The 230,686-nt window shown below is 45.1% G+C and carries 216 protein-coding genes and 9 tRNA genes (2 of these 225 cut by a window edge); 147 read left to right on the forward strand and 78 right to left on the reverse strand.

The annotated features are described in order from the left end of the window. The 6 genes from porV to purB all read left to right on the forward strand — a co-directional run. Positions 1 to 254, forward strand: the final stretch of a protein-coding gene (porV, locus tag GK108_RS00700) for a type IX secretion system outer membrane channel protein PorV (RefSeq protein WP_163941300.1). 991 nt of this gene lie to the left of the window's left edge; 254 of the gene's 1,245 nt are visible here — the last part of the coding sequence; the start codon falls outside the window, past its left edge; it ends in the stop codon at positions 252 to 254. 72 nt (positions 255 to 326) lie between these two features. Then, entirely contained in the window at positions 327 to 1,607 is a 1,281-nt protein-coding gene (locus GK108_RS00705) for a M16 family metallopeptidase (RefSeq protein ID WP_163943696.1), read from the forward strand. Between the two features lie 160 nt (positions 1,608 to 1,767). Then, complete coding sequence (gene plsY, locus GK108_RS00710; RefSeq protein WP_163941303.1) at positions 1,768 to 2,424, forward strand: glycerol-3-phosphate 1-O-acyltransferase PlsY; 657 nt, start codon at positions 1,768 to 1,770, stop codon at positions 2,422 to 2,424. Between the two features lie 131 nt (positions 2,425 to 2,555). Beyond that, complete coding sequence (locus tag GK108_RS00715; RefSeq protein ID WP_163941307.1) at positions 2,556 to 3,917, forward strand: dipeptidase; 1,362 nt, start codon at positions 2,556 to 2,558, stop codon at positions 3,915 to 3,917. Positions 3,918 to 3,988: 71 nt separating this feature from the next. Then, on the forward strand, positions 3,989 to 5,383 hold the full coding sequence (locus GK108_RS00720) for a DUF1207 domain-containing protein (protein WP_163941309.1): 1,395 nt from the start codon (positions 3,989 to 3,991) through the stop codon (positions 5,381 to 5,383). 104 nt (positions 5,384 to 5,487) lie between these two features. Then, on the forward strand, positions 5,488 to 6,828 hold the full coding sequence (gene purB, locus GK108_RS00725) for an adenylosuccinate lyase (protein ID WP_163941312.1): 1,341 nt from the start codon (positions 5,488 to 5,490) through the stop codon (positions 6,826 to 6,828). Between the two features lie 79 nt (positions 6,829 to 6,907). Here the strand turns inward: purB and proC are convergent, their stop codons facing one another. The 7 genes from proC to GK108_RS00760 form a co-directional block, all read right to left on the reverse strand. Continuing rightward, the gene (gene proC, locus GK108_RS00730; protein WP_163941315.1) at positions 6,908 to 7,711 is read right to left on the reverse strand and encodes a pyrroline-5-carboxylate reductase; all 804 of its coding nucleotides are present in this window, start codon (positions 7,709 to 7,711) and stop codon (positions 6,908 to 6,910) included. A gap of 128 nt (positions 7,712 to 7,839) precedes the next feature. After that, positions 7,840 to 8,976: a TlpA disulfide reductase family protein gene (locus tag GK108_RS00735; RefSeq protein ID WP_163941318.1), complete on the reverse strand. Its 1,137-nt coding sequence runs from the start codon at positions 8,974 to 8,976 to the stop codon at positions 7,840 to 7,842. After that, entirely contained in the window at positions 8,973 to 10,478 is a 1,506-nt protein-coding gene (gene gatB / locus GK108_RS00740) for an Asp-tRNA(Asn)/Glu-tRNA(Gln) amidotransferase subunit GatB (protein WP_163941320.1), read from the reverse strand. The genes GK108_RS00735 and gatB overlap by 4 nt, the downstream gene beginning before the upstream one ends. A 97-nt stretch (positions 10,479 to 10,575) precedes the next feature. Further along, complete coding sequence (locus tag GK108_RS00745) at positions 10,576 to 11,412, reverse strand: phytoene/squalene synthase family protein (RefSeq protein ID WP_163941323.1); 837 nt, start codon at positions 11,410 to 11,412, stop codon at positions 10,576 to 10,578. A gap of 27 nt (positions 11,413 to 11,439) precedes the next feature. Next, the gene (locus GK108_RS00750; protein WP_163941326.1) at positions 11,440 to 12,912 is read right to left on the reverse strand and encodes a phytoene desaturase family protein; all 1,473 of its coding nucleotides are present in this window, start codon (positions 12,910 to 12,912) and stop codon (positions 11,440 to 11,442) included. A gap of 271 nt (positions 12,913 to 13,183) precedes the next feature. Next, the gene (locus tag GK108_RS00755) at positions 13,184 to 13,699 is read right to left on the reverse strand and encodes an RNA polymerase sigma factor (protein WP_163941328.1); all 516 of its coding nucleotides are present in this window, start codon (positions 13,697 to 13,699) and stop codon (positions 13,184 to 13,186) included. A 310-nt stretch (positions 13,700 to 14,009) separates the two neighbouring features. Next, positions 14,010 to 14,978 (reverse strand): KpsF/GutQ family sugar-phosphate isomerase, encoded by a 969-nt coding sequence (locus GK108_RS00760; protein ID WP_163941331.1) that lies wholly within the window; start codon positions 14,976 to 14,978, stop codon positions 14,010 to 14,012. 108 nt (positions 14,979 to 15,086) lie between these two features. Here GK108_RS00760 and recQ point away from each other — a divergent pair, with 108 nt between their 5' ends. The 3 genes from recQ to GK108_RS00775 all read left to right on the forward strand — a co-directional run bounded on the left by recQ (position 15,087) and on the right by GK108_RS00775 (position 19,953). Beyond that, on the forward strand, positions 15,087 to 17,297 hold the full coding sequence (gene recQ, locus GK108_RS00765; protein WP_163941336.1) for a DNA helicase RecQ: 2,211 nt from the start codon (positions 15,087 to 15,089) through the stop codon (positions 17,295 to 17,297). A gap of 66 nt (positions 17,298 to 17,363) precedes the next feature. Further along, positions 17,364 to 18,650, forward strand: a complete 1,287-nt coding sequence (purD, locus tag GK108_RS00770; RefSeq protein ID WP_163941338.1) for a phosphoribosylamine--glycine ligase — start codon at positions 17,364 to 17,366, stop codon at positions 18,648 to 18,650. A gap of 106 nt (positions 18,651 to 18,756) precedes the next feature. After that, a complete protein-coding gene (locus GK108_RS00775) occupies positions 18,757 to 19,953 on the forward strand; it encodes a PSP1 domain-containing protein (RefSeq protein ID WP_246224603.1) in 1,197 nt (398 codons plus the stop codon). Between the two features lie 43 nt (positions 19,954 to 19,996). Here GK108_RS00775 and GK108_RS00780 read toward each other — a convergent pair whose 3' ends face one another. Together GK108_RS00780 and GK108_RS00785 are read right to left on the reverse strand one after the other, a co-directional pair. Further along, a complete protein-coding gene (locus tag GK108_RS00780) occupies positions 19,997 to 21,721 on the reverse strand; it encodes a M56 family metallopeptidase (protein WP_163941340.1) in 1,725 nt (574 codons plus the stop codon). 3 nt (positions 21,722 to 21,724) lie between these two features. Continuing rightward, a complete protein-coding gene (locus GK108_RS00785) occupies positions 21,725 to 22,087 on the reverse strand; it encodes a BlaI/MecI/CopY family transcriptional regulator (protein WP_163941343.1) in 363 nt (120 codons plus the stop codon). Between the two features lie 106 nt (positions 22,088 to 22,193). Here GK108_RS00785 and GK108_RS00790 point away from each other — a divergent pair, with 106 nt between their 5' ends. Beyond that, positions 22,194 to 22,676, forward strand: coding sequence for a gliding motility lipoprotein GldH (locus tag GK108_RS00790; protein WP_163941346.1), 483 nt, complete (start codon positions 22,194 to 22,196; stop codon positions 22,674 to 22,676). An 18-nt stretch (positions 22,677 to 22,694) separates the two neighbouring features. Then, entirely contained in the window at positions 22,695 to 23,339 is a 645-nt protein-coding gene (locus GK108_RS00795; protein ID WP_163941349.1) for a phosphatase PAP2 family protein, read from the forward strand. 58 nt (positions 23,340 to 23,397) lie between these two features. Here GK108_RS00795 and GK108_RS00800 read toward each other — a convergent pair whose 3' ends face one another. After that, the gene (locus GK108_RS00800; RefSeq protein WP_163941352.1) at positions 23,398 to 23,871 is read right to left on the reverse strand and encodes a DUF4293 domain-containing protein; all 474 of its coding nucleotides are present in this window, start codon (positions 23,869 to 23,871) and stop codon (positions 23,398 to 23,400) included. 54 nt (positions 23,872 to 23,925) lie between these two features. On the opposite strand from GK108_RS00800, the gene mnmD reads away from it, so the two are divergent. From mnmD to GK108_RS00895, 19 genes are all read left to right on the forward strand, one after another. After that, positions 23,926 to 24,597: a tRNA (5-methylaminomethyl-2-thiouridine)(34)-methyltransferase MnmD gene (gene mnmD / locus GK108_RS00805; protein ID WP_163941354.1), complete on the forward strand. Its 672-nt coding sequence runs from the start codon at positions 23,926 to 23,928 to the stop codon at positions 24,595 to 24,597. A gap of 102 nt (positions 24,598 to 24,699) precedes the next feature. Further along, on the forward strand, positions 24,700 to 25,287 hold the full coding sequence (locus tag GK108_RS00810; RefSeq protein ID WP_163941357.1) for a thioredoxin family protein: 588 nt from the start codon (positions 24,700 to 24,702) through the stop codon (positions 25,285 to 25,287). A gap of 292 nt (positions 25,288 to 25,579) precedes the next feature. Beyond that, entirely contained in the window at positions 25,580 to 27,502 is a 1,923-nt protein-coding gene (locus GK108_RS00815; RefSeq protein WP_246224664.1) for a M13 family metallopeptidase, read from the forward strand. 143 nt (positions 27,503 to 27,645) lie between these two features. Continuing rightward, positions 27,646 to 28,161, forward strand: a complete 516-nt coding sequence (locus GK108_RS00820) for a hypothetical protein (RefSeq protein WP_246224605.1) — start codon at positions 27,646 to 27,648, stop codon at positions 28,159 to 28,161. Between the two features lie 342 nt (positions 28,162 to 28,503). After that, positions 28,504 to 28,589 (forward strand) — tRNA-Tyr (locus tag GK108_RS00825). Positions 28,590 to 28,687: 98 nt separating this feature from the next. After that, positions 28,688 to 28,760 (forward strand) — tRNA-Gly (locus GK108_RS00830). Between the two features lie 81 nt (positions 28,761 to 28,841). Beyond that, positions 28,842 to 28,913 (forward strand) — tRNA-Thr (locus GK108_RS00835). A gap of 156 nt (positions 28,914 to 29,069) precedes the next feature. Next, the gene (gene tuf / locus GK108_RS00840; protein ID WP_163941363.1) at positions 29,070 to 30,257 is read left to right on the forward strand and encodes an elongation factor Tu; all 1,188 of its coding nucleotides are present in this window, start codon (positions 29,070 to 29,072) and stop codon (positions 30,255 to 30,257) included. 119 nt (positions 30,258 to 30,376) lie between these two features. Further along, a tRNA-Trp gene (locus GK108_RS00845) sits at positions 30,377 to 30,450 on the forward strand. Between the two features lie 13 nt (positions 30,451 to 30,463). Beyond that, entirely contained in the window at positions 30,464 to 30,655 is a 192-nt protein-coding gene (gene secE, locus GK108_RS00850) for a preprotein translocase subunit SecE (RefSeq protein ID WP_163941365.1), read from the forward strand. An 89-nt stretch (positions 30,656 to 30,744) separates the two neighbouring features. Then, complete coding sequence (gene nusG / locus GK108_RS00855) at positions 30,745 to 31,305, forward strand: transcription termination/antitermination protein NusG (protein WP_163941369.1); 561 nt, start codon at positions 30,745 to 30,747, stop codon at positions 31,303 to 31,305. Positions 31,306 to 31,470: 165 nt separating this feature from the next. Then, the gene (gene rplK, locus GK108_RS00860) at positions 31,471 to 31,914 is read left to right on the forward strand and encodes a 50S ribosomal protein L11 (protein WP_163941371.1); all 444 of its coding nucleotides are present in this window, start codon (positions 31,471 to 31,473) and stop codon (positions 31,912 to 31,914) included. A 25-nt stretch (positions 31,915 to 31,939) separates the two neighbouring features. Next, positions 31,940 to 32,638, forward strand: a complete 699-nt coding sequence (gene rplA, locus GK108_RS00865) for a 50S ribosomal protein L1 (protein ID WP_163941375.1) — start codon at positions 31,940 to 31,942, stop codon at positions 32,636 to 32,638. Between the two features lie 3 nt (positions 32,639 to 32,641). Then, complete coding sequence (gene rplJ, locus GK108_RS00870) at positions 32,642 to 33,175, forward strand: 50S ribosomal protein L10 (RefSeq protein ID WP_163941378.1); 534 nt, start codon at positions 32,642 to 32,644, stop codon at positions 33,173 to 33,175. A 54-nt stretch (positions 33,176 to 33,229) separates the two neighbouring features. Continuing rightward, positions 33,230 to 33,616 (forward strand): 50S ribosomal protein L7/L12, encoded by a 387-nt coding sequence (gene rplL / locus GK108_RS00875; RefSeq protein ID WP_163941382.1) that lies wholly within the window; start codon positions 33,230 to 33,232, stop codon positions 33,614 to 33,616. Between the two features lie 249 nt (positions 33,617 to 33,865). After that, entirely contained in the window at positions 33,866 to 37,735 is a 3,870-nt protein-coding gene (rpoB, locus tag GK108_RS00880) for a DNA-directed RNA polymerase subunit beta (RefSeq protein ID WP_163941386.1), read from the forward strand. A gap of 119 nt (positions 37,736 to 37,854) precedes the next feature. After that, positions 37,855 to 42,183, forward strand: coding sequence for a DNA-directed RNA polymerase subunit beta' (gene rpoC / locus GK108_RS00885; RefSeq protein ID WP_163941389.1), 4,329 nt, complete (start codon positions 37,855 to 37,857; stop codon positions 42,181 to 42,183). Positions 42,184 to 42,290: 107 nt separating this feature from the next. Next, complete coding sequence (locus GK108_RS00890) at positions 42,291 to 43,094, forward strand: transglutaminase domain-containing protein (RefSeq protein WP_163941394.1); 804 nt, start codon at positions 42,291 to 42,293, stop codon at positions 43,092 to 43,094. A gap of 57 nt (positions 43,095 to 43,151) precedes the next feature. Then, on the forward strand, positions 43,152 to 43,586 hold the full coding sequence (locus tag GK108_RS00895) for a hypothetical protein (protein ID WP_163941396.1): 435 nt from the start codon (positions 43,152 to 43,154) through the stop codon (positions 43,584 to 43,586). Positions 43,587 to 43,647: 61 nt separating this feature from the next. Here GK108_RS00895 and GK108_RS00900 read toward each other — a convergent pair whose 3' ends face one another. Next, positions 43,648 to 44,583 carry a hypothetical protein gene (locus GK108_RS00900; RefSeq protein WP_163941404.1) on the reverse strand — a complete coding sequence of 312 codons (936 nt, stop codon included), beginning with the start codon at positions 44,581 to 44,583 and terminating at the stop codon, positions 43,648 to 43,650. Between the two features lie 366 nt (positions 44,584 to 44,949). Here GK108_RS00900 and GK108_RS00905 point away from each other — a divergent pair, with 366 nt between their 5' ends. Then, complete coding sequence (locus GK108_RS00905; RefSeq protein ID WP_163941419.1) at positions 44,950 to 45,768, forward strand: Fpg/Nei family DNA glycosylase; 819 nt, start codon at positions 44,950 to 44,952, stop codon at positions 45,766 to 45,768. On the opposite strand, the gene GK108_RS00910 is transcribed toward GK108_RS00905, so the two are convergent. Continuing rightward, positions 45,763 to 46,974, reverse strand: coding sequence for a DNA polymerase Y family protein (locus tag GK108_RS00910; protein WP_246224607.1), 1,212 nt, complete (start codon positions 46,972 to 46,974; stop codon positions 45,763 to 45,765). The genes GK108_RS00905 and GK108_RS00910 overlap by 6 nt on opposite strands. A 174-nt stretch (positions 46,975 to 47,148) precedes the next feature. Here GK108_RS00910 and GK108_RS00915 point away from each other — a divergent pair, with 174 nt between their 5' ends. Further along, a complete protein-coding gene (locus GK108_RS00915) occupies positions 47,149 to 47,862 on the forward strand; it encodes a LexA family transcriptional regulator (RefSeq protein WP_212592696.1) in 714 nt (237 codons plus the stop codon). Positions 47,863 to 47,912: 50 nt separating this feature from the next. On the opposite strand, the gene GK108_RS00920 is transcribed toward GK108_RS00915, so the two are convergent. Beyond that, the gene (locus GK108_RS00920; RefSeq protein WP_163941423.1) at positions 47,913 to 49,697 is read right to left on the reverse strand and encodes an ABC transporter ATP-binding protein; all 1,785 of its coding nucleotides are present in this window, start codon (positions 49,695 to 49,697) and stop codon (positions 47,913 to 47,915) included. A 214-nt stretch (positions 49,698 to 49,911) separates the two neighbouring features. On the opposite strand from GK108_RS00920, the gene fusA reads away from it, so the two are divergent. From fusA to carA, 32 genes are all read left to right on the forward strand, one after another. Further along, positions 49,912 to 52,029: an elongation factor G gene (fusA, locus tag GK108_RS00925; protein ID WP_163941424.1), complete on the forward strand. Its 2,118-nt coding sequence runs from the start codon at positions 49,912 to 49,914 to the stop codon at positions 52,027 to 52,029. A gap of 116 nt (positions 52,030 to 52,145) precedes the next feature. Then, on the forward strand, positions 52,146 to 52,451 hold the full coding sequence (rpsJ, locus tag GK108_RS00930; RefSeq protein ID WP_077134125.1) for a 30S ribosomal protein S10: 306 nt from the start codon (positions 52,146 to 52,148) through the stop codon (positions 52,449 to 52,451). A gap of 432 nt (positions 52,452 to 52,883) precedes the next feature. Next, the gene (rplC, locus tag GK108_RS00935) at positions 52,884 to 53,504 is read left to right on the forward strand and encodes a 50S ribosomal protein L3 (RefSeq protein WP_163941426.1); all 621 of its coding nucleotides are present in this window, start codon (positions 52,884 to 52,886) and stop codon (positions 53,502 to 53,504) included. A gap of 3 nt (positions 53,505 to 53,507) precedes the next feature. Beyond that, complete coding sequence (rplD, locus tag GK108_RS00940; protein ID WP_163941427.1) at positions 53,508 to 54,137, forward strand: 50S ribosomal protein L4; 630 nt, start codon at positions 53,508 to 53,510, stop codon at positions 54,135 to 54,137. A 2-nt stretch (positions 54,138 to 54,139) separates the two neighbouring features. After that, entirely contained in the window at positions 54,140 to 54,427 is a 288-nt protein-coding gene (rplW, locus tag GK108_RS00945) for a 50S ribosomal protein L23 (protein WP_163941435.1), read from the forward strand. Positions 54,428 to 54,456: 29 nt separating this feature from the next. Next, positions 54,457 to 55,281 (forward strand): 50S ribosomal protein L2, encoded by an 825-nt coding sequence (gene rplB, locus GK108_RS00950; RefSeq protein WP_163941438.1) that lies wholly within the window; start codon positions 54,457 to 54,459, stop codon positions 55,279 to 55,281. Between the two features lie 9 nt (positions 55,282 to 55,290). Beyond that, positions 55,291 to 55,569 (forward strand): 30S ribosomal protein S19, encoded by a 279-nt coding sequence (gene rpsS / locus GK108_RS00955; RefSeq protein ID WP_012930238.1) that lies wholly within the window; start codon positions 55,291 to 55,293, stop codon positions 55,567 to 55,569. 69 nt (positions 55,570 to 55,638) lie between these two features. Further along, complete coding sequence (gene rplV, locus GK108_RS00960; RefSeq protein ID WP_163941441.1) at positions 55,639 to 56,031, forward strand: 50S ribosomal protein L22; 393 nt, start codon at positions 55,639 to 55,641, stop codon at positions 56,029 to 56,031. A 3-nt stretch (positions 56,032 to 56,034) separates the two neighbouring features. Further along, entirely contained in the window at positions 56,035 to 56,907 is an 873-nt protein-coding gene (gene rpsC, locus GK108_RS00965) for a 30S ribosomal protein S3 (RefSeq protein ID WP_163941444.1), read from the forward strand. An 86-nt stretch (positions 56,908 to 56,993) separates the two neighbouring features. Then, positions 56,994 to 57,422, forward strand: a complete 429-nt coding sequence (gene rplP / locus GK108_RS00970) for a 50S ribosomal protein L16 (protein WP_163941447.1) — start codon at positions 56,994 to 56,996, stop codon at positions 57,420 to 57,422. 21 nt (positions 57,423 to 57,443) lie between these two features. Beyond that, complete coding sequence (gene rpmC / locus GK108_RS00975) at positions 57,444 to 57,638, forward strand: 50S ribosomal protein L29 (protein WP_163941450.1); 195 nt, start codon at positions 57,444 to 57,446, stop codon at positions 57,636 to 57,638. Positions 57,639 to 57,652: 14 nt separating this feature from the next. Then, the gene (gene rpsQ / locus GK108_RS00980; protein WP_163941453.1) at positions 57,653 to 57,976 is read left to right on the forward strand and encodes a 30S ribosomal protein S17; all 324 of its coding nucleotides are present in this window, start codon (positions 57,653 to 57,655) and stop codon (positions 57,974 to 57,976) included. Positions 57,977 to 57,979: 3 nt separating this feature from the next. Further along, positions 57,980 to 58,348 carry a 50S ribosomal protein L14 gene (gene rplN / locus GK108_RS00985; protein WP_012930232.1) on the forward strand — a complete coding sequence of 123 codons (369 nt, stop codon included), beginning with the start codon at positions 57,980 to 57,982 and terminating at the stop codon, positions 58,346 to 58,348. A 3-nt stretch (positions 58,349 to 58,351) separates the two neighbouring features. Beyond that, complete coding sequence (gene rplX, locus GK108_RS00990; protein ID WP_163941455.1) at positions 58,352 to 58,711, forward strand: 50S ribosomal protein L24; 360 nt, start codon at positions 58,352 to 58,354, stop codon at positions 58,709 to 58,711. Between the two features lie 14 nt (positions 58,712 to 58,725). Further along, a complete protein-coding gene (gene rplE / locus GK108_RS00995; protein ID WP_163941458.1) occupies positions 58,726 to 59,283 on the forward strand; it encodes a 50S ribosomal protein L5 in 558 nt (185 codons plus the stop codon). Positions 59,284 to 59,292: 9 nt separating this feature from the next. After that, positions 59,293 to 59,562 (forward strand): 30S ribosomal protein S14, encoded by a 270-nt coding sequence (gene rpsN, locus GK108_RS01000; protein ID WP_163941461.1) that lies wholly within the window; start codon positions 59,293 to 59,295, stop codon positions 59,560 to 59,562. A 90-nt stretch (positions 59,563 to 59,652) separates the two neighbouring features. Next, positions 59,653 to 60,051, forward strand: coding sequence for a 30S ribosomal protein S8 (gene rpsH / locus GK108_RS01005; protein WP_163941465.1), 399 nt, complete (start codon positions 59,653 to 59,655; stop codon positions 60,049 to 60,051). Between the two features lie 13 nt (positions 60,052 to 60,064). Then, complete coding sequence (rplF, locus tag GK108_RS01010; RefSeq protein WP_163941468.1) at positions 60,065 to 60,622, forward strand: 50S ribosomal protein L6; 558 nt, start codon at positions 60,065 to 60,067, stop codon at positions 60,620 to 60,622. Positions 60,623 to 60,732: 110 nt separating this feature from the next. Further along, positions 60,733 to 61,086, forward strand: a complete 354-nt coding sequence (gene rplR, locus GK108_RS01015) for a 50S ribosomal protein L18 (protein WP_163941471.1) — start codon at positions 60,733 to 60,735, stop codon at positions 61,084 to 61,086. Between the two features lie 3 nt (positions 61,087 to 61,089). Then, a complete protein-coding gene (rpsE, locus tag GK108_RS01020; protein WP_163941476.1) occupies positions 61,090 to 61,608 on the forward strand; it encodes a 30S ribosomal protein S5 in 519 nt (172 codons plus the stop codon). A gap of 19 nt (positions 61,609 to 61,627) precedes the next feature. Further along, positions 61,628 to 61,807: a 50S ribosomal protein L30 gene (rpmD, locus tag GK108_RS01025; protein ID WP_162388475.1), complete on the forward strand. Its 180-nt coding sequence runs from the start codon at positions 61,628 to 61,630 to the stop codon at positions 61,805 to 61,807. A 95-nt stretch (positions 61,808 to 61,902) separates the two neighbouring features. After that, positions 61,903 to 62,379 (forward strand): 50S ribosomal protein L15, encoded by a 477-nt coding sequence (gene rplO, locus GK108_RS01030; RefSeq protein WP_163941479.1) that lies wholly within the window; start codon positions 61,903 to 61,905, stop codon positions 62,377 to 62,379. Positions 62,380 to 62,410: 31 nt separating this feature from the next. Further along, positions 62,411 to 63,727, forward strand: a complete 1,317-nt coding sequence (gene secY, locus GK108_RS01035; protein ID WP_163941482.1) for a preprotein translocase subunit SecY — start codon at positions 62,411 to 62,413, stop codon at positions 63,725 to 63,727. 32 nt (positions 63,728 to 63,759) lie between these two features. Continuing rightward, on the forward strand, positions 63,760 to 64,572 hold the full coding sequence (gene map / locus GK108_RS01040) for a type I methionyl aminopeptidase (RefSeq protein ID WP_163943704.1): 813 nt from the start codon (positions 63,760 to 63,762) through the stop codon (positions 64,570 to 64,572). Positions 64,573 to 64,579: 7 nt separating this feature from the next. Then, the gene (gene infA, locus GK108_RS01045) at positions 64,580 to 64,798 is read left to right on the forward strand and encodes a translation initiation factor IF-1 (protein ID WP_163941485.1); all 219 of its coding nucleotides are present in this window, start codon (positions 64,580 to 64,582) and stop codon (positions 64,796 to 64,798) included. Between the two features lie 88 nt (positions 64,799 to 64,886). Next, positions 64,887 to 65,003, forward strand: a complete 117-nt coding sequence (ykgO, locus tag GK108_RS01050) for a type B 50S ribosomal protein L36 (RefSeq protein ID WP_009284800.1) — start codon at positions 64,887 to 64,889, stop codon at positions 65,001 to 65,003. A gap of 2 nt (positions 65,004 to 65,005) precedes the next feature. After that, positions 65,006 to 65,383, forward strand: a complete 378-nt coding sequence (gene rpsM, locus GK108_RS01055) for a 30S ribosomal protein S13 (protein WP_163941488.1) — start codon at positions 65,006 to 65,008, stop codon at positions 65,381 to 65,383. Positions 65,384 to 65,477: 94 nt separating this feature from the next. Then, positions 65,478 to 65,873, forward strand: coding sequence for a 30S ribosomal protein S11 (rpsK, locus tag GK108_RS01060; protein ID WP_163941491.1), 396 nt, complete (start codon positions 65,478 to 65,480; stop codon positions 65,871 to 65,873). A gap of 79 nt (positions 65,874 to 65,952) precedes the next feature. Beyond that, the gene (gene rpsD, locus GK108_RS01065) at positions 65,953 to 66,558 is read left to right on the forward strand and encodes a 30S ribosomal protein S4 (RefSeq protein WP_163941494.1); all 606 of its coding nucleotides are present in this window, start codon (positions 65,953 to 65,955) and stop codon (positions 66,556 to 66,558) included. Positions 66,559 to 66,721: 163 nt separating this feature from the next. Further along, positions 66,722 to 67,711: a DNA-directed RNA polymerase subunit alpha gene (locus GK108_RS01070; RefSeq protein ID WP_163941497.1), complete on the forward strand. Its 990-nt coding sequence runs from the start codon at positions 66,722 to 66,724 to the stop codon at positions 67,709 to 67,711. Between the two features lie 77 nt (positions 67,712 to 67,788). Beyond that, the gene (rplQ, locus tag GK108_RS01075) at positions 67,789 to 68,562 is read left to right on the forward strand and encodes a 50S ribosomal protein L17 (protein WP_163941500.1); all 774 of its coding nucleotides are present in this window, start codon (positions 67,789 to 67,791) and stop codon (positions 68,560 to 68,562) included. An 88-nt stretch (positions 68,563 to 68,650) separates the two neighbouring features. Beyond that, the gene (gene carA / locus GK108_RS01080) at positions 68,651 to 69,754 is read left to right on the forward strand and encodes a glutamine-hydrolyzing carbamoyl-phosphate synthase small subunit (RefSeq protein ID WP_163941503.1); all 1,104 of its coding nucleotides are present in this window, start codon (positions 68,651 to 68,653) and stop codon (positions 69,752 to 69,754) included. A 101-nt stretch (positions 69,755 to 69,855) separates the two neighbouring features. Here the strand turns inward: carA and GK108_RS01085 are convergent, their stop codons facing one another. Beyond that, complete coding sequence (locus GK108_RS01085) at positions 69,856 to 73,821, reverse strand: AAA domain-containing protein (protein ID WP_163941506.1); 3,966 nt, start codon at positions 73,819 to 73,821, stop codon at positions 69,856 to 69,858. 81 nt (positions 73,822 to 73,902) lie between these two features. Further along, positions 73,903 to 74,961 carry a TerC/Alx family metal homeostasis membrane protein gene (locus GK108_RS01090; protein ID WP_163941509.1) on the reverse strand — a complete coding sequence of 353 codons (1,059 nt, stop codon included), beginning with the start codon at positions 74,959 to 74,961 and terminating at the stop codon, positions 73,903 to 73,905. Between the two features lie 135 nt (positions 74,962 to 75,096). On the opposite strand from GK108_RS01090, the gene GK108_RS01095 reads away from it, so the two are divergent. From GK108_RS01095 to GK108_RS01105, 3 genes are all read left to right on the forward strand, one after another. After that, positions 75,097 to 75,837 carry a glycosyltransferase family 2 protein gene (locus GK108_RS01095; RefSeq protein ID WP_163941513.1) on the forward strand — a complete coding sequence of 247 codons (741 nt, stop codon included), beginning with the start codon at positions 75,097 to 75,099 and terminating at the stop codon, positions 75,835 to 75,837. Between the two features lie 184 nt (positions 75,838 to 76,021). Further along, a tRNA-Gly gene (locus GK108_RS01100) sits at positions 76,022 to 76,097 on the forward strand. A 61-nt stretch (positions 76,098 to 76,158) separates the two neighbouring features. Beyond that, positions 76,159 to 76,243: transfer RNA gene (locus tag GK108_RS01105), tRNA-Leu, on the forward strand. Positions 76,244 to 76,278: 35 nt separating this feature from the next. On the opposite strand, the gene glpK is transcribed toward GK108_RS01105, so the two are convergent. Continuing rightward, positions 76,279 to 77,778, reverse strand: a complete 1,500-nt coding sequence (glpK, locus tag GK108_RS01110; protein WP_163941515.1) for a glycerol kinase GlpK — start codon at positions 77,776 to 77,778, stop codon at positions 76,279 to 76,281. A 199-nt stretch (positions 77,779 to 77,977) separates the two neighbouring features. Here glpK and GK108_RS01115 point away from each other — a divergent pair, with 199 nt between their 5' ends. From GK108_RS01115 to GK108_RS01125, 3 genes are all read left to right on the forward strand, one after another. Further along, positions 77,978 to 79,978, forward strand: coding sequence for an OmpA family protein (locus tag GK108_RS01115; RefSeq protein WP_163941517.1), 2,001 nt, complete (start codon positions 77,978 to 77,980; stop codon positions 79,976 to 79,978). 335 nt (positions 79,979 to 80,313) lie between these two features. Next, the gene (locus GK108_RS01120; protein ID WP_163941519.1) at positions 80,314 to 81,159 is read left to right on the forward strand and encodes a class I SAM-dependent methyltransferase; all 846 of its coding nucleotides are present in this window, start codon (positions 80,314 to 80,316) and stop codon (positions 81,157 to 81,159) included. Between the two features lie 161 nt (positions 81,160 to 81,320). Then, complete coding sequence (locus GK108_RS01125) at positions 81,321 to 82,127, forward strand: TspO/MBR family protein (RefSeq protein ID WP_170305369.1); 807 nt, start codon at positions 81,321 to 81,323, stop codon at positions 82,125 to 82,127. Between the two features lie 77 nt (positions 82,128 to 82,204). On the opposite strand, the gene GK108_RS01130 is transcribed toward GK108_RS01125, so the two are convergent. After that, positions 82,205 to 82,642, reverse strand: a complete 438-nt coding sequence (locus tag GK108_RS01130; RefSeq protein WP_163941521.1) for a peptidylprolyl isomerase — start codon at positions 82,640 to 82,642, stop codon at positions 82,205 to 82,207. A 157-nt stretch (positions 82,643 to 82,799) separates the two neighbouring features. Here GK108_RS01130 and GK108_RS01135 point away from each other — a divergent pair, with 157 nt between their 5' ends. The 6 genes from GK108_RS01135 to GK108_RS01160 all read left to right on the forward strand — a co-directional run bounded on the left by GK108_RS01135 (position 82,800) and on the right by GK108_RS01160 (position 89,087). After that, on the forward strand, positions 82,800 to 83,714 hold the full coding sequence (locus GK108_RS01135; RefSeq protein WP_163941523.1) for a bifunctional helix-turn-helix transcriptional regulator/GNAT family N-acetyltransferase: 915 nt from the start codon (positions 82,800 to 82,802) through the stop codon (positions 83,712 to 83,714). Between the two features lie 441 nt (positions 83,715 to 84,155). Continuing rightward, positions 84,156 to 84,455, forward strand: coding sequence for a DUF952 domain-containing protein (locus GK108_RS01140; protein ID WP_163941526.1), 300 nt, complete (start codon positions 84,156 to 84,158; stop codon positions 84,453 to 84,455). 130 nt (positions 84,456 to 84,585) lie between these two features. Further along, entirely contained in the window at positions 84,586 to 86,073 is a 1,488-nt protein-coding gene (locus GK108_RS01145; protein ID WP_163941529.1) for a TolC family protein, read from the forward strand. A 182-nt stretch (positions 86,074 to 86,255) separates the two neighbouring features. After that, positions 86,256 to 87,326, forward strand: a complete 1,071-nt coding sequence (locus GK108_RS01150; RefSeq protein ID WP_163941531.1) for a mannose-1-phosphate guanylyltransferase — start codon at positions 86,256 to 86,258, stop codon at positions 87,324 to 87,326. Between the two features lie 208 nt (positions 87,327 to 87,534). After that, positions 87,535 to 88,125 (forward strand): hypothetical protein, encoded by a 591-nt coding sequence (locus GK108_RS01155; RefSeq protein ID WP_163941534.1) that lies wholly within the window; start codon positions 87,535 to 87,537, stop codon positions 88,123 to 88,125. A gap of 47 nt (positions 88,126 to 88,172) precedes the next feature. Continuing rightward, positions 88,173 to 89,087: a serine hydrolase gene (locus GK108_RS01160; RefSeq protein ID WP_163941537.1), complete on the forward strand. Its 915-nt coding sequence runs from the start codon at positions 88,173 to 88,175 to the stop codon at positions 89,085 to 89,087. 12 nt (positions 89,088 to 89,099) lie between these two features. Here GK108_RS01160 and thiL read toward each other — a convergent pair whose 3' ends face one another. After that, the gene (gene thiL, locus GK108_RS01165; protein ID WP_163941540.1) at positions 89,100 to 90,128 is read right to left on the reverse strand and encodes a thiamine-phosphate kinase; all 1,029 of its coding nucleotides are present in this window, start codon (positions 90,126 to 90,128) and stop codon (positions 89,100 to 89,102) included. Positions 90,129 to 90,229: 101 nt separating this feature from the next. Continuing rightward, complete coding sequence (locus GK108_RS01170) at positions 90,230 to 90,676, reverse strand: hypothetical protein (protein WP_163941545.1); 447 nt, start codon at positions 90,674 to 90,676, stop codon at positions 90,230 to 90,232. Positions 90,677 to 90,784: 108 nt separating this feature from the next. On the opposite strand from GK108_RS01170, the gene GK108_RS01175 reads away from it, so the two are divergent. From GK108_RS01175 to GK108_RS01185, 3 genes are all read left to right on the forward strand, one after another. Beyond that, the gene (locus GK108_RS01175) at positions 90,785 to 91,033 is read left to right on the forward strand and encodes a cytochrome b5 domain-containing protein (protein ID WP_163941546.1); all 249 of its coding nucleotides are present in this window, start codon (positions 90,785 to 90,787) and stop codon (positions 91,031 to 91,033) included. 67 nt (positions 91,034 to 91,100) lie between these two features. After that, positions 91,101 to 91,955: an N-acetylglucosamine kinase gene (locus tag GK108_RS01180; protein ID WP_163941547.1), complete on the forward strand. Its 855-nt coding sequence runs from the start codon at positions 91,101 to 91,103 to the stop codon at positions 91,953 to 91,955. A 145-nt stretch (positions 91,956 to 92,100) separates the two neighbouring features. Continuing rightward, positions 92,101 to 93,171 (forward strand): ferredoxin--NADP reductase, encoded by a 1,071-nt coding sequence (locus tag GK108_RS01185; RefSeq protein ID WP_163941548.1) that lies wholly within the window; start codon positions 92,101 to 92,103, stop codon positions 93,169 to 93,171. A 72-nt stretch (positions 93,172 to 93,243) separates the two neighbouring features. Here GK108_RS01185 and GK108_RS01190 read toward each other — a convergent pair whose 3' ends face one another. Next, positions 93,244 to 95,451 (reverse strand): M56 family metallopeptidase, encoded by a 2,208-nt coding sequence (locus tag GK108_RS01190; RefSeq protein ID WP_163941549.1) that lies wholly within the window; start codon positions 95,449 to 95,451, stop codon positions 93,244 to 93,246. 30 nt (positions 95,452 to 95,481) lie between these two features. Beyond that, the gene (locus tag GK108_RS01195) at positions 95,482 to 95,847 is read right to left on the reverse strand and encodes a BlaI/MecI/CopY family transcriptional regulator (RefSeq protein WP_163941550.1); all 366 of its coding nucleotides are present in this window, start codon (positions 95,845 to 95,847) and stop codon (positions 95,482 to 95,484) included. 150 nt (positions 95,848 to 95,997) lie between these two features. On the opposite strand from GK108_RS01195, the gene GK108_RS01200 reads away from it, so the two are divergent. From GK108_RS01200 to GK108_RS01235, 8 genes are all read left to right on the forward strand, one after another. Then, positions 95,998 to 97,746, forward strand: coding sequence for a M3 family oligoendopeptidase (locus GK108_RS01200; protein ID WP_163941552.1), 1,749 nt, complete (start codon positions 95,998 to 96,000; stop codon positions 97,744 to 97,746). Between the two features lie 97 nt (positions 97,747 to 97,843). Then, entirely contained in the window at positions 97,844 to 98,122 is a 279-nt protein-coding gene (locus GK108_RS01205; protein WP_163941554.1) for a hypothetical protein, read from the forward strand. A gap of 240 nt (positions 98,123 to 98,362) precedes the next feature. After that, on the forward strand, positions 98,363 to 99,436 hold the full coding sequence (locus GK108_RS01210; RefSeq protein WP_163941556.1) for an NAD-dependent epimerase/dehydratase family protein: 1,074 nt from the start codon (positions 98,363 to 98,365) through the stop codon (positions 99,434 to 99,436). A gap of 21 nt (positions 99,437 to 99,457) precedes the next feature. Further along, a complete protein-coding gene (locus GK108_RS01215) occupies positions 99,458 to 101,161 on the forward strand; it encodes a hypothetical protein (RefSeq protein ID WP_246224608.1) in 1,704 nt (567 codons plus the stop codon). A 63-nt stretch (positions 101,162 to 101,224) separates the two neighbouring features. Next, positions 101,225 to 102,157: a glycoside hydrolase family protein gene (locus GK108_RS01220; protein WP_163941558.1), complete on the forward strand. Its 933-nt coding sequence runs from the start codon at positions 101,225 to 101,227 to the stop codon at positions 102,155 to 102,157. 72 nt (positions 102,158 to 102,229) lie between these two features. Continuing rightward, positions 102,230 to 103,054 (forward strand): hypothetical protein, encoded by an 825-nt coding sequence (locus tag GK108_RS01225; protein ID WP_163941560.1) that lies wholly within the window; start codon positions 102,230 to 102,232, stop codon positions 103,052 to 103,054. A gap of 89 nt (positions 103,055 to 103,143) precedes the next feature. Then, positions 103,144 to 104,100 (forward strand): glycosyltransferase family 2 protein, encoded by a 957-nt coding sequence (locus GK108_RS01230; protein ID WP_163941562.1) that lies wholly within the window; start codon positions 103,144 to 103,146, stop codon positions 104,098 to 104,100. A gap of 86 nt (positions 104,101 to 104,186) precedes the next feature. Further along, the gene (locus GK108_RS01235) at positions 104,187 to 104,957 is read left to right on the forward strand and encodes a glycosyltransferase family 2 protein (protein ID WP_163943713.1); all 771 of its coding nucleotides are present in this window, start codon (positions 104,187 to 104,189) and stop codon (positions 104,955 to 104,957) included. A gap of 54 nt (positions 104,958 to 105,011) precedes the next feature. On the opposite strand, the gene GK108_RS01240 is transcribed toward GK108_RS01235, so the two are convergent. After that, a complete protein-coding gene (locus GK108_RS01240; RefSeq protein ID WP_163941564.1) occupies positions 105,012 to 105,458 on the reverse strand; it encodes a hypothetical protein in 447 nt (148 codons plus the stop codon). Between the two features lie 50 nt (positions 105,459 to 105,508). Between GK108_RS01240 and GK108_RS01245 the strand changes: the two genes are divergently transcribed. Next, entirely contained in the window at positions 105,509 to 106,474 is a 966-nt protein-coding gene (locus GK108_RS01245) for a YheT family hydrolase (RefSeq protein WP_163941567.1), read from the forward strand. Between the two features lies 1 nt (position 106,475). Here GK108_RS01245 and GK108_RS01250 read toward each other — a convergent pair whose 3' ends face one another. From GK108_RS01250 to GK108_RS01285, 8 genes are all read right to left on the reverse strand, one after another. Next, entirely contained in the window at positions 106,476 to 107,354 is an 879-nt protein-coding gene (locus GK108_RS01250) for a MerR family transcriptional regulator (RefSeq protein ID WP_163941570.1), read from the reverse strand. A 510-nt stretch (positions 107,355 to 107,864) separates the two neighbouring features. Beyond that, positions 107,865 to 107,940 (reverse strand) — tRNA-His (locus tag GK108_RS01255). Between the two features lie 111 nt (positions 107,941 to 108,051). Beyond that, on the reverse strand, positions 108,052 to 108,666 hold the full coding sequence (locus tag GK108_RS01260; RefSeq protein ID WP_163941572.1) for a superoxide dismutase: 615 nt from the start codon (positions 108,664 to 108,666) through the stop codon (positions 108,052 to 108,054). A gap of 57 nt (positions 108,667 to 108,723) precedes the next feature. Further along, positions 108,724 to 109,161 carry a nucleoside deaminase gene (locus GK108_RS01265; RefSeq protein WP_163941575.1) on the reverse strand — a complete coding sequence of 146 codons (438 nt, stop codon included), beginning with the start codon at positions 109,159 to 109,161 and terminating at the stop codon, positions 108,724 to 108,726. A gap of 44 nt (positions 109,162 to 109,205) precedes the next feature. Continuing rightward, positions 109,206 to 112,415 carry an Ig-like domain-containing protein gene (locus GK108_RS01270; RefSeq protein WP_163941578.1) on the reverse strand — a complete coding sequence of 1,070 codons (3,210 nt, stop codon included), beginning with the start codon at positions 112,413 to 112,415 and terminating at the stop codon, positions 109,206 to 109,208. Between the two features lie 164 nt (positions 112,416 to 112,579). Beyond that, positions 112,580 to 115,657, reverse strand: coding sequence for a glycoside hydrolase family 3 N-terminal domain-containing protein (locus GK108_RS01275; RefSeq protein ID WP_163941581.1), 3,078 nt, complete (start codon positions 115,655 to 115,657; stop codon positions 112,580 to 112,582). 425 nt (positions 115,658 to 116,082) lie between these two features. After that, positions 116,083 to 116,331: a hypothetical protein gene (locus tag GK108_RS01280; RefSeq protein WP_163941584.1), complete on the reverse strand. Its 249-nt coding sequence runs from the start codon at positions 116,329 to 116,331 to the stop codon at positions 116,083 to 116,085. Positions 116,332 to 116,506: 175 nt separating this feature from the next. After that, a complete protein-coding gene (locus tag GK108_RS01285) occupies positions 116,507 to 117,331 on the reverse strand; it encodes a T9SS type A sorting domain-containing protein (protein ID WP_163941586.1) in 825 nt (274 codons plus the stop codon). Positions 117,332 to 117,545: 214 nt separating this feature from the next. Between GK108_RS01285 and GK108_RS01290 the strand changes: the two genes are divergently transcribed. From GK108_RS01290 to GK108_RS01315, 6 genes are all read left to right on the forward strand, one after another. Beyond that, on the forward strand, positions 117,546 to 119,438 hold the full coding sequence (locus tag GK108_RS01290) for a sensor histidine kinase (RefSeq protein ID WP_163941588.1): 1,893 nt from the start codon (positions 117,546 to 117,548) through the stop codon (positions 119,436 to 119,438). Between the two features lie 51 nt (positions 119,439 to 119,489). Then, positions 119,490 to 120,206, forward strand: coding sequence for a response regulator transcription factor (locus GK108_RS01295; RefSeq protein WP_163941590.1), 717 nt, complete (start codon positions 119,490 to 119,492; stop codon positions 120,204 to 120,206). 60 nt (positions 120,207 to 120,266) lie between these two features. Further along, a complete protein-coding gene (gene hemB, locus GK108_RS01300; RefSeq protein ID WP_163941592.1) occupies positions 120,267 to 121,238 on the forward strand; it encodes a porphobilinogen synthase in 972 nt (323 codons plus the stop codon). Beyond that, positions 121,235 to 122,572, forward strand: a complete 1,338-nt coding sequence (locus tag GK108_RS01305; protein ID WP_163941596.1) for a dihydroorotase — start codon at positions 121,235 to 121,237, stop codon at positions 122,570 to 122,572. The genes hemB and GK108_RS01305 overlap by 4 nt, the downstream gene beginning before the upstream one ends. A gap of 80 nt (positions 122,573 to 122,652) precedes the next feature. Beyond that, positions 122,653 to 122,736, forward strand: a tRNA-Leu gene (locus GK108_RS01310). Positions 122,737 to 122,974: 238 nt separating this feature from the next. Continuing rightward, positions 122,975 to 123,601, forward strand: coding sequence for a YceI family protein (locus GK108_RS01315; RefSeq protein ID WP_246224609.1), 627 nt, complete (start codon positions 122,975 to 122,977; stop codon positions 123,599 to 123,601). Positions 123,602 to 123,776: 175 nt separating this feature from the next. On the opposite strand, the gene GK108_RS01320 is transcribed toward GK108_RS01315, so the two are convergent. The 9 genes from GK108_RS01320 to rpmG all read right to left on the reverse strand — a co-directional run bounded on the left by GK108_RS01320 (position 123,777) and on the right by rpmG (position 131,252). After that, positions 123,777 to 124,790: an aspartate-semialdehyde dehydrogenase gene (locus tag GK108_RS01320; RefSeq protein WP_163941599.1), complete on the reverse strand. Its 1,014-nt coding sequence runs from the start codon at positions 124,788 to 124,790 to the stop codon at positions 123,777 to 123,779. A 113-nt stretch (positions 124,791 to 124,903) separates the two neighbouring features. Next, positions 124,904 to 125,485, reverse strand: coding sequence for a 5-formyltetrahydrofolate cyclo-ligase (locus GK108_RS01325; protein WP_163941602.1), 582 nt, complete (start codon positions 125,483 to 125,485; stop codon positions 124,904 to 124,906). 6 nt (positions 125,486 to 125,491) lie between these two features. Beyond that, entirely contained in the window at positions 125,492 to 127,039 is a 1,548-nt protein-coding gene (gene bshC / locus GK108_RS01330) for a bacillithiol biosynthesis cysteine-adding enzyme BshC (RefSeq protein ID WP_163941605.1), read from the reverse strand. 95 nt (positions 127,040 to 127,134) lie between these two features. Beyond that, positions 127,135 to 128,445: a 30S ribosomal protein S12 methylthiotransferase RimO gene (rimO, locus tag GK108_RS01335; protein ID WP_163941608.1), complete on the reverse strand. Its 1,311-nt coding sequence runs from the start codon at positions 128,443 to 128,445 to the stop codon at positions 127,135 to 127,137. 80 nt (positions 128,446 to 128,525) lie between these two features. Further along, on the reverse strand, positions 128,526 to 129,164 hold the full coding sequence (locus tag GK108_RS01340) for a hypothetical protein (protein ID WP_163941611.1): 639 nt from the start codon (positions 129,162 to 129,164) through the stop codon (positions 128,526 to 128,528). 4 nt (positions 129,165 to 129,168) lie between these two features. After that, on the reverse strand, positions 129,169 to 129,636 hold the full coding sequence (locus GK108_RS01345; protein ID WP_163941614.1) for a hypothetical protein: 468 nt from the start codon (positions 129,634 to 129,636) through the stop codon (positions 129,169 to 129,171). Between the two features lie 47 nt (positions 129,637 to 129,683). Further along, positions 129,684 to 130,640: a signal recognition particle-docking protein FtsY gene (ftsY, locus tag GK108_RS01350; RefSeq protein WP_163941617.1), complete on the reverse strand. Its 957-nt coding sequence runs from the start codon at positions 130,638 to 130,640 to the stop codon at positions 129,684 to 129,686. Between the two features lie 175 nt (positions 130,641 to 130,815). Further along, entirely contained in the window at positions 130,816 to 130,971 is a 156-nt protein-coding gene (locus GK108_RS01355; protein ID WP_163941621.1) for a DUF4295 domain-containing protein, read from the reverse strand. A gap of 95 nt (positions 130,972 to 131,066) precedes the next feature. Continuing rightward, positions 131,067 to 131,252 carry a 50S ribosomal protein L33 gene (gene rpmG, locus GK108_RS01360; RefSeq protein WP_012929817.1) on the reverse strand — a complete coding sequence of 62 codons (186 nt, stop codon included), beginning with the start codon at positions 131,250 to 131,252 and terminating at the stop codon, positions 131,067 to 131,069. A gap of 160 nt (positions 131,253 to 131,412) precedes the next feature. On the opposite strand from rpmG, the gene GK108_RS01365 reads away from it, so the two are divergent. Then, positions 131,413 to 132,633, forward strand: coding sequence for an NADH-quinone oxidoreductase subunit D (locus tag GK108_RS01365; protein ID WP_163941624.1), 1,221 nt, complete (start codon positions 131,413 to 131,415; stop codon positions 132,631 to 132,633). A 47-nt stretch (positions 132,634 to 132,680) separates the two neighbouring features. On the opposite strand, the gene hpt is transcribed toward GK108_RS01365, so the two are convergent. Then, the gene (gene hpt, locus GK108_RS01370) at positions 132,681 to 133,208 is read right to left on the reverse strand and encodes a hypoxanthine phosphoribosyltransferase (protein WP_163941626.1); all 528 of its coding nucleotides are present in this window, start codon (positions 133,206 to 133,208) and stop codon (positions 132,681 to 132,683) included. Between the two features lie 136 nt (positions 133,209 to 133,344). Between hpt and GK108_RS01375 the strand changes: the two genes are divergently transcribed. Then, positions 133,345 to 134,562 carry a tetratricopeptide repeat protein gene (locus GK108_RS01375; protein ID WP_163941630.1) on the forward strand — a complete coding sequence of 406 codons (1,218 nt, stop codon included), beginning with the start codon at positions 133,345 to 133,347 and terminating at the stop codon, positions 134,560 to 134,562. Between the two features lie 83 nt (positions 134,563 to 134,645). Here the strand turns inward: GK108_RS01375 and GK108_RS01380 are convergent, their stop codons facing one another. Further along, on the reverse strand, positions 134,646 to 135,113 hold the full coding sequence (locus GK108_RS01380) for an Lrp/AsnC family transcriptional regulator (RefSeq protein ID WP_162388905.1): 468 nt from the start codon (positions 135,111 to 135,113) through the stop codon (positions 134,646 to 134,648). Positions 135,114 to 135,544: 431 nt separating this feature from the next. Here GK108_RS01380 and GK108_RS01385 point away from each other — a divergent pair, with 431 nt between their 5' ends. Then, on the forward strand, positions 135,545 to 137,260 hold the full coding sequence (locus tag GK108_RS01385; protein WP_163941633.1) for a glycoside hydrolase family 10 protein: 1,716 nt from the start codon (positions 135,545 to 135,547) through the stop codon (positions 137,258 to 137,260). Here GK108_RS01385 and GK108_RS01390 read toward each other — a convergent pair. Further along, positions 137,257 to 138,504, reverse strand: a complete 1,248-nt coding sequence (locus GK108_RS01390) for a 4-hydroxy-3-methylbut-2-enyl diphosphate reductase (RefSeq protein WP_163943719.1) — start codon at positions 138,502 to 138,504, stop codon at positions 137,257 to 137,259. The two genes, GK108_RS01385 and GK108_RS01390, sit on opposite strands and share 4 nt — an antisense overlap. A 144-nt stretch (positions 138,505 to 138,648) precedes the next feature. On the opposite strand from GK108_RS01390, the gene GK108_RS01395 reads away from it, so the two are divergent. Next, on the forward strand, positions 138,649 to 139,929 hold the full coding sequence (locus tag GK108_RS01395; protein ID WP_163941635.1) for a hypothetical protein: 1,281 nt from the start codon (positions 138,649 to 138,651) through the stop codon (positions 139,927 to 139,929). A 10-nt stretch (positions 139,930 to 139,939) separates the two neighbouring features. Here the strand turns inward: GK108_RS01395 and GK108_RS01400 are convergent, their stop codons facing one another. The 3 genes from GK108_RS01400 to GK108_RS01410 all read right to left on the reverse strand — a co-directional run bounded on the left by GK108_RS01400 (position 139,940) and on the right by GK108_RS01410 (position 142,888). Then, complete coding sequence (locus tag GK108_RS01400) at positions 139,940 to 141,463, reverse strand: GH3 auxin-responsive promoter family protein (protein WP_163941637.1); 1,524 nt, start codon at positions 141,461 to 141,463, stop codon at positions 139,940 to 139,942. A 73-nt stretch (positions 141,464 to 141,536) separates the two neighbouring features. Continuing rightward, positions 141,537 to 142,427, reverse strand: a complete 891-nt coding sequence (locus tag GK108_RS01405) for a glycerophosphodiester phosphodiesterase family protein (RefSeq protein ID WP_163941640.1) — start codon at positions 142,425 to 142,427, stop codon at positions 141,537 to 141,539. A gap of 104 nt (positions 142,428 to 142,531) precedes the next feature. Beyond that, complete coding sequence (locus GK108_RS01410) at positions 142,532 to 142,888, reverse strand: RNA polymerase sigma factor (protein WP_163941645.1); 357 nt, start codon at positions 142,886 to 142,888, stop codon at positions 142,532 to 142,534. 363 nt (positions 142,889 to 143,251) lie between these two features. Between GK108_RS01410 and GK108_RS01415 the strand changes: the two genes are divergently transcribed. From GK108_RS01415 to GK108_RS01550, 28 genes are all read left to right on the forward strand, one after another. Next, positions 143,252 to 145,678: a penicillin acylase family protein gene (locus tag GK108_RS01415; RefSeq protein ID WP_163941648.1), complete on the forward strand. Its 2,427-nt coding sequence runs from the start codon at positions 143,252 to 143,254 to the stop codon at positions 145,676 to 145,678. 42 nt (positions 145,679 to 145,720) lie between these two features. After that, positions 145,721 to 146,083 carry a hypothetical protein gene (locus tag GK108_RS01420; protein ID WP_163941651.1) on the forward strand — a complete coding sequence of 121 codons (363 nt, stop codon included), beginning with the start codon at positions 145,721 to 145,723 and terminating at the stop codon, positions 146,081 to 146,083. 56 nt (positions 146,084 to 146,139) lie between these two features. Beyond that, positions 146,140 to 146,745, forward strand: coding sequence for an OmpH family outer membrane protein (locus tag GK108_RS01425; RefSeq protein WP_163941654.1), 606 nt, complete (start codon positions 146,140 to 146,142; stop codon positions 146,743 to 146,745). A gap of 228 nt (positions 146,746 to 146,973) precedes the next feature. Further along, positions 146,974 to 147,435 carry an SsrA-binding protein SmpB gene (gene smpB, locus GK108_RS01430; protein WP_163941657.1) on the forward strand — a complete coding sequence of 154 codons (462 nt, stop codon included), beginning with the start codon at positions 146,974 to 146,976 and terminating at the stop codon, positions 147,433 to 147,435. Between the two features lie 138 nt (positions 147,436 to 147,573). Further along, positions 147,574 to 148,089, forward strand: coding sequence for an HNH endonuclease (locus tag GK108_RS01435; RefSeq protein ID WP_163941660.1), 516 nt, complete (start codon positions 147,574 to 147,576; stop codon positions 148,087 to 148,089). Between the two features lie 259 nt (positions 148,090 to 148,348). Continuing rightward, on the forward strand, positions 148,349 to 150,133 hold the full coding sequence (gene rpsA / locus GK108_RS01440; protein ID WP_163941663.1) for a 30S ribosomal protein S1: 1,785 nt from the start codon (positions 148,349 to 148,351) through the stop codon (positions 150,131 to 150,133). Between the two features lie 132 nt (positions 150,134 to 150,265). Then, positions 150,266 to 150,336, forward strand: a tRNA-Cys gene (locus GK108_RS01445). 77 nt (positions 150,337 to 150,413) lie between these two features. Further along, positions 150,414 to 151,781, forward strand: a complete 1,368-nt coding sequence (locus GK108_RS01450; RefSeq protein ID WP_163941666.1) for a hypothetical protein — start codon at positions 150,414 to 150,416, stop codon at positions 151,779 to 151,781. Positions 151,782 to 152,094: 313 nt separating this feature from the next. Further along, the gene (locus GK108_RS01455) at positions 152,095 to 153,417 is read left to right on the forward strand and encodes a c-type cytochrome (protein ID WP_163941670.1); all 1,323 of its coding nucleotides are present in this window, start codon (positions 152,095 to 152,097) and stop codon (positions 153,415 to 153,417) included. A gap of 46 nt (positions 153,418 to 153,463) precedes the next feature. Beyond that, positions 153,464 to 156,574: a TAT-variant-translocated molybdopterin oxidoreductase gene (locus tag GK108_RS01460; protein ID WP_163941674.1), complete on the forward strand. Its 3,111-nt coding sequence runs from the start codon at positions 153,464 to 153,466 to the stop codon at positions 156,572 to 156,574. A gap of 97 nt (positions 156,575 to 156,671) precedes the next feature. Beyond that, positions 156,672 to 158,102, forward strand: a complete 1,431-nt coding sequence (gene nrfD, locus GK108_RS01465) for an NrfD/PsrC family molybdoenzyme membrane anchor subunit (RefSeq protein WP_163941677.1) — start codon at positions 156,672 to 156,674, stop codon at positions 158,100 to 158,102. A gap of 86 nt (positions 158,103 to 158,188) precedes the next feature. After that, on the forward strand, positions 158,189 to 158,722 hold the full coding sequence (locus GK108_RS01470) for a DUF3341 domain-containing protein (RefSeq protein ID WP_163941680.1): 534 nt from the start codon (positions 158,189 to 158,191) through the stop codon (positions 158,720 to 158,722). A 14-nt stretch (positions 158,723 to 158,736) separates the two neighbouring features. Continuing rightward, positions 158,737 to 159,342, forward strand: coding sequence for a c-type cytochrome (locus GK108_RS01475; RefSeq protein WP_163941683.1), 606 nt, complete (start codon positions 158,737 to 158,739; stop codon positions 159,340 to 159,342). Positions 159,343 to 159,413: 71 nt separating this feature from the next. Continuing rightward, a complete protein-coding gene (locus GK108_RS01480) occupies positions 159,414 to 160,724 on the forward strand; it encodes a quinol:cytochrome C oxidoreductase (RefSeq protein WP_163941686.1) in 1,311 nt (436 codons plus the stop codon). A 19-nt stretch (positions 160,725 to 160,743) separates the two neighbouring features. Further along, positions 160,744 to 161,865 carry a cytochrome c oxidase subunit II gene (locus GK108_RS01485; RefSeq protein WP_163941689.1) on the forward strand — a complete coding sequence of 374 codons (1,122 nt, stop codon included), beginning with the start codon at positions 160,744 to 160,746 and terminating at the stop codon, positions 161,863 to 161,865. A gap of 28 nt (positions 161,866 to 161,893) precedes the next feature. After that, positions 161,894 to 163,777, forward strand: coding sequence for a cytochrome c oxidase subunit I (locus tag GK108_RS01490; protein WP_163941692.1), 1,884 nt, complete (start codon positions 161,894 to 161,896; stop codon positions 163,775 to 163,777). Then, positions 163,752 to 164,768, forward strand: a complete 1,017-nt coding sequence (locus GK108_RS01495) for a COX15/CtaA family protein (protein ID WP_163941695.1) — start codon at positions 163,752 to 163,754, stop codon at positions 164,766 to 164,768. Before GK108_RS01490 ends, GK108_RS01495 begins: the two co-directional genes overlap by 26 nt. A 1-nt stretch (position 164,769) precedes the next feature. Beyond that, positions 164,770 to 165,648, forward strand: coding sequence for a heme o synthase (gene cyoE, locus GK108_RS01500; RefSeq protein WP_163941698.1), 879 nt, complete (start codon positions 164,770 to 164,772; stop codon positions 165,646 to 165,648). Between the two features lie 5 nt (positions 165,649 to 165,653). After that, positions 165,654 to 166,244, forward strand: a complete 591-nt coding sequence (locus GK108_RS01505) for a cytochrome c oxidase subunit 3 (RefSeq protein WP_163941701.1) — start codon at positions 165,654 to 165,656, stop codon at positions 166,242 to 166,244. 15 nt (positions 166,245 to 166,259) lie between these two features. Then, entirely contained in the window at positions 166,260 to 167,057 is a 798-nt protein-coding gene (locus GK108_RS01510) for a cytochrome c oxidase subunit 3 (protein WP_163941704.1), read from the forward strand. Positions 167,058 to 167,077: 20 nt separating this feature from the next. Continuing rightward, the gene (locus tag GK108_RS01515; protein WP_163941707.1) at positions 167,078 to 167,404 is read left to right on the forward strand and encodes a cytochrome C oxidase subunit IV family protein; all 327 of its coding nucleotides are present in this window, start codon (positions 167,078 to 167,080) and stop codon (positions 167,402 to 167,404) included. Positions 167,405 to 167,407: 3 nt separating this feature from the next. Then, a complete protein-coding gene (locus GK108_RS01520) occupies positions 167,408 to 168,118 on the forward strand; it encodes an SCO family protein (protein ID WP_163941710.1) in 711 nt (236 codons plus the stop codon). A gap of 10 nt (positions 168,119 to 168,128) precedes the next feature. After that, a complete protein-coding gene (locus tag GK108_RS01525; RefSeq protein WP_163941713.1) occupies positions 168,129 to 168,671 on the forward strand; it encodes a DUF420 domain-containing protein in 543 nt (180 codons plus the stop codon). A gap of 237 nt (positions 168,672 to 168,908) precedes the next feature. After that, positions 168,909 to 169,286, forward strand: coding sequence for a DUF983 domain-containing protein (locus GK108_RS01530; protein ID WP_163941716.1), 378 nt, complete (start codon positions 168,909 to 168,911; stop codon positions 169,284 to 169,286). Positions 169,287 to 169,422: 136 nt separating this feature from the next. Next, on the forward strand, positions 169,423 to 170,034 hold the full coding sequence (locus tag GK108_RS01535) for an RNA polymerase sigma factor (RefSeq protein ID WP_163941719.1): 612 nt from the start codon (positions 169,423 to 169,425) through the stop codon (positions 170,032 to 170,034). Then, a complete protein-coding gene (locus GK108_RS01540; protein ID WP_163941722.1) occupies positions 170,003 to 170,929 on the forward strand; it encodes a hypothetical protein in 927 nt (308 codons plus the stop codon). The genes GK108_RS01535 and GK108_RS01540 overlap by 32 nt, the downstream gene beginning before the upstream one ends. Then, on the forward strand, positions 170,926 to 171,936 hold the full coding sequence (locus tag GK108_RS01545) for an outer membrane beta-barrel protein (protein WP_163941725.1): 1,011 nt from the start codon (positions 170,926 to 170,928) through the stop codon (positions 171,934 to 171,936). Before GK108_RS01540 ends, GK108_RS01545 begins: the two co-directional genes overlap by 4 nt. Next, positions 171,936 to 172,760 (forward strand): NAD(P)H-binding protein, encoded by an 825-nt coding sequence (locus GK108_RS01550; RefSeq protein WP_163941728.1) that lies wholly within the window; start codon positions 171,936 to 171,938, stop codon positions 172,758 to 172,760. Before GK108_RS01545 ends, GK108_RS01550 begins: the two co-directional genes overlap by 1 nt. A 7-nt stretch (positions 172,761 to 172,767) precedes the next feature. On the opposite strand, the gene GK108_RS01555 is transcribed toward GK108_RS01550, so the two are convergent. Both GK108_RS01555 and GK108_RS01560 read right to left on the reverse strand, forming a co-directional pair. After that, positions 172,768 to 173,913 carry a glycosyltransferase family protein gene (locus GK108_RS01555; protein ID WP_163941732.1) on the reverse strand — a complete coding sequence of 382 codons (1,146 nt, stop codon included), beginning with the start codon at positions 173,911 to 173,913 and terminating at the stop codon, positions 172,768 to 172,770. A 21-nt stretch (positions 173,914 to 173,934) separates the two neighbouring features. Further along, positions 173,935 to 174,741, reverse strand: a complete 807-nt coding sequence (locus tag GK108_RS01560; RefSeq protein ID WP_163941735.1) for a UDP-2,3-diacylglucosamine diphosphatase — start codon at positions 174,739 to 174,741, stop codon at positions 173,935 to 173,937. A 107-nt stretch (positions 174,742 to 174,848) separates the two neighbouring features. On the opposite strand from GK108_RS01560, the gene GK108_RS01565 reads away from it, so the two are divergent. After that, on the forward strand, positions 174,849 to 175,481 hold the full coding sequence (locus GK108_RS01565; protein ID WP_163941738.1) for an acetyltransferase: 633 nt from the start codon (positions 174,849 to 174,851) through the stop codon (positions 175,479 to 175,481). A 43-nt stretch (positions 175,482 to 175,524) separates the two neighbouring features. Here GK108_RS01565 and fcl read toward each other — a convergent pair whose 3' ends face one another. Next, a complete protein-coding gene (fcl, locus tag GK108_RS01570) occupies positions 175,525 to 176,466 on the reverse strand; it encodes a GDP-L-fucose synthase (RefSeq protein WP_163941741.1) in 942 nt (313 codons plus the stop codon). Positions 176,467 to 176,595: 129 nt separating this feature from the next. Here fcl and GK108_RS01575 point away from each other — a divergent pair, with 129 nt between their 5' ends. Beyond that, the gene (locus tag GK108_RS01575; protein ID WP_246224616.1) at positions 176,596 to 177,603 is read left to right on the forward strand and encodes a toxin-antitoxin system YwqK family antitoxin; all 1,008 of its coding nucleotides are present in this window, start codon (positions 176,596 to 176,598) and stop codon (positions 177,601 to 177,603) included. A gap of 6 nt (positions 177,604 to 177,609) precedes the next feature. Here the strand turns inward: GK108_RS01575 and GK108_RS01580 are convergent, their stop codons facing one another. From GK108_RS01580 to GK108_RS01590, 3 genes are all read right to left on the reverse strand, one after another. Further along, positions 177,610 to 178,407: a tetratricopeptide repeat protein gene (locus tag GK108_RS01580; RefSeq protein WP_163941744.1), complete on the reverse strand. Its 798-nt coding sequence runs from the start codon at positions 178,405 to 178,407 to the stop codon at positions 177,610 to 177,612. Positions 178,408 to 178,476: 69 nt separating this feature from the next. Next, positions 178,477 to 179,892 (reverse strand): DEAD/DEAH box helicase, encoded by a 1,416-nt coding sequence (locus GK108_RS01585; RefSeq protein ID WP_163941747.1) that lies wholly within the window; start codon positions 179,890 to 179,892, stop codon positions 178,477 to 178,479. Positions 179,893 to 179,929: 37 nt separating this feature from the next. Continuing rightward, positions 179,930 to 180,811: a fructosamine kinase family protein gene (locus tag GK108_RS01590; protein WP_163941751.1), complete on the reverse strand. Its 882-nt coding sequence runs from the start codon at positions 180,809 to 180,811 to the stop codon at positions 179,930 to 179,932. A 76-nt stretch (positions 180,812 to 180,887) separates the two neighbouring features. On the opposite strand from GK108_RS01590, the gene GK108_RS01595 reads away from it, so the two are divergent. Next, a complete protein-coding gene (locus tag GK108_RS01595) occupies positions 180,888 to 182,084 on the forward strand; it encodes an anhydro-N-acetylmuramic acid kinase (RefSeq protein WP_163941754.1) in 1,197 nt (398 codons plus the stop codon). 6 nt (positions 182,085 to 182,090) lie between these two features. Here GK108_RS01595 and mog read toward each other — a convergent pair whose 3' ends face one another. The 3 genes from mog to GK108_RS01610 all read right to left on the reverse strand — a co-directional run bounded on the left by mog (position 182,091) and on the right by GK108_RS01610 (position 185,594). Beyond that, a complete protein-coding gene (mog, locus tag GK108_RS01600) occupies positions 182,091 to 182,615 on the reverse strand; it encodes a molybdopterin adenylyltransferase (RefSeq protein WP_163941757.1) in 525 nt (174 codons plus the stop codon). Positions 182,616 to 182,717: 102 nt separating this feature from the next. After that, positions 182,718 to 184,535 carry a glycosyltransferase gene (locus GK108_RS01605; RefSeq protein WP_163941761.1) on the reverse strand — a complete coding sequence of 606 codons (1,818 nt, stop codon included), beginning with the start codon at positions 184,533 to 184,535 and terminating at the stop codon, positions 182,718 to 182,720. Positions 184,536 to 184,628: 93 nt separating this feature from the next. Further along, on the reverse strand, positions 184,629 to 185,594 hold the full coding sequence (locus GK108_RS01610; RefSeq protein WP_163941764.1) for an isoaspartyl peptidase/L-asparaginase family protein: 966 nt from the start codon (positions 185,592 to 185,594) through the stop codon (positions 184,629 to 184,631). A gap of 80 nt (positions 185,595 to 185,674) precedes the next feature. Between GK108_RS01610 and purU the strand changes: the two genes are divergently transcribed. Then, the gene (gene purU / locus GK108_RS01615) at positions 185,675 to 186,517 is read left to right on the forward strand and encodes a formyltetrahydrofolate deformylase (protein WP_163941767.1); all 843 of its coding nucleotides are present in this window, start codon (positions 185,675 to 185,677) and stop codon (positions 186,515 to 186,517) included. A gap of 157 nt (positions 186,518 to 186,674) precedes the next feature. Further along, on the forward strand, positions 186,675 to 188,339 hold the full coding sequence (locus GK108_RS01620) for a sodium:solute symporter family transporter (RefSeq protein WP_163941770.1): 1,665 nt from the start codon (positions 186,675 to 186,677) through the stop codon (positions 188,337 to 188,339). Here GK108_RS01620 and GK108_RS01625 read toward each other — a convergent pair whose 3' ends face one another. Then, complete coding sequence (locus GK108_RS01625; protein ID WP_163941773.1) at positions 188,340 to 189,074, reverse strand: copper homeostasis protein CutC; 735 nt, start codon at positions 189,072 to 189,074, stop codon at positions 188,340 to 188,342. A gap of 279 nt (positions 189,075 to 189,353) precedes the next feature. On the opposite strand from GK108_RS01625, the gene GK108_RS01630 reads away from it, so the two are divergent. Continuing rightward, on the forward strand, positions 189,354 to 189,575 hold the full coding sequence (locus tag GK108_RS01630) for a DUF2795 domain-containing protein (protein WP_009284883.1): 222 nt from the start codon (positions 189,354 to 189,356) through the stop codon (positions 189,573 to 189,575). A 77-nt stretch (positions 189,576 to 189,652) separates the two neighbouring features. Here GK108_RS01630 and GK108_RS01635 read toward each other — a convergent pair whose 3' ends face one another. Beyond that, a complete protein-coding gene (locus GK108_RS01635) occupies positions 189,653 to 190,141 on the reverse strand; it encodes a sterol desaturase family protein (RefSeq protein ID WP_163941776.1) in 489 nt (162 codons plus the stop codon). A 218-nt stretch (positions 190,142 to 190,359) separates the two neighbouring features. On the opposite strand from GK108_RS01635, the gene GK108_RS01640 reads away from it, so the two are divergent. Continuing rightward, positions 190,360 to 191,028, forward strand: a complete 669-nt coding sequence (locus GK108_RS01640; RefSeq protein ID WP_163943725.1) for an AlbA family DNA-binding domain-containing protein — start codon at positions 190,360 to 190,362, stop codon at positions 191,026 to 191,028. 45 nt (positions 191,029 to 191,073) lie between these two features. Here GK108_RS01640 and bioA read toward each other — a convergent pair whose 3' ends face one another. The 4 genes from bioA to GK108_RS01660 all read right to left on the reverse strand — a co-directional run bounded on the left by bioA (position 191,074) and on the right by GK108_RS01660 (position 195,383). Further along, on the reverse strand, positions 191,074 to 192,375 hold the full coding sequence (bioA, locus tag GK108_RS01645) for an adenosylmethionine--8-amino-7-oxononanoate transaminase (protein WP_163941779.1): 1,302 nt from the start codon (positions 192,373 to 192,375) through the stop codon (positions 191,074 to 191,076). Beyond that, positions 192,323 to 192,964, reverse strand: coding sequence for a dethiobiotin synthase (gene bioD / locus GK108_RS01650; protein ID WP_163941782.1), 642 nt, complete (start codon positions 192,962 to 192,964; stop codon positions 192,323 to 192,325). Before bioD ends, bioA begins: the two co-directional genes overlap by 53 nt. Next, positions 192,964 to 194,142 carry an aminotransferase class I/II-fold pyridoxal phosphate-dependent enzyme gene (locus tag GK108_RS01655; protein WP_163941785.1) on the reverse strand — a complete coding sequence of 393 codons (1,179 nt, stop codon included), beginning with the start codon at positions 194,140 to 194,142 and terminating at the stop codon, positions 192,964 to 192,966. Before GK108_RS01655 ends, bioD begins: the two co-directional genes overlap by 1 nt. 182 nt (positions 194,143 to 194,324) lie before the next feature. After that, on the reverse strand, positions 194,325 to 195,383 hold the full coding sequence (locus GK108_RS01660) for a zinc-binding dehydrogenase (RefSeq protein WP_163941788.1): 1,059 nt from the start codon (positions 195,381 to 195,383) through the stop codon (positions 194,325 to 194,327). Between the two features lie 112 nt (positions 195,384 to 195,495). Here GK108_RS01660 and ybeY point away from each other — a divergent pair, with 112 nt between their 5' ends. Beyond that, positions 195,496 to 195,909: an rRNA maturation RNase YbeY gene (ybeY, locus tag GK108_RS01665; RefSeq protein ID WP_163941791.1), complete on the forward strand. Its 414-nt coding sequence runs from the start codon at positions 195,496 to 195,498 to the stop codon at positions 195,907 to 195,909. A gap of 1 nt (position 195,910) precedes the next feature. On the opposite strand, the gene GK108_RS01670 is transcribed toward ybeY, so the two are convergent. Then, entirely contained in the window at positions 195,911 to 196,687 is a 777-nt protein-coding gene (locus tag GK108_RS01670) for a glucose 1-dehydrogenase (protein ID WP_163941794.1), read from the reverse strand. A 96-nt stretch (positions 196,688 to 196,783) separates the two neighbouring features. Between GK108_RS01670 and GK108_RS01675 the strand changes: the two genes are divergently transcribed. Then, a complete protein-coding gene (locus GK108_RS01675) occupies positions 196,784 to 197,719 on the forward strand; it encodes a CPBP family intramembrane glutamic endopeptidase (RefSeq protein WP_163941798.1) in 936 nt (311 codons plus the stop codon). Between the two features lie 73 nt (positions 197,720 to 197,792). Next, positions 197,793 to 199,532, forward strand: a complete 1,740-nt coding sequence (locus GK108_RS01680) for a GMC oxidoreductase (protein ID WP_163941800.1) — start codon at positions 197,793 to 197,795, stop codon at positions 199,530 to 199,532. A gap of 96 nt (positions 199,533 to 199,628) precedes the next feature. Here the strand turns inward: GK108_RS01680 and GK108_RS01685 are convergent, their stop codons facing one another. Then, positions 199,629 to 203,180 carry a DEAD/DEAH box helicase gene (locus GK108_RS01685; RefSeq protein ID WP_163941802.1) on the reverse strand — a complete coding sequence of 1,184 codons (3,552 nt, stop codon included), beginning with the start codon at positions 203,178 to 203,180 and terminating at the stop codon, positions 199,629 to 199,631. Positions 203,181 to 203,737: 557 nt separating this feature from the next. Between GK108_RS01685 and GK108_RS01690 the strand changes: the two genes are divergently transcribed. The 5 genes from GK108_RS01690 to GK108_RS01710 all read left to right on the forward strand — a co-directional run bounded on the left by GK108_RS01690 (position 203,738) and on the right by GK108_RS01710 (position 207,836). Then, entirely contained in the window at positions 203,738 to 205,024 is a 1,287-nt protein-coding gene (locus GK108_RS01690; protein ID WP_246224666.1) for an anthranilate phosphoribosyltransferase, read from the forward strand. A gap of 44 nt (positions 205,025 to 205,068) precedes the next feature. Further along, positions 205,069 to 206,259, forward strand: a complete 1,191-nt coding sequence (lhgO, locus tag GK108_RS01695) for an L-2-hydroxyglutarate oxidase (RefSeq protein ID WP_163941805.1) — start codon at positions 205,069 to 205,071, stop codon at positions 206,257 to 206,259. A gap of 75 nt (positions 206,260 to 206,334) precedes the next feature. Then, entirely contained in the window at positions 206,335 to 206,841 is a 507-nt protein-coding gene (locus tag GK108_RS01700) for a Dps family protein (protein WP_163941808.1), read from the forward strand. 94 nt (positions 206,842 to 206,935) lie between these two features. Then, positions 206,936 to 207,388, forward strand: coding sequence for an NUDIX domain-containing protein (locus tag GK108_RS01705; protein ID WP_163941811.1), 453 nt, complete (start codon positions 206,936 to 206,938; stop codon positions 207,386 to 207,388). A gap of 1 nt (position 207,389) precedes the next feature. After that, a complete protein-coding gene (locus tag GK108_RS01710; protein ID WP_163941814.1) occupies positions 207,390 to 207,836 on the forward strand; it encodes a DinB family protein in 447 nt (148 codons plus the stop codon). On the opposite strand, the gene GK108_RS01715 is transcribed toward GK108_RS01710, so the two are convergent. The 12 genes from GK108_RS01715 to GK108_RS01770 all read right to left on the reverse strand — a co-directional run bounded on the left by GK108_RS01715 (position 207,833) and on the right by GK108_RS01770 (position 219,137). Then, the gene (locus GK108_RS01715) at positions 207,833 to 209,209 is read right to left on the reverse strand and encodes a sodium:solute symporter family protein (RefSeq protein WP_163941818.1); all 1,377 of its coding nucleotides are present in this window, start codon (positions 209,207 to 209,209) and stop codon (positions 207,833 to 207,835) included. The two genes, GK108_RS01710 and GK108_RS01715, sit on opposite strands and share 4 nt — an antisense overlap. A 97-nt stretch (positions 209,210 to 209,306) precedes the next feature. Continuing rightward, entirely contained in the window at positions 209,307 to 209,609 is a 303-nt protein-coding gene (locus tag GK108_RS01720; protein WP_163941820.1) for a hypothetical protein, read from the reverse strand. 56 nt (positions 209,610 to 209,665) lie between these two features. Next, the gene (locus tag GK108_RS01725; RefSeq protein ID WP_163941822.1) at positions 209,666 to 210,520 is read right to left on the reverse strand and encodes an inositol oxygenase family protein; all 855 of its coding nucleotides are present in this window, start codon (positions 210,518 to 210,520) and stop codon (positions 209,666 to 209,668) included. A gap of 81 nt (positions 210,521 to 210,601) precedes the next feature. Further along, positions 210,602 to 211,693 carry a serine hydrolase domain-containing protein gene (locus GK108_RS01730; protein ID WP_163941824.1) on the reverse strand — a complete coding sequence of 364 codons (1,092 nt, stop codon included), beginning with the start codon at positions 211,691 to 211,693 and terminating at the stop codon, positions 210,602 to 210,604. A 6-nt stretch (positions 211,694 to 211,699) separates the two neighbouring features. Then, entirely contained in the window at positions 211,700 to 213,334 is a 1,635-nt protein-coding gene (locus GK108_RS01735; protein ID WP_163941827.1) for a sodium/sugar symporter, read from the reverse strand. A gap of 78 nt (positions 213,335 to 213,412) precedes the next feature. Beyond that, positions 213,413 to 214,756 (reverse strand): acetyl-CoA carboxylase biotin carboxylase subunit, encoded by a 1,344-nt coding sequence (gene accC / locus GK108_RS01740; RefSeq protein WP_163941829.1) that lies wholly within the window; start codon positions 214,754 to 214,756, stop codon positions 213,413 to 213,415. A gap of 86 nt (positions 214,757 to 214,842) precedes the next feature. Then, on the reverse strand, positions 214,843 to 215,334 hold the full coding sequence (accB, locus tag GK108_RS01745) for an acetyl-CoA carboxylase biotin carboxyl carrier protein (protein WP_163941831.1): 492 nt from the start codon (positions 215,332 to 215,334) through the stop codon (positions 214,843 to 214,845). A gap of 110 nt (positions 215,335 to 215,444) precedes the next feature. Continuing rightward, positions 215,445 to 216,008 carry an elongation factor P gene (efp, locus tag GK108_RS01750; RefSeq protein ID WP_163941834.1) on the reverse strand — a complete coding sequence of 188 codons (564 nt, stop codon included), beginning with the start codon at positions 216,006 to 216,008 and terminating at the stop codon, positions 215,445 to 215,447. A gap of 109 nt (positions 216,009 to 216,117) precedes the next feature. Further along, a complete protein-coding gene (locus GK108_RS01755; RefSeq protein WP_163941837.1) occupies positions 216,118 to 217,101 on the reverse strand; it encodes a beta-ketoacyl-ACP synthase III in 984 nt (327 codons plus the stop codon). A 101-nt stretch (positions 217,102 to 217,202) separates the two neighbouring features. Next, a complete protein-coding gene (gene plsX, locus GK108_RS01760; RefSeq protein ID WP_163941840.1) occupies positions 217,203 to 218,144 on the reverse strand; it encodes a phosphate acyltransferase PlsX in 942 nt (313 codons plus the stop codon). A 144-nt stretch (positions 218,145 to 218,288) separates the two neighbouring features. Continuing rightward, positions 218,289 to 218,483 (reverse strand): 50S ribosomal protein L32, encoded by a 195-nt coding sequence (gene rpmF / locus GK108_RS01765; RefSeq protein ID WP_163941843.1) that lies wholly within the window; start codon positions 218,481 to 218,483, stop codon positions 218,289 to 218,291. Between the two features lie 108 nt (positions 218,484 to 218,591). Beyond that, positions 218,592 to 219,137 (reverse strand): YceD family protein, encoded by a 546-nt coding sequence (locus GK108_RS01770; RefSeq protein WP_163941847.1) that lies wholly within the window; start codon positions 219,135 to 219,137, stop codon positions 218,592 to 218,594. Between the two features lie 212 nt (positions 219,138 to 219,349). Between GK108_RS01770 and GK108_RS01775 the strand changes: the two genes are divergently transcribed. The 4 genes from GK108_RS01775 to GK108_RS01790 all read left to right on the forward strand — a co-directional run bounded on the left by GK108_RS01775 (position 219,350) and on the right by GK108_RS01790 (position 222,006). Beyond that, positions 219,350 to 220,243 carry an EamA family transporter gene (locus GK108_RS01775; protein WP_163941852.1) on the forward strand — a complete coding sequence of 298 codons (894 nt, stop codon included), beginning with the start codon at positions 219,350 to 219,352 and terminating at the stop codon, positions 220,241 to 220,243. A 91-nt stretch (positions 220,244 to 220,334) separates the two neighbouring features. Beyond that, a complete protein-coding gene (locus GK108_RS01780) occupies positions 220,335 to 220,544 on the forward strand; it encodes a hypothetical protein (RefSeq protein ID WP_163941855.1) in 210 nt (69 codons plus the stop codon). 24 nt (positions 220,545 to 220,568) lie between these two features. After that, positions 220,569 to 221,354 carry a cysteine hydrolase family protein gene (locus GK108_RS01785; RefSeq protein WP_163941858.1) on the forward strand — a complete coding sequence of 262 codons (786 nt, stop codon included), beginning with the start codon at positions 220,569 to 220,571 and terminating at the stop codon, positions 221,352 to 221,354. Positions 221,355 to 221,376: 22 nt separating this feature from the next. Then, positions 221,377 to 222,006 (forward strand): LON peptidase substrate-binding domain-containing protein, encoded by a 630-nt coding sequence (locus tag GK108_RS01790; protein WP_163941860.1) that lies wholly within the window; start codon positions 221,377 to 221,379, stop codon positions 222,004 to 222,006. A 46-nt stretch (positions 222,007 to 222,052) separates the two neighbouring features. Here GK108_RS01790 and GK108_RS01795 read toward each other — a convergent pair whose 3' ends face one another. The 4 genes from GK108_RS01795 to GK108_RS01810 all read right to left on the reverse strand — a co-directional run bounded on the left by GK108_RS01795 (position 222,053) and on the right by GK108_RS01810 (position 226,512). After that, positions 222,053 to 222,736: an NUDIX hydrolase gene (locus tag GK108_RS01795; RefSeq protein WP_163941862.1), complete on the reverse strand. Its 684-nt coding sequence runs from the start codon at positions 222,734 to 222,736 to the stop codon at positions 222,053 to 222,055. 6 nt (positions 222,737 to 222,742) lie between these two features. Next, positions 222,743 to 223,672: a phosphodiester glycosidase family protein gene (locus GK108_RS01800; protein WP_246224618.1), complete on the reverse strand. Its 930-nt coding sequence runs from the start codon at positions 223,670 to 223,672 to the stop codon at positions 222,743 to 222,745. A 20-nt stretch (positions 223,673 to 223,692) separates the two neighbouring features. Then, positions 223,693 to 225,900 carry a S9 family peptidase gene (locus GK108_RS01805; protein WP_163941864.1) on the reverse strand — a complete coding sequence of 736 codons (2,208 nt, stop codon included), beginning with the start codon at positions 225,898 to 225,900 and terminating at the stop codon, positions 223,693 to 223,695. Positions 225,901 to 225,990: 90 nt separating this feature from the next. Continuing rightward, complete coding sequence (locus GK108_RS01810; protein WP_163941866.1) at positions 225,991 to 226,512, reverse strand: DinB family protein; 522 nt, start codon at positions 226,510 to 226,512, stop codon at positions 225,991 to 225,993. Between the two features lie 221 nt (positions 226,513 to 226,733). On the opposite strand from GK108_RS01810, the gene GK108_RS01815 reads away from it, so the two are divergent. Continuing rightward, entirely contained in the window at positions 226,734 to 229,025 is a 2,292-nt protein-coding gene (locus GK108_RS01815) for an ATP-dependent helicase (protein ID WP_163941868.1), read from the forward strand. Positions 229,026 to 229,123: 98 nt separating this feature from the next. Beyond that, positions 229,124 to 230,686: the 5' portion of an OmpA family protein gene (locus tag GK108_RS01820; RefSeq protein WP_163941870.1), read on the forward strand. 66 nt of this gene lie beyond the right edge of the window; only the first 1,563 of its 1,629 coding nucleotides appear in the window; it begins with the start codon at positions 229,124 to 229,126; the stop codon falls past the right edge of the window.

The following is a 230,686-nucleotide window of genomic DNA, read 5'->3' on the forward strand; positions in this document are numbered from 1 at the left end:
ACTGGTATAATAATCAATTTGCGGTCCGGGCTGGCTATTTTGGTGAATCAAACACAAAAGGCGGTCGTAAATACTTTACAACGGGTATTGGTTTACGCTTGCAGGATCGATTCGGTGTAGATTTCTCCTACTTATTGCCTGTTAAACAGGGTAATGCACTGGCCAATACGTTCCGTATTTCGTTACTGCTGAATTTCAATGGGTCAAATCCTGTTGGTTCAGACGACGACTCAGCAAACGAAGATTTGGAATAACCGATATATATAAACCATAAACAAGAAATGGCATTTCGGGCTGAGATGCCATTTTCTTTATATAATAATCCCATGGTGCTTGACAGAACCCAATCTCCTGCCTTTCAAACAATTCAGGAAGTACGCCTACCACAAGTTCAGACATTTACTTTAGATAACGGAATTCCGCTTCATTTAATAGCTGTACCTCAACAACCCGTGCTACGTATCGAATGCATATTTGAAGCGGGAACGTGGTATGAGCAAAGTCCTGGTACGTCGTTCTTCGCGTTTAAAATGCTGGCAGAGGGAACTGCCAGTCGTTCATCTGCCCAGATCAGCGAATCATTTGATCGATTCGGTGCTTTTCTGGAATTGAATAGCGGACCTGATCGGGCCAGTATAGTTGTGTATTGTTTGACTAAATTTTTGCCAAACGTACTGCCTGTTCTACGGGAACTACTAACAGAGCCGACATTCCCCGAAAAAGAGCTGGATGATTTACGGAATATTACGTTGCAGAACTTACGCGTCAATTATGAGAAAAATGCTTATCTGGCGGGCGTTCTGTTTCGAGAAAAGTTATTTGGCCCAAACCACCCCTATGGACGTAGTCAGCGACCCGAAGTTATAGAGCAGCTCACCAGAGAACGTATTGTTGAGTTTTATGAGCGAGTTATTCGGGAGCGACCTTTTCAATTGCTACTGGCGGGAGCGGCTTCAGAGAATGAAGTAATCATGATCAATCGAGAGTTGGGTCAGCGCCCGGTTCTCATGGATACACTGCCAATCGTAGGAACAGAAAGTAATGTAGCCGATAGTTTGCCAACGTTGTTGGAAAAGCCGGACAGCATTCAGTCTTCAATACGTCTGGGGCGCCGATTGTTTACGAGATCTCATCCTGATTTTTTCAAAATGCTTGTGACAAATGAGATTCTGGGCGGCTATTTTGGTTCCCGGCTCATGAAAAACATTCGGGAAGAAAAAGGTTTTACGTACGGTATATCCTCTAATATGCCTTCATTTCGACGAGATGGTTATTTCCTGATCGGAACCGACGTCAATAAAGAAAATACACAGCAAACGCTCGACGAAATTCATAAAGAGATCCGTATTCTTCAGCATGAGCCTGTGCCACAGGATGAATTGGAAACAGTGAAAAATTTTATGGCTGGCGAATTTGTGGGCTCGCTAAATACCCCATTTGAAATTGCGGACAGATATAAGGTGGTTTTGCTGGACGGCATGTCTGCTGACTTTCTAACTAGTTATATTGAGCGCCTGCGAGCCGTTACGTCCGACGATATCAGTGCAATTGCCAAACAGTATCTGGCCGAAAGCAGTTTGCAGGAAGTAGTAGTTGGTGGGAAATAGGGCCGTTTAGCAATTAATTGAGCCAATACTTTGTTGTAAAATATATAGAGTTGTTGATTCCGTAACAATAACCTAATTTTGAGGTCACATTCTTTTCTCCCGCCGAGTAACTCTGGTAGCTAGTCCGCTTTGCTAATAACCGTTTACTAAATTTGCGTTAATGAACGTCTTACTAATTAGTATTACCACAATAGTAGCGTATTTGCTTGGTTCCATTCCAACGGCTGTTTGGTATGGACAAGGTTTTTTTGGAATTGATATTCGGCAACATGGCAGTGGGAATGCCGGTGCAACAAACACATTCAGAGTACTAGGCAAACGCGCCGGTACTATAGTAATGCTGGTCGATGTCCTGAAGGGCTATACGGCAGCCATCATGGCCAATCTGCTCTGGTATCTCGATATTATTACGCAAACGGAGATTATGACCTTCGAAATCGTGTTTGGGCTGGTAGCCGTAATTGGGCACCTGTATCCAATTTTTGCTGATTTCAAAGGCGGGAAAGGCGTCGCATCCTTATTAGGAATGGTGTTAGCCATTCATCCTGAAATGGCCTTGGTGTGTATTGGTATATTTCTACTGGTTGTTATTGCATCTCAATACGTTTCGCTTGGCTCTATTCTGGCTGCGTTAGCTTTCCCTATCTTATTGCTATTGCAGGTCTTTGGCCAAAAAGAGAGCCCGTTATTAATTGTCTTTGGCTTTGTTGTTTTTTTGATGGTTGTTTTTACACACCAGAAAAATATTGGACGATTAATGCGAGGTCAGGAAAATCGCACAATTTTGATTCGTCTGCGTAAAAAGCGCGGAGAATAAGAAACCTATTTTGTAACCTATATTTCGCCCCGACGTTGCGTAAAATCTGCGTACCTTCGGGGCGAAATTTTTTATGTGTAAACCCACCGGTGAGTGAAAAACACCGTAACAGTTATACACTTCTATTCGCTATGACTAATTACCTTGAAAGTAACAAAGAGCGCTTTTTAGACGAGCTATTAGCCTTATTACGTATCCCATCCGTATCGGCAGATTCAAAATTTAAGGATGATGTTCGCCGGGCGGCTGAGTTTGTAAAGGAGAAATTGGCGGCTGCTGGTCTGGATAAGGCAAGTTTATATGAGACACCAGGACATCCGGTGGTTTATGCGGAGAAAATCGTAGACCCAAACAAACCAACGGTATTGGTATATGGCCATTACGATGTACAGCCTGCTGATCCTTACGAACTCTGGCACACGCCACCTTTTGAGCCAACGATACGTAACGAACGAATTTATGCTCGTGGTGCCTGCGATGACAAGGGGCAGTTTTATATGCACATAAAGGCTATCGAGACAATGATGGCAACAGATGGGCTACCCTGTAATGTGAAAGTCATGATCGAAGGCGAAGAAGAAGTCGGCTCTGATCATCTGGGTACATTTGTGGCCGAACATCGCGATATGCTGAAAGCAGATGTAATCCTGATTTCAGATACCAGTATCATTTCGAATGAAACACCTTCGCTGGAAATCGGTCTTAGAGGCCTTTCTTACGTAGAAGTTGAGGTTACCGGAGCCAATCGCGATCTGCATTCTGGCGTCTATGGCGGTGCGGTAGCGAACCCGATTAATGTATTGGCCAAGATGATTGCTTCATTGCATGATGATAATGGGCACATTACAATCCCTGGGTTTTACGACAACGTAGTAGAACTGAATGACGACGAGCGTGCAGAACTTGCCAAGGCCCCTTTTAGTCTGGAGGAGTATAAGCAGGACCTGGCCATCAATGACGTTGCCGGGGAAACAGGTTATTCAACCAACGAGCGAACATCAATCCGGCCAACGCTCGATGCCAATGGCATTTGGGGAGGGTATACAGGCGAAGGAGCTAAAACCGTATTACCGTCAAAAGCTTTTGCAAAAATCAGCATGCGTCTGGTTCCTAATCAGACTCCTGATGAAATTACGACATTATTTACGAAGCATTTTACGTCAATTGCGCCTGCTGGCGTAACGGTTAAAGTAACGCCACATCATGGTGGATTGCCTTACGTTACACCGGTAGATTCGGTTGAATTTGAAGCGGCAAGCAAAGCGTTTGAAGATGCCTGGGGGAAAAAGCCAATTCCGACGCGCGGGGGCGGCAGTATTCCGATCGTAGCCTTGTTTGAGCAAGAGCTTGGCGTAAAGTCTATTCTGATGGGGTTTGGCTTAGATAGCGATGCCTTACACTCACCCAACGAGAGTTATGGCTTATTTAATTTCTATAAGGGAATAGAGACTATTCCTTACTTCTACAAAAATTACGCACAACTTAAACGTTAATCAAATGCTGTTTCATTCAGTGGCGCAATCCATCAACATTGCGCTACTGAATGAAAACTTGTTCCTATTCTATGAAGAAATTGCTACTGGTTATCCTACTAGGTATTCAGGTAGGGACATTGGCTTTAGCCCAACAAACGCCTTCTAAAACAACTGCTCCGGCTTCCCGAACATTAACGCCAGCAGAACAGCGGCAGAAGGAGAAAATAGAGCGAGAAGTTCAGCGCGAGCGTCAGATAAGAGCCGAGTGGGCGCAGAAACAGCGGGAGTATGAAGCTAAACAAGCTGAAAAAGAGCGCCAGCGTCAGGCTAAAAAAGCCGAAAAAGAGCGCCAGCAACAGGACAAAGAAGCAGGAAAGAGTTCGACCACTCCAGTAACGCCGGCACCAACACCAGTGCCCGAAAAAGTGTCCCCGCCTGTAACAACACCTGCTGCAGAATCTACGCCCAAAGAGAAAAAACAGAAGCGTAAGAAGGAGGTTGTCCCTGAGCCGACTCCTCCCGCCAAAACCGTAGAAACAGAGCCTACGCCCGTAACGAAACCCGCTACGGAACCTACGCCTGTTGATGCCCCAAAACGTGTTGAAAAAGCACCGAAACCAAAGCGTGAACGCATACCAAAGGTTCAAACGGTTGACTCAGCTGCCAGTGTTTCAGTCACTAGCGAGCCAACAATGGCAAGGCCAAAGCGGGAATTTCTGCCCAAAGGCCATTTGTTTGACCCTATCGTGCTGGATCCGCTCGAAGCGCAAACGTATGGGAGTGTATTGCCATTATATTATACGGAAGGAGAAAAATATAAGGGAAGTATTGTTCCCTTCGCATTTGGGTTCGCCAAACCATTTTATCGGCGTACTACAGAGCCTGGTCGCGCCGAAGAGTGGGTGCTTGATCTGGCTTCTTATACACAATTTGAAGCATTTCATGACGATAAGCTCAATAAGGCCCGTCGGCAAATTATGAATACCGATTACAAGATCAGTATTATTTACAACGTTCGCCGGGGCTTAAACAACTATCGTTTTCGAGTCTATCATATTTCATCGCACTTAGGCGACGATTATATCTATAGAAATCAAATAACGGCTCCTACGCCTAACTCGGTCAATTATGAGCAACTGGATGCAACCTACAGTCGTAACGTAAACAATTGGCGTTTGTATGGTGGAGCTGGTATTACCTTAAGAAAGGCTGAAGAACGAAAATTGTTGAGTGCACAATTAGGTGCTTTTTACAAGAAGCCGTCCGAAAAGGCAACTCGTCTGGTGGGTGGGGTAGATATTAAATTCTGGCAGCAAACCAATTTCCGACCAGGTATTCATGCTGGTGTTGGTTTTGAATTGGGCCGGACTCAAAATAACCTGACCTTTTTATTAGAAGGTTATTCTGGCTTTAGACCTTATAGCCAATACGAAAACCAGCAAACAGCCTGGCTGGGAATTGGCTTGTATCTGAATCCTTTCTGATTTATCAGAACACGATCTGAATCATTCATAAAGAATTGCTAATGGTAAAGTAAACAAGCCTTGTTATGGACTGTTTACTTTACCTTTGTTTTTTAACTTACCCTATGGATTTATCAGCATTAACGGCAATATCGCCCGTTGACGGCCGTTATCGACGTCAGGTTGACAGTTTAGCTCCTTATTTTTCAGAATTCGGTTTGATTCATTACCGGGTTCGTATCGAAATAGAATACTTTATCGCCTTATGCGAGTGGCCTATTCCACAGCTTTCAGGCGTTGAGCCATCACAATTCCCTTCTCTACGAGGACTCTACGAAAACTTCAGTGAAGCAGACGCGCTACGTATCAAGGAAATAGAGAAAACAACCAATCATGATGTGAAGGCTGTTGAATATTTCATTAAGGAGAAACTAAAAGGATCGCCCGTTGAACCTTATCTGGAGTTTGTTCATTTCGGCTTGACATCACAGGATATTAATAATACGGCAATTCCCTTATTGCTGGATGAAGCGCTTACTACAGAAATTACCCCGTTATACCAGCAGGTATACGTTCGATTGCAGCAGTTAGCAGAACAATGGAAAGATATTCCGATGCTAGCCAAAACGCACGGGCAGCCTGCTTCGCCGACTCGCCTGGGAAAAGAGTTGATGGTTTTTGTTGAACGTATTGAAAAACAGCTTTTTCTCTTGTCGGAGTTACCAAGCGCTGCCAAATTTGGTGGGGCAACTGGTAACTTCAACGCTCATTTTGTGGCATACCCCACCGAAGACTGGAAAACGTTTGGGAATAAGTTCGTTGAAAGCTTAGGGTTGGTACGTAGTCAGTTTACGACCCAGATTGAGCATTACGATATGTTGGCCGCTACGTTCGACGCGTTTAAGCGACTCAACACCATTTTGATCGATCTCGATCGTGATATCTGGACCTACGTATCCATGAACTACTTCAAACAACGATTAAAAGAAGGCGAAGTAGGATCATCGGCCATGCCCCATAAAGTTAATCCAATCGACTTTGAGAATTCGGAAGGTAATCTGGGTATTGCGAATGCAATATTCGAGCACCTGTCTAGTAAATTACCCATTTCTCGCCTTCAGCGTGACTTGACTGACTCGACGGTGTTAAGAAGCCTTGGGGTGCCTTTCGGCCATTCGGTTATTGCGCTTAAATCGCTCCTTAAAGGGTTAGATAAGCTGGAATTGAATCGGGCAGCCATTGACGCCGATTTAGAAGATAACTGGGCAGTTGTGGCCGAAGGTATTCAGACTATTCTTCGGCGCGAAGGCTATCCTCAGCCTTACGAGGCATTGAAAGCACTGACACGTACGAATCAGAAAATTACGTCTGATACGATTCAGACGTTTATTGACGAGCTGAACGTATCAGATTCAGTTAAAAAAGAGTTGAAAGCAATTACTCCGTTCAGTTATACGGGAATATAACTTTCGGGGAATTTGTCCTCATAGAAAAGCCCTATACATAGAGTTTGTATAGGGCTTTATTGTGGGGGCTAGGATTTGATTAACCTTTCGATAACTCGGTAGCGCGTGTTTGAGCAGCCTTGATTCCCGCAATCAACGTATCGCTTAGAGAACCAGATTCAAATTCCCGCAAAGCAGCTTCAGTTGTTCCGCCCTTAGAAGCCACTGCTTTGATAAGATCATCCAGCGATTTATCGGCGTTATTGATGAGGTGATAAGCGCCAAGCATTGTTTGTTTAACTAAGAGTGCAGAAACGGCATCATCAAACCCCATCTGGCGGCCTGCTTCGACCATGGCTTTTACTACGTAGTAAAAATAAGCTGGCCCGCTACCGCTCAGGGCGGTTACAGCGTCAAGCATCGATTCATCATCCAGAAAAATAGACCTTCCTGTAGCATTAATTAGGTTTTCAACTCGACGCAGATTGGCTAAATCCACTTCTTTAGCCGCTGTAAAACCCGTAATCCCCATACCTAGCATAGCAGGCGTATTAGGCATTGCCCGTACAACAAGTGGGTGATTTAGTTTTTCCTGAATTTGGCTAATAGGAATTCCAGCCATAATGGATAGTATAATCTGGTTGGGCTGGATAACATCACGTAACGATTCGAATACGCTGTTGAAATCCTGCGGTTTGACCGACAAAATAATCAGATCTGACTCACCAACTCTCGGCCCAATCGTATCGACAACAACGCCTGTTTTTTCAGTTTTTAGTGTTTCTGACCGATCGATACTTTTTTCGATCAATAACAGATCGTCTTTTTTTACCAGATCGTATTGTAGAAACGATTTGGCAAATGCCATACCCATGTTGCCACAACCAACAATAGCAATTTTCATCTTTTCAGGAAATGAATGTGCACGTTAAGAAATAGGATGAAGCGTGGTTTTTCTTTACTCTATCAGTAAAGAAAAGAGCCAGGCTTTTAGGCCCGGCTCTGCAAAACTAATAGATCTTGTCACTAACTCTATTGGCCGCCTTTCAGGATTTCCTCAAGTTTCTGCTCCAGTGCTTCTCCACGCAGGTTCTTGGCAATAATTTTTCCTTCCTTATCCAATAGGAACGTAGCGGGAATTGCCTGAACACCGTATTGCTGAGCGGCTGCCGATTGCCAGAATTTTAAATCAGAAACGTGGGTCCAGGTTAGGTTATCATTACGAATAGCTTTTGTCCAGTTTCCTTTGGTCTGATCAAGGGAAACGCTGTAAATAGCAAAACCCTTGTCTTTGTACTTATTATACATACGTACTACGTTGGGGTTCTCCATTCGGCAGGGGCCGCACCAGGAAGCCCAAAAATCGAGCAGGACGTATTTACCACGTAGCGACGACAGAGGAACGGGCGTACCCGTTGTGTCGTTAAGAGCAATTTCGGGAGCCTGCGCACCAACCATTACGCCTTTTATTCGGGCAACACGACCGATCAATGCTTTAGCGTGGGGGCTGTTTGGGTTTTCTTTCTCAAAACGTTGTGCCAAAGCATCATACGTAGCGAAATCGCTATCTATGTTAATAAAATTCAGCGCGAACAACGATACCAACGAAGTTCCCATATCTGGAAGCATCGCCTTCACCTTATTGACAACTTCCTGCTCGGCATTCTGATAATCCTGTTCAATTTGAGCGATCCGCTTGTTATCTTTCTTTTCAGTGGCGGCCGCAACTTGTTTGTTCCAGTTAGAAACACGAGTTTCCATATCAGTACGTAGCGCCATCAGCTTGTCGTAGTATTCCATGTTTTTGGAACCCGTTACGGTCGACTTACCTTGCTGACCAGTTTTGGCATCCATGCGATAGCCATCGGCAGTTACGTTAAGCGTCTCACCGCCTTCAACAAGCAGGGCCAGTTTTTGTCCACCGCCAACATTCAAAACCATAACTTCGCCACCGTCGGCAACTTTTCCGTTTAGCGTGAATGTACGGTCGGCACCTACCTTAACGGAATCCAGCTTGCGTGTCGGTTGTGCATTGGCTTCCAGATAAACATAGCTACCGGGTGCTGCATTGTTGACTTTGCCCTTTACGGTAAAAGGCTTTGCGGTTTGGGCATTGGCCGCAAAACCCAGAACCAGAAAACCAGCTACGCTAAAAAACAGGTTTTTCATATTTTTTGTAAAGTCTTCGTTACTAATTCATTGACCAATTTAGGATCGGCTGAGCCTTTCGATTTCTTCATGACTTCACCGACAAACATACCCAGCAGATTCTTTTTGCCTTTTTGGTATTGCGCTACTTTATCGGGCCAGGCTGCCAGCACTTCTTCTACCAACGATTGTAAGGCGTCGGTATTGCGATTCTGTATTAAGCCGTTATCTTTTGCTAAATCAGCAGGCGTTACGTTGGGTTGAGAAACCATTAATGTAAAGACTTGCTGGGCTGCGGTCTGGCTTACCGTGCCATCGTCGATAAGAGCGATGAGAGCTGCTAACCGTTCCGCCGAAACCGGAAACTGCCGTTCACGTAGCGTTTTTTCGTTAAGGTGTCCCTTCACAGGGCCCATAATCCAGTTAGAGGCAGCTTTATAGTTGCTTGTATGGGTGCAAACCGATTCATAATAATCTGCCAGTTCCCGCGCATCAGTTAAAAAAGCCGCATCGTAATCCGGCAAATTGTAATACGTAGTAAACTTCAGGTAACGTTCGGCCGGAAGCATAGGCATCTGAGCCTGAATGTCAGCCAGCCATTCGTCGGAAATAACAACGGGTGTCAGGTCAGGATCGGGAAAGTAACGGTAGTCGTTCATGGTTTCTTTTTCCCGCATGCCATAGCTCAGGCCCGTTGCTGCGTCGAACGTCCGAGTTTCCTGAATGATACTGCCACCAGATTGTATTACGTCTACCTGTCTTTTAAATTCACTATCAACAGCCCGCATTACGTTCCGAATGGAGTTCAGGTTTTTTACCTCAACTTTCGTACCTAAATTAGTCGCACCGATAGGGCGAATGGAAACATTGACATCGCAACGTAGTGAGCCCTCTTCCATGTTGCCGTCGCAGATATCCAGATAACGTACCAATCGACGAACTTCAGTTAAATATTGCCCTGCTTCTTCAGCTGTACGAATACAAGGCTCCGTAACCATTTCGATTAAGGGCGTACCAGCACGGTTGTAGTCTAGTTGCGTGGCCCATTCGTCGCCATCATGGATTGATTTCCCCGCATCTTCTTCCAGGTGAATATGGTGAAGCTGGATCGTAGTTTGATATGTTTCGCCTGTTTCCGGATGTTTGACCTTCACCTGAATGCCACCGCCTACGCAGATTGGTCCTTTGTCCTGTGAGAGTTGATACCCTTTAGGCAGATCAGGATAAAAATAGTTTTTGCGGGCAAATACATTATGGCGAGTTATCTCGCTTCCACACGCCAATCCCATGCGAACAGCATAGTCGACGGCTTTGCGGTTTAATTTGGGCAGTGTTCCTGGATGACCAAGCGTGATGACGCTAATGTTGGTATTGGGATCGGCTCCAAATGCGTTTGCATCGGCCGCAAAAATTTTGCTTTGAGTTAGCAACTGGCAGTGAACCTCAAGCCCGATTACGGCTTCGTAACGGATCTCATGGGTTGGCGCCAGCACCTCTGGCGAAGAATTCGCTTCGGCTACCATTGACAGAAACTTTATGATTCATAGCAAAGATAGCGAAAAGGTAGGCAGGGCTGAATAATAGCTGGTTTATAACTTAGTAGACGCGCTGCGAATTGACTTAAATGGCATTAAGTCGAAACTTCAGATAAGTCTGAGCTAAGAGCGCAAACTTCTGCGGGTTTGGTACTCGAATTCGTTCGTTTTGAATCTGCGAAGCAGGCAGCTGTTTAATTTTGTTGAATAAAGTCTGGTAGTAAGCATAGGCCAAATAGACGCCCAGTTTGGCTCCTTGAGGTAATGCCATGATACCCTTGTAAGCGTCATCGAAATCGCGCTGGATATCGTCTTCAATCAATTGCTTAACATCGCAGCCAAATTCTTTAAAATCAACGCCGGGAAAATAAGTTCGGCCCCGGTCAACAAAATCACTTTTTAGATCCCGCAGGAAATTTACTTTCTGAAACGCTGAACCGAGCTTTCGCGCGGGTTCACAAAGTCTGTCAAATTCAGAACGATTGCCTTCGCAAAATACACGCAGACACATTAAGCCTACTACTTCTGCAGAGCCATAAATGTATTCATTATAACCATCGTCGTCATAATCCTGGAAGTAAAGATCCATCTCCATACTTTTCAGAAAAGATTCGATAAGATCCTGTTCAATTTTGTATTCCCTGACAACCAACTGAAAGGATTGCAGAACGGGGTTGAGGCTTATCCCTTCTTCTATGGCTTGGTACGTATCGTGCTTGAAACGAGCTAACAAGGTTTTTTTGTCGTAATCATGGAAGGTGTCCACGATCTCATCAGCGTAGCGAACAAACCCATAGATGGCATAAATTGGCATATGAAATCGACGGTCTAACGTCTTAATGCCTAAAGTAAACGACGTACTGTAATGCTCAGTAATTAGTTTACTGCATTTCAGTGCGGTTTTATTAAATAGGGCCATCATAAGATAAAAGGAGGAGGATTTAGTGTATTATAAAAATTCTTTGGCAACCTCATCGGCTACAACGAGTCCGGAAATAAGCGACGGTGGGACGCCTGGCCCTGGCACTGTCAGCTGACCCGTGTAGAACAGATTGTTCACTTTTTTGTTTTTTAAAGATGGCTTCAAAAGAGCAGTTTGTTTAAGTGTATTGGCTAAACCATAGGCATTTCCCCGGAAAGCGTTGTAATCGTTCTTAAAATCGCTGTGGGCGTAGCTTCGTTTGTAAACTAAATGATTTCTAATGTCTTCACCAACGTAAGCTTCCAGTCGATCCATAATTAATGAAAAATAATACTCACGTGTTGGTTCGTTGTCTGTTAAATCAGGCGCTACTGGAATTAATAAAAATAAGTTTTCGCAGCCATCCGGCGCAACAGTAGGATCAGTTTTCGACGGAGCAGAAGCGTAAAATAAAGGTTTGGTAGGCCAGCGAGGAGTCTCATATATTTCCTGGGCATGTAGCGAGAAGTCCTCATCGAAGAATAGATTATGGTGCTGTAAGCGAGGAATTCGTTTATTAACGCCTAAATAAAAAAGTAAAGACGAAGGGGCCATAACGCGAGTTTTCCAATACGTATCATCGTAATTACGGTTAACTGCGTCGACCAGATTTGTTTCTACATGGTTATAGTCTGCTCCGGCTATAACGATATCGGTCTCAAAAATTCCTTTATCGGTAATGACACGGTTGGCATGGCCGTTTGTAACATCAATCTTCTCTACAGTCTGATTTAGCAAAAGTTTAACGCCTTTTTCTTCTGCCAGGCTAACCATTGCTTTGACAATTTCATGCATTCCCCCCATAGGGTACCACGTTCCCATGACCATTTCTGCATAGTTCATTAAGCTATACATAGCAGGTGTGTTACTAGGCGTGGCGCCAAGGAATAAAATCGGAAATTCTACAATTTCGAGCAGGCGGGGGTTTTTAAAGAATTTACGGGCATGGCTGGCAAATGATTGAAATACGTCTAAACGTGTTACGTCGTAGAGGAGCTTTAAGCTGAAAAATTCTCGAATGGAGCGACTCGGCTTCCAGACGAATTTATTGATGCCTACCTCGTATTTATAAGAGGCCTGTTTTAAAAACTCTCTTAAACGGGGAGTGATACCTGGCTCAATTTGCTCAAAAAGCTGTTCCAGGTTTTCCATACCTGCCGGGAGATCGATAGACTCATTGGGTCCAAAAACGACCGTATAAGATGGATCAAGGCGGATTAGCTTATAGTAATCGGAGGGTTTTTTGCCAAAGCGGGCAAAATAGGTTTCAAAAACATCGGGCATCCAATACCAGCTTGGCCCCATATCAAATGTATAACCCGCGGCTTTGAATACTCTGGCCCGGCCGCCCGGCATATCATTTTTTTCGAGGATAGTGACATCGTAGCCTTTATCGGCTAAACTAGTGGCTGCGGCTAATCCGGCAAAACCGGCACCTATAACAAGAATGCGCTGGGGCATTAGCAAATAATTGATTGAGTGATATGGTAACTAAGTAAATGGTTGATTGCCCTTTTTGTTTCAGGTACGTAGCAACCAATTTAATTACGTAGTACTAATTATCCCATCTGTAATCTGTAAATTTCTGATTATCAATTGGCAGAAAACAAAAAAGTTGGGCGGAAATCCACCCAACTTTTCGAACCTTCCTCTTTTTTAACCAAAAACTACTCAATCAATGTCGTTAAGACGAGGCTAGGTCACAAAAGTCTCGCCTTATTCGAAAAAAAATTTAGCTGTTGAAATGAGCGTACACTTTTAGCTGATCTTTTAGCTCTTTTCTAGCAATGTGAATGCGGTTTTTCACTGTTCCGATTGGGATATCCAGTTTGGCTGCAATCTCATGGTATTTAAAGCCACGGAAGTGCATCATGAAAGGAGTCCGATATGTATCGTCAAGGCCATTAACGGCCCGGTTAATATCTTCTTGGGCAAAGGATGAGTACGCCAGATTATCAGTGCTGCTCTCCATAGAGTTAATGTAGTGCAGATTGTCTGTTGTATCAATAAACGTATTTTTCCGAACCATTCGCTGATAGTTAGTAATGAATGTGTTCTTCATAATTGTATATAACCATGCCTTCAGGTTCGTACCATCTGCGTATTTGTCGCGGTTAGTAAAAGCTTTCAAAAGCGTATCTTGCAATAAGTCGTTAGCATCTTCAACATCTTTCGTGAGCCGTAGTGCGAAGGGGCGCAACGATTTGGACACTTTTCCGATATGATGAGTGAATTCGAGCGCAGTCATGTTAGCTGATGTTTTTTGTTGAACCTGTTTTGACTAGCAATTAGACAAAAAGAAAACCAGCCTTCAAGAAAAAGAAGAAATTTTGTGATTTTGTAAATTAAATATCTGATAGTCAGTAGTTTTTATTTTGAAAAATAATTTTAGACGAAATAAGCGAACCTAGCAAAGTCTTATCAATTGTGGAATAATTCCCACATAGTGTGGAATGTGGGGTGTAGAATTTGTTTAAGAGTTGGGTATAGATATTTAAACAAAAATGCCTTTTCAAGCTATTATTGCTTAAAAAGGCATTGAAAGTATTGGGTTATTCCTATACGAGCCCTTCTTTCAACAGATCGTGGAGGTGGACAAAGCCCTTTACGTAGCCATTTTCTGTTACAATCAATTGGGATATGTCTCGATCTCTCATCAATTGCAGGGCTCCCATTGCATATTCATCGGCGTCAATACATACAGGAGAGGCCGTCATTATATCACACGCCTGGAGTTGCCAAAAGTCATTTTGCTGATAGGCTACACGCCGAATATCGCCATCCGTTACAATTCCTGCTAACAATCCTTTCTGATTGACAACGGCAGTTGCGCCCAGCCTTTTAGACGAAATTTCAAAAATTACATCTTTTAAAGAGGCTTCTAACTGAACTTGAGGGCACTGGTTGTGGGGAAAAATATCACCAACTTTCAGGTAAAGCTTTTTGCCTAGAGAGCCACCGGGATGATAGCGTGCAAAATCATGACGAGTAAATCCACGGGCTTCTAATAAACTTACGGCCAAGGCATCACCCAGTGCCAGCGCCACAGTTGTACTGGTCGTGGGGGCCAGATTCATCGGGTCGGCCTCTTGTTCAGCCAATGCATGAATGATGAAATCAGCATTTTGGGCTAAATAAGACTCTTTATTACTAACGAGCGCAATAAGTTTAATGTTGGTTCGCCTTAGTAGTGGCAACAACACTTTTATTTCAGCAGTATTACCGCTTTTAGAAATAATGAGAATAACATCGTCGGCCTGAATCATACCCAGGTCGCCATGTATGGCATCCGCAGCGTGCATAAACAACGACGGCGTGCCAGTCGAGTTCATTGTTGCTACGATCTTCTGCCCAATAAGAGCGCTTTTGCCAACGCCCGTTACAACTAACCTTCCAGTTGACTTCAGAATTGTCTCAACAATAGCGTCAAACTGCTCGTCAAGTAGCTCAACTACATTACGAATAGCTTCTGCTTCGGCAAGTAATACCTCCTGAGCAATTGTTTTGGAATTTTTTAATACTTTCAATGTCAGTTTTCGCGATGAAGAATAGTTTGCTGTGTATATTCGCTAACTTTATAAAGCAAAGATACGTCAAGCAAATAGAGTTAAAGTAACTTTTGTACGATTTGTAGAATGATGCAGGTTGATCAGAGGGTCCATGAGACCATCAAAGAGCGGCTAAAAGAGATTTTTGGGTATAGTCAGTTCAGGGGAGATCAGGAAGCCATTATTCATAGCATTCTGGCTGGACGTAACACGTTCGTTATCATGCCTACTGGGGCGGGTAAGTCTTTATGCTATCAGTTACCGGCAATTGTCAGCGACGGAACGGCAATTGTTATCTCACCATTGATTGCTCTGATGAAGAATCAGGTTGATCAACTAAATGCGTTTGGAATAAACGCTCAGTTTCTGAATTCGACGCTGTCGAAGACGGAAATGAACAAGGTAAAGAAGGATACACTGAGTAGCTCTCTTAAGCTATTATATATTGCGCCAGAGTCTCTTACTAAAGAAGAGAATTTGGACTTTTTGAAGAAGGCCAATATTTCATTTGTTGCTATTGATGAGGCTCACTGTATATCCGAGTGGGGTCATGACTTCCGGCCTGAGTATCGGAAAATCCGTGGCATTGTCGACAATATTGGCAATTTGCCCGTAATCGCTCTAACCGCAACGGCTACTCCTAAAGTGCAGCAGGATATTCAGAAAAACCTGCAAATGGAGGATGCTAATCTCTACAAAACGTCTTTCAACCGCAAAAACCTTTATTACGAAATAAAGCCAAAGGTTGATGCCAAAAAGCAGCTTATTAAGTACGTTAAGCAAAATAAAGGTAAATCTGGTATCATCTATTGCCTAAGTCGGAAAACGGTTGAGGAAATAGCTGAGTTGCTAAATGTTAATGACGTAAAAGCATTACCCTATCACGCTGGTTTAGATCCGCAAACACGGATGGCTAATCAGGATGCCTTTCTCAATGAGGATGTAGACGTAGTATGTGCTACGATTGCATTTGGCATGGGCATCGATAAGCCAGATGTTCGGTTTGTAATCCACTACGATGCTCCTAAATCACTAGAAGGTTATTATCAGGAAACGGGCCGGGCCGGCCGCGATGGACTGGAAGGCAATTGCGTCATGTTTTACAGTTATGACGACATTGTTAAACTAGAGAAGTTCAATAAAGATAAACCAGTAACGGAACGCGATAATGCCAAGCATTTGCTGCACGAAATGGTTTCTTATTCGACTTTGGGCGTTTGTCGTCGTCGTCAGTTACTAGGCTATTTTGGCGAGTATCTGGATAAAGATTGCGGTTACTGTGATAACTGCATGAAACCAACGGCGAAATTCAAGGTTCAGAATGAAATCGTTCTTGCTTTGCAGGCGGTTCTGCAAACCGATCAACGTTTCGACGTAGCGCACTTAAGCGACGTATTGACCGCCAATGATAATCAGTACGTAACAAGCTACGAACACAATCGGCTGGAAGTGTACGGCAAGGGTCGTGAGTTCAATGAAAGCCCGGAGTTTTGGTGTTCGCTGTTAAAGCAGATTACTATTTATGGTTATATCGAAAAAGATGTCGATAATTATGGCATCTTAAAGCTTACGCAACGTGGATTAAACTACATTGAGGATCCTTATCCAGTTAGTCTGTCGAAAGACCATGACTATGAGCAGATGGTTATCGACCAGAAAGAGGATGAGGATAAAGATGCTGCACCTGCGTCAGGTGGGGGAGCTCATGACGAAGAGCTGTTAGGCTTATTGAAGGCGTTACGGAAGAAAATTGCCAAAGAGAAGAATCTGCCGCCGTATGTCATTTTCCAGGACCCTTCAATGGAAGAAATGGCTACGACCTACCCAACCACCCGTGAAGAGATGGCCCAAATCAATGGCGTCGGGATGGGGAAAGTGCAGAAATTTGGCAAACCGTTTATTGATCTGATTACCAAATACGTTGAAGATAACGAGATAGAAACAGCGAAAGATGTTGTTATCAAATCGACGGTCAATAAATCGAAGGTAAAGATTTACATTATTCAACAGATTGATCGCAAGGTTGATCTGGATGAAATTGCCGAATCCAAGTCGCTTTCGATGGAGGAGCTAATGGAAGAAATTGAGCATATATGTTATTCGGGCACTCGACTTAACCTCGATTATTATATTAATCAGGTCATGGATGAGGATCGGCAGGATGAGATATATGATTACTTCATGAATGCCGAAAGCGATAATATCGCTATTGCCATGCGTGAGTTTGGAGGTGACGATTTTACTGAACAGGATCTGCGGCTAATGCGTATCAAATTCCTGTCAGAAGTAGCTAATTAAAAAGTTTTCAGGTTGCAGTGGCTAGTGAGCCTTCCTTATGTTGAAACCTGACAGCGTAAAACTTGAATGAACATACTAATATTAGGATCGGGTGGGCGTGAGCATGCTTTTGCGTGGAAAATAGCTCAGAGCCCACTGTGTGATACGTTGTTTGTTGCACCAGGAAATGCAGGGACTGCGCAGGTTGCAACTAATTTGCCGATTGGCTACAATGATTTCCCCGCTATTGCAGAAGCTGTTCGTACAAAGAAAATAGATCTTTTGATCGTTGGGCCGGAGGAACCTTTAGTGAATGGTGTAGTTAATTTTTTTCAGAGCCAGCCTGATTTGGCCGATCTGAAAATCGTTGGTCCCGATGCAACAGGCGCTCAGCTAGAAGGCAGTAAAGACTTCTCAAAGCAGTTTATGATGCGGTACGGAATTCCAACGGCAGCATCACAAACCTTCACGGCAGATAGCCTGAGTGAGGGATTAGCTTATCTTGATAATCATTCATTGCCGGTTGTCTTGAAAGCAGATGGTCTGGCGGCTGGCAAAGGAGTGATCATAGCGGAAACAATTGCCGATGCGCGGCAGACCATGCACGATATGCTGGATGGTCAGAAATTTGGGGCTGCTGGTAGCAAAGTTGTTGTTGAACAATTTCTGCGCGGAATTGAGTTATCTGTTTTTGTTCTGAGTGATGGGGTGAACTACAAAATTCTTCCCGAAGCCAAAGATTATAAGCGGATCAACGAAGGCGATAAAGGGTTAAATACGGGGGGAATGGGAGCCGTTTCTCCGGTTGTTTTTGCGAATGAATCCTTCCTGCGTAAGGTTGAAGATAAAGTAGTCAAGCCAACACTGGAGGGACTTCAGAAAGAGGGTATCCAATATAAAGGGTTTATTTTTATCGGATTGATGAAAGTAAACGGAGAGCCCTACGTTATAGAATACAATGCCCGGATGGGTGATCCAGAAACGGAAGTTGTGTTACCTCGTATCCAAACCGATTTTGCGGAATTGATGCTGGCAACAGCTACCGGTGAATTGGATAAAATTTCGGTGCAGGTATCTCCTCAAACAGCTGTTACAACTGTGATTGTGGCAGGAGGTTATCCTGAAGCATACGAAAAAGGTAAAATCATTTCTGATCTGGAGCGTTTAGAAGACGTAACAGTATTTCATGCTGGAACGTTGGCCAAGGATGGTCAGGTCGTAACCAATGGTGGGCGAGTGCTGGCCCTGACGGCTCAGGCAAATTCGCTGGAAAATGCCGTGCGAAAGTCGCAGGAAGCAGCCCGGATGGTTCAGTTCGATGGTAAACACTATCGGAAAGATATCGGACTGGATTTGATCCGATATTCGGACTAGGTTTTCAGTTTACAAACGGCGTATTGTCTTTTCAGTGATAGAAAGAACTCTGAATCGTAAACTGAAAATCATCTGACGCCCAGTAAAACTTAAAACTGGATGAATTATGTCATGTAAATCCTGTGCAACTGGTGGTTGCGGGACTCGGCAGGGAGCAACTGATGGGCAAAAAACAGCTACAGTCGGATGCGGAAGCGGAGGGTGCGCTACAGGAGGATGCAATAAATTGAATACGTTCGACTGGTTGAGCGATATAGCCATGCCAGGAGTGAAACAATACGATGTTGTTGAAGTAAAGTTTAAAGGGGGGCGCAAAGATTATTATCGTAACGTTCATCAACTGGATTTAACAACCGGCGACTACGTAGTGGTCGAAATGCAGTCAGGTTATCACATAGGCGCTGTTTCACTACAAGGCGAATTAGTACGTCTACAAGTCAAAAAGCGGGGTGTTAAAATCAACGATGATACTAAAGTTATTCATCGAATTGCTACGCCTAAAGACCTTGAACGACACGATCAGGCCATTTTGCGGGATTTGCCAGCGCTCTATCGATCGCGCGAGATCATTCGCGAACTAAAGTTGAATATGAAATTATCTGACGTTGAATTTCAATCAGATAATACAAAGGCTACCTTTTATTATTCTTCCGAAGAACGCGTCGATTTTAGAGAGCTGATTAAAATGCTCGCCAGTGAGTTTAAGGCACGTATCGAAATGCGGCAGATTAGTCTGCGTCAGGAAGCGGGCCGTTTAGGCGGAATAGGTTCCTGTGGGCGAGAATTGTGCTGCTCTACCTGGCTTACTGATTTCAAAAATATTGCAACATCTGCGGCTCGTTACCAGAATCTATCGCTGAATCCAGCGAAATTATCGGGCCAATGTGGTCGTCTAAAGTGTTGTCTCAACTATGAGTTGGATACCTATGTAGACGCGCTGCGAGATATTCCCACAATCGACAAACCTCTCGAGACACAAAAAGGAAGAGCTTATCTGCAGAAAACAGATATTTTCCGTAAGCTCATGTGGTTTGGCTATGGGGCCGAAAGTACGTGGCATCCATTGCCAATACCTCGGGTTCTGGAAATAGCTGAATTGAATAAAAATGGCATTATTCCAGAGTCATTTGATGTATTGACACCCATTGGAGAAAAAGAGCCTGTGCCCGTGGCAGCCCTCAATAGCGATCTTCAGAAGCTCGATGCTAAATATGCAACACGTAGTAGCGCCAAAAAGAAAAAGAAAAAGCCAAAAGGAGGAACCGATAAGCCGTCGAAACCGGCTTCTAACGGTAAATCTTAATAACAAATAAACCCAGCTACTCGGCTGGGTTTATTTGTTATTGCTAAAAATCGCCGGAATAAAAGGGACTAAATACGTAGTAACTACTATCGCGCTTGGCCCGTTCAGGGGCCGTTTGAATATGAAGCTCAAAGCGTGAGTTATTAGTACTTGAATGAAACCAGTCTGTATAGGGTCTTTCTTTGGTATGAACACGGGCTACTTCACGTACATGAATGGTTTCAACGGCATCGGCCGTGGCCGGAATCCCATTAATGAATATGTCAACGGAATGTTTAAAGTCATCATAGACTTTCAAATGCTCGTTCTTTGTCCGTTCTACCAAGGCATTTTTGTTATGGAAAAAGGTAGCTTCCAATAGTTGGTTCATCGTAAATGAATACGTTTCTCCTCTTGGATGCTGGGTGATAGCCGCGGCTTTGAGCAAGGTGAAAAAGTCTTCTCTCTTCTGATCGAATGGAATTGGTTTAGGGCTCATCTGTATAATAACCTGATAGGGTTTTAGATTCGGATCTACTTTATCAGCATCATCCCATTGATGAAGAACAACTAACTCCTCTACAAAATCTGGCGAGAGCTTTTCCAGGATGCTTACAGAAGCTGGTTTACTATTAATGTAAACATCCATTCCATACTTATAATCATCTGATACAGCAAAACGATTATTCTCCAGGTGCAAAATAATTGGGTCAGTACTAAATGCTTTTGTAGTGAGCTCGTCATTTATTAAAAGCATATCTGTACGCCAGATGTGTTGGCTATTTAACGTATTTACTAAGGTGCGTGATGCGTTAGTAGCAGGTAATGAGTTAGGCGATTGGGAGTCATTATATGTATCATAATTATGCCGGCAGCCTAACGCCATCATTACCACCAGTAACCCCCAAATTGTATATTTGCTCCGCATCATCGAGTTAGATCGCGGCCGATTAATCATCGCAATCCGTTGGCGTAAAGTAGGTCCACTAAAGGAAGAGATAAAAGAAGGGTAGTGAGCCGATTGACTTAGCGTAATCAGGCTATACTGGTACGTATAAGTGTCAACACCTTCGGACAATACGGCACTGTCGGTACTGAATTCGATCATTTGCCGAACCAATGATCGGAGTAAATAAACCGCCGGATTAATCCAGAAAACAATACAAAGTAACTCGGCGCCTAAAATATCGAAACTATGCCGTTCTCCTACATGAACACGCTCATGTCGGAGAATCTGATCCAGCTCTTCTGGCCCGAATAGGTTCGTATTTAAAACAACCCAGTTAAAGAATGAAAAAGGAGCGCGTACCTGATTATTGTTGGCTAAAATAAAGTCGTCATATGCTTCCTGGGTAGAGTGACGAATAACACTACGTAGCGAAAATAGCTGAATCGACAATCGGATGAACAGTAGGACAACACCCAGTAGATAAACCAAAATTAGTCCCGATTGCCAGGACCAGACAAGCCGTTGTGGAACCGCAGTGTGAAAGGCACGATACGTACGCTTGTTTGGGAAGGTGATCGTGATTTCGGGGCGTATAAGTTGTGGAGCAGGAAGCACGTTGGGTACAATCACCGCTGCTGTTCGCTGCATTACATTTCTGACTGGCTGCGGTCGCCAATCGGGAAGTTTTAACAGAGGCATGGTTAATGCTGCTGTTACACCGAGCCAAAGCGCGACGCGATTCGCTCTGAAAAAAGTCTCCCGACGTAGTAAAATAAAATAGCTAATACCTACCACGGCGAGCAGTCCATTAGCCAGCAGAACGTAACGTAGCGTTTCCATCCGCTATTTCTTTTTTTCGATCATTGCCAGAATTTCACGAAGCTCATCTGCCGAAATCTTTTCGTTCTGGGCAAAGTAGCTTACTAAATTTTTATATGAGTTATCAAAGTAATCAGTAACGACCCGTTTAAGCACAAATCTGTTCTGGTAGGCTTCCTTAGTGATGATTGGATAATATTCATGGGTATTCCCATAAGCGCGGTGCCCCACATAACCCTTCTCCTCCAGATTCCGAACAATCGTTGACACGGTATTGTAATGTAGAGGAGGATCTGTAAACTGAGGCACCATATCTTTTACGTAAGCCTGCTCCAGCTTCCAGAGCACTTGCATCACTTCTTCTTCCTTAGCCGTTAACTTTTCCATGAAACAAACTTATAACTATTTTTCTAGTTTGCAAGCGGCTTTTCTAGTTTTTGTCGTTTGAAAAGCCAGGCAGGGTATTGTAGCTTTGCGGTTTATTCAAGTAAAGATGAGATCATTTATTGTAGTGTTAATCAGCGCAATGCTTGTATTCAGTTGCGACACAAACGCAGTGTATAAGGAATATGCTGATATTGACGATGGAAAGTGGTACATAAAAAACGCTCCTTCGTTTACGTTTGAGATAGACGATGCGAGCGTTCCTTATAACATATACTACAACCTACGAAATAGCCTGTCTTATGGGTACTACAATTTGTATCTGACCCGCTATTTGCGTGACGCTAATGGCAAAGAAATTGAATCCCGATTGGATGAATTAATTCTGATGGATCCTAAAACCGGCAAACCCAATGGCGATGGGCTGGGCGATATTTTCGACCATAAATTTTTAATGAAACGCGATTATCGGTTTCCAAAGCCGGGAAAATATACCATGCAAATCAAGCAGTATATGCGGCAGGACCCTCTATTGAATATATTGAGTGTAGGCATTACCGTCGAAAAGGCCAATAATACGTCTACAAATTAATTCTCCAATCTGTTTCTGATGTTACTTGAGTTTCTGAAGAAGAATCGTTTTTTCTTTTTGCCGTACGGCCTGGCGTTGGTTGTGATGGGTATACTGCAATTACTGTATACACAGGAACAGTTAATGCAGTGGGTAAACGTGCGTAACAGTCCGATAGCGGATGTATTTTTTACCTATGTTACGTATATGGGCGATGGCGCATTTTTTGTCGTGATCTGCGTCATACTCCTGATCTACAATCGTCGGGTTGGCTTTGTTGCTTTTGCCAGTTTTGCTCTTTCTTCGTTAGTATCTTTGTTTCTGAAAACTATTATTTTCCCCAACTCACCCCGACCGCTGAAATTTTTTGAGCACTCAACGTTTGAGTTTCATATTATTAAAGGGCTGGATATTCACAGTTATAATAGCTTTCCTTCCGGTCACACTACGTCTGCTTTTGCTGTATTCGGTTTGCTGGCTTTTCTGGATGCACGAAAAGAACGAGGGTGGTTTTTCTTCTTTCTGGGTATTTTGACTGCCTATTCTCGCGTGTATTTGTTTCAGCACTTTGTTGAAGATACGTATGTAGGCTCTATGGTAGGAACCGTATCGTCTGTTGTTATCTATCTTTTTCTTGATAAATGGATGAGAAAAAAAGAGCTTGCCAGCTCCCAGAGACTATAAAAAAATAAGCCCTGGTTCATAATGAATCAACCAGGGCTTGTTTTGTAGATCGGGATTATTAGCGCAGTCGATCAGAATCTTTTACCAATTTTTCGTCCCGACGGATAAAACGGTTAGCCAGGGCATTACAAATCAGAGCGCCAATAATAGCGTAAAACCCTAATTGAAATTCGCCCTGGTCGGCCGGATTGCCATATTCTTTGCCTTTGTACAGAGTATTATACAGGATAATACCCATTATAGCTGTTAACATCAGCGCATTAACGGCGCACAAAGCGGTCTGGGTTAGCCGATTACGATACTGGAAAATGGCGTACAGCGACGATAGGCCTACTAAAGCTAATAGAAGCCCAAGATACCAAACCGATGTTACGTAATTAGTAATGCCTTGCTGCTGGCTGTATTGAATGGCGGTTAAATGGGCCATCTCAGGAGATTTAAGGCCAGCTTTCTCCCAGATTGGGGTTGATAAAGCAACGCCCATGGCTACAACAATAAGAAACAAAAATATCGTCTGAACGCGTTGGATCATTAGTGAAATATATATGTTTTGGGATCGCAAAAATAGCCCAAAAATCAATAGTGTATGAAAGCAGATGTGCGCTTAATGATTACCGGTGATGGTTCACACACGGCAGTGAATCAGGCACTCGATAAAACGTATCATTCTATCCACGGGGCTTATCAGGAATCGCAGCGTGTTTTTATTGAATTAGGGCTATGGAATGCCTTTGATACGTTCCCCAACGATACGTTGCATATTTTTGAAATGGGGCTAGGCACAGGCCTTAATGCTTTGCTGACGGCACGAGAAGCGGAAAAGCATCGACGCTCGATCGTTTATACAGCCATTGAGGCTTTTCCTATGGACTTAGAAGATGCCCAGCAATTAAATTATGATGAGTTGTTAGGTACAAACTATCTTAACGCGATCCATACCGCAGCCTGGAATCAGTCTAGTCAAATTACTCCGCATTTTACATTGACTAAGCTGGAAGGACATCTACAGGAACTACATACAGACGAACGCTTCCATTTAATCTATTACGATGCATTTGCGCCTACTGCCCAACCGGAGCTTTGGGAACCCGAATTGTTTCAGCAAATGGCAGACTTATTGCTGCCAAATGGTAGACTGACGACGTACTGTTCTAAAAGCTATGTGCAGCGGAATATGAGAGCAGCTGGTCTGGTTGTTGAAAAGCATCCGGGCCCACCTCATAAACGGGATATTCTACGGGCAATCAAGCCTTTATAACCACTTGCCACCAGCCCATGAACGTAATAAAATGAGGTATTAAACTAATTTTTAGTACGTAAAGGCGTTATCATAAAAAACTGCTTTACGATCCAACAGACTATGAACCGTTTATTTCTCTTTTTCGGCGCTTTTCTGATACTTACCATTAGCGCATTCCGGACAACTTTGCCAGGTGAACCTACCAGTTCTCCCAAAACCGAAGCAAAGCACATAAAATGGTTGACCATCGAAGAAGCTTATGCGCTGACGCAAAAAAAGCCGAAGAAGTTTGTGGTTGATGTCTACACCGACTGGTGTGGATGGTGCAAAGTGATGGATAGAGAGACGTTTTCTAAGGAAGCCATCGTCGATTATGTTAATGAAAACTACTATGCTGTTCGTCTGAATGCGGAGCAACGGAAGGATATTAAGCTTGGCAAGGAAACATTTAAATTCGTCAGTGCAGGAAGTCGGGGAGTACATGAATTAGCGGCCGCGCTCCTAAGAAATCAAATGAGTTATCCAACCACTGTCTTTTTGGACGAAAAATTTCAGTTGATTCAGCCAATACCCGGTTATTTAGAGCCGCGTACGTTCCATCAAATCATTACGTATTTCGGTAACAATTATCATCAGAAAGAACCCTTCGACCAATACAAAGCTAGTACGTACGCCAAGGCGTATCAATCTTCATTAGCTGGCAAATAAGGCTATAAATAGTAAAGTCGTTCGGCGGTTGGTCTAGCTTTCTCAAGAGTTAGACTAACCGCCGAACGGCTTTTATAGCAACAAGAATAGCCGTTTCTCATGTACTTTTGTAGTCTTTACTAACCCAAATCAACAAGACTGCATGAATAAGCAACTGTTTTTCCTGTCGTTGGCTGTTATGTCAGTAACGTCAATGACTGGTAATGCATCAACAACCTGGTTTGCTTCATACCCGCCCGCAAAAGATAAAAGAGTAGTTGCTCCCCCCCGGAAATTTATTGATCCCCAGAATATGGATCTATCAGTAAAGCCAGGGACCAATTTTTATCAGTATGCTAATGGGAACTGGATACGGTCCAACCCAATTCCAGCGTCTAAAACCTCCTGGGGAAGTTTCAATGAACTCCGGGAAAAGAGCCTTGATGCCATGAAAACATTGCTGGAAGAGGCTTCTAAAACAACTACCAGAGGCCGATTATACCAGATGGTTGGCGATTACTACGTAAGCGGTATGGATAGTCTTACGCTGGAAAAAAGAGGTTTCGATCCAATCAAGCCCGACTTAGCCCGTATCGACAAAGTAAATAATAAGGCCGCTTTCTTTGATGAACTAGCGTATCAGCGGACGCAGGGCAATGGCATGCTGTTTGGCTTTGGTGTTACGCCTGATCGTAAGAATGTCAATAAATATTTGCCACAATTTGCGCAGGGGGGCACTACGTTGCCGGATCGGGATTATTATCTGAAAAGCGATGCTCGTAGCCAGTCAATACGTACTGCCTATAGTGATCATCTGCTCAAAATGTTTGCACTAATTGGCGAAGAGCCAACTCAGGCCTCGCAGGATGCGGATGTGATTATGCGTATCGAAACCGCTTTGGCACGCGCTCAGATGCCCCGAGTAGACATGCGTGACCCGTATAAAACGTATAATAAACTTAGTATTGCCGCTTTCAATCGGTTAACGCCCGAGCTCAATTGGGCCGACCAGTTAACAAAATATGGCGCCAAAGGTCAAGATACAGTTCTGGTGCAAAGTCCAGCCTTTTTTCATTCTCTCGATAGCCTGATCACTGCTACTCCGCTGGAAGATCTTCAAACCTATCTTCGGTGGAACATAATTAAAGGGGCAGCTCCATACTTAAGTGATGCTTTTGTGGCTCAGAATTTTGCGTTCACCAAAGTGTTGACGGGGCAGAAAGAACAAACTCCGCGTTGGCAACGGGTAAGTAGCCTGATTGACGGTACGCTCAGTGATTTGCTTGGCCAACTATACGTACAGACTTATTTCAAGCCGGAAGCTAAACAGCGAATGCTGACACTTGTCGACAATCTGGAGTCCTCGTTTAAAGAGCACATCAAAAATCTGGACTGGATGAGTGAGGAAACTAAGAAAAAAGCATTGACAAAATTGGTTGCTTTTAAACGTAAGATTGGCTATCCCGATAAATGGAAAACGTATGAAGGAGTTGTAATAGCCCGGAATGATTTCTACGGCAACGTAAAGTCGGCCAGTAAATGGCAATACAATCATATTCTTAGCCGATTAGGAAGACCCGTCGATCGAACCGAATGGGGGATGACGCCACCAACAGTCAATGCATCTTATAGTCCTATCAACAACGACATTTCGTTTCCGGCTGCTATTCTCCAGTTCCCATTCTTTGACTTTGACGCCGATGACGCTGTTAACTACGGTGGTATCGGTGCCGTAATTGGTCATGAGATGACACATGGCTTCGATGATTCGGGGCGTCAATATGATGCTGATGGTACGCTACGTGATTGGTGGACAAAAGATGATGCTTCAAATTTTAAAGAACGAGCCAATAAAGTGCGCGACCAGTTTTTTGGCTTCAAGGTGCTGGATTCTATAAAAGTTAATGGGCAACTTACATTAGGTGAGAATCTGGCCGATCTGGGCGGACTCGCTATTGCTTACGATGCATTCAAAAAAACGGCACAGGGCAAATCGAAAACAAAAATTGATGGATTTACGCCCGATCAACGCTTCTTTTTGTCATGGGCGCAAATTTGGCGTAGCAATCAATTACCTGAATCAACAGCGCAGCGTATCTTAACCGATCCACACGCACCGGATATGTATCGAGTGAACGGGCCATTATCAAATATTGACGCTTGGTATCAAGCCTTCAGTATTCAGCCAGGAGACCCGCTCTATAAACCCAAGGAGCAACGTATTAAAGTTTGGTAAATAGGATAAGGATTGAAAAATTGGACAGCTTAACAGGAACTGAATTGTTACGTTAAACTGTCCAATTTTTTATATTGATGGCAAAATAGGACTAGTCACATATTAATTTGTCTTGTATGCACATATCTCGATCAGTATTGTTTTTGTTAACACTTACCTTTTCCTGCCAGACTAAATCCCACCAAGAGGCCGGGAATGAGAAGACAGGAGCAGCTATTCAGCAGGACAGTGCCTCAAGCCTAACTAAACGGCCAGGACCAGACGCCCCCCGGTCAGCTGCTGACCGTCTAGTACGTGCGTTGTATTTTGAGCATAATGTAAAAGAGAATCCTCTTCGCGAGAAAAAAGATCGATCATTAATTGACCAGTTTTTCGCGAAACCAACGGCTGATCTTATCTGGAATGATGCTCAAAGAGGCACTGGTAAAATAAATAGAGCGAAAATTAACTTACTATTTAACGCTTCGGATGAAGCCGTCAAGAAAATCTGGGTTGAGCCAGCCGCCGTTGGTGATACAAGAGCCATTGTATACGTAACATTTCAACAGAACGGTAATCCGGTAGAGTTGAAAGTTGACCTATTACAAGTTAGTGGGCGATGGCGCATTACAGATATAATTTACCCTGATGGGAAACAGTTAACAACTTTAGTCGAGTAAACGTAATTTTTAGAGTAGAGTGATGCACACAAAAGTTGTTTCGGAATCATTTAGTAACCACAATACGAAAGCTTACAATAGACAGAAAGACTCGCCGGATTAATGAGGAGCTAGCCAATAGACAGTGTTGAGGCTACCAATGATGAAAAATTAGGTTTAACAAATTCAGTTCGAAATAGGGTTTGTAGGGCCTAGAAGCGTTTTGAGCGCATGTTTTTTCAACTATTTGGCTGAGTTACTAAATTATTTTTTGTCTATGTGTTGACAACAAGATAAAACCGTGTAATTTTGCAACTCCAAACCCGAAACGGGGACGGGAATGTTCTTTAAAAGTGTTTTTTTGGGGAGTTTCCAGAGTGGCCAAATGGATCAGACTGTAAATCTGCTGGCGTACGCCTTCGGAGGTTCGAATCCTCCACTCCCCACCAAAATAGTTTTCAGTTTTTAAGTTTTGGCGAATCAGTTAATGCAGTTTAGTCTAGTTGTCTAACTGTTAGCATAAAACTTGTTGACTGGAATTTTTTTTGCGGAAGTAGCTCAATTGGTAGAGCGATAGCCTTCCAAGCTATAGGTTGCGGGTTCGAGACCCGTCTTCCGCTCTAGTAAGTTTATAGTTTTCGGTTAATTCATTCAACACAATGAACATGCTGGGAACTATAAGCTCCATGTAAAGATTTTTTGCCGTTATAGCTCAGCGGTAGAGCACTTCCTTGGTAAGGAAGAGGTCCGGGGTTCAAGTCCCCGTAACGGCTCAAGACTTCACTATGAAGTCTTTTTTTAAACGGGGCCGCCCGTGCGGTTTCAAGCCAAAACGGTGTCAGACCCAAATGGGTGATGTCGTCTGGCTTAATTGACGTTCAGCGAGTTCACCCAATAACAAAAACAGTTCATAATAGCGTTTTAAAAACATGGCAAAAGAGAATTTTGACCGCTCGAAACCGCACGTAAACATCGGTACGATTGGTCACGTTGACCACGGTAAAACGACGCTGACGGCTGCCATTACGAAAGTGCTGGCCGAAAAGGGTCTGGCCGCAATTCGGGACTTCTCCTCGATTGACAACGCTCCAGAAGAAAAAGAGCGTGGTATCACCATCAATACATCGCACGTTGAGTACGCTACGGCTAACCGCCACTATGCGCACGTTGACTGCCCGGGCCACGCTGACTATGTGAAAAACATGGTAACGGGTGCTGCTCAAATGGACGGTGCTATCCTCGTGGTAGCTGCAACGGACGGCCCAATGCCTCAGACTCGTGAGCACATTCTGCTTGCTCGTCAGGTAGGTGTTCCTCAGCTCGTTGTGTTCATGAACAAAGTGGACATGGTGGATGATCCAGAGTTGCTCGAACTCGTAGAAATGGAAATCCGCGAACTATTGAGCTTCTATAACTTCGACGGCGATAACATCCCAGTTATTCAAGGTTCAGCTCTTGGTGGTCTGAACGGTGATGCTAAATGGGTTGCTACGATTGAAGAACTGATGGATGCTGTTGACAGCTTCATCCCACTACCTCCTCGTCAGACGGATCTTCCATTCCTGATGCCAGTAGAGGACGTATTCTCGATCACTGGTCGTGGTACAGTTGCTACGGGTCGTATTGAGCGTGGAATTATCAACTCTGGTGAGCCAGTTGAAATCCTGGGTATGGGTGCTGAAAACCTGAAGTCAGTTGTAACTGGTGTTGAAATGTTCCGGAAAATTCTGGACCGTGGTGAAGCCGGTGATAACGTAGGTCTTCTGCTCCGTGGTATTGAAAAAACCGATATCCGTCGTGGTATGGTTATTTGCAAACCTGGTTCTGTAACTCCACACGTAAAGTTTAAAGCTGAGGTTTATGTACTATCAAAAGAAGAAGGTGGTCGTCACACCCCATTCTTCAATAAGTACCGTCCACAGTTCTACTTCCGTACCACAGACGTAACAGGAGAAATCATTCTTCCTGCTAACGTTGAGATGGTAATGCCAGGTGATAACATCACGATTGAAGTAACGCTGATCAACAAAATCGCTATGGAAAAAGGTCTTCGTTTCGCTATCCGCGAAGGTGGACGTACCGTAGGTGCTGGTCAGGTAACCGAAATCCTGGACTAAGATAGTAATTGAAAACAAGTGCATTTCTTTACAGAGGTGCACTTGTTTTTTTACTATTATTTCGTACTTTTGCAGTCCGTTTCAGAGGTGCGCTGTCGGAATTTTACATAATTATTTACACGGGTGTAGTTCAAGGGTAGAATAGCGGTCTCCAAAACCGTTGATGGGAGTTCGAATCTCTCCACCCGTGCCAATCCTTATATATAATGGACAAGTTTCTCTCGTTTCTGAAAGCCTCATGGGAGGAAGTTCAGCATAACGTGACTTGGCCTAAATTCAGCGATTTGCAATCCAGCTCTACATTAGTTCTGGTGGCGTCGCTGATTTTTGCGCTGCTGGTCGGGTTAATTGATTTAGTGTTTGAGAACGGCCTGAACGCCTTCTATCAGTCATTCTAAAATAGTAGTGTTTTAAGTTTTGACGTGCTTCAGGATTCTGTATCAAAAACTAGGATCTGCAACGGATAAACTTTTAAACTCTAAACGATATGAGCGGCATACAGTGGTACGTTATACGGGCTGTTTCGGGACAGGAAAAGAAAATCAAATCATACCTCGATAACGAAATTATCCGGCAAAAGTTAGACGAAATTATCCCGCAAGTGCTTATACCTTCTGAAAAGGTGTATGAAATGCGTAATGGAAAGAAACGGGTTCGTGAGAAGTCGTTTTATCCTGGATATATTATGATTTCGGCTGATCTGAGCAATAACCGTGCACTTGATTTAATCTTAAATATGCCAGGAGTTTTAGGCTTTTTAGGAAATTCACAAGCAGGCTCAACCACCAAAATTCCCGTTCCATTACGTCAATCGGAAGTTAACCGAATGTTAGGGCGGATTGAGGAAGAAGCACAAGAGGTAGCCACACCAACAGTTGCTTATCTAAAAGGAGAGAACGTTAAGGTTGTTGATGGACCATTCGGTGGTTTCATCGGCACAGTAGAAGAAGTATTTGACGACCGGAAGAAACTGAACGTCGTTGTAAAAATATTTGGCCGGAGTACTCCGGTAGAACTCAGTTACGCACAAGTAGAAAAAGAAAGCTAATTATTCCAGCTTTCTGTAGTTTGGCGTCCTATGCTTCCCTCTGAGGGCGACCAGCTAAAACCAGTTGATTTGTTATGAACGGTGTGCGGATTGGCTATGTGACGAGTCAATTGGAAACCAACTAGTAACGGGGGCCGCCCACGCGGTCGTAAAATTTTTTAAACGATGGCAAAAGAAGTAGGTGGCTATGTAAAGCTGCAAGTCAAAGGCGGGCAAGCTAACCCCTCACCTCCGATCGGTCCAGCGCTTGGTTCCAAGGGTTTAAATATCATGGAATTCTGCAAGCAGTTCAATGGCCGTACGCAGGACAAAATGGGTATGGTATTGCCAGTTTTGATTACGTACTATAAGGATAAGTCCTTTGATTTCGTCATCAAAACTCCGCCAGCACCAATTCTGCTGATGGAAGCAGCGAAACTGAAAGGTGGCTCTGCTCAACCAAACCGCAACAAAGTTGGCTCTGTAACGTGGGATCAAGTCCGGACAATCGCTGAGACGAAAATGCCTGATTTGAACGCTTTCACGGTTGAGTCAGCGATGAAGCAGGTAGCCGGTACGGCTCGCAGTATGGGAATTACGGTGACAGGCGCATCGCCATTCCAGAACTAATAGACTTGCTCAGGCAAATACAGAAATGGCTAAGTTAACGAAAAAACAAAAAGAAGCTCAGTCGAAATACGATGCTTCTAAAGAATATACGCTGGAACAAGCAGCTTCTATTCTGAAGGAGATTTCGTATACCAAATTCGACGCTTCTGTGGATATTGACGTCCGGTTAGGCGTTGATCCGCGTAAAGCCGACCAGATGGTTCGTGGCGTTGCTACGTTACCACATGGTACGGGTAAAACGGTTCGCGTTCTGGTGCTTTGCACTCCGGATAAAGAAAACGAAGCGAAAGAGGCTGGTGCTGATTACGTGGGGCTTGATGACTATATTCAGAAAATTGAACAAGGCTGGACGGACGTTGATGTGATTATCACGATGCCGAACGTAATGGCCAAAGTTGGTCGTCTGGGTAAAGTACTTGGTCCACGTGGTTTGATGCCGAACCCAAAATCAGGAACAGTAACTCCTGAAGTGGGTAAAGCCGTTCGTGAGGTGAAAGCAGGTAAAATCGACTTTAAAGTCGATAAACAAGGTGCTATTCACACAAGCATTGGTAAAGTATCGTTTACGCCAGAGAAGCTGGCTGAAAACGCGCAGGAAATTATCAGCACGCTGCTGAAACTGAAGCCTTCTTCGGCTAAAGGAACCTACGTGAAAACGATCAACTTGTCGAGTACGATGAGTCCGGGCGTAAAGATTGATAAAGGAACTGTAGCCGGAGTTTAAGCCATGAAACGCGAGGAAAAAGGAGTAATTATTGAGGAATTAACTGAAAAGTTTCAGAACATTCCCTTCTTCTACATCACGGAAGCCAATGGCCTAACGGTTGCTGAAACCAACAATCTCCGTCGGATGTGTTTTGAGCGGGGAATCGAGTACAAAGTGGTGAAAAATTCTTTCATCAAAAAAGCACTCGAAACCTTAGATACGGATTATACGCCGTTCAACGAGACGGTGCTACATGGTCAATCTGCGGTGATGTTTCATCCAGAGAACCAAAAAGCGCCAGCGCAGCTTATCAAAGAGTTTCGTAAAACGAATGACAAGCTGCAGTTAAAGGCTGCGTCTATTGATTATAGCCTATTTATTGGTGCTGACCAACTTGAAACGCTCATTAAGCTAAAGAGCAAAGAAGAGTTGATCGGCGAAATCATCGGTCTGCTGCAATCACCTGCGAAAAATGTCATCTCGGCATTGCAAGGTGGTGGCAACAAATTGGCCGGTATCCTCAAAACGTTGTCGGAGCGCGAGGAAGCAGCTTAATTTTCCGACATCTTATTTTCAACATCGTATAACAATCAAATTAAGAATACTACAATGGCAGATTTGAAAGCGTTCGCTGAGCAGCTTGTAAGCCTGACGGTTAAAGAAGTTAACGAACTGGCTGCTATCCTGAAGGATGAGTACGGAATTGAGCCAGCTGCTGCGGCTCCCGTAATGGTAGCTGGTGGTGCTGCAGGTGGTGGTGATGCTGCTCCAGCTGCTGCTGAGAAAACTTCGTTCGACGTAATCCTGAAAGCACCTGGTGCTGGTAAGCTGGCTGTCGTGAAACTAGTTAAAGATCTTACAGGTCTAGGCCTGAAAGAAGCGAAAGAATTAGTTGATGGCGCTCCAAAACCAGTAAAAGAAGGTGTTGCCAAAGACGAAGCTGAATCACTGCGTAAGCAACTTGAAGAAGCTGGTGCTGAAGTAGAAGTGAAGTAAGCACTCTCTTATTAGTATATCGCTCCAGGCAGGGGAGGCCAGACCAACGTCTGGTCTTTTCCTGTTTGGAGACTTTTTTGTCTAAACGCTTGTAAAAGACAAACTTATTTTTATTGCCTTACGTTGTCTATTCACGCCCCTTGGGTTGGGTGACGCCTGGGGTCTGAATAGCCGCTTAATTCGGGTGCGCTAAAGGAAATTGTAACGCACTCATATAGAATCGGTTACGCAACTAAACGAAGCACAATCTTGGCTACAAACGCGAAAAACAGTACGCGCAAAAATTTTGCGACGATTCAGCCAGTGATTGGGTATCCAGACTTTCTGGATATTCAAGTAAAATCCTTCAAAGATTTTTTCCAGCTTGATACACCTTCTAACCAGCGTTCAGAAGAGGGGCTGTTTAAAGTGTTTCAGGAGAATTTTCCTATTTCGGACTCTCGTGAAAACTTCAAACTGGAGTTTATTGACTATTCTGTTGATCCTCCTAAATATTCAGTTGATGAATCAATTGATCGGGGATTAACATATTCTGTTCCTTTGAAGGCCAAACTGCGGCTGTCAAATAATGATCCTGATAACGAGGATTTCGAGACAATTGAGCAGGAAGTTTTCTTAGGAAATATTCCGTATATGACCGAGAAAGGCTCGTTTGTCATTAACGGAGCAGAACGGGTGATTGTTTCCCAATTGCACCGTTCGCCGGGTGTATTCTTCTCAATGAGCAAGCATACAAACGGTACAAAATTATATTCAGCTCGGATCATTCCATTCAAAGGATCATGGATTGAGTTCTCGACGGACGTTAATAACGTAATGTATGCTTACATTGACCGGAAAAAGAAATTCCCGGTTACTACGTTATTACGTGCTATCGGCTTTGGTTCCGATAAGGATATTCTGGATTTATTTGGTCTGTCTGAAGAAGTACCAGCAACACCAGCTAACCTCAAAAAAGCCATTGGCCGTCGGTTAGCGGCTCGTGTATTACGTACCTGGACGGAGGACTTTGTGGATGAAGACACTGGTGAAGTTGTTTCTATCAGCCGCAATGAAGTATTGCTAGAGCGTGATTCTGCAATTTCAGCTGATGATATTGATGTAATTATGGATTCTGGTCAAAAGTCTGTCATCCTGCATAAGGAGGATATGAACATGGCCGACTATAATATCATTTATAATACGCTGCAAAAAGATAGCTCGAACTCAGAAAAAGAGGCTGTTGAGCAAATCTATCGCCAGCTTCGGAACGCTGATGCTCCTGATGAGCAAACTGCTCGCGAAATTATCCAAAGCTTGTTCTTCTCAGACAAGCGGTATGATCTAGGAGATGTAGGCCGTTACCGTATTAATAAAAAACTCGGTCTGGATATTTCATCAGACATGAAAGTTTTAACGACGGAAGATATTGTTTCTATCGTTAAATACCTGATCGGTCTGATTAACTCGAAGGCTGTTGTTGATGATATTGACCACTTGAGCAACCGTCGTGTACGGACTGTAGGTGAACAATTATATGCTCAGTTTGGTGTTGGTCTGGCCCGTATGGCTAGAACGATTAAAGAACGGATGAACGTTCGGGATAACGAGGACTTCAAACCAGTTGACCTCATTAACGCCCGTACTCTATCGTCAGTTATTAATTCCTTCTTCGGAACTAACCAGCTGTCGCAGTTTATGGACCAAACCAACCCGTTAGCTGAAGTGACGCACAAACGTCGTATGTCAGCACTGGGACCTGGAGGTCTTTCCCGTGAACGGGCAGGTTTTGAAGTACGTGACGTACACTATACGCACTACGGGCGTCTGTGTACTATTGAGACGCCTGAAGGACCTAATATCGGGCTGATCTCGTCATTGTGCGTATATGCTAAGATCAATAGCATGGGCTTCATCGAAACACCATACCGTATTATCGAAAACGGTAAAGTGTCGATGGACAAGCCTGTTCAGTACTTAACTGCAGAAGAAGAAGATACCCATTATATCGCGCAGGCAAATGCTGGTGTTGATGACAAGGGTAACTTCCATGTGGATCGCCTAAAAGCTCGCTTTGAAGGTGATTTCCCAATGGCTGAGCCTACGAACGTAACGTTTATGGATATTGCTCCGAATCAGATTGTATCGGTAGCGGCCTCCATGATTCCGTTCCTTGAGCATGACGATGCTAACCGTGCCCTGATGGGATCGAACATGCAGCGTCAAGCGGTGCCACTTCTTCGTCCAGAAGCCCCGATTGTGGGTACAGGTTTGGAAGGACGCGTTGCTGTTGATTCTCGGACATTGGTTATTGCTGAAGCAGACGGTGTTATTGAATTCGTTGATTCAACAAAAATCGTTGTCAGATACGAATTAGATGATGATCAACTGGCCGTTTCTTTTGATGATGACCGGAAGACATACAATCTGATTAAATTCCGTCGGACTAACCAGGATACATGCATCAACTTGAAACCGACTGTTCTGAAAGGACAGCAGGTGAAAAAAGGAGACGTATTGTGTGAAGGGTATGCGACTCAGGCTGGTGAATTGGCTCTTGGACGTAACATGAAAGTTGCTTTCATGCCATGGCAGGGCTACAACTTTGAGGATGCTATTGTAATATCTGAGCGTGTTGTTCGTGAAGATATTTTCACCTCAATTCACATTGAAGAGTTTGAACTGGAAGTCCGTGATACGAAGCGTGGTGAAGAGGAATTAACTTCTGAAATCCCGAACGTATCAGAAGAAACCGTTCGTAATCTCGATGAAAATGGTATCGTTCGCGTAGGTACTGAGGTAAAAGAAGGCGATATCCTGATCGGCAAAATTACACCTAAGGGTGAAAGCGATCCGACGCCAGAGGAAAAACTCCTTCGTGCTATCTTCGGCGATAAGGCTGGTGATGTAAAGGATGCTTCGAAAAAGGCACCACCATCCTTGAAAGGGGTTGTCATTGATACGAAGCTTTTTGCTCGTCCTGCTAAAGAAGAGCGAGGTAAGCATAAAGACGAGGTCAAAGCACTAATGAAAAAATACAGCCGTGAGTTGAATGACTTCCGTGCTCGTATGATTGAAAAAACAGTGGAGTTGCTGGACGGTAAAACCAGCGCGGGAGTTAAACACAAATTCGGTGACGAAATTGTGAGTAAGGGTGTCAAGTTTAATCGTAAGAATATTACCGATAACTTATTCCCTGACAAGAATGCTTATCGCGATGAAAGTGGTTATGCTGTTCCCGAAGAAGCTAACTTGCTGATTGATCTTAATCTTGATGGCTGGACGGACGATGATAAGTTAAACCAAATGGTTGTAGCGCTAGTGAAAAACTACAACAACCGTCGGAGCGAAATCACAGGCCGTTTCAAACGCGAGCGCTTTACTCTTGAAGTAGGCGACGAGCTGCCAGCAGGTATTGTGAAGCTTGCCAAAGTTTATATCGCTAAGAAGCGTAAACTGAAAGTAGGGGATAAAATGGCTGGTCGTCACGGTAACAAAGGGGTTGTAGCCCGGATTGTGCGTGATGAAGATATGCCGTTCCTGGAAGATGGAACACCAGTGGATATCGTTCTGAACCCATTAGGTGTACCTTCTCGGATGAACCTTGGTCAGATTTACGAAACAGTGTTGGCATGGGCAGGTCAGAAGCTAAATCGGAAGTATGCAACACCAATCTTTGATGGGGCTACTGAGCAACAAGTTGCTGATGAATTAGATGCCGCCGGACTTCCATCATTTGGCCGGACGTATTTATACAATGGTTTGACCGGGGAGCGATTCGATCAACCCGTTACAGTAGGTATTATTTACATGCTGAAACTTGGTCACCTTGTAGACGACAAAATGCACGCTCGTTCGATTGGACCGTACTCGCTTATTACTCAGCAACCGCTGGGTGGTAAGGCACAGTTCGGTGGGCAGCGGTTTGGTGAAATGGAAGTATGGGCACTGGAGGCTTTTGGCGCATCGAATATCCTACAAGAAATTCTGACCGTTAAATCAGATGACGTAGTAGGTCGTGCGAAAGCATATGAGGCAATCGTAAAAGGTGAAAACTTACCGAAGCCGAATATTCCAGAGTCATTTAACGTACTTGTCCACGAACTACGTGGTTTGGCCCTTGAAATTACATTAGAGTAGAATTAGTCATTTAGTGTCATTGTAGTCGTTTATAGTCATCAGTTACTCAGGTAATATATGCCTATAAACGATTATAATGGCCACAATGACAACGTTTTAAAAACTATAATCTCCAACCAATGTCGTTCAAAAAGAACAAGAAACTCAATAGCGACTTCCAGAGCGTGACCATCAGCCTGGCATCGCCGGAGTCTATTTTGGAGAGTTCCTACGGCGAGGTAACACAGCCGGAGACGATCAACTACCGGACTTATAAGCCTGAAATGGGTGGCTTGTTCTGCGAGCGCATCTTCGGGCCAGTTAAGGACTGGGAATGTCACTGTGGTAAATACAAACGGATTCGTTACAAAGGCATTATCTGTGACCGCTGTGGTGTTGAAGTAACGGAGAAGAAAGTTCGCCGTGAACGCATGGGCCACATCGAACTGGTGGTGCCCGTTGCGCATATCTGGTACTTCCGCAGCTTACCAAACAAAATAGGTTATCTGTTAGGTCTTTCAACTAAAAAATTGGATCAGGTTATCTACTACGAACGTTACGTAGTTGTTCAACCTGGTGTGAAAGCTGAAGACGGCGTTAACCAACTCGACTTCTTAACAGAAGACGAATATCTTGATATTATTGATAAACTGCCGAGCACGAACCAACACCTCGACGATAAAGACCCAAATAAATTCATCGCTAAGATGGGGGCTGAAGCATTAGAGATGTTGTTATCGCGTTTGGATTTGGACGAGCTGTCGTATTCGTTACGTCACTCAGCAGCTACTGATACATCGCAACAGCGTAAAGCGGAAGCTTTAAAGCGTCTGAAAGTTGTTGAAGCGTTCCGTGAGGCTAACGGTCGGATTGAAAACCGTCCAGAATGGATGGTTATCAAAATGGTTCCGGTAATTCCACCTGAACTACGTCCGCTTGTCCCTCTGGATGGTGGTCGGTTTGCTACGTCTGATTTGAACGATTTATATCGTCGGGTTATCATCCGGAACAACCGTCTGAAACGCCTGATCGAAATCAAGGCACCTGAAGTAATTCTGCGTAATGAAAAGCGGATGCTACAGGAAGCAGTCGACTCGCTCTTCGATAACTCTCGGAAAGTAAACGCTGTTCGTTCAGAAGGTAACCGCGCTCTGAAATCGCTATCTGATATGCTGAAAGGTAAGCAGGGGCGTTTCCGTCAGAATTTGCTTGGTAAGCGCGTCGACTATTCAGGTCGTTCGGTTATTGTAGTAGGTCCTGAGTTAAAACTGCATGAGTGTGGTTTGCCGAAGGATATGGCGGCTGAGTTATTCAAACCGTTTGTTATCCGTAAGCTTATCGAGCGCGGCATCGTTAAGACAGTTAAGTCGGCGAAAAAAATCGTTGACCGGAAAGATCCTGTTATCTGGGATATTCTGGAGAACGTATTGAAGGGTCACCCTGTACTGTTGAACCGGGCTCCAACGCTTCACCGTCTGGGTATCCAGGCGTTCCAGCCAAAACTGATTGAAGGTAAAGCTATTCAGCTACACCCACTCGTTTGTACAGCGTTCAACGCTGACTTTGATGGTGACCAAATGGCTGTACACGTACCGCTGGGTCAGGAGGCTATTTTGGAAGCATCGTTATTGATGCTTGCATCGCACAATATTCTGAACCCTGCCAATGGCGCACCTATCACGGTACCATCGCAGGACATGGTATTGGGCCTATACTACGTAACAAAAGGACGTAAGAACACACCAGAATACCCAATTCTGGGTGAAGGTATGACCTTCTACGGTGCTGAAGAGGTTATTATTGCTATCAATGAAGGCAAGATCTCCAAGCATGCGAATATTAAATGCCGAGTTAAGTTACGTGACGAGAGCGGTGAGCTTGTCTACAAAGTAATCGATACGGTTGCTGGTCGGTTGTTGTTTAACCAGGCTGTACCAGAAGAAGTTGGTTACATCAACGAGCTTTTGACGAAGAAAAAACTGCAACAAATTATTGCGTTGATCTTCAAAATCTCGGGTGGCGCGCGCACGGCGCAGTTCCTTGATGATATCAAAGAACTAGGCTTCCAGATGGCATTCAAAGGCGGTCTGTCAATTGGTTTGAGCGACGTAATGATTCCTGAAGCTAAACAGGGACTCGTTGAAGAGGCAAAAGCTGAAGTACAGAGCGTTTGGGATAACTACCTGATGGGTCTGATTACGGAAAATGAGCGTTACAACCAGGTTATTGATATCTGGACTCGTGTAAACTCTCGTTTGACCGAAACGCTGATGAAACAGCTGGAGGCAGACCAAGGCGGTTTCAACTCGATTTATATGATGATGCACTCGGGAGCGCGTGGTTCGCGGGAGCAGATTCGTCAGTTGGGTGGTATGCGGGGGCTCATGGCCAAGCCTCAGAAAAACCTGCAAGGCTCAGTGGGTGAAATCATTGAAAACCCAATTCTGTCGAACTTCAAAGAAGGTCTTGACGTATTGGAGTACTTTATTTCAACGCACGGTGCTCGTAAAGGTCTTGCCGATACCGCTCTGAAAACGGCTGACGCTGGTTATCTGACCCGCCGTCTGCACGACGTAGCGCAGGATGTTATTATTAGTGAAGACGATTGTGGTACGCTTCGCGGTCTGCAAGTGTCTGCTCTGAAAGATAACGAAGATATCGTTGAGCCTCTGTCTGAGCGTATCCTGGGCCGTACAACTGTTCACGATATTTATGATCCGCTTTCAAAAGAGCTTATCATTGGTGCCGGTGAATTAATTACGGAAGAGGTTGCCGCTCAAATTGATGAAACAAGCATCGAAACGGTTGAAATTCGCTCGGTTCTTACCTGCGAATCTCGCCAGGGTGTTTGTGCTAAATGTTACGGCCGTAACCTGGCTTCAGGCCGGATGGTCGATATTGGTGAGGCAGTAGGGGTAATTGCTTCTCAGTCCATCGGTGAGCCTGGTACACAGCTTACGCTTCGTACCTTCCACGTGGGTGGTACGGCTTCTAACATTGCTGTAGATGCATCGATTAAAGCCAAATTCGATGGATTGATCGAGTTTGAGGAAATGCGTACGGTTCAATCGGAAGATGCTGAAGGAAACGCACAAACGGTTGTAATGGGTCGTTCGGGCGAAATTCGGATCGTTAGTCCGGAAGATCGTAACATTGTTCTTATTAGCAATAACGTACCATACGGAGCATTCCTACGCGTGAAAGATGGCGATATGGTGAAAAAAGGCGACGATATCTGCGCCTGGGATCCGTATAACGCCGTTATTCTGTCGGAGCTTACCGGTACACTAACGTTCGATGCTATTGAGGACGGTATCACTTATCGGGAAGAGTTTGATGAACAAACAGGCTTCCAGGAGATGGTGATCATTGAGACTCGTGATAAGTCTAAAAACCCAGCTATTGTTGTAAGCGGTGTAAGCACATTGCTACCAGAAATTACGGAGAAGGGTTATAACTTACCAGTTGGCTCACGACTTGTTGTAAAAGAAGGACAGGCTATCAAAGCTGGTCAACCATTAGCCAAAATTCCACGTAACGTTGGTAAAACTCGCGACATTACGGGTGGTCTGCCACGTGTAACGGAATTATTTGAAGCTCGTAACCCATCTAATCCGGCAGTTGTTAGTGAAATCGATGGTGTTGTTACGTATGGTACAATCAAACGTGGTAACCGGGAAATCTTCATTGAGTCGAAAGATGGTACGAAGAAAAAATACCTGGTGCCGCTGTCGAAGTTCATCCTTGTACAGGACAATGACTTCGTACGGGCTGGTGCTCCACTTTCTGATGGTGCTATTACACCGAGCGACATTCTGGCTATTAAAGGACCAACTGCTGTTCAGGAGTATCTGGTAAATGAAATTCAGGAAGTTTATCGTCTACAAGGGGTTAAAATCAACGACAAGCACATTGAAGCGATCGTGCGCCAAATGATGCAGAAAGTTGAGATCGTTGACTCTGGCGATACGAACTTCCTGGAAGGACAAGTTGTCGATAAGTGGCTTTTCCGTGAGGAAAACGATAAAGTTCTTGATGCTAAGGTTGTTACAGACGCTGGTGATTCGGCCAACTTTAAACCTGGTCAGATTATTACGAGTCGCCAGCTTCGCGATGAGAACTCTACCCTGAAACGCCGTGACATGGCTCTTGTAAGTGTGCGCGACGCGATGGCTGCCGTTTCTCAACCAACGCTGCTAGGTATTACGCAGGCTTCACTGGGTACTGACAGCTTCTTGTCCGCTGCTTCGTTCCAGGAAACGACAAAAGTGCTTAGCGAAGCCTCTATACGTGGTAAGCAGGATGCACTGGACGGCCTGAAAGAAAATATTATTGTTGGACATCTTGTTCCAGCCGGAACAGGTCTCCGCCGTTATCAGAGCGCTATTGTTGGTTCTAAAGAAGAACTGGAATCGCTTACTGAATCGCGGGAGCAATATGCTCGCAGTAAAAAACGTGCTACTGTTTAATCAATAGCTTATGAATAAAAAGCCCCAATTGACTCAATTGGGGCTTTTTTTGTAACAAACTGATCGAAAAAAAACTTATTCTATCGAACATATACTTAAGATACATCATGCAACTCGACGCAGGCTGTGAGCTGTCTTTTGAAGCAAAAGAACCAACGCCATTAGTACTAATGCTACGTCCTCGATCAGGAGCCGGGCAGTGGATTATTAGGGAGGAGTATCAGATAACTCCTGCTGTGAATGTTACGGAATTTACCGACATCTACGGCAATCTATGTCAACGAGTTGTAGCACCTACGGGCCCATTTTCTATTCATTTTTCAGCGTCCGTGCAGACTGCCGATTTGATTGACGTAGCGAAAGGGGCTCCCTATACGCCTGTAGAAGAATTACCAGATGGCGTATTACATTACACTTTACCAAGCCGTTATTGTCAATCCGATCAGTTGGGTAATTTAGCAGTTGAAATTACTAAAGATAGTGAAGCCGGCTATGATCAGGCCGAAGCCATTCGGCGGTGGATACACGAGAACGTAACGTATCAATATGGAACCAGCGACTCAAGTACATCGGCGGTAGATACAGCGAATAAACGCATTGGTGTTTGCCGGGATTTTACTCATTTAGGAATTTCACTCTGCCGCGCTTTAAATATTCCAGCGAGAATGGTTGTTGGTTATCTTTACCAATTAGATCCTATGGATCTTCACGCGTGGTTTGAAGCTTATGTGGATGGCCGCTGGTTTACATTTGATGCGACTCAGAAAGAGCCGCGTGGTAATCGTATTACAGTTGCTTACGGACGCGATGCAGCCGATGTTGCTTTTACAACGCAGTTTGGCGCCATGACACTAAACGACATGAAAGTTTGGGTCAATGCTGTCGATGAAGCTAGTACAGAGAAAAATTAGAGCAATTCAAACGATTGATTTTTTGGTTGGGTCTATTAACTAAATTTACAGGGGCCGATGAAGAAACAACTTCTTTTTTTTGCATTACTGGTCGCTTTGAGCGCCTGTCAGAATGAGAATGATGTTCGGCCTAATCAGGCAATAACGAGCGCAGCTTCAGGCTTATACCAAACCAACTTCTTTTTAGACCCCTCCTGCGTGGCAATACCAGACGGTAAAATGCCGTATGCCGAGATAAAAAAAGAAACAGACAGTACGATAACAATCGCTTATACCAGGTTTTATCCTGATAAAGAAATTCGGCAGTTAGAGCATGTTTTATTAAGCCGTCAGGCAGAAAGTATTCAACTCAAGCTTAATAAAGCGAGTATTGGCTCTATCCAAACAGACCGTATCTTTACCGATAAAGGAATGGAAAAGGAAGGCCAGGTTTTACGAATTAACTGGCAAAAGACTCCTCAGGATTTCATATATTTTACTGGCTATAAATAGAAGAAGCGTAGCATTTTTAAAATGCTACGCTTCTTCTATTTGAACTTGAGAGAGTTGGAATCTATCGAACCGCAAACTCGCCAGACCCTATGCGGAAGCCTTCTGAGTAGAGTTCAACAGTATATTTACCTGGTTTGTAAGGAATGCCGCGAGTATATAACAACTCCACATTTTGACCATTGCTTGTGTAATTAACAGTTTGCTTGGTCGTATAAATAGTTTCGTTGCCATCAACAGTGAAAGTTCCTGATCCATTAGCCATATCAGAGACAACAGCCCCAGTTGGATCAAGGACGCGGACAAAAACCTCTTTAGGCTCTTCTTTAGTAAGAGGATTATCGAGAAGGGTATAAACCAACTTGATCTTGTCCAGACGTTTTGCTTTATAAGCATCGTCTTCTTTCACTTTACCTTTCGCGTTAACCGAGAAAACTTTTACGTTTTGAGCTTTCAAAGCCGCTGCTCGTGTCACCTTCGTAGATAAGTCCTGATTTTGAGCTACAACTGTCGTAACTGAGTCAGAAAGACGCTGTCTATCCGTTTTTAATCCGGTGTTTTCTTCATCCAGGACTTTGACGTTGTTTGCCAACGTTACGTTCTCACGCTGAAGATCAGCGATTAAGCTATCTTTCTCAACCAGGAAAGCTTCGTATTGCTTAATTTTGACCTCATATTTAGCAATCGAAATACGATTTCCTTTGCGCAATGATGCTTTATCTGCCTCTAGTTGGGCTTTCACCTTCTCTAGCTCGGTGACGTCACCACCTAACTTTTGTACTTCAGCAATTTTGGCATCCAGTGCTGTAGAAATAGAATCCAGCTTTACTCGTGTTGTAGACAGCTCTTCAACACGCTCCGAAATTGTTACTTCTTGATTTTCTGAAACCTTTTTCTGATCAAAATATAGATAACTGGATATACCAGCTAAACCCGTCATAATGATTAGGGCTGCTAACAGGGCTCCATTCGATTTTGACCTTGGCGGATTATTCTCCATAGCAATTTTCAGTTTAACAGTTTAACATGCACAGACTAAAAAAGCCGCTTTCGCGGTTGTGTAGAGGTTGTTACATCTGACTGTAGATTAGGCTTAAGAAAGTAAAATCGTATCGATAAAGAGCTGTTTTTATGTATTTGCGTAATCTCGGAACGCCTGGTTATACTAGCATATTGCATAAAATAACTAGTTCTTGTCTAAAAAGGTTTCCTAGCGGTATGTTACAAAGAAATATAAAAGCTAGTGATAATCAAATTTTTATGCCGAATAATAAAAAATGGAAAGTGGCTCTGTGAGGCCACGTAACGCAGTGTATGATGATCTTATAACAAGTTTATCCTTGGATTGGTTATCTGTCAAAAAGCAATGCCCGAGCTTCCTGAAGTCGAAATTCGACGCCAATATTTAGAGTCATCTTCGCTATATCAGCCAATTAGTAATATAGAAGTAGAAGATAAGCGTCTGCTTAATACAGACTATACTACTCTTCTGGCTGCACTTGATAATCGTCAATTTACCGGTACACGACGAGTGGGTAAAAACTTATTTGTGCTGACCGACGAACCAGGCGTAATTATGCACATGCACTTTGGCATGACTGGTGATCTGGAGTATTATCATGCATCCGTTGACAAACCGCGCTTTGCACGCATCGTCTTCGAATTTACAAATGGTTTTAAGCTGGGATTTCTTTGTCCAAGGAAGTTTGAACGCATTGGTCTAGTAGACGATATAGACAAATTTCTAAAGCAGAAAAAGATCGGCCCGGATGCTTTAGAAATAACGTTGAGTGAATTATCAAAACGCATCAAACAGAAAAAATCGCCAATTAAGCCCGTACTTCTGGATCAAAGTATCGTAGCGGGTTTAGGAAACTGGATCGTTGATGAGGTTTTATTTCAGGCCTTTGTTCATCCAGAGCAACGCGCTGACACGCTGACTGACAGTCAACTGCTAAACATTTATGATTCAGTTCGTTTAGTTCTTGAAACGGCAATACGTTGTGAAGCTACGTATCGGGATTTTCCGATAGGTTTTCTTATACATGTTCGTGAGTGGGACGATTCGCCGTACGATGATCTGGATGCTCATAAATTTTGTCCACGTTGTCATACCCGTATAGAGCGGTCAGTTGTTGGAGGAAGAACAACTTTTTTTTGCCCGAAAGAGCAGGTAGTATTATAGGTCTTTAATATTTCCAAAACCAATGACATCCTTATAGATGGGGTTATCCCGTAGCTCTGTCGCGCGTACTAGTTTGTCTGCACCAAATTTTGCTTTCAGGTCGTATAGGGTTTGGCGAAATTTATTCTTACGCTTATTGTCTTCAAATAAATTAAGAGGTACTACGTCAGTGGGGATAAATCGAAAAACTACTACGTTCATGTTACGTAGCTGTTCATTCAAAACGGGTTCACAGTGGTGTGACTGCTGAAACCTGGCAAGCCTGTCTTTAATAATCTGATATAATTCAATGCCGTCCTGTTTAGGCTCGGGAAAGTGTACTTCGTAATTAAACGTTTTGCCCGTATGATATCGGCACGAAAATGATAAATCCTGGCAGAAGACCTTTTGTCGGACCATTCGTCGCTCAAGTGTTAAACATAGCGATTGTAGTAATTCGTCGAGTCGTTCCGAGGTTTGTCGTTGATCGGCAGAGATCGTTCTCATAGCAGACATACTTTTATTGCCTTCCTGAGTTGCCAGATCGACTTCTCCGCCAAAATTGAGTCGAATATGCCAGTGCCAGCCAATAATACTTTTGCAGATAATACGTAAATGGTCGGGAGAAGCATATCGAAGCTGTATAGGGGTATTTATGCCTTTAGATTGGAGCCTGTCAGCCATTCGGTATCCAATGCCAGGCAAATCTGTTAGTGAAAGAGTTTTGAGTATATCGTCTATTGAGTCGGGGGTGATAATAGTTAGGCCATCGGGTTTTTGAATGTCGGAAGCTAGTTTTGCCAGGAAAACATTAGGAGCAATTCCTATTGAACATTTCAAATAGTCGCCTACCTTTTCACGGATAGCCTGTTTTATGTCTTTGGCTACCTGTTGCATGTCCTTATAAGCTAGTTGATAGTTTGTTAAATCAACCACAGCTTCGTCGATGCTTTTTGGTACTACGTCGTCAGAGAATGTACGTAAGACGGCTATAATTTTAGTATGATATTCCCTATATCGATTCGGATGCGTTTCTATTGGCACTAAATCGGGACAGAGATCTATCGCTTCATCTAGACGCATACCCGTTTTTACCCCCCTATTTTTAGCTTCAATAGACGGAGCGATAATGCATCCATGCTTGCCTGTATAAACGCAGACACCTACTGGTCGCCCGCGCAACCAGTAATTTACCTGTTGTTCACACGAAGCAAAAAAGCTATTCATGTCAACAAAGAGTACAGTAGGTAAATTATGATTCGTAAGTCGATTTCGGTTCATTAATTTTACAAAAAGAAAATTGCTTTGTTGATCTCAAGCCGTCTATAATTGTTGTATGTTTGTTGTAATATAATTGCAATATATTTTACCTGTATTATAGTGTCAACAACTTATACTACAATGGCAGAAAAATGTTCAGAAAAAATTAATTATACAGTGACTATACAAGATCGGTTAAAGCAGGTATTTGATGCTTTAGGAATTACTATATATCAGATCGCCAAAGAGTTAGGGGAGAACCCGTCGAAATTCTATAATATTCTGAATGGACGAGCAAAACCATCTTATGATACCATTATGAGTTTGCTGGCTTGTTACCCTCAGATAAGCGCAGACTATTTGATTCGGGGTATTCTGCCCGTATTGAACTCTCCAGAAGCAAATGCAAAACTCACCGGCTCAGATGATGAGACAGTTGAAATACCATTTGTTCCAGTTCGATTTTATGCGACGTTTGTAGAGAGCTATTCCGATGGAGTAGGTGATAGAGAAACCGAGTTGTTTCGAGTACGCAGGCCTGTCATGAAAGGCTATAAGCAAGCGGTTGTGCTTGAAATATCAGGCAATAGTATGAGCCCTCAACTTGCTCACGGCGCAAAAGTATTGGCTGTACCTGTTAGCCAGGGCGATTGGGAATATCAATCAGGGGGAGTCTACGCGGTAATGTATCGCGATTATTTCGTTGTCAAGCGAATACGCGACAATGAATTAATAACCCGGAAGTATCTTACTCTTCACTCCGATAACCCAAATGGAGGGAACGTAACAGTTCCTTTGCAGGACATCAGGGGAATGTGGAAAATTGTAACCATTGTAGAGGCTCCTGTGGAGTAACACAGTAACTATCACTAAAAAGGGCTGGCTATTATAGATGCCAGCCCTTTTTAGTTTACACTAGCTTGTTGCAGGACCTCTTTCTGGTGTGCCCACATATCCTGAAAGATAACACTATGTTGACGAAGTTCTAAGAATGTTCCTGCGTCTACAATATGCCCGTCCTGCATAATATAAACGTAGTCGAACAAAGGGAGCAGATGAAGCCGGTGGAGCGTGGAGACAACTGCCTTATCGGCAAATTCGCGCAATAGTTCGCGGTAAATCTCTAACTCCGTTTTAGGGTCTACACTACTCGTTGGTTCGTCGAGAAGCACAATATCACTCGTTCGGGCTGCCAGCACACCACGAGCCAGTGCCAATCGTTGGCGTTGCCCCCCTGATAGATTTACGCCTTTCTCCTGAATATTGGTGTCGAGCCCATGAAGAAGTTGCTTCAAGACTTCCTCAAAGCGAGCTACACGGCATACCTGGCGTATCTCGTCGTCGCTGAAGGGTAAGCCAAGCGTAATATTATAGGCAATTGTACTCTCGAATATTTCGGGTTCCTGGGGAAATAACGTAACAGTATTAGCGATCGCGTTCAGGTCAGGAAATAATTGCCCATCAACTAAAACCGACAGGCCTGGCTCTGGCTGATATAAACCACGTAACAAAGTAAGTAACGTACTCTTCCCAGATCCACTTTCTCCAATAAACGCAATCCGTTTTCCGCGACTAAGGTTTAGCCTTACATTATCTAGATTGGCTATTTTTTGCGATGTTCCTGTTACGTTACGTCCGTGCGAAAAGTTAAGTTGAGCAATAGCGATGTTATGCCAATTATCAGGTAAGGCAGCTGATTCTGGATGCTCATGCTGAGCATAAGCTTCGCTGATGCTACGTACCGTTTGCACGTCTGTGTTATACTTTACAATCTCTGTATACTGCCAGGCTATGTCATGAAAAACGCTGGTAAATTGATTCACGTAACCTAGTAATGTAACAAGCCCACCCACCATAAAAACCTGGCCAGGTGTATAATGCTGATACACGTAACCCGCAGCCATCACGACATAAATCAAGGCAACGAGCATACTAGCCGCGAACCATTTCCACTCGTTGATTTTTACCTGCCGCATGAACGGCGGGAAAACCTCGGCAATTTTATATCCCAGGCCTGCCTGAATCCGGGCTTCCAAACGTAGCGTAATTACGGTAATGATGTTGGATAAACTGTCGAAGAGCGTGGCCGATACAACATGTTCCCGTTCGTTGGTTTCGTCGAGCGCTTTGATAAATGGTCGGTCGAAACACAAAATCACCCAAATGGTGAGTGCTCCTAGTAGCACACCCACCAGACCAAATGCAGGTGAGAAGTAAAGCATTGCCCCGAACGAAAACACAAATTTTGCCAATGCCTGAAGATAGATAAAGCCATCTTGAAAAAAGGTTTTCAGCGCGTCATAGGCTTTACGAATTCGGTTAATTGTTACGCCACTATGATGATCTTTATGCCAGCCAACAGGTAAATGGAGTGTCTGATGAAACAATTCATCTAGAAAATTGCGACTCAAATTAAAGGCTAATCGACGTTCCATGACCCGTGCAGGACCGTGAAAGGCCCATTCCAGGATTTCTAGCGCTACGTAACCACCCGCATAAAGCCAAACCAGACGCAGGATGTCGACATTTGGTTGCTGAAACTGACCCACAAACCAGCCAAATAGTAAGGGACGTAGTGCCGCTACTACGTTGGCTAGAATGAATAGGAAATAGACAAGCACATATTGCCGTTTTTCATGCCGGGCGTATTGCCAGGCTGTTCGCAAAAGTGCTATATACGGGTTTTGCATGATTCTAAGGCATAGTCTCATTTACTGAGACGTGATCACTCCTTAAATGGACAAAAAAGAAGAATAGTTTCTTTGATATTCTTTAGTGATACGTTGGTTTTCTAATTGACTTTCAGTAATTTTGCGACCTGATTTTGTAGAAAGGGGATTGGCTGATACTAGCTAGACTCTTTACTTAGATTTAGGGAAACATAACTTTCAGTATAACAAGCTAATGGCTCGCGATTTAACCTTCACGAGAAACATCGGTATCGCTGCGCACATTGACGCAGGTAAAACGACCACAACCGAACGCATTCTCTATTACGCCGGGGTAAGCCACAAGATCGGTGAAGTTCACGACGGTGCTGCTACCATGGACTGGATGGAGCAGGAGCAGGAGCGTGGTATCACTATTACGTCGGCTGCTACTACCGTTGATTGGACCTATCGGGACAAAAAATACCATATTAACATCATTGACACTCCGGGTCACGTTGACTTCACTGTAGAAGTAAACCGTTCGTTACGTGTACTCGATGGTCTGGTGTTTTTGTTCAGTGCCGTTGATGGTGTTGAACCTCAGTCAGAAACCAACTGGCGTCTGGCTAACAATTACAACGTAGCTCGTCTGGGCTTCGTTAACAAAATGGACCGTTCTGGAGCTGATTTCCTGAACGTATGCCGTCAGGTAAAAGAAATGTTGGGTAGCTACGCTGTCCCTCTTCAGTTACCTATCGGTGAAGAAGATAACTTCAAAGGTGTAGTTGACCTGGTTAACTTCCGGGGTATTATCTGGAATGAATCAGATAAAGGTATGACCTTCCAGGTTGTTCCTATTCCGGACGATATGCTGGACGAAGCGACCGAATGGCGTGAGAAACTCCTAGAAGCTGTTGCTGAATTCGACGACAGCCTGATGGAGAAGTATTTCGAAGATCCAGAGTCAATCACGGAGGACGAAATTCTTGCCGCTCTGCGTAAAGCAACCATCGCGATGAAAATTGTTCCGATGCTTTGCGGTTCGTCGTTCAAAAACAAAGGTGTTCAAACCATGCTCGACTACGTGATGGCGCTGTTGCCTTCGCCGTTGGACAAAGAGAACATCAAAGGTACGAACCCAGATACGGGCGAAGAGATTTCGCGGAAACCATCGGCAAGCGATCCGTTCTCGGCACTGGCTTTCAAAATCGCTACTGACCCATATGTAGGCCGTCTTTGCTTCATCCGTTCATACTCGGGTGTACTGGAATCGGGCTCCTATATCTTGAACAACCGTTCGGGTAACAAGGAGCGTATTTCGCGTATTTTCCAAATGCACGCCAACAAGCAGAACCAGATCGAGCGTCTGGAGGCTGGTGATATTGGTGCTGTGGTTGGTTTTAAAGATATTAAGACTGGCGATACGCTGTCAGACGAGAAGAACCCAATCGTTCTGGAATCGATGGTATTCCCAGATCCGGTTATCGGTTACGCGATTGAGCCGAAGAAAACGGCTGATCAGGATAACTTCTCGAAAGCAATTGGTAAGTTGATCGAAGAAGACCCAACCCTGAAGGTTGAGTCGAACGAAGAAACTGGTCAAACCATTATCCGTGGTATGGGCGAGCTTCACCTCGAGATCATTATTGACCGGATGCGTCGGGAATTCAAAGTAGAAGTGAACCAGGGCGCTCCTCAGGTTGCTTACAAAGAGAAGCTAACCAAGAGTGTTGAACACCGCGAAGTGTATAAAAAGCAGTCGGGTGGTCGTGGTAAGTTTGCTGATATCGTTTTTGAACTGGGACCACGGGATCAGGAAGAAGATGGCAGCACAAAAATTGGTCTGCAGTTTGTTAATGGTATTGTTGGTGGTGTGATTCCGAAAGAATTCATTCCTGCCGTACAGAAAGGCTTCGATGAGTCGCTGAAGAATGGACCATTAGCAGGATTCCCACTCGAGAGCATGAAAGTCCGGTTGTTCCACGGTTCGTATCACGACGTTGACTCCGATTCACTTTCATTCGAGATGGCAGCTCGCCTGGGCTTCCGTGAAGCAGCTCGTCAGGCTGGTCCGAAACTGCTTGAACCAATCATGGCTGTTGAAGTGCTAACGCCAGAAGAATACACCGGTCCAATCACGGGTGACCTTAACCGTCGTCGTGGCGTAATGAAAGGTATGGATTCGAAAGCCGGATCACAAGTGATCAAGGCTGACGTACCTCTGTCGGAGTTGTTCGGTTACGTAACGGATCTGCGCACGATGTCGTCAGGTCGTGCTACGGCTAACTTGACCTTCTCGCACTATGAAGTTGTTCCTCAGAATATTTCTGATACGGTAGTTGCCAAAGAAAAAGGTACCGTGAAGGCATAAGCCTATTCGATATTGGGCAGTAAATCTAAATTGGTTTACTGCCCATTTTTTGTGCTGTCGGAGTAAATGGTTCTTTCGGCAGTGCTTAGTTTAACCATATAACGAACCAAAACACAATGAGCCAAAAAATTCGCATTAAGCTGAAATCGTTCGACCACATGCTGGTTGATAAGTCGGCTGAGAAAATTGTTAAAGCCGTTAAATCAACCGGTGCTGTTGTAAGTGGTCCAATCCCTTTGCCTACTGACAAAGAGATTTACACGGTATTACGTTCTCCTCACGTAAATAAGAAAGCACGGGAACAGTTCCAGCTTTGTACTTATAAGCGTTTGGTTGATATTTATAGCAGCAGTGCTAAGACGGTTGATGCATTGATGAAGCTTGAGTTACCAAGCGGTGTTGATGTGGAAATTAAAGTCTAACAATTAATAGAAAGGCTTTGCAAATAGAGGTTTGATACATTTGTTATCAAACCTCTATTTTTTATTGGTTACAGCAACCTAAGTGTCTAATTATTAAAAACTTCTTTTAGGAAAAGTTTTTCTTTATAAGAAAATTTCATAATTTTGCACTCCCAAACTCGATAAAGGGTCAAAAAGACATACGAGGGTGAAGGTCTACGATAAGTGGAAACCACACCTGACTTTCGATTAAACTTACCTACGTGTGTAGGTACGGTATAGTCATAAAAGGTCAGGTGTATTACGCCTGACCTTTTTTTGTTCTTTTTTCTTCTGATTGTTAGGCATATATAGGATTCGTCTTACAGAATGCCTACCTTTGCGGCCCGATTCAGAGGGTCTGAGTGCGGAAATAGTACCTATTTTTTACCTGCTTACTTTAAACAAACAAAAATGTCTGGTTTAATTGGCAAGAAAATCGGGATGACCAGCGTGTACAATGCGGACGGGCAGGCTCTGGCATGTACAGTGATTGAAACAGGTCCCTGTGTCGTAACTCAAGTTCGTAGCATTGAGAAAGATGGCTACACGGCTGTGCAACTGGGTTTCGGCGATAAGAAAGAAAAGCACACCAACAAGCCGGAGTTGGGTCACTTCAAAAAAGCTGGCACCACCCCTAAGCGTAAACTGGTTGAATTCAAAGAATTCGAACAGGAGTTTAACTTAGGCGATACGCTATTAGCAGCTGACGTATTTGGCGAAGGAGACTTCGTTGATGTGGTTGGAACAGCTAAAGGTCGCGGTTTCCAGGGCGTTGTGAAGCGTCATGGATTTGGCGGGGTTGGCGGTCAAACGCACGGTCAGCATAACCGGGGTCGTCACCCAGGCTCGATTGGTGCCTGCTCGTTCCCTTCGCGCGTATTTAAAGGCCTCCGTATGGCAGGTCGTATGGGCGGCAACCGCGTAAAAGTTCAAAACCTGCGTGTACTACGTATTCTGCCTGAGCAAAATTTGCTCGTTGTTAGCGGTTCGGTTCCGGGAGCCAAAAATTCATACGTTATTATCGAGAAGTAGGTCATGGAAGTAATCGTATATAACAGCAAAGGCGAGGACACTGGTAAGAAAGTCACGCTATCGGAAGAGATTTTCGGTATTGAGCCGAACCAGCACGCGATTTACCTCGACGTGAAACAATACCTGGCCAACCAGCGTCAGGGAACACACAAAGCGAAAGAGCGCGCTGAGAATGCTCACTCAACTCGTAAGTTGAAGAAACAAAAAGGTACCGGTGGCGCTCGTGCTGGTAGCTTAAAATCGCCAGTATTCGTTGGTGGTGGTACTATTTTCGGTCCTCGCCCCCGCGACTACAGCTTCAAGCTAAATAAGAAAGTAAAGTCGTTGGCACGCCAGTCGGCTTTAGCGGTGAAGGCACAGGCAAATAACATTTCGGTTATTGATAGCATTGCGCTCGAAGCTCCACGTACTAAAGATTATATCCAGTTTCTGGCTGATCTGAACGTAAGTGATCGTAAGACGTTGCTTATTCTGCCAGATGTGAATACGAACGTTGTGCTTTCGAGCCGGAACCTGCAGAAGGCTAAAGTGACGACCACATCACAGGTAAATACCTATGATCTGATGAATGCTGATCAGCTTTTAATTAGCGAAGAAGCTTTGTCAACTATTCAAACGTTGTTCGAAAAATAATCATGAGCATACTAAAACGACCAATCGTCACCGAGAAAATGACGGGCCTTAACAAGCAGGGAAAGTATGCTTTTGAGGTTGATTTGAAAGCTAACAAACTCGAAATCAGTAAAGCCGTAGAAAAACTATACGGTGTAAACGTCGAGTCTGTTCACACGTTACGTTCACTAGGTAAAAAACGTAGCAAAAATATTAACGGGCGCGTCGTAACGGGCAAAACCCCTACTACGAAGAAAGCAATCGTTACGGTTGCAGAAGGCGAAGTAATCGATATATACGCTGACCTGTAAACGAGCATTGCTCTACCAATTAATCAGTCATGGGAGTTAAGAAACTAAGACCAGTAACGCCAAGTACACGCTTCCGCGTAGCACCTGACTTTGCTGAAATAACAACCTCCAAGCCAGAGAAAAGTCTGCTGGAGCCCCTAAAGAGAACCGGTGGCCGTAACAATGAAGGTCACCGCACTATGCGCTACATTGGTGGAGGTCATAAGCGGCACTACCGTATTATTGACTTCAAGCGCGATAAAGTCGGCCAACCTGCCGAAGTTTTGACTGTAGAATACGATCCTAATCGTTCAGCACGTATCTCACTGGTTCAGTATGCTGATGGTGAGAAGCGTTACATCCTGGCACCGCAGGGAATTACAGTTGGTCAGACCGTAATTTCTGGTGAAGGGGTAACTCCTGACGTAGGAAATGCAATGCCTTTATCGGCAATGCCTATCGGTACTATCGTTCACAATATTGAATTAACGCCTGGTAAAGGTGGTTCAATGGCTCGTTCGGCTGGTACGTATGCTCAGTTAGTTGGCCGTGAAGATAAGTACGCAATTCTGCGTCTGCCATCAGGTGAAACTCGTCGTGTATTAAGCGCTGGTATGGCAACAGTTGGTTCTGTTTCTAATCCAGACCATATGAACGTAGTAGTCGGTAAAGCTGGTCGTAACCGCTGGCTGGGTATTCGTCCTCGCGTTCGTGGTGTTGTGATGAACCCAATTGATCACCCAATGGGTGGTGGTGAAGGCCGGGCTTCTGGTGGTCACCCACGCTCACGTAACGGCCAGTTCGCTAAAGGTCAGAAGACCCGTAAGAAGAATAAGGCTTCGAACAGCATGATTATTAGCCGACGCAAAAAGTAACAGATAACAATGGCACGTTCACTTAAAAAAGGCCCCTATATTGATTTTCGCCTAGACAATAAAGTTCAGGCTCAGAATGATTCGGGCAAGAAATCGGTCATCAAAACCTGGTCGCGTCGCTCAATGATTTCGCCGGATTTCGTAGGCCATACCTTCGCCGTACATAATGGCAACAAATTTATCCCAGTTTATGTGACCGAAAACATGGTAGGTCACAAGCTTGGTGAATTTTCCCCAACGCGGAATTTCCGGGGACACACTGCAAAGAAAGACAAGGGCAAACGATAAGAAAGTTAATAGCTTTTAGTTGATCTCTTCTGATGTCAATTGAAAACTGAAACTGAAAACTTCAAAAAAATGGAAGCAGTAGCAAGACTTAGAGATGTGCCCACGTCGCCCCGTAAAATGCGGTTAATCGCCGACTTAATTCGTGGTCAGCGCGTTAGCCGGGCGTTGGGTCTGTTAAAATATCAGCCACAAGCAGGCGCTGCCGTATTACAGAAAGTTCTGTTATCGGCGGTTGCAAACTGGCAGCAAAAAAATGATGGGGAACGTATCGAAGATGCAGACCTCTATGTAAAAACGATCTTCGTAGATGGCGGCCCAATGCTAAAGCGTCTGCGTCCAGCTCCACAAGGTCGTGGACACCGGATTCGGAAGCGTTCTAACCACATCACTATTGTGGTGGATAGTGCGGCTCAGCCAGTTTTAGATCAGGCAGAAGCAGAAACCCCAGAAAACGAGAACTAAGAAATGGGACAAAAAATTAATCCAGTTGGCCTACGACTTGGTATTGTTCGTGGCTGGGAATCGAGCTGGTACGGCGGTAAAGAGTTTTCTGATAAACTCGTTGAAGACGAAAAAATCCGGAAATACGTTGCCGCCCGTATCCCTAAAGGAGCCATTGCTCGGGTTGTTATCGAGCGTACACTGAAACGTGTAACTCTCACAATTCACACAGCTCGTCCAGGTATTGTTATCGGTAAAGGCGGTGGTGAAGTTGACAAAATCAAAGAAGAGTTGAAGAAAGTGACTGGCAAAGATGTCCAGATCAACATCTTCGAGATTAAACGTCCTGAAATCGATGCTAAACTAGTTGGTGAAGCAATCGCTCAGCAGCTTCAAGCTCGGATTTCGTTCCGTCGTGCTATGAAACAGGCTATTCAGTCTGCCATGCGTGTAGGAGCACAAGGTATTAAAGTTAAAGTATCAGGACGTTTGGGCGGAGCAGAAATTGCACGTTCAGAACAATATAAAGAAGGTCGTGTCCCTCTTCATACACTACGTGCTGATATTGATTACGCTATCTCTGAAGCACAAACCGTTTACGGTAAAATCGGCATTAAGGTGTGGATTTTTAAAGGAGAAGTGTATGGCAAGCGTGATCTTTCTCCAGCTGCCATGATGAGTCAAACTCAGGCTGGTGAGCGTACCGCAAGTGCTAACGACCGTGGTGATCGTCGGGGTGCCCGTGGTGACCGTGATGGTAATGACCGTGGTGGCCGTAACCGTGGTGATCGTGGTGGCCGTGGCCGTGATGGTAATGACCGTGGTGGTAACCGTGGAGGCCAGGGTGGCAACCGTGGAGGCCAGGGCGGCAACCGTGGAGGGGGCCAAAGACGATAGATTAGTTTTCAGTTTTCAGTTTTCAGCTTTGGACCAAACCTACAACTGAAAACTAATCAACTGTAAACTGTAGACTTCTTAAAAAGATGTTACAGCCAAAAAGAACAAAATTTCGCAAGCAGCAAAAAGGGCGGATTCCTGGTATCGCATCTCGTGGCCATGAAATAGCATTTGGTACGTTTGGTATCAAATCGTTGGAACCGGGTCGTATTACCGCTCGCCAGATAGAGGCCGCTCGGATATCCGTAACACGTGCTATGAAACGTGAAGGCCAGGTATGGATTCGCATTTTCCCAGATAAGCCAATTACCAAAAAGCCAGCTGAAGTACGGATGGGTAAAGGTAAAGGTGCTCCTGAATACTGGGTAGCCGTAGTAAAACCCGGCACAATTATGTTCGAAGCAACGGGCGTTAGTCTGGAAACAGGCATGGAAGCCTTACGCTTAGCAGCTCAAAAGCTGCCAGTTCGGACCAAATTTGTAGTCCGCCGTGATTATCAGGAGCAAGGCGAATAAACTCCTCAAGCGACGAACAAGATGAAAAAAGAAGATTTAAAAGGACTGTCGGCCGACGAATTACGTAACGAAATCGTTGCGGAACAAGATCGTCTGCTAAAGCTGAAGTTCGCTCACGCAGTATCTCCAGTTGAGAACCCAATGCGTATTCGCGAGAGCCGTAAACGGATTGCTCGCCTGAACACTGAACTGACGGTTAAATCGCGGCAAGCCTAATATAAGATACGACGATGGAAGAGCAACAAGCATCAGCACCACAGGAGGCAACGCCAGTAGCTGCAGCAACAGAACAGCCGCAAGCAGAGCGGAACGCTCGGAAAGAGCGTATCGGACGGGTGACAAGCAATAAAATGCAAAAGACAATCACTGTTGCCGTTGAACGGAAAGTGAAACACCCTTTGTACGGTAAGTTTCAACATAAAACGAAGAAACTTACTGTTCACGACGAGAATAACGAGTGTGGAATCGGCGATACAGTTCGCGTAATGGAGACCCGCCCGTTGAGCAAAAATAAACGTTGGCGTTTAGTCGAAATTATCGAAAAAGCGAAGTAAGCCATGGTACAGCAAGAATCAAGATTAGGAGTAGCAGATAACAGTGGCGCTAAAGAAGTGCTGGTTATCCGAGTTCTGGGCGGTACAGGCAAACGCTACGCTTCTGTCGGTGACAAGATTGTCGTCACAGTGAAGCAAGCTCTGTCGTCCAGCAACATGAAAAAAGGCACAGTTTCTAAAGCTGTTGTCGTTCGGACAAAAAAAGAAGTACGTCGTAAAGACGGTTCGTATATCCGGTTTGAGGACAATGCGGCTGTGCTGCTTAACAACAACGATGAGCCACGTGGCACCCGGATTTTTGGGCCTGTAGCTCGTGAATTGCGTGAGAAGCAGTTTATGAAAATCGTATCGTTAGCTCCAGAGGTATTGTAAGCAATGGAAAAGAAAAAAACGCTGCCAAAGCATAAATTCCACATCAAGACGGGCGATACGGTCCTCGTGATTGGTGGTAACTCAAAAGGTCAGCGCGGTGTGGTGAAAGAAGTCATTGTAGAGAAAGATCGTGCTCGTGTTGAGGGCGTCGCTATGATTACGAAGCACATGAAACCAACCGCTTCTAACCCACAGGGAAGCCTGGAAAAGACGGAAGGGTCAATTCATATCAGTAACCTTAAATTGGTTGATCCTGCTACTGGCGAGCCAACTCGCACAGGCCGTAAGTTGAATGATAAGGGTAAACTTCAGCGCTTCTCTAAGAAGAGCGGTAATTTTATTCCTGACGCGGGTCGTAAATAATAAAGTCTAAGAAAATGGCAACGCCAAGACTGAAAGAAAAATATTTAAACGAGGTCGTAGCTCAGTTAAAAGACAAGTTTCAGTATAAGTCGGTTATGCAAGTACCGCGTCTGTCTAAAATTGTCATTAACAAGGGTATCGGTGCCGCCGTCGCTGACAAAAAGTTGGTTGACGTAGGTGTTGAGGAATTAACGACTATCACAGGACAGAAAGCCGTTCCGACTTTATCGAAGAAGGCTGTTTCGAACTTCAAGCTGCGGGAAAAAATGCCCATCGGTGCGAAGGTAACGTTGCGCGGGGAGCGTATGTATGAATTTCTGGATCGATTAACGACCGTTTCGTTACCTCGGGTTCGGGATTTCAAAGGCATTAGTGATAAAGGATTCGACGGCCGTGGTAACTATACTTTCGGTGTCCAGGAGCAAATCATCTTCCCTGAAATTAGTATTGACAAAGTGGCTCGGATCTCGGGAATGGACATTACGTTCGTTACTACCGCAAATACCGATACTGAAAGCTACGAGTTGTTGAAATCATTGGGTATGCCATTTGCAAATTCTGGCAAAAAATAACCGATCGACATGGCAAAAGAATCAATCAAAGCACGCGAGCGGAAACGCGAAGCACTGGTAGCTAAATACGCTGCGAAGCGAGCTGCTCTGAAAGCTGCCGGTGATTACATCGGTTTGGACAAGTTACCTAAAAATGCATCACCTGTTCGCTTACATAACCGTTGTAAATTAACGGGTCGCCCACGGGGTTACATGCGTAAATTTGGTATTTCCCGGGTAACGTTCCGTGAAATGGCCTCTGCAGGTAAAATTCCAGGTGTAACAAAATCAAGCTGGTAGTTCCAGTTACCATTTCCATTTGTAATTCAGTTTCCGTAATTTTGCGAACTTTCTTGGAAACAGGGGTTTGCAAGTAACGCAACGCTAAGAATGAATACAGATCCAATAGCAGATTTTCTGACACGTATCAGAAACGCTATCCGGGCTAAGCACCGGGTTGTGGAAATTCCTGCTTCCAATATAAAGAAAGAAATTACGAAAGTTTTGTACGATAAAGGGTACATTCAGAACTATAAGTTCGATGATACTTCTGCGCAGGGCACCATTAAAATTGCTCTGAAGTACAACCCAACCACAAAGCAATCAGCTATCGTGGACCTACAACGTATCAGCCGTCCAGGCCTGCGCCAGTACCGCGGTGCTGATAACCTGCCTCGTATCCTGAACGGATTGGGTGTTGCCATCATTTCGACTTCGAAAGGAGTAATGACGGATAAAGAAGCGAAAACGCTTAACGTGGGCGGAGAGGTATTGTGTTACGTATATTAATCCGAATTGAACGATGTCACGCATAGGTAAGAAACCCATCGCCCTGCCAAGTAACGTTACACTTTCTGTTGACAAAGAGAATGTTGTAACGATAAAAGGGCCTAAAGGCACCCTGACCCAGTCGGTCGACCCGGACATTTCGGTAGCAGTCGAAGACGGTCAAATCCAAGTAACACGCCCAACCGAACAGAAACGTCATAAAGCGTTACACGGTTTATATCGCGCTCTGGTAAGCAATATGGTTACGGGTGTTAGCGAAGGATTTAAAATTAACCTTGAAGTTATTGGGGTTGGTTATAAAGCTGCCGTTACAAACAATGTTCTTGAATTGCAACTCGGTTACTCGCACAATGTGTATGTAGCTGTTCCTGCAGAAATAAAAGTAACAGCTGTAACGGAAAAAGGTCAGAATCCAAAAGTATATCTGGAAGGTTCTGATAAGCAGCTCCTTGGCGACGTAGCCGCTAAAATCCGCTCACTACGTAAAGTTGAGCCATACAAAGGCAAAGGTATCCGTTTCGTTGGCGAGCAAGTTCGTCGGAAAGCTGGTAAATCTTCGTCTAAAAAATAAAGCTTGTCAGTTGAGGTTTGTTGTTGAAATGATTCTACGTTTAGCGACAAACTTCAGCCTACAGGATCAACATATACATATAAACGCCTATTTGGTCGGAATCAAATAACATGGCAACAAGTAAACAAGAAAGAAGACAACGGATTAAGTTTGGTATTCGGGCAAAAGTGTCTGGAACTGCTGAGCGTCCACGGTTGTCCGTTTTTCGCTCTAACAAAGCGATTTATGCTCAATTAATTGATGACATAGCTGGAAACACACTAGCTTCAGTTTCATCAGTTGAATTAAAGAGCGAGATTGAAGGCAACAACGTTGAGACGGCAAAAAAAGTCGGACAACGACTGGCTGAAAAAGCGCTTGCCAAAAACATCGATACTATAGTATTCGATCGTAATGGCTATTTGTATCACGGTAAAGTAAAAGCACTGGCCGATGCAGCCCGCGAGGGTGGCCTTAAGTTCTAAAGGATGAACACGAACGCAGCAAGACCGACAAAGTTTAACGAAGCCGACCTGAAAGAAAAGGTGGTAGCCATCAACCGCGTAGCGAAGGTGGTAAAAGGTGGTCGCCGGTTCAGTTTTTCGGCAATTGTCGTTGTCGGAGACGGTAACGGTGTCGTCGGATACGGATTAGGCAAAGCCAACGAAGTAACAGATGCTATTGCTAAAGGGGTTGAAGATGCTAAAAAGAATTTAGTGCAAATTCCTCTTTTAAAACATACTGTACCTCACGAAATGGAGGGTAAGTTTAGTGGTGGGTTTGTATTGTTGAAACCTGCAGCTCCTGGTACAGGTGTTATTGCTGGTGGTGCTATGCGGGCTGTTCTTGAATCAGCTGGCGTACGCGACGTACTGGCAAAATCAAAAGGATCGTCAAACCCACACAACGTGGTTAAGGCCACTCTTGACGCTCTTTTGAAAATGCGTTTACCTCACCAAGTTGCTTTTCAGCGTCAGGTGAGCTTGGCTAAAGTATTTAACGGTTAATTAGAAAGGAGCAATAGACATGGCACGAGTACGCATCACGCAGGTCAGTAGCACTATTAAGCGACCGCTATCTCAGAAAAATGCGATCAAGTCATTAGGCTTGGGAAAAATCAACCGTAGCGTTGAGTTAGAATACAATGATTCTTTGAAAGGTGCTATCAATAAGGTGCAGCACTTAGTAAAGGTTGAAGAAATTTAAGTATCTTTGCGATTCTTTTGGCTTCCTGTTTCGCCATGCCTTAGTAGTATGGTCTGGAAAGTAGCCAAAAGAATCATCTTTTTAATTATAATAACATGAATTTAAGCAACCTTAAACCGGCAAAAGGTTCCGTCAGAGAGCGCAAGCGAGTCGGCCGTGGGCAAGGATCTGGCATGGGCGGTACGTCTACGCGTGGTCACAAAGGAGCGCAATCGCGTTCTGGTTACAGCCGTAAAACACACTTTGAAGGTGGTCAGATGCCACTTCAGCGTCGTGTTCCAAAATTTGGTTTTAAAAATATCAACCGTGTTGAGTACAAACCGCTCAATCTGGATTCTATTCAGGCATTAGTTGATACTACCAAAGCAACTGTTGTAGACATCGAATTCTTGCTGCAACATGGCTTAGTAGGTAAAAAAGATCTTGTGAAAATCTTAAGTCGTGGTGAGTTAACTTCGGCCGTAGAGATTCATGCACATGCTTTTTCAACAAGCGCAAAAGAAGCGATTGAAAAAGCAGGAGGTAAAGCAATTGTGCCCGCTAAACCAGCGAAAGAGGAAGCAGCGAATTAAGTTGTGAGCACGGCATCAGCCGCCTACTTTTATGAACCGACTGATCACCACATTTAAGAATATTTTTGCAATAGACGAGTTGCGGAATAGAATTCTCAACACGTTATTGTTTATTACGGCGTTCCGTCTCGGTTCCGCAATTGTGCTACCGGGCGTTGATCCTAACAAGCTCAACTTAAATCCGCAGGGATTGCTTGGGTTGTTGGACACTTTTTTAGGTGGTGCGTTCAGCAAAGCGTCTATTTTCGCATTGGGCATAATGCCGTATATCTCGGCATCTATTGCTATTCAGCTACTTACACTGGCTTTGCCTTACTTTCAAAAAATGCAGAAAGAAGGTGAATCTGGCCGTAAGCGATTGAACCAAATTACGCGTGTACTTACAATCGGCGTAACAGCAGTACAAGCTGTTACGTATATCCGAACGACAATACCAGCGGAAGCACTACTAATTGATCGTGGATTATTTACTGTCTCTTCGTTGTTCATCTTAACAGCCGGTACAGTTTTCTGTATGTGGTTAGGTGAACGGATTACAGATAAAGGTATAGGAAACGGAATTTCAATGATTATTATGATTGGAATTGTTTCCAGACTTCCAGGAGCAATTATTGGTGAGCAACAGTCCAGAGGCACAGGTGGTCTCTTGATTTTTGTACTTGAGTTGGTAGCCTTGTATTTTGTTGTAATGGGAGCCGTTGTTCTGACCCAGGCCGTGCGCCGGATTCCAATTCAATACGCTAAACAGGTCATTGGGAATAAAGTCGTTGGCGGCCAGCGTCAATATCTGCCATTGAAGTTGAATGCAGCAGGTGTTATGCCGATCATTTTTGCACAGGCTTTGATGTTTATTCCCGGTTACTTATCAGGCTTGTTTGCAGATAAAAGCGATTTTGCTGCTAGTGTACAAAATGCTTTCCAAAGCTACACTACATGGCAGTATAACGTCCTGTTTGCTTTACTGATTATTGTCTTCACATTCTTCTACACTGCTATTTCCGTTAACCCAACGCAAATAGCAGATGATATGAAACGTAGTGGCGGCTTTATTCCTGGTGTTAAACCTGGTATTCAGACATCTGAGTACATTGGTACGGTGTTAGACCGCATCACTCTACCAGGGGCAATCATGCTGGCTATTGTAGCAATCTTGCCAGCTATCGCTAACTTGTTGGGTATGACTAGTGGTTTTGCTCAATTCTTTGGTGGTACGTCGCTACTCATTATGGTCGGTGTTGTACTTGATACGTTACAACAAGTTGAAAGCTACCTATTGATGCGTCGATATGAAGGCTTGATGAAGTCTGGACGTGTTCAAGGTCGGACAAATGAGACCGTTGCGGCCTAATACATATGGCAAGTTCTGACAAAAAAGATAAAATGATTTTTTACAGGAGCGACGAAGAAATCGCTCTCATAAAAAATAGTGCACAGATACTTGGTAAAGCTCACGCAGAAGTTGCTAAGCTAATCCGGCCTGGTGTACAAACAAAGGAACTTGATAAGGTAGCTGAAGCGTTCATTAGAGATAATGGAGGGACACCATCTTTCTTAGGATACAATAAATTCCCTGCGTCATTGTGTATATCCATCAATGATGTAGTAGTGCATGGGATACCAGGCCGGTATGAATTGCGCGATGGAGATATTATATCTATTGATTGCGGTGTTAAGCTAAATGGGTATCATAGCGATAGTGCTTATACATATCCAGTTGGTAATGTAAGTCCTGCCACAAAACGTTTGTTGACTCGAACAAAAGAGTCGTTATACGTAGGTATTGAAAAGGCAGTTGAAGGCAATCGAATTGGGGATATTGGCTTTGCTATTCAGTCATACACAGAAAAATTAGGATACTCAGTGGTTCGTGAATTAGTTGGTCACGGCGTGGGCCAAAATTTACACGAAGCCCCTGAAGTCCCTAATTACGGTAAACGAGGACAAGGTCCGAAATTACAGGAAGGTATGATTTTGGCAATAGAACCAATGATCAATTTCGGAAAGAAAGGGATTGTACAGGAGCGTGATGGTTGGACAATTCGGACTGTTGATCGCAAACCTTCGGCTCATTTTGAACACACAGTAGCTGTGCGCAAAGGGAAAGCCGAAATTCTTACAACCTTCGAATTCATTGAAGCAGTTACCGCAAATACTAGCCTGATGGTTGATAGTCAGGAACTAATAGCGGCATAAAGCGAACATGGCAAAGCAGACTTCTATAGAACAGGATGGTGTGATTTTGGAGGCATTATCAAATGCGATGTTCCGGGTAGAACTAGCGAACAAGCATGAGGTAATAGCTCACATCTCAGGTAAAATGCGGATGAATTACATCAAAATTTTACCAGGAGATCGCGTTAAGTTAGAAATGTCGCCTTACGATCTAAGCAAGGCGCGGATTGTGTACCGATATAAGTAAGTGAAGAATAACGGATGAAGGGCAGAAAAGGTTTATCCAGTATGGCTTAACCTCCATTCGTTAGATTTCACTCTTAACTTCTAAGAACATGAAAGTTAAAGCGTCAATTAAAAAGCGCAGCGAAGACTGCATCGTGATCCGTCGGAAAGGGAAACTGTACGTGATCAACAAAAAGAATCCCCGTTATAAACAAAGACAAGGCTAAGAATGGCACGTATTGCAGGTGTTGATATTCCAGATAAAAAGCGAGGTGAAATTGCGCTGACATATATCTATGGCATCGGCCGTAGTCGGGCTAAAAAAATCCTGACAGACGCTGGTATCAATGTAGATAAAAAAGCCAGTGAGTGGTCTGACGAAGAAGCAAGCGCAGTGCGTAATGCTATTGCGAACGAGTACAAAGTAGAAGGTCAGCTACGTTCAGAAGTTCAATTGAGCATCAAACGCTTAATGGATATCGGTTGCTACCGTGGTCTGCGTCACCGTAAAGGTCTGCCAGTTCGTGGTCAGCACACAAAGAACAACTCTCGTACTCGTAAGGGTAAGCGGAAGACTGTTGCTAACAAGAAAAAAGTTACTAAATAATTAAGAGGTCGTTTCGAGTCATACATAACCATGTGCCGTTATTGTAAGGATAACAAATTATGGGGACTTATGGCAATGACGATTACCTAAAACAATGGCTCAAGCAAAACGCAAAGACAAAGCGAAAAAGCGGGTGGTAGTTGTTGAATCAGTTGGCCAGGTACACATCCGGGCTACTTTCAACAATATTATTATCTCGATCACGAATATGAATGGCCAGGTTATTTCTTGGGGTTCGGCCGGTAAAATGGGTTTCCGTGGCTCTAAGAAAAATACACCATACGCTGCTCAGATGGCTGCGCAAAACTGCGCTACCGTTGCTCATGATCTAGGTATGCGGAAAGCAGAAGTATTTGTAAAAGGTCCAGGATCTGGTCGTGAATCGGCTATCCGTACCATTCAAAACTCTGGTATTGAAGTAACGACAATTCGCGACATCACTCCGCTGCCGCATAATGGTTGTCGGCCGCCAAAACGTCGTCGCGTATAAGTTACGGATGGCATGAATAGGGGCAGGCGACATTTGGTTGTGTCTGTCCAATGTTTCACAATTATTCATTCATTAAAGAATGGCACGTTACACTGGGCCAAAAGCCAAAATCTCGCGTAAGTTCGGAGAACCAATTTTAGGAACGAGCAAGGCGCTTCAAAAGAAAAATTACGGACCGGGTATGCACGGTCGTGGACGCAAGCGGAAACAATCTGAATATGCGCTCCAATTATTGGAAAAACAGAAGGTTAAATATACGTACGGTATCCTTGAGCGTCAGTTCAGAGCTTTGTTCCACCGTGCTCAAGTACGTGAAGGTATTACCGGGGAAAACCTTTTAAAATTATGCGAAGCTCGGTTGGATAACACCGTATATCGCTTAGGAATTGCTTCTTCTCGCCGTGCTGCGCGTCAGCTTGTTTCGCACAAGCATATCATTGTTGACGGAGAAGTAGTTAATATACCTTCATATTCATTAAAGCCTGGCCAGTTAATTGGCGTTCGTGAAAAGTCGAAGTCGCTGGAAGCAGTTACAACTAGTCTGTCGGCACGTAGCACAAAACGTTATAACTGGGTTGAGTGGGACAGTCAGCAATTGACGGGTAAATTTATTAGCTACCCTGAGCGTGACCAGATTCCAGAAAACTTCAACGAGCAGGCAATCGTCGAATTGTATTCGAAGTAATCGGGCTGAATTCCTTTTACGGAGTTTTTGCTTTAATAATAGATAGTTTGCAGTGGGTAGCGCCTAGTAAAAGCTAAATAGGTTTACTAAGCGCTACTAACTAAAGGCTAAAAATTGAGTCTTCACGCCAAGGCAGAGAACTGCTGTAAACAATACGAAACGTATGTCAATTTTAGCGTTCCAAATGCCCGACAAAGTCGTAGTGGAGAAAGCCGACGACTTTCACGGGGTATTTGAATTCAAACCCCTTGAAAAAGGATATGGTGTAACGATCGGTAATGCGCTTCGGCGTATTCTGCTGTCATCGTTGGAAGGTTATGCCATCACAAGCGTGAAATTCCCCGGTGTGTTGCACGAGTTCTCTTCTATCGAGGGCGTCGTTGAAGACGTGACTGAAATCATCCTGAACCTAAAAATGGTTCGTTTTAAGAAGATTTCAGACATGGTTGACAACAAAATTACAGTCAACATTAAGAAGCAGTCAGTCCTAAAGGCTGGTGATATATCCAAATTCTCTCCATCATTCGAAGTGCTGAATCCTGAATTGGAAATCTGCCATATCGATGATACAAGAGATCTGGAAATGGAAATTTTTGTGGAAAAGGGTCGTGGATATGTTCCAGCTGACGAACCACGGGCAAATGAATTACCATTTGGACATATCCCAATCGATGCTATTTATACACCAATCAAAAATGTAAAATATAGCGTTGAAAATACTCGGGTTGAGCAAAAAACAGATTTTGAAAAGCTGTTACTGGATATTGAAACAGACGGCTCAATTCACCCAGAGGAAGCACTAAAAGGAGCAGCTTATATTCTCATTCAACATTTCATGCTCTTCTCGGATCAAACGATGACGTTTGAAACGACCAAGCCAGAAGAAGAGAACGTAGTTGATGAGGAAGTACTGCATATGCGCAAACTGCTTAAAACCTCATTGGCTGACCTGGATCTCTCAGTTCGTGCTTATAACTGTCTTAAATCGGCAGATGTTCGTACGTTAGGTGATCTCGTTCGGCTAGAAATTTCTGACATGATGAAATTTCGCAACTTCGGTAAAAAGTCATTAACGGAGTTAGAGCAACTAGTAGCAGAAAAAAATCTGACGTTCGGTATGGACGTCTCTAAGTACAGATTAGACGAAGACTAAGTCGGTTTGCGGTTTATGGTTTATGGTTTATAGTTGACCATGAGCCGTAAACTATAAACCGTAACCCTCAAAAAATAATGAGACACGGTAAAAAAGATAATCACCTGGGCCGCACACATTCGCACCGCGAAGCGATGTTGCAAAATCTGGCGTCGTCGCTGATTCTGCATAAGCGGATCGAAACGACTGTTGCGAAAGCAAAAGAACTCCGCAAGTTTGTGGAGCCGATTTTGACGCGGGCTAAAGATGACACCTACCAGAACCGTCGGATGGTGTTTCAGACATTAACTAATAAAGAAACAGTAAAAGAACTGTTTGGGACAGTAGCTGATAAAATTGCTAGCCGTCCGGGTGGTTATACTCGTATTATCAAACTGGGTAGCCGGTTAGGAGATAATGCAGAAACCTGCCTGATTGAATTAGTTGATTTTAATGAAGTACTGATTGCTGCGGCTGCTGAAAAAGCAAGTGCTGCAACCAAAACGCGTCGTAGCCGCCGTGGCGCTTCTCGCCAGGCAGCTGAAACTGAGCCTGCAGCAACTGTTGAGGCAGCAGAAGTAATCGAAGAAACAGCGGCACCTGCTACTGAAGCTTCTGGTGATGATCTAACGAAGATTGAAGGCGTTGGCCCTAAAATCGCGGAACTTCTGAACAATGCAGGTATTACCACGTTTGCTCAATTAGCCGATGCTCAAGATGAAGCTGTTCAGCAGATTCTAGTAGAAGCTGGTCCTCGTTTCAATGTCCATGATGCAACAACCTGGAACGAACAGGCTGCTTTAGCACGTGATGGCAAATGGGATGAACTGAAAGAACTGCAGGATCGTTTAAAAGGCGGTAAGGAAGAATAAACGGTGAATCAAGCATTAAGTCATATAGAAATGGGTTAACTGGTGACAGTTAGCCCATTTTTTTAATCTTTTAAGCCAAAACGCATAGATGAAACATACACAGCAACCTGAAGCTTTACTAGTATTACAAGACGGAACGGTGTATAAGGGCCTGGCTCTTGGTAAAAAGGGGACCGCCGGTGGAGAAATCTGTTTCAACACAGGTATGACCGGATACCAGGAGATTTATACAGATCCATCATATTATGGTCAAGTAATTATTAACACTACGTCTCATATCGGGAATTACGGGGTGTTGAATAATGCTGAGCAAGAGTCAAATGCAGTCCAAATACGAGGAATGGTCTGCAACTTTTTCTCCGACATTCATTCTCGTTATACGGCCGACGGTTCATTGCAGGATTACTTTGAACGGGCCAACATTGTCGGGATTCATGGAGTTGATACACGACAATTGGTACGTTACATTCGCTCCAAAGGCGTAATGAATTGTATTATTTCATCGGAGATTCTTGACCCTGCCCTGTTGTTGGCTGAGTTGCAACGAGTCCCTGATATGGAAGGCCTTGAGCTTTCTTCTGAAGTTAGTACAAAAGAAGCCTACGAACAAGGTGATCCGGAAGCGAAGCTTAGAGTGGCAGTTTTGGATTTAGGCGTTAAGCGTAGTATCCTATCAAACTTTAATGAGCGCGGGGTTTTTTGCAAAGTATTTCCTGCCAGAACGCCTTACAGTGAGTTAGCCGCCTGGAAACCTAATGGCTACTTTATTGCCAATGGGCCAGGGGATCCGGCTGCAATGCCTTATGCTGTCGAAACGGTTAAACAAGTGCTTGATGCTGATAAGCCTATGTTTGGCATTTGTCTGGGACATCAGATTCTATCGTTGGCCAGCGGAATTTCTACCTACAAAATGCATAATGGTCATCGTGGCTTGAATCACCCAGTTAAAAACTTAATTACGGGCCGCTGCGAGGTAACTTCTCAAAATCACGGTTTTGCTGTGAGTGCCGACGAAATTATGGATCACAATAATGTCGAGTTAACGCACATTAATTTAAATGACAAGACTATTGAAGGTATTCGCCGTAAAGATAAGCCTGCTTTTTCGGTACAATATCACCCAGAGTCTTCACCGGGGCCACACGATTCACACTATCTGTTTGACCAGTTTGTGGGAATGATGAAGGAATAGACTCGTAAACTAAATGAGCAGAAGCCACTTTCACCTGACAGTGAAGTGGCTTTTGTATTTATAAGGCACCCTAAAATAGGGTAATATGTTTGGCTGCCATTTCAGCAACGCCCTTGCCAATATTCACGACTCCAATGTCGTTTAAATGGCCATCTTCTAGTTTGTAAAGAAACCGGTAAGTAGGCGTGCGATTGTTTAATAGATTGCTGATAATAGGCTTCATCATCAGTTAAGACAAGAGACTCATAGAAACCATTCCTCTTAACCGTTAAATCAGCAAAAGGAAGCTCTCGTTGCCAGTCTGGATGCTTGTGGGCTAACCGGTCTTTTAATAATACGTTGGTTCCTAAAACTGTATTCAGCTGAGATTGTGACTGGAAATTTCCTTGCGCTACGTTCTGAGCATATGCTAAATAAGCTTTTAATAACCTAGGGCCATCGTTTGTTACGTTCTCGACAGCCAACTGCTGAGGCCAAAGGCTCGTAATAACGTACACTTGCTCGCGGGCACGGGTTATAGCTACATTTAGTCGATTGGTACCACCAGCGGCATTTAAACTGCCAAATTGTAAATTTATGCGCCCGTGATCATCCGGAGCGTAACCAACCGAGAAAATGATAATATCGCGCTCATCGCCCTGAACATTTTCAATGTTTTTTACGAATAGAGAGGAGATAACTTTATTATTATTTTGACTGTTAGCAGTATTATAAAATGGCTGACCTTCCAGAAGCTCCTGAATCAGCTGTTGTTGAGGGTAGTTGAACGTAACGATCCCCACTGAGGAAAGAGGGTTTTCTATAGCTAGACGTTCCAGAAGGGCTAATACCGCTTCAGCTTCTGCAAGATTGGTATTTTGTTTCCAGATTCCTTTAACATTGACATAATGAATAGCTGGCTCTTGTCTGTTAACATCGTCGAAGTAAGGTAGGAGTTGTAGCTTATTTTTGTAAAAATGGCGGTTAGAGAACGTAATAAGATCGAGGGTGCGGCTGCGATAATGTTCTGTTAATGAAACCTGCGGTAATTGCTGCGATGCCAGTTCCAGCAATGATTCAATTTCCAGGACGGTCTGGACAGTAGGTTCATTTTCGACTTCCATTTCGTCCAACTGAACTTTATATAAGTCACTGGGGCGAAGTTGTTGACTGTCTCCGGTAACGACTACCTGCTTCCCTCTAAACATGGCGGGAATGCCATTCTCTGCGAAGCATTGAGAAGCTTCGTCAAATATTACCAGATCAAAAAGGCCTTTCTGCAGTGGAAACATGGCAGATACCGATTCTGGGGATGCAAGCCAACAAGGAACGAGTTTAAATACTTCGTCGGCAAACGATTCCATGAGTTTGCGAACGGGCCAGATGGATCTTTTCTTCGTAGTTTGATGAAAAAGATCGCGATACGTAACAGCGTTATTAAGGCGATTAAAAAGTAAATTCTTATATGTTTGCGAGCGTAGCTTAGTAATCAGTATGTCTCGGCTAAGCGCCTGCTTTCGCTCTATACATTCTTGCAACAAGTGCTCCAACTGTTCCAGTCTTAAAGAAGAAACACTACGTAGTAAAGGATATTTCTGCTCTATATGGTTAATCCACGCTAGTCGTAAAGAGTTTTGAAAGATGCTTGCCCAATGGCTGGAAGAGCTATTTACTAGTAGCTTAAGAACAGATAGTTCAGCTTGCGAAAATCCGTTATATAATCTGTCTGACTCTACTAGTAAATCAAAATCCTGACGCAGCGATTGGAGAAGAACGGTCGCATGCCTATCATCTTTCCAAAGAATTTGGAGCTGATTATCTGTCAAGTATAGTTGCGCCTGCTGATATTGGGCCTCCACTTGTATGACCAGACGTAGTAAAGCGGTGATAGTATGGCTAAATGTTTGAGCCGTCAACCAGGCTGATAGAGGAAGGTTACGTAATGGCGTTAAATCGTTCAATTGTTCCGCAACATGTACTGCATGACGTAACAATCGTAAGCTGGTAGGGCTGGCAGGAAGTGGAAGTTTATCGAATAGGGGATCAGCTTGTAATTGTATTTCTTCTAGCTGTAGGCGTTTTTCTATTTTTTGTAGTAAAATGCGTAAATCGTTTTCTGACAGAGTCAGATTATTTGCTGTCGCTAATTGATTAAGCTTTTCTTTACGGGAGTCTGTAAGTTGCCACATTGTCCAACGTAGCCACGATGAACGGGCCTGAAGCGCATCGTTAAGTAAGCTTACTGAAAAGGATAGTTCCGATTGATTAAGACTCTGTTCAGGTCCAGGACTTAACAATACGTTGTCCCACTGTTGAGCGAGTTGTTCTAAGTCTAGCTTACTAGAAGAATACGCAGCATGCGTGGTGTTATTACGTAAAAATTGTATGGTTGGCCAGAGCTCTCTACCAGATGCAGTATCAATAGTTGTTAGTAAAGCTGTTAGCTCCCAATTATACGCTTGCCAGTCAACTACCTGATCTAATGATATTGGGTAGCCAAGTAGCTCAATAAATTGTGAGCGGGTATTTTGATTGACTGACTGCCAACGGTTAATAACCTGTTCGATTTTAGTAAGGTCAAGCGAAGAAAAATCAGCGAAACTCACCCGGTCAAACCAAGGATGATTTACGGGCAATTGCTGTTGGTACTGCTGATAAGCAACAAGCCGCTGAACAAAGTTATCCACATTGTCAATATGGAATTGTGGATAAGTGTCATCCAGAGGTATGGAAACAGCTGCTGGATCACTAGTTAAGTAAAGCTCTTTTATTGATACACCACATTCACTAGTATCGAACAGAGCATACTTGAAAGTAGTTAGTTCTGTTACGACTTCATCTATTTGGCGACTATCTCGATCAAAATCCCGTTCGAGCAGTACTGTATTCAGGCTGCTATTCTGTTGGCGATAGTCGTCAATCGAGGAAATCTGATTAGCAATCTGTTGATACAATGTTCGCCGATCGTCCTGGAAATCGTGTATCAGGGCCAAAAAAGGAGCCATGCCAACCTGACTAAGCCGTTCGTTTACTACGTCGAGAGCAGCTCGTTTCTGGCAAACAAGTAGTACTCGCTTTCCAGATGCAGCCGCATCGGCCATAAGATTGGCAATAAGCTGTGACTTGCCTGTTCCTGGTGGCCCTTGAATGACCAGCGACTGCCCGGCTTTGACCAATCGTAATGCTGCTTCCTGCGACGAGTCTAACGGTAGAGGTGTGTGAATTTTGTTCTCAGGCAAATAAGGCTGGTCCGTAGTAGAATCCGATAAAAAAGGAAATAATACGTCTAGATTATCTGCTTCATCCGATTCGTTTGTTTCGAGCAAGGCATCGTAGTCTGGTACTAAAAACGAACCTGCCTGAGGAAAGATACCAAGCACTGCTTCGGGATATAACTTCAGTTCGCCTGCGTGCTCTAACTGATTGAGACTTTTGCTACTTAGCTTGTTGAAGAACTGGAGCTTATCGACGAATAAATCCTGATTGAAATTAAGTTCAAATGGGCTTGATTTTAGCCATTCATATAGTTGAGTTCTGAATGAAAGAGCATCCCGGTCAAACTCATCAACGGTTTTGCGCAGGGTATCTTCAGGAATTTTAACCTGGTTGAAATGTCCGTAAGCTAATGCAAACGTTGGATTCAGAAAAGCTAGCTCATCGCCACGACGTAGCAGTTTCCAGGATTTCCCATGCTGCTCCAGAGCAACGGGGAAAAAAAGTAAAGGAGTATGAACAACCGTTTCATCGAGAAATTTACCCCGCACAAATGGCCACCCGACAAATAAATCTTCCGTACCACGCTCTTCTGTAATGAATCTGGCTGTTCGGGCAATTTTACGGAGTTTAGCACTTACCTCATTGCTACGTTCCTGACGCGCATCCAGAACATCACAAATTGAAATTGCCGATTTTTTTTCAATTAAATCGGCAATCAGGCTAAACGATGGTTTCTGTAGCAGGAAATCGGCATCGTGCAAATCGAGGAATTGATTTGCTGGCAGACTGGCCAATAACAATGATCTATTGCGGCTACTAAGGTTTGTTAACCGACGGCGAAAAGCACGTAGAACTACAGAATGCTGATTCATTCCTATACGTTAATGCTGTATGATTACTACGTAACGATAAAGACGTATTCGCACAGCATTAAAGTAGTGATAAAAACTAATTTAGGCTTCTTTTTTCTCCGGAATTAACCAGGACGCCAAGATGCTGACACCTAGAATCAGCACAATAATATACAGGGAATAAACAGGTTGGAACCCTAATTCCGCTAGCCAATGTTCAGCCAGCATTTTTGCTCCAATAAATGTCAGCAATACAGCTAGGCCGACTTTTAAGAAGCGGAACTGACTCATAATGCTTGACAGGAAGAAGAACATCGAGCGTAGCCCCATAATGGCAAAGACGTTAGAGAAGAAAACAATGTAGGGGTCTTTCGTAATTGAGAAAATAGCTGGAATCGAGTCAACCGCAAATACCAGATCCGTAAAGGCGACAACAATAACAATAATAAACAGCGGAGTCACGAACAACTTGCCATCTGTTTTACGACGCACAAAGAAATTGTCGGTAACGTTACGATGATAGATATTCAAGTACTTGCTGGCAAACCGTACAACAGGATGCTTATTGGGCTCAATAGTTTCATCTTCCTCTTTTTGAAAGAAGAGTTGTAATCCTGTATAGACCAGAAAAGCGCCAAAAAGATACATAATCCATTCGAAGCGCTGAATCAAAGCAGATCCCAAAAAGATGAAAATAAACCGCAGCACAATAGCGCCGAGAATACCCCAAACGAGAATCTTTTTATAATACCGCTGTTGAACACCAAACGAGTTGAAAATCAGGATAAAGACAAAAATATTGTCCGCAGAAAGAGAGTATTCCACCAAATATCCTGTGATGTATTCAAGGGACATGTTTTGCTGGAAAAGTGCTAAACTGGCCGGAAAATTGCTAGGTACTAGCTTAACGTGTTCAGCGTAGCGATTTCGTATTTCCTGAAGCCGGGCCATATCGGTGATTCCGTGGACCAGATAACCAAAATTTTGTAAGAAGAAGTAAAAAGCTATTGATAGACTAACCCAGATGGCGCTCCATATGGCGGCTTCTTTGAATTCAACAACATGGCTTTTTTGCTTGGAAAATGCTCCCAGGTCCACAGCCATAATGAGCAAAACAAAAGCAGCAAACGCAAGGAAAAATAATGTTTCGTTTGAGAGCATACAATAAGGCAGATAAAATCTGATGTCGTGCTAATGACCTAACATCAAGTTGCAAATCTACGTGCAATATGTGAAGTGAATGGCTTCCTTACGTAAATAATTGGCATAATGCTACCTACACCTTAGTTTTGAACCATGTTTAATAATAAAAAAGTAATTATAGTGATGCCCGCTTACCGGGCCGCCCTCACATTAGAGCGTACGTATAAGGAGATTCCTTTCGATATTGTAGATGATGTTATTCTAGTCGACGACGCTAGTCCAGACAATACAGTTGAGGTGGCACGTCAATTAGGTATAAAGCATGTTATCAGACATGATAAAAATAAAGGCTATGGGGGAAACCAAAAGACATGTTACGCTAAAGCATTAGAGCTTGGTGCTGATATAGTCGTAATGCTTCACCCCGATTACCAGTATACTCCGATGCTATTACCTGCAATGATTTCAATTATCGGTAATGGCTTATATCCTGTTGTGTTTGCGTCCCGGATTTTAGGTAAAGGTGCTCTCAAAGGCGGTATGCCTATGTACAAGTATATCGCCAATCGTTTTTTGACGTTTGCTCAGAATCTGTTAATGAATCAAAAGTTGTCGGAATACCATACTGGCTATCGGGCATTTTCAGGCGAAGTGCTGAGAAACTTAGATTTTACTCATAACTCAGATGATTTTATCTTTGACAATGAGATGATCGCTCAAATTTTTTATAAAGGCTATGAAATTGCTGAGGTAACTTGTCCGACTAAATATTTTGAGGAAGCCTCATCCATTAATTTCCGTCGGAGTTCCATCTATGGGTTAGGGGTACTGAAGACATCGCTATTCTATTTTCTAACGAAACTAGGCTTGATGCGCTGGAAGATTCTAACCTAGGCTTATTTCTGTTGAACGGCTAGTTGTTTGCCGATTTTTTTTAGACCCTAACTGCTTTATAATCAGTTTTAAGGTTGTTAGTTGAAGTAATCAGATGAAAAAAAATAGTCGATAGGCTTGACAAACGAATAAAAGCCCTTAAATTTGCATCCACAATTCGCCGACACAAGGTAAATTGATAAACGCGAAAGTAGCTCAGCTGGTAGAGCGCGACCTTGCCAAGGTCGAGGTCGCGGGTTCGAACCCCGTCTTTCGCTCCATGAAAAAGGCACCGACCCCGGTGCTTTTTTCATACATGTTCGTCCACTTATGTGGAAGAACGCCGGGATGGCGGAATAGGTAGACGCGCCGGACTTAAAATCCTGTGGGCCTCAAGCCCGTGCGGGTTCGATTCCCGCTCCTGGTACAAAAAGAGGACTCGTTAAAGTCCTCTTTTTCATTCTAGTCTTCCCAGCCAAAGGATCGTTCAATTGCTTTTTGCCACCCGCGCGTTAATCGTTGGCGCTGCGGTTCGTCCATAGCAGGTTCATATACTCGATCGATGCCCCAATTTTGACGTAAGTCATCAAGGTTATGCCAATAGCCAACCGCCAGACCTGCGGCATAAGCAGCACCAAGCGCGGTTGTTTCGGTCATACGTGGACAAATAACCGGTTCATTTAAAATGTCGGCCTGGAATTGCATAAGGAGTGAATTAACAACCATGCCGCCATCCACCCGTAAGGATGATAAAGGAACACCTGCATCTTTTTCCATGGCACGTACTACGTCTACCGTCTGATAAGCAGTAGCTTCCAGAACTGCCCTTGCTAAATGACCTTTATTGACAAAACGGGTTAAACCAGCAATAATGCCTCTGGCATCAGATTTCCAGTGGGGAGCGTATAATCCAGAAAAGGCAGGAACGAAATAGGCACCTCCATTATCCTCTACCGACCGTGCTAGTGATTCAATATCGGTACTTTTCTTAATGATACCCAGATTATCGCGAAGCCATTGTACAAGCGCTCCTGTAATGGCTACGCTGCCTTCGAGAGCGTAATGAGCCGGTTCGTTTTGAAACTGATAAGCGACCGTTGTTAATAACCCGTAATTCGATTCCCGTAATTCTGTTCCTGTATTCATGAGCAGGAAGCAGCCTGTTCCATAGGTATTTTTTGCCTGGCCGGGCTCATAACAGGTTTGGCCGACTAAAGCCGCTTGTTGATCGCCAAGAATACCGGCAATGGGAACGCCCGGCAAAACCTCCGACGAAACCATTCCATAAATCTCACTGCTTGGACGAATTTGCGGAAGCATAGTCCGAGGAATCTTAAACGTATCAAGTAGTTCCTGATCCCAATCAAGAGTCCGTAGGTTCATAAGTTGAGTCCGGCTTGCATTCGTTACGTCGGTAATGTGTAGTCCTCCATTGGTGCCGCCAGTCAGGTGCCATACCACAAATGTGTCCATATTCCCGAAAAGAGCATCACCCTTTTCAGCATCGGCTCGTAATTCTGCTACGTTGTCGAGGAGCCACCTCAGTTTTAAACCGCTAAAATAAGTTGCTAGGGGAAGGCCGGTTTGTTGTCGGAAACGGTTCTGTCCACCATCAGACGCAAACGTATTCACGAGGTCGGCTGTACGCATATCCTGCCAAACAATGGCATTGTAGTAGGGTTTGCCAGTCCGCCGATTCCAGGCGACTGTTGTTTCGCGTTGGTTAGTTATTCCAATGGCTACAATATCCTGGGCGGACAGTTTCGCTTTGATACGGGCCAGAGCGATCACTTCAAGTGTATTTTTCCAGATTTCTTCCGGATCATGTTCAACCCAACCCGGTTGGGGGTAGATCTGTTGATGCTCCTTCTGGGCTACTGATACAATCTGACCTTGACGATTGAAAACAATGCAACGGGTGCTGGTGGTGCCTTGGTCAATGGCTGCTACGTATGTGGGCATAAGAGTAGGAATAATCAAAACAAGTAAATGTAAAAAGGCTGGTAATTTACTGGTAATGCTTGCTAACTTGCCCTGGCTAAATAGTAACTTTTTGGTTGTTGAATCATCCTCAATAAATCGGGGATTGTTTCGTTAAAAGTAAGACCCACCCAAATTTACCTTATCTTGGGTGAAGAATTGCCTCTGCATTATTATCTATATGAGAATCAATACGTTGTCTGTAGTACTGGTCGCATTAGGATTGGCTACCGGATTGGCTGGCTGCAACTCGGCTATGCAGGCGTACAAAAAAGGAGTTCGTCATTATGATGCCGGTGAATATAATCTGGCATTAACCCAGTTTGAAAAAGCGTCGAAAGGTACCATCGACCCTGCCCGATTAAATTATTATATGGCCGAATCCTATCGGTTATCCAATCGATTTGGCGATGCTGTCCCGTTTTATCAGAAAGCAATTGAAGCTAAAACGACTGAACCCGAAGCCCGTTTTTATTACGCTTATGCCCTAAAATCGCAGGGAAATTACCCCGGCGCGTTAGAGCAGTTGCAACAATACGTTGCCAATGCCCCACGTACAACGGCAAAGCCAATATTGGATAAAGCTAAGCGCGAGATCGAAACCCTTAAGGCTGTTGACGTAATCGCCAGAAACAAATCGTTGATTACGCTCAAAAGCATGGATAACCTTAATTCGCCGGGAGCGGAGTTTGCGCCTATTCTGCGCGGAGATGAATTGGTGTTTACTGCGTCGCGTAAAGAACAGATCTATAAAAATAATGGCCTGCCGATGTTGGGCCTGTATAAAGCCAAGCTTAATCAAACCCCTGACGAAACGGGTAATGTCGTATCGACTGGTCAGCCTGAATTGTTTAGTACCAACATATTTCAGGGAGGGGTGAACGAAGGAACACCTGCTTTCTCAAAAGATGGCAAAACAATGGTGTTTGCCCGTGGCAATAATGGGAAACGTAAAGGCGGACTGGATGTTGACCTGTATATTAGCCGGTTAGGAGAAGGAAACGTATGGAGTCAACCGCTACGTTTACCGATCAGTGATTCGACTGCCTGGGATGGGTCACCCGCTTTTTCAGGCGATGGTAAAACGCTGTATTTTGCCTCTAACCGGGCTGGTGGTGCCGGTGGTATCGATCTATATCGGACAAGCATCGACGCTTCGGGCCGTTTCAGTCGTCCGGTAAATATGGGCCGGGATATCAATACGCCCGGAGATGAGATGTTTCCATACGTTGGTGCGGATGCTAAATTGTATTTTGCTTCGGATGGACATCCAGGCCTAGGTAAACTGGACGTATTTGTAGCAACGCGGTCTGGTGGTGTAACGAAAGTAGAGAATATGGGCCAACCTATTAATTCGCCATCCGACGATTTTGGGTTGATGTACATCAATCCTACCAAAGGTTTTTTAGCCTCTAATCGCGCTGGAGGCAAAGGCGACGACGATATTTATTTCTTCCAGGAAGGACCAGCTGCCGATACAACAACGATTGTTCAAAACAAGCGTGGTGGCCCAAAAAAGGTGAAGTATTTTCTGGCCGGAACGGTTTCTACTAATGAAACCCCAATTACTCCGCTTGATTCGGCCAAAGTTCGAATTCTGGATGATGCAACCGGGCAGCCAATTGCCGAAGCAACTACTGGCCAGCCAGGAACATTTGGCAAATACCCGCTGGAAGAAGGTAAGGATTATACGATCCTGGCCGAACGGAAAGGGTATTTAACACGTCGGGAGCAGTTTACGATGCAGGGAAAAAGTATTCCTGAAATCTTCCTGACTAAACCCGAAACTGACACGACTTTCAACGTAGCAATTTTGCTTGATAAAGCCACGCTGAATAAGACGTTTGTACTCGAAAATATTTATTACGACCTCGATAAGTATAATATTCGTCCTGATGCAGCAGAGGAACTAGATAAGCTGGTAACGATTTTGAAAGACAATCCAACCTTGAAGATCGAACTAAGCTCTCATACCGATGTTCGTGCGCCTGATGCCTATAATATGCGTTTGTCACAAAACCGGGCTAAATCGGCCGTTGATTATATTGTATCCAAAGGAATTGATCCTGGGCGTATGGTGGCGAAAGGATATGGCGAAACACAGCTGATCGTCAAAAATGCGAAAACTGAAGAAGAGCATCAGCGTAACCGGCGCACAGAGTTTAAAATTCTGGAGCTATAACCGTTAATAAAAGAAGTCCTTAAAAAAGGAGCTAACTGAATAATAACAGTTAGCTCCTTTTTTTATGATCAACGATGTTCGGTAAAAGTGCCTCAATTGGAAGTATTTAAGTATTGTTTAGCCCGTTTTCGCTAATCAATTCACAGGTTACTCATTTTAGATAACAGGTAGAGAGACTATGTCGGCCTAATTGAAAAGTGGACGTAGTATACCGGTTGTTTTCCCTATTGATTCAAATAGTGTCGGTATTCATTCACCTTTTTGTGGGTTTCTCTATACATACTCAAATCTATTTTTCAACTGACCACAAAAATGGTGTTAATCCGATCTGTAATATGGCACATACATTAATTCCCAGCTTAGTGCGAACAGTGCTTCCTCCAATATTAAGAAAACCTATAAAGCAAGCCTACACATCCGTAGTTGATTACGGTGAACTTGTACTGGGTTTTCGGGATCTGTTGACCCCGCCCCGATCCCGTATTTTTATTGGCTCGGGCGATTTTAAACGCGTAGGGCAGGAGTTTAAGCAACATTTTATTAAACTAGGTGGTTTACGTCCCACGGATTCTGTGCTGGATGTTGGTTGTGGAATCGGTAGAATGGCCATTCCCTTAACGGATTACATTCAGTCGCCGGGGTACTACGAAGGCTTCGATATAGTTGGTCATGGGATTGATTGGTGTAGGAAAATGATTACGCCCCGCTTCCCGAATTTCAAGTTCCAGCAGGCCGATATTTATAATGGCCATTACAATCCTAACGGCTCCTTTGAGGCAAAAAACTATAAATTCCCGTTTCCAGATAATCAGTTTGATTTTGTCTTTTTAACATCGGTGTTTACACATATGCCCCTGGCTGATGTAGATAATTATTTAGCTGAGATTAGTCGCGTACTTAAACCAGGAGGCCGTTGTTTTGCTACGTTTTTTCTGCTTACTGATGAATCCCGTATTCTTATGGCAGAACCTACAAGTACCTATAATTTTCAATATAAGCAGGATGGACGTTACGTGTTTAATGAACAAGATCCAGAATTGGGTACTGCATTTGATGAGTTAACTGTACGCGATCTGTTTATTCGGCATGGGTTCCTGAAGACCTATCCTGTATATCCGGGAAGTTGGTGCGGCCGAACGCAAGCCGTTACGTTTCAGGATATAGTTGTCGTCACAAAATAGGAACGTCTGGAGGCAGGGGCTTGATCGGTAAGGAGCAATACGTCGCTATAAAAGCAATTCTAACTATTAGAACACATTTTGGTTATTATAGCGTCCAATTAAAGGAGGTGAGTTGTCTGCTACGTTCAATTTGACCTTTCTATAATTAATCCTTACAGATCATGAATGATAAACTCCGTCAGATCCTCGTCATTGTCAGTATCGTGTTACTGATTGTAATGAATTATTTGTCGAACATAGGTGTCTTTGGCGGCAGTACAAATAAGGATATTTCGGATAAGTACCATACGCTCATTACGCCAGCGGGATATGCCTTTTCTATTTGGGGCCTGATTTTTCTGGGGCTGTTAGCATTTGCAGTATATCAGGCAACGCCGAAGCAACGTAACAATCCACGTTTTCGCGCCATAGGTGGATGGGTTGTTCTGAATGCCTTCTGTAACGCTATCTGGAGTCCGCTTTTTAATCGTGAGCAGATTGGTTTAGCGTTAGTCGTTATTCTGGTTATGCTATTTTCTTTAGCAGTTATTGAGCAACGACTGCTGGAGCATCTACAGGTTCCGTTCCTACCAACCGATCCTGATGCGAGTTTGCCCGAATTGCCTGCTTCGGTAACTGAAACATGGCTTGTCCGAGTACCTTTCTCGATTTACTTTGGTTGGCTAACTGTGGCTACCATTTTGAACGTAGCGGTTTTTCTAAAAGCTACTTCCTTTAGTTTGATGGGGCTCGCAGAGCAAACATGGGCCATCGCTATTTTGATAGTTGGTTTAGTTGTTGGCGCCATTGTTTTTAATCGGTATAGAAGTGTGGCCTACATTTTAGTGTTTGCCTGGGCTTACGCAGCCATTGCTGTGGAACAGGCCGGGAATGGACAAATTCCTCTAATAGCCGGTGCCGGTGCTATTGTTGCTGTACTATTGGCCGTTATTGGACTCGTTTCCAGGAAAACACCAGTTTATTCGTAAATCTCGGATTTTACTCAACAACAAGCCCCGCAATCCATTTGGATTGCGGGGCTTGTTGTTGGATACACTACGTATTCTTATTCTTCAAGAATTGTAATGCTGTTGATTTTGTCGCCTTGACGAATTAGATCGATCACATCCAGGCCGTCTACTACCTTACCGAAGACGGTATGGTTTCGGTCCAGGTGTTGCGTATTCTGGCGGTTATGGCAGATGAAAAACTGCGATCCTCCCGTGTTACGTCCACGGTGAGCCATCGATAATACGCCACGATCGTGATACTGATTTTCGCCGGTTAACTCGCAGTCAATTGTATAGCCAGGGCCACCAGCACCGGTTCCGGTTGGGTCTCCACCCTGAATCATAAAATTAGGAATGACTCGGTGGAACGTAACGCCATCATAAAATCCCTTTTTGGCTAACGATATAAAGTTGTCGACCGCTTTGGGAGCATCCTTCTCGAAAAATTCAATAAGCATTACTCCTTTATCGGTGTTCATTTGTGCCTTTGGCATAATTGAAATCGATTTTGTTGTAGCAACAAAATTACAACGAATTATGGTCTTTGGTTCACGTGTGTTGTCCGAAGTATGAGGTCTGTGTAATCCCGGCACTTGATAGACTGTGTCAAGTATTTTCTGTAATATTGTACAATTTATAGATTTATTTGGTATGATTTCTGTTGCCGAAGTCCGGGCTTTTAACCGGTATTACACGAACGTAATGAGTGTTGTTGAACAACATGTTTTAAAAAATAATCTGTCGCAGGCTGAAGCAAGAGTATTGTTCGAACTAGCCAATTACCCAATTAGCACCCAAACAGATCTTATAGATCGCTTACATATAGACGCCGGCTACCTAAGCCGTATTATCAGACGGTTTGAGCGAGAAGGGCTCATAACCCGTAATCGCTCAACGCTGGATGCACGCATCAGCAATCTGGCATTGACTCCCCTTGGACAGGATTTATTTCAGACGCTAAATCAGGCTTATGAACAGGAACTCGCAGCGCTAACTAAACACCTGAGCAACCAGCAATACGGAGAGCTTGCCAGCAGTATGCAAACCATTCAGAATTTGTTGACTAATCATTGTTCAAAGCCCTCCATAACAATCCGTCATGATCTTCGGCCGGGTGATTTGGGATTAGTTACGCGTTATCATGGACTTTGGTACGCGCCCGAGTTTGGCTACGATATGAGTTTTGAAGGCTACGTAGCAGAAACCGTATGTGAGTTTGCGGAGAATTATTCACCTAAGCGAGATCGACTCTGGATTGCCGAAGTTGACGGGCAATTTGTGGGTTGTATCGCTATTGTAGGTCGTCTATCCAGTGTCGGTCAGTTGCGCTGGTTTTTATTAGATAAGTCGTTTAGAGGGCAGGGTGTGGGCAAGCAACTGGTCGATTTGGCGCTGGCTTTTGGCCGTGAGCAAAACTATAAAAGCTTATATCTTCTGACCACCACTGATCAGGCTACAGCACATTATGTCTATAAACGGGCTGGGTTTGAACTCACCGATGAACATGAACCTGTTCAGATGTGGGGGCAAACCATACAGGAGCAACGCTACGAATTAATACTCTGATGAAGTTATCATGGAAATCTTTGCCAAATAGGTGGAGAAATTTATTCTTGAAATAAGACAATATTGTAATTCGGTTTTTTAGGATAATGCGACTAAATTGCCTGACGATAAGTCAGAAAGGAAGATCATTGCCTTGATTTGTCTTGCTTTTGTACAATTGTACTTAGTATCGGTTGGCGGGTTAGGTAATATTACTTCGGTAAGTCTCCTTAGTCTGTATCCATTCTGTTGTTGATAGCTTTTGTCAGGTAATTTGTAACGGATAAATTCATGTCATTTGGGGATAGCCTGCCCAGCAATACAAGTTCAATAAACGTATCGATTCAATGGATTGATGGTTTAGCATAGTTTCTTTCATAGGATTTAGAGAATCTGAATCCTATGGGTTGATTTTAAATAGACGTAAGAGCGACGGCTAAACATAACCTTCAAAAGGGTAAAATGGACTTGATTTATCATATTGTTCAGGACGGTAACTGGACGAAATACCAACAGAAATCGTATTACGAAGCAGATAGTCTTCAGACTGAGGGCTTTATTCACTTATCGAAAAAAGATCAGGTTCCGGGCGTCCTCGAGCGATATTATCAGGGCGTACCGGATTTATTGTTAGTACATATTGATGCTGGTCGTTTGGTTGGAGAATTAAAATATGAAGTTTCTACCAATGATGAGCAGTTTCCCCATTTGTATGGTCCTCTTAACAAGGATGCAGTTGTAGCCGTGGAACGTATAAGCTAATCGATAAGTCGGAGGGTAGTGGTGCGTTCAGGATCGTTTAGATGTCAGACCTACTACGTAGCGTACCGGCCTAATGATTGTTAAAAGCCAGTTTCCGAGAGTATGTAGTTGAAAAACGTGTAGCCCAGTAATGAAAAAAAGCGTAGTATATAGTTTTCTCTTACTAGTTTCCTGTACCGTACTAAAGGCACAAACAACGCCTGTTAATCCGCCGGGTGGCTCCGTAACTGTCCAGCCAGGTTCTCTACCCGCTGGTACATCTGGAACGGTACAATCGCAGGCACCGGCTATATCAGAAAGCCCGACGTCCACAGCTACCACATCGCCAGGCACGGATGCTCCGGTTCCCGCGTTGACAATTACTGGTTTTCGGCGTTTTAACGATCCAACGCTCGAATCATTGATCCAGTTGGGACTAGATAATAGCCCCAATATAAAATCAGCACTAAGTCGGTTGGAAGAAGCGCGTATTCGGGTGAAAGTAGCTCAGTCTTTTTTAGCTCCTTCGATACGTAGCTCTCTATTAGTAACGACGCAAAGTTTGTCGGAGCGCCGTCCGCTTACTATTTCTACCGCAGACCAACTACCCCGGTTTCAATTGAATACATTCCAGGTTCTGCCAATTGATGCAAGCTATGAGCTGGATTTATTCAAACGTATCCGTAATAGTATCACGGTGGCTGATCTGCAGGCCCAGGCGAGCGATGCTGATGTCCAGTCATTTCGACTGACACTAGCGTCCGACATTGCCCGGACCTATATGCTTATTCGGGGTAATGATGCTGAACAGGCGGTTTTTCGTCGGAATATTCAATCCAGAGACACTACATTGTCAATTATTCGTGAACGCTTCCGGGTAGGTCTTATTAGCCAGATTGATGTGCAACGTGCCGAAACGGATTATGCAACACTCCAGGTTACGTTAAAAGGTCTCGAGCGGGCCCGGCTTGAGTTGGTGAATGGATTAGCCCAGTTATGCGCTCAGGACCCAAACCAGTTTTCGGTACCAGTTGGTACGTTGCCTACCGACGTACCGTCGTATCCTTACGCGGCTGTAGCGGTTGAGCAACTTCAGCGTCGACCAGATTTGTTACAGTTTGTTCGCCAGAATCAGGTAGCCAATGCGCAGGTTACGCTTCAACAATCGACCACGCTACCGCGTGTTACGTTGGTAGGGTCAGGTGGTTTGTTGTCGGGGCGGGTAGGCCCCTGGCTGACACCGAGCAGCGCTACGTATCTGGTCGGTATTAATGCGTCGGTTCCGCTCTACGAAGGGCATCGGGCTAAACAGAACATTGCACTCTCCAAACAAATGGCTCAAACCAGTCAGCAAACGTATCAGCAGGCATTGCAATTGGCTCAGCGCGATGCAGAAACGGCGCTGGACAATCTAACGTTATTACGACAGCAAATAGAATTGCAAAACCAGACGTTATCACTGGCGAGACGTACGGAGTTATATAATCGGGAATTATATGTGCGTGGGCTTGCTACGTATCTGGAAGTTCTTGATGCTCAGCGGACTATTTTAACCTCTGAGCAGCAAATGGTTCAGTTAAGAAGCCAGGAAACCCAGTTTGCCATAGCGTTACTGAGAGCGGTGGGTGGTGACTGGTAGTTTCGTTAGTTGGTTTTTGAGAAACAAAATGATCGAATAGTAGCTGACTAGCTGATTGTTCGATTATTTTTGCTCGTAAAACCATTGTTTCACTGCCTAAAATTTCAAAACTATTGTGAGATTATTAGGTATGATAGTGGCAACTTGGGTTATAATCCCTATATATTTTAAGGAAATTATCGATGAATAATACGTATGTAATCATCATGGCAGGAGGAGTCGGAACGCGGTTCTGGCCTTTTAGCCGAACAAGTTACCCGAAACAGTTTCATGATGTTTTAGGCACTGGTCGTACCCTTCTTCAACAAACAGCGGATCGTTTCAATGGTGTTTGTCCACCCGAAAATATCTATATCGTTACCAGTTCGCTCTACAAAGATCTTTGTCAGCAGCAGCTACCCCAGCTGACTGACGAACAGGTTTTGTGCGAACCGGTGGCTCGGAATACAGCGCCCTGTATTGCCTATGCGTGCTACAAAATTGCCCAGCGCGATCCAGAGGCTAATATTGTGGTAGCACCAGCCGACCACATTATTCTGAAAGAAGAAGAATTTCAACGGACTATTCTTGCCGCCCTCGATGCTACCAAATCCCAGGATATTCTGGTAACGCTGGGTATTCAGCCGAGCCGCCCAGATACGGGCTATGGCTATATCCAATACATTCCTGAATCGGGGGATACGGTTAAAAAGGTGAAAACATTTACCGAAAAACCACATCTCGAACTCGCTCAACAATTTGTCGATAGTGGAGAGTTTGTTTGGAATGCCGGTATTTTCGTTTGGAATGTACAGGCTATTATAAAAGCTTTCCAGGCACACCTGCCAGAGGTAGCCGAAATTTTCGAAGAAGGAAAAGAGGCCTATTACACGGAAGCAGAAAAGGCTTTTGTTGATAAAGCGTATTCGCTGACTAAAAGCATATCGATCGACAACGGCGTTATGGAGAAGGCGCAGAACGTTTACGTCGTGTTGAGTGAATTTGGCTGGTCTGATCTGGGAACCTGGAAGTCGTTGTATGAAGTATCCGATAAAAACGACGACCTGAACGTAGTGGATGGTCATGTTCTACTGTACGATACGAAAAACTGTATCATCAAAACACCGAAAGATCGACTAGTAGCCATCAATGGCCTGGACGGATTTATTGTCGCCGAATACGATAATGTGCTTATGATTTGTCGTAAAGAGGACGAACAGAAAGTGAAAGCTTTTGTGGCCGACGCCAAAGAAAAAGGCACGCATTTTGTGTAAATAAAGATATCTGAAAGAAGTGGTGTGATTTCTCCTGATCGCACCACTTCTTTATTTATAACCATTGATAACGTAACTCCCTGAAGAAGTTGCTCGGATTGGTGGAAACTAACGTAGCGCGGCAAAAAAAATAGGACTGATTACGTCAGACGGAACAAGACAAAAAAGAAAGAGTCTTTTGTTAGATTTGTGAACTGTTTATTCGCTTGTGAAAAGAATAGCTCTATTTTTATCAATCTGCCTGGGCATAATTGGTTTACTGACCGATTGCAAAGATACGTCCCAGGAGTTTTCGCCTGGTGCTGGTGATCAGCGCTTAGTTGGTACCTGGCAGCTTGCCGAACGACGATTTCCGGCAGATTCTGTTAGTGAAGATAAAAGCTATAATTATGGTTTCATTATTGTTGATAAGCAGCAAGTAAAGATCACTCTTGATTCGACCGTAACTCGCCGTTATTGGCCAATAGATAATACGTTGTATTATCAAATCGAAGCCGGAAATACACTGATTTTTGACAAGAAAAAAGAGCTACTGGAAGTTGTCCAAGGACAGCAAACCCTTTCTTTTAGCGCGGATGGCAAACTGACGGCAGAAGGAAATGAAATGAGTTATTATAACCCGATCAAATATTATCGGGTGGACTCTACGTATCAGGAGGGTTTGGGTGTTAATCTGTACATCAGCACGAACCGGGCTAATCAATATTTCAGACAGGGAATCGCATTTGATGGCGACATGCTAGTATTAAAGCCTAAATGCGAAGGGAACTGTTACCTGAAATTTTCACGGGTACGATAAGAGTTGCTGTTTATAGTCACTCATCACGTCTAAAAGTTGCTACACGAATGAAGTTTCTGAACCGTCAGACAATCTTTTTGATTGCCAGTGTTTTGTGCATGTCCATGCCCGTTGCGGTTAGTTGGGCCCAGTCTAAGAAAAAAGTAGAACACCTCCGAAAGCAGGTCAATCAGGAACTAGCGAAACAGCCCGGTGTTTTCGCGGTGGCCTTCAAAGATTTGGGAACAGGACAGGAGCTGCTCATTCGGGAACGCGAGGAATTTCATGCCGCCAGCACCATGAAAACGCCTGTTATGATCGAAATTTATAAGCAGGCGGCTCAGAAACGTCTGTCTCTCGACGATTCAATTACGATCAAAACAGAATTTAAAAGTATTGTGGATGGGAGCCCGTATACGCTGGATGCAAAAACAGATAGCGATACAAGCATCTACAAGTACGTTGGGACGAAACGTACCATCGATTCATTGGTTTACGATATGATTATCTGGAGTAGCAACCTGGCTACCAATCTGGTCATCGAACTGGCCGATGCCCAGAAAGTAACACAAACCATGCGCGAGATGGGCGCAAACGATATTCAGGTACGTCGAGGAGTGGAAGATTCGAAGGCGTTTGCGCAGGGGCTCAACAATACAACTACCGCCTATGATCTCATGGTAATTTTTGAGAAAATTGCACTGGGTAAGGCCGTGAGCCCTGCTGCGTCAGAAGCGATGATCAAGACATTGCTTGACCAGCGCTTCAAGACGAAAATTCCCGCCAAATTGCCGAAAGACGTAAAGGTTGCTCACAAAACCGGTTCCATCAAAGGCGTTCTGCACGATTCTGGCATTGTGTTTCTTCCGGACGGTCGTAAATATGTACTCGTGCTTTTATCAAAAGACATTCAGAACGAACAGGCCGTTGAGAACGTAATGGCTACTGTATCTAAACTGATCTACGACTACGTAAAAGGATAAATCCCCGCTCTATTATTTCTGGAAGCTCTCCCAGCCCTGCGCCCGAATAGGCGTTTGCTGGCCCGCTTTGGTGGCTAATACTAATTGATTCGGATCGGCGGTCAGATAACCAATTGCCGTGATTCTTGCGTTTGTAGAAAGCTTATCGAATTCCTGCGGACGAACCGTAAACAGGAGTTCATAATCTTCGCCACCATTCAAAGCCGCCGTAATTGGGCTAATCTTAAACTCATCGGCTGCCAGATGCGTCTGATCGTCGATGGGGATGTTTTCGTCAAAAATGACAGCCCCCGTTCCCGATTGCCTGCAAATATGGAGAAGTTCAGACGCCAGACCATCTGACACATCGATCATGGCCGTTGGGCGGATGCCCAGATCGCGAAGCTCATGAACAATGTCTGTACGAGCTTCAGGACGAAGCTGACGTTGCATCAGATACGAACGTTCTTCGGTAAGGCTTGGCTGCATATTGGGGTCGGCCAGAAAAACCTGTTTTTCCCGTTCCAGCAGTTGCAGGCCGAGATAGGCCGCTCCTAAGTCGCCGGTAACGCAAATGACATCGTTGGGCTGGGCCGTGTTCCGATACGTAATAAGGTCTTTAGGCACTTTGCCCAAGACCGCAATCGATATAACCAGACCCGAGCGAGACGACGTAGTGTCTCCACCTACCAGATCAACCTTATAATCTTCGCAGGCCGCCCGTATTCCGGCGTATAATTCATCGACCGCTTCGACCGTAAAACGACTACTCAACGCCAGACTTACGGTAAGCTGAACGGGCAGGCCATTCATAGCGGCAATATCCGATACGTTAACGGCTATAGCTTTGTAGCCAAGGTGTTTGAGTGGAACATACATGAGGTCGAAATGGACGCCCTCGACCAGCATATCTGTTGCTAATAAACCATAGTCATCTCCCCAGTCAAAAACTGCCGCATCGTCGCCAATGCTACGTACTGTTTCGGGGTGTATAATTGCTGGGCTGGCCTGCTGAATACGATCAATCAGGCCAAATTCGCCAATGGAATTAAGATTTGTCATAAAAGTCTGCAGGGGCTACAACGTAATGGCTCGTATATCGACAAAAAAGCCGCCCCGCTTGACCTACGGAACGGCTTAACGCTGAAAATGGTTTGCTGACCCTATGGGTTAGATAGCGTGTACTTGGCAATTTTGTTGCCTATTTTTTGGCTGGCTGTCGTAGCGGTAATAACCAATTCGTTATCGCTGATGGAGTTAATCGTGAACTCAAGCGTGCCATTGGCACCGGTTGGCGAAGGATTCAGGTTGGTCAGCACAAGACGCGTATCGCTGGGAACAGAATATTGGCCTGTAAATACGTTGCCGTACAGGTCGGTATATTTTACAGTAGGTGCTGCACTGAGGTCCAACTGAAATTTAGAATAGTCGGAAGCATTGCTAGTACCACCTTTGGTATATACTGTTGCGTTATCATGATCTACCGTACGAGCAGTCCATACTTTAGCGATCCGCTCAGAAACAGGCGGGGTTTTTGAACCACCGCAACCCATCAGTAAGCCAACAAGCAAGGTTATCGATAGAAAAGCGATGAGGGGAGTCTTTCTCATTGTAAATTGTTGTATATAAACTCAAGTGGCTAAAGTTAAACTATTTTTGTTGTCACCCGCAAATTCTATGCCTCTAATACGTAATCGTTTTGACTAAACGGACAATCAATGCCAATCGACCCAACTTTATTACAACGGTATACCCGAGCTCAGCTTGCACTTCGCAATGGGTCCGATCGCGAAGAAATCTGGTGTGCCTATGAAGGCATCATCTACGATGTATCAACGTCGCGTTTATGGCGAAACGGCAAGCATTATGAACATTGGGCGGGCCAGGATCTGACTCATGAACTGGCCAATGCTCCTCATGCTGACTGGGTCTTCGCCAAATTTCCAGCCGTCGGACGGCTTACGTAACGATTGAGCGTTTATGGCTACCCGATAATTAACAAAGGGTTTAACCATAAGCTGAAAACCATAAACCATGAACACATTCCTTATTGCCGATAGCGGTTCTACTAAAACCGACTGGCGGCTTGTATTTCAGGATGGAACAGCTCGTGCTATTCAAACGAACGGTTTCAATCCCTATTATCAAACAACATCACAGATTTCCGTTACGCTACAGGAACAACTCGTTCCACATCTGGAAAAGGCTCCGGTGTCGGCTGTTTTTTTCTACGGGGCCGGATGCAGTGGGCCTGCCGTCAATTACATCGTAGCTGATGCATTACAGGCCGTCATGCCTACACTGGATACGATTGAGGTAAACAGCGATATGTTAGGGGCCGCCCGTGGTGCGTCGGGACACAAGCCAGGAATTGTGTGTATTCTTGGAACAGGATCAAACGCCTGTTTTTACGATGGTTATCAAATAGAGCGCGGAATTCAGACCCTGGGTTTCTGGCTTGGCGACGAAGGGAGTGGAGGTTATCTGGGTAAAACACTTGTTCGTGATTTTTTTCAGGAGCGATTGCCGAAGCATTTAGCCGATACGTTCAAGAAGCGTTACGCACTGGATCGGGCTACGTTGCTGGAAAATGCATACCAGAAACCCTTTCCAAATCGCTATTTCGCGGCTTTTACGCCTTTTTTATCAGAGCATATAGCTGACCGCTACGTAGATACGCTGGTGACCGATGCATTTGAGGTCTTTTTGTCGACCTACGTAGCTCGGCTACCTGAAGCCCAGCAGTACGCTGTTCATTTTGTCGGGTCAATTGCTCATTATTTTTCGGATCAGCTAAAAAAAGCCGTTGAGGAAACTGCCTTGTTGATGGGCGACATTATAAAAGCTCCCGCTGAAAAACTGGTTGATTTTCATCGACGAGTTGCTTAGTGTACCTTTGCAACTGGGTTTATGATTGACTGTTTATTGTTCATAGTTTATGGTTTGTTGTTGGGCCTGATTGCTAAGCTAACACAATGAACTATAAACCATAGACCAAAAACTACATTCACAGACCAATACAACCTGAATAGTAATGGCAAATCGGTATTTTTTAAAAGTAAAAGAGGTTGTTCGGGAGACATCGGATGCTGTAACAATAACCTTCTGGCATCCAATTAACGAAGAAGTACGCTATCAGCCGGGTCAGTTTCTGACATTCCTACTGAACATAAATGGGCAGAAAGTACGTCGCTCGTACTCAATGGCTTCGTCGCCTTATGTTGACGTATCATTAGCCGTATCGGTAAAACGGGTGCCTGGTGGATTAGCCTCAAATTATCTCTGCGATCAGATTAAGCCCGGCGATATTATTGAAACGCTGGAGCCAATGGGAACCTTTGTTCCGAAGCTGGATTCGAATAACCGACGTACTATCGTATTGATTGGAGCTGGTAGCGGTATTACACCGCTGTTTTCTATGGCCAAGTCGGCCCTGCACGTAGAGCCAAACAGCCGCATATGGCTTATTTACGGCAACCGCAATCAGAATTCGATTATCTATAAGGCGCATCTGGATGCGATGGAGCAGGCGTATGGTCAACAGCGCTTTCAGGTAACCCACGTGCTAAGCCAGCCTTCAGCGGGATGGACCGGCCCGGAGGGGCGATTGAATCAACATACCATAACGAAACTGCTCGATTCACTTCCGTCGGCGGAGCGTCAGAATGCTAGCGTTTACCTCTGTGGACCTGACGGAATGATGGCAGAAGCTCGCTCAGCTCTTGCTCTGGTTGGTGTTCCTACTGATAGAGTATTTAAGGAAAGCTTCATAACGGCGCCCGTAGCTGCCGGGGAGGTCATTGAAGATCCAATATCGGCCGGTGATGAGGGGTCGCCGGAGGTGACAATTTTGTACGAAGGCAGTGAATATAAATTTGCCGTAGCCCCACATCAGACTATTCTGGAAGCTGCGCTCGATCTGGATATTGATCTTCCCTATTCGTGCCAGGCGGGGATGTGTACGGCCTGTATGGGACGGTGTATATCCGGGACCGTAAAACTAGATGAAGAAGATGGGTTGTCAGAATCTGAACTGAAAGCTGGCTACGTGTTGACTTGCGTTGCTCACCCGGTTGGGCGAGATGTAGTGATCGAAATAGAATAGACAAAAGGCCTGGCATCAATACCAGGCCTTTTTGTTTATTCGTCGCGTCGCAGACGTGCCATTAGCCATTGCTTATTTTTTTCGCCTGGGAGAGGGAGCGACTTTGGGGGTAACTACTGTACCAACTCCAACAGCCGGTTCGGGAGCTATTGCAGGCGCTACGTGATCAGGTGGAGAGGGCGGGGCCGGGGGATTTACTACAGCGGCTCCTTTTATTGTTTTGGCTGGTAACGGAGGGGGCGGAGCCGCCACACCACGTAGCGTTTTGGCGGCTTTGGGCGTATGATAAACTCTGGGTGCCGATCTTAAGTCAATTTCGTATTCTCTCATTAAGTCGTCGCTCATGGACATATCTTCGCCATATTTACTCATCTGATTCGAGAGCGATTCCATTTGCTGGTTTACCTGTTCCATCTCCTTGTCGAATTTCTCCATTGGCAGACGAGCTTTTCCCAGTTTTTCACGGGCTTCTTCCAGCTGTTTGTTCAGCTCTTCGATGCCAAGTTCCTGTTTCTTAATTTCGGGTTCGAGTAATTCGAGCTGTTTTTCAACAGCAGATGCGTCCAGTTTTGCTTTGCCCTCGTTACGTAGCATTTGCTGCCGTTTTTCGAGAATCTTTTCCCGTTGTTCCATTAGGCGTTGTTTGCGCCATTCCAGCGTTTCCTCATTACGTTCAAACTCTTCAATGGGGAACCGCAATTTCTCCATCTGCCGATGCAGTGCGTCCATTTGTTTCGTTTGAAGCGCCATCAGACGATGTAAACTGTCTAGTTGAACGTTATGGAGTGAACGTAGCCGGGACAGCGAGTCGGACAAAGGCTGGAGTTGCGATATAGAAGCCTGTGCCTCAGTGACGATCTTATCATAATTGATCTTGTCAAGTTCTGCCAACGTAGCTTTCACACCGTTTTCGGCCGTGACCACAATATTGTCGTAATCAATGTGGGATAAGCTTTCAGTAAGAGCGTCCATACTGCCGTCGAACGCCTGATTCTTTTCAATGATAGTCAGCAGAATATCGCGGTCGGGTTGTTGAACCATATCCAGCGAAAGCTTACCCGCCATAACCTGATTGAGTTGTTGCTGTAATTTAGCTACCCGTGCTGGTGGTAGCTTTTGACCTTTCCAGATTACGTAGCTGACCTGTTTATTGCCAGCCATACCGTACTCTGAATTAGTATCTACTTTATGACGGCGGGTAGGTTTAGGTTGTTTGGTTTTTTGATCAGGTTTGTCCTGCTTTTGGACCGCATAAACCGATACGCTTACTAGTAATAAGGTGGCTAAGGTTAACCCCGCCAGGCTACCATTTGAAACGACTGGACGTATCGGAACGCCCAGCATTCGGCGCACACGTTGTAAGAGTAATTGTCGCTTGGTTGTTAAAGCCATCGCTAAAGAAGGGGTGAAACCTGCCTGTGCTAATCGAATCTCTTCGACACGGGCTAATGCCTGGGCGAGTACGCGCCCGTCGCCACCACAGGCTTGTACGGCCAGATCATCGCAGCAATGTTCTCGTTCTTCTCTGACGCGGGCCGATAGCCACCACATAGCGGGATGGAAGAAATAAAGAACCTCCATAATGGATTGCAGCAAGTTGACAGCATAATCGTTACGTTTAACATGAGCAAGTTCATGGGCCAAAATCGCTTCTATTTCTTTCGTTGATAAACTGGTTGCCAGGCCAACAGGGAGAAGAAGAACTGGCTTCAGCATACCAATAACCATTGGTACGGCAATACGGGCCGATTCATGAACACGCACCACCGTTTTAATGGCTAAAGTGGTTCGGAGTTGGTTGGATAGTTGAATCCATCGGTCGGAGGTGGGTTTGGTGGCCGACCGGCTGAGGTGCTGGAGATAAAGCCAGCCGCCGGTTAGGCGTATACCAAACAAGATAACCCCCAGCAAGTAGATAATGACAAACTGATTAAGGTGTTCATTCAGAAAGAGCTGTATCTGCTGATGCCACGGTACGTTTTGTGAAATAGTTTGCCAATGGATAGCCAGTGAGCGCATAGGTACTGAGTTGTTGGGCAATGGAGTGGCTGAGGAAACGGGTTTGTAGTACCAGGCAAATGTTCCTAGCGACGTAAGCAGTTGCGAGAGCAGGGAGAAAATACCCAGTCGGTAACGTAGCGCGCTGGATTGATGTCGGAGTAAATGCAGCAGTAAAGCCGTCGACAGAACAATGGCAAATCCCTGCCAGAGAGCGTGGAACAGCGTCCAGCCCAGCGCATAAATAACCGGGCTCAATAGGTGATAAGAGATGGTATTCATGGCAAAATGTTGGTAATCAGTTAAAATGGATTAGTCTCGGTTTAGGCTACTGAGTAGTTTTTTGATTTCGTCTAATTCTTCAGGCGATGTTTTGTGCTGGCCCAGCACCTGCATCACGAGTTTTGAGGCCGAGCCCCGAAACGCTGTTTCAACAAATCGATCAACTAATCCGCGTTGGGTATCTTCTTCGCTGACAGCCGCTGAATACGTGTGAGAGCGGCTATCTTCAATGCGACTTAGCAAGCTTTTGTCGACCATGATCTGCATTAATTTTAACGCTGTCGTGTATCCTATTTCTCGATTCTGACTTAGCTGTTCATGTACCTGACGTACTGTGCTGGGGCCATTTGCCCAGAGTACGTGTAATATTTCGAGTTCAGCATCTGTTGGTTTCATAGTATCTACGAATGATTTCGTAGTAAACATATACGAAGCTTTTCGTAGATGCAACTAGTTGAACAAAAAAATTTTAGAAGGCTTATTTATTTTTGTAGCATTATTGAGGAACTACTAAACTGCTGGCAAACCAGCTTGCCTATATTACTGATGAATTCAAACGAAACCTTAGTAATCCCTAACCGTCCGATACGCCGTTTCATTGGCGAAGAACGCTTTACCGATACGGCCGATTTACGGAGTTGGGACGATGTGAAACCGCTCTATGAAGAATTACTTAATCGTCCTATTACTAGTGTAGATGAGTTTAAACAATGGTTAACCGATCGGAGCGAACTAGAATCCTATTTATCGGAAAACTTTGCGTGGCGTTACATTCGGATGACGTGTGATACCGCCAACGAAGACCTGGTTAATCGGCTCAATTTCTTTATTGCCGAAATTCAGCCGCCCATGACGGCGTTAGGCAACGAACTCGACATCAAAACAATCGATAGCCCTTATTTGAGTCAACTGACTGAGGAGGGGTATTCGGTGATGATACGGGGTATGAAAAAGGCCATTGATATTTTTCGGGAGGAAAATATTCCGCTGCAAACAGAAATGCAGACCGAAGAACGTAAATACGGTGCTCTGGTCGGGGCAATGACTGTTACTATCGATGGACAGGAACTGACATTACCCGCAGCGAGTGATTTGCTTCAGGCAACGGATCGGGCTGTTCGGGAGAATGCCTGGCGCTCGATTTGGGAGCGTCGTTACCAGGATCATGACGCACTTGATCAACTGTTTGATCGATTACGCGCGCTACGTCATCAGATAGCGGTGAATGCTGGCTTTGCTAATTTTCGGGATTATTCCTTTGCTGCGTTGGGTCGCTTCGACTATACACCGGAAGACTGCTTCAATTTCCATAATTCGGTAGCCGATGCCGTTGTACCGTTACTCAATAAATTGGCTCAGGAGCGGAAGCAGCACTTGGCTGTTGATCCGCTACGTCCCTGGGATACTAAAGTAGACGTAGCAGGGCGACCTCCGCTGAAACCCTTCGAGACAGGAACGGAACTGCTGGAAAAAACTATCGCTTGTTTTGATCGACTTGACCAGTCTTTAGGTGACGACCTGCGTATTATGCGGGCAATGGGCCATCTTGATCTGGAGTCTAGGAAGGGGAAAGCACCTGGAGGCTATAACTATCCTTTAGAAGAAATTGGCGTACCATTTATTTTTATGAATGCTACGTCCAGTCTGCGCGATTTGGTTACGATGGTACACGAAGGCGGCCACGCGGTTCACTCGTTCCTAACGCGGGAGCTTCCATTAAAAGCATTCCGAAATCCGCCCATGGAAGTGGCCGAACTGGCCTCGATGAGTATGGAATTGCTGTCGATGGATCATTGGGATGTATTTTTCGACAATCCTGAAGAGTTGCGCCGGGCTAAACTACAGCACCTTGAATCGATTATTGAAACGCTGCCCTGGGTGGCCACGATAGATAAATTCCAGCACTGGATATATGAAAATCCAACCCATACCGATGCTGACCGGCGTGAGAACTGGCTATCAATTTATGACCAGTTTGCCGACAACGTAACCGATTGGGCGGGTCTGGAGAAGTTTAAGGCATATATCTGGCAACGGCAATTGCATTTATACGAAGTGCCCTTTTATTATATTGAGTATGGCATTGCCCAATTAGGGGCTATTGGCGTATGGCGTAATTATCGACGCAATCCGGTGGCCGGGCTGGAAGGTTACAAAAAAGCGTTGAGCCTAGGTTATAAGACACCTATTCGGGAGATATATGCGGCTGCTAACGTACCTTTCGATTTCTCCCGCGAACACATTCAGGAGCTGATGGAGTTTGTCGGGCAGGAGATAGAAGCGCTTAAGAAGTAAGGAATTATAGAGAAAATCAATAAAAATCTGTGGGTTAACTGCCTTTGACTAACGACTCTTTCGTAAGTTTGCAGAATCAATTCGTAATCAAGTGGCTATGAAACGCGTATTCAGTGCAGGTTTGATGGTAGCAGCTGTGTTATCACTGGCATCCTGTGACTATCAGAAAAATAACACGATCCGTCAGGCTGATTACCGGGCAGGCGACTTCCGGGCTAACTATCGGGCAGGCGATCCTGAAGTATATGGAGCTGGTAAAGATTCGGCTGCTGTGCAGACAAAATATAAGTATACCCCAAATCCTGAACTGGATCAGAAGGTTGAGAAAATCCGTCAAAAACTATACGGACCAGGCTCAGGCCCACAGGGAGCGTAGTCAGTTAAAAAATAGTCTCTTCTGAAGGTAAAGGTTAATAAAACGTATAGGGATTATTAGCCGTTGAAGATACTGTATATGTCTTAAGCAAAAGCGATGTATTGGTTAACCTGACCGGTGCGTCGCTTTTGAGTGTAAGGCATAGAAGTATCTATTTTTTTTCCTTTACTTTGTCCAATTGAAGTACAAGGTTTATAGTACTTTTTGAATAAGTAAATCGCTACAAACAGCATAATCGCTATGAATATTGCATTAGTAACGGGGTCGGCTGGGCTCATTGGTAGTGAAGCCGTTGCCTTTTTTGCTGATAAATTTGATTTGATTATTGGTATCGACAATAACATGCGGCAGTACTTTTTCGGAGCTGATGGCTCAACGGAATGGAACCGCAATCGGTTGGCCGACACCTACGCAACTTATAAACATTATGCGGCCGATATTCGGGAGGTGCCTCAGTTAGAGCCTATCTTTCAGGAGTATGGTAGTGATATTAAGTTAGTGCTTCATACTGCTGCTCAACCTTCTCACGACTGGGCCGCCCGCGAACCATTTACTGATTTTGGCGTCAATGCGGTTGGTACGTTGAACCTGTTGGAAATGACCCGGCTTCATTGTCCCGAGGCTGTTTTCATTTTCACGTCTACCAACAAGGTGTATGGCGATAATCCGAACTATTTGCCACTGATCGAAACCGAAACTCGCTGGGAAATCGACCAGGATCATAAATATTTCAAGAATGGTATTGATGAGGAAATGAGCCTGGATCATACCAAACACTCCATCTTTGGCGCTTCGAAAGTGGCCGCCGACGTAATGGTGCAGGAGTACGGTCGGTATTTCGGTATGAAAACAGGAGTATTCCGGGGAGGTTGCTTAACAGGACCAAATCATTCGGGCGCGCAGTTGCACGGCTTCCTGTCTTACCTGATGAAATGTGCCATTACAGGAAATCAGTACACCATTTTTGGCTACAAAGGCAAGCAGGTTCGGGATAACATTCATAGCTGGGATTTAGTGAATATGTTCTGGCATTTCTATCAGAACCCACGCGCGGGTGAAGTATATAATGCTGGTGGTGGCCGATTCGCCAACTGTTCTATGCTGGAAGCCATTGCGCTGTGTGAAGAAATTTCGGGCAATAAAATGAATTATCAGTATTCCGAGACGGCACGTAGTGGTGACCATATCTGGTATATTTCTGATTTGACGAAATTTAAGGCGCACTACCCAGACTGGAACTGGACCTACGATCTGAAGCAGACCATGATTCAAATTCATGACAGTATGGCTGCCCGGTTAGCCTTAGTGAAATAATAAAAGCTTTACTCCCTAAAAATGCCAGTCGAACAAGCTGGCATTTTTAGTATTACGTCCATGCCCCATTTCGACACTTATCCAACCGTATATTGGTTACCCGTTTATGCGCTCTGCTGGGTTTTGTTATGGCTTGCTATAAGGCCGCAAACCAATCAGCGGTTTTTTATTGCATCGGCACTGCTGGCTCTGTTTTTGTTACGTCTACCCAGCATCGTATTCAACAACGAAATCAATCCTGACGAGAGTCAGATGATTACACAGGCGTTGACGCTGCGGTATGATCCCGTTTATTTTCGATCGGTAGATGGTACAACAGGTGGTCCACTTGATAGCTACTTCCTGATCATACCCAGCTTTATAGGCTTACCATTTGATTTTATTACCGCTCATCTGACCGCCTTCGGATTGGTAGCCGTATGTTTTTGGCTGTTATTTCAGACGGCTAAACGCTGGTTTGGTAGTAAAGCCGCCCGACTAGCGTTGCTACCGTTGATTTTTATGTTCGGCCTGACCCAGAATGGCGATTTCCTGCATTACAACAGTGAACTAATTGCCCTGGTGTTACTAAGCTGGAGCTATTATCTGTATGCCAAACTGTTGGCCGACCGGCAACCATCGCTGCTGAGAATTGGGCTAATCGGCCTGCTGCTGGGTATGGTGCCATTTGGAAAACTACAGGCTGTGCCGCTGGCTGCTGTTGTTGGCTTGTTTGTAGGAATTACTATTCTGCTACGTCAGAATTTGTCTGTGCAGGCTAAAGTTGGACGTATTGCTCTACTTGGCGTATGTAGTGCAGCGTTCCCGTTGCTGGTTATTTTTCTGACCTATATAAATGGCGTTTACAACGATTTCATTACGTTCTATATCATCGGGAATTTTCGCTATGCTGGCAATACCGATCAGGTAAAGAGTTTGCTTCGTTTGCCCGAGTTTTTTCAACGGGGCAGCGAATTCGATTGGCTGGTCAAGTTTGTCGTATTGGTTTGGATTGCAGGATTTGTGGCTGCTGTCCGCCGGAAAATTCGATTTACTATTGAGTCCGTTCAGATCGCAGCATTTATCATCACATTGCTGATTGCTACGTTGTTCGCCATTACCCGAACGGGCTCAGAGTACGTGCATTATTTGTACTTCTTAACCGGCCCACTGTTGTTTGGTTTAGCCTATGGCTGGCAACAGCTACAAACCAATGAACGTACAGGGCAGTGGATTGCTTTGGGCGCAACGGCTGTTTTTCTGTTGCTGTTTGGGATACAAACGGTTCAGAATTATATCCAGAAAACGCCGATGAATCCTTATTCGTCGGAGTGGCAAAACGGCTGGGTTGTGCAGCAATCGTCGGTAGCAAAAAGAGTGTTGACCTATGCACGACCAGGTGAAAAACTAGCTGTCTGGGGCTGGCGTTGTGATTATTACGTTCAAACACAGATGCCGCAGGGCGTAGCCGAAAACCATACGATACGTAGCGCGTTTAATCATCCAATGCTGGCTGACTATCAGAAACGTTACGTTAGTGATTTTATACGGTCTACTCCGCCTGTTTTTGTGGATGCAGTCGGTAGCCAGAATCTTTGGATGAATGACCGTAAAACCCAGGGGCATGAACTTATTAAACCCCTAGGCCAGTTTGTGAGCGCACATTACACGTACGTTGGCCTTGTTAATGATACCCGGATTTACGTTCGTAATGACCGGGTCGCTGGTCTGAATCCGAAGCAGTAGTTTAGTGACCTACGTAGTATTTAGGTGATGTGAACAGGATTACTATTTTGAAAATTAACTTTTATGTGGACGAAACACGGACTTATTTATAAACCAGACGGTTCAAAACCATTTAGTCGTACACACGCTCAGGTGCCCTTTGGCTATCCAATGGGCGATAAACTACGCGTTTATTTTTCCACCCGCGACGAGAATATATCCTCAGCCGTTTCTTTCGTTGAGCTGAATCCTGATAATCTGTCAGAAGTGACCTACATTCACGATAAGGCTTGTCTAACAAAAGGAGCCGTCGGCATGTTTGACGAAACAGGTACGATGCCATCCTGGTTTCTGCCCGTAGAAGACGAAATCTGGTTGTATTATACGGGTTGGAACAAGAGCGAAACGGCCAGCTATCGGTTAGGCATTGGGCTAGCCATTAGCCGCGATGGTGGTCTGACATTCCAGCGTAAGTATAACGGGCCTCTCATGGATCGTTCTATTTACGACCAGGTTTGGGTAGCACAGCCTTGTGTAATCCGTGAAGGTGATACGTGGCGAATGTGGTATCTGTCCTGCACAAAGATTGACGTAATCAATGGACATCCTGAGCCATTTTATGACGTAAAATACGCCGAATCGAAAGATGGTATTACGTGGGAACGTACCGGTCATGTTTGTGTTGGCTACGATGAGTTTACCGATGCCATTGGCCGACCAACAGTCTATAAAGATGGAGATTTGTACAAAATGTATTTTTCGTACCGGAATGCTACGAACTATCGAACCGATGTTAAACGTAGTTACCGCATAGGCTATGCTCAGTCGAAAGATGGTATAACCTGGGAGCGTAAAGACGAGCTTGCGGGTATCGAGCGGTCTGCACAGGGCTGGGACTCACTGATGATGGATTATTGTCATATTTTTCCGCACCAAAATCAGTGGGTTATGTTCTATAACGGAAATGGTTTTGGGGCTTCTGGTTTTGGTTATGCAACGCAGCCGGCCACAAACTAAGTCCTAACGGATGAATTTGTATTTTAGATAGATAGCAACCTATTTTGTATTGAATTCGTAAGCGAACTAGCCATGAAAGAAGTAGCAAAATATTTGATAAAAGTGGATGCCGAGTTCAAAGACGGCAAAATTGTTCCTGAAATTCCCTATGATGAAGTGATGCGGTTGGTTAATGAACCTAATATCGTCATCATTAAAACCGGCATTCCTCAGGAAACGCTGGCAAAGGTTATTGCTGGAACTCGTGATTGGGCGACTAAAACACCTTTAGCTGAAGGCCCTGACACGTTCGATAACAACCAGCACAAACAAAGGCTTCATATAGCTAAAATACAACAAGCTCCCCAGTTGTTCCACGATCATACGTTCGACGCTCTTCTGGATTTGGACGCTGAGTTCCAGCAGACCTTATTGAGCGTCTTCGATCCTATGCGGAATTTCTGGAATAGTTTAACCGGAAACAACGAAAGCTTTGGAATCCGTAAAGGAGAGCCTTATTTCCATCCGCAGGTTACTCATTATCCATTAGGCGGAAGCTTCTTCGGGCGGCACTGGCATCCGCTCAATCCACAAAAAGTAGGTGTAATTCTGGCGCTGAACCAATACGGAAAAGATTATACATCGGGCGGTACAGGCTACGTAATCAACGACCATATTGTGGAGACCGAAGGCTACCAGGATATGGGCGATATGATTCTGTTCCGATATGATCTGCCTCACTGGGTTAGTCCATCGAGCTTTGCTGATCGGTTTAGCTGGGAAGATCCGGCCGGACGTTGGGTATCTATCCTGCCTTTCTACAATCCATGGGGCACGCCCGCAGAAAAAGATGAGCCCCAAGGCTGGAAAACACATATTCAGGCGGCTAAATCGGCTACGTCAGAAGCAGCTGTTTAAATTACCTGTTCAGTTGTTTCCGGTCTTCAATGACTACTATATTCCCTGAAGACCGAAAACACTGAGCGCCCCCTGAAAAATTCTTATAAATGATTAAAGTCAGTGTCCTGATTATCACTTATAATCAGCATAAATTTATTCGCGCGGCTATCGATAGCGCGTTGGAGCAGAAGACAACGTTTCCCATAGAAATATTGGTGGGCGACGATTTTTCTTCCGACGGTACGCGTGAGATTATTCAGGAATACGAGCAAAAGCACCCTGGCTTAGTCATTGGCGTTTTACACCCACGTAATATGGGTAAAAACGGTGGTATCAATTTTCTGGAAACCCTGAAACTGGCAAAAGGAGAATATTATGCCTTGATGGATGGGGATGATTACTGGACTGACCCGCTTAAACTGCAAAAGCAGGCGGATATGTTAGATGCTCATCCTGATTATTCTACCGTTTTCAACAACGCGCTCATTATTTATGAAGATGGCTCGCCATCGCATTTGCTGAATGGTCCCGACATGAAGCCGTATTATACGGTTGATGATCTGATTGGTGATGATGAAATCTGGTTCATGGCAACGTCGAGTACCATGTACCGGAATAACATAAAAGAGTACCCGACCTGGTTCCGTGAATCATCTAGTGGCGATATTCCCCGACTGATCTTAAAGGCGAAACTCGGTAAAATTGGCTATATTCCAGACGTAATGTCGGTTTATCGTAAGAATCGGGGAGGAGCTAGTTTTGCTGATAATTATTACGACGAAACGTTCTTACGTAATCGGATTCAAATGTACAGCGATATCAATCGCGAACTGGATTACCAGTACGATCGTGTGCTACGTAGAAATATTGCCCGCTATTACCGGATGATGCTCGATTCAAAACAATACAAGCAAAGCTATTTTCGGCGGGCGCGGTTAGCAATGAAGTATCTTTACATGGGGAGGCCAGACTGGAATAAAACAAAAGACGTTATACGCGATTATATTATTCCAAAGCCATTGGCAAAATTATACAGTACAATTCGTCTGTTACCCCATCGGTAGTTTACTAGTGGCAGATCGATTAACTTGTTATTGACGAACAGCAAATACGAACTATAAGCTAACGGCGATTGACGTACAAAATTATGATGAAACTAAGCGTTGTCATTCCGGCCTATAATGAGGAAGAATCATTGCCGCCTACGTTGAGGGCTTTGTACCAGACACTGGCCAGGCATGGTATTCCTCACGAAATATGCGTAACAAACGATAACTCGAAAGATGGAACGCTAAAGGTCCTGCAGGATCTGGCTGCTAATGAAATTCCAACGCTGGTTTATTTTACAAACCCCGGCCCTAATGGGTTTGGCTATGCGGTTCGTTATGGCCTTGAACGCTTTACGGGCGACTGCGTTGCCGTTTTTATGGCCGATATGTCGGACGATCCAGAAGACCTTGTGAAGTTTTATAACAAAATGATGGAGACGAATACAGATGCTGTATTCGGGTCGCGCTGGGGAAAAGGCGGGAAAGTGATTGATTATCCACCACTTAAGAAATTTATTAACCGTATTGCTAACTTCATTGTGAAGATGGTAATGGGGATTAAGTACAACGATACGACTAACGCGTTCAAACTTTACAAGCGTGAAACTATAGAAGGAATAAAACCCTTTTTGTCTCCGCACTTTAATCTGACGGTTGAGTTACCATTGAAAGCAATTGTGCGGGGATACACGTTTGAAGTGGTTGCCAACAGCTGGACAAACCGGAAATATGGCGAGTCGAAACTGAAAATTAAAGAAATGGGTAGTCGTTATTTCTTTATTCTGATGTATTGCCTTATTGAAAAATACTTCTCACGCGGTGATTTCCGGAAAAAGTCAGCGGCACCAGCGGCTCAAACGGTGAGTAGATAAATCGATACCAGAGAATAGATTTTTAACTAAGCCAGGTTGCTCAGGTAGCCTGGCTTATTTTGTGATGAGCCCTTTTAGGCCAGGTATTTGGTAAACCGCCAGCGTCTGTACAACAGCCCAGCAGACACCGCTAATCAACATATATAGCAGTAGTTTACTACGTCCGGCCCGGAAAGAAACAGCAAGCGCGGTGCCACCGATCGGGGTTAAAATCAGTGGTGTTAGCAGCGCAATACCCAGTAAGCCAAAACGCTTCCAGACACGAATGGCGAAGCGGGTTCTGGTGGAAAACCGTTTGGGCGGTCGCTTTCGGTAGCGATCAATCAATGCCTGTAGGGCAGTTCCGGCATAGGTGACCACAATTACGGTAAACATCATGCCCATTACCGTACAGAGCGATGTTTCAAGCCATGACAGGCCCAACGTAGCGCCTGTTAGTGGTCCTCCGATAAATTTTATCGTGCTGGCAATAATGACCGAAATATATCTGGCGAAATGCATAATGAATGTCTCATGGAACAACGAGTTTAAAGTAATAGTTGTTCGTGAATATGCCATTACTTAAATCTGCATACCTGGGCGGCCCGGCTTATCTGTATAATGGCCATCTTCAGACAATTATACCCAGCCTTATACGCAAAGTGACCGACGTTGTATATGAACGAGAGCGTATAACGTTGCCAGACGGCGATTTTCTTGATCTGGACTGGATTGATCGCGGACAAAATCGCCTTGTCATTTTAACTCATGGACTGGAAGGCAACAGCAGTCGCCAGTATATTCTTGGAACGGCAAAGCTATTTTCCCAAGATGGTTATGACGTACTGGCCTGGAATTGCCGTTCCTGTAGTGGGGAGATGAATAGTCAGTTTCGTTTGTACAATCATGGAGAAATTGACGATATCGCTAGCGTAGTAGCTCATGCTTTACGTACTAAATCCTATGATGAGGTCGTACTTGTAGGCTATAGCATGGGCGGAAACATTATTCTCAAATACCTTGGCGTACACGGTAACGCTATTCCAGCGGCTATAAAGAAAGGTATTGCTATTTCGTCTCCAACCGATTTAGGGGCTAGCGCGTCGCTATTGGATTGGCCCACGAATCGTATTTATCGGAATCGGTTTATGAAAAAGCTGATTCGTAAGCTAAATCAGAAAGCAGAGCGTTTTCCTGGTCGGCTTGATATGGACAAATTAAAGGAAGTGAAGCGTTGGCGCGATTTTGACGACTTTTTCTCTGCGCCGGTAAATGGGTATCTGAATGCCGATGACTTTTATCAGCAAGCTTCTGCTATCAATTTTATGCCGGGAATTACAGTGCCGGTTTTGTTACTGAATGCGCAGAACGATCCATTGCTATCGTCCGAATGTTCACCAGACTGGTTGGCTAAAGCGCATAAAACTATTTATCTGGAAACCCCACCTACTGGCGGGCACGTCGGGTTTATGCTATCCCGCGATACCTATACGTATGCCGAAAGGCGGGCGCTGGCCTTTGCTCAGGGTACTATATAAGCTAGATACTGGCAATACGGATCAGATCGTCAATCTGATTGATAATGGTTGCATTATCAGGAATTGTTATATCCTGACCAATAACCTGATAGCCAGTTAGCAGTAAATGTGATTCTGGGAAGGCACGTACTAGCTGGTCAACGTAAGGCTGTACCTCGTGGTTAGACGGAACCGACGTTATAGACGTGAACAGATAGTCTGGTTTATGTAGGTTGTAGGCAAAAGCCAGTTCGTTGAACGGAAGGCTCTGACCCAGGTAAATTACTTTGTTGTAACGCGCCCGGATAACGTAGTTACTGAAGAGCAAATTGATTTCGTGCAGTTCACCTTCAGGTAAAAAAAGCATATACTTTTTACCCTCTGGCCGGTGCTTGTTGGCTTGACTATCGATTGCAACAATAAGCTTCTGTCGAATCAAATTTGAAATGAAATGCTCCTGAGCCGGGCCCACTGATCCCGTAACCCATAACGTACCAATTCTGTTAAGGAACGGAAAGATGATATGAATCATCGTATTCTCGAAGCCAAATTGCAGAATATTGGTACTCACAATTTTTTCAAAGCGTTCTTCGTCCAAATCAATCATTGACAGCGTAAGAGCGTGAATCTGGTCAGGGTAATTCTGCTGACGATCAGAGATCTTGACGACTTCACGATACATATCCTCTATGGACATTTTCGAGATTTCAGAGATCTTATAGCCGTGGTCTTTCAACAGGGAAATATTAAGGACCAGCTTTAAGTCCTGATCATCGTATGTGCGTATGTTTGTGTCTGTGCGTTTAGGCGTAATGATACTATAGCGCTGCTCCCATATCCGTAACGTATGGGCTTTTATACCCGAAAGCTGTTCTAAATCCTTAATTGAATAGCTACTCATGTTAATCAGATTTGTTGATTGCTTACAAAGAAGACAAGGGCGAAGCCTTGAGAAGGCTACTACCCTATACTTTCCATAGCCAGAAGGCATGGTTAGCAGAAGTCTTAATATAACAGGATATTAGTAGTTTTGTTTAACGTTGATATATAAAGTCTAAACAAACTAGACCTTATAATAAAGGAATCTTGCTGAGAGCTATTTGAGTAAATAGGTATACGAAGGTGATCTTATCAAATTAAACCTACGATTAAGACAGAATGATATTGCTGTATGAATAGGGGAAGGGTTAAAGATATATTTCATCTAGTCAGTAAAAAGACTGGTAGAAATTGAGATAAAGTAGCAGTGAGTGAGAACACAACTTTTAGAAATTTGTAACGAAAGCAGATCATTTTAAATCTGTTATGATCCGTGATTCATCCCAACTATTAAGAAAAACGGGCAGTCAACAGGAAAAATGGGATAGGGTATCAATAAAAAAGCCTCTCGGAAATCCAAGAGGCTTTACCAGGGTGAAAGACGGGGCTCGAACCCGCGACCTTCGGAACCACAATCCGACGCTCTAACCGACTGAGCTACATCCACCGTTTTGAGACTGCAAAGATAAAACTTACTGCTGAATTATACATGATGAGCTATATTTTTTTTGTACAAATACGAAAACTACAGCTCACCACGTATAATCCAGTTGCAGATATTACGCTTGTTTACCTTGCTGATAACGCTTTTCGGCAGCGTTCCAGTCAATTACATTAAAATAAGCGGAGATATATTCGGGGCGACGGTTCTGATATTTCAGATAGTAAGCGTGCTCCCAAACGTCAAGGCCAATAATTGGAAAACCCTTCACTTCAGCAATGTCCATCAATGGGTTATCCTGATTAGGGGTAGATGTTACCGCTACGTCGCCTTCTGGAGTAACAATAAGCCATGCCCAACCTGATCCGAATCGGGTTGTAGCTGCTTTTGTAAATTCTTCTTTGAATGCATCGTACGAGCCAAACTTTTTGTTGATAGCTTCAGCCAGTTCGCCTGTAGGCTGTCCACCGCCGTTACCAGAAATGGTGTTCCAGAATAACGTATGGTTATAGTGACCACCTCCATTGTTACGTACAGCAACCGGAGCCTGACTAATTGTTTTCAGCAATTCTTCAATAGACTTATTTTCCAGCTCTGTCCCAGCAATAGCGTTGTTAAGATTCGTAACATAAGCATTGTGGTGCTTATCATGGTGGATTTCCATGGTTTGCTTGTCTATGTTTGGTTCAAGCGAATCGCTAGGGTAGGGCAGTGGGTCTAATACAAAAGCCATTGGAATAAAGAGTTAAAATGGAAGTTCTTTCGGTTGGGTTAACAAGGCTATGGGAGTTTATGTTCTTAACCGTCGAAAAAACTTCGTTAATAATTCCTGACTTTCGTTCGCCAGGACACTCGTTTCGAGCCGGGTTTTGGGATGCAATATCGATGGTTGAATACGGCTATAACCCCGTTTTGGGTCAGAGGCTCCGACAACCAGACGACCAATCTGAGCCCAGAACAAAGCACCTGCACACATCACACACGGCTCTAACGTAACATACAGCGTACAGTCAGAAAGGTATTTTCCACCGAGATATTGGGTAGCCGCCGTAATGGCCAGAATTTCGGCGTGGGCCGTTACGTCGTTTAATTCTTCAGTTTGATTTCGGCCCTTTCCAATAATTCGATTTCGGCAGACCACAACGGCTCCGACTGGTATCTCCCCTGCTTCCGCTGCTTCTTCGGCAAGACTCAGGGCTATTTCCATAAAGTATTCGTCGGAGAACATAATCTAGGTATTCGCCAAAATAGAACTGGTCACTAGCAGCTCATTTATTGTTTAACAATTTTCCGGACAGACTGCCGATCACCGACCTGAACACGTAGTAAATAAAGGCCAGCTGGCTGACTGGTCAGGTCAATATCGGTCCGGTGGTTTCGGGTCGTTGTCTGATAGATCGGGATACCCTGTAAACTAATCAATGAGATTTCTGCCGGAGTTCGCCCTAAAGGTACATCAATATCGACAGCCAACGAATTGATTACTGGAACCGGATATATATGAATCAACGATTCCAGCGAATTATCTTCAATACCTAAAACGGCATTAACCGTCACCGTTGCAGAGCCAGAGGCTGTTCCAACCCCACAATCGTTACTGACGCTGGTTAACCTGTAGGCTATTGTACGGGCAGGCCGTGCTTCCAGAACATAAGGATTTGTTGTTGCTATGGCTGAGTAAGACCGAAGGCTATCTACATATGCTATTGTCCACGGTCCATCACCCATAAACGTAACTGTTAGGCTGGCTGGTGTTCCTTCGGCAATGGTTTGAGAGCCGGTGAGAGTAGCAATGGGTTTTGAACGGATTGTCAGAATAGTTGGACTCGTCGATCCAATTACACCGACATTAGGGTTGGATGCTTTTGCGCGAACGTAATATTGACCGCTGGTCAACGTACTGGACGTAGTAGCTGTAATTGGGCTAGACGTACCAGTTGTTTGGAGGTCATATTTTTTGGTTGTATCGGTAGTACTGATCAATTCGACGCTAAAAACATTGCCATTCATAAAAGTACCTGCTGTGGTGAAGGGAATAGACAGCGATGTTCCTGCGCATAAAGAACTGGTACTAAGTGCGCCAGTCGTAACGGTTGGCGTGTTTACGGTTATGACTGCCGTTGCCGGATTGCCTGGCAATCCAACTCCACAACTGTTGGTTACGCCCGTCACCTGATACGTAGTGTTTCCTCTGGGAAGTACGGATATAGTAGTATCTGCTTTATTCGATATGCCAGAATAACCACCTGTAATAGTATAACTGAATGGTGGATTGCCCGTGAAGGTTAAACGGAGAGGGGTTGACTGGCCAAGATTAACATTGGCAGAACCTGTCAGTGACAAGGTGGGAATTGCATTGACAATAACCCGGATGGCCGACCGTGCGCTGTAACAGCCGCTTGCATTTACCTGATATACGTAATAAATATCGCCCCCTGGCTGAACATTAACGTTGAGTGTAGGAGGTACGGGTGTAAGCGTCGTGTCTCGCCCATAGGGGTCAACCCAACGTAACGTGCTACCAGCATCGCCAACCGCTTCTAAAGGAGCCGCTTTTTCATCGACACAATAGGAAACAGTGGGCTTAGGTGTTGCTGGGGCCGGAATTGTTTTTACCGTAACCTGAAGGGTGGCCTTAGGGCTCTCACATGAATTGACGGTTTGGGTTACCTGGAAACTAAACGTACCGGTCTGGGAGACGGGCGGAGTAGGCGCATTGGTGTATGGATTGCCATCGGAGGCATACCACCGAAGATTTTGGCCAACGGCCGTTAATGGTGGAATGTTTTGGCCCGGCTGCTCTTTCTGAATCTGGCAATAGCTTAGATTCGAAACACTGGGTGCGGCTGGTAGTGGGTTTACGGTGGCCACTATACCAATACGAGGACTTTCGCAGCCACCAACGTTCTGGCTAACGTAATATGTAGTGGAACCAGCAGTCGTCACTGGAGGAGTTGGCGCGTTGGTGGAAGCTGTTCCGCCAGTTGCGTTAGTTCCATACCAATTTAACGTACCGCCTGTAGCGGCCGTAGCTCGTAATGGATTAGCGGGCTGGCTTTGGCAATAAAGAATCGGGCTGGAAACCGTTGGCGTAGTCGGGTTCGCTTTTACCAGAACTGGAATCATAGCGCGGGCACTTTCGCAACTACCAACACTTTGACTGACGTAGTAACCAACAGTTCCAACAGAGGCTGCTGTCGGTGTTGGCGCATTGGTCGATGCTGTTCCGCCTGTTGCGTTGGTCCCGTACCAGTTCAATTTGCCACCTGTTGATGCTGTTGCTAGTAAAGGCTGTGTTGGTGAATTTTGGCAATAGCTTACTGATGAGGGGACAGAGGGAAGTGCTGGGAGGGAAGTAACTGTCATGGCAATGGCGACTCGTGGACTTTCGCAACTACCCATAAACTGACTGACGTAGTACGTTCCACTCGCCTGATTATTAGGTACGGTAGCAGCGGTTGTATAATTTCCTCCTGCTGCACTGGTACCCCACCAACGTAACACCGCTCCACTGGTTGCCGTTGCTGCTAGCGGAGCGGCCGTAGTACCCTGGCAGATAGACGGTGGTATTGCTACTTTAGGTGGATCTGGAAGACTATTTACCGTCACAATAACCGATGCTCGTGGACTCTCGCAACTACCTATGCTTTGACTGACGTAATAAGCAGTAGATGATGCCCGGGTAGTAGGAGGAGTAGGCGCAACCGTCGATGCTGCTCCACCTACTGGTCCTGTATACCAGTTTAATGTTGCTCCCGATGTGGCTGTAGCCGATAACGGAATCGCTGACTCCCCTAAGCAATAGGCCTTGCTACTTGTCAGCGGGGCGGTAGGTTTGTCCCGTACAATCACCTGGATAGTCGCTTTGCTACTCATACAGCCATTAACCGTCTGACTAACGTAGTACAATGTACCAGCCGTCGCTTGTCTGGTATCAGGAACAGTAGCCGTAGAAGTCGGTGTGCCATTAGGGTTGGTCCCGTACCAATTCAACGTACCTCCCGCGGTCGTTGTGGCAATGAGTGGTTTGGCTGTATCGCCTTTACAATAAGGAGCAGGAACGGTTACTGTTGGCTGACTGGGAGGAGCGTTGAGAAAAACGGATTGGCTGTTGGTACTGGTTCTTGAGGGCGTGCTTGAAATTACTCTGATTTTATAGTTACTACTGGCTACTAGTGTCGATGGAATAGTGGCCGTAATGGTATTGGTCGCTGCTGTTTGTGGAGAAACTCTTAGTGTACCTATGGTAAGAGTTGTACCCGAAAAAACGCCATTTGCGTCGGAGAGTTGGGCTGTAAACGTATTGCCTGCCGTAAATGCACCCGTTGTCGAAAAAGGAACAAAGAAACTACCGCCCATACCAGCACAAATAGAGTTGGACGATAAGGCACTGACTGTGATTGTCTGTGCAAAGCTGACTTTGGAAAGCCCCAAAGCACCCAAACAGATGCAGAACGATAAATAAAGGAGACGTCCATTCATAGCATTTAATGGAATGTGACTGTGGTGGCTAAATTTAACCAATTACATGATTAGGATAAAGATGGTATGGTGGTAGCTATTTCCCGGCAAATAGATACTTGCTAACAATAAAAATGCCACTTTTTACAGTGGCATTTTTATTCTATCGTCTAGCACTAGATGGCCTATTCTTTTTCAATAGCGCTGTAAATCATTTCATGAATCCGACGGCGGAGCTTAGTTGTATTGATCGAATTGTTGCCAGCCGTAGGATATATTCGATTCGATAGGAAGACAAAAACCAGTTCCTGATCTGGATCGACCCAAACGACATTTCCAGTGAAACCCGTGTGCCCAAAGGAACGTGGCGAGGCTTGAGAAGCTAAATAAACACTACTATTGCTCTCTGCATTAGGCTTGTCCCAGCCCAACGCCCGGTGACTACGGTTGCTAAGCGTCTGAGTGAAGTAGGGAACTGTCATTGGTTGCAAAATACGTTGGTCACCATAGATTCCTTTTTGCAAATTCATCTGAAGCAACGTAGCAATATCTCGGGCATTGCCGAACAGGCCCGCGTGGCCCGATATGCCTCCCTGCACGGCTGCCATCTGGTCATGGACGGTACCTACGAGTAGCTGGTTTCGGTAATACGTATCCTGCTCAGTGGGAGCACAGTGCGGATTAGGTAAGCGTTGTAATGGTGTAAAGCCAAGTTGATGAAGGCCCAGAGGCTTGTATACATTGTCTGTGACAAATACGTCAAGCGGTTGTTTGCTGACTCGCTCAACAATTTTTTGCAGCATGAGGAAGTTCAAATCGCTGTACAGATACGCTGGTTTTCCAGATTCATCCATCTTTCGCGTCATAGGTGATTGGATAACCCATTTCCATACCGAATCTTTAATAGCAGGAGTGGCCCAGAGCGTTGGCGCTATTTGGAGTGTGTGTAACGTATCGCGTGTTGCACTATAATATTCAGCTTTTAGTCCTCCCCCCGGCTTTCTGGTTTTATCCCAAGTGGTTGGATAAAAAGAAACCATACCGGACTGATGCCACAGTAAATCCTGAATAATAATGTTTTGTTTGTTCGTACCTTTTAATTCGGGGAGGTAGAAAGACGCTTTTTGCGCTAAATCGACCTGCTTCCGATCGTGAAGAACCATTACGCTCTGTAAGGTAGCCAGCACTTTGGTTAGTGAGGCCAGGTCGTATAAAGTTTCGTCGGTTACTTTTTCGGCGCCTGCGCTGTAGGTGAGAGCACCAAAGTTTTTGCTGTAAACAATTTTACCTTTTCTCGCTACCAGAATTTCGCAGCCCGGAACGACTTTGTCACGAACGGCTCCTTGAGCAATGGCGTCAATTTTGGCCAGTACTGCCGTTTTCATGCCTACGCTTTCCGGTGATCCTGCTGATAGGCGGCCTTCTGGGGCTACCGATTCACCCATTCCAACCTTCAGATCACCAATAGAAACGGGCAGCATACCGTTTGAGCCCAGGCCACCAAATAAAACCTGAGGAACAACCCGCTGCATTTCGTCCAATTCCTGGTAAGCGCAAATTAAACCATCAGTATCGGCAAACTGGGTTAAACTGTAAGGTGATCCAAAGACTGTAACAATTACTTTGGCTCCGCGCTGTTTCAATCGATTCACAAGGTCCAGCGAGGTTTTTGTGATACCAAATTTCCGATAAGCCGATTCACTCATTTTGTGGAAACTGACCACCACCGTATTGGCCGTACTGACCTGGGTTAGTACATCATTCAACTCAGCCTCCGAAACCATCTTGTTGGAATAGGAAAGCGTCTGAAAAGGGGCGTATTGGTTAAGCGTCTTCTGGAAAATATTATCGGATTCAGCTCCTATCGCAATAGACGCCAGCCGAAGCGTGTCTAAATTGCCCAAAGGCAGGATATTATCCCGATTGTTCAGTACAGTTACTGATTTTTCGCAAAGCTCTTGTCGGAGTAATTGGGCCTCAGGCGAATTAAGGTCGCCAGCCAAACCATTCATATTGATGGGTTTGTACTTATTAAGACCTGCCCAATATTTGGCACGTAGTATTTTCTTTACTTTCTCGTCAATGAATTCCTGCGAAATAACACCTTGCTGAATGGCGTTCAGGATGTTTTGCATGGCTTCCCGTACATTCTCTGGATACAGTAAAATGTCGTTTCCGGCCATTAAAGCCCGCAGATTGACATCCATCGCCTTGGGCGAGCGACTAATGCCTCCCATATTGAGTGCATCGGTAAATACTAGACCGCGAAAGCCTAGTTCTTTCTTCAGTAACTCAGTAACAATCTTTTCGGATAACGTAGCAGCCAGCGCAGGGGTATTATCAATTACTGGTACGTGGAGGTGGCCAGTTACAACACCCATCAAACTATCTGCAATCAGCTTACGGAATGGATATAGATCAATTTCGCGCATTTGCTCTGAAGAGCGGCTGACCGTTGGGAGTGTATGATGAGAATCCGCGTTGGTGTCGCCATGACCCGGAAAGTGCTTGGCTGTTGCTATGACGTGTGTCTGCTGAAGGCCACGCATATAAGCCGACGCTTTCAAGGCTACATTTTCTTTCGATTCGCCAAACGAGCGGACGCCGATAACCGGATTCGCAGGGTTACTATTAATATCTGATACGGGAGCGAAATTGATATGAATTCCTAAACGTTGACACTGCCGACCTATTTCGGCGCCCATCCGATAAATCAGCTCATTGTCCCGAATAGCGCCCAGGGCCATTTGTTTCGGGAAATCCATTGCGCTGTCCAGGCGCATACCAAGCCCCCATTCACCATCGATGCCAATGAGGAGCGGCACTTTTGATAACGCCTGATACCGGTTGGTTAAAGCCGCCTGCCGATAGGGGCCACCCTGAAAGAAAATGAGACCACCGATATGGTTGCTCTGAATCAGGTGCGAAATATATTGATAGTGGTTTTCATGGCGATTCGAGAATGTCGCCACCATAAAAAACTGACCAATTTTTTGCTCAGCAGTGAGTGTCTGGAATACGCTGTCTACCCATCGTTGGCCACTATCGGGCAACGCAAATACTTCGACCGGTTGGGCCGGAGCATAGGTGCGTGAGACAGGCGCGTGCGTAATAACGCGCTTGACTTTTGCTTTATGAGCTTTGGCCGACGGAGCAAGTCGGGTCCATAAATTTCGTCCTGGCTTCGTTAAGCCAAACGCAGTCAACAAACTGACGGACAGCAAACCGATTAGTAGAATCGGCCGTACAATGTTGTTCCGCATGGGTACTCAATTGGGTAAATGGTACAGTCGGCTATCGGTGGTAAGCGCCAAACTATAAAAGTAGCCAAACCCTATCGAAAACAATAGCGCTTATTGAAATTATCTAAATTTTTAACGAAATAATATAGGGTAATTGTTTCCCATCCTGGATTAATACAAAATTAAAAATTGGAATGGTAATGCCAGATGGATGAGTAACGTAACAAATACGTTGATAATCAGCAGGCAAACTTTATACCATGCGTTTGCTTTTTCGGCCGTATTCAGGAGAGAAGGCGCGAATAATCTCGTCTGGAAGTGGAGAGGTGCTTCTATCTAAGCAACATCAAAAGGGCTCTATTAAAAGCCGGAGCCTTGCTTTTACTGGCAAGGTGAGGAGGAGAAAAAGAATAGTGAGAAGAAACCCGTTAGGAGTTTTCCAGGTATTAATAAGCCCGTGATGGACTCACACTGGCAAGAGCCTCTATTAGTCGTTTGCTTAATTCGGCTTTATCAACCTGCACAATTGATTGCCAGCAAGAAGCCGTTGATGACAACTTGGGTTTGTTTAATAACGCCGATGCTTTAGCACGCATTTGCTTACGAGCAGCAAAGATGTTGTGCGGATGGCCCATGCTCAAAGCCTGTCCGCTAAATCCTAGCAATAATGTTCCGGCAATCAGTAAGGTTTTCATCGATTTGTTGTTTCTAATTGATAACACAAAGATATAGGCTTTGTTGGGTATCTTGCAATACATAGTACTAAATTTTTGCAAATATTTTTCAAAGGAAGACCAAAATGCTTTATAAGTAAACAAAATATGGGAAATTACTTATAAAACAAGATGTCTTCCTTTGAAAAGCTAATGCCTAATCAATCACGATGCGTTTTACGGCGCCATCTTCGTTCTGAGTGACAGTAATGAAATAAGTACCTTTTGAGTTTTTGCCTAAGTCGATTTGACCAACAAACTCACCAGAGAAGTCCTTTATTTCCCGCTTTGCCACTTCTTTGCCTTTTGTGTTCGTCACAATAATGCTGATATCACCTTTAGTAGGTGCTGTGAAGCGAACATTGAGTTGTTCGTGGTCTGGGTTGTTCGGGAAGGCTTCCAAACCGCGAATGGTCGATGGTTTGCTGCTAACGTTACGTGACCAGTCTTCGAAGGGTCGGGCAAACTGACGCTCCCAATCGAGAGGCATCTGAAATTTAAATCGATTCAGGCGGTCGGCCAGCGAATCGGTGCCGCGCCGAAATTCATAACGCCAGGTTTGGCCATCCCAATTCCAAGGGTCGTTGGAGTGGCGGGGTAATTTGCCTCGTTGTACATACAGATCGCCTGGTGATTTTTTTAGCCGTGGAGCAATACGTTCTTTCCGAGCGATACGTTCCCCATCATTGTCGTCCACGATGATGGTCATCTGACGTCTACCACCCTTGTCTTTTCGAGCTGCCTTTAACGAATCAACAAGCTCCATAACCAGTTTATCACGTTCTGGGTCGGTCAACCCATTAACATGATACGTACGTTCGGTTTCACGAACCTCATCGCCGTTACGTTCAATAATCCGAACATTAATTTCCTCTCCTTTAGCAGGTTTTGTGGCTTTCTGTGCATTAACAATGCCACTTAAGCTACCAGCGATAAACAAAGCCGGAACGAACCGACATAGCAGAATTACTGTTTTTTTCATAGTACAAAACGTTAATGGATTGACTAATGGGGTGTGCTGAAAGCCATTGAGGCTCGGGCTGTTAAAGTTTGTTAAAGGCTCAATGACTGCCTGCTGCTGTTCGTACTTTTACGGATAGCCCAATCAAAATTGACCGTATTGAGGTTAATTCTGATTAGATTGTTTTACACATAGATGAAAAAAAAGGCCTAAGGTTGCATAAAGGCCGAAAAAAATGTCGACACAGCGAATTCGATGGATTGTCGTGTTAATGGCAGTAGGATTGTTGGGACTTGTTGGTCTCCAATCGTACTGGATTAGTAGTGCCTTGCATTTACAGAAAGAACAGTTCGATTATAAGGTTACTGATGCGTTGCAGGAGGTGGTTCGAACGTTGGAGCGCCAGGAGATTATGTACCTGACTAAGCAGCGGATTCAGGCTCATGAGCATCAGGGAAAGCTGATGGCTATTGGTAAAAAGGAAGCTCAGGCAGCTCCGGTAACCAAATTGCCCGAGGAAAAAACCAAACAACGGGTTGCTTCTCACGAAAACACGAAGCCAGCTTTACCAGAACAAACGCATAAATCCGATCCAAATCGGATCGCCTACGGTACGGCTCCGGCGGGGGCGGTAGTTGTTCAGTCCGACGTATTACATCCGGTCGCTCATCCGCTTTCGCCGGAACAGATGGCGGTTGTTGAAGAATTTTTCCGTCAGCAGGATGAACTGATGGCCGTGGGCGACTGGCAGGCACAATTAGCTCAACAGCAGCAATTCAATCAGTGGGTTGATCAGATACTGATTAACGAACTAAATCAGATCAACGGGCAGGTAGCAGCTTCTCGTCGGCAGGATTCGCTGGCACAACTAAAACGAGTCAGGAATAAGCTAAAGGAGGCCGCCCGCCAACGTAAGTTACAGCAGGCTAATCAGGAGTCTGTCAACGAAGAGCGAGTGGCTACTGTTCCTGCTGGACTCAACGCTCAGAAAGCAGGCGAACAGTCGAAAATGATTAAAGAAGTGTTGAAAGGGCTGCTATTTTCTGATCGCCCAATCGAAGATCGGATAAATCGGCTTGCCCTCGATACGCTGTTAAGGCAGTCTCTACAGGAGCGGGGAATCAGCATACCGTTTGCTTTTGGGGTTCGCACTAAATCGCAGCCTGCTTTTCTTTTCACGTCAATGGGGATGAATTCTCAGACGTTTAGTGAAGGCGGCTACAAAGCAGCCTTGTTTCCGAATAATATGATGGAAACGGGTAACTATGTGTACATCTATTTTCCAACGCAACGGCAATTCATTCTGAGTCAGTTATGGTTTACGTTTGGGGCATCGGCGGTATTGATCCTGGTTATCTTGGCCTGTTTTTATATTGCCATCAGTACCATCGTTCGGCAGAAAAAACTAGCTGATATTAAGAACGACTTTATTAATAATATGACTCACGAGTTTAAGACCCCTATTTCTACCATCTCGTTAGCCGTAGAAATGGCGCAGGAACAGGTGAGTCATCCTGTGTTGGGTTCAGACGAGTCATCGATCAACGAGCGACTTTCGCGTTACATGGGTATTATTCGCGATGAAACCCGTCGTCTGGGATCACACGTGGAAAAAGTGCTGCAGATGGCTTTGCTTGATCGAGGGGAGATAAAACTCAAGCTGTCGTCGGTCAATGTGCACGATGTTATTGAAAAAGTGCTGAATAATATGAGCTTACAAATCGAGCAGCGAGAAGGAGAGCTCGATCTGGAGTTTGATGCTGATCGGGAAGTAGTGGAGGCCGATGAGGTTCACCTGACCAATATTGTGTATAACTTACTGGACAATGCGCTTAAATACTCACCCGAGAAGCCACATATAACCCTTGTTACCCGTAGTTTACCGGAAGGAGTTAGCATAAGCGTTTCGGACGAGGGGCTCGGCATGACGAAAGAGCAGATTAATCGGATTTTTGAAAAATTCTATCGCGTTCCGACTGGCAACCGTCACGATGTAAAAGGCTTCGGTCTAGGACTAAGCTATGTCAAGAAAATGATCGAGGAACATCACGGCCAGATTACTGTGGAGAGCCAGCCGGGTAAAGGCAGTACATTTGACGTGATTTTGCCCTATAAGCAGGAGGTATAACGTAGTGTTTCTCAACGTTACGTCCTACATCATACACCCTATCTATTTGTTATGCCAACCATCCTTCTCGTTGAAGACGACCCTAATTTAGGCCAACTGGTTCAGGAATACCTGACCATGAAAGGCTACACGACCGACCGAGCTACAGACGGCAATCTAGGACTGCAGAAATTTATGGCTGACACAAGCCAGTATGACTTGTGTATTTTCGACGTAATGATGCCTAAAAAAGATGGGTTCACCTTGGCTAAAGAGGTTCGTATGGCCAATCGTGAGATTCCTATTATTTTCCTAACGGCAAAGTCGATGCAGGAAGATACAATCCAGGGGTTTAAGGTCGGTGCAGACGATTACGTAACAAAACCGTTCAGCATGGAAGAACTACTGCTGCGGATTCAGGCCATACTACGTCGATATCAGCGGTTGTCGGATACCATCGAACCTACTACGTATAAAATTGGCTCATTTTCCTTTGATTACCCGCATCAGTTGCTAAGCCGATCGGCAGAAAATTTGCCAGATGGTGAAATAGAAACCCAGCCTCAGAAACTAACCAGTAAGGAATCGGAGTTATTAAAATTGTTGGCTCAGAACCTGAATCAGCCCGTCAGCCGTAGCTTTGCATTGAAAATGGTTTGGGGGGATGATTCATACTTCAACGCCAGGAGCATGGATGTATACGTAACGAAGCTTCGTAAGTATCTGAAAGAAGATGCCAGCGTTCAGCTCGTTAATGTACACGGCGAAGGTTTTAAACTGATTGCTTAATGGAAGTTGGTTGGCTCCGCTACGTAGCGCTGCAAGCCAATTATCCGAATCTCGAATACGATGAATTTGATACGTCGTCCGCGTCGGAACCGTCAATCCGGGGCTATTCGTGACATGGTGCAGGAAACACGCCTGTCGGTCACCGATTTTATTCTGCCCGTTTTTATCATGGAAGGGCAAAATGTTCGTTCTGAAGTAGCTTCGATGCCTGGTATCTATCGGCTGTCGCTGGATCTGCTGCTTGACGAAATTCAGGAATGCGTTGATCTGGGAATCAAAACCTTTGATTTATTCCCCAATTTACCAGAAGCCAAAAAAGACAAATATGCTACGGAAAGCTATAATCCGGATGGCATGTATCTTCAGGCGATCCGGGCCATTAAAGACAAGTTCCCCGACGTAATGGTCATGACCGATGTGGCTATGGACCCCTATAGTTCAGACGGGCACGACGGTATTGTTGAGAACGGTAAAATCTTGAACGATCCTACGCTCGACGTGCTGGGCAAAATGGCGCTGGCTCAGGCTCAGGCCGGAGCAAACATTGTCGGTCCTTCCGATATGATGGATGGACGGGTAGGGTATATTCGTCAGGTACTCGATGAGGGCGGTTTCCACGACGTAGCCATTATGTCGTATTCCGCTAAATATGCCAGTGCTTTCTACGGACCTTTCCGCGATGCGCTCGATTCTGCCCCGAAATTTGGTGATAAGAAGACGTACCAAATGAACCCGGCGAACAGCCGCGAAGCGCTTATTGAAGCGCAACTCGATTTTGCAGAAGGCGCTGATTTCCTGATGGTCAAACCAGCGTTATCGTATCTTGATATTATCAAATTGTTGAACGATACGTATCATTTGCCGATTGCAGCCTATAATGTGAGTGGTGAATATGCTATGATTAAAGCAGCTGCTCAGCAGGGCTGGCTTGATGGCGAACGGGCCATGATGGAAGTGTTATTGTCTATCAAGCGAGCTGGTGCTTCCGTAATTTTAACCTATTTCGCTAAAGAAGCAGCCCGTCTTTTATGAGTAAGCTTTTAATTCGAAATGCCCGCCTGGTTAACGAAGGACGTATCATCGAAACAGACATACGGGTAGAGGATGGATTCATAGCGCAGATTGGCCGGAGCCTATTGGACGCAGGTATCAGTCAGATTATTGATGCAAACGGCCATTACGTCTTACCAGGCGTAATAGACGATCAGGTGCATTTTCGTGAGCCTGGGCTTACTCATAAAGCAACTATTCAGTCGGAAGCAAGGGCGGCTGTTGCTGGGGGCGTTACCAGCTTTATGGAAATGCCCAATACGGTGCCGAATGCGCTCACTCAGGAGTTATTGGCCGACAAATATGCCATTGCCGCAAAAACGTCTCTGGCAAACTACTCCTTCTTTATGGGGGCGTCTAACAACAATCTTGATGAAGTATTACGTACTGATCCTACAACCGTTTGTGGTATAAAAGTATTTATGGGATCATCAACCGGTAATATGCTGGTTGATAATGAGAAAGTGCTGGATGAGTTGTTTCGGCAAAGTCCAATGCTAATTGCTACGCATTGCGAAGATGAAGCAACGATACGTGCTAACACCGAGCGATATAAAGCAGCGTATGGCGAGACGGCAACGGCGAGTTTGCACCCGCTCATTCGTAATGAGGAAGCCTGTCTGAAATCGTCATCACTTGCCGTCGAGTTAGCGAAGCAACACAACGCCCGGCTGCATATTCTACACATTTCAACCGCCGATGAACTAAGTTTATTTAGTAACGATCGGCCATTGTCGGAGAAACGTATCACGGCAGAGGTTTGTGTGCATCATTTGTGGTTTGATGCAACAGATTATGATCATCTAGGGAATCTGATTAAATGTAATCCGGCCATAAAAGCGCCCCATCATAAAGAAGCGTTGTTGGCAGCCTTGCTCGACGATCGGTTAGATATTATTGCGACTGACCATGCGCCACATACCTGGGATGAAAAGCAGCAATCTTACTGGCAGGCTCCATCTGGCTTACCTTTGGTTCAGCATCCGTTGTTGTTAATGCTTGACTTTGTGAACCAGGGTAAACTGTCTATTGAAACGGTCGCCCGTAAAATGAGTCATGCGCCAGCCGACTGTTTTCAAATCGACCGAAGAGGCTATGTGCGGGAGGGCTACTGGGCTGATTTGGTCCTTATCGATACGAATCGCCCGATAACTGTTTCTAAAGAGAACATTCTCTATCAGTGTGGATGGTCGCCGTTGGAGGGGCATACGTTCGCATCATCGGTTACGCATACAATCGTATCAGGAGAGCTAGTGTATGCAGACGGAAAATTCCTGACAGACAAACCAGGAAAACGGATGGCATTTAATCGCTAATCTGAAAAAATATAGCGAAGTGCTTGCGTGAACGCTGTTTGGTACGTTATCTTTGCAATCCCAAACAAGGGGAACGCTCTGCCGAAGTGGTGAAATTGGTAGACACGCACGTTTCAGGGGCGTGTGTCTTTACGGACATGCGAGTTCGAGTCTCGCCTTCGGCACAGAATGAAGCCGCAATCTCATAGATTGCGGCTTTTGCTTTTTACATAGCTATTCTACGACCGCGTCATCGATTGATACTGACAAATCTACAACTGAACTAGTCTATTAGTCAGCTCATCACTAAGCTGCTTCAGCACCCTCTATAGTCTTGGTAGTTTTGAGTCATAATACCTCTGAAAGCTAGTCGATCTGGCCAGAATAAATATGAATACAATCAAAACTGTCAATCAAAAACGTATGAAAAAGATAGCATTTGTAGGGGCTTTAGCTTTATCCGCTTTTTTCTGGAGCTGTGAAAAAAACGAAGATATCGTTGCCAATACCTATAAGCTTGATGAGACAAAATCAGTAGCCGAATGGAAAGGGCATTTGCGCACTGGCTATTTTAACGAGGGAGCCATTACTGTTCAGAGCGAAAATCTAACTGTTCAGGATGGTAAGGTGAGCGGGGGCGTTTTTACTATTCCCGTGTCATCGATAGTTAACTACAATCTGCCGACAGATTCGGTCAAGCATTTGCTCGTCCATCATTTGCAAAGCGCTGACTTTTTCAACATGGCCGTTCATCCTAACATTACGTACACGATCACCAATGTTACGTCCTATTCAGGAACCTCGTCTGGAAGTGTTAGTGGGGCCAATTATCTGGTCAATGGGGATCTGACAATGTTGGGAAAGACAAATGCTGTGAGTTTCCCGGCCAAAATAGAGTTAAACGGTAATGAACTAAAAGCGGAGGGAACACTCAAAGTTGATCGGACTAAATGGGGTATTACCTACGCATCAGATCCGACCTTGCCCGATGCCAACTTTATTCAGCCGGATATCGATATTCATTTAAAATTGATAGGGAGTAAAAAGTAGCTTTTCTAGCTCTATGTTGGCTAAACGGCATCTTGTACTGAATTTTCATCTTTGTCAAAGTTTAGAACTTTGACAAAGATTACAGCCAGAATTTAACAGTAAAAGCTAGTATACAGAACTAAAAAATCCCGTCCGGTAATCAACCAGACGGGATTTTTTAGTTTTATTTCAGTGGTTAGGCTACTACTTCGCCTGCTTCCACTAAGTTATGCTTTAACAAGTATTCTGCGATCTGTACAGCATTAGTAGCTGCTCCCTTGCGTAGGTTGTCTGCTACGATCCACATATTTAGTGTATTGGGCTGGCTTTCATCGCGACGGATACGGCCAACAAAAACTTCATCTTTACCGTGCGCTGTCAAAGGCATCGGGTAAACCTTATTTTGTGGGTCGTCCTGAACGATAATGCCTTCGGCGCTGGCTAATAAAGAAACAACTTCAGCCAATTCGAAGTCATTTTCAAACTCAACGTTAACTGCTTCCGAGTGACCGCCAATTGTTGGAATACGTACCGTTGTGGCCGTAACCTGAATGGAGTCATCACCCATAATTTTTTTGGTCTCGTTGACCATTTTCATCTCCTCTTTGGTATAGCCATTGTCGAGGAAAACGTCGATATGAGGCAGTACATTCAGGTCGATCGGATGCGGATATACTTTCGATACGCTCTCATCGCCATTACGTTCTGCGAAAAGTTGATCAACCGCTGCTTTACCCGTTCCGGTTACTGACTGATACGTAGAAACAACCACACGCTTCACTTTATAGCGATCATGGAGTGGTTTCAGCGCAACCACCATTTGAATGGTTGAACAGTTTGGGTTGGCAATGATTTTATCGTCAGGAGTAAGTGTATTCGCGTTGATTTCTGGAACAACCAGTTTCTTGGTTGGGTCCATACGCCATGCCGACGAGTTATCGACCACGGTGATACCTGCTTCAGCGAATTTAGGAGCCAGTGCCAGCGACGTACCGCCACCAGCCGAGAAAATCGCAACGGCAGGCTTCGCAGCAATGGCATCCTCGAAACTAACAACTGTGTACTGTTTACCTTTAAACTCCACCTGTTTACCAACCGACCGCTCGGATGCAACGGGAATGAGTTCGGTAACAGGGAAGTTGCGTTCTTCCAGAACCTTCAGGATTTCGCCACCGACCAGGCCTGTGGCTCCAACGACTGCGATTTTCATTTTGACTATGCGGGCAAAAACCCGCGTTAATTGGTTAGTGAAAGCGGATTTTTAGCCCGCACTGTATTTTGGAGTGCAAAAGTACGGTAAAAGTTTGACGGACAGTATAATTATTACGAAAAAAACCAGATTTTGTCCGGAGTAATGCAAACGTCCAGGGCAATATCTGTTTCGTCAGTATCGTCGATTTGTACAATGGGTTCAAACAACGATACGCCGATTTTTAAACAATCGGGTCGGCAGTCGGCCAGAAAACGGTCGTAAAAACCGGCGCCATAGCCAACTCGATGCCCTGTCTGATCGAATGCCAAGAGTGGAACCAGTACGATATCGATTGTACGCGTACTAATGGGTAAAGCTCCTTCGGCCAGTGGCTCAAGAATTTTCCAACGGTTTTCGACTAATATGGAATCAGGCGTAAGGACGTAGTGCGTAAGCTGATACGCTTCGGTGTCGGTGACGGAAACAGCTACCTGAACTTGTGGAAATTCCTGCCAAAGACGGTGCACGATAGGCCAGGTATTAACTTCGTTCTGACGGCTGATAGGCAGGAATGTGTGAATGGTACTTTGCGGCTTCACCCATTCCTGACCTAAAAAAAGCTGACAGATTTGTTGGCTTTTAGCCTCTATAGCTTCTTTCGGCAATGCTTTTCGTTGAGAAAGAAACTGTCTACGTAGTTCCGCCTTTGTCATACCTATCTATTGCAGACAGAGTTGCATTCGGTAATCGAACGGATCGAAAACGGAAAGCATTTGCTGAATAAAGGTCTGGTCGTTGATATGGAATGTCAGAAAGTTTTCGCTACGTTCCTGCAAACCGCCGTTGGGGAAAAGCTCATTTTTAACAGCCAGCAGTTGTCGAACACCAACTTCCTGATTGTGCTCTTCGGCTCGTCGCATTTTTTTCTCCAATCGGGCCACAGCATTCGCGAACCGCTTCGTCTCGGCCAGAACGGCCTTCTCCAGCGTAGGATCAACCATTTGAGCTTTATGAAGAATATTGTCCAGCGCTTTGTTCACAGTCTTGTTTTCGTTGTCAAACTTGAGAATGTGTCGCGTATGGGTTTCAACAAATTCGTGCTTGAGCGCTAATGTATCCTTAAAGAGTTCTTCAGGAGTTAAGCCCAGTTTTCTGATCCGTTTGGCATTAACAGCCGGTATATACATCGCAAAATTGCGCGGCATCAGGATAGGGAACGTAGTATCGAAATGATCGAAAACGGGCTTTAACTGTAACCAGTAGGGAACCTCCGATGGGCCGCCAATATAGGCCAGATTTGGTAGGATCGTTTCCTGATACAAAGGACGTAACACGACGTTGGGGCTGAAGCGCTCGGGATGTTCGTCCAGTAAGGCCAATAGCTCTGCTTCCGTGAATGTTAGTTTGGTGTGTAGAACCCGATACGTTCCGTCTTCTTTTTGTTCGATACGTTCCCGAAGCTGATCATCCAGATAAAACAAATTGATGTCGCGCGGAGTGATAACGGTTTTATAACCCAGATTTTCCAGCAATTCTGTTTGTTTCGCAACCAGCTCACCAGAGATATGCTGTACTAATTCATGGCGCATTACGGGGGCAAAAACCTGCTTTAACGAAGCATCGTCGGCATCCAGACAAATAAGACCTTCTGCACCAAACAGCTCATGTACGTAGTAACGAGCTGCATCGGCAAGTGTATCATGCTTTAGGTACGCTTCTTCGAATAGAGTTAGTTTTTCTGGAATCTGAGCAAAGAGTGTTTTTAACTCCTGCGGATTCATGCGGCCAACTGCCCCACGCTGTTCCGTTGTCCAGGCATAATTTTTTCCGAAGAGCGTGAAATGGTTGATCTCTGCGAAATCATGATCTTCGGTTGCCATCCAGTAAACCGGCACGAAATTGTAGTCGGGATACGCTTCTTTTAGCCGTCGAGCCAGATTTATCGTTGTGATCAGTTTGTAAATGATATACAACGGGCCCGTAAAAATATTCAGTTGATGCCCGGTCGTTACGGTGAACGTATTGGGATTCAAGAGAATCGAAAAATCAGGTTTTTGACCGATCTGGGCGTACTGCTTTTCGAGCGCATCAACGAGAATTTGCCGCTTCGTCTGATCAAATGATTTTGCTTTTATCTGCTCTCCGAAGGCCGAAAGCTCGGGAAATCGACCGTAAAAGGGCTTAAGGGTATCTTTTTTATTGATGTAATCGAGGAATAACGGAGAAAACTGGCCGGTAGATTCGAGAGGCAGGTACTGACAGTCCATGCAGGTTGGGATTTATTCGGCTCAACAACGAAAAAAAACTCAAGGTTCGGGGGTTTTATGAATGATTGGTCCCAAACCTTGAGTCTTGAATAAATTTAGGCAATGACCTCGCCATATAAATCAAATTCTTCGGCTCGGTTGATACGGACGTTGGCAAAATCGCCTAACCGAACGTATTGTGAGGCCGGAACCAGCACCTCATTATCCACCTCAGGCGAGTCGGCTTCAGTACGGCCGATAAAATAACCGCCCTCTTTCCGATCAAACAGAACTTTGTAGGTCTGTCCCACTTTACGTTGATTCAACTCCTGCGAGATTCCCTGCTGAAGCTCCATGAGTTCATCGGCCCGCTCCTGCTTCGTTTCTGCCGGAATATCGTCGGGCATTGAAAAGGAGTGTGTATTTTCTTCGTGCGAGTACGTAAATACGCCCATACGGTCAAAACGCATCCGTTCGACGAAATCGTACGTCTCATCAAACATCTCATCCGTTTCGCCGGGGTGTCCAACGATCAGGGTAGTACGTAACGTAATATCAGGCAATTTTTCCCGGATCGATTGAATAAGCGATTCGGTTTTTTCGCGTGTGATACCTCTACGCATCAATTTCAGCAATTCCGTTGAGCCAGTCTGAAGCGGCATATCGAGGTAACTGCACACGTTTGAGCGTTCACGCATGACGTCGAGTACATCCATAGGAAACCCCGACGGATAAGCGTACTGTAACCGAATCCAGTCGATGCCTTCTACATCAGCCAATTGGTTGATCAGATCGGCCAGGTTTCGTTTTTTGTATAAATCAAGACCGTAATACGTTAGGTCTTGCGCAATCAGAATAAGTTCTTTGGTGCCGCGTCGAGCCAGTGAGCGTGCTTCGGTAATCAATTCGTCAATCGGTCGCGATATGTGTCCACCCCGCATGAGCGGAATAGCGCAGAACGAACAGGGACGATCACAGCCTTCGGCGATTTTCAGATAGGCGTAGTGCGATGGGGTAGTCAGGAGCCGCTCGCCAACCAGTTCGTGCTTATAATCGGCACGTAATGTTTTGAGAAGTCGGGGCATTTCGTTGGTGCCGAACCAGGCGTCGACCGTCGGAATTTCTACTTCTAGTTCGTCTTTATAGCGGTGCGAAAGACAACCTGTTACGTATACTTTATCCACAACACCCGCGTCTTTGGCGTCAACGTAGCGTAAGATCGTGTTGACTGATTCTTCTTTGGCGTTATCGATGAATCCGCACGTATTGATGACAACGATGTTCGCATCGTCTTTTTTCGATTCATGCGTTACGTCCATGCCGTTGCCCTTCAGTTGCGTAAACAGCACCTCAGAATCCACCAGATTCTTCGAGCATCCCAGCGTAACGATGTTGATTTTATTGTTACGTATTCCCTTGGTTTTCAAAACAAATATAAATTTCTGCGACTCAGTACTTGTTAACGTCTATTTCAGGCCGCAAAGTTCGGACGTCTTTGATTTTCATTTTAATCCATCGGACTAATCCAGGGAGTCCGATGGTAAATAGTTGTTTTCGGGGTGTCTTGAAAGAAGCGCTCCAGAAATTCGCCGTAATGAGAAAAGAATAGATTATTAATCCGGACAATAGTGCCGTCTGTCAGGTAAAAAAGCAAATAGCCATAGCCGTAAAGAGGTTCTTTAGGGTTATCGCTTTTGCGGAGATGTGATTCAATCTGCGTTACGTTTTCTGGCGTGATTGTGGCTATCTGGTCTGGGCTTTCGACGTGAATGCTGGGGTCGAATGGGTTGAGAGTGAGTTGCACATCTCGGGTAATGGTCCAATATTGCCAATCGACATAAAAGACAAAAAGTAGATAAATCGCAAAGCCAAAAAAGAAAAGAGCGGGCAGGAAAATCAGCGGATTGTGCAGCCGTGTCGCTTCTGTAAAAATAATTTTGCTTAACAGAAGCATCATTATAAACATGACGACAAGCATGATTTTATAGAATGCTACAAAATAGTGCTCCCACAGAATTTCATAAGTCCGCTCGCGATAGAGTGGAGAGTTTTCTCCGATTGTATCATCGGTATAACGGATCATCCTGTAAATGAACCAGATGAACGGAATAAATAGAGCTGCCAGTACGAACAATGCACGTTCCATAAGGCTAAAAGACAGCCTGATGCGTAATTTCTACTCGAATGGTTGACTGACGGTTTTTCTGTACGTTGACCGGAAAAATGTTGTTCTGCGTGTCCGATACGTTGGCGTATAGCCCTTTGGGTTCCTGAACAATAACCGAATAGCGCCCGGCAGGTAAACTCACGCAAAACGTACCATCTTTCTCTGTTCGTAAGGTTTTTACGGGTTTCGCTTCGCGTACCGACGTAATGAATCCATTATCGCCAGCCTCAACCTGGCTCAGATTTAAAAGCGGGAAAATAAGTACTTCTCGCTCAACGGGCGTACCGCTCCCATTCTTTTTACCAGGCCCAGGCATGAAGTTGCCGCGTTTTTCTACGACGGTTCCGCAGATGCCTTGTTTAAGCGCTTTAAGACTTTTTTGCTTTTGCGCCGTACACGAAGCGAAAAAACTAAATAAGCTAAAAAGCACAAATGCGTATGAACGATGCATAGTTTTCTGATATAAACCAGCTAAGCAGTCCTATAGTATGTATTGTATCACTTCTTAAAAAACGAATCGACAAACTCCATTTTGTTGAAGGTTTGTAAATCGTCTATCCGTTCGCCTACACCGATATATTTGACGGGGATCTTGAATTGATCCGAAATGCCGATCACTACGCCACCTTTGGCCGTTCCGTCCAGCTTTGTAATGGCCAGAGCAGATACTTCGGTTGCTTTGGTAAACTCCGTAGCCTGGATAAATGCGTTTTGGCCCGTTGATCCGTCGAGAACGAGCAATACTTCGTGGGGTGCTTCGGGAGTAACCTTTTGCATAACCCGTTTGATTTTTGTGAGCTCGTTCATCAGGTTGACTTTGGTGTGCAAACGACCGGCTGTGTCGATAATCACTACGTCGGCCTCCATATCAACCGCTTTTTTGACAGCATCGAAGGCAACGGCCGAAGGGTCAGTATTCATGCCGTGTGAAATAACGGGAACCCCCACGCGATCGCCCCAGAGTTTGAGCTGATCGACGGCTGCCGCCCGGAACGTATCACCGGCTCCAAGAACAACTTTCTTTCCGCGTTTATGAAACTGGGCCGCCAGTTTGCCAATCGTTGTGGTTTTGCCAACGCCATTGACCCCAACAACCATAATGACGTATGGCTTTTTATTAGCTGGTAGTTCAAAATCGTCGGCTACGTCGCTGGTATTGCTGTCGGAAAGCAAACCTGCAATTTCCTCGCGAAGGATACGATCCAGTTCATCGGTACCCATATATTTGTCGCGGGCAACCCGTTCCTCAATACGACGAATTATTTTAACGGTCGTTTCAACGCCTACGTCCGAGGAGATAAGCACGTTTTCTACTTCGTCCAACACTTCTTCGTCAACAGTAGATTTTCCGACAACTGCCCGACCCAGTTTCGAGAAAAAGCTATCTTTTGTTTTCTCAAGACCTTTGTCGAGAGTTTCTTTTTTTTCTTTCGAGAAAAAACCAAATAGAGCCATTTTATACAAGAGTTTGTGGCTGGTGATTGGCGCGGGGCCGCTTATGCGGTTCGATCCAGGGAGTAATTGTTACCAGAATTACGTCTATCCAACAAAGCTATAACAAAAAAAGTCCCACAAAGCCGTTGAAGGCCGTGGGACACATGTATTGACGCAGTGAGTTGAGCGGACAAAACTAGCTTTTCAGCGCAGATTGTACTTCGTCAACCGGGACCATTTCTTCTTTGAAGGTGTAAGCACCTGTTTTAGGCGACTTTACAGCTTTGATGATTTTAGCGAAAGACTTACCGTTGTCTTTCGTTTTCAGGGTTGCAACTACCTTTTTAGCCATGTTGGTTTATGGTTTGTTGTCTATGGTTTCTGGTTTTAGTATTCTGACTAAAGTTAAGTCGTCAAACACCTAAACCAAAAACGATAAACCAGAAACTATTTAATTTCTTTATGCAACGTTACTTTCTTGAGGAACGGATTGTATTTCTTCCGTTCGATACGGGCCGGCGTATTTTTCCGGTTTTTCGTGGTGATGTACCGGGACATGCCGGGTACACCGCTGTCTTTTTGCTCGGTGCATTCCAGAATAACCTGGATTCTATTGGCGCCTTTCTTTGCCATTGCTGAAGTTCGTTTTCTCGATAAGGAGCGCAAAGGTACAAAATTTCTTTCACTTAGCCAATACTTGGTAAAGAAAAAGTGATGATTTGTAGTTAGTTAAACAGAGAAACGGGCTTTATTTTTGGCTTTCGGGCTTTCGCTAGCGACCTTTACGAACAGAATGACCACGCAAACAATCCAATACGAATACGCTCCCGGCCATTTTCGGGCGTCGGAACCGAACGTGTATCGGCCCGACATGCTGGATGAAGGCGAAATGATTTTGAATATGGGACCGCAGCACCCGTCGACCCACGGTGTTCTGCGGCTTGAAATCGTTACGGACGGTGAAATCATTGTCGACGTAGTGCCACACCTCGGTTATTTGCACCGATGCTTCGATAAACATGCCCAGGAGTTGCCGTTTAATCAGACGATTCCGTTCGTGGATCGGCTCGATTACTTAGCTGCGATGAACTGCGAGCATGCGTTTGTGATGGGGGTTGAGCGAATGCTGGGTATTCAGCATGATATTCCAAAACGAACAGAATATATCCGGGTACTCGTTGCTGAGCTAAACCGTATTGCTGCTCATTTTGTCGCTATTGGAACCTACGCCCTTGACATTGGTGCTTATACGCCCTTCTTGTGGCTTATGCGCGACCGGGAGCACATTCAGCGTTTGCTGGAATGGGTGAGTGGGGCGCGTATGTTGTATAACTATATCTGGGTGGGCGGTTTGTTCTATGATTTGCCCATTGGTTTCGAAGAACGTTGCCGGGAGTTTGTAAAGTACCTGAAACCTAAACTAGTTGAGCTACAGCAACTAGTTATTGAAAACGAAATTTTCATTAAGCGTACGGCAAATGTCGGCGTTTTACCGCTGGCTGTTGCTATCAATTATGGCTGCACTGGCCCCGTACTACGTGGTTCTGGCCTGCGTTATGACCTGCGCCGTATCGATAACTATTCGGTTTATCCCGAACTGGATTTTGACATCCCGATTGGAACAGGAACCGTAGGAACTGTAGGCGATTGCTGGGACCGCAACAACGTTCGGGTGAAGGAGTGCCACGAGTCGATCCGCATTGTTGAGCAATGTCTGGATAAACTTACCACAGACTATCGACGCACCCGCGACTATGATCCACAGGCAGTAGTGCCCAAAAAAATCAGGCCGAAGGCGATGGATTTTTATATCCGGGCCGAAAGTGCGAAAGGCGAACTCGGTTTTTTCTTCCGTACAGACGGCCGATCAGACGTACCGCTACGTTGCAAAGCCCGGTCCTGCTCTTTCCATAATCTATCGGTGATTAGTGAAATCAGTAAGGGGGCTATGCTAGCCGACCTGGTCGCCATTATTGGCTCGATTGATCTTGTAATGGGCGAAGTAGATCGGTAAGATAAAACGCTGGCTTAGCTCTGTGTTTGTCTAAACTAGGCCAATCGTTATTCGAGCACCAGTATATCTGGGGTGTTACGTCCTAAGCCGTCATAATCCAGGCCATAACCCAGTACGAATCGATTTTCGATCTCAAAACCAACGTAGTGTAAGTCAAGCTGTTTTTTGAGGGCTGCCGGTTTGAATAACAACGTAGCAATCGACAATGAGGCTGGATGTTTTTCCTGTAACTGGTCGCAGACTTGCGCGATGGTGAGTCCTGTATCAACGATGTCTTCTACAACAATTAAATCACGTCCCTCAATCGCTTCAGTTAAGCCTAATATCTGCTTTACTGTGCCGCTCGATTCTGTGGCATTGTAAGATGCTACGCGGATAAAGGTGATTTCGCAGGGGATAGTCAGGTGCTTGGCGAGGTCAGCCGCAAACAGAAACGCCCCATTCAAGACAACGACAATGAGCGGCTGCTTTCCTGCATATTCCTGATTTATTTGGTCGGCCAATTCCTGAATTCGCGCCTGAATGCTTTCGGCCGCAATGAATGGGACGAAGGTTTTGTCTTTTATGGTTATCATATCAGCGTATGCGTGGCGGCAAAGATACATCGAGGACTAAGGGCGGACAAAAAATCGCCAAAAAATAAGCGAAGGTAAACGTACTGCGCTCCGATTACGTTGATACAAAGTAAGAAAGCTAAAGCAACTGTAACGAATGAAAAAACTAGTGTTGACGGTATGGCTTATGGGTTTAGCTGTAATAGCGAATGCTCAACTATACGATCCGTCGGCGTTTGATAAGAAATACGATGGCTTATTAAAGCACCCTGGGGTGCAGATTGAGTCTGCTGAAGCCATCAATCTTATGTATAACTACAAGTTTTATGACGCCGATAAGGAATTTCGGTGGCTAAGACTTCGCTATCCCAAACATCCAATGCCCTACTTTTTGATGGGCCTGGCTGAGTGGTGGAAAATTGTGCCTAATACAGACGTAACAGATTATGATGATCGCTGTCTGGCTTTGATGGATACAACCATTACGTTGGCCGAAAAGCTTTACGATAATAGCGAGAATAAGCTCGAACCCGCTTTTTTTCTGGCTGCTGCTTATGCCTTCAAGGGGAGGTTATATTCGGAGCGAAAGAAATGGACTAAGGCAACATTTGCGGGCAAAAATGCGCTCAAGTATTTTGAAAAATGTAAAGGGAATGCTGATTTCAGCCCCGAGTTGCTATTTGGCGATGGTATGTATGACTATTATGCCCAATGGATTCCTGAGAATTATCCGCTATTGAAGCCAATCCTGATGTTTTTTCCGAAAGGAAACAAAGTAAATGGCATCAAAGAGCTTGAAAAGACAGCTAATACTGCTTTCTATACCCGTGTTGAGGCTCGTTATTTTCTGGTTCAGATTTATAGTATGGAGAACCAGTACGACAAAGCCTATGAATTGTCGAAGTATATGTCCGAGCAGTACCCAGATAATCCGTTCTTTGAGCGTTACTTTGCCCGGTCAGCATTCGTAACGGGGCGTTTGAATGAAGCGGAGCGGATCTCAAAAGATATTCTGGCTAAAATTGAACGAAGCCAGTCGGGCTATGAAGGAGTGAGTGGACGAACAGCGGCCTATATTCTGGCCTATGTTAATCAGTTGTTCTATAAGAATCCTGCGGAAGCAAAGAAATATTATCAGCAGTCCATTGATTTCGCGAAGCAGACCAATGCGTTGAATGCTGGTTACTATTGGTCGTCGGTACTGGCACTGGGGAAAATAGCAACTGATGAGAAAAACTACGATCAGGCTCAGACGTATTTCAAAGAAGTAATGGACAAAGCCGATCGGAAATCAAGTCAGTATAAAGAAGCGAAAAAACTGCTTGATGAGCAGAAGAAATTAAGGCGCGAAGAACGTCGGCGCCGGAGGGAATAAAATCAATTCAATGATAAATTATGAATGATAAACGATTGAATAGACGAAGCATTTATCACTCATAATTTATCACTCATAATTTATCAAGGTATTGGAAGCACTTTGCTCTCTTTGAAAGTCGACATGATTACCATTGTCTGCGTGCTGGCAACTTCGTCGATTTCATTAATTACATCCAGCATCAACGCCTGGTAAGAGGCAATGTCTTTAGCAATAACTTTCAGCAGGAAGTCGCCCGAGCCCGTAATGTGGTGGCATTCGATGATTTCAGGGATTTCGTTTGCCCGATTAACAAACGACATCGTTGTTTCCTTTTTGTGGCCCACCAACGTAACCATAACAAAGGTTGTTACGCCCAGGCCAACTTTTTCGCGATTTAGCTGAGCGTGGTAGCTCTGAATGATTCCCGATGTTTCAAGCTTTTTAACGCGCTCCAGAGTAGGGGCTGGCGAAAGACCTATTTCTTTCGATAATTGGGCGTTGGTAATTTTAGCGTTGGCCTGGAGAATTTCTAGTACGTTACGATCTATTTGATCTAATTTATGGCTCATACTCAGTTTTGTCTGTGGAAACTTCGTTGCAGGATGTAGCAAAAATACTATCTTTTACACTAAAAAAATCTAAAAAGATATTGGCATTTTGCAAATTTCAAAAGAATTGTTGCTTTTATTTTAGTTAAGCGGCACAAAATTAAAGGAAATCTCTAAGATGCCAAATTAGACATTTATTGAATGGTGGTATAAATAAATGTTACTAATACGGCGTCAGTGCTTAGGAAACAGGATATTTTGTTGGCGATGTAGATAAAGTAGTGATCGATAATCAATAGAAAAGCTGTAGACGTTTGGTAAATTATAAAAGTTATTGGTCCCTTTTACAAGAATAATGATGGCCGGATGATTAGATATGCAAAAATCAACGTTCATCTAAACGCAGCTCTGCTATACTATCGTTATTTTTGACGATTAACCTGTTTTGTCGAATGCGATCAATCGCCTTTTTAGTTCTGCTCATCGTTTTCTTTCTGGGAAATAGTTGTCGTCGCCCTCAACCCGTTGTTACAAAAAGACCGCCCGCCCGTGTCGTGAAACCGCCCGTTGCCAAGCCTGTTCCGCAGAAGCCTGTGGCAGTAAAACCAGAGCCTACCAAACCAATTACAGCTACCATTGTAGCTCCGATTACCCGTATTGATACGCTTGAAGCTGAGGAATTAGTGGATGAAACACCGATCGATAATGGCCCAGTACCTCCTAAACGGGAATTTAGAGCTGTCTGGATTGCAACTATTGACAACATCGACTGGCCCAGCAAAAAAGGATTGCCCGTTGCCAGCCAGCAACGTGAATTGATTGAGATGTTCGATCAACAACAGCAGATGGGTGTCAATGCGGTGATTGTGCAGATCAGAGCGGCTGCCGATGCCTTTTATGCTAAAAGTTCGGAGCCCTGGTCTGAGTGGCTGACTGGTCAGCAGGGGTTAGCGCCCAATCCGTTTTACGATCCACTGACGTTTATGATTGAACAGGCCCACCAGCGGGGAATGGAGTTCCATGCGTGGTTTAATCTTGATCGTGCTACGTTTAGTAAAACAGCCAGTGTTGCACCGACTAATATCGTTTATCGTAAGCCTGAATGGATACTAACCTACGGCGGGCGCAAACTATTTAATTTAGGTGCTCCGACAGTTCGCACGTATATCGCTGGCATTGTGGCGAACGTAGTGCGTGAGTATGATATTGACGGTGTTCATTTTGACGACTATTTTTATCCATACGCCGTTCCTGGACAGACACTTCGCGACGACAGTACGTATCAGGCCAATTTTAATGGCATGAAAAAAGATGACTGGCGTCGTGATAACGTAACGAAACTGGTCACCGAAATCCGTGATTCGATACGTGACAATAAGCCCTGGGTTAAATTTGGAATAAGCCCGTTTGGCATCTGGAAAAACCGAAGCAACGACGCCGAAGGCTCAGCCACTAACGGTGGGCAATCGTATTATGATCTTTATGCCGATACTCGAAAATGGGTTCGGGAGGGGTTAATTGATTACATCGTTCCTCAGGTTTATTTCAGTACCGAGTTCAGTAGAGTACCTTATAAAACGCTGGTTGAGTGGTGGTGTCGTAACGCGGGCAAATGCCATCTATACATTGGTCATGGCGCGTATCGGGTAGGCCGTGGATCGGAACGGGACCCTGGTTGGGGACGTTTTACTGAATTCCCCGATCAGATGCGTTATAACCGACAGCAGCAGGCGGTTTTAGGAAGTGTGTTTTTTAGCGCAAAATCGTTAAAAAATAATCCACTAGCCATTCGGGATTCTCTTCAAACGAACTTCTATAAGTATCCGGCTCTGGTTCCACCTATGACCTGGCTGGATAGTATTCCACCATTGTCGCCCCGCGATTTGAAAGCCGCTGATACCGCAGATGGTGTTGAGCTATTCTGGCATCAGCCAGAAGAAGCAGAAGATGGCGACGGTGCCACTTACTACGTAGTGTATCGTTTTGAAGGTCGTCGTCCTAAATTAAGGCTAAATGATCCGCGTTGTATTATTGCTCAGTGTATGGGTGAATCGACAACGCGTTTCATTGACAAGACGGCTGATCCAAAAAAGAAATACACGTATGCGGTGACGGCTGTGGACCGACTTCACAACGAAAGCCAGGAAGTTACCGTAAAAGTCCGTTAGGAAAGAAACTCATTCATTACGTTGTCGACCGGGCGGGTATTCGGAAAGAAACCAGCCAGTTTTAACAGAATGCCTTCTACGGTTGCATCAGGGCAGGAGGCTCCGCAAGTGAGCAAGATCGTGACGGGTTCGTCAGAAGATTGGTCGAGCCGTGGAATATAGTTTTCGGTTATGACTTCCTGTTTGCTGTGGAAATCATAGTGTCTGATCAATCTGTCGGATAAAATCTTTTGCTCCGATTCAATAAAATAGGTCGGGAGTTTCTCTTCGCAAAGCTCAACAATATGCGACGTATTGGATGAGTTGTAGCCACCAGCCACTACGGCAAAATCGGCTGGGTAGGTCAGCAAAGCATACGTAGCGTCCTGATTATCGTTGGTAGCGTAACAGAGCGTATCGCGTGTATTGGCAAAGTAAGGATCAACAGAAGCACCATCTTCTAACTTGTGTTTCTGAATCATAACCTGCTTTAAATAATCGGCAATCCCCTGCGTATCGGAGGCCAGCATCGTTGTTTGATTGACCACGCCAATACGTTGTAAATCGCGGACAGGATCGAAACCGGCAGAATACTGCCCGGCAAATTCAGCGTAGAATTGTTCGGCGGGCGAATCGCCAGTGATATAGGTGGCTAGTCGCTGAGTTTGGGCCATATCTTTTACAACAACCGTGGGCGCAGCTTCCTTACTATGTGAGAATGTTGCTCGTGTTTCTTCGTGGTTAGGCTTGCCATGAACAACAACGGTATAATCTTTCTGGCCAATCTGGCTCGCTTTGTTCCAAACCTTTTCTACGAAAGGGCAGGTTGTATCATACTTCTCTACGTTTAACCCGATTGATGATAGGGTATGCTGGGTTTCCAACGTAGTGCCAAAAGCGGGAATAATAACAATATCGTCCGGTTGTAATTCTTCCCACGGAATCAACTGTCCCCCTTTGGTATCCATAATAAATTGTATTCCCCGACTCTGTAAATCAGCGTTCACGTCGGGGTTATGGATCATTTCACTAAGCAGAAAAATACGCTTGCCTGGGTTTTCTGCAATGGCTTTGTAGGCAATTTCAATGGCGTTTTCGACGCCGTAGCAGAAGCCAAAATGACGGGCAAGCAGGAAACGAACTGGGCCGAAATCAAGCAGCGTAGGCGTAAAATCACGTTTTAGTTTATCTCGCTTCCGACGAAATTCTTTTAAAGGAGTGATAATACTGCTACGGTAATAATCGGGAATATCGAATGATTTCATGATTTGCCAGTGAGCCAATGGTAAATAGCCAGCATACCAATGGGCATTTAATTGAAGAACAGCGTCGTTTAGAAGTTTGTTCGGTACAAAATTAACCATCAGTTCGGTTATATTTGACTGATCACCTCCTACCTTCCTTTTATTATGTCTGCGAATAGTATAGAGTCAACCGATCAATGGTCATGGTGGCTTAGCGTTTTGTTTCGCTTTTTCTGTATTTACCTCTTGCTTTATATGTCGCCGTGGAACTGGCTTGGCGGTGTTCCTCTGTTTAGCCTTATTGCTGAGTATTACGGACTGGGAGAAAGCTGGTTAGTAAACCTTGGTAATACCTATATTTTTCATGTCAGGGACGTATTGGTGCCCTTAAATGGAAGTGGTGATACGTCCTATGGCTATGCTCAATTATGCTTCTTTTTACTGACCGCCACAGTGGGTGCCGTAATCTGGAGTGTTTTCGACAAACGTAGCAATTATGACGTAGCGTATTACTGGTTGTTAGTAATTGTTCGGTACTACGTAGCTATGGTGTCATTGAGTTATGGCATCATAAAATTGTTTGGTCTCCAAATGATTTTTCCGTCGCTGAGTGCTCTGGCTACTCCGCTCGGCGATTTGCTACCCATGCGGTTTTCCTGGTATTTTATTGGCTATTCAACGCCCTATCAATTTTTTTCAGGAGCGGTTGAAGTCTTGGCGGGTGTACTCTTGTTATTTCGTCGGACCAGTACGTTAGGCGCTTTAGTTGCTGCGGGTGTTTTCCTTAATGTAATGGTGTTAAATCTCTGCTACGACATCCCGGTTAAGCTGTTTTCTATACATATGTTTCTGTTCAGCAACTTTCTTTTGCTGGGCGATGCGAAGCGATTATTGGATTTCTTTTTATTTAACAAAGCAACCAAACCGGCAACTCGGCTGACGCTACCTAAACAGTGGATGAGAACCGGGCAGTTAGTTCTAAAAATCGCCTTTGCCATTCTGTTTTTACTACTCCCTCTTTATCGATCTTTTGATGGGGCAAGAGCAGCTACTAATCCGTCGACGTCACCAAAACTAACTACGGGCTTTTTTACGGTCGATCAATTTCAGAGTAACGTAGCGGATAGTCTTCGTTGGAAAGACGTTGTTTTTGAACAAACTAACTCAGGCAGTATTCAGACTAGCGATACGTTGTTTCGGCAGCGCTATCGTCGTGGTTATTTCAGCTATTCAATCGATTCGCTGAAGCAGACGCTGGATTTTAAACGGTTTGCGAATGATTCGATCCCTTTATTTACGATGCACTACGTAATGCCCGATACAAACAATATCGTTTTGCGGGGGAAGATTAGAAATGATTCTGTTGTTGTCGCTCTAAAGCGACAGAAACGACATTTTCAGTTGACTGAGCGCCAATTCCATTGGTTGTCAGAATCAAACCGATAAAGCTATTCGATTATAATTCAAGAACCTGCCCCAAAATATCGTCCAGGTATTCACGGGAATTAGCCAGGCGAGGAACTTTGTGCTGGCCGCCTAACTTGCCTCGCTGCTTCATCCAGGCGTAGAAAGTACCCCTTGGAACGATGTGAATGCGAGGTTGCTTTAACACCATATCGTTATAGCGTTTCGCGTCGTAATCAGAATTAATTTCCCGTAGCGTTTTATCAAGAACCTGATTGAAGAGTTGTTGATTGCTAGGAGCTTTGGCAAATTCGATTACCCACTCGTGGCATCCATTTGCTCCATTGCTCATATAAACAGGCCCAGCCGTATAGTCGGCAATAACAGCACCGGTGGTTTCGCAGGCGCGCGTAACGGCAATCTCGGCGTTTTCTACGATCACCTCTTCGCCGAAAGCATTGATGAAATGTTTTGTGCGGCCGCTAACTTTCAGGCGATGTGGGTAGAGCGACGTGAAACGCACTGTATCGCCAATTCTATAGCGCCATAAGCCTCCGTTTGTTGACACAATGAGTGCATAGTTCTTATCGAGTTCAACCTCATCGATGGTCAGCGCTTTGGGATGTACTTGATCGGCTTCGTGAGCCGGAATAAATTCATAAAAGATGCCGTAGTCGAGCATTAAAAGCATTTCACCAACGCGTGTCAGATCATCCTGAATCGCGAAAAAGCCTTCCGATGCGTTGTACACCTCCTGATAGCGAACTATTTTTGACGGGAACACTTGCTGCTGAAACAGCTCGCGGTAGGGCTGGAAGTTGACCGCGCCATGAATAAAAACTTCAAAATTAGGCCATACTTCCAGAATGTTTGATTTGCCGGTACGCGCCAGAATCTTATCAATAAGCACTAAACCCCATGTCGGTACGCCCAGCATACTGGTTACGTTTTCCTGCGACGTTAGTTCGGCCATTCGTTCCAGCTTGGCTTCCCACTCGTCCATAAGAGCAATATCAAGCGAAGGTGTACGAATAACCTGAGCCCAGCTAGGCAGGTTTTTCATCACAACAGCCGACACGTCACCGGCGGCACTGTTTTTACCGTAAGGGTTTGAATGAAGGCTACCGCCAATCGATAAGCCCTTTCCTTCAAATGTAAGCGTACTGGGATTGTTGGCTACATACAGAGCCATCATGTCTTTTCCACCCTTAAAATGACTTTCGTCGAGTGATTCAGTAGTAACAGGAATGTATTTACTACGGGCATTCGTTGTGCCGGAAGATTTTGAAAACCAACGTACTGGCGATGGCCATAGTACCTTATTTTCTCCGCGCATCACCCGCTCTATATAAGGAAATAGATCTTCGTAGCTCGATACAGGAACCTGCTCCTGAAAATCACGGACACCACGTATCGACTTGTAGTGATGTTTCTTACCCCATTCTGTTCGGCAACCCGCCTGGATGAGTTGGCCAAAGACCTTTTGTTGCACCTCACCAGGGTGTTGCATCATTGCCTCGATACGTGGAATACGTCGTTGCAAAAGCCATTTTAGCGTAGTGTTCAGGAAGGTCATACTGGTAAATACGCATAAACTAATCTGACGAGGTCAGATTCTGAGATAGAAACTTACGAAAGCACGAGTTAGTTTACAAACTACTTAACCGATTAGGATAGTCGGTAATCAATCCATCAACACCCCAGCTTTTCAGCCGTTTTATATCACTCGGCTGATTAACCGTCCAGGGAATCACCTTAATGGTCAGCTCATGCAGGCGAGTAATTTTGCTCTTATTTATCAATCGAAAATGAGGGCTATAAATATCAGGTTTGAAGCCTAGGTCGGCGATGTTCTTTTCTGGGCTTCGTAGGTTTTCTACTAAAGCTGACAAGCGGCAGTTTGGATAAGTGCCAGCTTTTATTTGCTGTTTCCAGTATTGCAGAATGTTAAAATCAAAGCTCTGAATGACAATACGTTCGTTTGATACGGTCTTTTTGATCACTGCCTGAACCAGATTGCAGAAGCGAGCAGGCTCCGGCTGACTTTTATTATAATTGGATGGATTACTTTTTAGCTCAATACTATAAGAGAAGTCAGGTAAGTTTTTAGCCTTTTTGTATGATTCCAGGTGATGAATAACTTCGCTCAGTAAGGGTTTGTACGCTTTAATTTTTTCCTGCTCCGGGTAAGCTGCATTTCCGCGAGATCCAACATCGTATTGCCTGATCGTAGCGTAATCCATCTGATACAAAAGCAGGCTTTTCTGCTCTTTTTTATTTACCGGACTTCCATCGGGACCCAGGCTGTAAGCAGCGCTGAAATAGGATTCGTGCGAAACAACAACTTGATTGTCTCTGGTTACCACAACATCCATTTCCAGCGTTGTGACGCCTAAATCCAGTGCTTTTTGAAACGCAGGAAGTGTATTTTCTGGCATTAATCCCCGACAGCCCCGATGCCCCTGTATGTCAAAATCTGCAGAGTCAGGCGGTGAAAAGGATCTGACTATCAGGTAAACTAGTAGAACGACTGATGGCATAAACTGAATAGATACCTACCCAAAAGTACACTTTCTTTTTAGAATGCACTTTTAGGGGATGTCAAAACAGCTGTAGTATGTCCAATCTGTTGAGCTGCTATGGTTTAGTTTGAGAAGGCGGCCAGACCGGCAATCATGGCTTCGGTGCCAGCGTGTTGCCGTAAATAATCGCGCAGAAAGCGGCAGGCATGATAATACTGATTTTTGGCAGTATAGCTGGAAATCTGAAGTTGAGAGCCTATTTCATCATCCGTCAGATTGTTTTCAGCGCGTAAAATGAATACCAAACGGCGTTCCGTAGAAAGCTGACGCAGTCCATTGAGCACTACCACACCATATTCACTCAGTACAGGCGCTTCTTCTACCGATGTTTGCGAATCGGATTGACTATTATGATGGCTAAGATGACGTAAAATAGCCCGTTTTTCATCGCGGAGCGTATTGATCATTTGGTGGCGCATAGCTGTTGAGAGATAGTTTCTACTTGGTTAAGCTCGTTTGTTAGTTAAGTAGACACGTTTCGAACAGGGGCTCGAAACGATAGTAAAAATTCTTATTTCTCGATTAGTGCTGTACTATAACAGAGATAATGCCATCGAAACATAGTTTCGTACGTTTCTTCGTCGTAGTTTTCGAACAAAGCATCCGTCTAGTTCTCTATAATATTTTATAGATGACCAAACGGTTGTGTGACAATGCCAAGGCCAGAGTTAGGTGTACAAATGTACTAAGAATAGTTTCGATTAGGAAAAGAATATTTTTTATTTGTTGGGTGCAAAACGATAATTTTATCGGTCAAATTTACTTAAGCTCTTCCCGTTTATATGCGCTATCTGAAAGCTGCTATAGTTTCTCTACTAACTGTATTACTCATTTGGGGGTTGAATCGGCCTTGGGGCAGTGCTCCGGCTTTGGGTAGACTTTTAAGTCCGTTCGTTGGTTTCTGGCAAAATGCTGATCCGTCAACAGGATCAGAGGACGAAATTTCGCTCGTTGGCACAAAGGCACCGGTAACCGTACTCATCGACGATATGGCCGTACCGCATGTTTTCGCGCAAAATGATTATGATGTCTATTTTGCTCAGGGGTATCTTACTGCTCGCGACCGGCTCTGGCAAATGGAATTTCAAACCCACGCGGCTGCAGGTCGTCTTTCCGAAATTGTAGGAGAAAGAGCGCTACCACTAGATCGCTTCAATCGGGAAATCGGTATGTTGTATGGTGCTGAAAAAGCGTTGGAAGCTATGATGAAGGATGATACGTCGAAGCTGATAGTGGAAGCGTATACAGCAGGCGTTAATGCCTGGATTAAAAGCCTGAAACCTGCTCAATATCCTATCGAATACAAGCTTTTAGGCTATTCTCCCGAACCTTGGTCGGCTTTAAAGTGTGCGCTTCTGTTAAAAGCTATGACGAGTACGCTGGCTAGTGGCGCTGATGATTTGCAAATGAGTAATGTCAGGCAGCTATTAGGCTCAGCTGTTACGAACGACCTCTTTCCCGATTATCCGGATCATAAAGATCCAATTATTCCCCCGGGAACAAAATGGGATTTTAAACCAATACCTACGCCTAAGCAGCCGGATTCTGTAGCCGTAGATAACGGGCTTGCTATGAACTGGCCTGGTAGCAATCCGGCAATAGGTAGCAATAACTGGGCAGTTGGCGCCCAAAAATCAGCTACCGGCTATCCCATTCTGGCTAATGATCCTCACCTGACACTGAGTTTACCTTCAATCTGGTATCAGATTCAGTTGGTTTCGCCCACAATGAATGCCTGTGGTGTTTCCTTACCGGGTTCGCCTGGCGTTATTATTGGTTTCAATAAAGACATTGCCTGGGGTGTAACCAATGTGGGGGCCGACGTACTGGATTTCTATAAAATAAAATTTCGGGATGCGAAAAAGCAGGAATACCTACACGGCGGTGTTTGGAAACCTGTACGTCGCCGACTCGAAATGATTAAGGTTAAGGGGCTGCCCGATGTTATTGATACAGTCTATTATACACATCATGGTCCTATTGTGAACCAAGGTGGTCAAAAGGGTTTTCGGGCAAATATTCCGTCGGGATACGCTGCTCGCTGGATCGCTCATGAGCCTACCAATGAACTACACTGCTATTACATCTTAAATCGAGCTAAAAAGTATGATGAATATGTACAGGCATTGGCGTATTATGGAGCACCTGCACAAAACTTCATATTTGCTGATGTCAATAAGGAAATTGCTATTTCTCCAAATGGAAAATTTCCGTTGAAATGGAAGGAACAGGGCAAATATCTGTTAGACGGTACTAACCCCGCCCACGATTGGCAAGGTTGGATTCCCCCAGCCCAGAATCCACGGGTTAGAAATCCGGCGAGAGGCTTTGTGAGTTCTGCTAACCAATTTTCTACTGATCCTACGTACCCATACTATATAAACTGGCAGTTTGCTCCTGCTGAACGAGGAATACGTATCAACCAGCGTTTAGCGGCCATGAATAACGTTACGTCAGATAGTATGCGTCAGCTACAAAACGATTTGTATAATCTTAGAGCGGCTATGGTGCTACCTAAACTTTTGCCCGCTATTGCTGACTCCAAATTAAAAGGGGATCACGTTAAGGCGTTGGCGATGCTAAAAAGCTGGGACTACGAGAATGATACCAGTTCCATTGGCGCAACCATTTTCACAGAGTGGAACCGACAACTGAGCGAAGCAATCTGGAAGGATGAATTAGATCGGGGAGATTCTGTTCTAACTCGCTTGCCAAGTTTTGATCGTACCCTACGATTAATTGAGCGCGATCCTCAATCGCATTGGTTCGATAATGTTAAAACAAAAACTATCGAAACATTGCCAGATATAGCCACAACTAGTTTTATGGCTACCTGTGATACGTTGGCAAAAATGCATGGCCCTATTGGTGCATCCTGGGCATGGGGAAAACATAAAGCTACATCTATTCGCCACCTTGTTCCCGGTTTGGATGCCTTTAGTGCTTTAAATGTGCAGATAGGAGGTGGTAGTGGTATTGTAAACGCTACTACCGAACGTACTGGCCCCTCGTGGCGGATGGTCGTTGAATTAGGGCCAACTCCTAAGGCATATGGCGTTTATCCGGGAGGGCAGTCTGGCAACCCAGGAAGTCCAAACTACCAGAATATGATTGAAACATGGCGCCAGGGTCAGCTCAAGGAACTGGTATACTTGCAGTCAGTACAAGACAAAAATTCTCGCTTAAAACGGAAAATAACGCTCAAATAAACGGAGCGGCTTCTAATACATTCAAGATAGCATACAGTATCTATGATTCAGATTTTAGTTATTGCCATACTTAGCCTTATTGCTCAACTCGTACTCCCCTGGTGGAGTCTGGCTATTGTTACGTTTGTTGTTTGCTTTTGGCGAAGTTCAAGCGCATTAACCGCTTTTGTTTATAGTTTTTTGGGCATAGCGATCGTTTGGTTAGGCTATTCCCTATGGGTGTATGGCCAAACTGATGGCGTTTTTATTATGCGTATCAGCCAATTAGTATTTAAAGCTAATAATGCCGTATTACCCTTTGTAGGAACAACTATTCTGGGGGGATTGGCTGGTGGTTTAGCTGGATTGTCGGGCTACTTTGTGAGACAAGTAACCGGAAATCAATCAATGAGTCATACTGCTTGAACCGGAAATCTCCTACATTTGTAGGATAAACTTGCAACTAACCAATCCATTTTCCTGTGAAGAATGCCTCATTGATTCTGAATGCTGTTCTGGCAATTGCTGTAGCTGTTTTGTATTACCTGCACTTTAAAGATCGCCAACCCGAAACTGCTTCGGTATCTGCGGTTCCAGCTGAAGCTAAAGGCAAAAACATTGTCTATGTAAATGTAGATTCGCTGCTAACGAAATACGAATATTTTAAAGACACGCAAAAAGTTCTGGAAAGCAAGCGGTTTCAATTAGAAAACGATCTGGCTGCTAAAGGACGTAACTTACAAAACAAAGTCGCTTTCTTCCAGCAACGGGCCGCTACCATGACACAGGAGCAAGGACGGGCTACTGAGGCATCTCTTCAGAAAGAACAGCAGGATATTCTTGCTTTCCGTGAAAGAGCAGCCCAAAACCTGGCTGTAGAAGAACAGGATAAGAACAAAGAGCTATACGATCAGATTTTTGACTACCTGAAAAAACAGAATGCTCAAAACAAATACGAGTTTGTTCTAGGGTATACTAAAGGTGGCGGTATTTTATTTGCCGATCCATCTAATGACCAGACTAGTAAAATTCTGGCTGGACTAAATCAGGAATACCAGGCAAAACAAAGCCAGGCTAAGAAGAAATAACAACGTAGTGTTTCAATAACGTAACAAGGGATGCTTTCACCAAAGCATCCCTTGTTACGTTATTGAAGGCATATACATTTTCTTGGCCTGTTATAAACCTCTGCGTGATTTCGGGTGTTCTTTTCCTTGCTACGTTATATTTGTAGCCTTCTGGTTGAAAAACGAACGTTGAATGGTTGATCCCCTGGAGTTATTGTGGCATCTATTCAATCCATTTTTAATTGATTTATGGCTTCTGCTTCTATTGTAAAACAGGTCGATATACGTAACCGACGTGCGTCGTTTGAATATTCATTTCTGGAGACGTATACTGCGGGTATTGTACTTACTGGAACCGAAATTAAATCGATTCGTCAAGGTAAAGTAAACTTGCAAGATGCCTATTGTTTAATTCACGGAGACGAGCTTTTTATTCGTCAGATGAATATTTCTCTGTACTCAGAAGGGACTCACTATAATCATGAGCCCTTACGGGATCGTAAACTTCTGCTTACTAAGCGGGAGATTAAACGGCTTACTGAAAAACTGAAAGACCAAGGGCTAACTATTGTGCCGGTTAAATTATTTACGAGCGACCGAGGGTTTGCCAAGATTGAAATTGCTTTAGCAAAAGGTAAAAAGCTTTACGATAAACGGGATAGTATTAAAGAACGTGAAGTCACACGGGATTTACAGCGAGAGCGGTATTAGGAGCGATTATTCCGTTTATGGTCGTAAATAGGTCCTGTTACTAAGACTCTTGACGCTCAGTACTAATTTTCCCACAACTCTTGTCGTTATGTGGATAACTCTGTAACTTGCTACCGTACAGAGGCATTTAAACGCGATATGGGCAGGAAAGTTTTAGTCTTAAACCAAGATTACAGTGCACTCAGCATCTGCTCCGTTCCAAAAGCATTTTTGCTGGTTTTTTTAGAGAAAGCCGAACTCGTCGCCGAATCTGAGCAATTTACGCTCCGAACCGTCTCCGCAGAGTTCCCGATGCCGTCGGTTATCCGGTTACATCGATACGTAAGTCTGCCCTACAAAGGCGTTATGCTAACCCGGCAGAATATTTTCAAGCGCGATGGCCATCATTGCCAGTATTGTGGAACTTCGGACGATTTGACGCTCGACCATGTTCTACCCAAATCCCGAGGAGGAAAAACTAGTTGGGATAATCTCGCTACCGCCTGTAAACGATGCAACTCCCGTAAAGGCGATTATACACCCGAAGAGGCTAATATGAAATTGCGTCAAAAACCCTTCAAGCCTACTTTTTTAGTTTTTCTCCGCGAATTTTCTGGCTCCATTGAACAAAGCTGGATGCCATTCCTAAGTAAAAAAGAAAAGGCATTTCAATAGTTTTTAGTTTAAATTAAAGAGTAGAGGAGTCAAAGAAAAGAAGGTGCTCTAGGCAGTTCCTTAACGCTTTGACTCCTCTTTTTGATTTTTAATGTCTTTTCTCCCTCAATTTCAAAGAGTTTTGATGATAGAGAAACTTTTTTCGTTAAGCAATTGCTATCTTTGCAGTCCTTTTTAGAAGGGTTCTATTTATAACTAAAAGTCAGTCCGCCATTGACCCACGGGCTGATGTACTGAGTGGGTCAAGAAAACTTTTTTTATGAGCAAAACGCAGCAACGCGAACTGCCGGCATTTGATTGGGACCGGGCAGACAACAAAGGATTCGGAAGTGGGTACTCGGATGCGGAGCGCAACCGACTACAGGAACTGTACGACAACACCCTGTCGGAAGTAAAAGAGAAAGAAGTTGTAATGGGAACCGTTGTTGGTATTACAGACCGTGAGGTACTGTTGAACATCGGATTCAAGTCGGACGGGTTGGTTCCAGCTTCCGAATTTCGGGATATGCCGGACCTGAAAATGGGTGATGAAATTGAAGTTTATGTAGAAAATCAGGAAGACCCTAATGGTCAGCTGGTACTTTCTCGTAAAAAGGCGAAAGTAATTACAGCATGGCAGAAAATTCAGAAGGCTCTTGATGACGACCTCGTAATCGATGGTTTCGTGAAGCGCCGGACGAAGGGTGGCCTGATTGTTGATATTTTCAGTATTGAAGCTTTCTTACCAGGTTCGCAAATTGACGTGAAGCCAATTCGCGATTTCGATATCTTCGTTGGTAAGAAAATGGAGGTTAAAGTCGTTAAGATCAATTATGCAAACGATAACGTAGTTGTTTCGCATAAAGTCCTGATCGAAAAAGACCTCGAAGCACAACGCGCTCAAATCCTGAACAACCTCGAAAAAGGTCAGGTTCTGGAAGGCGTTATCAAAAACATGACCAACTTCGGTGTGTTCATCGATCTTGGTGGTGTCGATGGTCTGCTGCACATCACGGATATTTCGTGGGGACGTATCAGCCATCCATCGGAAGTCCTTCATCTGGACCAGAAAGTCAACGTAGTGGTTCTGGATTTCGACGAAGACAAAAAGCGTATTTCGCTTGGCATGAAGCAGCTTCAGGCTCACCCATGGGATGCTCTGCCAGAAGATATTCAGGTTGGATCGAAAGTAGAAGGCAAGATTGTAAACGTAGCCGACTACGGTGCGTTCTTGGAAATCATGCCTGGCGTAGAAGGTCTGATCCACGTATCGGAAATGTCATGGTCTCAGCACCTGCGTAACCCACAAGAGTTCCTGAAAGTGGGTGACGACGTTCAGGCTGTTGTTCTGACGCTTGATCGTGCTGACCGTAAAATGTCACTTGGTATCAAACAACTCACCGAAGATCCTTGGACTCGTCCAGAACTACGGGAGAAGTATGCAGTTGGTACCAAGCATAAAGGTGTAGTACGTAATCTGACCAATTTCGGCCTGTTCCTTGAACTGGAAGAAGGTATTGATGGCTTAGTACACGTGTCTGACCTGTCCTGGACGAAGAAAATCAAGCATCCTTCTGATTTCATCAAAGTTGGTGAAGAACTGGAAGTAGTTGTTTTAGAGCTAGACATCGAAAACCGTCGTTTAGCACTAGGCCACAAGCAGCTTGAAGAAAATCCATGGGATACGTTTGAAACCGTATTTGCTGTAGGTACGACTCACCGTTGCACCATCATCAGCAAGAACGACAAGATGGCTACTCTGGAGCTGCCTTACGGTATCGAAGGCTTCTCATCGCTGAAAAATCTGTCTAAAGAAGACGGTTCATTCGCTGAAGTAGGTGAAACACTTGACTTCAAAGTGACCGAATTCTCGAAAGAAGAGAAGCGCATTATGCTGTCGCACACAAAAACATGGCAGGAGAAAAACGAACCAGCTAAAGAGCAAAAACCTAAAGCTGCTTCGACAAAAACAAGTTCATCGACTAACCAGCCAGAGCGTGGCGCTACGTTAGGTGACCTTGATGCTCTCGCTGCTTTGAAAGAACAGCTTGAAGGTCGCAACTAGGCGATTCTCTAATACGTATATAAATCCCTGAGTCGAAAGATTCGGGGATTTTTTTTAGCGTTTTTGCCAACATAAAAGATAAAATCGTATGTTTGCAGTCCCGAAACCAAAAGCAATTATTTCGGGAACTATGGTTCCGTGGCCGAGTGGCTAGGCTGAGGTCTGCAAAACCTCCTACAGCGGTTCGAATCCGCTCGGAACCTCTAAGGAAGGCCCCCTTTTGAAAAATTTTTCAGAAGGGGGCTTTGGCTTTTTGTATACTTACTGTCTGATTTACTATATGGGAAAGAAATACAAAAAGCTGTTTCAGTTCGGCTGTGGTGTTCTAGTTAGTTTGATCCAGTTGTCAGTTAGTGCTCAGGCTCCTTCCATTCAATGGCAACGAGTAATTAACGCACCGGTTTATTCTAATAATCTACAGGCGATTAAGGCCAGTAATGGTGGGTATGCTTTAGTGTATAATGGAAAGGTAATACGACTAAGCGAGTCAGGGGGTATCCTATGGGATATAGAGATACAGATACCATTTCCGACGACTATGTATGCCGAGTTTATTACTGCCATACCAGACGGCAGCTTTATGGTTCTGGCAAGAAATTCTTATTACTGGTATTTAATACGTATAGAAAATACAGGTAGTGTTGCTTGGTATAAATCTTTTGTCGAAGCGACTCGGAGTACTAGTACAACAGAGCGTAGTTTCTCCTCATTAATTCGCACAGATGATGGCGGGTTTCTGGCTAGCGACATTACGCAATATGGCCGAAATGGTACAGCAACAATTTTATACAAGTTTGATAGTGAAGGTAATTTAACCCTTACAAAAAGCATCATTAATGATTATGGGAATAATGCTAGAGGATCTACTAGGGCTGAGAAAATAATTCAAATGAATGATGGGGGATACCTTCTGGTTGGGATAGCTACTGTAAAAGACTTGGTCACTACGAGCGCTTGGGCTGCTAGGTTAACAACTCAGCTAGATAAAATTTGGCAAAAGAATTTTAGTATTACTGAATTTGATGATGTGATTCAGGACCCATATCAGTTAGGTTCATATATTGCTATAGGTTCCGAGAGTTCATCTACTACAAAAACGATTAAGTTCGATGCAAATGGAGCTATAAGTAGTGAGTTTACCCAGTCTAATCGACTCTCAAATTCAAAATCATCTCTGGTAAAAGGAGCTGAGGGTTACACCACTGTTGATGTTGTCAATGAGAATAGTGGAGATATACGACTACAATCCTTAATGTCGCAAGGGCCTAGTTGGGCGAAACGGATTGGAGGATCTTCTACTGAATTAATTAGGAGTACTGTAGCAGCCGATGATGGAGGGTACTTGCTATTTGGCACTACTGCTTCTATTGATGGAGATTTACAGGGAAAAACAATAGCTGAAATAACTCCCTGGATTGTTAAAATAAGTCCTCCCTGCAATGATATGTACTATTCTACCCAGGCAGGGAACTGGGATAACCCTAAAACCTGGTCATGCGGACAAATACCAACTAGTATAGGTGTGGTTCATCTTAACCACGCCGTAGTTATCCCTCAAAGTTATTCGGCAAAAGCTCGTCAAGTAATTTACGATTTACCAGTACAGCTAAAACTAGAGCATGGGGCTAATTTATTGTTGAATCCTTAATAACTAAGATGCCTCTGCAAAATGAATGATACTATTCGTATATACTAGCGTTTATAAAAGATGGATATGCGTACTCAATGAATTGTTTATAGATTTGATAGTGTAAACAGTGGCAATTTACCAGTAAGCAGTAAGCTAATCTGGTCAGTAGTTGGAATGACAAAATTTGACTTCAATAAGTCCAATCGGAATGATCTTCTTAATTAGAAACAATATAAATAAAATTGATAAGGTAAAATAACTAAACGTCAATTTTTGCCGATACACCAATCCTGTCGTACTTTTGTGGGCCTATGAAAGGGCAGTGCTGATTATGTTGATCAACTCAATGAATAGATGTCTAAAAATGAGTCGTTTGTCTAGGGTTTACGGAGCAGTTGCTCTGTCGCTGGCGTTGTTGATAAACGGCGGTCAGGTAAAGGCGCAGGACTCATCTGCGGGTGCAGACGGTGGTTCGGCTGCAGCTACACCAGCTTCAGGAGGAGGTGGTGATGCTGAAAAAGGTAAAACTCTGTTTACGAATAACTGTGCTCAGTGCCATTCAGTGACAGATGAAAAAGTAGTTGGCCCAGGTTTAAAAGGAATTGAAGATCGTGCTCCTAGCCGTGACTGGCTACACAAGTGGATTCAAAATTCGTCTGCGCTAATTGCTTCTGGTGATGCTTATGCTAACCAGGTATTTAATGCCAATGGCAAAGTGCAGATGTCCAGCTTTCCGAATTTGTCGAATGCTGACATTGATGGTATTCTAGCCTACATCGACCAGGCAAATAAACCTGCAGCTCCAACAGGTGGAGGAGACGGCACGACGACTCCTGCGCCATCGGGTGGTGGATCGGGTGCTGCTTCAGGGCCATCTGAACTATTCACGTTCGTGTTAGTCGCTTTACTTGTCGTAATGCTTCTTGTTTTAGGCGTTCTGCTCGTAATCGTCACAATCCTATCGAAAGCCGTAACGCCAACAGCCGAGGGCGTTCAGCCAAAGTCTTCGTTTGGACAACGGTTGAAAGAAGGTCTTTCTAGTACCTTCAATAATCCAACACTTCGGTCAATCATTATCTGGCTTTTCCTGTTTGTTGCTGTTAAAGAGACGTTAGACGGAGCTTATGGGATTGGAATTCAGCAGGGTTATGCGCCTAAGCAGCCAATCGCTTATTCGCATAAACTTCATGCTGGTCAATATAAGATTGACTGCAACTATTGTCATACAGGCGCTCAGAAAGGTAAGAATGCAACGATTCCTGCTGCTAATATCTGTATGAACTGTCATGGTGTGATCAAAAAGGAATCACCTGAGATTCAGAAGATATACACCGCTATTGAACAGAATCGGCCTATTGAATGGATTCGCGTTCATAACCTGCCAGATTTGGCATACTTCAACCATGCACAGCACGTGAACGTAGGTAACGTACAGTGTCAGACGTGTCACGGTGAAATAGAGAAAATGGAAGTAGTGGAGCAACGCTCATCGTTGACAATGGGTTGGTGTATTGACTGTCACCGTAGAACGGAGGTCAATACGAAAGACAACGCATACTACGATAAGCTAGTAGCCCTGCACAAAAAAGAAAGTAAGGAACCGCTTAAAGTGGCTAATATCGGCGGTCTTGAGTGTTCTAAGTGTCACTATTAATCACCCACCGGTTCAACCAATAGGTATCTTACCGATTACAACACGCATGGAAGAAAATAAGACCAAACGGTATTGGAAAGGGGTTGAAGAACTACGCAACGATCCAACGTTTGTAAAGAACGCCAACAGTGAGTTTGCAAACCCTGATCTAAGCGACTCATCCAACGACCTTGATGGTATACTCGGTGGATCAAATACCCAACGCCGTGATTTCCTGAAAGTAATGGGCTTTGGAATGGCAGCTGTCACGTTAGCAGCTTGCGAAGCCCCTGTGCACAAGGCTATCCCTTATATTAAAAAGCCAGATCTTACGTTCCCCTCTATTTCTGACTATTATGCATCAACCTATACTGAAGGTGGAGAATATGCATCTGTTCTAGTCGAAACTCGGGAAGGTCGGCCAATAAAAATTGAGGGGAATACACTATCAAGTGTCTCTAAAGGCGGTACATCTGCCCGTGTTCAGGCATCCGTTTTGTCATTATATGACATTGACAAACTGAAAGGCCCAAAACGTGGTGAATCTGATATTGACTGGGCAACAGCTGATCGTGAAATCATCAGTCAGTTAAACTCGGTAGCTGCTCGCGGAGGTGCAATTCGACTTGTAACGTCAACTATTCTTAGTCCTGCTACAAAAGCAGTGATTGCTGAATTTATTGCCAAATATCCGACTGCCAGTCATATTATGTATGATGCGAATTCGGCATTTGGAGTAGTGCAGGCAAATCAGGCTTCATTTGGGAAGGCAGTTATTCCTTCTTACGATTTCAGTAAAGCCCAGACTATTGTAAGTGTCGGCGCCGATTTCCTGGGGACGTGGATTGCTCCATTTGAGTTTGCTCATTCATATTCTCAAGGTCGTAAAGTTGGTGCAGTTGGTAATGGCAAAAAGACGATGTCTCGTCATTATCAATTTGAAACCGGGCTATCAATGACCGGTGCCAATGCTGATTACCGTACAGCTATTAAACCATCGCAAGAAGGTTTGGTTGTTGCTGCCCTTTACAATAAAGTTGCTGCAAAACTAGGCGGTACTGCTATCAGTACAGCATCGGTTGACGTTGCGCATCTGGATAAGGCTGCCAATGATTTAGCCGCAGCTCGTGGCAAAGCAATTGTTGTGTCGGGCTCTAATGATCCAAATGTTCAGATTGTTGTTAATGCTCTAAACAACCTTCTTGGCAGTTATGGGACAACAATTGACATAAATACGCCGGTTAATTACCGTCAAGGTAACGACCAGCAGATGAATGCATTCATCGACGAAGCTAAGAGTGGACGTGTTGGAGCGGTTCTATTCTTCGGAGCCAATCCGGTATATGAACACCCACGTGGAGCGGAACTAGCCGAATCTATTTCAAAAATATCACTGTCAGTATCATTTGCTGATCGTGCCGATGAGACGGCTTCATTAGTTAAGTACATTGCTCCTGCCCCGCATTATCTGGAATGTTGGAGTGATGCTGAACCAAAGCAAGGATTCTATAGCTTGGCTCAGCCAGCAATTACTAATATCTTTAAAACTCGCCAATTCCAGTCTAGTCTTCTAACGTGGATCGGTAAGCCAAGTGATTTTCAGGTTTATCTGAAAAACTTCTGGCGTACAAATCGCTATCCGCAGGCTTCTGGTTTTAGTTCATTTGACGCGTTCTGGGTTAAATGCCTGAATGACGGTGTATTTGAGCCAAACAAAGGCGCTGGTGTTGCTGGTGGAGCTTCTTTTGCCGGTAACGTAGCACAAGCGGCTACTGGTATTTCGCAACGGTACAAGCCTTCTACCGGACTTGAGTTAGCCTTATATGAGAAAGTAAGTATTGGTACAGGATCATTGGCCAATAACCCTTGGTTACAAGAAATGCCTGACCCTGTGACGAAAGCTTGCTGGGACAACTATGCAGCGCTGTCGCAGAAAACAGCAAATGAGTTAAGCTTAGCTCAGAATGATCTGGTAAATGTTACGGTTAACGGTAAGTCAATTGAACTACCTGTAATTATTCAACCAGGTCAGGCCGATAATACGGTTTCTGTAGCTATTGGATACGGTCGCGAAAAGGCTGGTAAAGCAGCTAATGGTGTTGGCAAAAATGCATATCCTTTCGCATCAGTGGCCGGTGGTTATGTTACGTTGTCATCGTTCAGTGCTAAAGTAGAAAAAGCGGGTGGGACTCGCGAGATTGCACAAACTCAGACCCATGATACGGTTATGGGCCGTCATGCCGTCTTGCAGGAAACAATTCTTGCTAACTACCAGAAGAATCCAAAAGCAGGTCGATTTGAACCTAAAGTTGTAACGTCTGAAGGCCCTAAAACGTCAACAGATATTTCTCTCTGGAACGGTTATGGCAAGCCTAACCATTCATGGGGAATGGTTATTGACCTGAATGCTTGCCTTGGTTGTGGAGCTTGTGTTATTAGCTGTCAGGCTGAAAACAATATCGCCGTTGTTGGCCGTCAGGAAGTTATCAACCGCCGGGAAATGCACTGGCTTCGGATCGACCGCTATTACAGCAGTGATGCTGAGCCCGAAAATCTAAAGGAATTGGAAGTGGCATCAGCAAATCCTGAAGTAACTTTCCAACCAATGCTTTGCCAGCACTGCAGCAATGCCCCTTGTGAAACGGTTTGCCCAGTACTTGCTACAACGCACAGCACCGAGGGACTTAACCAAATGACGTATAACCGTTGCGTAGGTACACGTTACTGCGCCAACAACTGCCCTTATAAGGTACGTCGTTTCAACTGGTTCAAATATTTCGATAACGATAATTTCGACTACAACTTCAATAATGACCTTGGTAAGATGGCCATTAACCCAGACGTTACAGTACGTTCACGGGGTGTAATCGAAAAATGTTCTTTCTGCGTACAGCGCATTCAAGAAAGCAAATTGACGGCTAAGAAGGAGCGTCGTAGACTGGAGCCGGATGAGGTACAAACTGCTTGTTCGCAGGCTTGTTCAACTGGTGCGATTATCTTTGGGGATATGAACAATCCAGAAAGCACAATCTCGAAAATTCTAACTGAAGAGAAAGATGGTCGCGCTTTCCATGTGCTTGAAGAAATCAATGTAAGACCACAAATTTCTTACTTGACTAAAATTCGCAACAAGGACGAAGAACCTAAGCAGGCTACTCGTCAGGAATCACATGCATAAAGTAACTTACAATCTAGGGTAGAGGCTTAATCTGAAAAGATTGGGCAGGGATCTCTAGATTGTAGATCGTAAACCGAAAAATTTAAAAAGTAAGTATATGTCGCATGTAACATCAGCCGTAAGAACTCCCCTGGTCACTGGTGGTAAAACCTACGCCGACGTAACGGAAGATATCAGCAGACAGGTAGAGGGCAAACCTACGCGCGCCTGGACCATTGCTTTTACCATATCGGTAATAGTATTAATCTATGGGGCAGCCTGTGTATTCTGGACCTGGTGGGAAGGACTGGGTGTATGGGGCTTAAATAAAACCGTAGGCTGGGCCTGGGATATTACCAACTTCGTTTGGTGGGTAGGTATTGGACACGCGGGTACATTGATTTCAGCAATTCTGCTATTATTCCGTCAGAAATGGCGGACGGCCGTAAACCGGGCAGCAGAAGCTATGACTATTTTTGCCGTTATATGTGCTGCGTCGTTTATCCTTATGCACATGGGGCGTCCATGGCTGGCTCTATGGGCATTGCCGCTACCAAATACGTTTGGTTCACTTTGGGTGAATTTTAAATCACCACTGGTTTGGGACGTATTTGCGATTAGCACATACTTCACCGTGTCGCTAGTGTTCTGGTATATGGGACTTCTTCCGGACTTAGCTACGATTCGTGATCGTGCTCGGAGCAAGGTGTCTCGTTATATATATGGTGCTTTCTCATTAGGTTGGAACGGATCGGCGAAAACCTGGGCTCGTTATGAATATATGAGCTTGATTCTGGCTGGTCTATCTACACCGCTTGTACTTTCTGTACACACGATTGTATCATTTGACTTTGCTACGTCCGTTATTCCTGGGTGGCATACAACAATCTTTCCTCCATACTTCGTTGCCGGAGCTATTTTCTCTGGCTTCGCTATGGTACAAAACCTGATGTTGATCATTCGTGTGGTATTCAAGCTTGAAGATTACATTACGCTTGAGCACATCGAGTCGATGAACAAAGTCATCACATTGACGGGATCAATTGTAGGGGTTGCCTATCTAACGGAGTTCTTTATTGCTTGGTACTCTGGAGTTGAATACGAAAGTTATGCATTCATTAACCGGGCTACCGGACCATACTGGTGGGCATACTGGGCTATGATGACCTGTAACGTAATCTCTCCACAGCTTTTCTGGTCAAGAACAATTCGCCGGAGTATTGTATGGACCTTTACGCTATCTGTTGTAGTAAACATTGGTATGTGGTTTGAGCGTTTTGTAATTATTGTTACGTCTCTACACCGCGACTATTTGCCATCAAGCTGGGCAATGTTCCACCCCACTCTATTTGATATCAGCGACTATATTTTCTCTTTCGGCTTATTCTTCACATTATTTTTATTGTTCTCGAAGTTTTTGCCGGTAGTAAATATGGCTGAAGTGAAAACTGTCATTAAGTCGTCGTCTGAAAAACTCCCTGCCTCTGTATCTGGAGTTGCTAAGGGAGAGCGAGTTGCTAATCCAGCGTTCAATAAGAGTGTAGAATAAACTAATTAGAACCGGTCTGCCGGATATCCTTCACTTGATACCAAATTAAGTGAAGGATAAAAACCTCAAACACATAATCACTGATCATGTCAGATGTAAATGGTAACGGTAAATTTTTGGTCGGCATCTACGATGATGATGATGTCGTTTTAAAGGCCGTTAAAGACGTAAAAACAGCAGGTGTCCGTATTCATGAAGTCTATTCTCCATTTCCTATTCACGGATTAGACGTAGCACTTGGTCACCCACGTACTCGACTTGGGATTGCTGCCTTCCTATTTGGGTTGTCAGGTACAACAACTGCGCTGCTCTTAACAGCTTATACAGAAAGCTTTGATTGGCCAATGATTGTCGGAGGCAAAGATTCTTACTCTCCTATTGTTTACGTGCCTATTATTTTTGAATTGACAGTACTATTCTGTGCTTTGGGAATGGTTGGTACGTTCCTGGTTTCTAATGGGCTGGGACCTACAGTTAAGCCTTTAATGTATGATCTGAGAACTACTGATAATAAATTTGCTATGACTATTGATCTTAGCAAGAATACTATTGGGGAAGGTGATATAGAGCAGATTCTGAGAAAATCAGGGGCTGCTGAAGTAAATATTAAGCAGTTCTAATGGTCAGGATGAGAATGATAACAAAACATAAAAGCGTAACGACATTGGCTATCGTTGCTTTGCTGTTTACGGGTGTAGCCTGTAAACGTGGGCACGATAATCCTGGCCTTGAGTTTGCACCAAACATGTATGAATCTGTTGGGTACGAACCTTACCGCCAGATTAAGCCAAACCCAATCAACCCAACCGGGTTGAACATGCGTTTACCGGCTCGAGGTACTGTTGCTCGGCCTAATTACCATACAACCTTCGGTAAAGGAGATAGTGCAAAGACGGATCTTATGATCTATAACATTCCTGCCGATAGTATCAGTATTGCAGAAAGAGTATTGGTGAACCCAATTCCTCAAACAGAGCAGTCTTTGGCGGACGGCCAACTTTTGTATACACGTTATTGCTCTCACTGTCATGGTGCAACAGGACAGGGAGATGGACCCGTGGGTAAAGAATACAAAGGGGTTCCGAATTATACAACGGATGCCTATAAAAGCATGAATGACGGTCATATTTATCATGTCATTACACATGGTAAAGGACGTATGTGGCCTCACGGCTCACAAATCACACCGGAAGACCGCTGGAAGATTGTGCAATACGTACATAAATTACAACAAGGATAATTTAGTAGCAGTAATCAGTTGATTTGATGCAGTTTACCGTACTGCAAATTTTAGCTGCAAACTTTTAGAAAATGGCATCGGCTCACGCAATACCGTCGTTAGACGAAGAATTTGAATTTACTGCGGAATCCAAGCGTCGACTGATTATCGGCATCGGAGCCGGAGTCGCGTTGGTAGCAATCGGCGCGTACTTATTGGCATCGGGCGCCGGATCACATGAAACGCATGAAGTTGCTCACGCTGCAGGCGGCCATGAGGGCCATGAAGCAGGGCATCACGCATATAAGTGGACAAACCGCTTGTGGGCAAATGTCTGGCTAAATGCAGTGTACTTTACAGGAGCATCAGTAATAGGAATGTTTTTCTTATCCTATAACTATCTGGCCCAAGCTGGCTGGTCTTCTGCTTTTAAACGGATACCTGAAGCAATGCCTGCATTTTTGCCCTTCACAGGTATTGCAATCTTAGCTGTCTTCTTAATTGCGGGCCATGATCTGTTCCACTGGACACATCCTGGTTTATATGATCCAAGCAGCCCTGAATTTGACCCAATAATAAATGGTAAAAAAGGGTTTCTGAACACGCCCTTTTACCTAATTCGGATTGTACTATACTTCGGCTTGTGGTATGGTTTGTGGCGTCTGCTAAGAAACTTCTCGTTACAGGAGGATCTTTATGGTGGTACAGATTATTACGAGAAAAGTATCAAATTTGGTACAGCTTTCTTAGTCGTGTTTGGCGTGACGTCATCGACTTCTGCCTGGGATTTTGTGATGTCAATCGATACGCACTGGTTTAGTACTATGTTCGGCTGGTATACGCTTGCTAGCTGGCACGTAACAGGTCTTGCGATCATTACGTTAACAGTAGTAACCTTGAAAGAACGGGGTTATCTAAAAATTGTAAATGAAAGCCACTTACATGATTTGGGTAAGTTCATGTTCGCGTTTAGCATCTTCTGGACATACGTTTGGTTTGCACAGTTTATGCTGATTTATTACGCGAACTTGCCTGAAGAAACTATTTATTACCGGGAGCGTTTCAGCGGTTATGGAGGTATTTATAAAGCGCCATTCTTTATAAATTTGATATTAAACTTTGTCTTTCCATTCCTTGTTTTAATGACACGGGATGCTAAGCGTACATATATTTTCCTTAAACTGGCTGCTTGGGGAATTATCGTAGGTCACTACTTTGATTTCTATACCAATATTATGCCGGGAACGGTGGGTGAGCATGGTGGATTCGGTCCTATTGAGTTTGGCATGATTCTTATTTTTGCTTGCGGATTCGTCTGGTCGCTCTCTAACCAATTAACGAAAGCTAATTTGATTCCAAAGAATCATCCAATGCTAGAGGAAAGTTTACACCACGACATTTAATCAATAACCCGCATAGAACATGGTTTATATAATTGCTTTGTTATCGGTTATCTTCTTGGGCTTAGCTATTTTGGTAGTTTCCCGAATGGCTGCCGTCATAAAGAATGCCAGAGGCCCGGTAGAAGAAGGTCATATCGGCATGAGTAACCGAATTAATGCCGCTCTATTTATTGTATTTTTTGTATTGGGAGTTATTGGAGCTGCCTGGTCTTTCTTATATGCACAGCAGTTTTTCCTGCCAGAGGCTTCTTCTCCTCACGGTCGGCGTACTGACTTTCTATTCTGGTTATCAATGGGAATTATTACAGCGGCTTTTGTAGTAACAAATGCTTTACTGTTTTTATTCTCTTATTTGTATCAGCATAAAGAAGGACGTAAGGCTGCTTATTATCCAGAAAATCACAAGCTTGAGTTAATCTGGACTGTTATTCCTGCTGTTGTCATGGCTGTGTTGGTATTTACAGGCTGGAGAGCATGGCGCGATATCATGGCCGAAGCTCCTGCTGACGCACAGGTTTTTGAGATAGTTGGTAAGCAATTCAACTGGATCGTTCGTTATCCGGGTGTTGATAACAATAAATTGGGGGCCTATAACTATAAGTTAATTGACAACAATAACGAGGTAGGTGTAGACTATACGGATGAAGCGTCTTTTGATGATTTTGTCTCAACATCGGAATTGCATATTCCTGCTGGTAAACCAGTATTGTTGAAAATTCGCGCTCGTGACGTACTTCATAGTGTTTTTATTCCCCACTTACGTGTGAAAATGGATGCCGTGCCTGGTATGCCAACTCGTTTCTGGTTTGTGGCTGATAAGACTACTGATGAAATGCGTAATATTACTGGCAATCCTAATTTTGGCTACGAAATAGCCTGTACTGAAATTTGTGGACAAGGACACTTTTCGATGCGGATTCGTTTAATAGTTGAAGATGAAGCATCATGGCAAGCCTGGTGTAAAGAGCAGAAGCCATTGTTAACATCAACTCCTGATTTAGCTACCCGCATTCCTGCGAACTTGAAAGCAAAAGCTGCTAAATATTTGCCAGCCGATGCTGCATCTGCCCCATCTGACAGTTCAACAGCATCAACAAATCAAGGAGGTGGTATATCTGTAGCTAGTGCTACGATCCGTTAATCTCTAAACTCATAGAACTAAAAATATTATGGCGACTCTATCAACTCATTCGGCAACTGTGGCTCATGTGGAAGAGCATGATCACCACGAGCCGCAAAGTTTTTGGCGCACATACATTTTCTCGGAAGACCATAAAACTATTGCTAAGCAGTACCTGATTACAGGTATTCTTTGGTCAATAATCGGTATTAGTTTATCCGTGATGTTCCGTCTTCAGTTGGGCTTCCCCAATATGAAACTTGAATTTCTGCGTCCAATTCTTGGTGGTTGGATTAATGAAGCCGGAAAACTAGATCAGGATTTCTATCTGGCGCTGGTAACAATGCACGGAACCATTATGGTATTCTTTGTATTGACAGCTGGCTTGAGTGGTACGTTTTCGAACTTCCTGATTCCTTTACAGGTTGGCGCACGTGATATGGCTTCAGGTTTCCTGAACATGTTGTCATATTGGTTCTTCTTCCTGGCGGGTGCTATCATGTTTGTGTCCCTGTTTATTGAAACAGGCCCAGCAGCTGGTGGTTGGGTTATTTACCCACCATTAAGTGCGTTGCCACAGGCTCATAAAGGGTCTGAACTGGGTATGACACTCTGGTTAGTCAGTATGGCCTTGTTCATCGTGTCACAGTTATTAGGCGGTATCAATTACATTACTACGGTGATTAACCTCCGGACGCGTGGTATGTCGTTTAGCAAGTTGCCATTAACGATCTGGGCGTTCTTCCTAACTGCAGTTCTGGGATTAATATCGTTCCCGGTGTTACTATCAGCTGCATTGCTTTTGATTTTTGACCGGAGCTTTGGTACCAGTTTTTATCTATCTGAGATTTATATCAAGGGAGAAGCACTGCCGAACGTAGGAGGTAGCCCTATTTTATTCCAGCACCTTTTTTGGTTCCTTGGACACCCAGAAGTATATATCGTTCTTTTGCCTGCTCTGGGTATGACTTCAGAGATTATTGCTACCAATGCACGTAAACCAATTTTTGGCTATCGCGCCATGATTGCGTCTATGATGGGTATTGCGTTCCTGGCGTTTATTGTATGGGCTCACCATATGTTTGTAACGGGTATGAACCCATTCTTAGGGTCTGTATTTATGTTCTTGACGCTTATTATTGCTGTTCCATCAGCTGTAAAAGCTTTCAACTACATTACTACACTATGGCGTGGTAACATCCGGTTTACGCCTGCTATGTTGTTCTCAATTGGGTTGGTATCGTTCTTTATATCAGGTGGTTTAACTGGTATTATTTTAGGTAACTCAGCACTGGACATCCAATTACACGATACCTATTTCGTTGTTGCTCACTTCCACCTTGTAATGGGAGCTGCATCTGCATTTGGTCTTTTAGCGGGTGTGTACCACTGGTTCCCTAAAATGTTTGGGCGAATGATGAATGAAAAGCTTGGGTATATCCATTTTTGGTTGACATTCATAGGTATATACCTGGTTTTCTTCCCAATGCACTATATAGGTATAGCGGGTTTCCCTCGTCGTTACTATGCTTTTACAAGCTATGACTTCACGAAGAATATTTTCGCTGATATGAATAGCTTTATAAGTCTGGCTGCTATATTCAGTTTTGCTGCGCAGTGGATCTTCATCTATAATTTCGTGCATAGCATGTTCAGAGGGAAGAAGGCTCCACAAAACCCGTGGAAGTCTAACACCCTTGAATGGACTGCGCCAATCGAGCCAGGGCATGGTAACTGGCCTGGTGAAATTCCTGCCGTTTACCGGTGGCCATATGATTATAGCAAGCCTGGTGCGAAGGATGACTTCATTCCTCAAAACGTGCCATACTCTCAGACTCCAGAGTCTAATCTACCTCACGAAAATGAATTGATTTCGCTGGAGAAAGAAATTGAGGCACAAAACCTGAATGATCAATTCAAACAGCCTCACTAATAAACAAGGACAGCGGTTCCGGAGCCTGGTGCTTCTAACTATCATTACTGTTTATCTGGTTATCCTGGCAGGCGGTATAGTTAGAGGAACAGGCTCTGGAATGGGTTGTCCAGATTGGCCTAAGTGTTTTGGGCGATGGATACCGCCCACCGAAGCCTCTCAACTACCTCCTAATTATCAAGAAATTTACGGAGCCAAGCTCAAGGGGGAGGTAAAGTTTAATGCTACCAAGACCTGGATTGAATACGTCAATAGACTACTTGGCGTTTTATCTGGTTTTTTCGTTTTAGCTACGCTAATTGCTTCGTTTTCGTATATAAAGAATAATAAGACTGTATTTCTCGGTAGCCTGAGCGCTTTTCTCCTGATTGGGGCTAATGGGTGGCTTGGTTCTAGAGTCGTAGCCACAGAATTAGCTCAATATATGATCACAATACACTTGTCATTAGCTGTGTTGGTCGTATTTGCGCTACTTTTCGTTTATACTCAATCTAGTCTAAACGCTACTCCCCACTTCACTGGAAATAAATCTGGAGGACTAAAAGGGTTATTACTTCTTACGTTGGTGTTAACCTTAAGTCAGGTTTTATTAGGGACATTTGTGCGGGAATCATTAGACGAAGTAGTAAAACAAATAGGGTACGAGAATCGTAGCAATTGGATTAGCAGCTTAGATTGGGAGTTTTACGTACACAGGTCGTTTTCCTTAGTTTTACTGGCTTTACATATAGCTGTGATATATAAGCTGCGCCAATTAAACGACGTATCCTGGTTTTCTAAAGCTGCTAACTGGTTACTAGTTTTAGTGGCATCTGAAATTGTAACAGGCGTAGTGATGGCCTATCTGGAAGTCCCTGCTTTTGCGCAACCAATTCATCTGCTGTTTGCTATGATTATAATTGGAATACAGTTTGTTGTTTGGTTAAGTACGGTTTGGACGAAACGCACTACTGAAGAATCCGTTAGCGTGTCAAATTTATTAAAGGTGTAGAATGGAAAAAACGGTTGTTCTGAGTGTTTTTAATACAAAAGCTAAAGCTTATATTGAGTTAATAAAGTTAAAACTCACACTAGCTGTCGTCTTCTCTGGTGTATTTGGGTACTGCTTAGCAGCTGATCAGGTTGATTGGATTAAGATAGTCATACTTATTATTGCATCGATAGCAATTACTGGAGCATCGAATATCATTAATCAGATTATTGAGAAAGACTCTGATAAAATAATGAAACGAACGGCTACCAGACCTCTGCCTACGGGTAGATTATCGGTTAATGAGGCAGCTGTTTTTGCTTTTGGTCTGTTCAGTTTAGCCTGCTATTTATACGTTCAGTTCTTTAATATCAGAGCAGCTGCATTAGCTGTATTATCTTTACTTCTATACGGGTTTGTCTATACACCACTTAAACGGAAGGGGCAAATTGCTGTGTTTGTGGGGGCCTTACCAGGAGCATTTCCCCCTATGATTGGCTGGGTTGCTGCAACAAATCATTTTGGCTGGGCACCAGGTATTTTATTTGCCATACAATTTTTCTGGCAGTTCCCTCATTTCTGGGCTATAGGCTGGCTTGCTTTTGATGAATACAAAAAAGCAGGTATACAAATGATGCCGGGTGATGGGAAAACGTATGATACCGCCTTTCGGATAATGATTTATACACTGTTTCTGGTTCCTGTAGGCTGGCTTCCTTACCTGCTTGGCGTAACTGGTATTAATTCTGCACTGGTAGCAATGGTAGGGGGAATCTTGTTTTTAATGCAGACGTTTCACTTAATGAGGACTTGTACAGATAAAGCAGCGCTGCAAATGATGTTTGGATCATTACTTTATCTGCCAGTTGTACAAATTGTTTACTTGTTAGACAAAGTTTAAAAATCATGAGTGAGTTAGTAAACAACATTTCAATAATAGAAGAACCGGAAGAAACCCTTTCGATGAACCCCAGGAAGTTCATTCTGTGGCTGTTCATTGTTAGTATTGTTATGCTGTTCGCAGCTATGACAAGCGCTTATTTAGTGCGTAGAGCCGAAGGAAACTGGCTTGAATACGAAATCCCGGTTGTGTTCTCCTACAGTTCCGTTGTATTGTTGATTAGTAGCCTGACTATGCATTGGGCTTACACATCTGCAAAAAAAGATAATTTCAGCAGTCTGAAGACGGCTATAACTATTACTTTTGCACTCGGAATCGTGTTTTTATACATGCAATTTCAAGGCTGGGTAGAATTAGTTAAGCTAAAAGTATTTTTTGTTGGTAATCCTGCAGGCTCTTTCATGTATATATTTACAGGATTACACGCGTTTCACCTGATTTCAGGCTTAACTGTGCTTGTTTTTGCATTGGTAGCATCATTCCGTTTGCGAATTCATGCTAAAAGCTTAAATCAAATAGAAATTGCCGCTACATACTGGCATTTTTTAGACATTTTGTGGTTGTATTTGTTTTTCTTTTTAGTCTATTTTCATTGATAATCTTTTAGACGCATGGCGGCTACTGTGACGACCGATACCCTAACGACCGACTCGGGACAAGTGTTCGACAAGAAAACCTGGATGGGGGGTGTCGAGCCAATGAAGGCAAGCTACGGCAAGCTGATGATGTGGTTCTTCCTGATTTCTGATACGTTCACGTTTTCAGCTCTGCTGGTGACGTACGGTCTGATTCGGTATAGCTATCCAGCTTGGGACCCCGCCATCTATGGCGCAGTATTTCAATTCTCGAATCTATACTGGCCAATACCTGAAATGGTATATGCCTCCGTACCATTCCTTCATGGTGTACATGCTCCACTCGTATTTGTGGGTATCATGACATTCATACTTATCTTCAGTAGCGTAACAATGGTACTTGCTGTTGAGGCCGGTCACCGTATGGACCGTGCAGATGTAGAAAAGTATATGCTATGGACTATCCTGGGTGGGTTTACCTTCTTGGGTAGCCAGGCTTGGGAATGGAGCCACTTTATTCATGGAACCGAAACAGGTACAACTATCACTGAGCTTGTAAATGGGCAAATGATTCAACGTACTATTTTCGGAGCTAATCTGGCCGAAAACCAATACGGTCCTCCAGCATTTGCAGACTTATTCTTCTTTATAACAGGTTTCCATGGAACCCACGTTTTAAGTGGTGTAGTATTGAATATTCTTATTTTCTATCGTGCTGCAACAGGACTGTACGATCGTCGTGGCCATTATGAAATGGTTGAGAAAGTTGGTCTATACTGGCACTTTGTTGATCTTGTTTGGGTATTCGTATTCACCTTCTTTTATTTGGTCTGATAAATAATTACCATTCTACAATGTCTGATCATTCACATATCGATGACCACCACGCTGGAGAAATTGCTCCAGCGCAAACGGAAATAATCTGGCGTACATTCTGGATTCTTTTAGGCATCACAGCTGTTGAATTCGCACTTGCGTACTTTATGAAAGCTGGCGGCTTAAGAACGTCAATTTTCGTAATCATGACCTTAGTAAAAGCATTCTACATCGTAGGTGAGTTTATGCACTTAAAACACGAGGTGAAAAGCTTGATCTGGGCAATTGTTGTGCCTGTGATCTTTATCGTTTGGTTATTAGTTGCTTTATTAACCGAAGGCGGTTCGATTTTTGAATTGCGATAAGTTATGACGGCCACTCGAAAAGCCGGGATCCTGCTTGCTACGCTGCTGGTCCCGGCTTTGCTATATGTATTTCTGCGGTTCGGTACCGAAAATCATTACTCGCTGCCTCGTTATTTGCCCAAAATTGACTCCACAAAAGGAGAGCCCCTAATGGGTAAAGTAACCTTACCGGATGGGCGGGAAATAATTGATACGATCTATAACCGTATTCCTGCTTTCAAACTGATTGATCAGGATAGTCAGTTAGTGGACCAGTCTATAGTAAAGAATAAAATATACGTAGCAGATTTCTTCTTTACCCGGTGCGGCACCATATGCCCCAAACTTTCTTCTCAGCTGACTCGTGTCCAGGATATTTTCCAGGAAAATCCAGATATCGTTTTTCTTTCGTATACAGTAGATCCCGAGCATGACCGGTCTAAGCAGTTAAAAGAGTATGCTCAAAAGTACAGTGCTATCCCTGGAAAATGGTATTTCTTAACGGGGAGCAAAAGCGAAATATACGACCTTGCTATGCATGGCTATTATCTACCTGTTGTCGATAAGAACGTACCAGAAGGCAAGCCAGACGAAACTTTTATTCACAGCCAAAAGTTGGTATTAGTGGATAAACAGGGTATTGTCAGAGGCTTTTACGACGGGACCGACAAAGTGGACGTAGATCGATTAGTACTGGAAATTCGCGTTTTACTGGATATATATCGTAAGGAATAAATTCTTTACTATGGAAAGTTTACAACCAGTTCAGGAACAGAAAGCAAATCGCTTTATAAATACGTTGTCTATTGCTATTCCGGTAGCCGTAGCGGTTTTACTGGGTATTCGGCAGAAAGTAGATCTTGGTGATTGGACGAGCTATTTGCCGCACATCAATGGAATAATAAATTCTGTTACGTCTATACTGCTACTAGCGGGATTCTATTTTATCCGGCAGAAGAACATTGAAGCCCATAAACGCACAATGTTAGCTGCTTTTACCCTCGGTTCGCTTTTTTTAGTGAGCTATGTACTATACCATTTAACTAATGAATCGACTCCATTTGGAGGAGAGGGTTGGGTACGGCCAGTTTATTATTTCTTACTGATTTCGCATATTGTATTGTCCATTGTGGTGGTGTGGTTCGTGCTACGTGCTGTTTATTTTGCGCTTTCTGGCCAGATCTTAAAGCATAAACAAACTGTAAAATATGCATACCCAATTTGGTTGTATGTCAGTATTACAGGTGTGATCGTGTATCTGATGATTAAACCGTATTATCTACATTAATTGGAAAAGCAATGAAGAGTTGGAAAATGTGGTTAATTGTGCTTGTACTAATTACTGTGGCACCGGATATAATGGCGCAATGTGCAATGTGCCGCGGCACGGTAGAAAGCACAGTAAGTAATGGACGTAGCGTAATTGCTTCCGAGTTGAATTTTGGTATTGTATATCTTTTAATGGTACCCTATCTGATTGTAGCTACAATTGGATTTATGTGGTACCGAAATAGTAGACGGGAACATGAAAAACGTCTCGAAATTACAGGCCGTGTTAGACGGGCGATGTCCCAGATGTAGGCAGGGTAAAATATTTAGAAGACCCTTTTATTCGTTAAAAGGCTTCGACGATATGTATGAATTATGCCCGCATTGTGGGCTACGCTATGAGGTCGAGCCAGGTTATTTCATTGGGGCCATGTACGTAAGCTACGCTATTTCAGGCGGGGTGGCTTTAGTTGTTGGCTTTCTATTATTTTATCTAGCCAATGATCCCGACGGTTGGGTATATGCTGGTGTAATTGCACCTCTGATGGTATTGATTGCGCCAATCAATTTTCGAATATCAAGAGTAATCTGGCTACACTACGTAGCAGGTGTGAAATATGAAAAAGGGCTGTAGAAGCCCTTTTTTTGTGAGCTAGCTTATCCCAAACAATAACGTAGTCAATTAAATTGTGAGAAAAAGAGAATTTTTTTTCATTACCATGCAACCTGAGGATTTCCCTTTTGCATCTTGTTAATGAACCTAAACAATTATGCTTCGACTAATACCGTTTTTTACGACTGAATCGCAGTTGATAGCTGCATTGAAGCGTGGCGAAAGCCGTGCTCATAAAGTCGTATACGAGCGGTTTGCGGGTAAAATGCTGGCCGTATGTACTCGCTATTGTTCCAATCGGGATGATGCCGAGGAAGTGATGCTCGATGGATTCATGAGGGTATTTGAAAAAATTGAGCAGTTTCGGGAAGACGGTAGTTTTGAGGGGTGGATACGCAGAGTAATGGTAACAGAGTCACTAATGTTTCTGCGCAAATCCAAGCAGTGGCGTCAGGAGACTTCTATTGAAGACGTAACGGTCGAACCTGATTATGAGTGGGCCGATACGGCATTGAATGAAAGTGATTTACTACGTATCGTTAATCAGCTACCCGATGGTTATCGGACGATATTTAATTTATACGCGATAGAAGGATATTCCCATGCGGAGATTGCCGACATGTTAGGTATTTCGGAAGGAACGTCAAAGTCGCAGTTGAGTCGCGCCAGAGCGATTTTACAAATGAGTTTGAAAAAAATGGAACAGGAGCCGGGACGCCGGAACCAGACCGGAAACTATGAAAAAACATACCGAAAGACAGCCAATTGATGACCTATTTGCCCGAAAGCTGGGTAATATGTCACTGCCGCCAAGCTCAGATGGCTTTGAGCGGCTACAGGCACGTATGGGTAAACAGAAGCAGGAAGCTAAGATAGTAATCTGGAAAAACCCAGTAGTGCATCGCTACATGGCAGCGGCAGCCTGTCTGCTAATCGTGTGCTTATTTGGCTGGCTATACTGGCCATCCGGCCAGTCAACAGATAATGGTAACGTAGCAGCTGTAGGTGAGAATAAAAAGCAGGTCGCTAGCAATAAACCTAAACCTGATGCCGATAACAAACCTGTAGAAACGGCCAAAACGGACACCGCAGCTCCCAATATGTCGCCTGGTTCTGGTAAAAACATACTAGAAACCGAAAATGAGCAGTTGGCCACTACGTCCAATAACGAGGTTAAAGCAATCGAGAATCCGCTTAAAAAACAAAGCAAGAAACAACGTAACGTAGAAGATAACAGTAGTTTGCCAGCCACTGATCTTCCTGCTGTAGCTCAGAATAAACCGCTGGAAGACCCAACAAAGCCAGAACGTGCTTCACTTGAGTCTTCAAAGCCAATTACGGCTCCACAGGAACAACCAACAGTGGCGGCAAATAAAGAGACTCCTCATTCAGAGCGAGTGCTGGTGGTAACAATTGCTGAACCAGAAGCTCTGGTAGCTGCTCGTCAGGCGGCTAAAACCTCGGTTGAAGAAAAGTCAGCAAAGACTGTTGGGGATAATCAGGAAAAAGAGTCTAAACCCAATTTGTGGCAGCAAGTAAAGCGCTTTAAACAAGGGGAGGTACTGGCTCGCGGAGACGATGGCGAAAACGAAAGAGGGTTGCTTGGTCGTGCTTATAACGGGTTAAAACACAGCTTTGATAAAGAAAAATCTAGCAAACAATGAACCGCGCGCTGAAAATAATTGCTCTGGCAATTGCATTAACACCAATTTACGCTGCTCAGGCGTCTATAATACAGCCCGCCGATTCATTAGTCATTCGGTTTGCTAATCGAACCCGCATGGTCATTTATGCGCCTGACAAAGCCGGTATTCAGGCGCTGCTCAATTATGATCTCAACAAGATTGTACGGGAAATGAGCATGAAACTCGACTCTGTCCCTGACGGACAGACGGCTATATCGCAGGGAGGGGATCGTTACGTAAAAGATACGGTGCTGGTAGTTACGAAGAAAAAGGATGGTATCACCATTGTTTTGAAAGGCGATAGTGATAGCACTCGTTCTGATTCGATAAATCACCGAAACGATTATAAAAAATCGACTGTACGAAAAGGTATCAATTCTTGGTCGAGAAGTATCGATTTTCAAATAGGATTAAATACGTTTTTAAATCAGTCAAACGTAGCGGCCTATCCTACTGATATCTATGCGCTCAAGCCATTAGGATCTCGGTATTTTGCGGTGGCTTTTTCTCAGCGCCCTACGTTGATCAGGGGTAAAGGGGCGCGGTTGAGCTTATATTATGCCATAGAGGGATCCTGGAACAACTATATGTTCGAAAACAACGTAGTGGCCAGAAAAGGAGCTAGTCAGGTCGAGTTTGAACAGCATCCTGAACAACTAAAGAAAAGCAAGCTGACTACATTTGCTCTGCAGGTTCCGGTGGTTCCACGCGTAAGCTTCTACAATGCTTCAGGTAAAAAAGTGTTTCACCTCGGTATAGGTGGCTTTGTGGGGTATCGACTAGATAGCTATACAAAAATAAAGCTCCCTAACAACGACAAAGAACACGATCATGCCAGCTTCTATCTGAATGATCTTCGATACGGTTTAGTAAGTCACATTGGCGTTGTTGGAACAAGCTTATTTGTCAAATACGATCTGAATCCCGTATTTCAGGAGGGTCGGGGGCCAGACGTACGTACATTGAGTTTTGGTATAATGTTTTAATGATTCAGGAAACCATTTCTATACTAGGGTGTGGCTGGCTAGGCTTGCCACTAGCCGAAAAGCTATTATCTGCCGGTTATCGGGTTAAGGGCAGTGCTACGTCTGCCGAAAAAGTAGCAAATCTTAAAGAAAAGGGCATTGAAGCGTATCAATTAGAATTGAATCCGGCTATTATCGGTAATAGCTATGACTTACTGCAGGCCGATACGCTTATCATTAATATTCCGCCCCGGGCCTCACGGTTAGGCGAGGATTTTCACCCCAAACAGATTCGGCATCTGGTAGAGGCAATTCGGCCGTCGCCAGTAAAACATATTATTTTCGTTAGCTCAACATCCATTTATCCGGAGTTGAATCGGGTGGTCTACGAAGATGATGTCCAGGAGCCAGGGCAGTCGGCAACACCAGCTTTGGTTGAAGCAGAGCAGCTTGTACAAGGGCTAAGCTCTGAACGATCTATATTAATTTTACGATGCGGAGGACTGCTAGGCTATGATCGCATTCCGGGTAAATACGTTGCTGGCAAAACGATTGATACAGGCGCCATTCCTGTTAATTACCTGCATCGAGACGACGCCGTTGGTATCCTGCAAAACCTGATAGAAAATAAACTCACTGGTGTTTTTAATGCGATCTCGCCCGAGCATCCTACCCGTGAGTCAATCTATCGGAAAAACTGCGCTGATTTTGGTTATACATTACCAACGTTTGTTACGCCGGAAGAACCTAACAGCTATAAAATCATCAGCCCAGATAAGTTACTGAACGCAACTACGTATCAATTCCGATACGCCGATCCGCTCCAATTTTATTACGTAGTATAGCCCGTTATCAGGAACGAAGCAAATGACGGACCCGTGTTCTGAAGAAACCATCAGAAGGCTTCCTTTTAGGCATTGTAGCGCGGTTTAGAGCGGCTAAGAAAAGGAAATAGCCCTGTGCATACCATTCCCGGAAACGAACGCTAACAGTAGGGTCATGCTGGGGTAGATAAGTCAATAATTGATCAAGATCGAAGCCGTCAGCGGCAACACCTACCCCCGCGCGTTGTCCGTCTATTGCATTACAAGCCTGCTCAAAATGATTCGGCTGGGGAATCATCAAGGCGGGCTTCCCTAAATAAGCAGCCTCGCAAACTGATTCAAAACCCGCTGTTGTAACGATTGCTTTGCAGCGAGACATAAAGTTGAGGAAGCGCTTTCCATCAATAGCATGATAGGTTAGCGTAGCATCAATAACATCGTCTGGTACGTTAACCCCGGAGTGAAAGGCATCCATCTGAATATCGGGATGTTGCTGATGGGCTTTCAGCAGTTCTACTTTTAAACCGGGCTGCGTAACATAAGCCAATAAAAAATTACCATCGATCGGTTTAAGATCCGTGATTTCCTGGCGTAATAATGGGGGCACAACACGTATCCGCTGGCTGGGCTCATCTGGCTGTTTATCGAACGACAGGGCCAGCAACTCCTGAGCGCCAAAACAGGTTAGTCGCGTATTGATCTTAAACGCCTGGCGGTAAAACCATTGCCTTTTGGGGCGCTGGAAATTCGAATGGAAAGCAAAATACTGATGAGCAATGCAAACCATTGGGACAGATGGACGTAGCAAGGCGTAGGTGAGCCCGCCCAGCATTTCGTAGAAATTAACGACAACATCCGGGCGCTGCGATTCAATAATAGCGTGCACCTGCTTTAAACTATTCCAGAAAGGACGAGCATAACGTATTGCCTGAACTGTCGTTTTGAAGGGTTCCAGTTCATTTGTGCCCGCGTTATACACAAGCCCAGGACTAAATATAGGCGTAATAGGAGCGGCAAATTTTTCGCTGAAGAAAGCCGGTACATCCCTCTCAGACGTAACGCCAACAATAGCGCCAATTACTTCATGCCCAGCCGTACGTAATATCTGCTCTAGTGATAAGGCCTGCGTTAAGTGACCTCGACCTTCGCCCTGTACTAAAAATAAAACACGCATGTTGCCAATAGTTTCTGGTACTTAGTGTTGAATAGTCTCTGAGTATGGAGCCAGTTGATTCTTCTCTTCTTCGTCCTCATCCAGATCCGATGTATAGTAGAGTAAGCTCCAATTGCCATCGTGGTCTTCAACCAAAGCGCTGAGTGATTCAACCCAATCGCCTGAGTTCATGTAGAGGATACCGTCGAAATTGTGAATAGCCGGTTGGTGAATATGGCCGCAGATAACGCCGTCGCAGTTTCGGGCGCGAGCTAATTCAGTCAGTTTTTGTTCGTAATCGGAGATATAGCTAACGGCCTGTTTGATACGTCCTTTAATACGTTGCGATAACGAATAATAAGGAAGACCACGCCAGGTTCGGTAATGGTTGTAGAACTTATTAACCCACAAAAGGAACGTATAGCCCAGGTCGCCGAGATAGGCCAGCCATTTCATTTGCGACGTAATAGAGTCAAATACATCGCCGTGTGTTATATAAAACTTCTTGCTGCCAGAATTCAGGGTATAGTCTTTTCGGATCGAAAAATTTTTTCCGACTTTTAAGGGCATTACCTGGTCCAGAAAATCGTCGTGATTACCCCGGAGGTAAATAACTTTGGTATCGTAATGAACGATTTGCTTTAAAACAGTTTTAAAAAAAGCGGTGTGTTTTTTCTTCCAGGTACCGTACTGTTTCAATTGCCAGCCATCAATGATGTCACCGTTGAGAATGAGTTTCTGACAGGAATAATTTCGTAAGAATTCCGTAGCCTCCTTCGCTTTAGAACCGGCAGTGCCGAGGTGAATATCAGAGAGCACAATTGTGCGAAACTGCGTACTTGATTTCATGGACGAATTTACCCCCCAGTTATGAAGTAAGATTTATCCTAATGTTACCAAATTGACAATGTTAATGCCCTTATAAGGCAATCGTTCATATTGACTTAATACAAATAATGGAAAATCCGGTGCTGATTTTTGGAGCAGGAAACCTTGGGCTAACTGCTTTAGATTTATTTCAACGTAACAATGTTGTTGTCTATGGTTTTTTAGATGACAACAAGGAGTTGCATGGTAAAGAATTTGGCGACGTTTCGGTATTAGGCGAGACGGACGACGATGGTTTTTTGAAGCTTATCGGGCAAAAGTGCGAAGCGTTTGTGGCTATTAGTGATAGCCGGGTTCGGAAGCGCCTGATTAAAATGCTCAATGATCGACGCAAAACGCAGCCCGTCAATGCGATTCATGACACGGCCATTGTGTCGGAGATGGCAACAATTGGTCACGGTAATTTGGTGGCAGCTCGTTCAGTTATCAACCCATTTGCTGAAGTTGGCCAGCATTGCATTATCCAGTCGGGAGCTGTTATCGAAAGCCAGGCCAAAGTGGGTGACTACGTCCAGATCGGAACGGGAAGCGTAATAAACAGCGGAGTAATAGTAGAAGAAGGTGCTTTTATCGGCTCAGGAGCAACGATTGTAGCCGGAGTGACCATTGGCAAGAACGCCAGAGTTGGAGCAGGCTCCGTGGTTATTGAAAACGTTGAGGGAGGAAAGACGGTGTTCGGTAATCCCGCCAATAAATTATAAAGACTAAAAAGGGGCTTCTCTCAAGAAAGCCCCTTTTTAGTCTTTATTCTACGTATAAAACTTCGTTGGCCAGGAAATCCTGGTAGGTACGTTCTATTCCATCTCTCAGCTCTGTTGAATGTTTCCATCCCATCGAGTGAAGACGCGATACGTCCATCAGTTTACGCGGTGTTCCGTCGGGTTTTTCGGTATTCCAGCGTAACTCACCTTCGTAACCAACGGTTTCTTTAACAAGCTCAGCCAATTCGCGAATAGTTACGTCTTCGCCCGTACCGATATTAACGAACAGCTCATCATTATAATGCTCCATCAAATGGAAGCAGGCATCAGCGAGGTCATCGGCATGCAAAAACTCACGGCGCGGTGACCCGGTTCCCCACACCTCAACAGTTGGCTGATCATTGATTTTTGCTTCGTGAAATTTACGGATCAAGGCAGGTAATACGTGCGAACCCTGTAAATCGTAATTATCATTAGGGCCATACAAATTCGTTGGCATAGCCGAAATGAAATTGCAGCCATATTGGCTGCGGTAGGCTTCGCAAAGCTTAATTCCGGTGATTTTGGCAATAGCGTATGGCTCATTGGTCGATTCCAGGTAGCCACTCAGCAAATACTCCTCTTTGAGAGGTTGAGGAGCTAGTTTTGGATAAATACACGACGAACCAAGGAACAACAATTTCTTTACCCCTGTTTCATAAGCGCTATGAATGATGTTCGATTCGATGAGCAGGTTGTCGTACAGAAATTCAGCCCGGTACGTATTGTTAGCCATAATGCCGCCTACTTTAGCGGCTGCCAGAAAAACATAGTCTGGTCTTTCTTCCGCAAAGAAGTTGGCAACGGCAGCCTGATTGCGTAAATCTAATTCAGATGAAGTGCGTGTTAGTATATTTTCGTAACCCTCGGCATGTAATTTGCGAGTAATAGCTGAGCCGACCATTCCCCGGTGTCCGGCAACATAAATACGGGCCTGTTTTTCCACAATGTATAGTTATATAGTATCTTAAAATATGCCGAATTTTACGATAAACAAATTGGCAAAATATTAATAGGCACTAAATCGTTGCAAACTTAACAAAGTTAAGTTATCAATCGTTTGCTCTAGTTAGTTATGTTCAGATTATCAATTAAGCGTTTTCTTATTGTTGTCTTGCTGCTAGAATCAGGAACATTGATGGCCCAGACGCAAACTTCGCAGCCTTCGTCACTAACCACGGCTACAAAGCCGGTCTTAGCTCCGTCTGGGGCGCCTGCCTCTCCTTTTTCATCGGTACCTTCTTCACTGACAACGCTGGGGTTGCCATCAATGGAGTCGCTGAAGGAACAGAAAGATGCTTATCTGTCGAACGTAATGCCCGATCTGGGTCTAAAAGTCAAACAGTTAAAGAAACTTAAGTCGGAGAAGAAAGCCAAGAAAAAGAACGTAAAAAATGAATACGAAGGCGTGGCTATGATTAAAGCATACACGAAGTTCGGAAGCGGTGACAGAACCATCGTTGAAGAATTTCATGTCTTAAGAGACAATGATGCTGCTAAGCCATTACCATACATTCGCGATGTCTATCGATACTTCCAGCGGAGTGGCCGGGTAACGAGTTCAATCATTAAAGATGAGGGAACTGGATTGCTGTTACATGGTCCTTATAAGCGTTACCAGAACGGAGAATTGATGGAAGAGGGTTTCTATTATGCAGGTATGAAGGATGGACGTTGGGAAAAGTATGACGCTCATTTTATGCTACTAGACAAAACTCGCTGGACAAAAGGGGTTCCTGCCGAATCGAGGCTAACCTTTTACGACTCGACTCATCGGAAAATTAAGGAAATTATTCCGGTTGAGCACGGTAAAATCAAAGGAACGTATATGGCCTTTCATGAGAATGGTTTGCTGGCCGAAGAAGGGAAATACGATAATGGCGTAAAAGTTGGCCGTTGGACGGAGTTTTATCCCATAAATCCGAGCGGTCGTCGGATGCGTAAAAAACTGATGCAGCATGCCAGCGACCAATGGGATACCGATTTTGAACCCTACGTGATTACTGAGTGGGACGAGAAAGGAAAAGTTACCTTTGAACGGGCTAAAGAGAAAGTAATTCAGGAGGAAGAAACCGAAAACTAATCCCAATTACTTGAATACGCCTTTAGGGTCTGGACGTTTCGACAGCAGGTCGTTTAAATACGTTAAATCCAGAACAGAAAAATCAAGATTGTTTGCCTGATGGAAGTATTCCCAGGCCTGTTCATAATCTGCTTTCAAGAAATTGACCAGCGATAATTTCTGATAGGCTACGGCACTGGCTGGGCCAATAGCCAGCGATTTCTGTAGATTTTGTTCTGCCTCTACCAGATCAGCCGAATCGGCTTTTTCCTGATAATATTTGATTTGGACCGTAGCCAGATCGGTCATCAAAACTGTGTTGGTATCCGATACGGCCAAACCTCTTTTGAGCATACGTATCGCATCGGGCAGATTCTCTTTCTGATAGCAAACAACGCCCAACCCCCAGTAAGCATCTGAATTTTGATTATTGAGCAACCAGGCCAGGTTGAAGCGATAAGCCGCTGTGTCTAATTGCCCATCCGCTACGTAGTCCCAGCCACGGGCCGCAAAAAAATCGCTGGCTTCCGTTCTACTGCCAAAATTCCGATCACAATCGTTCAGAAAGTGAATTTCCTGATCAATCTGTTCCGCCGTTTTAGCTCGTTCGCCAAAAAGAGGTAGGATATTGATGGATACAACTACTTCAGAAACGGTTGCATCCGTTTCTACTTTAGCCGTATTCGACTCTTTAGTTGTTTTAGTATTACTAGCTGGTAGAACGGAGTTGGGCCGAGCAGACGTCATAAGCTGTTTGGGCTGAGCCATTGCCCAAAAAGGCAACATAGCTAAACTCCACTGTACCAGATTCATCCGAACGTTCATACTGACTAACACACTGCTCGTATTACGGTAAAACGAAAGGGGAATCCAAGTTAGTACATTCTAACAATACTATCGACGGCCTCCCCGTGGGCCTGAACGTTTCGAGCGACCAACTGCTACGTCTGATTTACGAGCGCCCGAAGCGGAATGTGGCTTTCCAGGTCTGGAAGGTGCCTTTTTTGATGCACCCGGTTTTGATTTTGTTGTTGTACGTCCTTTCCCCGATGGCGTATTTTTTTCTTTTTTTTCGTGAAAGGCACCCAAAAAGGTTGGATCTTCTTTCCGTCTTTGCTCATCTATGGCCCGTAGCATCTCCTGCTTCTCGTCAAATGGCGTTTCGGTGACCTCTACGTCGGCAGGCAATGGCTCGCGAGGAATTTGCATACGAATAATTTTTTCAATCTTCTGTATGTGATATTCCTCCGACATGGTTACAAACGTAATAGCCTCACCAGTACGGTTAGCGCGACCCGTTCGACCAATGCGGTGCACGTAATCTTCATAGATAAGTGGTACGTCGAAGTTAATAACGTGACTCACGTCGGCTACGTCGATTCCTCGGGCTGCTACGTCTGTGGCAACCAACACTTTAATGTTACCCTCCTTGAAAGCATCCATAGCGTTGATTCGGGTATTTTGTCCCTTATTTGCATGAATGACCCGGATATCATCTGGTGTAATCACCTTTCGTGCCAGAAACTTATAAATATTTTCAGCGGTCGTTTTGGTACGGGCAAAGATGATAACCCGCTGAAACGCTTCGTTTTTTATCAGAAACTCCAGCATATTAATCTTCGTGCGGAAGTTGGGCGCTTCATAAATAACCTGACTAACCATCTCCGCCGTTGATGCCTGGGGCGTCACCTCAATCTTGATGGGGGCTTCCAGAAATTCGCCCGACAACCGTTCAACTCGCCCGCCAAACGTAGCAGAGAACAACAGGTTTTGCCGTTTTGAGGGAATAACCTCCAGAATGGATCGAATTTGGGGCATGAAGCCCATATCCATCATTTTATCGGCTTCGTCGAGTACCATCGTCCGAATATCTTTCGTAGCGATTTCGCCCAGCCGATACAGATCCATAAAACGACCCGGAGTCGCTACAATGAGATCAATTCCCTTTTTTAAGGTTTCAATCTGTGTTTTAGGACCAAGACCGCCATATAAGGCTACATGACGTATATCAGTGTATTTGCCCAACTGACTGACGGCTTCGTTGATCTGCATCACCAGCTCGCGAGTAGGGGCCAAGATTAGAGCACGAGGATTAGATCCCTGAGCATATTTAATCTTCATCAGCAAGGGTAACAGATAAGCCGCTGTTTTGCCGGTGCCGGTCTGGGCAATACCCAGCACATCGTGGTTCCCCAGGCTAAGAGGAATCGTTTTTTGCTGAATCAGGGTGGGTTCGGTATAACCAAGATCGGCGACAGCATTTAACAACTGACGATTCAGATCGAATTGCTCAAAAGAAGTAATCTCCATATAAAAAAACGTAATTAGCCGAGCACAGCGACTTACGTCAAAACTGTTTTAATACTCGTTCTACTCCGCTAACGTATCCGGAGCCAAACAGATTCACATGCACAAGTAATGGATAAAGATTATAAATAGCCACGCGGTCGTCAAACCCATCTTCCAGCGGAAATGCTTCGTTGTAGGCGCTGTAGAATCGTTGATCAAAACCACCGAATAGTTTGGTGAAAGCCAGGTCCGATTCACGGAAGCCGTAGTAAACGGCAGGGTCGATTAACGCCGGTTGCCCCGTTTCGGTAACCATTACGTTGCCAGACCACAAATCGCCATGAAGAAGAGCGGGGCGTTCGTGCGGAAAAATTTGGGGCAGGCGATCATACAAACGGAACAGTGCGTCATAAGCCTGTTTAGCTAGCAGGCCTTTGTAGAGAGCCATACCGGCTTGAGGAAGTAAGCGCTGTTCGAAGAAGAAACTTATGCCGCTAGCAGTAAGTGTGTTCGATTGAGGAAGGGAGCCAATGTAATTGTTAAACTGTAACCCAAACTTCGGTTGGGTGTGTGAATGCAGTACGGCTAGTGCCTGACCCAGTGTTTCCCAGTAATTTTTGGCCGGATTTCCCGGATCGATATATTCAAGAATCAAATACGATTTATCGAGCTCTTTTCCGTAGCCAACAACCTGAGGAATATAAAGGGCTTCGGTTTGGCGAAGAATATCGAGGCCACAGGCTTCTGTTTCGAACATATCCTGACGGTCGGCATGATTCCATTTAATGAAAAATACACCTTCTGAGGAAAATACCTGCGCCGATGTGTTAATATCGCCCCCGGACAGAAACTGCGTTTCGATAACCTCTACTGGCTTCCCCAGTGCTGAAAATAGAATGCTCTCAAAAAAAGAAAGTTGTTCGTCTCCCCAAAAATTCATGCGTTATTCGCGTAATGATAGTGTATAACCTGATGCCGTGGGGTTAGGTTATCAACCACCGAATCGATTGCATCTTATGAATAAGCAAATTCAACATTTGTACGACATTGCCCAAAAAGCCGAGCGACGGATCATTGGCTTAATGTCGGGAACATCACTGGATGGACTCGATATCGCCTTGTGTCGTATAGAAGGAAGTGGACCTGCTACTAACGTAACGATCGAACAGTTTACGACAGTGCCGTATAATGACGATATCAAGGCAGAAATTCGTACCATCTTTGCCAAACGGGAAATCGATTTCGAACAGTTGTGCCTGCTAAATCCGTACATCGGGCGACTGCATGGTACGATGATACGTAGTGTTCTGGACGATTGGAAAATAGAAGCCAGCGAGGTCGATATTGTTGCCAGCCACGGTCAAACGGTCTATCACGCACCCAAAACGCAGCATAGAAACCCTAAATTTCCTAATGCTACGTTGCAGATTGGCGACGGCGACCACGTAGCGGCTACAACGGGCATTATTACGTTCAGCGATTTTCGTCAAAAACACGTAGCGCTCGGGGGAGAAGGAGCGCCTTTAGCCGTTTATGGAGACTATTTCATGTTTTCTAAAATTGGTGAGAACCGTATTTTACTGAACATGGGTGGAATTGCGAATTTTACGTATTTACCCGCCGATGGCGATGCCAGTAAAGTATTTACAACCGATACAGGTCCTGGTAATACGTTGCTGGATGCTTACGCGCGTCGTTTCCTGAACAAACCATACGATGAAGATGGAAAGTTGGCTGCCAGTGGCCAGGTTAGTGAGTCGTTGCTAGCAGCGCTGAAGACCAATCCATTTTTCGATGCGCCCTTCCCCAAAACAACTGGCCCTGAAGTGTTTAATACGTTATATGTCGAAAAGGCACAGACACAAAGCCAGACTGAGAACCTGTCAGATGCTGATCTGATGGCAACATTGGTACAGTTTAGCGCAGACACGATTACGCATTCGATTGAGCGGGTTATGCAACGTAGCGATACGTATCACGTGTACATGAGCGGTGGGGGAATGCATAATCCCGTGCTGACCGGAGCCATTCGAAAACGGCTGCCCAACTGCACGTTTGACACCACAAACTCGCTCGGCATCAATGGCGATGCCAAGGAAGCCGTTTTGTTTGCGGTTCTGGCCAATGAGAGCTTAGCAGGTGGCAATACGTCTTTTGGAGACCGCCAGGGTGTTCCAACCGTTTCGATGGGTAAGGTTAGCTTTCCGCAGTAAATAAGGCTAACTTTTAGGCCTGAAAACTTTCATGACTGCTTCATCCGTAGTCAGAAAGGGGCCTCCGATCAAATCAATGCAGTAAGGAATTGCCGGGAACACAACCGATAAGCACTGGCCAATGGCGGTTGGCTTACCGGGGAGATTCAGAATAAGTGTCTGGTTACGGATACCGGCCGTTTGCCGGGATAAAATAGCCGTAGGAACGTATTTAAGACTTTCCTGGCGCATCAGCTCACCGAAACCAGGCAGCATCTTCTGGCATACAGCCTCAGTGGCTTCAGGCGTAACGTCGCGGAGGGCGGGGCCTGTACCACCCGTTGTTACAACGAGGCAGCAGCCTTCTACGTCAGCTAGTTCAATCATCGTAGCTTCTAGCTGGTCCTGTTCGTCTGGGATGACCCGGTACACGGGTTCCCATTCGCTGGTAAGCCATTCTGTTAAAAATTGAACAACGGCTTTGCCGGGAATATCCTCGTAAACGCCTGCACTGGCGCGATCTGAAACGTTGATGATACCGATTTTAATCATGGGGAGAATGGTTTATGGTTTAACGGTCATATTCAGGGCTGATGATCATTCATCAACTACAAGCCGAAAACGATGAACGTTAAACCATAAACTAAAGAAGAATTAAGGCTTTCTGCGCTTTAAGGCCAGATCGTGAGCTGTATCGTAGTAAGAACGTAGATTGCTCCAGTCGAATACTTCGGCAATGCTTTCTACGCGATTTCGTTGGGCAATACGATCACGCTGGGCCATTCGCACGAAGCGGAACAAAACATTGGCTAACTGATCGGCAGCTTCATTGAAGTTCTGAGTACGACGATTGATGACGTAGATACCCCGATTTTCATAGTCCCGCATGATTTGCATAATGAAATCCCCGAAGCCCGATTGGTCGCTTGTTACGGTAGGAATACCGCGCACAACGCATTCCAATGGGGTATAGCCCCAGGGCTCGTAATAACTTGGGAACACGCCCAAGTGGCAACCACGAACAAACTGGCTATAGTCTAATCCAAAAAGTGGATTGGTAGAGGCAATAAAATCGGGATGGTAAACGATCTTAACCCGGTCATACTCATTATTAACGAGATTGGCCTGCCGGATAAAACGGGTCATGTCGTCTTCCTGAACCAGATTATGCGTAACAAAAGGAGGTAAATGCTTCGTTTTCCAGCTCTGGACGGTGCGCCGGAGTCGAAGCCGCCAGTAATCGTCAACGAATTTATTTAAGTCAGGTAACGTATTGTCGGTACTGGATGCGGCCGCCAGGAAAAGACGTTCGCCAACCTGTTTTTCAATGCTTTCGCAGGTTTCCTGGATTTCGTCGAGTAGCGCCCGCGAATGTAAAACCTCCGGATTAATGGACGTATATGGCTGTTTCGTAACCATAAACATGACCACGGTCATGTCCATGCCAGCTTCCCGCATCCGATAGTTGAGCCGGGCGAGTGCTTCGAGGGTTAGATCGTACCCTTTGTTCGAAAACTCAAATCGACCGGATGTGAAGAAATATAATGTTTTTTCCAGGTCGAACGAATAGCTCTGGAAAAAGTGGCCCATCACAAATTCGTGAATTTTCTCTTTATAGCGAACGTGCAGGTTCTGGAATTCGTGGGTAGCCGCAAAACGGGTAATGTTTAGACCATTTGGTAAAATCAAATCAGGATTTCTGCCGAGGAATACTTCACACTCGCGTGCCGTTACGTCGCTGACGGTCGTAAACACATGGGCCTGCTGAGCGGCCAGTCGCTCAATAGTTGCCTGCGTCTCAATACCGTAGTGGATTGCTTCCCGTTTCCAGTCAAAGAACGGAAGCTTACCGTAGAAGCCCGCTTCATTTTGCGCCAGATAACGTCCCAGCATCGTAGCGTGGGTGGTGAAAATGGTGGCCACTTTTACATTATCCCGACGCAAATCCGGGAGCCCGGTACTAGCCATCCACTCGTGGAAATGGGCTACGAAATCGACTCGACGAGAATGTTCTTCAGCTAGTAACGTAATGAATAGCCGAACCATGTCGCCGAATTTGATTGTCTGATTAACCAGATCTTCTACGTTCAGTGTCGAGAGCTGATGATGTTCCCACAACTGTGCTTTTATGACGTTGAGCTGGTCATTGCCGATACTGTTTAGATCGAACAAAACAACACGTGGTCGGCCAGTTACGAGCCAATAGCCATACTCGACCGCATAGCCCATCTGGCGCATCTTCCGAACGGTTTGCCCGATCTCGGTTGCATCAGGGTCTGTAATCGGTTCAAATTCAGCGGCAGCCCGTTGTGCGAAATAAGGGCCGAGTGCCACATAATTGTCATCCCATTTTTCGACCATTGCCGGTACTTTCGACCGGATGACCGTGTAGATACCGCCTACCTGATTACACACTTCCCAGGCGACTTCAAGCAGTAACTTCCGCTTTGATGTTGAAAATACCGATTCCAAATTAACTGGTGGTTTTAGGTATTGAATACGAGTACAGATTACGGGAGCTAATCACTGCAATCAAGTACTATAAACAATAAAAGACAAACTTGTTTACTTCAAATATGAACGAGCGTCTGTTACTTGTGTTTGTTTGTTACGCGTTAATGTGTAGTTAAAGCCCGGCTGAATGCTAAATGCGCCCATTTCGCCCTCTTTATTGACAGCCAGCATGCCAACCTGAATATCCTTATAATCTTGTTTTTTTACGATTCTCATCACCGCTTCTTCGCAGGCTTGCTGAGGAGTTCGGCCTTGACGCATTAATTCTACCACTAAAAAAGAGCCACAGGTTCGCATAACCAACTCGCCTAAACCTGTTGCGCAGGCGCCCCCAATTTCGTTATCGACAAAAAGGCCAGCTCCGATAATGGGGGAGTCGCCGACCCTGCCATTCATTTTATAGGCAAGGCCGCTGGTTGTACAGGCACCACAAATATTACCCTTGGCGTCAATTGACAGCATACCAATGGTATCATGCCGTTCAATATTGGCAATCGGTTTGTATTTAGCCGTTTTAAGCCATTCCCGCCATTCTTTTTCGGCTTTTTTTGTCAACAGGTTTTCTTTCTTGAATCCCTGCGATAAAGCAAACTGTAAAGCTCCCTCTCCCGCGAGCATGACGTGGGGCGATTTTTCCATTACGGCCCGCGCTACTGAAATTGGATGCATAATATGTTCCAGAAAAACAACCGAGCCCGCGTTGCCTTTTTCGTCCATAATGCAGGCATCTAGCGTTACGCGGCCATCGCGGTCGGGTCGGCCACCATAGCCTACACTCATATCGGCAGGATCGGCTTCTGGTACGCGAACACCGGCTTCGACGGCATCAAGGGCGCTACCGCCACGATCCAGTGCTTCCTGAGCCGCTGTATTTGCTTTGGGTTGATTCCAGGTTGAAATAACTAACGGGATGCCGGATGGGGCGGCATCGGATGTTGATGAAAGAGTCTGAAAGGATAATGATGGAAAGAGGCCAGCCAGCGAGCTAACAGACAAAAAATGGCGACGATTTATCATATTATAGCTACTTATGGCCCAAAATAAAGGAATAAACAGTTGGCATTTACTACTTTTAATCGATTTATTACAAATGATCTATGCAAGACTCCAGAAAGCATATTTTGCTGATGGATGGCCCCGATAATAAGGGGCTTATTTATCACGTAACGGGCATTTTATTCCGGCATAATTTAAACATTATTCACAACGATGAGTACGTAAGTCCGTCCGGCCAGTTTTTTATGCGGACTGAATTTGAAGGCGATTTCGATAACGACGCATTGCTGGCCGAACTAAAAACAACCTTACCTGATCCGGGCATTACGTTCCGGCTTAATCCAAAACGCAAAAAAAATATTGTGGTGCTGGTAACGAAAGAGCATCATTGTCTGGGGGAGTTACTGATTCGCTATGCATTCGACGAGCTGGATGCGACTATATTGGCTGTGGTCAGTAATTATAATAGCCTACAACCCCTGGTTAGTAAATTTGGTATTCCATTTCACTACGTCTCTCACGAAGGTAAAACGCGCGAAGAACACGAAGAGGCTATTCTGCGGACATTATCCATTTATGAACCGGAATATCTGGTTTTAGCCAAGTACATGCGGGTATTGACGCCGAACTTTGTTAACCAGTTTCCTAACCGGATCATTAATATTCACCATTCGTTTCTTCCAGCGTTCATTGGTGCTAATCCATATCGGCAGGCCTACGAGCGAGGAGTAAAAATTATTGGGGCAACTGCCCATTTTGTTAACAACGATCTGGACGAAGGACCCATTATTGCGCAGGACGTAACGGAAGTTAATCATCGCCATACGGCCAGCGATATGGCCACAGAAGGTAAAGACGTAGAGAAAATTGTTCTATCACAGGCATTGAAGCTTGTTTTTAATGATCGGGTTTTCATCTCTGGAAATCGCGCTATTGTTCTATAAAACACAGCTTTTAGGATACATTTGACTACGTATATTGATAATATGTGCTGATTTTAACTGAAAGTCGCTGAAAAAGCCTACTCGATTGTTTCCGGAATATGGTATATTTCGGACCTGAAAAATCCCATTAACCCCGATTCCCTGTTCCTGCTGTATCATGCAAAAGCTTCAATCGCTGGACTATATCGTCTTTTTTTTCTATTTCATTATTGTAAGTGCCTATGGGTACTGGATTTACAAGAAGAAGCAATCGGCAAATATCTCTACTACTGATTTCTTTCTGGCCGAAGGTTCACTTACCTGGTGGGCTATTGGCTCGTCGCTGATTGCATCCAACATTTCAGCGGAACAGTTTATTGGTGCATCTGGCGATGGGTTTGCGATGGGTTTAGCCATTGCCACTTACGAATGGATGGCTGCTGCTACGTTGATCGTAGTAGCTGTTTTCTTTATGCCAATCTATCTCAAGAACCGAATCTTTACGATGCCGCAGTTTTTGACGCAGCGGTACAACAATACGGTGTCGATGATTATGGCCATTTTCTGGCTATTTCTCTACGTTCTGGTTAACCTGACATCTATCCTTTTTTTGGGAGCGCTGGCCGTTTCGACCATTTCCGGGCTGAATTTCACGGTTTGTATGCTTGGTCTGGCTGTATTTGCCGTAATCATTACGTTGGGCGGGATGAAAGTGATTGGTTTCACTGATGTTATTCAGGTATTTTTCCTGATCATGGGTGGTCTGGCTACTACCTATCTGGCGATCAATCTGGTGGCGTCAGAGAATGGTATGGAAGGGGTTGCCAGTGGATTTAATCAGATGCTTACCCAGTCGGCCGACCATTTTAAGATGATTTTCCCGAAAGGTCATCCACACTACGCTTCATTGCCGGGTCTGACCGTTTTGATTGGGGGTATGTGGATTGTGAACCTAAACTACTGGGGCTGTAATCAGTACATTACGCAGCGGGCATTGGGTGCGGATTTGAAAACAGCGCGTGAGGGTATTCTTTTTGCCGCTTTTCTGAAACTGCTGATGCCGATTATAGTTGTTTTGCCGGGTATTGCGGCTTACACGCTGTATCAGAAAGGGTTATTTCACCAGGAAATGCTCGATGCTACGGGTGAGGTGAATAAAGACCATGCGTATCCGGTTCTTTTGAATCTGCTCCCTGCTGGTTTAAAAGGCCTCTCGTTTGCGGCCTTGACGGCTGCCGTAGTAGCTTCTTTAGCAGGTAAAGCCAATTCTATTTCGACGATATTTACGCTCGATATTTACAAAAAATATATTTCGACAGACGCCAGCGAAAAACAAATGGTACGTGTCGGTCGGATTACCATCTGGGTATCGATGGTAATGGCTATTCTGATTTCGCCGTTTATGGGTATCGATAAGAAGGGCGGCTTCCAGTTTATTCAGGAAATGACCGGATTGGTATCGCCGGGTGTATTTGCCGCCTTTATCATGGGCTTCTTCTGGAAAAAGACTAACTCACAGGGAGCGTTATTTGCTATTGTCGGTGGGTTCCTGTTGTCGCTATTCTTTAAATACCTATTGCCAGACCTGGTCAACCTCGAATTCCTGGCTCCACTGGGCTTTGCCGTGCAGAATCCTGATGGAATCTATACAATTCCTTTCCTCGATACGATGGGCTTTGTTTTCCTGATCTGTATTGCGGTGATGTTTGTACTGGGCTTACAGAAACCCAGTACAAAAGGTCTGGAGATCGATTCTACTATGTTTAAAGTAGCTCCTTCCTTTGCCATTGGCGCGGGTGTTGTGCTGCTGGCCGTAGTAATTCTCTACGCTGTATTCTGGTAATTACTGGTTTCTGACCTGATTTACTACGCCCTGAATGGCGTCGGCACTGGCTTCGATACGTTCGTATTCGCCCAGGACAGCCGACGCCATTTGTATGTTTGGCCGTCGATAAACCATTGGGCTAGGGAGATTACTTTTTCCGCTTAAGTGAACGGCATCGAGGCCAATACCTGTAAATAGGCCGGCGTTACGTTCCGAAACACCTACACCTGCCATAATTTCGATACGTCCAGCTGCGTTTTGGGCCAACTTTTTGAGAACGTCTAATCCGGCTTCGGCACTATTATGCTGGCCTGAGGTTAAAATGCGAATGGCGCCCGTCCGGATAACGGCTTCCAACGCTTCGTTGGGATCGCGGGTCATGTCGAAAGCCCGGTGGAAGGCAACTGGCATGGGATGGGCTAGCTCAACAAATTCTCTGGTGCGCGCTTCATCAACGGTACCATCAGCATTTAAGATGCCTAGAACGATGCCATCAGCTCCTAAGGATTTGGCTATCGCAATGTCGGCTCTCATGACATCGAGTTCGGTCTCTGAATAGAAAAAATCGCCACCCCGTGGCCGAATCATGACGAAGAGTTGAATAGACAAATGCTGTCGGGCCAACTGAATAAGGCCGGCGCTGGGCGTTGTGCCGCCTTCACTCAAGCTCCCGCAAAGCTCAATCCGATTAGCTCCGGCTTGTTGAGCAATTAGACACGATTCGAGCGAATAAGCACAAACTTCAATGAACATGTATACATGAATTAGTATGAAACGGAAAAGATATTCTCTATGGAGATATTACAGCAGAAAATCATTCTTAATTCAAAAAAGTATGTATTTTGACTGAAAAATACGTTTTCAGGCTGAATACGCTTACTCTTCTGAACAAAAGCTGCGTTTGGCTGTTAATGGCCTAAATCCTTATAAAAACGCGTTTAAAAACATTTTTTCAGAAAAGTGCTTGGATATTAACGGTTTTTTTACTTTTGCACCCTCATTGAAAAAGTATCATTAAATACTGAAGACACTATGTACTGGACACTCGAACTCGCATCATACCTGGAAGATGCTCCCTGGCCTGCCACCAAAGACGAACTAATTGATTATTCTATACGCTCTGGCGCTCCACTGGAAGTTGTAGAAAACCTGCAAGAACTGGAGGATGATGGCCAACCTTACGAAAGCATCGAAGAAATCTGGCCGGATTACCCAACCAAAGATGATTTCTTCTTCAATGAAGATGAGTATTGAGGGAGTCAAACCAGCTTTACAATCAAAAGGCGCAGTTCGTGATCACGAATTGCGCCTTTTGATTTACGGGTAGTCTTTTACTTGATTTTCTCCCCGTTATCAGTTTCGGTCACCGATTTTCTGACAGAACGGTCATACTTTTTGGGGGCGTATAAGAAACCAAATGCTTCTGCTCCTTCTTTCGTATGGACTTTATGGTGAACGTAGTGCGCTCGCATGATCCGTTGCATGTAGCGACCGCTTGTGTCTACTTTCATCTTTACCCGGCGATGAACGATAACATCGTGAAAAACGAAGTAGAAGAAGCCATAGAGTGTAACGCCCGCACCAATCCAGGTTAGAAAGCTCAACTCGGGGATCTCAACACCTGCCAGAATAAGACTGATGGCTGTAAGGGCAAACACAACGGCAAACAGATCGTTTTTCTCAAAGAAGCCTTTATGATGATTGTGGTGATCGCGATGCCAGTCCCATAAAAAACCGTGCATAACGTACTTGTGTGTGAACCAGGCAACTCCTTCCATGAAGGCAAATGTTCCCAAAACCAAAGCAACGTTTAACAGCATTTTTATGTTATTTATGTAATACAAAAGTAATTGGGAAATAGAAATTTTGTTTGTTTTAACGCTTAAGAAACAGCTCCCAATTGATACCTAGTAACGGTTTGTTCTACTGAAAAGTTGGTTTGTTAGAGCTGACTTTTGGCAAAAAGTAGAGATACGTAACAAATACTTGCATGTTTGAAGAAAAGCCGTATCTTTATCACAACTCAGTGCTCAACCAGATGAACCCATCGGTTATGGACTATCAAGCACTCAAAAACCTGGTTAAACGGGGAGAGAGTAGTAGTTTAGAGTTCAAACTGAAAACGAACCATCCTGAAAAAATAATCCGGGGTGTTGTCGCTTTCGCAAATACCAACGGCGGCATCATGCTGATCGGTGTCGGTGACGACAAGAAGATCGTTGGTTTAAAATATGCTGACGAAGACGAATACCTCCTCGTTCGAGCCATCAACAAATATTGCTTCCCCCGGATTAGCTACACCATAGAACGAGTTCAGCTCTACGATGAACGCGAAGTACTGGTGGTTCGCGTTCCGCGCAGCCCAACCCGACCGCATTACATCCTGACCGACCCAGCCGAGCCAGAAAGTAAGAAAGTGTATGTTCGGGTGGCCGATAAATCAGTTCAGGCCAGTCGCGAAGTGCGCGAAATTCTGAAAGGTGAGCAGGCCGAACGCGATATTAGGTTTAGCTACGGCGAGAAAGAGCATAAGCTCATGAAGCACCTTGATGAGCACAATAGTATTACGGTTGATTTGTTTGCATCGATTGCTGGTATTTCCCGGCGAATCGCTTCCCGAACGCTTGTGCTGCTAGTGCTGGCCAACGTGCTGGAAATTCACCCGAGCGATGTTGTGGATCATTACACCACTCGTCAGCTACAGTAAGAGGTTTAGCATAAGCCATTTCATGACAGAAATGGCTTATGTTTTTTACGAAAAACTCTTCAGAAAATCCTCAACCTGATCGTAGGTGTATTGAAGCTGCTCATTGGTAGTGCAATAAGGTGGCATCATATACAGTACGTTACCCAATGGCCTCATCAATACGCCACGCTCCAGCATGAATCGATACGCTCGATCGCGAACCGTGTTGAAATAAGAAGTAGCCTCCCCAACATTAATCTCGAAGGCTAATAACGTACCACGCTGCCGAATATTTCGGACTGTGGTATACGTAGCCAGTCTTTGGGAAAACTCGGTGTGATTTGCCGCAATACGTTGAATAGCTGTCTGCGTTTCTGCCGCTAACAGCAAGTCCATGCTGGCCAGGGCGGTGGTACAGGCGATGGGGTTAGCCGTAAACGAGTGGCCGTGAAAAAGCGTTTTACTTTTGTCTGTCGATAGAAAGGCGTCGTATATAGCTTGCGTACAGGTTGTTACGCCCAAAGCCATTGTGCCGCCCGTAAGTCCTTTTGACAGGCTGATCAGATCAGGTTTTTCTTCTATATGATCGGATGCGAATAGTTTACCAGTACGTCCAAATCCCGTCATGACTTCATCCGCAATAATGAGCGTACCGTTCTGGCGAGCCATTTGGAAGAGTTCATTCAGTACGGATGGTTCATACATAATCATTCCGCCCGATCCCTGCACGAGCGGTTCTACAATAAATGCTGCTACGTCGGCGGTGAATAGTTCGCGTGCTTTCTGAAGTACTGCATCTTCCTGGCCCGGAACTGGCGTTGGAAGGTAGTCGACGTCGAATAAAAAGGGTACAAAAGGAGACGTAAAGGCACTGCGCCCGCCAACGGCCATTGCCCCGAACGTATCGCCGTGGTAGGCGTCTTCGAGCGCCACAACCTTGTAACGGGGTAATCCCAGGTTATGCCAGTATTGGAACGCCATTTTTAACGCGACTTCAACGGCTGTTGACCCATTATCGGAGTAAAAAACTTTTGTTTGATTCTGCGGCAGAATCGTTAGCAGCCGTTCTGCCAACTCAATGGCGGGCTGATGGGTGAAATCAGCAAAAATAACGTGCTCAAGTACCTGTAATTGTTCGGCAACTCGCTGGGCAATGTATGGGTGCGCGTGTCCATGCAAATTGACCCACCACGACGAAATCATATCCAGGTACTCGCGGCCATCAGCATCGTATAAAACGGAACCCTTTCCCCGAACAATCGGAATAGGAGAAGGCGCCGTCTGCATTTGGGTAAACGGGTGCCAGATAACGGCCTTATCGCGATCTGATAAGTTCTGCGAACTGGTTGGCGTAGTTTCGGATAACATCCTTGGTTAATTGATTTTCCTGCCCGATTCGGCCGAGACACGGAATGTTTGTGTAGTTAAGAATAAAGTGTTCAGTCGATGAAACAGTGGGACCGTTAAATATAATTCCGAGGATGGGAATGTTCCGGTTGCGACACAGCTCAACAGAAAGCAGGGTATGATTGATACTGCCCAGATAATTTCGTGAGACAAGAATGATCGGCAAGCCTAGCTTTTGGACAAGATCGATATTGAGTTCATGGTCATTCAGAGGAACCATCAGACCACCAGCCAGCTCAATAATAAGCGCATTGCTGGTAATTGGTAACGTAATAATGTTGAGGTCGATGTGTACGTTATCGATCTCAGCCGCAGCATGGGGAGAGAGTGGTTGCGTGAGTCGATACGCTTCTGGATGAAACTGAGAAACTGTATTACTGATTAGCTGACGTACGGTTTCGGTATCGGAGTCTTCCAAAGCGCCGGACTGGACTGGCTTCCAGTAATCGGCCTGCAGGGCTTCGACCAGAATGGAGGAGACCACCGTTTTGCCAATTTCAGTGCCGATGCCGGCAAGAATGAATTGAGTCGGAAAATGTTCTGGAATCATTATGTTAGTACGTTGGCAAGTGCCGACTGTAATACGGAAATTAATTGATCAATCTCGGACGTAGTATTGAATACGTGCAAACAGATGCGTAGTCGTTCCTGACCCGCCGGAACAGTTGGGCTGAGAATGGCACGGACATCGAAACCGGCCCATTGTGCTTCTTTTGCTACGTAGCGGGCGTTATCATTACCCGGTATGATCAGACATTGAATGGGTGATTGGCTAGTAGTCCACTGGCTCTCGGGTAATGCTGTTAACACGCGTTCCTGAAAATGACGTATCGTTTTTTGCAGCCGTTCAGCCACGGTAGCCTGAGCCTGTAAGTGCTCATGAGCGCACCGAATGGCCAGAAAGCTATGAGGAGGCAAAGCGGTTGTATAAATGAACGACCGCGCAAAGTTGATCAGGTAATTACGTAGGACGGTTGGCCCAACTATAGCCGCACCATGAACGCCCAACGCTTTCCCGAACGTATGAACGCGGGCCAGTACGCGGTCCTGTAAACCATACGCCACCACTAACCCCTCGCCATTGGATCCATAAACGCCGGTTGCGTGGGCTTCATCGACCAATAGGGCCGCATTGTACTGTTCGCAAAGATTGGCCAGTTCGGGCAGCGGAGCCATGTCGCCATCCATCGAATAAATGGATTCAACGGCCACAAAAACCTGTTGCCCTTGCTGTCGGGACTCATTCGCCTGCTGAAGCTTTGCGCTGAGATCATCCAGGTCGTTATGCCGGAAGCGTTGCCGGTTAGCATAGGACAGCCGCGCTCCATCGATCATACTGGCATGAATCAGCTCATCGGTCAGCAACGTATCACCAGCCTGAGGCAAACAGGCCATTAAGCCGATATTAGCGTCGTAGCCCGAATTAAAAACGAGAGCGTTTTCTGTCTGATAAAAATCAGCCAGTTGTTGTTCAACCTGATTGGCCAGTTCTGTTTGTCCGGCCAGAAGCCGGGAGCCAGTAGCACCCGTGCGATTGGTATTATCACTAAGGTCGGCTTGCTGAATACGAGCTTTCAACTTGGCAGATCGTGCAAAACCCAGATAATCATTCGAGCAAAAATCGACCAAATGGTCGGCTGTGCTGAGCTGGCGTAACAGACCGCTTTGCTGCCGGTCATGTAGCCGTTCAGCTAGTGCTTTTACTATGAAGTTTGTCGATTCTGACATGACTACAAAGGTAAAACCACTCTCGCAGACGATTCACATTTAGTGAAGTCTATTCTGAAAATGTGAATAAAAGTATAGTTATCCACATTGGTAATGTGGATAACTATACTTTTATAGGATTATTTGAATAATAAATGATCCTATGGCCCATGATTTGCAAAAACTTTTCTGGTAAACAACCGTTACCCGTCAATCGCAAGAACAATTTTTCCAAACTGGTGACCATCGTTCATTCGTTGCATAGCCTGGGCTGTTTCGGCCAGTGAGAAGACCGAATCGATGACCGGAACCAACTGTTTTTCAGTGATAAATGACAGCATGGCTGCAAAGTCATGCTCATTGCCCATAGTTGAGCCAAGGATGTTCAACTGTTTGAAAAATACGTTGGCCGGAACTAGGTCAGCTAGGTTTCCAGTAGTGCCTCCGTAAAAAGCAATACGGCCTCCTGGCGCAGCGACGTCTACTAAACGGGCAAAGCCTGGACCGCCAGCGCTATCGATAATTACATCGAAATAACCCCGGAGCGGATGTTTTCGGCCTGGATTAGTCTGATACGTATTGGCTTGAGCGAGCAGTTGTTTAGCCCAGTCAGCTTCGCGATAATTAACGCCACCGATTGCACCCAGCGTTTGCGCTTTCGCTAGTTTATCGGCTGATCCAGACGTTACCCATACGTCTGCCCCCGACATGACCGCAAACTGAAGCGCAAATAAGGCAACGCCACCACCGATGCCGGTGATCAGTACTCGTTCGAGCGTAGTGGCTCCATCGCTATGCAGACCTGCACGAGTCATGAGCGTACGCCATGCCGTTACGCCCGCCAGTGGAATGGCAGCTGCCTGTTCAAACGATAGATGGTCGGGTTTACGGTGAATATAAGTCGCTTTGACCGAAACGTATTCCGCAAACGTACCATTGGCAGGCATCCCCAGAATATGAAAATCCGGGCCATAAAAATTAGGGTTTTCTCCCCAGTTTTGGGCGCAGTTAATAAGAACAGCCTGCCCTTTCCAGGCTGGATCGACGCCTGGGCCAACCTCGGCAATAATCCCGGCTCCGTCGGAACCGAGAATAACCGGCAGCTTAATGCCCGGATATAATCCCTGCTGAATAAAAACATCGCGATGATTCAGGGCGGCCGCTTTAAGTTGAATCAATACATCTCCCGCCCCAATAATAGGTATAGGGACGTCTGTGTACTGAACGGGCTGATGAATAGCTGGGAGACGAATAGCGTTCATACGGTTGTCAGATTGGTACTTCTTGCCAATTAGGTATTATCTCGCCGTATCTTTGCAAAAGGGAGCGGATACTTCACCTTTTCATCCAGTATCCATTACCCGTCTACGTATTATGATTCGATTTTTTAACGAAGACGTAACCTACAAACTTCCACAGAAACAGGCGACACGTTTGTGGCTTAAACGCCAGGCCGAAGAGGAAGGTTACGCAGTAGGTGATCTAAACTATATATTCTGCTCCGACGAGTATCTGCTGCAGGTCAATAAAGATTACTTACAGCACGATTATTACACCGATATCATTACGTTCGACCAGAGCGACGAAGATGATAAAATTGAAGGCGATATATTTATAAGCGTTGACCGGGTAATCGATAATGCCAAACAACATGGCGTGTCGGCCGACCAGGAAATGCTTCGGGTCCTGGCGCATGGTCTTCTCCATCTCTGCGGCTATGGCGACAAAACCGACGAAGAAGTGGTAACGATGCGGGCCAAAGAAGACGAATGGGTCAGCCGTTTATAGGCTAACCGGCCGTTAGGCCACCGTCCATTTGCAGGGCCTGACCCGTGAAAAGAACATTAGCGTCATCGCATAACCACAGAATGGCCTGCGCAATTTCTTCGGGTTGCGCCAAACGCCCAATCGGTATGAGTTTACGCATCCGTTCCTCCATGCTGGGGGCAGCGCTTATGAGTTCGTCGACCATGGCCGAATGCGTATAAACCGGGCAAATCGCATTAATCCGAATATTCTTCTTGACGTATTCCAGAGCAGCTGTTTTGGTCAAGCCAATAACCGCATGTTTCGATGCGCTATAAGGGGCGCCCATCGGCATTCCGCGAACCCCTGCAATGCTGGAAACATTAACAATTTTGCCTCGACTTGACTGGTCGTCTTCCAACTGAGTTAACATCTGGCGGATTTGAGCCTGCATCCCGTAGAAAACGCTACCAACGTTAACTGCCATGATCTGATTGAAATCATCGGCGGTCTGATCCAGCAGTCGGGCGAACCGACCGCCAATTCCCGCATTATTAACGGCAATATCCAGCCGTCCGAACGTATCGACGGTTTGCTGAATGGCCTGCTCTATCTGGGCTGGTTTTGTTACGTCGCAGGGCACGAATAAGGCACGGCCGTTTACGTCCTGAATTAGCTGAACGGTATGCTTCCCAGTTTTTTCGTTAATATCGGCTACAACAACCTGAGCCCCATCTTTGGCGAATGCCAGAGCGGTGGCCCGGCCAATGCCTGATCCGGCACCGGTGATAAAAACTGTCTGGTTCGTAAAATTTGCCATATATTGCTACGTAGTAACGCCAGAATGCGGGCCGAAAATTAAACTATTTTGCCTTTGGGAATCAGGTTTTAACTATTTTCTGTATTTATAAACTCAGTGAAAGGCCTTTGGCATGACCTGCGCGATCATCTTCGCATTGATTTCCGCTCCGATCTCTATCTATCGACTGCCAGCTGGCTGACTCTGCTGTTAACGATCAATTATACTATTGATCTTGAAGATTCTTACATCGATACGTATCAGGGGGATCCTCGATGGCCAATCCTTTATTTCGGTCTTTATGCAACAACGTATTACGTCAGCGTTTGGCTTTGGACCTATTTTCATAAACGACTCGATGTATGGAAAAACCGTGAGTTTTGGCTACGTAGTGGTTGCGCTTTAGTCTGCTACTCTGTTTACTCGGGTTTTTATGCCCACAGCGATTGGAGCCGACAACTCTTCGATGGACAGATTTATGTGTTTGCTTACTACTGTTTGCATAATCTTCAGTCGTTGCTAACGATCGTGTTGCCCTTATACCTCTTTTACAAGTTTGTTGATACATATCCCAGTTCGTTCTATGGTATGGTGCCCAAGCGTAAAGGACTGGTTTTGTACCTGATCCTTTTAGGTTTAATGGTACCTCTGATTACGTTTGCCTCGTTTCAGCCGGACTTTCTGGAGTCATATCCAACGTATCGTGACACGAATGCAAACGAATTTTTCGGTGTTCCTGAGTGGGTTACGGCACTGGTTTACGAATTATGTTACGGCTGGGATTTTATTCCAACCGAACTGCTTTTTCGGGGCTTTCTGGTAATTGGTATGAGTCGGGTTCTGGGCCGGGGAGCCGTGTTGCCGATGATTGTCTGGTACTGTGCCATTCATTTTGGCCGTCCGCTGGGGGAGGCCATTTCGTCCATTTTTGGTGGTTATTTGTTAGGCGTGCTGGCTCTAAGTACACGTAGCATTTGGGGTGGCTTACTGATCCATATTGGCATTGCCTGGGGAATGGAAATAGCCGCTTTCCTGCAAAGGGCTGCTCATTGAATTCTTCCATCGCCAACCACCCGAATAGAATAGCTTGCCTACTTTTGCAGTATCCAACAAAACTCAATAACCTATGGTTACCTCGTCCGCTTCGCTACAGCCGCCTATTCCGTCCGGGAAAAAATTCGACGCTATTGTTGTTGGCTCTGGTATCAGTGGAGGGTGGTCGGCGAAGGAGTTATGCGAAAAAGGGCTCAACGTACTGCTGCTGGAACGGGGGCGCATGATTGAACACGTTACTGATTATCATACGGCGACCATGAATCCCTGGGATTTTCCGCATCATAATTTGAACGTCCCGGCAAAAGTTTTGGAACGATACCCTGTTCAGAACAGGACAGGGTTTACGATCACCGAAGCCACGCACCATCATTTTGTGGACGACCTGGATAACCCATACGTAGAAGAAAAACCGTTCGACTGGATACGGGGCTATCATGTCGGAGGGCGCTCGCTGATGTGGGGCCGCTATTCATTTCGTTTTTCTGATCTGGATTTTGAAGCGAATGCCAAAGAAGGAATCGCAACCGATTGGCCAATACGCTACAAAGACCTGGCGCCCTGGTATGATTATGTTGAGAAGTTTGCTGGGATAGCCGGTAACCGCGATGGTTTGCCCCATCTGCCTGACGGTCTATTTCAGCCCGCTATGCCCGATAACTGTGTGGAACAGCATTTGCGACAGTCGGTAAATGCTACGTTCCCTGATCGTAAAGTGATTTCGGCCCGGGCGGCTCATCTTACAGCACCCACGACCGAGCAAATGAATCTGGGACGGGCTAAGTGTCAGTACCGTAATTTGTGTATGCGAGGCTGCCCATACGGCGCTTATTTCAGCACGCAATCGGCTACGTTGCCGGCTGCCCGACGTACCAAACGACTAACGGTTCGTCCGCATTCTATTGTCAATTCAATTATTTATGACGAAAAGAAAGGCCGTGCTACAGGCGTGCGTGTTATTGATGAACAAACGAACGAATGGCTTGAATTTCACGCCAGTGTCATTTTTCTGAACGCTTCGGCCCTGGGGTCTACCTATATTCTGATGAACTCTACGTCCAGCCGCTTTCCGAATGGGATGGATGATAGTGGGCAATTAGGCCGTAATCTGATGGATCATCATTTTCATGTGGGGGCAACCGCCGATTACGAACACGATCTGGATAAAATTTATTACGGACGCCACCCGGCTGGATTGTATATTCCTCGCTTTCGGAACCTGCCTGGCCAGCAACCGCAGGCATTTAAGCGGGGTTACGGTTTTGAGGTGTACACAAATCGCGAAAATTGGGATCATGCACGCTCATTAGACGGATTTGGTGCCGATTTTAAAGAAAAAGCTACCCAGTTTGGAGCCTGGAAAATCACGTTGGACGCTTTCGGGGAATGTATGCCGTATGAAGATAATCGAGTTTATCTAACCAAAGACGTAACGGATAAATGGGGTCAACCTGTTCTGAAAATGGATGTGCATTATCGCGAAAACGAAACAGCTATGCGGAAAGATGCGCAGGAACAGGCCGTAGCCATGCTGGAAAAGGCAGGCTTTTCCAATATTGACGGGTTCGATAGCCAGGCGCATCCGGGATTAAGTATTCACGAGATGGGAACGGCGCGAATGGGAACCAGCCCTAAAAATTCTGTTTTCAATAAGTTTAATCAGCATCACCTGGTTAAAAACGTATTCTGTACTGATGGTGCCTGTATGACTTCATCGCCTTGTCAGAATCCATCGCTAACCTACATGGCCCTATCAGCACGGGCGGCAGATTATGCCGCAAAAGCTCTGAAACGGGGCGATATACCACGATGATCGTTTGGGGCTTTTGTTTATAGTTTCTGGTCTATGGTTTTGGTAGCGGAATAATTTGGGCTACCAAAACCATAGACCAGAAACTATAAACAAAATTTATCCCAGCGTTACCAGTTCTTTCAATTCAGCGTCGCTCATATCGCCGAGCCAGGTTTCGCCAGTTTTGACACTGAGATCGGCCAGCTCTTTTTTGTTACGTATCATGGCGTCGATTTTTTCTTCGAGCGTACCCTGATTCATGAGTCGATATACCAATACGTTTTTGGTTTGTCCAATCCGGAAAGCACGGTCCGTTGCCTGCGCTTCGACGGCTGGGTTCCACCACAAATCATAATGGATGACGTGGTTTGCCTGCGTTAGGTTTAAACCAGTACCGCCTGCTTTCAGCGACAGAATAAAGGTATGGTCGGAGCGGTTTTTTTGAAATTGCTCGACCATCTCATCGCGGTCATCCCGCGATGTACCGCCATGCAGGAAAAGTGGCTGAGTGCCAAAGGTCTGCTGGATAAACTGCGACAGCAGTTCACCCATTTCGCGGTATTGGGTGAAAATCAACACCTTTTCGTGGCTGGCGTAAATGTTCTCAAGCAGATTGAGCAGCAGCGTTGCTTTGCCCGACAGGGAGGGTGTACTGTTGCCTCGTTTTAAATACTGATGCGGGTGATTGCCAATTTGCTTGAGTGCGGTCATCAGTTTAAGCACCAGACCACGCCGGGCAATTCCATCCTTTTCCTGAATGGCCCGCAAACTTTCCTTCACGACGCTTTCGTACAAAGCCGCCTGTTCGGTAGTGAGTGAGCAGAACTGATTATTCTCAATTTTGTCGGGCAGATCACTGATAATACTCCGGTCGGTCTTAACCCGACGTAGTAAAAATGGGCTAGTGATACGTCGGAAAAGGTCGAGTTTCTGGTGATCGCGCTCCTGCTGAATAGGCTTGCCAAATTCTTCGTTGAACTTACTCAAACCACCCAAATAGCCTTTGTTGACAAAATCCATGATACTCCAGAATTCCGATAAACGGTTTTCAACGGGCGTACCACTGAGAGCGATTCGGATAGGCGCTTTCAGGGATTTAACCGCCTTTGTTTGCTCGGTATCTGAGTTTTTGATGTTCTGGGCTTCGTCGATAATTACAACGGACCAGGTAGGTTTTTTTAACGCGTCAAGATCTGAGCGCACAATACCATAAGTAGTCAGTAAGACATCGTAATCGTCGGTTTTTTCGGTCGGTAATTTTCGATTAGAGCCGTGATAAATACGTGGTTTTAGCTCAGGAGCGAACCGGGCAATCTCTTTCTGCCAGTTTGTGAGCAGCGTAGTGGGTAACACAATCAGCCCTTTTTGCTTCTTGAAACGGTCTTCCTGCTTAAATTTCAACAGCAGACTAATTACCTGCAGCGTTTTGCCCAAGCCCATGTCGTCGGCCAGCAAACTACCCATGCCCAGTGCGGTATTTTTAAGCAGCCATTCATAGCCTCGTTGCTGATAAGGACGTAACGTAGCGTTTAGTGCGTCGGGCAAGGGCTGGGCAGCACTCTCCGTAAATTGTTTAACGAGTTTTCGGACCTCTGCTGATAGCCCTAATCGACTCCCCTTGTACTCTTCTGACAAAGCGGCCTTGAGCAGGTCCGACCCCGTCAGTTCGGGCGGATTTTCGAGTTGTTTGTAGAGTTTTTTCAGCTCGTCTGGGTCAATCAATACGTATTGATCTTTGATTTTGACCAAGCCGGTTGTTTGTCCTACCAGTTGCTGAAACTCTTTTACACTCATCATCTCCTGGCCAAGTGCTACTTGCCAGTCGAAGGTGAGCATATCGTCCAGACGCATAAAGGCATTATCGGCCGTAACTTTCGCTTTTAACCGCCCACCTGCCTGTGGCCGTACCCAGTGCTGAAGTGATTTCGGTAGCCAAAGCGCAATACCCAGCAGTTGCATTCGTGGCAACGTATTGAGCAATACATCAACGAACAAACTGGGTGAATACGTGAGAAATTCGGGGCCGCCTATTTTGGTCAGTTTTGATAAATCGGGAAAATGGCGCGAGAGAACCAGTAAATCCTGCAGAACGGCCATTCGAATGGCGGCATGTTTCTTTTTGGTCAGCAGGTCGGGTAGTGGGATAGGTTGATCCACAACCCCTTTGTCGGTTGGCGCTTCACGATCGCGAACCAGCAAACGAAGTCGAAGCTCATCGCTGAAGTAACCGTTCCCATGGTCATTTTCTTCAACGGCTATAATCGGCACAAACCGTTTGTGAGTCAGAAAGAAATCATTAACCCAAAGCTGGATAGCCAGTGGCATTTCCTTTCGGCCGAAACCCTCGAAACGTAATGTTTCCAGGCCAAAAAACAGACGATCGGCGTCTTCGAGCGGCCACCGTTCCCAAAGTTCAATAGTGGTTGGTTTGATAACCCGACGCATGAATAGCGAGCAGAGCGTTAAAACCAGTTCCTCACCGGGTAAGGCCAGCCACTCTTTTTGCCAGCGTACGGTAAGCAACGAAGGGGGAATCTGCGTGGCCAGTAAGCTGGTTTGCTGCTGCACCGCTTCATTGAGAGTGGCTGGTAGCCAACGCACGCGGTAATGTTCGTCGGATGTGCCAACCCGCAATAGCTGAGGGACAACGGCTCCCCGACGTAGCAACGCCATCGAAAATTGCTGAGTTAAGTATAAGGCACGTACCGAATCGCTCATTTCGGGCCAGTTGTCTTCGGTTAGCGAACGGAGCCAGTTGCTTAAGTCGCTCATCTTAAAACCGGGCAGCGTGCGCTGATCGCCATGTTCGCTGAATACGCTGATTTTCTTAACTGACATTACCTCATCGAGTTGCAACTCAATGCTGTCGCTAAATTCGGGAGTTGGTCCTTCGTTCGGGCTGAGCTCGTCAATAGGCGGTTTGCTGAAAAGCTTATATGCCTTGGTGAGCGATTTGTGAAAATCACCTTTGGCAAACGTAACATCGGGCGAGAGTAACCCTAATAGCTGATCGGCCAATGGCGGAATCTGCGAAAAATCCAGACGAGTCCGAGCTTTTTCATCGGCTTTCCAATCTTCGTCTTCGGGAAGTTCATCGGTGCAAATGGCTTTAAACGAATACACGTTTCCCATATTTCCGCCCACAGTTTCGGGCTGATCTTTCTGAAGCCCTTCCAGAATATCAAGACCTTTCAATTGAAAGACTAGAAACGGATTTCGGTCAATTTCGTTAGTGATCACATACACTACGGCAGCCAAATGTTTGCAGGGAACGGCAACATCGGGACAGGAGCAGCCCATCGCCAGATCGTGAAATGAGTCTGGGAACAAAGTAATACGTCGGCGTTTGGCAAAATCAACCAGTTCCGGTGGGAGTTGCCGGTTAAGAAGCTGGGCTAACGTAGCAGGATTATCCCGGATTTCGGTCAGAAGCCATTCTTTTTCCTGTTCTGAAAATAAGGGTACCGACAGTTTTATTTTATACGGTCTTGGAGCTGTTCCTCTGACTGATGCACTAATCTGATTGTTAGAAATAAGTAACCCCAGCACTGCTCCTTTATTGGCATAGGTCTTACCGCGCGGGAGCCGATTGGCCATGTCTATGCTCGTTAGGGCATTGAGCCATTGCTGTCCCCACCACGTCTTGCCGTAGGTGATGCGTTCTGCCATCTATACTGAAAAAGAGTTTAACATGTAAAAAGCTGGTTTAGTGTGTGCCAAACGTAGCTACGTAAAATTAGTAAGATAGATTCCAGATCGTTACGTTATTGTTTGTCCACTGTTGCCGTGACATTATACATAAACGCCGTAAAGCAGGAAATTGATGCTACGCTATCAATTTTGGTTGCTATCTTCTTAAGCTGTAGCAAGTAAATTGTGTGTTTTGTTATATTTTGATTAACTATATTAATGTGGAATTAAATTTTAATTATTATAAAAATATGTACTAAATATTTTGAAATATGCTCGTTGGTTGTGTAAAATTGCCGGATTGTATATGGTTTTCTTTGTTTGATTTTTAGCGTTACAATTAGCAGAATTGTTGGCCATGTACTTGTTGGTTGATACGTATCAGAGTTAACAGAGTACGTATTAATGAACGTAAAAATTAACCTTTATTAATGCGTATTGTTTCTGTTGGTAAAGCAGGATAGAGTTTTGCGCAACCATAAGTAGTTCGTTGTTGTCTCATCACTTTTATGCCATCACCTACTCCTATGTCTGATATGTCCGTTATTGATTTGTCGTTAGATACGCCTGCAGATACTCCTCTTGGGCGAGGTATCAAACATATTGGTATCGGTAAATATGGCAGTAAGCCGTTGACTCCCGAAATGCTTGTCGAATGCCGGACCGCGTTGACTGACCCAGCGACTCATCCGCTTCAATTAGGCGCTTTTTTAGGGGCCTTATTGGCAAAGGGGCCAACACCGGAGGAGCGGACGTTAGAAGAAGTGATTGGGAAAGGAGCCTTTTCACATCCTACGTTTCTGGTGAACAAAATTTGTCCTGATCTACCACAGGGCTTATTACCCATTGCAACTAAATTAGTTCGGGGTGGCAATCTGCAGGTGACAGAGGCTGAACAACTAGGGGATTATTTATTCGGAAACGGTATTTGTGAAACGTTCCGGGGGCTGGCCGCCAGTATTATGCGCGTTCGGCACGAAACAAACGAGGAATATCTAGGGCTTATGCGGGCGGCAGAACGGACGTTTACGCCCGGTTTTGGCCCAATGAGCTGTGCCGATCGGCCGCTGGTGCAGCTAGCGGAACCGTTTGACGGCGTCGACAACAGCTATTTACTAACGCCTTTGCTGGCTCAGTATTTCCAAAAGCGCGGTTATGGCGCTTTATCGATGGTTGGGCGTTCGGGAGGTCCTAAATTTACGCTCAACGCCCTTGATCTGTATATGCATTTGGGCTGCCAGTTTCTCCAGAGCAATCATGAACTCGATACGCCACTAGAAAAATACGGTTGGGTTCTTGATCAGAAAGCGTTGTCGCCTGCGCTTAACCGTTGGGTCGACCGGCGGCATACACTCATTAAACGACCTTTTCTGGCTACCCTCGAAAAAGTACTGAATCCATGCCATGCCCAGATTTTAGTTACCTCCGTTTTTCATATTACGTATCAGATGAAAATGGCTGAGCTGGCTATGATGGCTGGGTTCGATGCGGCTATTATTCTGAAACGTGGCCTCGAAGGAAGTTTAGCGCCATCGACAAGCCGGGCTACTGGTATTCTATGTGCTGTTCGCACCCCACGAGGGCACATGTTCTACCAACATTTTGAGGGCGATGCACCCGCTTTTTCGGCATTCCGAACGGAGTCTGATGCCCAGTACGAGCATCCGCAAGCTACTGCAAATGCCCAGTTGATACGTCAGTTTATGACAGAAGGCAGCTGCAACGATACTGATTTTGCAAACCGGGTTCGGTTTGCCTATGCCCTTTACGGGCGAGGATTAGATTGGATTGAAGGACAATTGCGGTCGCAGCCGATTAGTTAGGCTTGAATGCCGTACCTTTATGGCTCGAATTTAGCCATTGGGGCATGACAGACGTAGTAATTATCGGAGGAGGTATTGTTGGTTTAGCCACGGCCTTACAGCTTAAACAGCAACGACCAGCACTGAAGGTCATTTTGATTGAAAAGGAACCAGCCGTTGCTCGCCATCAGACGGGACATAATAGCGGAGTTATTCACTCGGGCCTTTATTATAAGCCAGGCAGCCTGAAAGCAACCAATTGCATACGAGGCTACCAAATGCTGATTGATTTCTGCAATGCAGAGGGTATTCCCTATGATTTGTGTGGTAAAATAGTCGTTGCGACCAAACAGGAAGAAGTTCCTCAGTTAAATATCCTTTACGATCGTGGTCAACTCAACGGCTTAACTGGCCTGAAGAAACTGTCGGTGGCCGAAATGCGGGAAATCGAACCCCACGTCAATGGCGTGCAGGGCATGTTTGTTCCGCAAACGGGTATTATCGACTATAAGCAGGTGTCTGAGAAATACGCAGAGAAATTTCAGGCATTAGGGGGTGAAATTCGTTTGGCTGAGCGTGTTGAGCAGGTAACGCCCGGAACAAGTCTGAGCATTGTGGTAACGAATAAAAGCCGGTACGAAACTAAACTCGTTGTCAACTGTGCCGGGCTCTATTCGGATAAGATTGCCCAATTAACCCAACCGGTCAACGTACGGATCGTGCCGTTCAGAGGAGAATATTTTAAACTTCGGCCCGAAAAAGAGTATCTGGTAAAAAACCTCATCTATCCAGTGCCTGACCCGAATTTCCCATTCCTGGGCGTGCATTTTACGCGCATGGTTCATGGCGGAGTGGAGGCTGGCCCCAATGCGGTGCTGGCTTTCCAGCGTGAGGGCTATGCTAAATCGGATATTAATCTGAAAGAACTGTTCGAGACGTTAACCTGGCCCGGTTTTCAGAAAGTTGCGGCTAAATATTGGGAAACAGGCTTAGGAGAAATGTATCGATCGTTTTCGAAATCGGCATTCACCAAGGCATTGCAGGGGTTAATTCCGGAAATTCATGAGTCCGACCTTGAACCGGGTGGGGCTGGTGTTCGTGCCCAGGCCTGTGACCGTACAGGGGGCTTACTCGATGATTTTGCCATTCTTGAGACTGACAAAGCCATTAACGTAGTGAATGCGCCATCGCCTGCCGCTACGTCGTCGCTATCAATTGGGAAGACGGTTTCGGAGAAAGTTTTGGCCCGTTTTTAAGCGATTCTTAACGAACAATAGATGCTGAACAGGGGTTCTATATATGTCGAATAGCTGATATTAAATAGAATACTCATGAAAGCGATTAATCAGGTTGACGTTCTGGATACCCCCTCTGATTTAGAGGAAAAAGGCCGGGGAAAAGTTGTAGAAGCCGTAAATCGACTTGTAGCTGATGCTTTTGCCTTATATATCAAAACCAAAAACTACCATTGGCACGTATCGGGTCGGCACTTCCGCGACTACCATTTGCTGCTTGATGAACAGGCGGGTCAGATTTTCGCCACAATTGACCCATTAGCCGAGCGAGTTCGTAAGATAGGTGGTAATACTATTCGTTCAGTGGCCCATATTGCTCAACTGCAGCGGGTTAACGATAACGACGAAGATTTTGTGTCGCCGAAAGACATGCTGCTGGATCTGGTTGCCGAAAACAAGAAAATGGCAAAGAGTATGAGAGAAGCCCATCAGATTGCCGATGATGCGGAAGACGTAGCAACGGCCAGTCTGCTCGAAAATTTTATTGACGAAACCGAGCAACGGACCTGGTTTCTGTTCGAAACCTCCCGCGATCTGGAGTAAATTAACTACGTTGGTTACCTGGCCAAAACGGCTTAGCGGTTGTCTTTTCCCAGTCTGAATTGGGAAAGACAACCGCTTTTTTTAAGTTGCCGATATGAAAGTTCGTCCATCTGCACTCATCTGGCGTCTAAGCGCCAATCAAACGGAAGTATTATTGATGCGTTACAATTATGGCGGTCAGGATGTCTATGCCCTGCCTGGGGGTAATCCTGATCGCGGTGAAATCTTGCCCGAAACTGTTATTCGTGAAATCAGGGAAGAATTAGGGGTGTCGGTAGAAGTTGGTGAGATGATTCTGGCCGGAGAAATGCTGTTAACTCAACGTAACGACGATGTACTGCATGTGGTTTTTGCCGCTCGTAATCTTCAGGGGGAACCCGTTTTGAATCCCGCTGAAACAACGGCTCTTGAGTTGGTTTGGAAACCTGTTATCGAACTAGATCAACTGAATCTATATCCTAACATTGGTTCTAAACTTGAGCCCTGGTTTCGTTCTGCTACGTATCTAGGCTACGTTGGACGTATTGAACAGCAATATTTCGGTTAGTATGCTTATAGAAACGTTAAAAAAACTGTTTAATCGGGATTTAAGCCGATTAAAACATGAAATTAGTTCTTACCAGAACGAGCAGGTGATTTGGCAGGTAGAACGTAACATCGCCAACTCGGCTGGAAATTTGTGTCTGCATTTGGTAGGGAATTTAAATACGTACATTGGTGCAGAAATAGGTAAAACGGGGTACGTACGTGACCGGGAGCTTGAATTTTCGCTTAAGGATATTCCAAAAGCTGAGCTTATCGATAAAGTCGAACAGACGAGTCGGATTGTTGAGGATGCGCTGAATCGGCTAAACGAGGACGATTTGGATAAAGAATACCCGGTTTTGGTCTTTGATGAAAAAACGCCAACGGGATATTTGCTTGTTCACCTCACTACGCATTTAACGTATCATCTTGGTCAGATCAACTATCACCGCCGTCTTTTAGATCGTTAATCGTTGTCGACGCGACTAAGTAAACTCCCGGCTATCATCCCAATCAGACTGGCGAACAAGCCCCAAAGCATGGGCGAAATGTCTGTGTCCAGGCCGAGACAGGCAAGCCAGACGAACAGGCCGATCCCCATCGACCAGAGGCACCCGGTTAATGTGGCCCGTTTCCAGTAAATACCGGCCGCTAACGGCACAAATAGAGAAACCAGGCTAAAAGCAGACGATTCGCCAACTAATTCAAAAATATTGGCATCCCGCGTTGTACTCATCAACACGCAGACAACAGTAATGATAACAACTGCCCAGCGAATCGTTTTTAGCAGTGCCTGATCACTAATATTGGGTCGGAAAAATTTGACGATATTTTCGCCAAAAACCGTTGACGGTGCCAGAATAGCCCCGCTCGATACGCTCAGAATGGCCGACGTAACGGCGCCAAAAAATAACACCTGTAGCGGTAAACCTCCGTGCCGCATCACCATATTGGGTATGATCAACTGATTATCCTTGGGTAAATCGGGATGAAGAATTTTGGCACTTAAGGCAATGAATAAAGGCAGCATCGCAATGGTCAGGTACATGCCTGACGCCAGGAAGGATGCCCGAACCGAGATTGTTTCAGTTTTGGCCGACATCACTCGCTGGAAAACATCCTGCTGGGGGATGGAGCCTAAGCCAATCGTAATCCAGGCCGCAAGATAAGCCAGCCAATCCTTGCCGGTCGGTTTGGGCAGGAAGCGGAAAAAATCGTCAGGTGTTTGTTTGTCTATCGTTGTCCAGCCACCTACTTCCTGCCAAAGCATAATGGCCAAAACAACCAGCGCTAGAATAATAATCAGGTTATGGAAGAAATCGGTGACCGAAATAGACCACATCCCACCCAAGAGAGTATAGACCATGACGATGGCCGCACTCCCAATAACGCAGTACTCACGGGGAATATCAGTCACTACGTTCAGCACAATGCCAATAGCGACTAGCTGAGCGGCTATCCAGCTGAAGTACGAAGGAATAACCATTAGAGCGGATAGCAATTCCGCTGATCGACCGTATCGAATGCGAAAGTAATCGCAGAACGTCGTGATGTTTAGCCGGTAGAGAGGTCGCGAAAAGAAGGCTCCTACTAAAAACAGGCATAAGGATGAGCCAAAAGGCTCTTCAATAACAGCCAGCAGCCCTCCTTCAACGAACATAGCCGGAGCACCCATGATTGTTTCGGAACCAAACCAGGTCGCGAACGTAACAGAAGCGGCTAACAGTAATGGGAGGCCTCGTCCGGCCAGCACAAAATCCTGCGATGTAGTTACTTTTCGAGCTGCCCAGATACCAACCGCTACGTTGGAGAGGAGGTAAATAGCAATGAGAGATATAAGCATCGGTATAGCTAAAAAGCCGAATCACAAAGTACACAAGATTCTTGCGTACTCTGCGCTTCGGCTTTTTAGCTATTAGGATTATAGCCTACAATTTATTTTAAGGCAATTTCTCGTGCAGGTAAGTCAAAACCAGTTGTAGTGTCTGCTTAATAGTACCTACATCCTGCTTAAGTTCCGCCACATCCTGTTTAAGTTCCGCCACATCCTGCTTGAGTTCAGTTATGTCGGCTTCCACTTTATCCAGTCGATGCTCTACCTTATCAAAACGAGCATTAATCTGCTTAAATCCTTCATTTTGATCCTGCCGGATAGCGCGCACATCAACGGTTAGATCGGCTACGGCGCGGGCCGTTTTCAAGTTCTGACGCTCTACTTGCTCAATACGTTCTTCAAGATACATGTAGATATAAATCTTCGGTGGATACTGTTTTCTTGAGCAAGGTTACTTATATGCATTTACAATCGCAACGTATTGGGCAGATACTTTGCAATCAACTCTTCGTAGTAAGGCTTTAATTCGCTTACAACTGGTGGCTTTGGACTTTTTGAATACAGATCGTACGGGTTGAATTTGCGGACCCATTTAAACATTTCGTGGTCATGCTCGTCCATTAAATGCGTATAGGCTTCTTCACGGTGTTGCGAATAGAACGAGTGATAGCGCATCATGTATAGAGCAGGCTCAGGCATATAATCCTTCATGATCTGATACAGATACTCGTCGTGGCCCCAGGACATATGTACGTTACGTAGGCCACAGTTAGGCTCATAAACGCCGTACTTTGTGTTGTAGCGTTCGTCGCGGCTGTCCGGGTTATTCGCAAAATATTCAGGATAAACAATTTTATCGGAATGGGCGCATCCAACCGGGAACGTATCGCCAACCACAGCCCATTGTGGTTCGCCGAAGAGACACAGCACTTTGCCCATATCGTGCAAAAAGCCGGTTAGTACAAACCAATCGGGATGGCCATCGGCTCGGATCGCTTCGGAGGTTTGTAGTAGGTGCTGAAGCTGATCGAGATCAGTATCGGGATCAGAGTCATCAACCAGCGTGTTTAAAAATTCTGCAATTCCCCAAACGGGTAGTTCTTTCTTGTCGAATTTTAAAAACTCACGCTCCTTCTCCAACACGAAATCGTAGGTCTGGTACGTGTGATTAAGCCGATAGAATTCCCGAACCGTGTCACGCTCTGGAGAATCGTAGTTGCGGTATTCTTCTTTTGATTTATGCTCAGGCTCTGGGTAGCGACTTAATAGATCGTCTTCCCACACATCAAGGCTAGAAAGGGGTGCGTTTTCGCTTATCATGTCTAAGTGAAAGAATTTACAGTAAATCTCTAAAATTTATTGCTGATAACCAATAGAATAGGCTGAGTGTTGGCAAGGATTCTACTGAGTAAGTTCATCCAGCCTGAGTATGGCTGCTACGTTTGGGTAGCCTGCCTCCGATAAAAGATGGGTTATCGCTTCAGCATTGGCTTTATTAGTGGCTCTGTTAGCAAAATAAGCCATCAGAAATCGCTTTTTGGGTATAAACACTACGTAGTTATTAAAACCGCAGGTACTACCAGAATGAAACAAAATTGGATCAGATGGCTGTCTGTAAAACCAACCCGCTCCGTAATAACTGTCTGGTGCTGACGAAATGGGTTTGCCTGTACGAATCAACGTAGTAGTTAGGTCTGGTAATGTATTGTTTGCTAAGGCTTCGATCCATTTCCTGTAATCGTCCAGAGACGTGTAAACGCCACCATCTCCTTTTGTGGCACTCGTTACGCTCTGGTCTGAGAACGTGAACGTATCATTTTTGTCCAGTCTATAACCCATTGCCCGGTTCGGGATGGATTGACTAGCTTCGTAGACGATGGATCGCGTCATGTTTAATGGCCGAAAAATCCGCTCCTTAACAAACGTAGCGTAGGGTTTTCCTGATACTCGTTCAATAATCAAGGCTAATAAGCAATAAGCGGAATTGCTATATCGAAACTGGCTACCGGGTTCGAAATACAGTGAGTCGCGGTTTTTTAGTAGCGTCAGTACGTCGGCATCCAATACTTGTTTCTGCTGGTTTGGATCCATAGCGGACTCATAGTCCAATAATCCCGACGAATGCGTAAGCATATGTCTGACCAGAACGTTTCGCCCAACAGTACCCGTAAACTCAGGGAAGAAGCGAAGGAGTGGGTCGTCCAGAGATAGCTTTCCGCCTTTTTCCAGGAGCAATATGCCCATAGCCGTAAACTGCTTCGAAACGGAAGCCATTCGGAAATTAGTTTCAGACGTAATGGCTGATTTCAGGTTAACATTCGCCAAGCCGTAGCCCTTACTGTATATTTCTTTCCCATCAATCATCACGATTAGAGCCGAGCCTGGCTGATTGGCCTTTGCGGTCGATTGCATAAGCGAATCGAGCCGGGTCGCTAACTGCGCACTGGCTGAGATGGACATAAGAAGCAGGCTGGCGACAAGGAACTTAGTCATTGGAGTTTACCAGAATACGGCATATAGTATTGCCAAAATACTGAAAATTCCCACTGAGCCAATAACGAATGAGGGGGCTACCCGAAACATCTGTCGATCCATAATTACCCCTTTAACTTTGGTTGGGACGCTGTCCGTTAAAGAGACAATAACCATCAGGGCCATATCGATGCAAAAGACGAGGGTGGTGCGATGAAGAAAAGGAATCGGGTCTGACTCAATACCAACTACGTTCGTGATTTCCGGCCAGAATTTTAGTAGTGTGGACAGGGGAATTGTTAGAATTGCTACGGTCAGGGCAGCCCGGTTGGTGGCCCGTTTCCAGAAGAATCCCAACAAAAAGATGGCGAAAACGCCCGGTGTGATAAAGTTGGTGTATTCCTGAATGTATTGATACACCTGATCGAGGGAGCGTAGTAACGGCGCAATGGTAATGGCGATAGCAAAAGCCACGACTACAGCCCATCGGCCAACATTGACCAGCTTTTGTTCTGATGCATTTTTATCAACGTATTTCTTGTAGAGATCAAGCGTAAAAATCGTCGAGATTGAGTTGCACTTTCCGGCTAGCGAAGCCACTACAGCTGCCGTTAAAGCTGCAAAAGCCAGCCCTTTCATGCCGACCGGTAATAAATTCATCAGGACCGGATATGCGTGATCTGGCTTCACTACGCCCGATGCATCCGTCATGGCCTCGCGGAAAGGCCCATTCTGATAGAGAACATACGCAGCAATACCTGGAACTACCACAATTAGGGGAATCATTAATTTCAAAAAAGCAGCAAAGAGAATACCGCTACGTGCTGTTTTCAGATCGGCGCCTAATGCTCGTTGGATGATGTACTGATTGCAGCCCCAGTACGAAAAATTATTGATCCACATACCACCTGTTACTAGTGCCATTCCAGGTAGGGCGTCGTAATGCGGATGCCCTTTGGGCAAAAACATATGAAAATGACTGTCGGCCTGCTGACGTAGCGTTAATAAGCCATTCCATACACTGCCTGTTCCTGTCTGCTCCGCAACCAGTTGTAAGGCCAGATACGTAACAACTAATCCGCCAAAAACCAGGACGATCACCTGAATCACATCCGTATAGCCAATTACTTTCATGCCACCTAACGTAATGAAAATGGCGAAAATAGCCAGCCCAAACGTGCACGCCATAAAGGAAACGCCCGTTAAGGATTCGATAGCGATGGCCCCAAGGTAGAGGATAGATGTTAGATTGACCAGTACGTAAACAACCAGCCAGAACACGGCCAGAATAGTACTTACCGTATCACTATACCGTTGCGCCAGAAACTGAGGCATGGTGTAGATATGATTCCTAAGATAGATTGGTATAAAATAGATCGCGACAATAACAAGTGTTGCCGCTGCGAACCATTCGTACGATGAAATGGCGAGTCCCATCGCGAAACCAGAGCCAGCCATTCCGATGAAATGTTCGGCTGAAATATTGGAGGCAATCAGTGATGCGCCAATTGCCCACCAGGTTAAGGCGCCTTCGGCGAGAAAAAAGTCGGTCGTGCTGGTGGTAGCGGATCGCCGTCGTTGATAAACCCAATAACCGTAGCCAACGACTACAAATAAATAAATGAAAAAAACGATATAGTCAGCGGTGGCCAGGTGGTTCATTGGGGTAGCAATAAAAAAGGGTGTCTTGGCTACAAAGCAAGACACCCTTTTTTTATACCAGTTAACTAATCCGAAAAACTACAACTTGCTGAAATCGAAGGTTTCGAGGAAGGCAGTTGTAAAATGTCCGGATTTAAAGCCTGGGTCATCCATCAGCTTGATATGGAAGGGAATAGTTGTCTTAATTCCTTCGATAACAAACTCCTGCAAAGCCCGCTTCATCCGCGTAATCACTTCTTCCCGCGACTGACCCGATACGATCAGTTTCGCGATCATCGAGTCGTAGTTAGGCGGAATCGTGTAGCCTGTATATACGTGACTATCTACCCGAACACCGTGTCCGCCCGGCATGTGTAGCACCGTAATTTTACCAGGAGATGGACGGAAGCCATTGGCCGGATCTTCGGCGTTAATACGGCATTCCATAGCGTAGAGCTTTGGTGTGTAGTTGCGGCCCGAAATTTCAACACCAGCCGCCACTTTGATCTGCTCTTTAATCAGGTCGAAATCCGTTACTTCTTCGGTAATAGGGTGTTCAACCTGAATCCGGGTGTTCATTTCCATGAAATAGAACTTCCCGTGTTTATCGACCAGGAATTCAACGGTTCCGGCACCTTCATAGCCGATTGCCTGAGCCCCTTTAATGGCTGCCTGACCCATTTCTTCCCGAAGTTCTGGTGAAATAATGGGCGAAGGGGTTTCTTCAACCAACTTCTGGTGACGGCGTTGAATAGAGCAATCGCGTTCAGAGAGGTGGCAAACTTTACCGAACTGGTCGCCTACAATCTGAATCTCAATATGGCGAGGTTCTTCAACGAACTTCTCCAGATATAAGCCATCGTTACCAAAAGCGGCACCCGCTTCAGTACGAGCGTCGTTCCAGGCTTTTTCAAAGTCACTCTCCGAACGGATAATTCGCATCCCACGACCACCACCACCAGCTGTAGCCTTGATGATGACCGGATACCCCATTTCGGCCGACAGTTTTTTGCCCTGCTCAATCGATTCCAGCAAGCCTTCTGAGCCAGGAATAACCGGAACGCCAGCCAATTTCATGGTTGCCTTGGCCGTAGCCTTGTCGCCCATAGAGTTGATTTGGTCTGCAGTAGCACCAATAAACTTGATGCCATAGTCGGCGCAGATTTGTGAAAACTCAGCGTTTTCCGACAAAAAACCGTAGCCAGGGTGAATAGCATCAGCGCCAGTTACTTCGGCAGCAGAAATAATGCTGGGGATGCTTAAATAAGACTGTTTACTAACCGGTGGCCCAATACAGACCGCTTCATCAGCAAATCGTACGTGTAGGCTATCACGATCGGCGGTCGAATAGACTGCTACCGTTTTGATACCCATCTCGCGGCAGGTACGGATAATCCGCAGTGCAATTTCTCCCCGGTTAGCGATTAATATTTTTTTGAACATGAAAATTCCAGTTTACAGTTGACAGATTTTCGTTTTCAGTTAGTTCTAGTGAGAAGACTGAAGGCTGAAAGCTGAAAACTGAAGACTTAATTAGGTTCTACCAAAAATAACGGCTGGTCGTACTCAACCGGCGTCGCATTTTCAACGAGCACCTTCACGATACGTCCGGATACTTCCGACTCGATTTCGTTGAAAAGCTTCATCGCTTCAATAATACAAACCACTTTTCCTTCACTCACACTGTCTCCGATTTCAACGAAAGCTGGTGTTTCCGGGTTGGATGAGCGATAGAAGGTACCGATCATTGGTGATTTGATAGTAACGTAATTGGACGTATCAGCCTTAGGGGCTGCTACTACGGCCGGAGTGGCAGTGGCTACCTGAGGCTGCGCTGCCGGAGCGGAAACAGGGGCTGCCGGAGCAGAAGCTACTGGTGCCGGAGCGGAAACAGGAGTTGCCGGTGCGGCTGCTCCGTACCGTTTTACGCTGATTTTAAGATCAGTCGTTTCAATGTTTACTTCATCTAATCCAGATTGTGAGATGAAGTCGATTAGTTGCTGAATGTCTTTTGTGTTCATAGCTTTTGAATGATGACAGGGTCGGGTCGCCGGAGCGATTATGAATTATGAATGATTAAGAATCGACAATCACTACTACGGATCGTTCACATTCATCATTCCTCAAAAACTTATTTCACGCGTTCTACATATTCCCGCGTACGGGTATCCACTTTAATTTTTTCGCCAGAGTCAATAAAAAGAGGCACCATGATTTTAGCACCAGACTCAACTTCAACCCGTTTTTTGGGGCTATTGGCGGTATCTCCCTTAATACCGGGTTCGGCATAAGTAACTTCCAGTTCAACGAATGGCGGTAATTCGCACGATAGAGGAACTTCGTTTTCGGCGTTGATCAGAATTTCCACTTCCTGACCTTCTTTCATCAGATCGGCTCCATCAACCAGTTTTTCGTCGATGTTAATCTGATCGAAGGTTTCCTGATCCATAAAGTTGAAGCCAGTTTCGTCTTTGTAGAGGAATTGAAATTTTCGGCGCTCGACTCGAACCGGATAAATGTTTACGCCTGAGTTGAATGTATTATCGATAACCCGGCCCGTAGTTAAACTTTTCAGTTTTGTACGTACAAAGGCTGCTCCTTTGCCAGGTTTCACGTGTTGAAACTCGGTAATTTGAAAAAGGTCGTGATTAAAGTTTATGACCAGTCCATTGCGGATATCTGCGGTCGTCGCCATTACTTAATAAATTGTTTGTAGTTCGTAGTTTAACGTTTGCTGTTTATTGTGAATGCACTTGTTTCGAATCGATTACAAATGTATAAACGGCAAACAGACTAACTCAGTTTTAATACGCCCACTTGACGTAAGCAGCTCCCCAGGTAAAGCCACCACCAAAGGCAGCCAGAACCAGGTTATCTCCCTTCTTCAGTTTTGATTCGTAATCAAACAGGCAGAGCGGAATGGTCGCTGCGGTGGTATTGCCATACTTGTGGATATTCATCATGACTTTGTCCGGCTCGATACCCATTCGGTTCGCCGTAGCGTCAATGATTCGTTTATTGGCCTGGTGCGGTACCAGCCAGGCTACATCGTTGCCTGATAACTGATTGCGCTCCATGATTTCAGCCGATACGTCGGCCATGTTTTTAACCGCGAATTTGAACACCGCCGGTCCGTCCTGATAGACGTAGTGCCAGCGTTTTTCAACGGTTTCGTGGGTGGGTGGATAACGGCTGCCACCTGCTTTTTGAAAGAGATGGTTCTGTCCAATACCGTCTGATTTGATAATCGAATCAAGTATGCCTACGCCCTCATCATTCGGCTCCAGCATAACGGCCCCCGCACCATCACCAAACAAAACGCAGGTTGTGCGATCAGTATAATCGGTAATGGCCGACATTTTATCAGCTCCGACAACCACAACTTTTTTGTACTTGCCAGTCTCAATAAATTGTGTACCAATAGTTAGTGCGTACAGAAAGCCGGAACAGGCTGCCTGAATGTCGAAACTGCCAACGTTACGAATGCCAACCATGTCGCAGATAAGATTCGCCGTACACGGGAATACGTAATCAGGCGTAGTGGTGGCGCAAATTAGCAAATCTACTTCGGCTGGCCTGATATTGAGTTTTTCGAGTAATCCAGCAACTGCTTTCGCACCCATGTGAGAGGAGCCCATTCCCTCGCCTTTCAGAATATGACGTTCTTTAATCCCCGTACGGGTCGTAATCCATTCGTCACTCGTATCTACCATACGTTCCAACTCTGCATTGGTTAACACGTAATCGGGAACGTAGCCGTGGATTCCTGTTATGGCAGCTTTACTCATAAGTTGGTGGTACAAAAAGAGTTTATAGTTTACGGTTTATAGCTTTCTTGGTTTATGATATCAATGAATCGAGTATGAAACCTATAAACTGGAAACTTAAACTAACTGAGGGCTTGTGCAATTTTAGTATACGCGTCGGACTCAACCTGCCGGATGGCCAGACCAATCATGTTTTTTATAGCCAACGGCGACGATATGCCGTGGGCAATGATTACGTTTCCGTTGACACCCAGGATGGGGCTGCCACCTACAGATTCGTAATTGGTTTTGTCTAAAAAGTCGTCACTGATACCCCGTTGAGCCGCTATGCCATAAAAGGATTCACCCAGTTTAAACATAGCGTTGCCAGTGAAGCCATCGGTTACAATAACGTCGGCCTCGCCCGCGAAGAAATCACCACCTTCAATGTTACCGACGAAATTAATTTTCCGGCTATCTTTCAGAAGCTGATGAGCTGCCTGGGCTACCAATGAACCTTTCTGCTCTTCGGAGCCAATATTCATCAGGGCAACGCGAGGTCGTTCAATCCCGAATGTATACTGGGCGTAAATGGAGCCTATTTCGCCAAACTGAGCCAGCATTTCGGGCTTACAATCGGCGTTGGCTCCTATATCCAGCATCACTGCATGGCCCCCCGTAATTTGTGGGACAAAGCCAGCAATGCAAGGACGTAAAACGCCTTCGATCGCTTTGATGCTAAACAGGGCTCCTACGTGCATAGCACCCGTATTACCAGCACTACAGAACGCATTAACCTGACCATCCTTCAAAAGCTTAAACCCAACTCCGATACTGGAATTGGGTTTCTGGGAGAGCGCCTTTGTGGGGTGCTCACTCATTTCAATGACGTCGTCAGCGTTAACTAATTCAATGCTGGTGTTCGTTTCGGCACCGTATTTTTTGATAAGTTCCTGCATAACGGACTGCCTGCCAATCAGTACGATAGCTACATTTTCCGGCAATTCCGCAGCGGCCATTACAACTCCTTCTACAATTGCTTCGGGAGCAAAATCGCCACCCATTGCGTCCACTGCAATTTTCATCGACTCCGTTAGTTCATACTTTCCAGCTCAGCTGGATTGCAAAAAAATATGCGTAAAAATAGGGAGGTGGCGGGCAATAAAAAAGTATTTCGCGTTCATCTTCAGGAAGACGTCAACGAAATACTCTTTATAATGCGGTAATAACTAGGCTGTTTTAACGTAATTTTCGACGATCATCTGGCCTTTATAAAAAAGGTTTCCTTCGAAAACGTGAGCGTGGTGACGCTTGTGAACTTCACCGGTTTGCGCATCGGTCGAAAGCGTTACAGCCGAAGCTTTGTAATGAGTTCTGCGCTTGTCGCGACGGGTACTGGAGTGGCGTCGTTTGGGATGTGCCATGATTAATGTACAGTTGTCTGTTTACAGTTTTTAGTAGTCCGCCGTAGCGGTTCATGTTTTCAGCAGAACGATCTCGGCCTTATACCAAAACCGTAAACTGAAATCGTGTTAATTGTCACTCAATTTACGTAAGGCGGCCCAGCGTGGATCAATCGCCGACTGGTCGTCTTCGTCATTTATCTCTGCGTCAGAGCGATAAATTACTTTACCATTCTGCTCATCGTCAGCTTCGTTTTCATCCTCATCACGAAAACGAGGATGCAATCGCTTCATCGGTAGCGACAGACTGATGAACTCAAAAATGTAACGGGCTACGTTGATCGTGGCGGTGCTACGTTCAATAAGTTCAATTTCGTCGCTCAATTCTTCGTTATGATCGCCGAACTTCAGCAACATAATTTGCTGCGTATCCACTGGCTCTTCGTACTCATCCAGGCTTCGGTCGCACGTTTGTTCAACCGTGCCCGTGATATGAAAATCCAGTCGGATCATCGTTTCAGACTTCTCCAGCACGACATGCGTGTGAATAGTGCCTTTCTCGATCAAATCCTGTTCAAGCGCAGCAAAAAACGCATCGCCCGACGTAAAATCGTACTCGTGCCGTTTATTGTCTAAACCGACAATGTTTATGTCGTATGCGCGTAATGTATTCATCTCTGTGTCCTCCGCTTTGGCGGTTCGGTCCAAAAATAAGACCGCAAAGGTACGAAATGTTTGTGAATCAGTAAAGTGATAACTAAAAAGGTTTTTTAGCTCGCGAAAAAATCTGGCCTTTTCAGGGAAATAATGCCTGATTGGATTAACTTATCACCATACCAATACCGACACTACGTGTCAACTCTTATGACACGTTTGGGTTTTATATTATGTTGTTGATCATCATTACGGTTACTTGGCTGGCCGTTCTGGTTCGTATTGTAGCGAATCCATTATCCAATGTATTTCAAAAGCAGTTGACGCAGCGCTCGGCGGATCCGTTGTTTGTTATTGCCGCTACCTATGGTTTTCTGGCAATGGCTTGCCTGGCCGTTTGGCCGCAACTACAATTTACAGGATTGTCGTCGGAGTTTTGGCAGAGTATGGTTATTGTTGGGGTCTTTGCGGTGGTTGGTAATTTGTTTTTAGTAAAAGCGCTGCATATCGGCGATTTGTCGGTGCTGGGGCCAATTAATGCCTATAAATCGGTGATCGGCCTGATTGTGGGTATCTTTCTCCTGAACGAAATTCCGGGGCTTTGGGGCTTAGCAGGTGTTTTATTGATTGTTGCCGGTAGCTACGTAGTGTTGGGAACGAAACAGCAGCGTAAGGGATTTGCGTGGAGTGTTTTCAAGCGCCCGGAAGTTAAGCTACGCCTGGCCGCTCTAGTGTTTTCGGCTGTCGATGGTGCTTTTCTGAAAAAAGCAATCGTGCTGTCAACGCCAACCATTGCGTTCTTCTACTGGTGCCTGTTTGGGTTTGGCTTCACATTTATCTGGATTTGTCTGACTTTAAGGAAACAATGGCAGGAGCAGACAAAACTGTTGTTTTCCCAAAAAAGTCTGTATTTAGCCTTATTTCTAACCGTGGGAGTAACACAGGGCGCCAGTAATATAGCGCTGGCCGATATGCCGGTCGGATATGCTCTGGCGCTCTTTCAGACATCGGCGCTGGTCAGTGTTCTGTTTGGCTATCAGTTCTTCAACGAAGGTGGCATACTCCGTAAGCTTATAGGTGCGGGCATTATGGTGGCGGGAGCCGTAATGATTACTATGTTTGGGTAAACATCTACTTATAAACTCGGTTATGATTGCTAGGTTTAAAGCAAATTGACTGATTCCATTCATAAGTCAACATCAAAAATAATTCTGTCCTATGTCTACTTACAAACTCGTAGAAAAACACGCTATTGAACATCACAATGAATATTACGAAGTACGAATAACGCAGGATGATGAGCATCCAGAAAGCTTATTCTTTACTACCAATGAAGAAAACCTGGAAGACGTAGCGGCTGATATTATAGCCGAACAAAAACCCGGCGCGAAGCATTGGACGGTTATTCCACACCATAAAGACAGCTAGAGCACTTACGAAAAACAAAGACCTGTGACTACCGCTTTCCTGATTATTGACGCTCAGTTTGATTTTTGCCACCCAGACGGGGCTTTGTTCGTGCCCGGTGCCGAACAGGATATCGAACGGATAAGCAACCTGATCCGACAACATACCAATGCCATCGATCATATTGTTGTTACGCTCGATACGCACCACCTGCTCGATATTGCCCATCCTATGTTCTGGCAGGATGCTACAGGAAATCATCCTGATCCGTTTACCCGTATCTCAGCGGAAGACGTTGATAATGGGCGATGGATACCCCGGTTTGCGGTCGATACAGCGAAACGCTACGTTCGTGATCTGGAAGCCAGTGGGCAGTTTCAGCATTTTATATGGCCAGAACATTGCCTGATTGGTTCACGTGGTGCTTCGTTGCATGATACGTTGCTCAATGCCCTGAAAGACTGGTCACGTCATCGGGAGCTTGATTACGTTGCTATTCAGAAGGGATTACATCCGCTGTCGGAACATTTTGGCATATTCCAGGCGCAGGTTCCGGATCCATCGGTTCCTGAGACACAGCTCAATACAAAACTGATTGCTGATCTGGTACGCTTCGATAGAGTATATCTAATGGGTGAGGCAAAATCACACTGCGTAGCTAATAGCCTGAAACAAATTCTGGACTATGCGCCAGAACTCGTACCTAAACTTGTTGTCGTAACGGATTGTATGTCGGACGTAACAGGGCTGGGTTACCTTGCGGATCCAATTTACGCCGAGGCACGTAGCAAAAAGGTGCTTTTTGCTACGTCTGATGCTATTTTTAGATGAAAAGCCTTACCTTTTAGGCGTTATGGAGAAAACGCTGCCGCTATTTCCGCTTAATTTGGTTGTCTATCCAGGCGAAGATCTGAACCTGCATATCTTTGAGCCTCGCTATCGCCAGCTCATCAATGAATGTCTGGAAGAAGAACGGACGTTTGGCATTCCGGCATTTATTAACAACAAACTGCCGGGCTACGGTACCGAGATGCACGTGACAACCCTGCATAAACGGTACGACGATGGCCGAATGGATATCAAATCAAAAGGATTACGGGTATTTCGTCTGGTAAACTTTGAAAATCCTGTTCCGGGTAAATTGTATGCTGGCGGAGAAATAGAACTGGTTGAGCCAGGCGACAGCTTCAGTGCTCATGCATCGGTGCTTCAGCAGCATCTGGAACGACTTTATACCTTGCTGCAGATCGAAACGGATTATGATCCGGCCAGTGAAAATTTCTCCTATAAAGTAGCCCACAAAGTTGGCTTATCGGTTGAGCAGGAATATGAAATTTTAACGTTGGAAAGCGAAGCTGAACGCCAGCTGTTCCTTATCCAGCATCTCAACAACGTATTGCCCGTAGTAGCCGATATGGAACGTACCAAGCAACGTATCCGTATGAATGGGCATTTTAAGAATCTTGATCCCCTGAATTTCTGATTTATACGAAGAGGCCAGGTTTTTACCTGGCCTCTTCGTATGCTATTTAGAGAAGTTTCATTGTCTCATAATCAGCAACATGCTGCAGGTACAGAAAATGGAGCAGTAAACCGTTAATGTTCGTTACTAGCTTATGCGCTTCGGGTAACGTAGTAACAACGGTAGTGATCCGCTCAAATTCCGACTGGTTGCCCATGTCTTTGTGGTGAAACGCCATAATTGCGTCGCGGGAAAGCTCACGCTCGATGAAAAAGAAATGCATGCCTTCGTCGCTCGTACCCGTACTAGGGTGCCACAATTTAGGATTGAGCTTCGTTAAGTCGGCGGCCGTTACGTCCAGGCCGATTTCTTCACCCAGTTCACGAGCTGCTACTTCGTCGGGAGCGTCGTCGGCATCCACCATACCGGCTGGATGCTCATACGTATGAGAACCATCGGCAATACGTCGCTGCCGGACTAGTACAACAAACTTTTCCTTCGTTTCCTGATCAATCAGGCATACCAGCATCGATACAGCATGGCCTTTCAGAAACAGGGCAGGTGGAATTTTATCGCCTTCAGGAGTGTCGGCATCCACTTCAAGCATAGCGAATAATACTTCGCCATTGTGCCTGCGACGAATATAAAAATCCTTGATGCCGTTTATGGTTAGCCCATTGCTTTCCATCTGTTGTTTCCAGAAACGAAACTTTGGGGCATCCTCAAGGGCTTCTTCTTTATAGTTGCTCATATTGGTTTATCGTATGATCATTACATTGCTAACCGGTCGTTCGCCCGTATGAATCCATTGTTTACTATCGGATGGATAGTTAACCACGCCGTTACTGCCTTCGCCAACACTACTGATCCATAAGGTTGTAGAACCACCGCCATCCAGATTGATAGCATCGCGGCAACCGAGCCAGCGCATGAGGCTGGTGAGTTCGTGGAGATTCATGCCCTGGGCATTGGCGTTACGTCCATCAACGGTTGCCATAATGAGTTGTTTTCGTGGCCCCAGACAGAGGCAGGTCCGTGGATGACGATTATCGTTGAAAGCATTTTTTTGCAAGGGATGCGGTTGTCCATCTTTAAGGAGCAAAGGGCCAGTCGTCATTACGTTATCAGCGGGTAGTTGACGGTCCCAGCCAGGTTTGTTACCACCGTATACGATTTGAACCCGATTTTTATGGATAACAATGGCCGCTTGCTGATGTTCTACAAGCCCTTTTTCGGACAAGCGAGTCGTATCCATTAGGTGGCCATCAACTTTAATCAGATCGACGGAGCCGCCGTTTTTTACGTCAAAAAATGTTCCGTTCAAGGCAACTGTGGCATTGAATTTCTTACCGAACCAGCTGGTAGGTTTCAGGCTATCACCTGCCGAAGCAAAGCTGATAACAGGTGTGCTACGTCTGTTTTTGACAACGATCAGATTGATATTTTGCTTTGAGCCAAACAGATTATCGAAATGGGTTTCTTTCCAGACAACCCGCTTTTTGATTTGTCGGGTACGCCAGCTCGCTTTTTGTACCTGCACTGAATCGGAGAGGGGTTGGGCGTTCAGAGAAAAACCCGCAAAGGTTAATAAGAGGAGTAAGAACGTACGCATAAAGTCTGTAAACACAGCGGAAGCCGGGATATTCATCGAATTCACGAATATCCCGGCTTCCGCTGTGTCTGCCAAATTAAATTATTTCTACGAAATTATTTCTGCGTGAGTCCCTGCGCATCAGGTCCGACGTAACGCTCGAAGAATTCATAGATACGTAGCATACGGTCGATACGTTGACGTACATTGCCTGATCGACTTAGCTCGTGGGTCGCTCCTGGCATCCGAACGTATTCGACCGGGCGGCCCAGAATCTTCAGACTTTTGTAGAGCATTTCGCTTTGAATGACCCCCGTGCGAAGATCATTCTCCCCGTGTTTGATCAGCAGGGGTGTTTTGATGTTTTCGACGAAGGTGTAAGGCGAGTTAGCATCCAGCACTTTCGCGTCGGCTGTCCAGGGGTAGGCGAAGTAATTCGGAACTAATCGCCATGCGTTTCCTTCTCCCAGGAACGTAGTGAGGTCATACACCCCTCGCTGAGAGAACGCAGCTTTAAACCGATTATCATGGCCAACGATCCAGGCTGTCAGATAACCCGCATACGATCCACCCGTAATAACCTGACGACTTGTATCGACCCATGCTTCTTTGGCGGCTGCGGTAGCTGCGGCCAGAACGTCTTCCGTAGGGCCGGTGCCCCAGTCTTTAATATTAGCCCGCTGAAAATTGATGCCGTAACCGCCCGAGCCGCGTGGGTTTGCGTAAACAACACCGTATCCCTGAGAACACATATATTGAAATTCGTGCCACATAGAAGCCTCACCAGGTCCCCACATAGCCGTTGGACCTCCGTGCATATTGAGCAGAAGCGGATATTTTTTGCCGTTTTCGACGAAAGATGGCTTCATAATCCAATAATCAACGGTTTGGCCGAGCGAATTTTTGTAGGTGTGCTTTTCCGGGAAGCTCAACTGTTTTTGGGAAACCCACTCGTTATGATTGCTGAGCTTCGTCTGGTTTTTGGCGGTCGCATCGGTCACGTACAGTTCGGAGGGGTTTGTAACTTCTGTTTTGGCAAAAACAATCTGGTTGCCGACTACATCGAAAGCAGTAACGCCACTTTCGTAACTGGTTAGCTGGACAACCTCACGGGTTGCCGGATTGAGCCGGTAAAGCGGAACCCCACCATTCGAAGAGGCCGAAAAGTAAATGGCATACGTAGTGGCTGCCTTTTTCCCTTTTCCGGTGGCTGGTAATTCGGCCCAGGTTAGATTGCTGGCTGCCCGGTCGAACGTAACGAGCTGGGTACCTGAAGCCGTTATGCCATTCAACGTAGCTAAACCGATTTGACCAAAGTTGACGCCTTCGGATGGGCTAACCATAAAGGCTAGCTGCTTGCCGTCGGGCGATACTTCGGGCGATCCGTAGCTTTTGCCTGCTTCGGCCAATACAACCGTACGGGTTCCTGCGCCACTGGCCGGAATGAAAACAATAGCGTTGTCAGATTCTCGATCCGGGTGTTTGAGCGAGTCCCGATCCGTTACAGCTAACAGACCTTGTCCATTGGGCAACCAGTTAGCCGCCTGAAACGACCAAAAGCCTCGGGTGAGTGCTTTGGGGGCAGCTCCCTCGGCAACGTCTACTACGTAAAGATGAGTGAACGACAGATCCGGCTCAGTAGTCGATTCGCCCTGGAAGTTAAGCCGGTTAATGACTTTGGCTTTTTTATCGTCAACGTCTTTGTTTAGGTAAGCACGAATTTCGGCGAGCGATCCATCAGGATTCGCTTTAATTTTTTTGTCTGGCTTGATGAAGTTATTCGTCGAAAAACCTGGTTTTTCAAGTGACCATAGCGGGCCGTTTTTGCCGGGATTCAGGATTGAATCGTTCAGCATCTGATTCGTTGTAACAACGCTGGTGAAGGCGATTTTTTTGCCGTCGGGCGACCAAGCCGGGCTGGATGCGCCATACGGGCTAGTTGTTAACTGCCAGGCTTCACCACCATTTAAGGGCATGATAAAAATCTGTCCTTTGCCTTTTACGGTTCGTACGAATGCAATTCGCTGACCATCGGGCGACCACGTAGCCTGCCGGGCTGATTCGGGGCCACGCGTCAACGCTTTTGGGTCTCCAGCCTGTAAACCGGTCAGATAAACGTGAGTCTTATACTCATATTCTTCTTTCTGATCGGGATTGGGTTCAATGGTCGTTAGGGCGTAAACGGCCTGTTTGCCATCGGGCGATAGTTCAATACCGCCCACCTGTTTGATACGGGTGAGATCGGTAACGACGACTTTGTTTTTCGTTTGTGCGTACACAAACTGAGTCGTCAGAAAAAGAAGAAGGAAAGTTCGTTTTAGCATAGCTACTTTTCTAGTCTAACAGGCGAAAATACGAAAAAGGGGGTAGAGAATGATTATTCTTTACCCCCTTTCCATGAAGCAGTAGATTATCTAGCTAATCAGCGGGACGTAGCGTTCCCGAACAATATTGGCATGATGGATAGCATGGCCAACTACTACGTAGCCAAGTGCCAGGGCTGAAATGGTTTGATTGAAGCAGATGCCATTACGAAGCAGCATTTCGTCGTCAAAGCTTTTGAACAGGCAAATGCTGGCCTGGCGTAGAACAGCATATTCGTCGTATAAATCAGCAATGCTACGTCGGTTGGCGTTGGCAACATTGCCGAAGTGTACTTCGTCGTAGCCCGGTAGCGCCGTTTTGTCGTTACGGGCAAAACGCATCGCCCGATACGTCATGATACGTTCGTTGTCGATGATGTGCTGCATAATATCTTTTATCGTCCATTTGTCAGGAGCGTAACGGAGTTGGCCCAGGGCTTCGGCCGTTTCGATAGGAATTAAGCTGGCATACGAAGCGGTTTGTGTCAGGGCGTCGATACAATCAATGTTATCGGCCAGATTGATGTACCGGTCGAAAAACTGCGGCATCACCTGAATATCGGACTTAGTCATGATGGGAGGAATGTTTTTTCGACCGGAAAGATCAGAAACTTTCGGGATTTCTTGTATACAGGAATAGATCAGTTCGGGCAGGAAGACGATTCGGTTTCTGCCCCGCTTTCACCAAATTTTTTCGTAGTTTTGATTGTTATATAAAGACGCTGGATGCTGGACATCGCGGGCTGGTCCTTTGTTAAATCCAGCATCCAGCGTTTGCTATCATACGTCTTTATATGGTTGATTACATTTCTGGTTTGAATGACCCTCAGCGGGCAGCCGTTCTGCACGGCAGTGGTCCACTGATGATTATAGCAGGTGCAGGTTCGGGAAAAACGCGCGTTCTAACGTATCGGATTGCCCACCTCATCGAAAATGGTGTTGATCCATTCCGCATCCTTTCTCTGACATTTACCAACAAAGCGGCTGGCGAAATGCGGCACCGTATTGAAAAGGTTGTTGGAACGGAAGCCCGGAATATCTGGATGGGAACATTCCACTCGGTGTTCGCCAAAATATTACGTATTGAAGCCAAAGCCATCGGCTATACGAGCAATTTCTCGATTTACGATACGGACGATTCGAAGTCGTTGCTGCGAAGCATCATCAAGGAAATGGGTCTGGACGATAAAGTGTACCGGGCCAATAATGTGTTTGGACGTATTTCGGGTGCCAAGAACCGGCTCATTGGTCCTGATGATTATATCAACAATCCCGTTATTCAGGCTGATGACGAGTCGGCCCGGATGCCGCAGATTGGTCGGATTTACAAGCAGTACAGCCTTCGCTGTTTCCAGGCCAACGCAATGGATTTCGACGACCTGTTGTTCAACACAAACGTCTTATTTCGCGACCATCTGGATATTTTGAACAAATACCAACACAAGTTTCAGCACGTAATGGTCGATGAGTTTCAGGATACCAACGTATCACAGTATCTCATTACCCGTAAGCTGGCGGCTGTTCATCAGAACATCTGTGTTGTGGGCGATGATGCCCAAAGTATTTACGCGTTTCGGGGTGCCAATATTGAAAACATCCTGAATTTTCAGCGTGATTACGGCAAGGAAAACGTCAAGATCGTAAAGCTGGAACAGAATTACCGATCCACTAAAACAATCGTTGAGGCCGCCAATTCGGTTATATCACGTAACAAGAATCAGTTAGACAAACACGTCTTCACGGATAATGAAGACGGATCGCTGATCGACGTAATTAAAGCCTCGTCTGATAACGAAGAAGGGCGATTGGTGGCGTCGGCCATTTTTGAGGCAAAGGTAAACAATGGTCTCGCGAACAACGATTTTGCGATTCTGTACCGGACCAATGCGCAGTCGCGGGCGTTTGAAGAAGCGTTACGTAAGGTTAGTATCAAGTACCGGATCATTGGGGGGCTGTCGTTCTACCAGCGGAAAGAGATTAAGGATCTGATTGCCTACCTGCGTTTCACGGTCAATCAGCAGGACGAGGAAGCATTTAAACGGATTATTAACCTGCCTAAACGCGGAATTGGCGATACAACCGTCGCTAAAATCAGTGTACTGGCCGCCGAAAAAGAAGACTCTGTCTGGGAAATTGTTGCGGAAATCAATAAGCACATTGCGGGTCGTGCGGCTATCGCCATTGAAGCGTTTGCTGACCTGATCAAGAGTTTCAAATTGCTATTAGATCAGAAAGATGCGTTTGAGGTAGCATCACATATTGCCAAGGCTTCAGGGTTGCTTAAAGAGCTATATGACGACAAAACCGTTGAAGGGCTGGCGCGTTACGAGAACGTACAGGAATTGCTGAACGCTATCAAAGAATTTGTCGATAATCCTGATAATGACGATAAAAGTCTTAGCGCATTCCTGCAGTCGGTTTCGTTACTGACAACGGCCGATGAGAAGGAAGATGATGGTGACAACGATAAAGTGACGTTGATGACCATTCACGCGGCTAAAGGGCTGGAATTTAAGTACGTGCATATCGTCGGGATGGAGGAAGATCTGTTTCCCAGCCAGATGATGCTCGAAAGTCGGAACGATCTGGAAGAAGAACGACGACTTTTCTATGTAGCCATCACGCGGGCTGAGAAACGTCTGACTATGTCTTATGCCGAAACGCGGTACCACTACGGTCGGCTTAAGATGTGCGAACCAAGCCGGTTCCTGATGGAAATGGACCAGCGCTATCTAAAAATGTCGAAGCTCCGGTCGGCTCCCAGCCGCATGGATTTTGATCGGCCTGAACGAGACAGAAGCGAAAGTACATCGACCGGCTCGATGAGTTTTGTGCGATCATTAGCGCAAAAAACGGCGCGAACGCAGACTCCGCAACAAAGTCCGTCGCACACACCTTCGCCCGATTTTACGCCGACTAGCACGGCTGATCTAGCGGCAGGCCAACGGGTTGAACATGCTAAATTTGGTTTTGGTATGGTGAAAAAGGTGGACATAAACGGAACCGAGCGCAAAGCGACCATTCAGTTCGAAACGGTGGGCGAGAAAGTGTTGCTCTTAAGTTTTGCAAAACTGCGCGTGGTGTAGTTGGGAAATGTTACCAAACGAAGTGGCCTGAGGTGCATACAATTGTTGTTACATCGAGCGTTTCCTATAAAAAATATCCCACTATCCTTTGTTAGTTTATGAATGTTTACGGTGCTATAGCCGCCAGTCTGATTAGTCTACTACTTTCATTTGGTGCTACAGGCCAGCCTAAAGCTGACTCGACAGGGGCGGCAGGAGCCGAGAATCTGGGTAATCAGGTTAATTCAGAATATAACGAGATCAATCCGCTTATCTCTCCGGACGGGAAAACGCTCTATTTCGCTCGAATCAGCCACCCAAACAATACGCACGGTGCTAAAGGAAGTCAGGATATATGGTATTCTGAACGTGATGCAGCTAGTGGCAAATGGGGACCTGCCCGGCGTATGGGCTTTCCGCTGAACAAAGATGAGTACAATTGCGCCTACAGCATTACGCCTGACGGTAATACGATGCTCATAAAAGGGCAGTACGCTAACGGAAACTACGAAACCCGTGGTTTTTCGCTCAGTAAACGCACAGCCAGCGGTTGGTCGGCTCCTCAGAAGATCAACATTCCCAATTACGTTAACATGAGTAAAGGTCAGTTCGACTGCGGGTTTATGTCGGCTGATGGAAAAGTGTTGCTGATGGCTTTCAGTGAGAAGAAAAACAGCAAGGAAGATGACCTTTACGTTAGCTTTCGTGAGAAAGATGGGTCCTGGACAAAGCCGATGGATCTAGGTCCTGAAGTGAATACGAAATTTACGGAAACGACTCCGTTTCTGGCTCCCGATGGTGCTACGTTGTATTTCTCCAGTAACCGCGAAGGCGGTCTGGGGAGTAACGATATTTACGTTTGTAAGCGAGTTGATAAAACCTGGAAACACTGGTCAAAACCCGTCAATCTGGGACCAAAAGTGAACACCGATGGGTATGACGCGTATTACACGCTATCGGCCGCTGGTGATTATGCCTATCTCACTACGTTCAAAAATACGATCGGCAAAGGCGATATTGTTCGGGTAAAAATCTCCGACGATCAGCCCGCGAACCAGCCAGGCAAACTGGGTGGCGGGGGCGACGATGTTGCTGGAAAAACGGACGTAACGCGTCCTGATCCTGTAGCGCTTATCAGCGGGAAAGTGATCGACTTAAAAACAGGAAAGCCAGTTGAGGCACGTATCGTTTACCAAACCCTGCCCGATGGGGCTGAGGCTGGCGAAGCTACGTCTGACCCTCTAACGGGCGAATACAAGATTGTGCTTCCGTACGGAAAAAAATACAGTATGCGGGCCATTGCAAAGGATTTTATTGCCGAAGGCGATAATGTTGATCTGACGCAACCGAAGGGTTTTCAGGAAATAAAGGGCAAGGAATTGAAGATGGTGCCGATTGAGAAAAACAGTGTTGTTCGGTTGAATAATATTTTCTTCGATACAGGTAAATCGGAACTACGCCCTGAATCAAGCCCAGAGTTAGACCGGCTGGTAACGACGCTGAATGAATTCCCCAAAATGGTTATCGAAGTTCGGGGCCATACGGATAATACAGGCTCCAATGAGATCAACAACAAGCTTTCTCAGGATCGGGCCGATGCGGTTCGGGAGTATTTTATCAGTAAAGGGATTGAGCCGGATCGAGTTGGTAGTAAAGGTTTTGGCGAAACAAAGCCCGTAGCA

It is taken from the genome of Spirosoma terrae, assembly GCF_010435915.1.
In the GTDB taxonomy this organism is placed as follows: Bacteria; Bacteroidota; Bacteroidia; order Cytophagales; family Spirosomataceae; genus Spirosoma; species Spirosoma terrae.

What these genes read in the sequence shown, in the direction of transcription:
- GK108_RS01550 (WP_163941728.1), top strand. Translation starts at nt 171,936, where the DNA reads ATGATTCAGGAAACCATTTCTATACTAGGGTGTGGCTGGCTAGGCTTG.
- GK108_RS01290 (WP_163941588.1), top strand. Translation starts at nt 117,546, where the DNA reads ATGTCGACACAGCGAATTCGATGGATTGTCGTGTTAATGGCAGTAGGA.
- GK108_RS01795 (WP_163941862.1), bottom strand. Translation starts at nt 222,736, where the DNA reads ATGAGCAACTATAAAGAAGAAGCCCTTGAGGATGCCCCAAAGTTTCGT.
- GK108_RS01355 (WP_163941621.1), bottom strand. Translation starts at nt 130,971, where the DNA reads ATGGCTAAAAAGGTAGTTGCAACCCTGAAAACGAAAGACAACGGTAAG.
- GK108_RS00775 (WP_246224603.1), top strand. Translation starts at nt 18,757, where the DNA reads ATGTCATGTAAATCCTGTGCAACTGGTGGTTGCGGGACTCGGCAGGGA.
- GK108_RS01480 (WP_163941686.1), top strand. Translation starts at nt 159,414, where the DNA reads ATGGCATCGGCTCACGCAATACCGTCGTTAGACGAAGAATTTGAATTT.
- rpsA (WP_163941663.1), top strand. Translation starts at nt 148,349, where the DNA reads ATGAGCAAAACGCAGCAACGCGAACTGCCGGCATTTGATTGGGACCGG.
- rpsC (WP_163941444.1), top strand. Translation starts at nt 56,035, where the DNA reads ATGGGACAAAAAATTAATCCAGTTGGCCTACGACTTGGTATTGTTCGT.
- GK108_RS00750 (WP_163941326.1), bottom strand. Translation starts at nt 12,912, where the DNA reads ATGCCCCAGCGCATTCTTGTTATAGGTGCCGGTTTTGCCGGATTAGCC.
- rpsM (WP_163941488.1), top strand. Translation starts at nt 65,006, where the DNA reads ATGGCACGTATTGCAGGTGTTGATATTCCAGATAAAAAGCGAGGTGAA.
- GK108_RS01170 (WP_163941545.1), bottom strand. Translation starts at nt 90,676, where the DNA reads ATGAGAAAGACTCCCCTCATCGCTTTTCTATCGATAACCTTGCTTGTT.
- GK108_RS00780 (WP_163941340.1), bottom strand. Translation starts at nt 21,721, where the DNA reads ATGGAAACGCTACGTTACGTTCTGCTGGCTAATGGACTGCTCGCCGTG.
- GK108_RS01620 (WP_163941770.1), top strand. Translation starts at nt 186,675, where the DNA reads ATGCAAAAGCTTCAATCGCTGGACTATATCGTCTTTTTTTTCTATTTC.
- GK108_RS00795 (WP_163941349.1), top strand. Translation starts at nt 22,695, where the DNA reads ATGTTACTTGAGTTTCTGAAGAAGAATCGTTTTTTCTTTTTGCCGTAC.
- GK108_RS01225 (WP_163941560.1), top strand. Translation starts at nt 102,230, where the DNA reads ATGAAAGAAGTAGCAAAATATTTGATAAAAGTGGATGCCGAGTTCAAA.
- GK108_RS01510 (WP_163941704.1), top strand. Translation starts at nt 166,260, where the DNA reads ATGGCGGCTACTGTGACGACCGATACCCTAACGACCGACTCGGGACAA.
- GK108_RS01405 (WP_163941640.1), bottom strand. Translation starts at nt 142,427, where the DNA reads ATGCCATCAGTCGTTCTACTAGTTTACCTGATAGTCAGATCCTTTTCA.
- carA (WP_163941503.1), top strand. Translation starts at nt 68,651, where the DNA reads ATGAAACATACACAGCAACCTGAAGCTTTACTAGTATTACAAGACGGA.
- accB (WP_163941831.1), bottom strand. Translation starts at nt 215,334, where the DNA reads ATGAACACAAAAGACATTCAGCAACTAATCGACTTCATCTCACAATCT.
- GK108_RS01560 (WP_163941735.1), bottom strand. Translation starts at nt 174,741, where the DNA reads ATGAAATCAAGTACGCAGTTTCGCACAATTGTGCTCTCTGATATTCAC.
- GK108_RS01565 (WP_163941738.1), top strand. Translation starts at nt 174,849, where the DNA reads ATGGAAAATCCGGTGCTGATTTTTGGAGCAGGAAACCTTGGGCTAACT.
- GK108_RS01305 (WP_163941596.1), top strand. Translation starts at nt 121,235, where the DNA reads ATGAGTAAGCTTTTAATTCGAAATGCCCGCCTGGTTAACGAAGGACGT.
- rpsE (WP_163941476.1), top strand. Translation starts at nt 61,090, where the DNA reads ATGAACACGAACGCAGCAAGACCGACAAAGTTTAACGAAGCCGACCTG.
- GK108_RS01265 (WP_163941575.1), bottom strand. Translation starts at nt 109,161, where the DNA reads ATGTTCTCCGACGAATACTTTATGGAAATAGCCCTGAGTCTTGCCGAA.
- rplE (WP_163941458.1), top strand. Translation starts at nt 58,726, where the DNA reads ATGGCAACGCCAAGACTGAAAGAAAAATATTTAAACGAGGTCGTAGCT.
- GK108_RS01610 (WP_163941764.1), bottom strand. Translation starts at nt 185,594, where the DNA reads ATGATAAATCGTCGCCATTTTTTGTCTGTTAGCTCGCTGGCTGGCCTC.
- GK108_RS01115 (WP_163941517.1), top strand. Translation starts at nt 77,978, where the DNA reads ATGAGAATCAATACGTTGTCTGTAGTACTGGTCGCATTAGGATTGGCT.
- accC (WP_163941829.1), bottom strand. Translation starts at nt 214,756, where the DNA reads ATGTTCAAAAAAATATTAATCGCTAACCGGGGAGAAATTGCACTGCGG.
- rplQ (WP_163941500.1), top strand. Translation starts at nt 67,789, where the DNA reads ATGAGACACGGTAAAAAAGATAATCACCTGGGCCGCACACATTCGCAC.
- GK108_RS01205 (WP_163941554.1), top strand. Translation starts at nt 97,844, where the DNA reads ATGAAACGCGTATTCAGTGCAGGTTTGATGGTAGCAGCTGTGTTATCA.
- GK108_RS01250 (WP_163941570.1), bottom strand. Translation starts at nt 107,354, where the DNA reads ATGAGTAGCTATTCAATTAAGGATTTAGAACAGCTTTCGGGTATAAAA.
- GK108_RS01090 (WP_163941509.1), bottom strand. Translation starts at nt 74,961, where the DNA reads ATGCTCTCAAACGAAACATTATTTTTCCTTGCGTTTGCTGCTTTTGTT.
- GK108_RS01780 (WP_163941855.1), top strand. Translation starts at nt 220,335, where the DNA reads ATGTCTACTTACAAACTCGTAGAAAAACACGCTATTGAACATCACAAT.
- GK108_RS01520 (WP_163941710.1), top strand. Translation starts at nt 167,408, where the DNA reads ATGACGGCCACTCGAAAAGCCGGGATCCTGCTTGCTACGCTGCTGGTC.
- rpmD (WP_162388475.1), top strand. Translation starts at nt 61,628, where the DNA reads ATGGCACGAGTACGCATCACGCAGGTCAGTAGCACTATTAAGCGACCG.
- GK108_RS01180 (WP_163941547.1), top strand. Translation starts at nt 91,101, where the DNA reads ATGAACACATTCCTTATTGCCGATAGCGGTTCTACTAAAACCGACTGG.
- GK108_RS01585 (WP_163941747.1), bottom strand. Translation starts at nt 179,892, where the DNA reads ATGGAGATTACTTCTTTTGAGCAATTCGATCTGAATCGTCAGTTGTTA.
- rplW (WP_163941435.1), top strand. Translation starts at nt 54,140, where the DNA reads ATGAGCATACTAAAACGACCAATCGTCACCGAGAAAATGACGGGCCTT.
- GK108_RS01215 (WP_246224608.1), top strand. Translation starts at nt 99,458, where the DNA reads ATGCCAGTCGAACAAGCTGGCATTTTTAGTATTACGTCCATGCCCCAT.
- rplC (WP_163941426.1), top strand. Translation starts at nt 52,884, where the DNA reads ATGTCTGGTTTAATTGGCAAGAAAATCGGGATGACCAGCGTGTACAAT.
- GK108_RS00735 (WP_163941318.1), bottom strand. Translation starts at nt 8,976, where the DNA reads ATGAAAAACCTGTTTTTTAGCGTAGCTGGTTTTCTGGTTCTGGGTTTT.
- GK108_RS01505 (WP_163941701.1), top strand. Translation starts at nt 165,654, where the DNA reads ATGAGTGAGTTAGTAAACAACATTTCAATAATAGAAGAACCGGAAGAA.
- rplR (WP_163941471.1), top strand. Translation starts at nt 60,733, where the DNA reads ATGGCAACAAGTAAACAAGAAAGAAGACAACGGATTAAGTTTGGTATT.
- GK108_RS01670 (WP_163941794.1), bottom strand. Translation starts at nt 196,687, where the DNA reads ATGGCAAATTTTACGAACCAGACAGTTTTTATCACCGGTGCCGGATCA.
- GK108_RS01325 (WP_163941602.1), bottom strand. Translation starts at nt 125,485, where the DNA reads ATGACAAAGGCGGAACTACGTAGACAGTTTCTTTCTCAACGAAAAGCA.
- GK108_RS01640 (WP_163943725.1), top strand. Translation starts at nt 190,360, where the DNA reads ATGAACCCATCGGTTATGGACTATCAAGCACTCAAAAACCTGGTTAAA.
- GK108_RS01805 (WP_163941864.1), bottom strand. Translation starts at nt 225,900, where the DNA reads ATGCTAAAACGAACTTTCCTTCTTCTTTTTCTGACGACTCAGTTTGTG.
- rplF (WP_163941468.1), top strand. Translation starts at nt 60,065, where the DNA reads ATGTCACGCATAGGTAAGAAACCCATCGCCCTGCCAAGTAACGTTACA.
- rplB (WP_163941438.1), top strand. Translation starts at nt 54,457, where the DNA reads ATGGGAGTTAAGAAACTAAGACCAGTAACGCCAAGTACACGCTTCCGC.
- GK108_RS01635 (WP_163941776.1), bottom strand. Translation starts at nt 190,141, where the DNA reads ATGCTGTTAAACGTTGCTTTGGTTTTGGGAACATTTGCCTTCATGGAA.
- GK108_RS00745 (WP_163941323.1), bottom strand. Translation starts at nt 11,412, where the DNA reads ATGATGGCCCTATTTAATAAAACCGCACTGAAATGCAGTAAACTAATT.
- GK108_RS00895 (WP_163941396.1), top strand. Translation starts at nt 43,152, where the DNA reads ATGAAGAAACAACTTCTTTTTTTTGCATTACTGGTCGCTTTGAGCGCC.
- GK108_RS01770 (WP_163941847.1), bottom strand. Translation starts at nt 219,137, where the DNA reads ATGAATACATTACGCGCATACGACATAAACATTGTCGGTTTAGACAAT.
- plsY (WP_163941303.1), top strand. Translation starts at nt 1,768, where the DNA reads ATGAACGTCTTACTAATTAGTATTACCACAATAGTAGCGTATTTGCTT.
- rpsH (WP_163941465.1), top strand. Translation starts at nt 59,653, where the DNA reads ATGAATACAGATCCAATAGCAGATTTTCTGACACGTATCAGAAACGCT.
- GK108_RS01555 (WP_163941732.1), bottom strand. Translation starts at nt 173,913, where the DNA reads ATGCGTGTTTTATTTTTAGTACAGGGCGAAGGTCGAGGTCACTTAACG.
- rpoC (WP_163941389.1), top strand. Translation starts at nt 37,855, where the DNA reads ATGTCGTTCAAAAAGAACAAGAAACTCAATAGCGACTTCCAGAGCGTG.
- GK108_RS01125 (WP_170305369.1), top strand. Translation starts at nt 81,321, where the DNA reads ATGAATGATAAACTCCGTCAGATCCTCGTCATTGTCAGTATCGTGTTA.
- GK108_RS01385 (WP_163941633.1), top strand. Translation starts at nt 135,545, where the DNA reads ATGCGATCAATCGCCTTTTTAGTTCTGCTCATCGTTTTCTTTCTGGGA.
- GK108_RS01285 (WP_163941586.1), bottom strand. Translation starts at nt 117,331, where the DNA reads ATGAAAAAAACAGTAATTCTGCTATGTCGGTTCGTTCCGGCTTTGTTT.
- ykgO (WP_009284800.1), top strand. Translation starts at nt 64,887, where the DNA reads ATGAAAGTTAAAGCGTCAATTAAAAAGCGCAGCGAAGACTGCATCGTG.
- thiL (WP_163941540.1), bottom strand. Translation starts at nt 90,128, where the DNA reads ATGACAAATCTTAATTCCATTGGCGAATTTGGCCTGATTGATCGTATT.
- GK108_RS01680 (WP_163941800.1), top strand. Translation starts at nt 197,793, where the DNA reads ATGGTTACCTCGTCCGCTTCGCTACAGCCGCCTATTCCGTCCGGGAAA.
- GK108_RS01540 (WP_163941722.1), top strand. Translation starts at nt 170,003, where the DNA reads ATGAAAAAACATACCGAAAGACAGCCAATTGATGACCTATTTGCCCGA.
- GK108_RS01545 (WP_163941725.1), top strand. Translation starts at nt 170,926, where the DNA reads ATGAACCGCGCGCTGAAAATAATTGCTCTGGCAATTGCATTAACACCA.
- rpmG (WP_012929817.1), bottom strand. Translation starts at nt 131,252, where the DNA reads ATGGCAAAGAAAGGCGCCAATAGAATCCAGGTTATTCTGGAATGCACC.
- recQ (WP_163941336.1), top strand. Translation starts at nt 15,087, where the DNA reads ATGATGCAGGTTGATCAGAGGGTCCATGAGACCATCAAAGAGCGGCTA.
- rplA (WP_163941375.1), top strand. Translation starts at nt 31,940, where the DNA reads ATGGCTAAGTTAACGAAAAAACAAAAAGAAGCTCAGTCGAAATACGAT.
- purB (WP_163941312.1), top strand. Translation starts at nt 5,488, where the DNA reads ATGGATTTATCAGCATTAACGGCAATATCGCCCGTTGACGGCCGTTAT.
- rplK (WP_163941371.1), top strand. Translation starts at nt 31,471, where the DNA reads ATGGCAAAAGAAGTAGGTGGCTATGTAAAGCTGCAAGTCAAAGGCGGG.
- GK108_RS01295 (WP_163941590.1), top strand. Translation starts at nt 119,490, where the DNA reads ATGCCAACCATCCTTCTCGTTGAAGACGACCCTAATTTAGGCCAACTG.
- rplD (WP_163941427.1), top strand. Translation starts at nt 53,508, where the DNA reads ATGGAAGTAATCGTATATAACAGCAAAGGCGAGGACACTGGTAAGAAA.
- GK108_RS00915 (WP_212592696.1), top strand. Translation starts at nt 47,149, where the DNA reads ATGGCAGAAAAATGTTCAGAAAAAATTAATTATACAGTGACTATACAA.
- GK108_RS01245 (WP_163941567.1), top strand. Translation starts at nt 105,509, where the DNA reads ATGCCATTACTTAAATCTGCATACCTGGGCGGCCCGGCTTATCTGTAT.
- GK108_RS00810 (WP_163941357.1), top strand. Translation starts at nt 24,700, where the DNA reads ATGAACCGTTTATTTCTCTTTTTCGGCGCTTTTCTGATACTTACCATT.
- GK108_RS00755 (WP_163941328.1), bottom strand. Translation starts at nt 13,699, where the DNA reads ATGACTGCGCTCGAATTCACTCATCATATCGGAAAAGTGTCCAAATCG.
- GK108_RS01625 (WP_163941773.1), bottom strand. Translation starts at nt 189,074, where the DNA reads ATGTTCATTGAAGTTTGTGCTTATTCGCTCGAATCGTGTCTAATTGCT.
- GK108_RS01575 (WP_246224616.1), top strand. Translation starts at nt 176,596, where the DNA reads ATGTTCAGATTATCAATTAAGCGTTTTCTTATTGTTGTCTTGCTGCTA.
- glpK (WP_163941515.1), bottom strand. Translation starts at nt 77,778, where the DNA reads ATGCCCACATACGTAGCAGCCATTGACCAAGGCACCACCAGCACCCGT.
- rpmF (WP_163941843.1), bottom strand. Translation starts at nt 218,483, where the DNA reads ATGGCACATCCCAAACGACGCCACTCCAGTACCCGTCGCGACAAGCGC.
- GK108_RS01580 (WP_163941744.1), bottom strand. Translation starts at nt 178,407, where the DNA reads ATGAACGTTCGGATGAATCTGGTACAGTGGAGTTTAGCTATGTTGCCT.
- GK108_RS00905 (WP_163941419.1), top strand. Translation starts at nt 44,950, where the DNA reads ATGCCCGAGCTTCCTGAAGTCGAAATTCGACGCCAATATTTAGAGTCA.
- GK108_RS01160 (WP_163941537.1), top strand. Translation starts at nt 88,173, where the DNA reads ATGAAGTTTCTGAACCGTCAGACAATCTTTTTGATTGCCAGTGTTTTG.
- GK108_RS01140 (WP_163941526.1), top strand. Translation starts at nt 84,156, where the DNA reads ATGGACTTGATTTATCATATTGTTCAGGACGGTAACTGGACGAAATAC.
- GK108_RS01190 (WP_163941549.1), bottom strand. Translation starts at nt 95,451, where the DNA reads ATGAATACCATCTCTTATCACCTATTGAGCCCGGTTATTTATGCGCTG.
- GK108_RS01200 (WP_163941552.1), top strand. Translation starts at nt 95,998, where the DNA reads ATGAATTCAAACGAAACCTTAGTAATCCCTAACCGTCCGATACGCCGT.
- rpsS (WP_012930238.1), top strand. Translation starts at nt 55,291, where the DNA reads ATGGCACGTTCACTTAAAAAAGGCCCCTATATTGATTTTCGCCTAGAC.
- GK108_RS01450 (WP_163941666.1), top strand. Translation starts at nt 150,414, where the DNA reads ATGGGAAAGAAATACAAAAAGCTGTTTCAGTTCGGCTGTGGTGTTCTA.
- rpsJ (WP_077134125.1), top strand. Translation starts at nt 52,146, where the DNA reads ATGAGCCAAAAAATTCGCATTAAGCTGAAATCGTTCGACCACATGCTG.
- efp (WP_163941834.1), bottom strand. Translation starts at nt 216,008, where the DNA reads ATGGCGACGACCGCAGATATCCGCAATGGACTGGTCATAAACTTTAAT.
- GK108_RS01685 (WP_163941802.1), bottom strand. Translation starts at nt 203,180, where the DNA reads ATGGCAGAACGCATCACCTACGGCAAGACGTGGTGGGGACAGCAATGG.
- GK108_RS01270 (WP_163941578.1), bottom strand. Translation starts at nt 112,415, where the DNA reads ATGAATGGACGTCTCCTTTATTTATCGTTCTGCATCTGTTTGGGTGCT.
- fusA (WP_163941424.1), top strand. Translation starts at nt 49,912, where the DNA reads ATGGCTCGCGATTTAACCTTCACGAGAAACATCGGTATCGCTGCGCAC.
- GK108_RS01690 (WP_246224666.1), top strand. Translation starts at nt 203,738, where the DNA reads ATGTCCGTTATTGATTTGTCGTTAGATACGCCTGCAGATACTCCTCTT.
- rpmC (WP_163941450.1), top strand. Translation starts at nt 57,444, where the DNA reads ATGAAAAAAGAAGATTTAAAAGGACTGTCGGCCGACGAATTACGTAAC.
- GK108_RS01235 (WP_163943713.1), top strand. Translation starts at nt 104,187, where the DNA reads ATGAAACTAAGCGTTGTCATTCCGGCCTATAATGAGGAAGAATCATTG.
- GK108_RS01460 (WP_163941674.1), top strand. Translation starts at nt 153,464, where the DNA reads ATGGAAGAAAATAAGACCAAACGGTATTGGAAAGGGGTTGAAGAACTA.
- GK108_RS01655 (WP_163941785.1), bottom strand. Translation starts at nt 194,142, where the DNA reads ATGTCAGAATCGACAAACTTCATAGTAAAAGCACTAGCTGAACGGCTA.
- GK108_RS01595 (WP_163941754.1), top strand. Translation starts at nt 180,888, where the DNA reads ATGAATAAGCAAATTCAACATTTGTACGACATTGCCCAAAAAGCCGAG.
- rpsK (WP_163941491.1), top strand. Translation starts at nt 65,478, where the DNA reads ATGGCTCAAGCAAAACGCAAAGACAAAGCGAAAAAGCGGGTGGTAGTT.
- GK108_RS01790 (WP_163941860.1), top strand. Translation starts at nt 221,377, where the DNA reads ATGGAGAAAACGCTGCCGCTATTTCCGCTTAATTTGGTTGTCTATCCA.
- bioD (WP_163941782.1), bottom strand. Translation starts at nt 192,964, where the DNA reads ATGATTCCAGAACATTTTCCGACTCAATTCATTCTTGCCGGCATCGGC.
- gatB (WP_163941320.1), bottom strand. Translation starts at nt 10,478, where the DNA reads ATGGTAGCCGAAGCGAATTCTTCGCCAGAGGTGCTGGCGCCAACCCAT.
- nrfD (WP_163941677.1), top strand. Translation starts at nt 156,672, where the DNA reads ATGTCGCATGTAACATCAGCCGTAAGAACTCCCCTGGTCACTGGTGGT.
- hemB (WP_163941592.1), top strand. Translation starts at nt 120,267, where the DNA reads ATGAATTTGATACGTCGTCCGCGTCGGAACCGTCAATCCGGGGCTATT.
- rplV (WP_163941441.1), top strand. Translation starts at nt 55,639, where the DNA reads ATGGAAGCAGTAGCAAGACTTAGAGATGTGCCCACGTCGCCCCGTAAA.
- GK108_RS01380 (WP_162388905.1), bottom strand. Translation starts at nt 135,113, where the DNA reads ATGAGCCATAAATTAGATCAAATAGATCGTAACGTACTAGAAATTCTC.
- GK108_RS01195 (WP_163941550.1), bottom strand. Translation starts at nt 95,847, where the DNA reads ATGAAACCAACAGATGCTGAACTCGAAATATTACACGTACTCTGGGCA.
- GK108_RS01395 (WP_163941635.1), top strand. Translation starts at nt 138,649, where the DNA reads ATGTCTGCGAATAGTATAGAGTCAACCGATCAATGGTCATGGTGGCTT.
- GK108_RS00910 (WP_246224607.1), bottom strand. Translation starts at nt 46,974, where the DNA reads ATGAATAGCTTTTTTGCTTCGTGTGAACAACAGGTAAATTACTGGTTG.
- mnmD (WP_163941354.1), top strand. Translation starts at nt 23,926, where the DNA reads ATGAAAGCAGATGTGCGCTTAATGATTACCGGTGATGGTTCACACACG.
- rplL (WP_163941382.1), top strand. Translation starts at nt 33,230, where the DNA reads ATGGCAGATTTGAAAGCGTTCGCTGAGCAGCTTGTAAGCCTGACGGTT.
- GK108_RS01240 (WP_163941564.1), bottom strand. Translation starts at nt 105,458, where the DNA reads ATGCATTTCGCCAGATATATTTCGGTCATTATTGCCAGCACGATAAAA.
- GK108_RS01175 (WP_163941546.1), top strand. Translation starts at nt 90,785, where the DNA reads ATGCCAATCGACCCAACTTTATTACAACGGTATACCCGAGCTCAGCTT.
- GK108_RS01150 (WP_163941531.1), top strand. Translation starts at nt 86,256, where the DNA reads ATGAATAATACGTATGTAATCATCATGGCAGGAGGAGTCGGAACGCGG.
- infA (WP_163941485.1), top strand. Translation starts at nt 64,580, where the DNA reads ATGGCAAAGCAGACTTCTATAGAACAGGATGGTGTGATTTTGGAGGCA.
- GK108_RS01775 (WP_163941852.1), top strand. Translation starts at nt 219,350, where the DNA reads ATGTTGTTGATCATCATTACGGTTACTTGGCTGGCCGTTCTGGTTCGT.
- GK108_RS00920 (WP_163941423.1), bottom strand. Translation starts at nt 49,697, where the DNA reads ATGCAAAACCCGTATATAGCACTTTTGCGAACAGCCTGGCAATACGCC.
- rplJ (WP_163941378.1), top strand. Translation starts at nt 32,642, where the DNA reads ATGAAACGCGAGGAAAAAGGAGTAATTATTGAGGAATTAACTGAAAAG.
- GK108_RS01710 (WP_163941814.1), top strand. Translation starts at nt 207,390, where the DNA reads ATGCTTATAGAAACGTTAAAAAAACTGTTTAATCGGGATTTAAGCCGA.
- GK108_RS01725 (WP_163941822.1), bottom strand. Translation starts at nt 210,520, where the DNA reads ATGATAAGCGAAAACGCACCCCTTTCTAGCCTTGATGTGTGGGAAGAC.
- rplP (WP_163941447.1), top strand. Translation starts at nt 56,994, where the DNA reads ATGTTACAGCCAAAAAGAACAAAATTTCGCAAGCAGCAAAAAGGGCGG.
- ftsY (WP_163941617.1), bottom strand. Translation starts at nt 130,640, where the DNA reads ATGGCTCTATTTGGTTTTTTCTCGAAAGAAAAAAAAGAAACTCTCGAC.
- mog (WP_163941757.1), bottom strand. Translation starts at nt 182,615, where the DNA reads ATGATTAAAATCGGTATCATCAACGTTTCAGATCGCGCCAGTGCAGGC.
- GK108_RS01590 (WP_163941751.1), bottom strand. Translation starts at nt 180,811, where the DNA reads ATGAATTTTTGGGGAGACGAACAACTTTCTTTTTTTGAGAGCATTCTA.
- GK108_RS01435 (WP_163941660.1), top strand. Translation starts at nt 147,574, where the DNA reads ATGGGCAGGAAAGTTTTAGTCTTAAACCAAGATTACAGTGCACTCAGC.
- GK108_RS01525 (WP_163941713.1), top strand. Translation starts at nt 168,129, where the DNA reads ATGGAAAGTTTACAACCAGTTCAGGAACAGAAAGCAAATCGCTTTATA.
- rplN (WP_012930232.1), top strand. Translation starts at nt 57,980, where the DNA reads ATGGTACAGCAAGAATCAAGATTAGGAGTAGCAGATAACAGTGGCGCT.
- GK108_RS01815 (WP_163941868.1), top strand. Translation starts at nt 226,734, where the DNA reads ATGGTTGATTACATTTCTGGTTTGAATGACCCTCAGCGGGCAGCCGTT.
- GK108_RS00715 (WP_163941307.1), top strand. Translation starts at nt 2,556, where the DNA reads ATGACTAATTACCTTGAAAGTAACAAAGAGCGCTTTTTAGACGAGCTA.
- GK108_RS01220 (WP_163941558.1), top strand. Translation starts at nt 101,225, where the DNA reads ATGTGGACGAAACACGGACTTATTTATAAACCAGACGGTTCAAAACCA.
- nusG (WP_163941369.1), top strand. Translation starts at nt 30,745, where the DNA reads ATGAGCGGCATACAGTGGTACGTTATACGGGCTGTTTCGGGACAGGAA.
- GK108_RS01135 (WP_163941523.1), top strand. Translation starts at nt 82,800, where the DNA reads ATGATTTCTGTTGCCGAAGTCCGGGCTTTTAACCGGTATTACACGAAC.
- GK108_RS01420 (WP_163941651.1), top strand. Translation starts at nt 145,721, where the DNA reads ATGATTCAGATTTTAGTTATTGCCATACTTAGCCTTATTGCTCAACTC.
- GK108_RS01260 (WP_163941572.1), bottom strand. Translation starts at nt 108,666, where the DNA reads ATGGCTTTTGTATTAGACCCACTGCCCTACCCTAGCGATTCGCTTGAA.
- GK108_RS01130 (WP_163941521.1), bottom strand. Translation starts at nt 82,642, where the DNA reads ATGCCAAAGGCACAAATGAACACCGATAAAGGAGTAATGCTTATTGAA.
- GK108_RS01185 (WP_163941548.1), top strand. Translation starts at nt 92,101, where the DNA reads ATGGCAAATCGGTATTTTTTAAAAGTAAAAGAGGTTGTTCGGGAGACA.
- purD (WP_163941338.1), top strand. Translation starts at nt 17,364, where the DNA reads ATGAACATACTAATATTAGGATCGGGTGGGCGTGAGCATGCTTTTGCG.
- GK108_RS01720 (WP_163941820.1), bottom strand. Translation starts at nt 209,609, where the DNA reads ATGTATCTTGAAGAACGTATTGAGCAAGTAGAGCGTCAGAACTTGAAA.
- cyoE (WP_163941698.1), top strand. Translation starts at nt 164,770, where the DNA reads ATGGAAAAAACGGTTGTTCTGAGTGTTTTTAATACAAAAGCTAAAGCT.
- GK108_RS01530 (WP_163941716.1), top strand. Translation starts at nt 168,909, where the DNA reads ATGAAAAACGTCTCGAAATTACAGGCCGTGTTAGACGGGCGATGTCCC.
- GK108_RS01085 (WP_163941506.1), bottom strand. Translation starts at nt 73,821, where the DNA reads ATGAATCAGCATTCTGTAGTTCTACGTGCTTTTCGCCGTCGGTTAACA.
- proC (WP_163941315.1), bottom strand. Translation starts at nt 7,711, where the DNA reads ATGAAAATTGCTATTGTTGGTTGTGGCAACATGGGTATGGCATTTGCC.
- GK108_RS01495 (WP_163941695.1), top strand. Translation starts at nt 163,752, where the DNA reads ATGATCAATTCAAACAGCCTCACTAATAAACAAGGACAGCGGTTCCGG.
- bshC (WP_163941605.1), bottom strand. Translation starts at nt 127,039, where the DNA reads ATGGACTGTCAGTACCTGCCTCTCGAATCTACCGGCCAGTTTTCTCCG.
- plsX (WP_163941840.1), bottom strand. Translation starts at nt 218,144, where the DNA reads ATGAAAATTGCAGTGGACGCAATGGGTGGCGATTTTGCTCCCGAAGCA.
- purU (WP_163941767.1), top strand. Translation starts at nt 185,675, where the DNA reads ATGCAAGACTCCAGAAAGCATATTTTGCTGATGGATGGCCCCGATAAT.
- GK108_RS01735 (WP_163941827.1), bottom strand. Translation starts at nt 213,334, where the DNA reads ATGAACCACCTGGCCACCGCTGACTATATCGTTTTTTTCATTTATTTA.
- rpsD (WP_163941494.1), top strand. Translation starts at nt 65,953, where the DNA reads ATGGCACGTTACACTGGGCCAAAAGCCAAAATCTCGCGTAAGTTCGGA.
- GK108_RS01210 (WP_163941556.1), top strand. Translation starts at nt 98,363, where the DNA reads ATGAATATTGCATTAGTAACGGGGTCGGCTGGGCTCATTGGTAGTGAA.
- GK108_RS01275 (WP_163941581.1), bottom strand. Translation starts at nt 115,657, where the DNA reads ATGCGGAACAACATTGTACGGCCGATTCTACTAATCGGTTTGCTGTCC.
- GK108_RS01415 (WP_163941648.1), top strand. Translation starts at nt 143,252, where the DNA reads ATGCGCTATCTGAAAGCTGCTATAGTTTCTCTACTAACTGTATTACTC.
- GK108_RS01700 (WP_163941808.1), top strand. Translation starts at nt 206,335, where the DNA reads ATGAAAGCGATTAATCAGGTTGACGTTCTGGATACCCCCTCTGATTTA.
- GK108_RS01365 (WP_163941624.1), top strand. Translation starts at nt 131,413, where the DNA reads ATGACCACGCAAACAATCCAATACGAATACGCTCCCGGCCATTTTCGG.
- GK108_RS01730 (WP_163941824.1), bottom strand. Translation starts at nt 211,693, where the DNA reads ATGACTAAGTTCCTTGTCGCCAGCCTGCTTCTTATGTCCATCTCAGCC.
- tuf (WP_163941363.1), top strand. Translation starts at nt 29,070, where the DNA reads ATGGCAAAAGAGAATTTTGACCGCTCGAAACCGCACGTAAACATCGGT.
- GK108_RS01390 (WP_163943719.1), bottom strand. Translation starts at nt 138,504, where the DNA reads ATGAAATCATTCGATATTCCCGATTATTACCGTAGCAGTATTATCACT.
- GK108_RS01515 (WP_163941707.1), top strand. Translation starts at nt 167,078, where the DNA reads ATGTCTGATCATTCACATATCGATGACCACCACGCTGGAGAAATTGCT.
- GK108_RS01095 (WP_163941513.1), top strand. Translation starts at nt 75,097, where the DNA reads ATGTTTAATAATAAAAAAGTAATTATAGTGATGCCCGCTTACCGGGCC.
- GK108_RS01660 (WP_163941788.1), bottom strand. Translation starts at nt 195,383, where the DNA reads ATGAACGCTATTCGTCTCCCAGCTATTCATCAGCCCGTTCAGTACACA.
- GK108_RS00800 (WP_163941352.1), bottom strand. Translation starts at nt 23,871, where the DNA reads ATGATCCAACGCGTTCAGACGATATTTTTGTTTCTTATTGTTGTAGCC.
- GK108_RS01070 (WP_163941497.1), top strand. Translation starts at nt 66,722, where the DNA reads ATGTCAATTTTAGCGTTCCAAATGCCCGACAAAGTCGTAGTGGAGAAA.
- GK108_RS01400 (WP_163941637.1), bottom strand. Translation starts at nt 141,463, where the DNA reads ATGACCTTCCTGAACACTACGCTAAAATGGCTTTTGCAACGACGTATT.
- rpsN (WP_163941461.1), top strand. Translation starts at nt 59,293, where the DNA reads ATGGCAAAAGAATCAATCAAAGCACGCGAGCGGAAACGCGAAGCACTG.
- secE (WP_163941365.1), top strand. Translation starts at nt 30,464, where the DNA reads ATGGACAAGTTTCTCTCGTTTCTGAAAGCCTCATGGGAGGAAGTTCAG.
- GK108_RS00815 (WP_246224664.1), top strand. Translation starts at nt 25,580, where the DNA reads ATGGATCTATCAGTAAAGCCAGGGACCAATTTTTATCAGTATGCTAAT.
- GK108_RS01230 (WP_163941562.1), top strand. Translation starts at nt 103,144, where the DNA reads ATGATTAAAGTCAGTGTCCTGATTATCACTTATAATCAGCATAAATTT.
- smpB (WP_163941657.1), top strand. Translation starts at nt 146,974, where the DNA reads ATGGCTTCTGCTTCTATTGTAAAACAGGTCGATATACGTAACCGACGT.
- GK108_RS00900 (WP_163941404.1), bottom strand. Translation starts at nt 44,583, where the DNA reads ATGGAGAATAATCCGCCAAGGTCAAAATCGAATGGAGCCCTGTTAGCA.
- ybeY (WP_163941791.1), top strand. Translation starts at nt 195,496, where the DNA reads ATGATTCGATTTTTTAACGAAGACGTAACCTACAAACTTCCACAGAAA.
- GK108_RS01280 (WP_163941584.1), bottom strand. Translation starts at nt 116,331, where the DNA reads ATGAAAACCTTACTGATTGCCGGAACATTATTGCTAGGATTTAGCGGA.
- GK108_RS01410 (WP_163941645.1), bottom strand. Translation starts at nt 142,888, where the DNA reads ATGCGCCACCAAATGATCAATACGCTCCGCGATGAAAAACGGGCTATT.
- GK108_RS01145 (WP_163941529.1), top strand. Translation starts at nt 84,586, where the DNA reads ATGAAAAAAAGCGTAGTATATAGTTTTCTCTTACTAGTTTCCTGTACC.
- map (WP_163943704.1), top strand. Translation starts at nt 63,760, where the DNA reads ATGATTTTTTACAGGAGCGACGAAGAAATCGCTCTCATAAAAAATAGT.
- GK108_RS00705 (WP_163943696.1), top strand. Translation starts at nt 327, where the DNA reads ATGGTGCTTGACAGAACCCAATCTCCTGCCTTTCAAACAATTCAGGAA.
- GK108_RS00720 (WP_163941309.1), top strand. Translation starts at nt 3,989, where the DNA reads ATGAAGAAATTGCTACTGGTTATCCTACTAGGTATTCAGGTAGGGACA.
- GK108_RS00890 (WP_163941394.1), top strand. Translation starts at nt 42,291, where the DNA reads ATGCAACTCGACGCAGGCTGTGAGCTGTCTTTTGAAGCAAAAGAACCA.
- lhgO (WP_163941805.1), top strand. Translation starts at nt 205,069, where the DNA reads ATGACAGACGTAGTAATTATCGGAGGAGGTATTGTTGGTTTAGCCACG.
- GK108_RS01490 (WP_163941692.1), top strand. Translation starts at nt 161,894, where the DNA reads ATGGCGACTCTATCAACTCATTCGGCAACTGTGGCTCATGTGGAAGAG.
- GK108_RS01120 (WP_163941519.1), top strand. Translation starts at nt 80,314, where the DNA reads ATGGCACATACATTAATTCCCAGCTTAGTGCGAACAGTGCTTCCTCCA.
- GK108_RS01470 (WP_163941680.1), top strand. Translation starts at nt 158,189, where the DNA reads ATGTCAGATGTAAATGGTAACGGTAAATTTTTGGTCGGCATCTACGAT.
- hpt (WP_163941626.1), bottom strand. Translation starts at nt 133,208, where the DNA reads ATGATAACCATAAAAGACAAAACCTTCGTCCCATTCATTGCGGCCGAA.
- GK108_RS01375 (WP_163941630.1), top strand. Translation starts at nt 133,345, where the DNA reads ATGAAAAAACTAGTGTTGACGGTATGGCTTATGGGTTTAGCTGTAATA.
- GK108_RS01485 (WP_163941689.1), top strand. Translation starts at nt 160,744, where the DNA reads ATGGTTTATATAATTGCTTTGTTATCGGTTATCTTCTTGGGCTTAGCT.
- GK108_RS01340 (WP_163941611.1), bottom strand. Translation starts at nt 129,164, where the DNA reads ATGGAACGTGCATTGTTCGTACTGGCAGCTCTATTTATTCCGTTCATC.
- GK108_RS00785 (WP_163941343.1), bottom strand. Translation starts at nt 22,087, where the DNA reads ATGGAAAAGTTAACGGCTAAGGAAGAAGAAGTGATGCAAGTGCTCTGG.
- GK108_RS01455 (WP_163941670.1), top strand. Translation starts at nt 152,095, where the DNA reads ATGTTGATCAACTCAATGAATAGATGTCTAAAAATGAGTCGTTTGTCT.
- GK108_RS01475 (WP_163941683.1), top strand. Translation starts at nt 158,737, where the DNA reads ATGATAACAAAACATAAAAGCGTAACGACATTGGCTATCGTTGCTTTG.
- GK108_RS01630 (WP_009284883.1), top strand. Translation starts at nt 189,354, where the DNA reads ATGTACTGGACACTCGAACTCGCATCATACCTGGAAGATGCTCCCTGG.
- bioA (WP_163941779.1), bottom strand. Translation starts at nt 192,375, where the DNA reads ATGTTATCCGAAACTACGCCAACCAGTTCGCAGAACTTATCAGATCGC.
- rpsQ (WP_163941453.1), top strand. Translation starts at nt 57,653, where the DNA reads ATGGAAGAGCAACAAGCATCAGCACCACAGGAGGCAACGCCAGTAGCT.
- GK108_RS01345 (WP_163941614.1), bottom strand. Translation starts at nt 129,636, where the DNA reads ATGCATCGTTCATACGCATTTGTGCTTTTTAGCTTATTTAGTTTTTTC.
- GK108_RS01715 (WP_163941818.1), bottom strand. Translation starts at nt 209,209, where the DNA reads ATGCTTATATCTCTCATTGCTATTTACCTCCTCTCCAACGTAGCGGTT.
- rplO (WP_163941479.1), top strand. Translation starts at nt 61,903, where the DNA reads ATGAATTTAAGCAACCTTAAACCGGCAAAAGGTTCCGTCAGAGAGCGC.
- GK108_RS01315 (WP_246224609.1), top strand. Translation starts at nt 122,975, where the DNA reads ATGAAAAAGATAGCATTTGTAGGGGCTTTAGCTTTATCCGCTTTTTTC.
- GK108_RS01320 (WP_163941599.1), bottom strand. Translation starts at nt 124,790, where the DNA reads ATGAAAATCGCAGTCGTTGGAGCCACAGGCCTGGTCGGTGGCGAAATC.
- secY (WP_163941482.1), top strand. Translation starts at nt 62,411, where the DNA reads ATGAACCGACTGATCACCACATTTAAGAATATTTTTGCAATAGACGAG.
- GK108_RS01755 (WP_163941837.1), bottom strand. Translation starts at nt 217,101, where the DNA reads ATGAGTAAAGCTGCCATAACAGGAATCCACGGCTACGTTCCCGATTAC.
- GK108_RS01535 (WP_163941719.1), top strand. Translation starts at nt 169,423, where the DNA reads ATGCTTCGACTAATACCGTTTTTTACGACTGAATCGCAGTTGATAGCT.
- GK108_RS01810 (WP_163941866.1), bottom strand. Translation starts at nt 226,512, where the DNA reads ATGACTAAGTCCGATATTCAGGTGATGCCGCAGTTTTTCGACCGGTAC.
- GK108_RS00790 (WP_163941346.1), top strand. Translation starts at nt 22,194, where the DNA reads ATGAGATCATTTATTGTAGTGTTAATCAGCGCAATGCTTGTATTCAGT.
- rplX (WP_163941455.1), top strand. Translation starts at nt 58,352, where the DNA reads ATGGAAAAGAAAAAAACGCTGCCAAAGCATAAATTCCACATCAAGACG.
- GK108_RS01705 (WP_163941811.1), top strand. Translation starts at nt 206,936, where the DNA reads ATGAAAGTTCGTCCATCTGCACTCATCTGGCGTCTAAGCGCCAATCAA.